Here is a 230,686-nt window from a genome sequence, read left to right on the forward strand (position 1 = left end):
GACTCGCCCCGCAGCGAACGGAACAGTGGCCGCTGCCGCGCCTCCAGCCCCGTACGACGCAGGAGCCGCTGCCCGACGGCGAGCGGGCCGCCGACTGGCTGGAGCGGCTGCTGCTGCCCGTGCTGATCCCGGTCGCCGGGGAGGCCGCGGCCCGTGGACTGCACGCCCACGTCTGCCAGTTGGGGCTTGCGCTCGAAGTCCATCTGGACCGGCGCGCACGCTGGGACGAGCAGCTGGCGTTGCAGAAGATCTGTCTGCTGAGCGCCGAGTCGCAGGGCGACCTGTGGGCCGCCGCGAACGCCCACCGGGCGCTGGGGTTCGCCCACGGACGGCTCGGGCGGCCTGTCGAGGCGCGCACCCATCTGTTCCGCGCGCTCAGCCTGTTCACGGAGGCCGACGATCCCCGCGGCCAGGGTGCCACGCACCGCGCTCTCGCCTTCCGCGCCAACGCCGCCCTACGGCACGACCGCGCCCTGGACCACTACGGCCAGGCGCTCGCCTTCTACCGGAGCGCCAGGGACACCCTGGGCGAGGGCAGTGTCCTCAACGACATCGGCCGGACACTGGTCCTGAAGGGCGACCACCACGCCGCACTCGACCACTGTGCCCGCGCCGTCGAACTCTCCCGCGCAGCGGGCGACTTGAACGGCCAGGCCGCCGCGCACGACGGCCTCGGCCACGCCCACCACCACCTCGGCGAGTACGACCGGGCCCTGAGCCACTACCGGCGGGCGCGCGGTCTGTACCGGGAGTTGAGCGACCGCTGTCTGGAGGCCGACGTGCTCGTCCACGTCGGCCAGACCCAACACGCCCAGGGCTACGACGACTTGGCGGCCGAGTCCTGGGAAGGCGCGCTGTCCGTCCTGGACGCCCTGCACCACCCCGAGGCGGGCGCGCTGCGCCGCAGGCTGGCCGAGCTGCGGGCGGCGGAGCCGCGGGAGGCCTCCGGCTGACGCAAGCCGACCGCAAGGTCTCCCGCCAGTGGACCGCAAGCCGTCGCGCGAGCCCGTGGCAAGGGGCTGGGCCCATGCTCCCCGGAGCAGCGAACCCCAGTGGCCAGGAGGGCGCAGTCGTGCAGGAAACACAGGTGACCGAGGAGCTGGACCTCAGCTTCGTCCAGACGCCCCACGAGGTGCTGAAGCGGCTCCGCGAGGCCGGGCCCGCAGTGAAGGTGATGCTGCCGAACGGCTCGCTGGTCTGGATCGTGACCCGCTACGAAGAGGTCCGGCAGGCGCTGAGCGAGCCCAAGCTGAGCAAGTCCTTCAAGGGTCTCAACGAACTGATGGCCCGTCACACCAAGGAGGGCATGGCTCCCAAGCAGTACGACGAGGCCCTCGTCGGCCACATGCTCGCCAGCGACCCGCCGGACCACACCCGGATGCGCAGGCTGGTGAACAAGGCCTTCACCCCGCGCCGCGTCGAGGGCATGCGCACGATGCTGGAGGAGCTGACCAGCAGTCTGCTCGACGAGATGGAGAAGCACGACGAGATCGACCTCCTGGAGGCGCTCGCGTTCCCCGTCCCGATGGAACTCCTCTGCACCCTCCTCGGCGTGCCGGAGGCCGAACGACTCGCCTTCGGCCGCTACGCCAGCGTCGTGCTCGCCGACCTCGCCCCCGAGGGGTACGAGGAGGCCACCTCGGCGATGCGCGAATACCTGGTGAAGCTGATCCAGGTCAAGCGTGACAACCCGGGCGACGACCTGCTGAGCGCGCTGATCGCGGCCCGCGACGAGGACGACAAGCTGAGCGAGGGCGAGCTCCTCGCCACGATCTACCTCATGTTCTCCGCCGGCACCGAGACCGCCGTCAACCTGATCGGCAACGGTGTCCTGGCCCTGCTCACCCACCCCGAGCAGCTCGCCGCCCTGCGCGCGGACCGTGGGCTGCTGCCGCAGGCCGTCGAGGAGTTCCTGCGCTTCGACGGGCCGGTCAACCTCGCCACGTTCCGGTTCACGGTGGAACCGGTGACCCTCGGCGACGTGACCATCCCGGTCGGCGAGGTGGTGATGGTGTCGCTGATGGCGGCGAACCGTGACCCGGACCGGTTCGACAACCCCGAACTCCTCGACATCACCCGGCCGATCGGCGGCCAGATGACGTTCGGTCACGGCATCCACTACTGCATGGGCGCGCCGCTGGCCCGTCTGGAGGCCGAGATCGCCCTCGGTCAACTCCTCGACCGCTTCCCCGACTTGACCCTCGCGGTCGACCCCGCCGAGCTGAAGTGGCGGCTGAGCACCGTCACCCACGGCCTGGACCGGCTGCCGGTACGGCCGCACGGCGCCGCCTGACCGCACCGCAGCCCGCACACGCGAGGGCGGTGCGGTGGCCGGCGTACGCAATCCGCGAAGGGGAGGGATGTCCGCGATGGCAGAGGTGACGGTGACGGACCCGACGACGGGCAGGGACGGCGACGAGCCGGTCGCGGTGGTCGGCATGGCCTGCCGGCTGCCGGGCGCACCGGACCCGTCCGCCTTCTGGCAACTGCTGCGGGAGGGCCGGGACGCGATCGGCGCCCCTCCCGCGGAGCGGCACCCGGCGCCGCACGACACGGAACGCCCCGGCGGCTACCTCGACCGTGTCGACGGCTTCGACGCCGCCTTCTTCGGTGTCTCCCCCCGCGAGGCACTGGCCATGGACCCCCAGCAGCGACTCGCCCTCGAACTGGGCTGGGAAGCGCTGGAGGACGCCGGTATCGCCCCCGACTCCGTCGGAGGCACCCCCGCAGGCGTCTATGTCGGTGCGATCTCCGACGACTACGCGACCCTGCTGCGCCGGAACGGCCCACAAGGCATCACCCGGCACATGTTCACCGGCATCCAGCGAGGCGTCATCGCCAACCGGCTCTCCTACTCGCTGGGGCTGCGGGGGCCGAGCATGACGGTGGACTGCGGCCAGTCCTCTTCCCTGGTCGCAGTCCATCTGGCCGTCGACAGCCTGCGCAGGGGTGAGTCGAGTCTCGTCCTCGCGGGCGGCGTCCATCTCAACCTCGCCCCCGAGAGCACCCTCGCCGTGGAGCGTTTCGGCGGCCTCTCCCCCGACGCCCGCTGCTTCACCTTCGACGCCCGCGCCAACGGCTTCGTCCGCGGCGAGGGCGGCGCACTCGTCGTCCTCAAGCCCCTCTCCCGGGCCCTGGCCGACAGGGACCGCGTCTACTGCGTCATCCACGGTTCCGCCGTCAACCACGACGGCGCCGGCGAGGCCCTGGCGGTCCCGAACCCGGACGCCCAGCGCGAGGTGATCGACGCGGCGCTCGCAGCGGCGGGCGTCCACCCCGACAAGGTCCAGTACGTCGAACTGCACGGCACGGGAACGCCGGTTGGCGACCCGGTCGAGGCGCAGGCGCTGGGCGCGGCCTTCGGTGCGGGGTCCGAGAGGTCGGTCCCCCTGGCGGTCGGCTCGGCGAAGACGAACGTGGGTCATCTGGAGGGCGCGGCCGGCGTGGTGGGCCTCATCAAGGCCGCCCTCTCCCTGCACCACCGCCAACTCCCCGCCAGCCTCAACTTCGAGACCCCCAACCCCGCCATCCCCCTCGACCGTCTGAACCTACGGGTCCAGACCGAGACCGGCCCATGGCCCCGGCACGACCGCCCGTTGCTGGCCGGCGTCTCCTCGTTCGGAGTGGGCGGAACCAACGCCCACCTCGTCCTGGGCGAGGGCCCGGAAGCGACAGAAGGCGATACGACCGCACAGCCCGGCGGAGCGGTCCCATTAACGGTGTCGGCGGGCAGCGCGGAGGCACTGGCCGCCTACGGGAATCGGCTCGCGGACCACGTGGAAGCATCCCCGGACCTCCAACTCGCCGATGTGGCACACACGTTGGCCACCACTCGTGCGGTACTGCCGTTCCGGGCGGTGGTGGTCGCCGAAGACCGCGACAGCGCGCTGAGCGGACTGCGGTCACTGGCCGCCGGGCGCCCCGCACCCCACGTCGTCACGAGCGCCGGACCGGTCACACCGGCGCGCAGGGGCCCGGTGTTCGTGTTTCCCGGACAGGGTTCGCAGTGGGCGGGCATGGCGCACGGTCTGTACGCGAGCAGCCCGGCCTTCCGCGAGGCCCTGGAGGCGTGTGCCACCGCCCTCGACCCGCTCACCGGCTGGTCCCTCATCGACACACTCACCGGAGAAGACGAGACCTGGTTGGAGCGGGTGGACATGGTCCAACCCGCCCTCTTCGCGATGATGACCAGCCTCGCCCGCCTCTGGATGGCCAACGGCATCCAACCCGCCGCCGTCATCGGCCACTCACAAGGCGAGATCGCCGCCGCACACATCGCCGGCATCCTCTCCCTCGCCGACGCAGCCCACATCGTCACGGTCCGCTCCACCGCCATGCGCCACCTCTCCGGCCACGGCGGCATGGCCACCGTCAGCGCAAGCGCCCACTGGGTCACAGAACACGCAGGCGACCAGATCACCATCGCCGCCCACAACTCCCCCACCGCCACAGTCATCAGCGGCACACCCGAAGCACTCGACCAACTCACGGCGGAGTGGGAACCGTTGGGCGTACGCGTACGACGGGTCAACGTCGACTACGCCTCCCACTCACCCCAAGTCGACACCCACCACAACCACATCACCACCACGCTCGCCGGGATCACCCCCCAGCCGGCAACCCTCCCGATGATCTCCACCGTCACCGGCGAACCGGTCCAAGGCCCCGAACTCGACGCCGACTACTGGTACTTCAACCTCCGCCGTCCGGTCCAATTCCACCAGGCCCTCACCTGCCTCACCGCCACGGGCCACGACACCACCATCGAAGCGAGCCCGCACCCCGTCCTCACCCCTGCGGTCGAGGAGACGGCGGAGGCAACCGGCGCACCCATCAACGCCCTGCACACGCTGCGCCGTAACACCCCCACACACTTCGCCACGGTCCTCGCCCACGCGTACACCACGGGAACCGCCCCCACCTGGACTACGGCGGGCCGCACGGTCCCCCTCCCCACCTACGCCTTCCAACGCCAGAGCTACTGGCCGCAGTTGACCGCGCAGCCGGGTCCCACAGCCGCGATCGCCGAGCCCGAGGACGACTACGACACGGCGGATGCCCCGGCCCCGGACCTGTCGACGCTCCTGGACGTCGTACTGAACGAATGCGCCCGAGTGCTGGGCCATGCCTCCGCCGCCGACGTCCCGGAGCACCTGCCCTTCAAGGAACTGGGCTTCGACTCGTTCGCCGGCGTAGAGCTGTGCAAGCGGCTCTCGGCACTGCTGGGCCACCGCGTGCCGGTCAACTCGACCTACAACCACCCGAGTCCGGCCGAGCTGGCCGCCTTCCTGCGGGACGAGTTGGCCGGTGTCCCGGAGGAGACAGCCCCGGCCACCGGCGCGGCGAAGAGCGAGGACGACGATCCGATCGTGATCGTCGGCATGGCCTGCCGCTTCCCCGGCGGTGTCCGGACGCCGGACGACCTGTGGCGTCTGCTGGTCGAGGAGCGGGACGCGATCGCGGACTTCCCCGAGGACCGGGGCTGGAACATCGAGGAGCTGTACGACCCCGACCCGACGAACCCCGGTACCTCCTATGTGCGCCGGGGCGGGTTCCTGGACGACGTGGCCGGTTTCGACGCCTCGCTCTTCGGTATCGCGCCTCGCGAGGCGCTCGCGATGGACCCGCATCAGCGACTGCTGCTGGAGACCTCGTGGGAGGCCTTCGAGCGGGCGGGGATCGACCCCGGCTCGCTGCGCGGCAGCCGTACGGGTGTGTTCGTCGGAACCAACGAGCAGGACTACGCGACGTACACCGCGCCCCAACAGGCCCAGGGCAGTGAGGGGTTCCTGCTCACCGGGCACGCGGCGAGCGTGGCGTCCGGGCGGTTGGCGTACGTCTTCGGCCTGGAGGGTCCGGCGCTGACGGTCGACACCGCCTGCTCGTCCTCGCTGGTCGCCCTGCACCTGGCGATGCAGTCCCTGCGCAACGGTGAGTGCGACCTGGCCGTGGCGGGCGGCGCGACGGTGATGTCGACGCCCGGCATGTTCCTGGAGTTCTCCCGGCAGGGCGGCCTGTCACCTGACGGCCGCTGCAAGGCATTCGACGAGTCGGCTGACGGCACCGGTTGGTCCGAGGGTGTGGGGACGCTGCTGGTCGAGCGCCTCTCCGACGCGCGCCGCCACGGACACCCCGTCCTGGCCGTCGTCCGAGGCTCCGCCATCAACCAGGACGGCGCCTCCAACGGCCTCACCGCACCCAACGGCCGCTCCCAAGCCCGCCTGATCCAACAGGCGTTGGAGAGCGCGGGACTCGCCGCGACGGACATCGACGCGGTCGAGGCGCACGGCACCGGCACCCGTCTGGGAGACCCCATCGAGGCCCAGGCACTCCTGGCCACCTACGGCCAACACCGCCCGGCGGACCGTCCGTTGTGGCTCGGCTCGATCAAGTCGAACATCGGTCACACCCAGGCCGCCGCCGGTATCGCCGGAGTCATGAAGACGGTCCTCGCCCTGCGGCACGGGGTACTGCCCCGCACCCTGCACCTCACCGAGGCGACCTCTCATGTGGACTGGTCCTCCGGAACGGTCCGACTCCTCGGCGTGACGCGTGACTGGCCGGAGACGGACCGCGTCCGCCGTGCCGCCGTCTCCGCGTTCGGCATCAGCGGCACGAACGCCCACGTCATCCTGGAACAGGCCGAACAGTCCGCCGCACAGGCCGAGTTAGTGCAGCCTTCCGGCACGGTCCCGCTGGTCGTGTCGGCCGGGAGCGCGGAGGCCCTGGTGGCGAGCGGGGCCCGGTTGGCCGAGTGGCTGGAGACCGAGCCCGAGCTGCGCCTCCCGGATGTCGCGCACGCGTTGGTGACCACCCGGGCGTCGCTGCCGCACCGGGCGGTCGTCGTCGCGGACGACCGAGGCGGCGCGATCGAGGGGCTCCGTGCCCTGGCCGGGGGCACCAACCTCCCCCATCTGACGACCAGTTCGGGGCCGGTGACGAACAGCGGACGCGGCCCGGTCTTCGTCTTCCCCGGACAGGGCTCCCAATGGGCGGGCATGGCCGGCGGCCTCTACGACAGCAGCCCGGCCTTCCGCGAGGCAGTGGACGCCTGCGCCGCCGCCCTCGACCCGCTCACCGGCTGGTCCCTCGTCTCCGTCCTCACGGGTGACGACGACGCCTGGATGGACCGCGTGGACATGGTCCAGCCCGCGCTCTTCGCGGTGATGACCAGCCTCGCCCGCCTCTGGATATCGGCCGGCGTCCAACCCGCCGCCGTCATCGGCCACTCCCAGGGTGAGGTCGCCGCCGCACACATCGCCGGCATCCTCAGCCTCGCCGACGCGGCCCGCGTCGTCACGGTCCGCTCCACCGCCATGCGCCAGCTCTCCGGCCACGGCGGCATGGCCACCGTCAGCAGAAGCGCCGACTGGGTCGAGGAACACGCGGGCGACCGGATCACCATCGCCGCCCACAACTCCCCCACCAGCACGGTCATCAGCGGCACACCCGAAGCACTGGACGAACTCACCGCGGAGTGGACCCCGTCAGGCATCCGCGTTCGCCGAGTCAATGTGGACTACGCCTCCCACTCACCCCAGGTCGACGCCCAGCACGGCCACATCACCACCGCGCTCGCCGGGATCGCCCCGCAGCCCGCCGTCATCCCGATGGTCTCCACCGTCACAGGTGAACCGGTCCAAGGCCTCGAACTGGACGCCGACTACTGGTACTTCAACCTCCGTCGCCCCGTCCGCTTCCACCAGGCCCTGTCCCACCTCCTCACCGCCGGTCACCGCACCACCATCGAGACAAGCCCGCACCCCGTCCTCACCCCGGCCATCGAGGAAACCGCGGAAGCCACCAACACCTCCGTCAACGCCCTGCACACGCTCCGCCGCAACACGCCCCCGCAGTTCGCCGCCGCCCTGGCCCAGGCCCACGTCACCGGCACCACCCCCACCTGGACCACCCAACTCCCCACCCCTCGGCGGCACATCCCGCTCCCCACCTATCCCTTCCAGCACCACCGCTACTGGCTGGACCGCTCGAAGTCGGCCGCCGCGGGACGACCGGGCGTCGACGTCCGTGAACACCCGTTGCTGAGCACGTCCGTCGGACTGGCGGACGGCGGTGTCGTGCTCACCGGCGGCCTGGAACGCTCCGCGCCGGAGTGGGTGACGGATCACGCCGTCGCGGGCACGGTCCTGCTGCCGGGTACGGCGTTCGTCGAGATGGCGGTACGCGCCGGTGACGAGGTCGGGTGCGGCACGGTCGACGACCTCACCCTCCGCGCGGCCCTCGCACTCTCCGGACCTGTGACCGTCCAGGTCACGGTGGAGGAACCGGACGACACCGGCCGCCGCAGGATCACCGTCCACTCCCGCCCCACCTCCGGCACCTCATGGACCTTGCACGCCGAGGGCGTACTCACCGCCGACGACGCACAACCGGACGCACCCGAGGACGGGTTGACCGAGTGGCCGCCCACCGGCGCTCAACAGATCCCCATGGACGGGCTCTACGACGAACTGGCCGCCCAGGGCTATGACTACGGGCCCGCCTTCCAAGGGGTACGAGCCCTGTGGCGCGCCGGTGACGAGGTCTTCGCCGACGTCGCCCTCTCCGGTGAACTCACTGAGGGGGCCGAGGAGTTCGTCCTCCACCCCGCGCTGCTCGATGCCGCCCTGCACGCCGTCGCGGCCACAGGACTGCTCCCCGCGGCTCCCGGCATACGACTCCCCTTCGCCTGGTCCGGCGTGCGCGTCCACGCGGCCGGGGCGAGCACGCTGCGGGTCCGGGTGCGTCGTACGGGCGCGGACGCCGTGACCCTGACGGCGACGGACGCCACCGGCGCACCGGTCGTCTCCGTCGACTCACTCGCGCTCCTGCCCATCGCCCCTGAGCAACTGCGCGCGGCCTCGTCCGACGCGCGCCGCGATGCCCTTCTCGCCCTCCGCTGGACGCAGTTGACGCCCGCGAGCGGCGCGCCGGACACGGGCCTCCCGGACCACTGGTCCGCCGTCATCTCCCACGCCGACGAGATGGCCGACGTCCTCGCGGCCGTGCCCGCCGACGAACCGTCCGCCGTACTTTTCGACGCCACCTCAGCATCTCCTCATCAGCCGAGGAACGTGACGCTGCGCGCCCTCGATGTCGTGCGGCGCTTCGTGACCGAGCCCGCACTGCGGAATTGCGTCCTCGTGGTGCGCACGTCCGGGGCCGTCTCGGCGCGGCCGGAGGACCGGGTGACCGCGCCGGCGGACGCGGCGGTGTGGGGGCTGGTGCGTTCGGCCCAGAGTGAGCATCCCGGAAGGTTCGTCCTCGTCGACGCGCCGGACGGCGCGGGGTCGGGGGCGGTGCACTCGTCACCCGGGCTCGTACTGGCCTCCGGCGAGCCGCAACTCGCCGTGCGCGACAGCCTGTTGTTCGCACCGCGGCTCGACACGTACCGCCCGGACGACGAGGTGTCCGCCGGCTTCGACCCGGACCATACGGTGTTGATCACCGGTGGCACCGGCGCGCTGGGCGCCCTCGTGGCCCGTCACCTCGTCGTCTCGCACGGTGTACGGCAGGTGCTGCTGCTCAGCCGGTCGGGGCCGGGATCGGCGGAAGTGGCGGACCTCGTCGAGGAGTTGGCCGCCGAGGGTGCCGTCGTCGGGGTACGGGCCTGTGATGTCGGTGATCGTGAGGCGTTGGCCGGGGTCATCGCCGATGTGCAGGGGTCGGGACATCCGCTGGGTGCCGTCGTGCACGCGGCCGGGGTGTTGGAGGACGGCACGGTCGAGGGGTTGACCGAGCGGGCCGTGGACGCGGTGTTGCGGCCCAAGGCCGAAGCCGCCCTGTATCTGCATGAGTTGACCGCCGGGCTCGATCTGTCGGCGTTCGTGATGTTCTCCTCGGTCGCCGGGGTGCTCGGGAACCCGGGGCAGGCCAACTACGCGGCGGCGAACGCCTATCTCGACGCGCTGGCCGCCGTCCGCACCGGTCTCGGCCTGCCCGCGCTGTCCCTCGCGTGGGGCCTGTGGGACCAGCCGACCGGTATGACCGGGGAGTTGGAGGACCGGGATCTCGCGCGGATGCGCCGGGGTGGGCTGTTGCCGTTGTCGGCCGCGGAGGGGCTGGCGTTGCTGGACGCCGCTCTGGCCGCGCCCGCGGAGGTCGCGGCGCTGGTGCCGGCCCGTGTCGACGTCGGTGCGCTGACGCGGGGCGGGCGGCCGGTGCCCCCGCTCTTGTCGCTGCTCGCGCCGCGTGTCGGACGTAGGTCCGCCGCCCGGGCCGTGGAGCCGAGCGGCGGTTCGCTGTCGGCGTTCGAGGAGCGGCTCGCCGGCTTGTCCGGGGACGAGCGGGAGCGGTTGCTGGTCGGCGTGGTCCGGGATGAGACCGCGCTGGTGCTCGGACATGCGCAGGGTGCGGGGCTCGATGTGGCGTCCGAGTTCCGGGAGTTGGGCGTGGACTCCCTGATGGCGGTGGAGGTGCGCAACCGGCTGGCTTCGGTCACCGGGCTCACGCTGCCGTCCACCGTCGTCTTCGACCATCCCACCCCGCAGGCGTTGGCCCGGCTGCTGCACGAGCGGCTGACCGGAGCGCTGTCCGCGCCGGAGCCCGTCGTGGTGGAGCGGGACCCGGACGACGAGCCCATTGCCGTGGTCGGGATGGCGTGCCGTTATCCCGGCGGGGTCGAAGGGCCCCTGGATCTATGGCAGTTGGTGCTGGACGAGCGTGAGGCGATCGGCGGGTTCCCGACCGACCGGGGCTGGGATCTGGGCGCGCTGTTCGCCCCTGACACCGGTGCGGGCGGCACCAGCGCCACCCGCAGCGGCGGTTTCCTGGCGGACGCGGCCGGCTTCGATCCGACACTGTTCGGGATCTCGCCGCGCGAGGCGCTCGCCATGGACCCGCAGCAGCGACTGCTGCTGGAGGTGTCCTGGGAGGCGCTGGAGCACGCCGGGATTCCGGCCGAGGCCGTACGCGGTTCGCGGACCGGGGTGTTCGCCGGGCTGATGTACCACGACTACGGCACGGGTCTCGCGCAGGTCCCGGAGGGCGTCGAGGGGTATCTGCTGACGGGCGGCGCGGGCAGTGTGGCCTCCGGGCGGATCGCCTACGCGCTGGGGCTGGAGGGTCCCGCGCTCACGGTCGACACCGCGTGCTCGTCCTCGCTGGTGGCGCTGCATCTCGCCGCGCAGTCGCTGCGCCGGGGCGAGTCCGATCTCGCCCTCGCCGGCGGGGTGACGGTGATGGTGGCGCCGGACACGTTCGTGGAGTTCTCGCGGCAGGGTGGCCTGGCGGTCGATGGCCGCTGCAAGTCGTTCGCCGAGGGCGCCGACGGCACCGGCTGGTCCGAGGGCGTGGGCATGCTGCTGGTGGAGCGGCTGTCCGACGCGCGGCGCAACGGGCACCGGGTCCTCGCCGTGGTCCGGGGTACCGCCGTCAACCAGGACGGCGCCTCGAACGGGCTGACCGCGCCCAGCGGTCAGGCCCAGCAGCGCGTGATCCGCCAGGCGCTGGCCGACGCGGGTCTCACGCCGGACCAGGTGGACGTCGTGGAGGGGCACGGGACCGGGACCTCACTGGGCGATCCCATCGAGGCGCAGGCCCTGATGGCCACGTACGGTCAACAACGATCTGAGGAACGGCCGTTGTGGCTGGGGTCCGTCAAGTCGAACATCGGGCACACGCAGGCCGCCGCCGGTGCCGCGGGCCTCATCAAGATGATCATGGCGATGCGTGCGGGGGTTCTGCCGCGCAGCCTGCACTCCGCGACGCCGTCGTCCCACGTGGACTGGGCCTCCGGTGGGGTGGAACTGCTGGATCGGGCGCGCGAGTGGCCGTCCGTGGAACGCGTACGGCGGGCCGCCGTGTCGTCCTTCGGGATCAGCGGGACGAACGCGCACATCATCCTGGAGCAGGCCCCGAGCGAGGACGAGCCGATCGAGCGCGGGCCGGAACCGGCCGTCGTGCCACTGCTGCTGTCGGCCGCTGGCGAGGACGCGCTGCGCGCCCAGGCGGCCCGGATCGCGGACACCTTGGACGACTCGGCCGAGTCCGACGTGCGGTTGGTGGATGTCGGATGGTCGTTGGCCGGCGGGCGGACCCAACTGCCCAGGCGGGCGGCCGTAATCGCCGAAGGGCGCACGGAAGCGGTCTCGCGGCTACGGGCGTTGGCCGAGGGACGGTCGGCGGCCGGGGTGCTGACCGGGCGGGCGGAGCCGGGCGGGCGGCTGGCCGTGGTCTTCAGCGGGCAGGGCAGCCAGCGGCTCGACATGGGCCGCGAACTGCACGCCGCACAGCCCGTGTTCGCCGCGGCCTTCGACGAGATCTGCGACCACTTCGCACCCCACCTCCAACTCCCCCTCCAGGACGTCGTGTTCGGCGAGGCGGCCGAGCTGCTGAACCGGACCGGTTACGCGCAGGCCGCGCTCTTCGCGATCGAGGTCGCCCTGTACCGGCTCGTGGAGCACTGGGGTGTCACACCCGGCCTGCTGATCGGCCACTCCATCGGCGAGTTCGCGGCCGCGCACGTCGCCGGGGTGTGGAGCCTGCCCGACGCCTGCGCCCTCGTCGCCGCGCGCGGGACGCTGATGCAGGCCGTGGAGGCGGACGGCGCCATGGTCGCCCTCGCGGTCACACCCGACGAACTCCGTCCCGTGCTCGCCCCGTACGGCGGCCGGCTCGGTGTCGCGGCGGTCAACGGCCCCTCTTCCGTGGTGATTTCGGGAGAGCGGGACGCCGTGGAGGAAGTGACGCTGCGGTACGAGGCGGACGGGCGGCGGGTGCAACGGCTCAAGGTCAGCCACGCCTTCCACTCCGCGCACATGGACACGATGCTGGACGCCTTCGCCGAGGTCCTGGCCGGCGTCCCCTTCCGCCCGCCGACGCTGCCCGTGGTGTCCAACGTGACCGGCGCGGTGGCCGATCCGGCGGAGCTGTGCTCCCCGGCGTACTGGGTGCGCCATGTGCGCGAGGCCGTACGGTTCGCCGACGGCGTCACCACCCTGCACGCCGAGGCCGCGACCGCCTACCTCGAACTCGGTCCCGCCGGCACCCTCACCGCAGCGGTCCGCGACAGCCTCCCGGACGACGCGCAGCCGGTGATCGTCTCCGCGCTACGACGCGACCGGCCGGAAGCGGCGACGTTCACCGAAGCCATGGCGGCACTCCAGCTGTCGGGCCTGCCCGTCGACTGGACGCCCGCCTTCGCGGGAACCGGCGCCCGCACGGTCGATCTGCCCACGTACCCCTTCCAGCACAGCCGCTTCTGGCTCCAGGCACCCGGGCGAGCAGCGGCCCTGGACCTGCGGGAGAGCGTCGCCCGGACGCAACCCGCCGAACTGGCACGGCAGTTGAGTGTCGACGAGGAGCAGGTGCGATCGGTCGTCCCGGCACTCACGGACTGGCTGCAGGCCCAGGGCCGGTCGGCGCGCCGGGAGCGGTCCGACCGTCGAGTGGGCTGGGTGCCCGTGACGGTGGCCGACACCCCGGCCCGGCTCGACGGGCGCTGGCTCGTCGCCGTGCCCTCCGGCGCGGTCCGCGCCGATGTGCGGGTGACCGCGCTGGCCGCCGCGTTGGAACGGGCGGGAGCTGAAGTCGTCGTAGGTGAACTCGCCACGGATCAGACAGGGTTGGCGGGGATCGTGGCTCTGGTCGCGCTCGCGGAGGACCCGGGGTTATTCGCCGTCGAGGTGGCGCAAGCTGCCACGGCAGGCCCGTTGCTCTGGTACGTGACCCAGGGTGCGGTGGATCCCGTCCTCGACCCGCGGCAGGCGGCGGTATGGGGTCTCGGTCAGGTGATCTCCCTCGAACTGCCCGACCGGTGGGGCGGGTTGCTGGATCTCCCCGGCGTCCATGACGCCCGAGATCTGGACGCGCTGTGCGCCGTGCTGGGCTCGACCGGCCCCCGATCGGGTACCGACCGGGAGGACCAGGTCGCGATCCGCGACGGACGGGTGCTCGGGCGGCGCGTGCTGCCGCTGTCCGCCGACCGGGCCCCTGAACAGCCATGGCGGCCCACCGGCACGGTGCTCGTCACCGGCGGCACCGGTGCGCTCGGGGCGCGGGTCGCCGGGTGGCTCGTGGACGGGGGCGCCGATCACGTCGTACTGACGAGCCGCCGGGGTGAAGACGCGCCGGGAGCAGTCGAGTTGGCGGCCGAGCTGCGCGAGCGCGGTGCGCGGGTGTCCGTCGAGGCATGTGACACGGCCGACCGAGGTGCCGTGGCCGAGGTGCTGCTGCGTCACCGTCCCCGTGCGGTGTTCCATGCGGCCGGCGTGTTCGAGCCGGGCGAGGTCGTGGAGTTGTCGGCGGCGGACTGGGCAGCGGTGCTGTCCGCCAAGGCCGACGGGGCACGGCATCTGGACGAGCTGACGCAGGAGTTGGGGCTCGACCTCGACGCGTTCGTGCTGTTCTCGTCGATCGCCGGGGTGTGGGGCAGCCTCGGCCAGGGTGCCTACGCCGCCGCCAACGCCGTATTGGACGCGCTCGCTCAGCGTCGGCGGGCGGACGGGCTGGTCGCGACCTCGATCGCCTGGGGGCCGTGGGCAGGCGAAGGCATGGCGGCCGACGACGAGTTGAGTGCCGCGCTGCGGCGCGGTGGGCTGGTCCCGTTGGCGCCGGAGGACGCGCTCGCCGCGCTTCAGGATGTGCTGGACCGGGACGAGACGTGCCGGATCGTCGTGGACGCGGACTGGGAACGGCTGCTGGCGGGGTTCGCGGCCGTACGGCCCGGCCCGTTGTTCAGTCTGCTGCCACAGGCGGCGCGGTCGGTCGCGGACGTGGACGCGGTGACGGACGAGGCCGGCGCGGCGTACGCGCGGCGGATCGGCGGGTTGCCGCGCGCCGAGCAGGAGCGGGCGGTGCTCGGCCTGGTGCGGGATGTGGTCGCGGCTGCGCTCGGGCACGCCTCGGCCGAGGCGCTGGATGTCGGCCAGACGTTCAAGACGCTCGGCCTGGACTCGATGACGGCGGTGGAGGTGCGTAACCGGCTCACCGCGACGACCGGGCTGACGCTGCCCACCACGGTGGTCTTCGACCGTCCCACGCCCCGCGATCTGGCGCGGTACGTCCGCGACCGTCTCACCGGTGTGGCCTCCGAGACCGCCCCGGTGGCGGCGGCGCGGCCTGCGGCGGACGAGCCGGTGGCGATCATCGGGATGGCCTGCCGCTATCCCGGGGGCACGACCGCCCCGGAGGACCTGTGGCGGCTGGTCGCCGAGGAGCGGGACGCCGTGTCCGACTTCCCCGAGGACCGGGGCTGGGACCTGGGCGCGCTCTACGACCCGGACCCGGCCGCGACCGGAACGTCGTACTCCCGCGAGGGCGGTTTCCTCGACGACATCGCGGGGTTCGACGCGGGTCTGTTCGGGATCTCACCGCGCGAGGCGCTGGCCATGGACCCGCATCAGCGGCTGCTGCTGGAGACGTCGTGGGAGGCGTTCGAGCGGGCCGGCATCCCGCCGACCTCGTTGCGCGGGAGCAGTACGGGCGTGTTCATCGGCGCGGGTGAGCAGGACTACGCGGGTGGGGTGACCGATGCGCCTGAGGGGGTCGCCAACCATCTGCTGCTCGGGCACACGGCGAGTGTCCTGTCCGGCCGGGTCGCCTATGTGTACGGGCTGGAGGGGCCCACGCTGACGCTGGACACGGCGTGCTCGGCGGGGCTGGTGGCGTTGCATCTCGCGGTGCGGGCGCTACGTTCGGGCGAGTGCGATCTCGCCCTGGCGGGTGGCGCGACGGTGATGTCGACGCCGGGCGGCTTCGTCGAGTTCAGCCGGCAGCAGGTGCTCGGGCGGACGGGGCGGTGCCGGTCGTACTCGGACGACGCGGACGGTTCGGCGTTCTCCGAGGGCATCGGCACCCTCGTGGTGGAGCGGCTGTCCGACGCGCGGCGCAACGGGCACCGCGTGCTGGCCGTGGTCTGCGGCTCCGCCATCAATCAGGACGGTGCCTCGAACGGGCTCAGCGCGCCCAACGGACAGTCCCAGCAACGCGTGATCCGCCAGGCCCTCGCCGACGCGGGGCTCGCGCCGGACGAGGTCGACGTCGTAGAGGGGCATGGGACCGGGACGCCACTCGGCGATCCCATCGAGGCCGAGGCGTTGCTCGCCACATACGGCCAGGACCGGCCCGCCGAGCGGCCGTTGTGGCTCGGGTCCATCAAGTCGAACATCGGGCACACCCAGGCCGCCGCCGGTATCGCCGGTGTCATCAAGATGGTGCAGGCGCTGGAGCACGGGATGCTTCCGCGCACGCTGCATCTCGACTCCCCTTCCTCCCATGTGGATTGGGCTGCGGGCGGTGTCGCGCTGCTGGACCGGGCGCGCGAGTGGCCGGACGTGGACCGGTCCAGGCGTGCGGCCGTCTCCGCCTTCGGGATCAGCGGTACGAACGCGCACGTCATCCTGGAGCAGGCCGAACCGGTCGTGGAGGCCAAGGAGTTGGAGGCGTCCGGACCGGTCGTGCTGCCGTTGTCCGCGCACAGCGGGGCGGGGCTGCGGGGTCAGGCCGGGCGGCTGCGGGATCTGCTCAGCGAGTCCCCCGGCCTCGAACTCCCATTGGTCGGCCGGGCGTTGGCCGCCAGTCGGGTGACGGAACTGGAGCATCGGGCGGCTGTCGTCGCCGAGGACCGGGAGGGGGCACTGGCGGCGCTCGGCGCCCTGGCCGAGGGCGGCGCGCATCCGGATCTGACGGCGGGAGCCGGTGTTCCCGGTGCCGATCCCGTGCTGGTGTTCCCGGGGCAGGGGTCACAGTGGCCCGGCATGGCGCTCGAACTCCTCGACTCCTCAACGGCGTTCCGTGACGCGCTCACCGACTGCGACGCGGCGCTCGGCGAGTACGTCGACTGGTCCGTGCTCGACGTGTTGCACGAGCGGCCCGGTGCGCCGTCGATGCAACGGCTCGACGTGGTGCAGCCGTTGCTGTTCGCGGTGATGGTGGCGCTGGCCCGGACCTGGCAGGCGGCCGGGATCACACCGGCGGCCGTGGTGGGGCACTCGCAGGGCGAGGTGGCCGCGGCCTGTGTCGCGGGCGCGCTGTCGCTGCCGGACGCGGCGCGGATCATCTGCCTGCGCAGCCGCACCATGCAGGAGGAACTGTCCGGGCTCGGCGCCATGGCGTCGGTCGCGCAGCCGCGGGAGTGGGTCGCCGAACGGCTGGCGCGCTGGGGCGACCGGCTCAGCGTCGCCGCGGTCAACGGGCCGACGTCCGTGGTGGTTTCGGGCGAGGCCGCAGCGGTGGACGAGTTCCTGGCGGAGGCCGAGGAGGCGGGCGTACGGGCCCGGCGGGTGAAGGGCGCGATCGCCGCCGGCCACTCGGCACAGGTGGAGCTGGTGGAGGAGCGGGTCCGTGCGGAACTCGCGCCGGTCTCCCCCCGAGCCGGTGAGATCCCGATCGTCTCGACGGTCACCGGTGAGGCGTGCGACGGGTCCGGGATGGACGCCGACTACTGGTACCGCAACATGCGTGAGCCGGTGCGATTCGACGTCGCCGTACGGGAGTTGCTGGCGCGCGGGCACCGGGTCTTCATCGAGGTGAGCCCGCATCCGGTGCTGCTGACCGGACTTCAGGAGACCGTGGAGGACGCGGGAACGTCGGCGTCCGCGCTGGGCACGCTGCGCCGGGACCAGGGCGGCCCGCGCCGCTTCGCGGCCTCCCTGGCGGCGGCCTACGTCGCCGGTGTGGACGTGCCGTGGCGTGACGCCCTCTACGCGCGGACCCCGTCGATCTTCGTCGACCTGCCCACCTACGCCTTCCAGCGTCAGCGGTACTGGCTCGACTCGCCGCGCCAGTCCGCGTACTTCGCCACTCCGGCGAGCCGGCCGGCGGAGAGCGCGGACGCTTCCGCCGACGAGGGTCAGCGGCGCTTCTGGGAGGCCGTCGAGAGCGGGGACTTCGACACGCTCGCGAGCGAACTGCCTCTGGTGAACGGCCAGTTGGCCTCGCTCCGAGACGTACTGCCGGCGCTCGCCGACTGGCGGACCCGGTCGCGGGAGGACGCGGCGCTCGACCGCTGGCGCCACCGGGTGGTGTGGGAGCGGGTGGCGACCCCCGGCCGTCCTGAACTCTCCGGGCGCTGGCTGCTGCTCGTGCCCGAGGACGAGGCGGCGCGGGCGGTGGCCGGTCCGGTGGAGACCGCCTTGCGGGCGCATGGCGCCGAGGTCGGCCGGGTGGAGTTCCCGGCAGGCGCGGACCGGGGCGAGGTGGCCGAGGCACTGCTCGCCCTGCGCGACGAGGACGAGGTACCGGTGCCGGTCGGGGTGCTGTCCCTCACCGGGCTGCTGGACGGGGCCGACGCCGGGCACGAGGCCGTACCGCGCGGGCTGGCGGCGAGCCTGGGCGTGGTGCAGGCCCTGGTGGACACGGACCTCGCGGGCGATGCCCCGCTGTGGGTCCTGACCCGGGGTGCGGTCGCCGCGGAGTCGGGCGATGCCGTGGACGCGCCGGAGCACGCCATGGTCTGGGGGCTCGGCGCCACCGTGCGGCAGGAGCATCCCGAGCGGTGGGGCGGGGTCGTCGACCTGCCGGGCGGCCACGAAGCCGGCCTCGATCCACGGGCGTTGACGCGGCTCGTCGGAGTCCTCTCCGGGGCCACGGGCGAGGACGAGGTCGCGGTGCGTGCGTCGGCGACGCTGACCAGGCGGCTGGTGCCGGCGCCGGCCGACACCAGGACGCCCGAGGACGAGGCCGGTGGCGATGCCGGGGACTGGAAGCCGACCGGGACGGTGCTCGTGACCGGCGGTACCGGTGCTCTTGGCGGACATGTGGCCCGGCATCTGGCCACCCTCGGCGCACCCCACCTCCTCCTCGTGGGACGGCGGGGGCCGGACGCTCCGGGCGCCGCCGAACTGGCCGCCGCGATAAACGAGTCGGGCACGAAGGTCACCGTCGTCGCCTGCGACCTCGCCGACCGCGAGGCGCTGGCCCGGCTGCTGGGCGAGATCCCGGCCGAGTACCCGCTCACGGCCGTGGTGCACACGGCGGCGGCGGTCGACGACGCGCTCCTGGAATCCCTGACCGTGCCCCAACTCGACCGCGCGCTACGGGTGAAGGCGCTCGCCGCGAGGAACCTGGACGAGCTGACCCGTGACCTTCCGCTGGAACTGTTCGTCCTGTTCTCCTCGTTCGCCGGGGTCACCGCCGACGCCGGGCAGGGCGGCTACGCGCCGGGCAACGCGTTCCTCGACGCGCTCGCCCTGCGGCGGCGGGCGCTCGGGCTGCCCGCGCTGTCCATCGGCTGGGGACATTGGGCGGGCGGCAGCGGCCTGGAGGGCGGTGAGGTGATCGCCAACCGGCTGCACAGGTTCGCGATGGAGTCGATGGCCCCGGACCGTGCGGTGCGCGCGCTGGACCGCGCGGTGCGTCTTGACGGCGGGCTCGGGCACATCGTGATCGCCGACATCGACTTCGAGCGGCTCGACGCCGGGTCGATCGGCGCCCGGCCGACCCGGCTGTTCCTCGGACAGCCCGGCTACCGGGGCGTGTGGGAGGCGGCGACGGGGGCCGGACCCGCCGACGCGGGCGGTGCCGACGACGCCGTAGCGCACTGGCGCGCACAGATCGCCGGAGCCACGGCGGCCGAACGGGCCACGTTGATACGGGATCTGGTGCTCCGTCAACTCGCGGCTGTTCTGGGCCACTCGGACCCGGACGACCTGTCGTCCACCCGGCTCTTCCGCGACCTGGGCATCGACTCGCTCACCGCGGTGGAGTTCCGCAACCGGCTCGGCGCGGCCACCGGGCTGCGGCTGCCGGTCGGAGTGGTCTTCGACCATCCCACACCGGAGGCGCTCGCCTCGTACGTCGGCGGGGAGCTGGCGACGGACGCGCCCGAGCCGTCCGGGTCGGGCGACGGCACCGAGCCGGACGGCCAAGTGACGTCGGTGGACGACGAGTTCGACCGTCTCGAAGCCGTACTGGCCCGTCTCGACCGGGGTGACAGCGCCACCTCGGCCACGGTCGCGGGCCGGCTGCGGGAGCTGCTCGCCGGGTGGCCGGAGGAGTCCGTCCCGCCACCGGCGCCGGATACCGGCGGGCTGGAGTCCGCGACGACGGCGGAGGAGGTCCTGGACTTCATCCAGGAGCGGTTCGGCAAGTAGGCACGAGCCCGACCGGCCGGAGACCCGAGCAGTCCAGGCGCTCCAGGGGAACGCCGTCCCGAAGCACAGCACCTCAGGAGATGTTTGCAGTGACGAGCAACAGCGGCCAGAGCGGGCCGACCGGTGGGGACAAGGTCGTCGAGACCCTCAAGTGGATGGCGCGCGAACTCGACGAGACCAAGCGGGACTTGGCGGAACTGCGGGCCCGCAGGTCCGAGCCGGTGGCGATCGTCGGCATGGCGTGCCGCTTCCCCGGGGGCGTCGCCTCGCCCGAGGACCTGTGGCGGCTGCTCTCCTCCGGCACGGACGCGATCGGCCCGCTGCCCACCGACCGGGGCTGGGACCTGGACGCCCTGTACGACCCCGATCCGGCGGCGTCCGGGACGGCGTACGTGCGGGAGGGCGGGTTCCTGGATTCGGCGGGCGACTTCGACGCCGGGTTCTTCGGGATCTCGCCGCGCGAGGCCCTGGCCATGGACCCGCAGCAGCGGCTGCTCCTCGAAGTGGCGTGGGAGACGCTGGAGGACGCGGCGATCGACCCCACCGGACTGCGCGGCAGCGACACCGGTGTGTTCGTGGGCACCAACGGCCAGGACTACATCGCGCCGATGATGGACGGGGTCGCCGATCTCGGCGGCTACCTCGGTACGGGTTCCACGCAGAGCGTGCTGTCGGGGCGCCTCGCGTTCACGCTGGGCCTGGAGGGGCCGGCGGTCACCGTGGACACGGCGTGCTCGGCTTCGCTGGTGGCGCTGCACCAGGCGGTACGGGCGCTGCGCGGCGGCGAGTGCGATCTGGCGCTCGCGGGCGGCGCGACCGTCATGTCCAGCCCGTGGACGCTGGTGGAGTTCTCCCGGCAGCGCGGTCTGGCGGCGGACGGCCGCTGCAAGACGTTCTCCGACCGCGCCGACGGGACCTCCGTGTCCGAGGGCGTCGGCATGCTCCTGCTGGAACGGCTCTCCGACGCCCGGCGCAACGGCCACCGGATTCTCGCCGTCGTCCGGGGCACCGCCGTCAACCAGGACGGCGCCTCCAACGGACTGACCGCGCCCAGCGGCCCCGCCCAGCAGCGCGTCATCCGGCAGGCCCTCGCCGACGCCGGTCTCACGCCGGACGCCGTGGACGCCGTGGAGGCGCATGGCACGGGGACGCGGCTCGGGGATCCCATCGAGGTCGACGCGCTGCTGACGACGTACGGCAAGGACCGGCCCGCCGAGCGGCCGCTGTGGCTGGGTTCCGTGAAGTCGAACCTCGGGCACACGCAGGCAGCGGCGGGGGTCGCCGGTGTCATCAAGTCGGTGCTCGCCCTGCGGCACGGTGTGCTGCCGCGCACCCTGCACGCCGAGCCGCCGACCCCGCACGTCGACTGGGCCACGGCGGGCATCCGGCTCCTGCACGCCGAACAGCCCTGGCCCGAGACGCACCGGCCGCGCCGGGCGGCGGTCTCGTCCTTCGGCATCAGCGGCACCAACGCCCACATCGTCCTGGAGGAGGCCGAACCGACCCCCGTCGGGGCCGCCGCCTCACCGTCATCCGCCCCTCTGCCCTGGCTGCTGTCCGCGCGGAGTACGGCGGCTCTGCGAGGGCAGGCGGCGCGACTGGCCGCGCATGTCACCGAGCGGCCGGACGCCCGACTCGCCGACCTGGCCTGGTCCACGGCCGCCACGCGGGCACGGATGCCGCACCGCGCGGTGGTCGTCGCGGCCGACCGTGAGGAACTGCTCACCGCCCTGAACGCCGTCGCGACCGGCGCGCCGGGCAGCGGTGTGGTGCGGGCCGAAGCCCTCGAACGTCCCTCCCCCACCTTCCTGTTCGCCGGGCAAGGTGCTCAACGAGCCGGAATGGCACACGAGTTGCATGATGCCTTCCCCGTGTTCGCCGCGGCTTTCGACGCGGTGTGCGAGCATCTGGACCCGCTGCTCGAACGGCCCCTGAAAGAGGTGGTGTTCGCGACGCCGGGTACCGCCGAGTCGGCGCTGCTCGACCGAACCGCCTGCACACAGCCCGCGTTGTTCGCCGTGGAGACCGCGCTCTTCCGGCTGGTCGAGTCCTGGGGGCTGGTCCCGGACCGGCTGATCGGGCACTCCATCGGGGAGTTGACCGCCGCGCACATCGCCGGGGTCCTGTCGCTCCCCGACGCCTGCGCGCTGGTCGCCGCGCGCGGCCGGGTCATGCAGGCGCTTCCGGCAGGCGGAGTGATGATCTCCGTGCGGGCCGCCGAGGAGGATGTCGTCCCGCTGCTCGCCGAGGTGAGTGATCAGGTGGGAGTGGCCGCCGTCAACGGACCCACCTCGATCGTCCTGTCCGGTGCGGCGGAGGCTACGGCCGCGGTGGCGCGGACGTTGGCGGACCGGGGGCACAAGACCAAGGAACTCCAGGTCAGCCACGCCTTCCACTCGGTCCTGATGGAGCCGGCGATGGCGGAGTTTCGTCGGATCGCCGCCGGGGTGACGTTCCACGAGCCGCGCGTCCCGCTGGTCTCCGCCCTCACCGGGGCACTCGTCGGTCCCGGCGAGATGACGGACCCGGAGTACTGGGTGCGGCATCTGCGGGAGCCGGTCCGTTTCCTGGACGCGATCCGTACCGCCGAGGCCGAAGGGGCGCGTGTCTACCTGGAGTTGGGACCCGACGGGGTGCTCACCTCGATGGCGGCGGACTGCCTGCTCGACCGGTCCGCGGCGGTGCTCGCCTCGACGCTGCGCAAGGACCGCCCCGAGGTGCGGTCCGTCCTGTCGGGTGTCGGCCAGGCGTACGCCGCCGGTGCGGACGTCGACTGGGACCGGGTCTTCGACGGTACGGGGGCCGGGCGCGCGGAACTGCCGACCTACGCGTTCGACCACCGCAGGTACTGGATCACGGTGGGCCGTACGTTCGACGCCTCCGCGGCTATCGGCGAGGAAGCGGCGCTTCCTGAACCCGACCTCGTGCACGGCGAGTTGGAGATGCTGGAGCTGGTGCGGGCGGCGGCAGCCGCCGTGCTCGGGCATGACTCGAAGGACGCCGTGGCGGCGACCCGGCCCTTCTCCGAACTGGGGGTGACCTCGGTCGGCGCGGTCGAGCTGTGCGCCGAACTGCGCGCGGCGACCGGCCTGTCGGTACCCGCGTCGGCCGTCTTCGACCACCCCTCCCCCCAGGCACTCGCCGCCCATCTCGACCAGGAACGGCGGGGTGCGGTGGAGCGGCCGGACGCCGGGCCGGCACGGCACCGGCCGGACGAGCCGATCGCGATCATCGGCATGGGCTGCCGGTTCCCGGGCGGAGTGACCGGACCCGAGGACCTGTGGCGGCTCGTCGCCGAGGAACGCGATGTCCTCGGGGGCTTCCCGGACAACCGGGGCTGGAATCTTGAGGAGTTGTTCACTCCCGACGGCGCCCCGGGCACCTCGACGGAGGCCAGGGAGAGCGGATTCCTCTACGACGCCGGTGAGTTCGACCCCGCGTTCTTCGGCATCTCACCGCGTGAGGCGCTGGCGATGGACCCGCAGCACCGGCTGCTGCTGGAGACCGGCTGGGAGGCGATGGAGCAGGCCGGGCTCGATCCGGGCACGCTGCGAGGCAGCCGTACCGGGGTGTTCGCGGGGCTGGTGGGGCACGACTACCTGCTGGGCCCTGAGCGGATGCCCGACGACCTGGTGCCGTACTTCGCCACCGGCATCGGCGGTTCGATCGCCACCGGGCGGATCTCGTACACCTTCGGCTTCGAGGGTCCCGCGGTCACCGTGGACACGGCGTGCTCGTCGGCGTTGGTCGCGCTGCATCAGGCGGTGCACGCGCTGCGGTCCGGTGAGTGCGACCTCGCGCTCGCGGGGGCGGCGACGGTGATGTCGACGCCGGGTGCGTTCGTGGGCTTCTCCGGGCAGGGGCTGATGGCGCCGGACGCGCGCAGCAAGTCGTTCGCGGAGGCGGCCGACGGCACGATGTGGTCCGAGGGTGTGGGCATGCTGCTGGTGGAGCGGCTGTCCGACGCCGAGCGCGCCGGACACCGTGTCCTCGCGGTCGTCCGGGGTACGGCCATCAACCAGGACGGTGCCTCGAACGGTCTGACCGCGCCGAACGGCAGCGCCCAACAGCGCGTCATCCGGGCGGCGTTGGACAACGCCGGCCTCGCCCCGGCCGATGTGGACGCGGTCGAGGCGCACGGCACCGGTACCCGGCTCGGCGACCCCATCGAGGCGCACGCGGTGATGGCGACGTACGGCAGGGACCGGCCCGAGGACCGGCCGCTGTGGCTGGGTTCCATCAAGTCGAACATCGGGCACGCGCAGGGCGCGGCGGGTGTCGCCGGTGTCATCAAGACCGTGATGGCGCTGCGGCACGGGGTGTTGCCCCGAACGCTGCACGTGGACCGGCCGTCGACGCGGATCGACTGGTCGCTCGGGGCGGTGAAGCTGCTCACCGGGAGCGAGGTGTGGCCGGAGACGGACCGGCCGCGCCGGGCGGGTGTGTCGGCGTTCGGCGCGAGTGGCACCAACGCCCACGTGATCCTCGAACAGGCCCCGCCGGAGCCCGAGTTCACCGAGCCGCGTCTCCCGCTGCCGGTGACGCCTTTGCTGCTGTCGGCGCACACGCCGGAGGCGCTGCGCGGCCAGGCGGCGCGGCTGGCGGCGCATCTGCGGGAACCGGACGCCCCGGCACCGGAGTTGACCGACCTCGCCTGGTCCCTCGCGAACCACCGCGCGGTCCTCGCCCACCGTGCCGTGGTCCTCGCCGAGGGCCATGACGACGCGCTCGCCGCACTGGATGCCCTGGCCGCGGGCGAGGAGACACCGCGGGTGATCACCGGGGCCCCGACCGGGGAGCATGCCGTGTTCGTGTTCCCCGGCCAGGGTTCTCAATGGATCGGCATGGCCTCGGAGTTGCTGCGCAGGTCGGAGGTGTTCCGGGACACGTTCGCCGACTGCGAGCGGGTCTTCGCCGACCTGGTCGGCTGGTCGGTGGCGGACGCGATGGCGGGTACCCCCGGGGCTCCTTCCCTGGAGCGACTCGACGTCGTGCAGCCGGTGTTGTTCTCCGTGATGGTGGCCCTGGCCCGTACCTGGCAGGCAGCCGGTGTGCGGCCCGCCGCCGTGGTGGGCCACTCGCAGGGTGAGATCGCCGCCGCGTACATCGCGGGCGCGCTGTCCCTGGAGGACGCGGCCCGGGTCGTGGCGCTGCGCAGCCGGCTGATCGTGGACGTCGTGGGCCTCGGCGCGATGGCCGGTGTGTCCAAGTCGCGGGCGTGGGTGGCCGAGCGACTCGGGCCCTGGTCGCGGGAGTTGAGCGTCGGCGTGATCAACGGACCGGAGTCGGTGGTCGTCACCGGTGAGGTCACGGCGCTGGAGGAGTTCCTCGCGGTGGCCGAGGCGGAGGGCGCGCAGGTGCGCCGGGTGCGGGGAGCCGTGGCCCCGGGGCACGCACCGCAGATGGAGCGGCTGCGCGAACAACTGCTGGACGCGCTCGCGGAGTTGACGCCCCGCACCGGCACCGTCCCGTTGTGCTCGACGGTCACCGGCCAACTCCTCGACACCGGGCGGATGTCCGCCGACTACTGGTACCGCAACGCCCGTGAACCCGTGCAGTTCGAGGCGGCTGTACGTCATCTCCTGGACCGGGGACACCGCGTCTTCCTGGAGATGAGCCCGCACCCGCTGCTCCTGAGCGGCGTCGCGGACATCGCCGACAGCCAGGACACGAGGGTCGCCGCCCTGGGCACCCTGCGTCGCGACGACGGCGGCCCCGAACGCACCGCGCGTGCGCTGGCCGAGGCCTGGGTGCACGGCATCGCCGTCGACTGGACCGCCGCCGTCTTCGACGGGGTCGGAGCGCGCCGCGTGGAGCTGCCGACGTACGCCTTCCAGCGCGAGCGCTACTGGCTGGAGCCGGTCACCGGGCCGGTGGGCGCCGGGGTACTGGGCACCGGGCATCCAGTCACCGACATGCGGGTCGAACTCGCCGACGGTGGCGCCCTGTTGACGGGCCGGCTGTCCCATAGGTCGCTGGGCTGGCTGGGCGATCACGCGGTGGCCGGGGTGGCGATCCTGCCGGGCGCGGCCTTCGTGGAGCTGGCGGTGCGCGCGGGTGACGCGGTGGGCTGCGCGACGGTGGAAGACCTCACCTTGCAGGCGCCGCTGCTGGTGCCCGCCACCGGCGGGGTCGTCGTGCAGGTCGCGGCCGACGCGCCGGACGGCGCGGGACGGCGGGCGGTGCGCATCCACGCCCGCCCGGAGAGCGAGGGCGAGGACGGCGCCTGGGTGCAGCACGCGGAGGGCGTCCTGGCCCCCGTGGGCGCCGACCCGGAACCCCTCGCCGACTGGCCGCCCCGCGACGCGGTGACCCTGCCGACCGAGGACGCGTACGAGCGGATCGCGTCCGCCGGCATCGCGTACGGACCCGCGTTCCGCGGCCTGAACACGGCCTGGCGGCGCGGCGACGAACTCTTCGCGGAGGTCCGACTCCCGGAGTCCGAACGGAAGGACGCCGCGTCGTACGGAGTGCATCCGGCGCTCCTGGACGCCGCCCTGCACGTGGTGGTCCTCGACAGGCTGGCGGAGAGCGGCCAACTCGCCTTCTCCTGGAGCGGCGTGACCCTACACGCCCAGGGAGCCACGGCACTCCGGGTACGGGTGCGACAACTCGGGGACGGGGCCTTCGCGTTCCACCTCTACGACGGCGCCGGGCAGCCAGTGCTCACGGCCGAGTCCGTCGCCGTACGCCCCCTGTCGCCCGCCGATCTGTCCGCCGCGCGCACCGGGACGGAGAACTCCCTGTTCCGGGTCGACTGGACGCCCCTGCCCTCGGCCGAGACATCGGGTCCGGCCCGCTGGGTGGTGCTCGGCGAACGGTGCGAGGCGGTGTGGCCCGCCGAGGTCGACGCCCGTCGCCGCTACACCGATCTCGTGGCACTGGCCGACGCGGTGGACGCGGGTGCGCCGGTGCCGGAGGCGGTCGTGGTGGCCGGTGCCGGTGGGGCGCCCGGTGACCGGCACGTCCTCGCAGACGCCCTGGAGTTGTGCCAGTCCTGGCTGGAGGACGACCGCTGGGAGGACTCCCGCCTGGTGTTCCTCACCCGGGACGCCGTGGCGACGTCCGCCGACGCCCCGCTCACCGATCTCGCGCACGCCCCGCTGTGGGGGCTGGTCCGCTCGGCCCAGCAGGAGCAGCCCGACCGTTTCCTGCTGCTCGACAGCGACACCGCCGAGGTCCCGGCGGTCCTCATCGGCGCGGCCCTCAGCTCCACCGAGTCCCAACTCGCCGTACGGGACGGAGTGTTGCGTACCCCACGGCTCGCCCGGACTCCCGCCGCGGACCGTCCGGCGCGTCCTCTCGACCCCGAGGGAACGGTGCTGATCACGGGCGGCACGGGCACCCTCGGCGCCATCCTCGCCCGTCACCTCGTCGCCCAACACGGCGTACGGCACCTGCTGTTGACCGGCCGCCGGGGCGCCGACGCGCCGGGAGCGGCGGCACTGCGCGCCGAGCTCGCCGAGGCCGGCGCGACCGTCACCGTCGCCGCGTGCGACGTGGCGGACCCGGCCGCCCTCGCCCGTCTCCTCGGAGACATCCCCCAACAGCACCCGCTCACCGGGGTGTTCCATCTCGCCGGTGTCCTCGCCGACGGCGCGATCGGATCGCTCACGCCGGGCCACTTCGCCACCGCGATGGGGCCGAAGGCCGACGCCGCCTGGGAGTTGCACCGGCTCACCCGGGATCTCGACCTGGCCGCGTTCGTCCTGTACTCGTCCATGGCCGGTACCTTCGGCGGCGCCGGGCAGGGCAACTACGGTGCGGCCAACGCGTTCCTGGACGCGCTCGCCGCGCATCGCCGGGGCGCGGGGCTGCCGGCGCTGTCCGTGTCCTGGGGGCTGTGGCAGGACCGGTCCGAGATGGGGGCCGGACTCAGCGAACAGGACCTGGCCCGCCGGATGGCCCGGTCCGGCACCCGGAGTCTGTCGGCCGAGCAGGGAATGGCCCTGCTGGACGCGGCGTTGGCCGGCACCGACGCCCACCTCGTGGCCGCGCGCTTCGACTTCCCCACGCTGCGCGCACAGGCGGCGGACGGCACGCTGCCTCCGCTGCTGCGAGGCCTGGTCCGGGCGGCCCGCCGTAGCGCCGGGGCGGCCGAGCAGTCCGGTCTGCGCGAGCGGCTCGGCACGCTCGGAGCGGCCGAGCGCACGGCCGCGCTCCTCGACACGGTGCGTGCGACGGTGGCGCTCGTCCTGGGCCACGGTTCGGCAGACGCGGTGGACGACGGGCGCGCCTTCAAGGAGTTGGGGCTCGACTCCCTCACCGCGGTGGATCTGCGCAACCGGCTGACCGCACTCAGCGGCGTCAAGCTCCCCGCCACCCTCGCCTTCGATCATCCGACACCCCGGGCCATCGCCGAACTCCTCGACGCGAAGCTGTTCGCCACCCCGGTGGAGGTCACCCCGCCGATCCTCACCGACCTCGACCGGCTCGAACTCGCCCTGCTGGGCGCCGACTCCGCCGATCCGGCGCTGCGCGCACGGGTCACGATGCGGCTGCACTCGCTGGTCGCCAAGTGGCGTGCGGCCGACGAGAGTCCGGACGCGCCGGTGCCGGGAGGTGCCGACGACGGACTCGGCCTTGAGGAGGCGTCGGTCGACCAACTCCTCGACTTCATCGACGACATGGGCAGCTTCTGAGGCCACCGGCGGCCGGGGCACCGAACTCCGGCCGCCGAACCGGTGGACAGCAGACGCATCAGCGAGCGGAAAGGAAGCGTTCCGTGGAGGACACGCGGGTCATCGAGTACTTGAAGCGGGTGACGGCCGATCTGCACCGCGCCCGCGCCCGGCTCCTGGAGCTGGAGTCCGGCCGCCAGGAGCCGATCGCGATCGTGTCGGCGGCGTGCCGCTTCCCCGGCGGCATCGACTCGCCCGAGGACCTGTGGCGGGCGGTCGTAGAGGAGCGCGACCTGATCTCGGCGATGCCCGCCGACCGCGGCTGGGACATCGACGAGCTGTACGACCCGGACCCCGACAGCGTCGGCAAGATGTACGTCAAGGAGGGCGGCTTCCTCCAGGACGCCGGCGGGTTCGACGCGGGCCTGTTCGGCATCCCGCCGCGCGAGGCGCTCTCCATGGACCCGCAGCAGCGGCTGCTCCTGGAGGTCACCTGGGAGACGTTCGAACGCGCGGGCCTGGACCCGCACGGCCTGGGCGGCAGCAGGACGGGCGTGTTCATCGGCGTCCTCTCCCACGACCACGGAACCCGGCTCACCCCGGCGCCCGAAGGCTTCGAGGGCATGATCGGCGCGGGCAGCGCGGGCAGCATCGCGTCCGGGCGACTGGCGTACGTCTACGGCCTGGAAGGACCGGCACTGACGATCGACACCGCCTGCTCGTCCTCCCTCGTCTCTCTGCACCTCGCCATGCAGTCGCTCCGCAACGGCGAATGCGACCTCGCCGTGGCGGGCGGCACGACCGTGATGTCGACTGTGGAGTCGTTCATCGAGTTCTCCCGGCAGCGCGGCCTGGCACCCGACGCCCGTATCAAGGCCTTCGACGACGCGGCGGACGGCTCCTCGTGGAGCGAGGGCGTGGGGACGCTGCTGGTCGAGCGCCTCTCCGACGCGCGCCGCCACGGACACCCCGTCCTGGCCGTCGTCCGGGGCTCAGCCATCAACCAGGACGGCGCCTCCAACGGCCTCACCGCACCCAACGGTCGCTCCCAAGCCCGCCTGATCCGACAGGCCTTGGAGAACGCGGGCCTCACCGCAGCCGACGTGGACATCGTCGAGGCCCATGGCACCGGCACCCGTCTGGGAGACCCCATCGAGGCCCAGGCGCTCCTGGCCACCTACGGCCAAGAGCGCGCGGTGGAACGCCCGTTATGGCTCGGCTCGGTGAAGACCAACATCGGTCACACGCAGGCTGCCGCAGGGATGGCGGGCATCATCAAAATGATCTGGGCGATGCGCGAGGGCGTCCTCCCCCGCAGTCTCAACCTCTCCCAACCCACGACCCAAGTCGACTGGAGCGAGGGCAACATACGCCTCCTCGACAAGGCCCACCCCTGGCCCGACACCGACCGCCCCCGACGCGCCGGGGTCTCGTCCTTCGGCATCAGCGGTACGAACGCCCACGTGATCCTGGAGCAACCGGACTCCCCCGCCGTGGACGAGGCACCCCAACCACGCGCGGGCGAGGTGCCGTTGGTGGTGTCGGCGGGCAGCGCCGCGGCACTGGCCGCATACGGGAAGCGGCTCGCGGACCATCTGGACGCCGATCCCGGCCTTCACCTCACCGACATGGCCCACGCATTGGCCACCACACGGGCGCTCCTGCCGCACCGCGCTGTCGTCGTCGCGCTCGACCGCGATGGAGCGATCAGCGGACTCCGGGCACTCGCCGAGGGACGCCCGGCACCCCATGTCGTCACGAGCGCCGGACCGGTCACACCGGCGCGCAGGGGCCCGGTGTTCGTGTTTCCCGGACAGGGTTCGCAGTGGGCGGGCATGGCGCACGGTCTGTACGCGAGCAGCCCGGCCTTCCGCGAGGCCCTGGAGGCGTGTGCCACCGCCCTCGACCCGCTCACCGGCTGGTCCCTCATCGACACACTCACCGGAGAAGACGAGACCTGGTTGGAGCGGGTGGACATGGTCCAACCCGCCCTCTTCGCGATGATGACCAGCCTCGCCCGCCTCTGGATGGCCAACGGCATCCAACCCGCCGCCGTCATCGGCCACTCACAAGGCGAGATCGCCGCCGCACACATCGCCGGCATCCTCTCCCTCGCCGACGCAGCCCACATCGTCACGGTCCGCTCCACCGCCATGCGCCACCTCTCCGGCCACGGCGGCATGGCCACCGTCAGCGCAAGCGCCCACTGGGTCACAGAACACACGGGCAACCAGATCACCATCGCTGCCCACAACTCCCCCACCACAACAGTCATCAGCGGCACACCCGAAGCACTGGACCAACTCGCCACCGACTGGGCCGCCTTGGGCGTACGCGTACGACGAGTCAACGTCGACTACGCCTCCCACTCACCCCAAGTCGACACCCACCACGACCACATCACCACCACGCTCGCCGGGATCACCCCGCAGCCCGCCGCCATCCCGATGATCTCCACCGTCACCGGCGAACCGGTCCAAGGCCCCGAACTCGACGCCGACTACTGGTTCGCCAACCTCCGCCGTCCGGTCCGCTTCCACCAGGCGCTGTCGCACCTCACGGCCACCGGTCACCACACCACCATCGAAGCGAGCCCGCACCCCGTCCTCACTCCTGCCATCGAAGAGACGGCAGAGGCAACCGGCGTGTCCCTCAACGCACTTCACACGCTCCGCCGCAGCGCCCCAGCGCACTTCACCACCGCGCTCGCCCACGCCCACGCCACCGGCACCACCCCCACCTGGACGACCTCGGGCCGCACGATTCCCCTCCCGACGTACCCCTTCCAACACCACCACTACTGGCTGGAGTCGAGCCCGGCTCCGCTGCGCTCCAGCGGCGGCCCGGCCCCCTCCCCGGAGCCTCCCCCGCACGACCCCGTCGCGGAGCTCCGGGAACGGCTGGCCGGACTCTCGCGTGCGGAGGTGGCCGACGAGATGCTCGACCTCGTCCGTACGCATGCGGCGGTCGCGCTCGGGCACGACTCCGTGGAGCCGATCCTCGTCGACCGGCCGTTCCAGGAGCTGGGCTTCGAGTCGCTGACGGCCGTCACGCTGCGCAAACGGCTGGTGGCGGCGCTCGAACTCGCCCTGCCGGTCAGCGTGGCGTTCGACTACCCGACCCCGCAGCTGCTCGCGGAGCACCTGACCGACGTACACCAGGAACAGTTCGGGACGGCGCTCGCCGACGACGGGACGGGGCTGGACGACGCGACCGACGACGAGTTGTTCGCGCTCATCGACAACGACAGCTCCGAGGAGTCGTCATGACCGAGGCCGCGCAGAGCGAGGTCAAGCTCCGCGAATATCTGCGCAAGGCGACCGTCGGTCTCCAGGAGGAGCGTCGGCGAGTGCGCGAACTCACCGACCGGGTGGCCGAGTTGGAGAACGGGGGTGCGACCGCGAGCGGGCGGGACGCGGTCGCCGTGATCGGCATGGGGTGCCGTTGGCCCGGCGGTATCGACACGCCGGGCGCACTGTGGCAGGCGCTCGTGGAGGGGCGGGACTGTCTGACGCCGTTCCCCACCGACCGCGGCTGGGATGTCGACGGACTCTACGACCCGGAGCCCGGGGTGCCGGGCCGGTGCTGTGTGCGGGAGGGCGGATTCCTCACGGACGCGAGCGCCTTCGACGCCGGGTTCTTCGGCTACACGCTGGACGAATCCGCCGGTACGGACCCACAGCAGCGCCTGCTCCTACAGACGGCGTGGGAGGCCGTGGAGAGCGCGGGCATCGATCCGTTGTCGCTCGGCGGTTCCGCGACAGGCGTGTTCGTGGGCCTGACCCCGCAGGGCTACGCCGGAACCGATGCCGGCCGGGAGCGCCCCGAGGAGGGCACGGACTATCTGGCCGTGGGGACACTGCCCAGCGCCGCGTCCGGCCGTATCTCCTACTTCCTCGGACTGCACGGCCCGGCGCTGACCCTGGACACCGCCTGCTCGTCGTCCCTGTCCGCACTGCACCTGGCCCGGCAGGCCCTCCTCACCGGCGAGTGCTCGCTCACCCTGGCGGCCGGCGTCACCGTGATCGCCGTACCGGATGTGTTCCTGGAGCACAGCCGGCTCAGCGCCCTGGCCCGGGACGGCCGTACGAAACCGTTCTCCGCGAAGGCCGACGGCGGGAACTGGGCCGAGGGGGTCGGGGTCCTCCTCCTGGAACGGCTCTCCGACGCCGAGCGCCACGGACATCCCGTGCTCGCGGTCGTGCGCGGTTCCGCGGTCGGCCAGAACGGCACCAGCAACGGCCTCGCGGTACCCAACGGGCCCGGTCAACAGCGGGTGATGGAACGGGCGTTGGCCGACGCACGGCTCACGGCCGCGGACGTGGACTTCGTCGAGGCGCACGGCACCGGCACGCCGCTCGGGGACGTGATGGAGGCCGAGGCGATGCTCCGCGTCTACGGCCGCGAACGGGACGCCGACCGCCCCCTTCTCTTCGGTTCGGTGAAGTCCAACTTCGGGCACACCCAGTCGGCTTCGGGCATGGCCGGCGTCATGAAGTCGGTACTCGCCCTCGCCCATGGCACCGTGCCCGCCACCCTCAACTGCGAACCCCCGCTGGAGACGGTGGAGCGTTCGCGGGGGACCTTGCGCGCGGTGCCGGCGGGGGTGCCGTGGCCCGAGTCCGACCGGCCCAGGCGCGCGGCGGTGACCGCGCTCGGCGCGGGCGGGACGAACGGACACGTGATCCTGGAACAGCCCGCGCGTCCGGCCTGGTCACGGTCCTCCGTGTCGCCCGATCGGGCGTCGCCCGCGGTGCCCTGGATTCTCTCCGCGAAGGACCCGGCGGCGTTGCGGGGACAGGCCCGCAAGCTGCTGCTCCATGTGGAGGAGCAACCGGAGACCGACCTGGACATCGCGTACTCCTTGGCGGTAACGCGGAGTGCCTTCCCGCACCGTGCGGCCGTGTTCGGTGCCGATCGCGAGCAACTCCGTTCGGGGCTACGCGCGTTGGCGGACGGCGGGCAGGTAGGACCCGGTCTCGTGTCGGGGCGTGCGCGTACGGCGAAGACGGTGCTGTTCTGCTCGGGACTTCCCGGCGACCTGCCTTCCCGGGCTCGACTCCCCTGGGAATGGCCGGTGTTCGCGAAGGCGGTCGCGGAGGTCGACGAGGCGTTGCGCCCGTATCTGTCGGGGTCGCTCGCCGATCGGCTCGGCGGCGGGGATGTACCCGCGAGCACTGAAGTCCCGTCCTCTGTCGTGTCGTTCGGGTTCTCCGTGGTCCTTGCCCGGCTGTGGCGGATGTGCGGGGTGCGTCCCGCGGTGTACGTCGGTGAGAGCGGACCGGGTCTGTGGGCCGCCGCGTATCTGAGGAGAACCTGCAGCTGGGAGACGGCGCTCGACGGGCTCGACGCCGGTCGCGGTCCAGAGGCGGAGACCCCGCCGACCCCCTCGACGACCGGCCTGATCCGCCTGCCCGCGATCCCTGCGGCCGACGGTGAACCCGCCTCCTTCGTACGGCAGTTGGGTGAGGTGTTCGTGGCGGGCGTCAGGCTCGACTGGGCCGGGGTGTACGCCGGGCTGGGCGCGCGCCGCGTGCCGCTGCCGACGTACGCGTTCCGGCAGGACCACCACTGGTCCTTCGCATGACGACGACGGACCGGTGGCCGTGCGTACGGCGACCCGCTGTGTCCCTTCCCGCAGTCCCCGAACAGAGGTGAGATGAGATGTCGTTGTCCGATGCGGTGCTGTCCGGGGCGTCGCCCGACGTGCTCGAACGCACGCCGCTGCCAAGCCACTTCACCGCCGCCCATCTGCGTGTCGAGGACGAGGGTTTCTTCGCCGACTGCGCGGAGGACGCCGACAAGGATGTGCGGCACACGCTGCACGTCGGTGAGGTGCCGGTGCCCGAGCTGGCGCCCGACGAGGTGCTGATCGCCGTGATGGCCAGCTCGGTGAACTACAACACGGTCTGGTCGGCGAAGTTCGAGCCGCTGTCCACGTTCCGCTTCCTGCGCTCCTACGGCCGCGAGGGCGGCTGGGCGGCCCGGCACGACCAGCCCTTCCACGTCCTGGGTTCCGACGCGGCCGGTGTCGTCGTGCGGGTCGGTACCGGCGTCCGTCACTGGCGCATCGGCGACCATGTCATGGTCAACGCCGCCCATGTGGACGACCAGGAGCCGATCAGCCAGGCCGACGGCATGCTCGGGGAGCATCAGCTCGCGTGGGGGTACGAGACCAACTACGGGGGCCTCGCGCACTATTCGGTGGCACGGGCGAGCCAACTCATCCCCAAACCGGCCCACTTGACGTGGGAGGAGGCGGCCACGATCCCGGCGTGCGCGGGGACGGCGTACCGGATGCTGGTGAGTGACCGAGGTGCCCGGATGAAGCAGGGCGATGTCGTGCTGATCTGGGGCGCGTCCGGTGGACTCGGCGCGTACGCGGCTCAGTTGGTGAAGAACGGTGGCGGAATCGCCGTCGGCGTGGTCGGCTCGGAGGAGAAGGCGGAGGCCGCCCGCAGGCTGGGGTGCGATGTGGTCGTCAACCGTGAGGAGATCGGCATCGGGGACGACACCGGGGGCGATCCCGCGCAGGTGGCGGCGGCCGGGAAGCGGCTCGGCCGACAGGTGCGGGCCGCCGTGGGGGCGGATCCCGACATCGTCTTCGAACATGTGGGCCGCTCGACCTTCGGGATCTCGGTGTTCGTCGTGCGGCGGGGCGGGACGGTGGTCACGTGCGGGTCGAGCACCGGGTACATCCACCAGTTCGACAACCGCTATCTGTGGATGCGGCTGAAGCGCGTCATCGGCAGCCATGTCGCCAACCTCCAGGAACAGGTGGAGTGCGCGCGTCTCTTCGAACAGGGCGGTGTCGTACCGACGTTGTCGTCCCTGTTCCCGCTGTCCGAGGTCGGCGAGGCGACCCGCCTGGTGCAGCTCAACCAGCACATCGGCAAGGTCGGCGTGCTGTGCCTCGCTCCCGAGCGCGGCCTCGGTGTCACCGCGCCCGAACTGCGCACCCGTATCGGCGAGGACGCCCTCAACCCGCTGAGGTCCTTCGCCGCCCGCCCCGAACCGGTCGCGTGAGACGCCCGACTCTCCTTTCCAGCTCGTACAACTCGCACAACTCGTCAGCCCATCGCACCCGTTGAACCGAAAGGCCGTTGCCATGACCGACTCCGCCCAGACCCTCCCCGTACCGGAAGCCGTCGGCAAGCTGTACGACCGGCTGACGCTGACCGCGCTGCGCGACGGCACGTTCAATCCGAACATCCACATCGGTTTCTGGGACACGCCCGACTCCAAGGCCTCGCTGGAGGAGGCTGTGGACCGGCTCACCGATGTGCTCATCGAACGGCTGCTGGTCGACGAGACGGATCACGTCCTGGACGTCGGCTGCGGGGTGGGCGGTCCTGGCCTGCGGGTCGTGGAGAGCACCGGTGCCAGGCTCACCGGCATCAGCATCAGCGAGGAGCAGGTGAAGACCGCGAACCGCCTCGCCGAGGAAGCCGGCCGCGCGGACCGTGCCGTGTTCCAGCGTGCCGACGCGATGCAACTCCCCTTCGAGGACGCGTCGTTCGACGCCGTGATGGCGCTCGAGTCCATCATCCACATGCCCGACCGCGAGACGGTCCTCACCGAGGTGGCCCGCGTGCTGCGCCCCGGCGGCCGGCTCGTGCTGACGGACGTCTTCGAACGCGCTCCGCGGAAGGTCCCGCGGCACCCGTCCATCGACAAGTTCTGCCGCAACTTCATGGTGACCCTGGCGGACGTCGACGGATATGTGGCGATGCTGCACCGCTCGGGGCTGCGGCTGCGGGGGCTGCTCGACATCACGGAACACACACAGCAGCGCACCTTCCAGGAACTGTCGCGGCCGGTCGAGGGCACGGACCGCCCCGAGGCCCTCGGCCAGACCAACCTGCCGGACCTCTTCCAGCCGTCCGACATGCTGGGCGTGGACGAGTTCGGCTGTCTACTGGTCGCGGCCGTGCGTCCCTGACCTGATCGCCCGACCGGGCGCGGGCGGACTCGGCGTCCGCCTCCGCTCAGGCCACACAGCCGGGCCACACCCCCGGCCGGTGGCCTGCGATCAAGCCACACACCTTGACCGGTGCCTTCGATCGGGCCGCTGCCCCTCCCCCCTGGCGGCCCGATCGGTGGTCCGATCACCGGAGAATCCGCTCGCCCCGACGACTCCCGGCAGGAGATCCTCTGCGCATGGAGTTCCTCTGCTACCACCGCGACCGGCCCGGCTCCCTCGCCCTGCGCGACGACCTGATCGAAGAGCACTGGTCCTACATGGACCGGTACGCGAAGGAGATGGTCGCCCGGGGCCCGACGCTCGCGGACGACGGCGACACCCCCACCGGAAGCGTGCACATCCTCGATCTCCCCGATCCGGCCGCCGCCCGCGCGTTCGCCTTCGACGAGCCGAACTACCAGGCCGGCGTCTACCGCGACGTACTGCTGCGCCGCTGGCGCAACACCCTGGGCCGCACCATGTGGGACTTCCCCGGCGGCCGGACCGGCGGCAACCGGTACCTGGTGCTCGGCCTCGGCACCGGGCAGGCCGTGGACCTGGAGTTGCCGCCCGACCAGGACCGACTCATCGCCTACGGACCGCTGTCGTCCGACGACGGTGACACCTGGCTGGGAACGGCGGCGCTGCTCCGGGCGCCTGATCCGGAGTCGGCAGGCGACGTACTGACCCGGGATCGGTATGCCGACGTCGAGGTGCACACCTGGCAGTTCGGCGGCAGGCCCAGCTGATACGAAACACACCTGATGTGCACGCCGCCGTCACAGGTACAGACCCCTCGACCCGTCACGGCGCCTCCCTACCGCGTGAACTGCCCCACCTCGGGTAGGAAACCGGCTCGGACGCGGCCCGACGGATGGTCGCGCCGTGCGGGAAGGGACGGTCGGGTCATGGCGTTGGAGCAGGTCGGCGGGGACGTGGTGGATGCGGTCGTCGTGAACGACGGTCACGTGCTGCTGGTGGACGGGCAGGGCGGCTGGGGTCTGCCGTCCGGGGTCCCCGAGGACGCCGAGACCGCGCAGGCCACCGCCGCGCGCGCGGTGTACGAACTCACCGGGTTCCTCGTGGACGGGTCCAGCCTGCTGGAGTCGGACGGGGCGGGGCGATCGGCCGTGGTGTGTCATCTGCTGAGCGAGGACCCGTCGGGGGAGGCTCAGTTCACGGCGGGGCAACTCCGCTGGGTGCCGTTCGCCGAGGCCATCGCGGCCGGGTTGCCGGCGCCCGTGCGGACGTACCTGGAGGGGCATTCGCCGGTGTAGGAGGCCCGGTTCCCTCGTGCGGCACCCCCGTTGGGTGCTGCGGCACCGCCGTTTGGTGCGGTTCTCAGGCCGTCGCCTTTCGGATGCGCGCCAGCAGGGTCCGGAGTTGGGCGCGGTCCTCGGTGTCCAGTTCCGCCGTCGCCTCCGCGAGGGCGAGGCCGTCGACCTCCTCGGCCTCGCGGTGGCAGTCGCGGCCCTTGTCGGTGAGGCGGAGGAGGAACGCGCGGCGGTCGTGGGGATGGCGTACGCGTTCCACCAGGCCGTCGCGTTCGAGGCTGTCGACGATGCTGGTCGCGGTCCGTGCCGCGACGCCGGTCATTTCGCTCAAGTCCCGCATGCGCAGCGGCTGTTCGGTCCGCGCGAGCATACGCAGGGCGCGCAGCCGGGCGACCGAGGCACCGTTCGCGCGCAGCCGGGTCTCGACGAACTGCCGTAGCTGGTGCGTCGTCTCGTAGAGCTCGTCGACCAGGATGTCGCTGCTGCCGTGCACTGCCATGGCGTTCCCCGTTCCGTGGTGAGGGCCGATTGTACGAGTCCCGGCCGGGAGCAATGAGCACTCACATAGTGAGTATGCTCAGCATGTGCAGCCGTTCCGACGCCGTCCCGTCCCCCTCGCCCTCCGCCGTCGCTCTCGAACCCTCCGAGACCCCCGAGACCTCCGAGACCTCCGAGACCCTGAGAGTCCCCGAGGTCTTCAACGCATCCGCCCCGGCCAGCGGTTGGTCGTCCCCGTCATGTGTGTCTGCGTGACGTTCATCGCGATCGTCGACGGGGCGATCACGACCGTGGCGCTCCCGTCGATCGCCCGCCAGTTCGGGCTGACGACGGCCGCCCTGGACGGGGTGGTCGTGGTCTACCCGGTCTGCCTGGCCATGGCGATCCCCGCCTCCGCCTGGCTGGTCGAACGCTTCGGCGCCAAGCGGGTCCTGCTCACCGCCCTCGGCGCCTTCCTCGGCTCGTCGCTGCTGTGCGGCGCGGCGGCCGACCTCGGCCAGCTCGTCGCCGCACGCGCGGTGCAGGGCCTGTCCGCCGGACTGCTCTTCCCCGCCGCGTCCTCGCTGCTCTTCAGCACCTTCAACTCCTGGGAGCAGGTGCGGATTTCGCGGTACATGATCATCCCGCAGCAGATAGCCCCGGCCGCCGCGCCCATCCTCGGCGGCCTGCTGGTGGACAACCTGTCCTGGCGTTGGGTGTTCTACGTCAACCTGCCGCTCGGCCTGCCCGCCGTGGTGTTCGGGGCGCTGTTCCTGGCCGGGCACCGCGGGCACCGGCCCGGCCGCTTCGACCTGACCGGGCTGCTGTTGAGCGCGGCGGCTCTGGGTGCGGTGATGTTCGGTGTCTGCGAGGGCCCTAACCGCGGCTGGTCCTCGCCCTCCGTCGTCACGGCCCTCGAGCTCGGCGCGGTACTGCTCGCCGCCGCCGTCATCTTCGAACTCCGGGTGTCCGAGCCGCTGTTGAAGCTGCGGCTCTTCGCGGACCGGCTCTTCCGGGACACCAACCTGATCAACCTGGTGGGCCTGGTGCCGATCCTCGGCGCGATGTACCTCGGGCCGCTCTTCCTCCAGCAGGGGCAGGGCCGTTCGGCGCTGGAGTCGGGCACCAGTACCTTCCCCGAAGCGTTCGGTGTCCTGCTCACCGTCCAGGTCGCCGGCATCCTCTACTCCAGGGTCGGCCCCCGGATCATCATCGGCAGCGGCCTGGCCATGGTGAGCGGGGTCCTGCTGCTCTTCGCCACCTGCGACCAGGACACGGGCCTGTGGACCTTCCGTGCCTACATGTTCCTGCTCGGCGTCGGCATGGGCGGGGTGTTCATGCCGACCACGGTGGCCTCGCTGGCGACCGTCTCCCGCAAGGACCTGGCCCAGGCTTCCATGCTCAACACGGTCGTACGGCAGACCGGGGGTGCCTTCGCCCCGGCGGCGGTGACCACGGCCCTGGTCCTGAGCACCCCGTCGGCAGCCGCGGCCCATCCCCCGATCACCGCCTACCAGCACGCCTACCTCGCCCTGGCCGCCCTCGCCGCGGCGACCGCCGTCTTCGCCTTCACCCTCCCCGACGGCCCGGCCCGCACCGCCGCCGCCCGCGGCACCACGGCGTCCGGCGGCACGGCTCCGGCACGGCTGCGGCACGAGGAGGCGCACTAGACGAATGAGCGAGTCCGATGTGTTCAGTGATCGACGGCGACCAGCCGACCACATGACAGGGGCGCCGGTCTTGTGGCTCCGGACGTCAACCGAGGGCGGATTATCGGGCGGGGAAGAAGTCGGCGCTCTGGACGTACTCCATGGCCTTGGTGAACTCCGGTTCACCCAGGCGGTGTTCCACTTCCTGCGGGCTCAGATCCTCCACACAGGTCTGGATCCAGTACAGGGTGCCCAGCGGATCGCGTGCTCGCCCGACCCGGTCTCCGAAGAACAGGTGCGTGACCTCCGTGACGGAGGTGCCGCCGGCCGTAACGGCCCGCTGATGCACCCTGTCGGCGTCCTCGCCGAAAAGGCGGAGGAAGCCAGGGGTCGGCGGCCGCTCCGGCATCGCGTCGAGCATCATCACCACCGAGTCGCCAATCCGTATCTCCGCATGCTCGATGACCCCGTCCTTGCCCGCGAGGCAGGCAAGCTCCACCGCACCGAGGACCCTCTTCATGTAGTCGATGAGCCGCACCGTGTCGCGCGAGATGATCCACGGCGTCACGGTGTGGCAGCCCCGGGGACCGGCTTGGCGGACATCTGACTGCCTCCCGGGGTGCGTGTGCCTCAACGCGGTGATGACGCTAGCCCCCATCTAGGGCAGCTCCGGTCCTGGACACCACTCCCGTGCCCGCAAGCCATCCCGCCTGGCCACGCCCCCGCCGCAGAACCGGGAAGCCACCAGCGAGGCAACGGAAGGGACCCGCGGGATGAGCCCGCCAAACATCGGACCTGATCTTCTGGGGCTCGCTCGTGAGATGCAGGAGTCTGTGTCACCGAGGGTCAGTCACGCGAGTTCTACGACGTCGGCGGCGTGCCCTGCGTCAACTCCGGCCACGCCGCCGGAGGCGGGCCGAACGCGCGACGGCCGGCCCTGACACTCAGCGCGCCAATGGCGGCGTTGGCCCCGCCGCCGATCACCGCGCCGATACCGAAGGGGGCCACGCGGCCGAGCACGATGATGCCCTGCTTGGTCCCGTACTTCACGACGAAGTTCCTCCCCAGGACCTTGTTGATCTGACGCAGAGTCTCGACCGGCACCTTGGCGACGATCTGGCGTCCCCAGTGCTGCCCCGTCCGCTCGGCGACCTTGGTGACGGTGGCGGAGCCGGAACCGCCGAGCATGATGCCCATCACGATCGTCCGGCGGCGCTCGATCTCGTCGATGGGGACGCCGTGGACCTCGGCTATAGACAGCGCGAAGAGGGCGCTCAGTTCGAGTGACGAGAACACCTCGCCCGCCGACAGTGCCAGAGCGACTCCCGTGCCGACGCCGGGCGCGGCGGCGGTCGCTCCCACCGCGGCACCGGTGCTGCTCAGGGCGCTGATGTACATCCGCTCCAGACTGCGGATCACCTGTGCGGGTGTCGCCTCGGCGTTCCGCTGACGGGCCCGGGCGATGTTCTTGCGCACCAGCGGGCTCTGGAGGTCGATCGCCTTGTTCAGGAGGTCGAGGACCTGCTGCCCACGTGCCGCTTCTTCCGGTTCCGGTTCCAGCTCCGGTCCCTCGTGGGCATCAGTCGCCATGCCTTGAACTCCCCCTGTCGTCAGGTCCCCAGTGAGCCTGATCCCCATGCAATGCCGACCCAGGCCAGTCAAGAGCAAGCCGGACCGTTCGAACAGCAGGGCCATCATGCCTTCGTACATCCGAGCCCGCCTGGCCTTCCCGTAGATCGGCGGGCGGTTTTGGTGTTCGTCGTGGTGGCGGCCGGGCGGGTGCCGAGAGCATGCCTCTTGTGAGCGGGGCGAAAGACACCTCGTACGAGACCGAGCGCGTCTCGGCGCCTACCAGGCGCGAAGACCCATTACCGGCGACGCCGCGACAACCATGGAGACGGGCACGCCACCGCCCAGAGCAACCTCTTCCACCGTGCTCGGCCAGCTCTACCACTGCCTCCAGCACCGCAAGCTGTCCGACGAACAGACCGCCTTCCCAGCCGAGCTCGCCATCGGAATCTGACGACAGACCACGTCTGCCATGCTGTCGCTCTCACAGGGACGGGGAACACGTGACCGAGCCGATCGCCGGATGGATCTGGGGCCGCAACCTGCGCGCCTTTCTTGAACTGCTGTCTCGCTACGCCGGATACACCTTCGACGAAACCGACTGGAAAACCGTCGAAGCCGGCGTTCAGGGCACCGACGACGAGGCACCCGACGGCTGGTACTCGTATCCCCTCGTCGGCACACTCGCCGCTTTGGAAGTCGCCCTCGCCCGCGCAGTCGGCGGAGAGGAGATGTCGATCAGGGTCACAGGAGCGGAGACACCCGAGCTTCAGCTCCGCGCCGACACGCTCCTCTCCGCCCTCGCCAGCGTCTGAGCACCGGCTTGTTCGTCTTGGCCAGACCGCGACCCGCTGCCGCTTGACGAGTTGGACGCCTGAGGTGGCTCGCACTCAAGCAGCCGAGCGGACCTTGTGTCAGAGGAATCAAGACGCCAACCAGAAGAAGAGAAGAGGGGCCGCCAAGACAGTCGGCCACGGCCCCTCTGCACACGACGGCCGAAACCGATTCGGCACTACTGGAGTTGAGGACTCAGCCCTCTCCTCCCGCCAGCACGATCGCTGCCCTTCCGCGCCCGCTCTTCCCGAAGCTGGGCGGAGCCCCCCGCGCCCCGCTCCGGGACTCGCCGGCCGAGCTGCCGCCCGACCAGGACCCGGCCGGAGGCGACCGGCTGCGATCAGAAGATGCCCTGCCCGGGCACCAGGATGCCCCTCGGGTCGTACGTCTTCCTAGCCTCGGCGAACCGCTTCCAGACCGGCCCGAAGTGCCGCTTCCAGTCGGTGTGTCGGAACGGGACGGAGCCGACCGGGTACTGCGTGCCGCCGACCGCCTGGACCTTCTCGTACGCGGACCGGTTGGCGTCCAGCAGGCGTCGTACCGTCGCGGTGTCCTCGGGCGGGGTGGTCCGCAGGACGGCGAACAGGTAGGGCACCGGGTCGTCGGGCATGCGCAGCAGCGGGGTGTGCAGGTGCTCGCGCAGCAGGGGGTAGAGGAGGACGACGCCGGGTCCGAGGTCGGCCGGGGTGAGGGCGTCCAGCAGGGTGCCTGCCACGTCGGCGGTGCTGCGGCCGGGCAGGACCAGGTTGAGCCAGGGGTGCGCGTAGGCCCACAGGCCCGCTTCCTTGAGGGCGGCGACGGAAGGGGCGAGCCGGTCGAGGAAGTCGTAGTAGCTGAGGTCGGTGATCTGCGCACCGGACGCCTCGTACCGCAGGCCCCGCAGGAGGACGGTGTCGTCGGGGGTGTCCCCCACCGGGGGCCCGTAGGCGACGGCCTCGATCGCGAACTGGTTGAAGGCCCCGGTGGTGTCGGCGCTGACCTGTCCTTCGAGGTAGGCGAAACGCCCCTCGGTGGCGAGGAGTTGCTGGTCTTCGAGGAAGGTCTGGAGGTCGCCGTACGGCAGGAGGTAGTGGCGTACGGTCTCCGGGGCCGGGACCAGGCGCAGGGTGGCGCCGACGATCACCGCGCACTGGCCGAGGCCGGCGAGCACGGCGTGGAAGAGGTCGGGGTGGCGGGTCGGAGAGCAGCGGAGCAACTCCCCTGCGCCGGTGACGACTTCGAGTTCCACCACGTTGTCGACCTGGGCGCCTCGCTGGTGGCTCTGGCCGCCCAGACCGCCGACGGACAGAGTGCCGCCGACGGAGAGTTCGAGGTAGTCGGTGAAGACGGGCGGGGTGAGTCCGTGGGCGATGGCCGCCTTGGCGACGTCGCTCCACTTGGCCCCCGCGCCGACCGTGACGTGTGAACTCCCCGTCCGTACCGGGCCGATGGAGGAGAGCGGGCCGGTCTCGATGATCAAGCCGCCCTCGACCTGTGCCTGTCCGTTGGTACCGTGGCCCTGTCCGCGCGGGGCCAGGGGAAGTCCGTGCTGGTTGCAGAACCGCACCATCGCGACGACGTCCCGTACGGAACCGGGGCGCAGTACGGCGGCCGGACGGCGGTGCACGATGTGTCCGAAGTCGTCGGCGTCGGCGCTGAGGGAGGCGTCGTCGGTGAGGAGCGTCCCGTCCAGCCGGGGAACGGCGCTGAACGGCCGGCCGGAGTCCGTCACCGCCCAGCTCCGGGTGAAGGGGTCGAAGCCGATCACCACGGCTGAGCCTGCGACCAGGCCGCGCAGAGCGGTGCGTCGAGACGGGGTGCGGGACATGTGGTCCTCCTGAGACCGTCCGGTGAAACGATCAACGACGGCTCAGTCTAGGCACGTTGGGGCAAAAAAACGGGTTCCGTCCCGGCATGTTCCCCGACCGGTTCGGCACGTGTCGCGGCGGCCCCCGCCGTGCTAATCGTCGCCCTGGCTGCCCGAGTTCAGGCCCCGGCGCCGCTTCTTGGCGGAATCGCGCAGGAGTTCGCTCGCGGTGAGGGTCACCGTCGCCACGACACGGGCCCAGCGGGGCCCGCCGCGCTCGGCCCACACCACACACGCACACCCTCCGGCGACGAGCGCCAGGACACCGACCAGCAATACGACGATCACGTTTCCCACTTCCTGTGTGCACGGTCCGATGACACGTACGGTCCTGACGATCTTCTCAGGCCGGACGCGTCGACCCGGGCGGCTTCTCCCTCATCCACGCCCGGGTGCCGAACGAGGCGCAGGCCCGGGATGCCACGGCTGCCGCCGCACGCAGTGCCTCGGCGAAGCCCTCCGAGGTAGGGCGGCTCCCCGCGAGGTGGTGGGCGAGCGCCCCGTGCAGCACGTCACCCGCGCCCACCGTGTCCGCCACCCTCACCGACGGCACGTCGACCCTGCCCTCGCCGTCCGGGCCCGCCCAGATGATGGGGTCGGCTCCCCCGCTCACCGCCGCCCAGGTGACCCCGTGTTCCCGCAGGAAGCGCAGCGTGTCCGTCGGGGAGGTGGTGCCCGGCGGGTGGAAGTCGGCCGAGCAGACGGCCACGTCGAGGAACGGCAGCAGCTCCTGGGTGCCGGGCTTCCAACTGCCGCCGTCGAAAAGGGTGTTACGGCCGAGGGCACGCGCGGAGCGGGCCGCCGCTACCGCCAGGGCCATGTGGTGGCCGTCGAACTCGACGAGGTCGCAGGCCGTCACCAGCGCGTCGAGGTCGTCGGGCGGGGTGAGCCGGTGTGCCGTCGCGTTGGTCGAGGCGACGGCTCGTTCGCCGGTGGACGCGGTCACCAGGACGGAGGAGACGGCGGGCGGGTACGGCGAGTCGGCGGCCAGGTCGGAGACGGTCACGCCCAGCGCGGCCAGGTCAGCGGCCACCCCGACTCCCAATGGGTGGGCGCCGATTGCGGTCAGGAGTCTGGGTGTGCCGCCCAGGTGGGCGAAGGTCACGGCGGCGTTCGCGGCCGGGCCACCCGCGGCTACCACCTGCTCCAGGGCCGTGAGTTTCTCGTTGGCACCGGGTGCGTGGTCCACGCGCTGGATGACGTCCAGGGTGCACAGACCGACGAACAGACCTCGCGGACGTGCGCTCGCCGCCGGTTCCATCCACCAGCACCTCCTCGTGCTCGGACCTGCGGTCAGTGTACGAAGCGCCCCCGTCGCCATTTACTAGCAATTGGTTGAGCACGCCTTCCGAGCCCGGCAGCGCCGACGGCGCTCGGCGTCAACCAGGTCACCGCCCTGGCAGGGCAGTTCCCGGGCTGCTCGCGCTGCCGATCGACTTCGACTACGGGATGTTCGCGGCGCTGCTGCTGCTCAACGGGCTGGGTCAGGGCATGGTCTCGGCGCCGAACACGTCGCCGATCACGGGCAGTGTGCCGAGCGAGTGCCGTGGTGTCGCCTCGGGCATGCGGTCCACGTTCCAGGACTCGAGCACCGCGCTGTCCATCGGCGTGTGCTTCTCCCCGATCGTGCCGGGGCTCGCGTCCTCGCTGCCCCACACGCTCGGCCAGGGGCTCCAGGCACACGGCGTGCCGACCGGGGCCGCCGAGCGGGCCGCGTCGCTGCCGCCTGCGAGCACGCTCTTCGCCACGTTCCTCGGCAACAACCCCATCCAGCACCTGCTGGCGTCGGACGGCACCCTTGAGCATGTCTCCGCTGAGCATGTCTCCGCCGCCCAGCGGGCCGTGCTGACGGGGCACACCTTCTTCCCCGAGCTGGTCCCCGGACCGTTCTACCACGGCCTGACCATCGTCTTCGGCGTCGCCGCAGGCATGGCCCTGATCTCCGCGGTCGCCTCGGCGCTGCGCGGCGGCCACCAGCCCGACCTCGACACCGGACCGTCGCCCGCCGACCGGCCGACCGGCCGACCGCCCCGACGGAAACGCCCGAGACCTCACAGGCATGGCCCAACTCAGCTTCGTAGAAGCAGACATGCGGGTGCGTGCGTCCCCTCGGCGGGGCGAGGGGACGCACGCACTCCGTACGGACGGGTGGTCAGCTGGTGCTGTTGACGGCAAACGTCCACTCGGCGTGGCTGCCGGGGCCGACGGTCAGGGTCGAGTTGCCGATCTGCTCGACGTGCCGTTCCTTCACGGGGTGATTGAGCGACATGTCGACCTCCCTGTAGCCGGCCTGTTCGCGGGTGGTGACGTCGAGGCGGATCGTGGTGCCGCCGCCCTGCGCGACGACGCCGCCGCCCGTCACGGTGCGGACGGTGAAGCCGCCGGCGCGCAGCAGCGGCACGGTGTCGGCGAGGTCGCCCGCGGTGACCGCGATACGGACGGAGGTGATGTCGCGCATGAGGTGGTTGCGGTAGTCGTCGGAGAGGTAGCGCTCCCGGCCGACGTCACCGGGGAAGCTCGGCGGCTCGGTGTTGCTGCGTGGGTCGGCGAAGTACTCCGGCCGGTACTCCATCCCCCACGCCCCGAAGGCGTCGTACTCACTGGTGGTGAAGACGGCGTCGAACCAGGGCACGGGCACGCCGTCACCGAAGTCCCGGGTCTGGAGGAAGTCGATGGGTTCGGCGACGCCCTCGTCCTTCAGCCGGTCCTTGACGGTCGCCAGGTCTCCGGCGCGCTCGACCGAGAGGCCGAGTCCGGCGGAGCCGAGGGTGCCGTCCTGGCCGGGCACGTCACCGATCCCGAGCAGTTCGAGGTAGGTCTCGCGGCCCATCAGGTAGCGGCCGGTCCAGGTCTGACCGCCGGAGCCGCTCGTGGTGCGGACCTGGAAGTTGGCGAACTCCCGCAGATAGTCGGAGTGTTCGATGGCGTCGGCTGTCTCCCGGTCGAAGACCCCGTAGGAGTGGTTGTAGAACAGCAGCTCCCGACCGGTGGAGTCCTGGTTCCCCTTGGCCTGAGCCGTCCCCACCCCACCCCCTATCGCTCCGGCGAGGGCCACAGCGAGCACGATGATCATCCGTAGTGCGCGGCGCATCAGCATGTGCGGGATCGTAGGGCGGGGCGAGTGCGACCGCCGTTGTTTCTGAACGAGGCCGAAATGCTTGACACATGGCGCTTTGTCGGGGTGGCCGCGCGGCAACAGGCTTGTTCCGTGCCGCGGTTCGCGGGCTCGCCGTGTCTCCCGACGTCAGGTCACCAGGAGGTGCTGCCCTGCGAGGGCTGGGCCGACTCCCGCTGGGGGAACACCGAGTCGCCGCCGAACAGCGCGGCGGCCCCGGGCTCCGCGTCCTGCCCCTCCTGCTCGCCGAGCATCATGTCGGGGTCGAACATGACGATGACGGCGGCGACGAGGAGCACGAGGAGCGGGCCGGCGAGCATGAGCAGGAGGAACGCGATCAGGTCGGCCGAGGACTGTGAGGAACCGGCCACATTGGTGAGGTGGACGGAGACCGCGGCCATGCCGGTGTAGTGCATGCCGGTCACGGCGACCCCCATGACCAGGCTCGCGCCGAGGCTTGCCCAGAGCGCGTGGATGGAGACCGCCGCCCACAGAGCCGCGGTGGCCGCCGCGACGGCGATGACCACGGAGAGCGCCACGGTCGTGGGGTCGTAGTGGAGGGTGCCGTTCGTGTGGATGGCGGCCATCCCGAGGTAGTGCATGGCGGCGACACCGAGCCCGGTGACCGTGCCCGCCACGCCCAGGTTCAGCGGCGAGCCGCCCCGGTAGCCGACGAGGAACACTCCTACGGCGACCACCGCGATCGCCACGACGAGACTCAGCAGCGTCTTCGTCCCGTCGTAGTTGACCAGCGCGCCCTGGACGCTGAAGCCGATCATCGCGACGAAGTGCATGGTCCATATCCCGCAGCCGATGGACACGGCGCCGAGCGCCAGCCAGCGGGCTCTGTGCTGCGGGCGGCGCAGCGAACGGGTCGTGCAGCGCAGACCGAGGCCCGCCCCCAGACACGCCATCAGATAGGCGGCGACGGGGGTCACCGCGCCGTAGTAGAAGTCGGAGACGGTGGCCGGCTCGGCGGAGATGACGGTCATGGAGTGTTCCCTTCACGTGCGCGACGGCGGGCGGCACCGCGGTCTCGGTGTGCCGGCACGGTGACGTGACGCACCCTCCCGTCCGGCCGACGTCGGCGATGCCGGGTCGTGCCGGGTACGGGCCCGTGTTCGGGCCTCCGGTCAGGAGGGGTGCGGGGACACAGGGTGCGCTACGGCAGGGTCGCGCGCGGATCGACCACCCCCGCCCCTGCCGCACGTTCGTACCGACTCGGCCGGGTGAACGGACCTGCGTGATCGCGCGGACATCCTGCTGACACTCCGCAGGACACGGGGAACCGAACGGTCGAGATCCGGCCACCAGGCCGAGTTGTGCATGATTCAATCACGCGCCGCACACATTTCCTGCACAAACTGGATAGGTGTTAGCCGAATCGATACATCGTCACCAGTGCGCACAAAGCCCACCAGGATGGGGAGTTCGGCCGCCGGTACGGCCCGGCCGTGCGAGGCGGGACTTCTCGATCTCCGGGCACCCGAAGGCCTTTCGGGCGCCCGGCACTGCCGCCGGGTGGCCTGATGTGCGCGCTGTTCGCGGTGCACGAGGCGATCCGCAAGGCGCTGCCCGTGCATGAGGGCGGCGAGGAGCTGTGGGAGCGGGCGACGGCCGCGTACCGGGACGCGCTGCGCGCCGCCGCCCATCGGCTGCACACGCTGACTCCCCCGCCGTCCCGCTCGGCGGAGGAGACCGGTGACCTCCTGTGGTACTGGTTCGGCCCTACCGGGTGGCGCACGCTCGTGGTCGAGTTGGGCTGGTCGTGGGACCGCGCCGAGAGCGTCCTCTACGACACGGCGGTCGCCACCCTCCGCCGAGGCCGCGGCGCTCAGGCGCCGACGTACGCCGCCAGGTGCTCGCCGGTGAGTGTGGAGCGGGCCTCGACCAGGTCGGCGGGCGTCCCCTCGAAGACGATTTTGCCGCCGTCGTGGCCGGCGCCGGGGCCGAGGTCGATGATCCAGTCGGCGTGGGCCATGACCGCCTGGTGGTGTTCCACGACGATGACCGACTTGCCGGAGTCGACCAACCGGTCGAGCAGACCGAGGAGTTGCTCGACATCGGCGAGGTGGAGTCCCGCGGTGGGCTCGTCGAGGACGTAGACGCCGCCCTTCTCGGACATGTGGGTGGCCAGCTTGAGGCGCTGGCGTTCGCCGCCGGAGAGGGTGGTGAGGGGCTGGCCGAGGCTGAGGTAGCCGAGGCCGACGTCGGTGAGCCGGGTCAGGATCCGGTGCGCGGCCGGGGTGGCCGCCTCGCCCGTGCCGAAGAACTCCTCGGCCTCGGTCACCGACATCGCGAGCACCTCGCTGATGTCACGGCCGCCGAAGCGGTACTCCAGCACGGACGCGTCGAACCGCTTCCCCTCGCAGTCCTCGCAGGTGGTGGCCACGCCGGCCATCATCGCGAGGTCGGTGTAGATGACCCCGGCGCCGTTGCAGGTGGGGCACGCGCCCTCGGAGTTGGCGCTGAACAGGGCCGGCTTCACGCCGTTGGCCTTGGCGAAGGCCTTGCGGATGGGTTCGAGGAGCCCGGTGTACGTCGCCGGGTTGCTCCGGCGCGAGCCGCGAATGGCGCCCTGGTCGACGGAGACCACGTTCTCCCCGGCCGGGATCGACCCGTGCACCAGCGAACTCTTCCCGGAGCCCGCGACACCGGTGATGACGACGAGCACCCCGAGCGGGATGTCCACGTCGACGTCGTGGAGGTTGTTGGTCGCGGCGCCCCGGATCTCCAGCGCGCCGGTGGGCTTGCGCGTCGACTCCTTGAGGGACGCCCGGTCGTCGAAGTGCCGGCCGGTGATGGTGCCGCCGGTGCGGAGTTCCTCGACGGTGCCTTCGAAGCAGACGGTGCCGCCAGCTGTACCGGCGCCGGGACCGAGGTCGACGACGTGGTCGGCGATCGCGATGGTCTCCGGCTTGTGCTCGACGACGAGCACCGTGTTGCCCTTGTCGCGCAGGCGCAGCAGCAGGTCGTTCATCCGCTGGATGTCGTGCGGGTGCAGTCCGATGGTGGGCTCGTCGAAGACGTACGTGACGTCGGTGAGGGAGGAGCCGAGGTGGCGGATCATCTTGACGCGCTGCGCCTCACCGCCGGACAGCGTGCCCGCCGGCCGGTTCAGCGAGAGATAGCCGAGGCCGATCTCGACGAACGAGTCGAGTGCCTGTTGCAGGGCGGCGAGCAGGGGTGCGACCGACGGTTCGTCGAGACCCCGGACCCACTCGGCCAGGTCGCTGATCTGCATCGCGCAGGCGTCGGCGATGCTGATCCGCTTGATCTTCGAGGACCGGGCGCCCTCGTTGAGGCGGGTGCCGTCGCACTCGGGGCAGACGGTGAAGGTGACGGCACGGTCCACGAACTCGCGGATGTGCGGCTGCATGCCCTCCCGGTCCTTGGCGAGCATCGACTTCTGGATGCGCGGGATCAGACCCTCGTAGGTCATGTTGATGCCCGCGATCTTCATCCGGGTCGGCTCGCGGTGGAGGAAGTCCTGGAGTTCCTTCTTGGTGAACTTGCGGATCGGCTTCTCCGGGTCGAAGAAGCCGGATTCGATGTAGAGGCGGGAGTTCCAGCCGCCGCCGGTGTACCCGGGGACGGTGATCGCGCCCTCGGCGAGGGACTTGGAGTCGTCGAAGAGCTGGGTGAGGTCGAGGTCGGTGACCGAGCCGCGGCCCTCGCAGCGCGGGCACATGCCGCCGGTGATGCTGAAGCTGCGGCGCTCCTTGACCTTCTGTCCGCCGCGTTCCATGGTGACCGCGCCCGCGCCGCTGATGGAGGCGACGTTGAAGGAGAACGCCTTGGGCGAGCCGATGTGCGGCTTGCCGAGGCGGCTGAAGAGGATGCGGAGCATGGCGTTGGCGTCGGTGGCGGTGCCGACGGTGGAACGGGGGTCGGCGCCCAGCCGCTGCTGGTCGACGATGATCGCGGTGGTCAGCCCGTCGAGGACGTCGACCTCGGGGCGGGCGAGGGTCGGCATGAACCCCTGCACGAAGGCGCTGTAGGTCTCGTTGATCAGCCGCTGGGACTCCGCGGCGATCGTGTCGAACACGAGTGAGCTCTTGCCCGAGCCGGAGACACCGGTGAACACCGTCAGCCGACGCTTCGGGATCTCGATGCTGACGTCCCTGAGATTGTTCTCGCGCGCTCCGTGCACGCGGATCAGGTCGTGGCTGTCGGCAGCGTGCGGCGCGGACGACCGCGTGTCCGTCTCGGTGGCCTTGCTCATCGTGCCTTCCCTCCGTTGTGCCGGACCGCCGAAGGTCTCTCGCCGGCCGTCGCGTGGCTCGATCTAATCAAGCTTCGAGCGGTACGTCCGCTTCCGGTCCGGGGCGCGCTGCCGCGGTGCCGTACGCGTCCCTCACGCTAGAGGAGGTGCGTGACCTCACGCTTCTCGAATCCTGACCGGTCGACCTGACGTGTCACGCCTCGTGAGGAACGGCCAGGGCGCCGCCCCGCCGCACCCGGCGCAGATGATGCACGTGGCGGCCCAGCGCCACCGCGGCCAGGGCGGCGACCAGACCCGTCACACCCCGCCAGCCGAACCCGTCGTAGGCGCGCACGCCGAGCCAGGAACCCGTGCTGCCGCCGAGGAACGCACAGGTCATGTAGGCGGTGTTGATCCGGGCCCGGGCCTCGGGCCGCAGGGCGAAGATGCGGGCCTGGTTGGCGACCTGGCCGGACTGGACGGCCACGTCGAGCAGCAGCATGCCCCCGGCCAGGGCGAGCAGGCCGGTGGTGCCGCCACCGTAGGCCGGGACGAGCACCGCCGCCGAGGCGATCGCGCCGAGCATGGCGAGGAGGCTGACCCGGTCCGGGCCCCTGCGGTCGGCAAGGCGTCCGGCGAGCGGGGTGCTGAACATGCTGGCCGCACCGACCAGCCCGAGCACGCCCACCGCCTGGGCACCCATGCCGTACGTCGGCCCGGTGACGAGCAGGGTGAGCGTGGTCCAGGCGGCGCTGAAGCCGGCGAAGACGGTGGCCTGGTAGAGGCAGGAGCGGCGGAGGTCGGGTTCGGTGCGCAGCAGGCTCAGGGGCGCGGCTATCAGGGACGGGTAACCGAGGCGCGTGGACGGCTCGGTGTCTGGGACGACCCGGGAGAGGATCGCGGCCAGGGCCAGGACGATCACGGCGGCCACGAGGTACGGCGCCCGCCAGCCGAGCCGTTCGCCCAGGGTGCCGCTGAAGGTGCGGGCCAGGAGGATGCCGCCGATCAGCCCGCTGAGGAGGGTGCCGGTGACGGCTCCGCGGCGTTCGGCGGGTACGAGTCCGGCCGCCATCGGGATGATGATCTGGGGCACGACGGTCGTCACGCCGGTGACCGCGCTCGCGACGACGAGCACCGGGAGCGAGGGCGCGGCGCTCGCGGCGAGCAGTCCGGCGGCGGTGAGCGTGAGCAGGGTGACGATCAGGGGGCGGTGCGGCAGCCGGTCGCCGAGGGGCACAAGCAGGAAGATGCCGGCCGCGTAGCCGAACTGGGCCGCGGTCACCACGAGGGCCGCCGAGCCCGCGGAGACACCCAGGTCGGCGGCGACGAGCGAGCTGATCGCCTGCGGGAAGTAGATGGTCGAGACGCCCACACCGCAGGCGAGGGACAGGACGAGGATCACCCAGCGGGGCACGGACACACCTCACGCGAGAACCGGTTTGACTGGTTCAGGGGACGGTAGCAGGCGAGTCTCCTGCGCGGCACCAGTTAAACCGGTTCTACGAGAGTAGGGTGGACGCGTGCCAGCGACTCCCCGCTTCCGCCAGGGCGCCGGGCGCCTGTGCCTGGACTTCGTCCGCACCCTGCGTCACCGCGGCTCCCCCGACGTGGTGGAGGAACTCCCCGACGCCGAGGCCCTGTTGGCGTGGGTGCGGCAGTGCGGCCCCTGCGCCGACGCCACCGGACGTCCCGATGCCGTAAACGCGCGTGACCTACGGGAGGCCGTCCACACCCTGATTACCGACGCGAGGGCGGGCCGGACGCCCGACGCGGACTCCCGCGACCGGGTCAACTCGGCCGCCGCGCACACCGTCCCCGTGCCGCGCCTCACCTCGACGGGGCAGCTCACCCATCACGCCGACGACCCCGTCCGGGCCACGCTCTCCCTCGTCGCCCGCGACGCCCTGGACCTCGTCACCTCCCCGTCGCTCACCCGCCTCCGCAGGTGCGCGGGCCCGACCTGCGGCGCCCTGTTCCTGGACACCTCCCGCCCCGGGAACCGCCGTTGGTGCTCCATGGGCACCTGCGGAAACCGCGCCAAGAAGGAGACACTGCGCGGCAGGACGCTTTGATGATCCGCGGGAGCCGCTGCGCATCCTCGGCGCCGATGACGGTGTCAACGCCCGCTCCCAGCAGCTGGGTTGCGGGCCCCGGCCGCTACGACACGTTCCGGTCCCGCAGCGCGGCGCGGAGGGGATCGTCGTCGGGCAGGCCGAGTTCCGCGGTCAGGGCGAGGGCGCGGGCCCAGACCTCGTGGGCCGCGTCGGACTGTCCCGCGCTGCGGTGGCTGTCGCCGAGGCAGATCAGACAGGCGGCCTCGCTGTGCCGCTCGCCGGTCGCGTAGAACAGCTGGGCCGCCTGCCGGTAGCGGTCGACCGCCTGCTGGTAGCCGCCCAGTTGGTGGTGGATGTAGCCGAGGCTGTCGGAGATGTGGGCCTGTCCGTCCACGTCGCCCGCCGCCCGGGCGAGTTCGAGGGCCTGCTCGCAGTGGCCGAGCGCCCGGAGGTGGTCGCCGAGGTGTGCCTGCCGCCAGCCGATGTGGTTCAACGCCGCTGCCTGGCCCGCCCGGTCGCCCGCCGCCCGGTAGTGCTCCAGGCTCAAGTAGGCGTGTTCCAGGGCGAGTCCGGAGTTGCCCTGGGCCCCCGACATCCGTGAGAGGTGCTGGTGGGTCCTGGCCTGGCCCGCGTCGCTGCCGACCGCGACGAAGAGTTCGAGTGCCCGCAGGTAGTGCTCGCGGGCCGGTTCCGGGCACTTCAACCGGTCCAGGGCCAGGCCGAGGCCGCGGTGGGCGCCCGCCCGACCGGCCAGGGAACCCTCTCGCTCGGCCGCCACCAGCGCCTGGTGCCCGGCGGTCAGCAGCGCCTGCCAGTAGCCGTGCCGGTCGAGGAACGTGGTCAGTACGGTGACCAGTCGCCACACATGGCCGTCGAAGCCGGGCTGGGGCTGCCGCACGATCTCCAGCAGCACCGGGTGCTCGGCGGCGAGCCAGGCCAGGGCCCGGCCGTAGTCCTCGAACTCGACCGGGTTCGCGCCGGATCCGGGCGCGGGCGCCTCCACCGGGTTGGGCTGCGGGGTGACCAGTACGTCGGCGGCCCGCGCGGAGTGCAAGTAGTGGTCCATCATCCGGCGCAGCGCGGACCGGCGTTCCCACTGGTCGTCGTAGGTGGTGACGAGTTCGGCGGCGTACACGCGCAGCAGGTCGTGGAAGGCGTAGCGGCCGGGGGCCTGCTCGACGAGCAGGTGGCCGCCGGTCAGTTCGGCGAGCAGCGGCCGGACGCGTTCGGGCGGTACTCCGGCCAGGGCCGCCGCCGCGCGCTGGTCCAGGTCGGGTCCGGGGTGCAGTGCCAGCAGCCGGAAGAGCCGGGCGGCTGCGGGGCTGAGCGCGCTGTAGGACCAGGAGAACACCGCCCGTACCTGGCTGGACTCCTCGCCTCCGTCCAGGGCGTCCAACCGCCCGCCCGCTTCCCGGAGTTCGTCGGCGAGGGCGCCCAGCGGCCGGTGCGGTTGCGCGGCGGCGCGGGCCGAGACCACGGCCAGCGCGAGGGGCAGTCCCGCGCACCAGGTGACGACGTCGGCGACGGCGGCCGGTTCGGCCGCGACCCGGCCCGCGCCGAGCCGTTCGGCGAGGACGGCCCGTGCGGCGGCCGGTGTCAGCGGGTCCACGGCGAGGAGATGGGCGCCCTCGGTCGCGGCCAGTCCGGTGAGCCGGTTGCGGCTGGTCACCAGCGCCATGCAGCCGACGGCGCCGGGCAGCAGCGGGCGGACCTGCTCCTCGTCCCGCGCGTTGTCGAGCACGACCATGACCCGACGCCCCGTCAGCAAGCTGCGGTACAGGCCGACTTGTGCCTCCAGCCCGGGCGGCACGCGCTCCGGCCGCACTCCGAGCGCGTCGAGGAAGCCGCGTACGGCCTCGGTGGGCTGCACCACCGATCCCTGCGGGTCGAACCCGCGCAGGTTCACATACAACTGTCCGTCGGGGAAGGCGCTTTCCACCTTCCGTGCCCAGTGCACGGCGAGGGCGGTCTTGCCGACGCCCGCCATGCCCGACACCGCCGAGATGACCACGGCGGCGGATTCGCCTTCGGCCGAGGCCAGGATCGCGGCGAGGCGGGCGAGTTCGCCGTCGCGGCCGGTGAATCCCCGTACGGCCATGGGGAGTTGTGCGGGCAGTTCGCTCCCCCGTGGAACCGCCGGTGGCCCGGGCCGGCGTGACGCCGTGGCCGGTTCGGGGCGCTGGGACGACTCGGAGGGGTGGCCGCGCAGGATCGACTGGTGGAGCCGGCGCAGGGCCGGGCCAGTGTCCGTGCCCAGTTCCTCGGCGAGGCGTTTGCGGACGGCGGCGTAGCAGTCGAGGGCCTCGGCGCTGCGGCCGGTCTCGTGCAGGGCCCGCATCAGGGCCTCGGCGAGGGGTTCGGCGAGCGGGTACTCGCCGAGGAGGCCGGTCAACGGGCCGATGACGGCGGCGGGATCGCCGTGCCGCAGTTCCGCGCGGGCCCAGCCGACGGCGGCGTCCTGGTGCTGGCGCCGCCAGGCCTCGCGCGTGCGGGCCGCCCACTCGCCGTGCAGGCCGGACAGCGGTTCGCCGCGCCAGAGGCCGAGGGCCTCGCGCAGCAGCACCGCTCGTGCGGGTTCGGCCGAGCCCGCCGCCCGCGCCTGGTCGACCAGCTGCCGGAAGCGGTACACGTCCACCTGGTCCTGGCGGGCCTCCAGCAGGTACCCGCCGGAACGGCGCACCAGTAATAAGGGTTCCCGCGCGCTCTCGGCGGCCTGCTCGCACATCCGCCGGATGCGGGCAACATGAGCGTGCACCGCGCCCCGTGCGCCGTCGGGGGCGCGCGGGCCCCAGACCCGCTCGATGACGACGTCGACGGCGACGGGCCGGCCGACGTCCACGGCCAACGCGGCCATCACGGTGCGGCGTTGGGGCGGGCCGACCTCCACCGCGCGCCCCTCCGCCGACAGTTCCACCGGCCCGAGCAACTGCACGTCCACCATGGTGTGCACCTCCCCCACACACACAAAGCCTCCTCCTTTTTTCCACAGACGTGTACGCGGCGCGACAAGCCTTCGACAAGGTTTCCGGTCACACACCGGTGCGAATCTGCTGGGGAAACGGAGGGGGCGCCGACCGCGTCCCGTCCGGGCACCACGGCAGGGCCGTCGCCTGGCGGCTGCGCAACAGGCAAACGGGGGCGAGACGTGTGACCGCACAAGGAGTGATGGCACCTGGGGCACGGGTGCCGGTACAGGGGCCGGAGACCTTACCGGCCGCCACGGGGAACGCCGGCGGACGGAGCGTGCTGGAGGGCGCATTCTCGCTGTTGGAGGCGGTGGAGCGGGCCGTGGAGGCGGGCCCGACCCGGCTGGCGGCCGACTGCGGGCTGCCGAAGACGACCGCCTACCGCCTGCTGGAGCAGCTGGCGGACCTGGGCGCGGTCGAGCGGTGCGGCGGGAGTTACCGGGTGGGCCCGCGGATGTTCCAGCTCGGCCGCGCCTGGCAGCCGCACCCGAGGCTGCGCGCCGCCGCGCGGGAACCGATGCGCCGGCTGGCACAGCTCACCGGCACGACGGTGGGGATCGCCGTGCTGTGGAAGGGCGAGACGCTGATGGTCGAGTGGTGTCCCGACGACGTCCAGCGGCCCGAGCCGCTGGGGACCCGGATGACCTGGCCGTGGTTCACGGCGGCGGGCAAGGTCCTGGTCGCCACGGCCGCACCGGCACCGCTGATGGGGCCGCTCCCCGCGTCCTGGTCCCGGCACGCCGAGGCGATCCGCGAGCACGGCGCCGCCTTCGACCGGGAGGAAGTGGTGACGGGCGTGTGCTGCGCGGCGGTTCCGCTCCTCGGGGTGCGCGGCACCCCCGTTGCCGCCCTGTGCGTCCTCACCGATCCGGCCCACCACCTGGAGCGGCTCGCGGAGACCGCGCGCCGGACGGGGCGGGTGATCAGCACGGGGTTGCGGGGGCGATGAGGGGCTGCTTCAGGGGCGGTTGAGGGCGGCGGTACGACGGGGTGGGCGGCGCGCTGTCCGGCGGCCGGGCGAGGAGGGGCGCCCGGCCGCGCCGCCGTCCCGCGACACCCCGGAAAATCCCTGAACTCCCCAACGCTCTCCGCCGTAGGCTGACGGCCGCTGTCTGCCGAGGGAGTACACATGGGGATCCGAAGCCTGACCCGCGTCGAAGCCGAGCGCCGGGCCGAACTGATCGCGGTCGAGCGGTACGACGTGGACGTCGACCTGACCGCTCTGCCCGACGGTCCGGAGGTCCGGGCGGTCTCCACCGTGGCGTTCACGTGTCGTGAACCGGGCGCGGAGACGTTCGTGGACTGCGCGGCCCGGGTACTGAGCGCCACGCTGAACGGCGTCGCCCTCGCCCCCGCCGAGGACGGACGGATCCACCTCCCGGACCTGGCCGAGCGGAATCTCCTGCGGGTGGAGAGCGTGCAGGCCGACACGACCGCCGGTGAGGGCGTCCACAAGGCGACGGACCCCGCCGACGGCGAGGTGTACCTGTGGATGAGCTTCGAGCCGGACGAGGCCCGCTACGTATGGGCGTGCTTCGACCAGCCGGACCTCAAGGCCCCGCACGCCTTCACCGTCACGGCCCCGGCCGCCTGGACCGTCACCAGCAACTCCGGCGACGCACACGTGGAGTCGGTGGAGTCCGGGCGCCGCTGGACGTTCCCCGACACCCCGCCGCTGTCCGTGTACAACACGGTCATCAACGCGGGTCCCTTCCACGAGGTGCGCCGCGAGACCGACGGCTACGACTTGGGCCTGTACGCCCGCCGTTCGCTCGCCGAGATCCTGGAGCGAGACGCCGACGACATCTTCACCCTGACCGGTCAGGGCCTCGCCTTCTACGGCGAGGTCTTCGCGATGCCGTTCCCGCAGCGCCGCTACGACCAGGTCTTCATGCCCGAGTTCGGCGGGGCGATGGAGAACTACGGCTGTGTGACCTGGTCGGACGCGTTCCTCCAGCGGGCCGCGCCGACCCCCGCCGAACAGGGCCTGCTGGCACGGGTGTTGCTGCACGAGATGGCGCACATGTGGTTCGGCAACATCGTCACCATGCGCTGGTGGGACGACCTGTGGCTGAACGAGGCGTTCGCGGAGTTCGCCTGCCACTGGGCGGCCGAGCGCGCGACCCGGCACACCGACGCGTGGGCGAGCCATCTCATGATCGGGAAGATCAGGGCGTACCTGTCCGACCAGGGTCCCGCCTCGCACCCGATCCACCAGCCCATCCACGATGTCGCCCAGGCGGCGTCGATCTTCGACAACATCACGTACCCCAAGGGCGCGTCCGTCCTCCAGCAGCTCAAGACGTACGTCGGCGAAGAGCCGTTCAAGACCGGCATGGCCGCCTACTTCGCCCGCCACGCGTGGGGCAACACCACGCTCCAGGACCTGATCGACGCCCTGTCGGAGGCCAGTGGCCGCGACCTGGACGCCTGGCGCACGGCCTGGCTGGCGACGGCGGGCACCGACCGCTTCACGCTGGAGCGCGACGACGACACGCTCACGCTGGTGGCCGCCGGGACTCCGCGTCCGCAGGTGCTGGCGGTCGGCGCGTACAGGAGGGACGGCGACGCGCTGGAACGCGAGGCGCTGGTGCGGGTCGAGGTGACGGAACCCCGCACCACCGTCACCGGTCTCCCGTCCGACGCGGACGTCCTGCTGGTCAACGACGACGACCTGACCTTCGCGACGACCCGCCCGGACCCCACGACCAGGGACGCTCTCTTCCGTACGGCGGCCCAACTGCCCTCGGCCATCTCGCGGGGCGTGGCCGCGGCCACCGTGTGGGACATGCTGACGACCGGCGAGGCCACGGCGGCGGAGGCCGGCCGGTGTCTGACCTCGGTGCTGGCGGCCGAGACGTCGGACGCGGTGATCGAGCCATATCTGACCCTGTCCGCGAACATCGCGGAGCTGTGGGCGCCGTCCGCCGAGCGCGACGGCCTGTCTGCGGCGGTGGCGGCGGTCTGCCGCGAGCTCGCCGCGGACCCCGGCCGCCGTCGGGTCGCGCTGCGCGGCCTGGCCCGTACGGCGACGACGGCGGACGATCTCGCCTGGCTCCGCGAACAGGCGGGCGACGACGTGGACCTGCGCTGGCGCGCGCTGATCCGCGAGGCCGAGCTGGGCGGTGACGTCACGGCGGAGTCCGACCTCCTGCTCGCCCGTGACCCGAATCCGGACGCCTGGGTCCACGCCCTCGTCGTACGGGCCGCGTTGCCCGACGCGGCGACGAAGGCGGAGGTCTGGCAGCGGCTGGTCGTGGACCGCTCGGTGCCCGTCACCTCGGTCGCCCCGGTGGCGTCGGCCTTCTGGCGCCCCGGCCAGGACGAGCTGCTCGCGCCCTACGCCGAGCGGTATCTGGAGGCGGTCCCGAAGTTCCACCAGGGCGGCATGATCCTGGCGATGAGCTATACGAGCCGGCTCTTCCCCCTGTACGGCATCGACCCGACGTACATCGAACGGGCCCGCGAGGTGTCCAGGGAGGCGGTCCCGGTGGTCCGCCTCACGGTCCTGGAGAAGTCCGACGAGGTGAGCCGCATGCTCCGCGCCCGGGGCGCCTCGGCCTGACGCGCTGTTCACTCAACCGGTCGGCCGGGCACGCGACATAGAGCGTCATGGCCGTCCGGTACTCCCGCAGGGAGCGGCCGGTGATCTGCTCGATCTTGTTCATCCGGTAGACCACGGTGTTCCGGTGGATGTGCAGGGCCTCGGCGGTACGGACGAGGTTGAACCCGCTCTCGCACCAGGCGGTCACCGTGTCACGGAGGGCCGGCCAGTCCGGCTGGGCGCGCAGTTCTGTGGCGGTGAGGTCCAACAGGCGGTTGCGGGCCGCCTGGCTCACCGCCGTCACCACCTGGTGGACCCGCAGATCGGTGATCAGGTGGACGGGCGCGGCCTCGTCGAACCGGGCGCCGAGCCGCAGGGCGTCGCACGCGTCCTGGTAGGAGTCGTGCAGCCCGCCGACGGAGGTGGCGGGCTCGCCGATCCCGGCACGGGCGACCAGCCCGTCCTGGGCCGCGATGAGATCGCTGACCCGTCGGCAGTCGGCTACGAGGGAGGTCGCGGAGCATCCGACGGGGAGCCGGTGCAGGACGCCGATCCAGCCGGGTGCGGTGGAGGCGACCACGTCCTGCGGGTCGGCGAAGATCTCCCCCACGGTGCGCAACCGTTCGGAGCGGACCAGGGGCATGCCCAGGGGCCGGGTGCCGCCCTGGCGGCGGGGCACCGGATGGGGCACGCTCACCTCGAAGGCGACGGCGACCCGTTGTAGGCGCAGCTCGAAGCCGAGTTCGGCGGCGCGGAACACGAGGAAGTCGCCCTCGACGACCTGGGGGTCGTAGGACGCGATGTCGGCGAGGAGTCTCTCGGCGGCCCGTTCGGCGAGCAGCCGGGAGCGCAGCATCACGGACTCCCGGAGGAGGATCTCCGTCCGGCGTTTGACGAGAGTCCGAAGCGGCGGACCTGCGCGGGTGTGCCGGTGATACCGACCGTTCCCACGGCCTGCCCGCTGGTGATCAGCGGGAGGGTCACCCCGGGGCGTACACCGCGCCGTTGCTGGGCCTGGGTGGCGCTGTGCGTGGCTGGTTCCTTCGTACGGACGACATCGACGGCGCCTCGTGGAAGCTGCCGACGCGACTGCTGTCCCCGCTGCCGATGACCATGCCCTCCGCGTCGGTGATCAGCACGTTGAGGCCGATGACGGCGGCGGTGTCCCCAGCGATCTCCTGGGCGAGTGACGGTCTGAGCACGGGGATTCCTCCCGTCGCGGGCGAGCCGGATGCCGGCATGCGCTCCTCGGATCTGCTGGGCCCGCTCGGCAATCCCCTGCCGCTCCAGGCGGGGAAGGGCTACAGCTTCTCCGTCGACCTCGACCCGGCGCCCCGGCACACGCTCTGCTTCGGTGAGCGCAGGGCCGTCGCCTCGCCGATCGGCCCGACCACCCGCATCGGCGGCACGATGGCGCTGAGCGGCAACAACAACCGCCTCGACTGGCGCCGCGTCGTCGCCGTCGCACTCGCCGGCCGCACTATCCGGGCCGCTGGTTCGACGACCCCGACGACCTGGTGAGCCTCATCCGCGACCCCTGGGTGGGCGGCCGACCCTTCCTCCCCGACGGGCTCCCGGTCATCGACCGCGTCCCCGAGCACGACAACGCGTTCGCGGCGACCGGGCACGGCATGCTCGGCGTCACGCTGGGGGCCGGTGACCGGGCACCACTTGGCCGCGTATATGCGCACCGGCCGCCGTCCCGAGGCACTCACGCCGTTCCGCTTCGGCCGGGGGTCCTGGGCGAGGCCCCAGGCCTGCCCTAGCCCGTCGGCGGTGTCGGCGCGGGCCCGGACGCCTCCGGGTGCGGGCTGGACGGCGGCACGCGCAGCGGACGGGCCGCCCAGGCGGGCAGGCGCCAGTTCCAGCCGCCGAACAGGGAGACGAGGGAGGGGACGAGGAGCATCCGCACGATGGTCGCGTCGAGCAGGATGCCGATGCCGAGGCCGGTCGCCAGCGTCTTGAGGTCGGTGCCCGGTCCCGAGGCAAGTGCGGCGAAGGCGAGGAAGAGGATGAGTGCGGCGCTGGTGACGAGTCGGCCGGTGCGGCCGATGCCCTCGACCACCGCGTCGTCGGTCGAGAGACCGCCGTCGTACTCCTCCCGGATGCGGGAGAGGATGAACACCTCGTAGTCCATGGACAGTCCGAACAGGAACGCGAAGATCATGATCGGGATCCAGAATGTGACGGCCCCGGTCGCCGCGATGCCGAAGAGCGTGTTCGAGCCGTGCCCGTCCTGCCAGAACAGCACCATCAGGCCCAGCGTCGCCGCCAGCGAGATCAAGTTGAGCAGCACCGCCTTCAGCGGCAGCAGCAGCGAGCGGAAGGCTCGCACGAGCAGCACGTACGTCAGGAGCGCGATGATCGTGAGCATCAACGGGAAGTTGCCGTAGACGGCGTGCAGGAAGTCGATCTGTGCCGCGCCGACGCCTGCGACACCGACGACTCCGGGCAGGTGCTCGGCGGCGGACTTGACCCGCCTGACCACGTCGACGCTCTTCGAGTTGACCGTCTCGGTGTCCGGGATCACGACGACGATGCTCTGTCCGCCTCGGTTGGCGACGGGTCCGGTCGGCACCAGCACGCTGGCCACACCGTCGACCGCGGCCAGCGAGGCGGCGACAGGACGCGCCTGGTCGGTGCTGACCAGGACCTCCATCGGGGTCAGCGCGCCGGTGGGGACCCCGCCCCGTTCCAAGGTCTGCAGGGTGTCGTAGGCCGGGCCACTCCTGGCCAGTGACTCCGAGGAGGCGAGGCCGATCTTGATCCCGAGGAAGACCCCGACCAAGGCGGCGAGCGCGGCCAGCGCGACGCCGGCCGCGATCCAGCGGCGCCGTACGACGGCGGCGGTCCAGCGGCTCCAGAAGCGGCTCGCCCGGTTCTCGTGCCGGATCTTGGGCCAGTCGACCTTCGGCCCGATGCCGCCCAGGATCGCGGGGGTCAGGGTGAGCGTCGTCAGCACGCTCGCGAGCGGGATGAGCGCGCCGCCGTAGCCCATGCTGCGCAGAAACGGCACGGGCAGGACGACCAGGGAGAGCAGCCCGATGGCGACCGTGACGCCGCTGAACACGATGGCGTGCCCGGCGTGCTCCATCGCGACGACGACCGCCTCGTGGTTGTCCCGGCCGCGGTCGCGCTCCTCGCGCCAGCGGGTGACGAACAGCAGCGAGTAGTCGATCGCCACGCCCAGGCCGATCAGGGCGACCAGGAACTGCACGATGAACGACACGTCGGTGGCATACGTGAGCGGCAGCAGCATCACGAAGGTCGCGAGAATCGACACCGCTGCCACGAGCAGCGGCAGCAGGGCCAGGAAGGAGGCGAACACGAAGGCGAGGACGGCGAGTGCGCCGACGGCACCGAGGAGCGTCTCGCCGAGCACCCCGGGGCCACCCCCGTTGTCGCCGCCGGAGGCCAGGGGGTCCTCGCCGGTCACCCCGATCACCGCGCCCGCCGGCCTGGCCTGCTCGGCCGCCGTGCGGATCGGATCGGTCAGCGCTTTCTGGCTGGGTGACGGGTTGAACCGGTAGAAGACCAGCGCGTAGGCGGTGCGGTCGTCCTTGGTCCGAAACGCCTTGTCCCCGGTGTTCGCCTCGTCGATCACCCGCACGCCCGGTACCGCCGTGCCCACGGCCGTGAATACCTTCTCGACATCCTTCTCGTGACCGGTGATCATCTGCCCGGCCGGCAGGGTGACCGCGACCAGGTAGGGGTTGGTGTCGCCGCCGCTCCCGAAGGCGCCCTCGATCTTGTGTGCGGTCACGGTGCCGGGCTGGCCCGGCAACGAGAAGTCGATCGTCAGCCTGTCCGTGGTACGACCGGCCAGCAGGATCCCGGCGACCAGCACCAGACCCCAGAACGCCACTACCGCCTTGCGGTGCCGAAGAACGAATTCCGCCCACCGTCGCATGCCGGACCTTCCCCGGATCGTTGGTTGCGCGAGTCTAGTCCGCCGCTCTCTTCCTCCGCTATTGGACAGATCCATCCGGTTTACGGCGATCCGGAGGCAAGGAATCCGCACCCGCCGCCCCGGGAAGAAAAGAAGCCGAAGGGGGCGTTGCCCCACTGGATCACCAACGGACGTCTGAGAACGGAGCAGTCGAGGTGAGCGACGCGATAAACGCCGACACCCGCAACCTGGTCGAGGCCCCTTCTCCCACGCCGGACGTGCTGGAACGGGTCCGCCGGCACCGGCGCCACACCCTGGAGCTGCTGACCGTCTGCGCCCTGGGGCTGGTCCCGTGGACGGTTCTGCTGGCGGTGACACTCCCGTCCGGGTACGAGGTCCACCAGTGGCGCCTGACCTGGGTCGGGTTCGACGTCCTGCTCGTGGTCGCGATGGCGTCCACCGCACTGCTCGGCTGGCGGCGGAACCGCGCCGTCATCCTCGCGGCGCTCGCCACGGCGGTCCTGCTGATCTGCGACGCCTGGTTCGACGTGTCCCTCGCCTTCGGCACGTCGGAGATCTGGTGGTCGGCGGCGTTGGCACTGTTCGTCGAACTACCACTGGCCTTCTACCTGATACGCCGGGTGATGGGGATGATCTCGCTCGCCCACTGGCCGGCCGCCGACATGTCAACGGGTGGCGACACATAGCTGACACCGCCGCCGAGTCGCGGTGAGGTTTTCGCAACTCCCCTTTGTTCCGGATGACTTCGTTCGGACATCCGCAGGGCTGAAGTTGGTCGGCATGGAGAGCGGCGAGGTGGCAAGACCTCGTCGCGCGGCATGGAGGATGTCATGCCCGAGATGTATGTCGATGTGCGCCGGCCCGACAACCCGACCCGGCACCGCTGTTCACCCTCCCCGATGGCCCAGGACCACGTCACGTCAGCCGGCGCTTACGAGCGCGTCGACGGGAGCCCTCGATGAGCCCGGCGAATCTGCCGGGCGCGCACTACCCGGTGGCCGTGGTGGGCGGTGGTCAGGCGGGGCTCTCGGTCAGCCACGAACTCCGCGAGCGCGGCATCGACCACGTGGTCGTCGAGGCACACCGGGTCGGCCACGAATGGCGCGAGCACCGCTGGGACTCCTTCTGTCTGGTGACCCCCAACTGGCAGTGCCGACTGCCCGGTTACCCCTACCGGGGCGACGACCCCGACGGCTTCATGGTCCGCGACGACATCGTGCGGTACCTGGAGGGCTACGTCGCCCACTTCCGCCCGCCGCTCGTCGAGGGCGTGACGGTCACCAGGTTGCGCCGCTTCCCCGGCGGAGTCTTCGAACTCGCCACCACCGAGGGGGACTTCACGGCCGACCAGGTGGTGATAGCCACCGGCCCCTACCACACCCCGTCCCTCCCCCCGATGGCCCAGCGACTGCCCGACTCCGTCGCCCAGGTCCACTCCTCCCGCTACCGCAACCCCGCCCAACTCCCCCCGGGCGCGGTCCTCGTGGTCGGCACCGGCCAGTCCGGCTGCCAGATCGCCGAGGACCTGCACCTCGCCGGACGCCAGGTGCATCTCGCCGTCGGCAGCGCGCCGCGCGTGGCCCGGTTCTACCGCGGCCGGGACTGCGTGGCCTGGCTGGACGAGATGGGCCACTACGCGAAGAGCATCGACGACTTCGACGACGCCGGCGCGGTCCGGATGCGTGTGAACCACTACGTCACCGGACGCGACGGAGGCCGCGACATCGACCTGCGCGCCTTCGCCCGCGAGGGCATGCGGCTGTACGGCAGGCTCACCGAAGTCGCCGGTGGAACAGTGGAGTTCGCCGACGACCTCAAGGTGAACCTCGATCACGCGGACGCCGTGGCGGAGGGCATCAAGGACGCCATCGACGCCCACATCACCGCCCGGAACATCGCGGCCCCGGACGAGCCCCGCTACGTACCCGTGTGGGAACCGGACGACCAGCCCCGCGAACTCGACCTGGACCGGGCCGGCATCACCTCCGTCGTCTGGTCCACGGGGTTCCGCCGCGACCACCGCTGGATAGAGGCCCCGGTCTTCGACGGCCGCGGCTACCCGATGCACTGGCGCGGCGCCACCAGCGTCCCCGGCCTGTACTTCCTGGGCCTGCCCTGGCAGCACTCGTGGGGTTCGGGACGCTTCGAAGCGGTGGGCAGGGACGCGGAGTTCCTCGCGAACCACATCGAGGCCTCCCGCCGCCTCGCCGACGTCTGCGGCACCCTCACCGGCGCCCCCACCGAACTCGCCTCCGCCCTCCCCATCGGCTGACTCCGAGAAAGGGAGGAGGCACGGACGAGGACGAGGAAGGGACGACACCCATGGTCCACGACGCACACCGCCACATCGGCGTCCTGCCCGCCTACCCCTTCTACGGCGGCCCGCCGGTCAACCCCGACACCACCGCCCGCGCCACCATCAAGCAACTCGTCGCCGACCTGGACGCGGAGGGCACCGAACGCGCCCTGGTCATCCCGAACTACGGTGTCCCGGACCCCGCGATCGCCTTCTCCTTCAACGAGTTGGCGATCGAGGCCGCCCAGACCGACGACCGCATCCGCGCCGGACTGTGGGTCTCCCCTCGCCCCGAGGACGAGCAACGCACGGCACATGCACTGGAGTTGGCGGGCGAACGGGGCGTGAAGGCGCTCAAGCTGAGCTTCCTTCTCGGCGGACGGCCGACCGACCCGGCCTGCCGCCCCCACCTGGACCGCATCTTCGCCGTGGCCGCCCGCCACCACCTGGTCGTCCACGTCCACACCTCCCCCGGCGCCGCCTCCGACATCGACGAGGTCGGCCATCTGGTCGACTGGTACGCCGACCACGTCCCGGTCCATCTCGTGCACTTCGGCGGCGGGATGAGCGGCCACATCAAACTCGCCGGTTCCCGGTTCTTCGACTGGATCACGGCCGGCAAGCACGTCTACACCGACCTCTCCTGGGCCATCGGATTCACTCCCCGCTGGCTGGCCCGGGAGATCGAGCACCGGGGTATCGGCCACGACCGGGTGCTCTTCGCCAGCGACCAGCCGTGGGGCGACTTCACCGGCGAATACGCCCGCCTCGCCGAAGCGACCGGCGGCGGCGAACTCGGCGACCTCGTCTTCCGGGACACCTTCGCCGCGCTCTACGACTGACCGACTCCCGTCCCCCGTCCGGTACGCACAAGGAGACAGCCATGTCCGAAACCGTCGAACTCAGCGAGATCGAACAGAAGTCCCTCAAGGAGATCCCCCACCCGTCCCTCCCCGAGGGCACCAGCATCTACGGGGCCACCAAGGTGTTCCCCGACTACAAGGCGGAGGACGGCGAGACGTACTTCACGCTCGTCCACGGCATCGCCCACGAGTCGTCGGTCTCCTTCGTCGCCGTCCTCCAGGCGACCCGCGCCCTGCGCAAGGGCTTCGAGACGGCCATCTACTTCTACGGCCCCGGCTCCCTCAACTGCCTTGCCACGCGCGGTTTCCCGACCACCGGGAACTCGGCGTTCCCCGGCGAACACAACATCAACAACCAGCTCAAGACGTTCATCGCCGAGGGCGGCAAGGTGTTCTGCTGCCGCTTCGGCCTGTCCCTGCACGGCGCCCGCGAGGAGGACCTCATCGAGGGCGTCATCCCGACCCACCCGCTGGACGTCCAGGACGCGCTGATCCACTACGCGCGCAAGGGCGCCATCATCAACTCCACCTACCAGCTGTAAGGGGTCCGCTGTGAGCGTTGGCACCGGTTCCACGAGGACCGCGGTGGATGTGCGCATCATGACGCGCGCCGAACTCGCCCTGCACGGCGTCGCGTTGGACGCCCCCGTACGGCGGCCCGACGGCGCGGGTCCGAGCGGCGACGGCCACGTCCTCGTCGACGGTGCCAACGCCGCACTGCCCACCAACCCCGCCAGCCCCTACCGCGTCCGCGACGGCAAGGTGTGGCTCGGCGACGAGCACGGCCGACTCCAGGACACCGGGCTCGCGTTGACCCCTGTGAACCGCCCCAGGTTCTACGACCTCACCACCGCCGACGGCACCCCCTACGAGCACATCGCCCGCCTCCACGGCGCCGACGTCCTCGCCACCACCGTCGTCCAGACCTGCATCCGCTACGCCGAGTCCGACCGCTGCCGCTTCTGCACCATCGAGGAGTCCCTGCGCTCGGGCGCGACGGTCGCCGCCAAGACACCGGCGCAGTTGGCCCAGGTCGCCGAGGCGGCGGTCCGGTTGGACGGCATCCAGCAGATGGTCATGACCACGGGCACGACGACCGGCCCGGACCGGGGCGCCCGCAACCTCGTCCGCTCCGTACGCGCCGTCCTCGAAGCGGTCCCCGGCCTGCCTATCCAGGTGCAGTGCGAACCACCCGGCGACCTCGCCTGGATCCGTGCCCTGCACGACGCCGGGGCCACCACGATCGGCATCCATGCCGAGTCCCTCGACGAAGAGGTGCGGCGGCGCTGGATGCCGGGCAAGTCGACGGTGCCCCTGGCCGAGTACGAGACCGCGTGGGACGAGGCGGTGCGGGTCTTCGGGCGGAACCGTGTCTCCACCTATCTGCTCGTCGGGCTCGGCGAGGACCCGGACGAACTCATCGCGGGCGCGGGCGAGTTGATCGAGCGGGGCGTGTATCCGTTCGTCGTCCCGTTCCGCCCGATGGCCGGCACGCTCGCCGCCCGCGACGGCGTCCCGGCACCGGACGCCGAACTCCTGACGTATGTCACCGAGGGCGTCGCGGCCGAGCTGCGCGCCGCCGGGATGAGCGGCGCCGACCAGAAGGCGGGCTGCGCGGCCTGCGGTGCGTGCAGTGTCCTGCGGTCGGCGGGAGGCTGAGGGCGTGCTCCTCGACGGATCCAGCACAGCACCGGTGACGGACCGGCCGTTCGACATCCTGGCCCTGCTCGGCGACCGCAGCACACTGGCACGGCGACCGGACTTCCACGTCGAAGAGGCCGCCTGTCACGCCGAGTTGGCGGACTATCGGCGACTGCGCCGGGACACCTTCGTGCACGAGCAGGGGCTGTTCACCGGCCACGACCTGGACGACCGTGACGCCGATCCCCGGACGGTGGTGCTGGTCGCCAAGGACCGGTCCGACACAGTCGTCGGCGGGGTCCGGCTCGGGCCGGTCGACGACGGTCCCGACCTGGGCTGGTGGGCGGGCGGCAGACTGGTCGTGGCACCGGGAGCGCGCGGCCCCCAGGGCATCGGGGCCGCACTGGTCCGCGCCGCGTGCGCGCGGGCCGAGAGCGAAGGCGTCCTGCGCTTCGAGGCGACCGTCCAGACCCGCAGCGAACCGCTCTTCCGGCGCCTGGGCTGGCGTTCCGTGCGCCCGACGACCGTCGCGGACACCGCGCACGTCCTCATGCGATGGCCCATCGGCAGGATCGCGGCCCACGTTGCCTCCACCAAGTCCGAACTCGGCCCCTTGCTGGCCGGGTTGCCCGCGCCACCCGGCTTCGTCGGTGACGACGGCGCGCCCGTCCCCGGCACGGACGTCATCGCCGCGTGCGACGCGATCGTGCCCTCGATGGTCGAGCGGGACCCGGAGTGGGCGGGCTGGTGCGCGGTCCTGGTGAACGTCAACGACCTCGCGGCGATGGGCGCTTCACCGGTCGGCCTGTTGGACGCGCTGGGTGCCCGGGACGCCGCGCACGCCGCACTGGTCCTCGCCGGACTGAGCCGCGCGGCACGGGCCTACGGCGTCCCGGTGCTCGGCGGGCACACCCAACTCGGCGTCCCCGCGGCCCTGTCGGTGACCGCGCTCGGCCGCACCGACCGTCCCGTGCCCGGCGGCGGAGGACGCCCCGGCCACACGGTACGGCTCACGGCGGACCTCGGCGGCGGGTGGCGCGCGGGCTACCGGGGCCGTCAGTGGGACTCGACCAGCCGTCGCCGCACCGGCGAACTGCGCACGATGACACGGGCGGTGGCCGTCGCGCGACCGGCGGCGGCGAAGGACGTGTCGATGGCCGGGATCGCCGGGACGCTGGGGATGCTGGCCGAGGCGAGCGGGTGCGGGGCGGTGCTCGACGTGGGTGCCGTGCCCCGGCCGGCGGGTGCGGCCATGGGTGACTGGCTGACCTGCTTCCCGGGCTTCGCGATGCTCACGGCCGACGAGCCGCACGCGCCGGTGTTGCCCGCAGGGCCCGCAACGGGCTCTGTGTGCGGGGAGTTGACCGCTGGGGAAGGCGTCGGGCTGCGCTGGTCCGACGGAGAGATCACCGAGGCGGTCGCCTCCGCGGTGACCGGAATGGGGACGGCATGAGCACGCTGCGGATGGCGGCCGTGGCCGCCGAGTTCGGCCGCGACCTGGAGGAGGACTTCGCGATCGCGGAGCGGCTGATCAAGGAGGCGGGCGAGCAGGGCGTGCGGCTCCTCGCGCTGCCGGAGGCGTGCCTGGGCGGCTATCTGCTCAGCCTGGACGACGACAGCGCGCTCGACGAGGGGCCGCCCGCGCTCGCCCTAGACGGCCCGGAAATTCGCCGACTCGCCTCGCTGGCCGGAGAGTTGACGGTCGTGGCCGGATACTGCGAGGCCGCCGGGAACGCCCGCTACAACAGCGTCGTCTGCGTCACCGGCGACGGCGTCCTCGGCAACCACCGCAAGGTCCACCAGCCACTCGGCGAGGACGCGAGCTATGCCTCGGGGGACGGTTTCCACGCCTTCGACACACCGGTCGGCCGGCTCGGGATGATGATCTGCTACGACAAGGCGTTCCCGGAGTCGGCGCGGGCACTGGCACTTGACGGGGCCGAGATCGGGGTGTGCGTGTCGGCGTGGCCGGGCGCGCGCACGAACGCGAGCGCCGATCTCGAACAGGACCGCTGGAAGCGGCGGTTCGACCTGTTCGACCGGGCGCGGGCGCTGGAGAACCAGATCGTGTGGCTGTCCGCCAACCAGGCGGGCACGTTCGGGTCGCTACGCTTCGTCGGCAGTGCCAAGGTCGTCGACCCCGGCGGTGAGATCCTCGCCGACACGGGCGTGACCTCCGGCATCGCCGTCGCCGAACTCGACGTCGTACAGGCCCTGGAGACCGCCCGCCGGTCGATGGGACACCTGCGCGACCGGCGGCCCGAGACCTATGGCCCAGCCCCGGGAGCAGTCACCGTATGAGCACCGTCCGGATCGCGGCCGCGGCCGCCCACTTCGGCCGCGACCTGGAGTTCGACCTCGCGCGCATCGCCAAACTCATCGACGACGCCCGCGGTTCGGGGGCCGACCTGCTGGTCCTGCCGGACGCCGCCCTCGGCGGATATCTCGCCGACCTGCGCCACCCCGACCCGCAGGCACTGCCTCCCGCGCTCAAACCGGACGACCCGCTGATCCTCCAGGTTGCGCGCCTGGCGGCCGAGATGGTGGTGTGCGTCGGCTACTGCGAGGACGGCGGGACCGAGCGCTACAACGCGGCGGTCTGCGTCAGCGGCGACGGCGTCCTCGGCCGCCACCGGAAGGTGCACCTCCCCGCCGGCGAGGTCGCCGCCTACACCGCGGGGGACCGCTTCGACGCCTTCGACACCCCGGTCGGCCGCGTGGGCATGCTCATCGACTACGACAAGACGTTCCCGGAGTCGGCCCGTTCGCTGGCCCTGGACGGCGCCGAGATCCTCGCCTGCCTCTCCGCCTGGCCCACGAGCATCACCAACCGCGCCCCGCGCATGGCCCAGGACCGTCAGGCCCGGCTCTTCGACCTCTACGACCAGTCGCGCGCCGCCGAGAACCAGGTCGTCCTGGCCTCCTCGAACCAGACCGGCGCGATGGGCGGCATGCGCTTCCTCGGCCAGGCCAAGGTGGTCGGCCCGGGCGGTGACATCCTCGCCCGCACCTGGTCCAAGGCCGGGCTCGCCGTCGCCGAGATCGACGTCGCCGCCGAGACCGACCGCGCCCGCCGCGTGCTGCGCCACCTCGACGAGCGCCGCCCCGACGCCTACCGGGAGTCCCGTACGTGAAGATCGCCCTGCTCAGCTACTCCACCAAGCCGCGCGGCGGGGTCGTCCACACCCTCGCCCTCGCGGAGGCCCTCGCGGCACTGGGCGAGGACGTCACGGTGTGGACCCTGGGCCGGGGCGGCGACGCGGGCTTCTTCCGCCCGGTGCACCCCGCCGTACGGATCCAGATCGTCCCGTTCCCCGACGGCCCGCCCGAGGAGTCGGTCGGCGCCCGCATCCTGCGCTCCATCGCCACCCTCCGCACCGCCTTCGACCCCACGCCCTACGACGTCGTCCACGCCCAGGACTGCATCAGCGCCAACGCGGCCGGCCCCTGCGTCCGCACGGTCCACCACCTCGACCACTTCACCACCCCCGAACTGGCCGCCTGCCACGAGCGCGCGATCGTCGAGCCGTACGCACACGTCTGCGTATCGGCGGCCGTGGCCGGGGAGTTGGCGGCGGGCTGGGGCATCGCGGCGCGGGTCATCCCGAACGGCGTGGCCTATGACCGCTTCGCCGTCACCGACCCGGCCGCGCAGGCGAGTTGGCGCTCCCGTCTCGGCAGGTACGTCCTCACCGTGGGCGGCATCGAACCCCGCAAGGGCTCCCTGGACCTGCTGGAGGCGTACGCCCTGCTGCGCGCGAAGCGTCCTGACGTCCGGCTGGTGATCGCGGGCGGCGAGACGCTGTTCGACTACCGCGACTACCGGGCGAGGTGGGAGGCGAGGGCCGCCGAACTCGCCGTAAAACCGGTGGTGTTGGGGCAGGTGGACGAGGACTCCTTGCCGTCTCTGGTCGCGGCGGCGGACGTGTTCGCGTTTCCGTCGCTCAAGGAGGGGTTCGGGCTCGCGGCGATGGAGGCGTTGGCCGCGGGGGTGCCGCTGGTGGTGCGGGATCTGCCGGTGCTGCGGGAGGTGTTCGGCGGGGCCGCTCAATTCGCTGCGACTCCGCAGGAGTTGGCGACGGTACTCGGGCAGGCGCTCACGGCGCAGGACCCGGACCGGCGTTCCGCCGGGCGCGCCCTCGCCGCCCGGCACACCTGGGACGCGGCGGCCCGCGGTCACCTCGACCTCTACCGTTCCTTGGCCGCGCGCTCGTGAACGGCCCCTGTCAACAGGGGCGTTGACACCTCACCCGATCCGCGTCACGGTGAGGGCTCCCGTGACCGGAGGTCGTCCATGGCACCGTCCTCAGCGTCCCCGTCAGCTGCCGGCCTCGTAGAACGCGTACGGGCGCTCCAACCCCTCCTCCGAGAGCACGCGTTGCGCGCCGAGGAGGAGAGAAGGGTGACGGAGGAAGTGGTGTCGGCGCTGACGGACGCCGGGGTGTACCGGATGAACGTCCCCCGGCGGTACGGCGGTTACCAGAGCCGGCTGAGCACGCAGGTCGACGTGTTGAGCGAGATCGCCGCCGGGTGCGGCTCGACCGGCTTCGTGGCGCTGATCCAGGCGGGTTGCGCGTACATCGCCGCGCTCTTCCCGGACGAGGCGCAGGACGAGATCTTCACCGGCCCGGACGTGCGGGTCGGTGGCACGCTGGTCCCGGACGCGGTCGCGGTCGCGACGGACGGGGGCTATGTCGTCAACGGCACCTCGGGCTTCGCCACCGGCTGCCGGAGTGCCGACTGGCATCTGCTGACGGTCCGGGTCGAGTCCGCCGAGGGTCCGCCCGAGCTGTTGTGGACCGCCGTACCGATGTCCGAGCTGGAGATCCTCGACGACTGGCATGTCTCGGGGCTGGCGGGGAGCGGCAGCAACAGCGTGGTCGCGCGGGACGTGTTCGTGCCCGCGCACCGGGTCCTGCCCGTCGGCCCGCTGCTGGCAGGCGGCTTCCCCTCGAAGGCCAACGCCGACGACCCCTTCTACCGGATGCCGGTCCTGATGCTGTTCTGTGCCTGGACGGCGCCGAACGCGCTGGGCCCGGCCAGGGCGGCCCTCGCGGAGTTCTCCGAGCGGATCCACCGGCGGGGCATCACCTACACCTTCCACGAGCGGCAGTACGAGGCGGGCGTCACGCATCTGCAGATCGCGGAGGCGGCGATGAAGATCTCCTGTGCCGAGCTGCTCACCCGCGAGTTCGTCGACCGGATCGAGACCGCGGCCGAGAACGGCGATCAGTACACCCAGGCGGACCGGGCCGAAATCCGGGCGCAGAGCGGCTATACGGCCCGGCTGTGCAAGGAGGCCGTGGACCTCATCGCCTCCGCGTCCGGGGCGTCCTCGCTGCACCGCGACGTCCCGATCCAGCGCGCGGTCCGTGACCTGTACGCGCTCACCCTGCACTCGTTCGTCAATCCGGCCACCAACCTGGAGCTGTACGGCCGGGTCCTGTCCGGGCTCGACGCGGGCACGCCGTTCCTCTGACCACCTCGTGAACCTCAGTGCAGGGATGCCAACCAGGCCTCGGTGTAGGCGGGTTGGGGGAAGCGGTGGGTGGTGAGCGGTGCGAAGCGCGGGTCGCCTGTCCGGCATTCGATCTCGCGGCGCCGGCCCGTGTACTGCGACCAGGCCCACCAGGCGGGGTGCTCCCGGCTCAACCACCCCACCCATGTCTCCCTGTTGCCGCCGAAGACGCTCTCGCGGGTGACCGTGCGCCGTAGCGAACGGCGCAGCACGCGCGGCATGATCACGCGTCTCGGGTAGTCCAGCCAGAGCACCGTGTCGGCCTTCTCCCAGAGCAGGTCACGGACTTCGGGCGAGCCGATCGAGTCGATGATCCAGCGGGGTTCGGAGGTGAGCCGCAGGACGTCGTCGACCAGGCTCTGGTTCACCGCCCAGCCGGGGCCGTTGAAGTACAGCGCGTCCATCTCGTGGTACGGCACACCGAGCCGCTCCCCCACAGCCCGTGCGAGCGTCGACTTGCCCGCGCCCGTCGACCCGACCACCAAGATCCGTTCCATCAGGGCACCTTAACTACGATGTGCCGAGTCCGGCGATCATCGACAGGAGCCCCGCCATGAGCAGTCCGCCGCACGCTCACGCCTCCCTCTACGGGCTGGTGATGGGAGACGCCTTCGGCGACGGCTGGTTCACCCGGTCCGACGAGGACGCCGAGGAGCTGTGGGCCGCGCGGGACCTGCGCCCGACGCCGTGGTCGTGGACGGACGACTCGGCCATGGCGTTCGTCCTGTTCGCCCACCTGGTGGCTCATGGCGAGGTCCGACCGGACGCGCTGGCACGGGAGTTCGCCGCCGAGTACGCGCGGGACCCGAGTCGGGGGTACGGCCCGTCCATGCACGGCATCCTCCGCCGCCTCGGCGACGGCGAGGACTGGCAGGCGGTCACCACCGGGCAGTTCGGCGGGCAGGGGTCCTACGGCAACGGTGCCGCGATGCGGGTCGCCCCGCTGGGGGCCTGGTTCCGGGACGACCTGAAGGCCGCCGCCGAGCAGGCCCGGCTGTCCGCGCTGACCACCCATGCCCACCCGGAGGCCGTCGCGGGGGCTGTGGCCGTGGCGGTCGCCGGCGCGCTGGCCGCCGCCGGTGCGGGTCAACAGGCCGCCCCGCGCACCGAGTTCCTGCGGGAGGTCGCCTCGCAGGTACCGGAGAGCGATGTCCGCTCCGGTCTGCTGGTCGACGCGAACTTCTCCGAACGGACATCGGTGCGGCACGCGGCGTCCGTGCTGGGCTCGGGGACGCTCATCTCCGCTCCGGACACCGTGCCGTTCGCCCTGTGGGCCGCGGCGGGTCAACTCGACGATCTGCCCGAGGCGTTGTGGCAGACGGTCGCCGGGTGGGGCGACCGGGACACGACCTGCGCGATCGCCGGAGGTGTCGTCGCGGCCCGCACCGGCACGGACGGCATCCCGTCCGCGTGGCGGGACGCGTGCGAGGCGATCCCGGCCTGGAGCGGCTGGGACGCGCCCACGGCGAGCACCGTGTAGGCGGCATCCCCTCACCCGCTGTCAGCCGCGGACCGTGCCCGAGTCCCGTGCCATGCGGTGCCGCACGCCCCCGCCTGCGGGTAGGGCCTGTCTGACGATTCCCGTCGTCGCCCGCAGGGCGGCCTCGCGGCGTCAGGTGCGTGCTCTCGGCGTGCCGGGCGTGGACCCTCGTACTGGTTGTACGTGGGTCCGCGCCCGGTGCGGCGAGAGTGCGTGCATGGCGTCGCGCGGCAGACGGGAATGGTCGGACAGGCCCTAGGCGGGACCGGCCACCGCGGGCAGGGCCTGCCGGGCCACCGCGACGACGTGCTCCCGCACCAGTTCCATGCACAGCCGCATGTTCTTGTCCGCGATGACGTTGTCCGGGACGCGGCACGCGAACTGAAGTCCCTCGTGCACCCGGGTCACCCACGCGCACACCTGGTCGCCGTACGACACCCGGATCAGTCCGTACGCCTTCAGCTCCTGCCAGCGCTCCGAACCGGGCAGGGCGCGCGAGTCGACGTAGGAGACGATCGAGTACAGGTCGGGGGACGTGGGCCGGAAGTCGGCGCCGAGCAGGCGCAGGACGCGGGCGATCGGCATGCGGGCCAGCGAGCGGTTCTCACGGAGGGTGGCGCGGACCATGCGCAGGGCGTCGTCGAAGTCCCTGGCGTGCTCGACGGGGATCTCGATCGGCGCGCCGCCCACGTACCAGCCGACCGAGTCCGCCCAGCGGGACTTGGCGCGGGTGTGGAAGGGGACGACGGTGCGGTACACGTCGAGGCCGCTGATCTCGCGGGCGGCCAGCGCGACGGCCGCCAGGACGCCGACGACACTTCCGCCGTAGGGCCGGCAGTACGCCTCGAAGGCCGCCGCGTCGATGTCGTCGACGAGCATCTCCTGGAGGAACTTCTGTGTGGGCAGCGGCCCTTCGGGGTCGAGGCCGAGGTCGACGGGGAAGTTCGGCAGCTTTCCGTCGCAGCGGGCGATGAACTCGCGCCAGCGGGAGACGACGGTGTGGGTGTCGTCGATCTGGTCGGCGTCGGTGCGCTCGCCCGCGCAGAAGTCGATGTAACTGGCGACGGGTGCCGCCTCGACCGACTTCCCGGCGAGTCCCGCCGCGTACAGCTCGTGGACCTCGCCCGGGATGCGGTGGAGGGAGTAGGCGTCGACGTTGCTGTGGTCGAAGGCCAGGTACACGCTGGTGCCGTCATCGCGGACGACCGCCGCGAAAAGGAAGTTGGGCCAGGTGAGCGCGTCCGCCGCCACGTCGAAACGGTCCTGCAAATACCGGGTCAGCGTGACCGCGTCCGCGAACTCCCCCACGTCCTCGCGGTGCAGGGCCACGTCGTCGGCGTCGAGAGTGAAGCGGCGCATCTCGTCACCGGCCCACCGGAAGCCGCTGCGCAGCGTCTCGTGCCGGAGCATCCAGGACCGCAACGCGTCCTGGAGCACGTCGAGTTGGATGCGCCCCGGCATGTCGAAGGCGGTACCGAGCCAGGTCGGCACGAACAGCCCGTCCTCGCGCACCGTGCGCGCCGTCCGGATGTGGGACTCCTGCACGTACGCCGGTGGCCGCGCGTCGTCCGGGAGTTCCCGCGCCGCTCCGACGGCCGTCGGGTGCAGCGTCCACTCGACGAGTCGTCCGGGTCGGATCTCGCACCGCTGAAGATCACTCATGCGCACAGGGCTCTCCGTTCGCCTGCCCACGGGAGGCCGCCGGGCACCACTGTCGATCCACGCCTCCATGCCGCTCGGGCACCACACACTGCATGAGGAGATCAACGATCGGATATTCGGAAAGCAACGCCGTGAACAGGCTTTCTGATCAGTCCCTTTCAGCCCGTGCGGCGCAGCCGCGCGGAGAGGTGGTGTTGCAGCGGCTGCCCCACGGCTTCCAGGTCGTGGGCGAAGGCGAGCGTGGACTCGTCGGTCAGGGTGTAACGGCGGCGGGTCGCGGTGACCTTCTTGGCGGTGGGTGTGAGGGCGACCTCGTGGGTGGCGAGGTCGACCGTGCCCGCGGTGGCTTTTCCTACGAGGATCTCGGCGATACCGGTCGGCTGGGTGATCAGGGCCTCGACGCGGGCTTCGGGTTGCAGTCGCCACCAGCCGCTCTCGCGGGCCGCCGGGCGCAGGGGTGTGCCGTCGGGGGTGAGGATCCAGGCGCGGGCCTCGTAGTGGAGGAAGGGGCGGCCGTCGTGGGTGAAGGTGACCTCCTGGGCGTAGATGAAGTCGCCGTCCAGGGTGGGGTATTCGCCCTCGCCTCGGCCCTGCCAGTGGCCCAGGAGGCCGAGGACCGGTTCGAGGAGCGGGTGCGGGGCGGGCTTTTCGTCGGGGTGGTGGGCGTCGGGGAACGGGTGGGTGGACACGGAGATGCTCCTGGGGTTGATGCGGGTGTCCGGCGCAGCCTAGGCGCTCCGCTCGGATGGCCCGATATGCCGTCCCTTTGGCTGCCGACTGCCGCGCCGTTGTGGCTGGGCGCGCAGTTCCCCGCGCCCCTTTGGGGGTTGCGCTGCGCGGCGTCTCGAAGGGGGTGGCGTCTCCTCGATCAGCCGGCCCCCGCCCGCTACGAAGTTTTTGCCTCCTCGCGGGGACCCCATGAACCGGCTCCCACCTGCGGGGAGTCCCCTTTGTCCACCCGAACGCGCGGCCGGTAATCGTTAGTTCACCCGGCTTCCCTTCCACCGCGTTCTACGCGCGTGGTGTCATGCACCTGCCCGCCACCCCCCACGTGGGCAACAACTCGACTAGGAGTCATGCATGTTGAGGAAGTTCCTCGGCCGCGCGGGTGTCGCGCTGGCAGCCGGCGCCACCCTCTTCGTCAGCGCGGTCCCCGCGAACGCCGCGACCTACACCGCCTTCGCCTTCTCGCAGTCCGGCACCACCCAGCCGACCATCTACGACTTCATCAACTCGGCGACCTCCTCGCTCGACATGACGATGTACGAGCTGGAGGACACCACGGCCGTCAACGACCTGATCGCCGTGGAGAAGAAGGGCGTCACCGTCCGGGTGGTCCTGGACCACGCGCACCAGTCCGCGAACAGCTCGGCGTACACCGCGCTGACGAACGCGGGCGTCGGTGTCGTGTGGTCGCCGTCGGCCTTCGTCTACACGCACCAGAAGACCATCACGGTCGACGGCACCAAGTCGCTTGTCCTGACGGGCAATCTGACCTCGCAGTACTACTCCACCGGCCGCGACTACGGTGTCTTCACCGACGACACCCGCGATGTCGCCGCGATCGAGAAGGTGTTCAACGCGGACTACGCCGGGACCTCCATCACCCCGACCGACGGCGACCATCTGCTCTGGTCCCCCACGGACTCGCGCAGCCGGCTGCTGACCGTGATCAACGCGGCCACGAAGACGCTGGACGTCGAGGAGCTGGAGTTCAGCGACAGCACCGTGGTCAACGCGATCGCGGCCCGGGCGAAGGCGGGCGTGACCGTACGGGTGGTGCTGGAGACCCCCGCCGACTACTCCAGCGAGGTCTCCGCGATCAAGGCGGCCGGCGGCACGGTCGTCGGCTACTCCGACCCCAACGGCTTCTACATCCACGCCAAGGCGATGGTCGCCGACTACGGTCTCTCCACCCAGGAGGTGGAGGCGGGCTCGATGAACATCAGCAGCAACTCCCTCTCCAACAACCGGGAGTTGGGCATCATCCTCACCGGCACGGGCGTGGCCCAGTCCGTCGCCACGACCATCGAGACCACGTTCAAGAGCGACTACGCGGGCGGTACGGCCGCCTAGAGCTCACGGGTGGCGTCGGCCGGCTCCGGGGTCGGGGGTCCCGGAGTCCGCCGTACGGCGCGCAGGGCGGCATCGACTAGGACGCCGGACGGGGTGACCGCGCCGCAACCCCTCCGTCACGGCGTACGCGACCGCAGCCTGCGCAGCATCCGGGCGTCCTCGAAGCCGACCGAGCGTGCGGCGGCGTCGACGGTGACGCCGTGGCTGATGAGGTGTTCGGCCCGTTCCAGGCGAAGGGTCTGCTGGTAGCGCAGCGGGGTGAGTCCGGTGGCCCGGCTGAAGAGGCGGGTGAGGGTGCGCTCGCTGACGCCGACCGCCGAGGCGAGGGCGGGCAGGGGCAGCGTCTCGTCGAACCGGGTGTCGATGAGGTCCTGGGCCCGGTGCACCGTGTCGTCGAGGTGGGAGCGGTGCCGGAGCATCGCGCTGGCCTGCGGTTCGTGGCCGTTGCGGCGGGCGTAGACGACCATGTCCCGGGCGATCTGCGCGGCTGTGGCAGGGCCGTGGCGGGTGGCGATCAGGTGCAGGGCGAGGTCGATGCCGCTGGCGATGCCGGCCGAGGTGACGACCCGGTCGTCGGTGGTGAACAGGACATCGCGGACGACGGTCGCCCTGGGGTGGCGCAGGGCGAGTTCGTCCTGGACGTCGTGGTGGGTGGTGCAGTGGCGGCCGTCGAGGAGTCCGGCCCGGCCGAGCGCGTCGGCGCCGGCGCAGACGCTGGCCACCGTCCCGCCGCGGGCGTGGTGGTCCCGGAGCGCCCGCAGGGCCGTGTCACCGATGGCGGGCGCGTCGGCCAGCGCGAGGGCACGCCATCCCGGCACCACGACCAGGTCCTCGGGACCCAGCTGCGGCCAGTCGAGCGCGGCCGTCAGCGGCAGCCCCTGGGCGCTGGTGACCTGGGGCTGCTCGGCGACGTAGGAGAGCGTGTACGGGTGCCCGAAGTCGGCTGCCGTGGAGAAGACCTGGGCAGGGCCTGCCAGGTCCAGCAGGTGGACTCCGGGGACCAGGAAGAAGACGACGTTGCTCACGATCCGGTCATCATGCCTGATGTGCGGCCGCGGCTTCCAGCTCGTCGACCGTCGCGATGGTGGCGAAGCGGCCGGCGAGGGCGTACTCGGTGCGCCGGACGACCTCGTCGGCGGGGAGGGTGCGGGGGTCGGCGAGGAGTTCGGCGACGGTCTGGTCGGCGGGGGCGTCGCGGTGCGGGATGGGGTTGGTCGCCGTCGCGTCGGTGACGAAGGTGACCTGGTAGCCGAAGTCGCTGCCGACGCGGGTGGTGGTCTCGACGCACTGCTCGGTGCGGATGCCGCACACGGTGAGCTCGCGGACGCCGTGTGCGGTGAGGAGTTATTGCAGGTTGGTGGTGGTGAAGGCGTTGTGCGAGGTCTTGTGGAGGAGCGGTTCGCCCTCCGCGCGCTCCAGTTCGTCCATCAGCCGGACGTGGCCGAGGGCCGGGTCGAAGACGTCGCCGCTGCCGGGCTCGGAGTGCAGGACCCACACCACGAGGTCACCGGCCCGGCGGGCGAGCCGGACGAGGCGGTTGACCTGCTCGGCGATCTTCGGGTCGGAGATGGTCGCCCACAGCGGGCGGGCGCGGAAGGATTCCTGGACGTCGATGACGATCAGTGCTCGGGTCATGTCCCCAGACTGCGGTGTGCGGGCGGGTGGGCGACAGGCCGCATCGGGTCCGGGACCGGACCGATCCGGTCACCGGGTTGAGTGGCCTGTCGCCATACCGGCCGGCTCAAAGCCGGTGACCAGGGCGAGGGACCTGCCTCACCCCGGTCACCGGATCGAACCGCCCGTCGCCGTACCGTCTACCGCAGTTCGACGAGGAGGTCGCCGCCCTCCACCTGCTGGATGCGGTTGATGGCGAGGCGGGACACCCGGCCGGACTTGGGCGCGGTGATCGACGCCTCCATCTTCATGGCCTCGATCGTGGCGACGGTGGCCCCGGCCTCCACCTCGTCGCCCTCCTCGACCGCGAGGGTGACCACGCCCGCGAACGGGGCGGCCACATGGCCGGGGTTGCCGCGGTCGGCCTTCTCGGTGACGGGGACGTCGGAGGCGGCGGAGGTGTCCCGCACCTGGATCGGCCGGATCTGGCCGTTCAGGGCGGACATCACCGTGCGCATGCCGCGTTCGTCGGCCTCACCCACGGCCTCCAGCTCGATCAGGAGACGGACACCGGGCTCCAGGTCGACCGTGTACTCCTTGCCGGGCCGGATGCCGTAGAAGAAGTCCTTGCTGTCGAGGACGCTGGTGTCGCCGTAGGTCTGGCGGTGGTTCTCGAACTCGCGGGTCGGGCCGGGGAACAGCAGGCGGTTGAGGGTGGCGCGGCGGTCCTTGTCGAGGGCCGTGCGGTCCTCGGGGCTGAGGTCCTGGACGGGCTTGGGGTCGGCGCGGCCCTGGAGCGCCTTGGTGCGGAACGGCTCGGGCCAGCCACCGGGCGGGGTGCCCAGCTCGCCGCGCAGGAAGCCGATCACGGAGTCCGGGATGTCGTACCGGTCGGGGGCGGCCTCGAAGTCGGCGGGGCTCACTCCGGCGCCGACCAGGTGCAGGGCAAGGTCGCCGACGACCTTCGACGACGGGGTGACCTTCACCAGGTGGCCGAGGATGCGGTCGGCGGCGGCGTACATCGCCTCGATGTCCTCGAAGCGGTCGCCGAGGCCGAGCGCGATGGCCTGGGTGCGCAGGTTGGAGAGCTGGCCGCCGGGGATCTCGTGGTGGTAGACGCGGCCGGTGGGTGAGGCGAGGCCCGCCTCGAAGGGGGCGTAGATCTTGCGGACGCTCTCCCAGTACGGCTCCAGGTCGCCGATGGCCTGGAGGTCGAGGCCGGTGGGGCGGTCGGAGTAGTCGGTCGCGGCGACGATCGCGGAGAGGGACGGCTGCGAGGTCGTACCCGCCATGGAGGCCACCGCGCCGTCGACGGCGTCCGCGCCGGCCTGGATCGCGGCGAGGTAGGCGGCGAGCTGGCCGCCCGCGGTGTCGTGGGTGTGCAGGTGGACGGGCAGGCCGAACTCGCGGCGCAGCGCCGAGACGAGGGTCGCGGCGGCGGGTGCGCGCAGCAGGCCCGCCATGTCCTTCACCGCGAGGACGTGGGCGCCCGCCTCGACGATCTGTTCCGCGAGCCGGAGGTAGTAGTCCAGCGTGTACAGGCGCTCGCCGGGGTCGGACAGGTCCGAGGTGTAGCAGAGGGCGACCTCGGCGATCGACGTTCCGGTGGCGCGTACGGCGTCGATGGCCGGGCGCATCTGGCCCACGTCGTTGAGCGCGTCGAAGATGCGGAAGATGTCGATGCCGGTGGCGGCGGCCTCCTGGACGAAGGCGTCGGTGACCTGGGTCGGGTACGGGGTGTAGCCGACGGTGTTGCGGCCGCGCAGCAGCATCTGGAGGCAGATGTTGGGGACGGCCTCGCGCAGGGCGGCCAGCCGGTCCCAGGGGTCCTCGGCGAGGAAGCGCAGCGCGACGTCGTAGGTGGCGCCGCCCCAGCACTCCAGGGAGAGGAGTTGGGGCACGGTGTGGGCGACGACCGGGGCGACCGCGAGGAGGTCCTTGGTGCGGACGCGGGTGGCCAGGAGCGACTGGTGGGCGTCGCGGAAGGTGGTGTCGGTGACGCCGATCGTGGCTGACTCGCGCAGGTGGCGGGCGAAGCCCTCGGGGCCGAGTTCGGCGAGCAACTGCCGTGAACCGGCCGGGGGTTCGGTGCTCGGGACCGACGGCAGCTTGGTGGTGGGGTCGATCAGGTCGGGGCGTTCGCCGTGCGGCTTGTTGACCGTGACGTCGGCGAGGTAGGTGAGCAACTTGGTGCCGCGGTCCGCGGAGTGACGGGCCGTCAGCAGATGCGGGCGCTGCTCGATGAACGCGGTGGTGATGCGCCCGGCCTGGAAGTCCGGGTCGTCCAGCACCGCTTGCAGGAACGGGATGTTGGTGGCGACACCGCGGATGCGGAACTCCGCGACGGCGCGCCGGGCGCGGTTGACGGCGGTGGTGAAGTCCCGTCCCCGGCAGGTGAGTTTGACCAGCATGGAGTCGAAGTGCGCGCTGATCTCCGTACCCGCGTGGGTGGTTCCGCCGTCGAGCCGGATGCCGGAGCCGCCGGGCGAGCGGTAGGCGCTGATCCGTCCGGTGTCCGGGCGGAAGCCGTTGGCGGGGTCCTCGGTGGTGATACGACACTGGAGCGCGGCGCCGTGCAGGGTGACCGTCTCCTGGGAGAGGCCGAGGTCGGCGAGGGTCTCCCCGGAGGCGATGCGCAGCTGGGCCTGGACGAGATCGACGTCGGTGACCTCCTCGGTGACCGTGTGCTCGACCTGGATGCGCGGGTTCATCTCGATGAAGACGTGGTTGCCGGCCGGGTCGAGGAGGAACTCGACGGTGCCCGCGTTGCGGTAGCCGATCTCGCGGGCGAAGCGGACCGCGTCCGCGCAGATCCGGTCGCGCAGTGCGGGGTCGAGGTTGGGCGCGGGGGCCAGCTCGATGACCTTCTGGTGCCGGCGCTGGAGCGAGCAGTCGCGCTCGAAGAGGTGAATGACGTTGCCCTCGCCGTCGGCGAGGATCTGCACCTCGATGTGCCGGGGGTCGACGACGGCCTTCTCCAGGAACACCGTGGCGTCGCCGAACGCGGACATGGCCTCGCGGGCGGCGGCCTCGATGGACTCGCGCAGGGTCGCGGGGTCCTCGACGCGGCGCATCCCGCGCCCGCCGCCTCCGGCGACCGCCTTCACGAACACCGGGAAGCCGATCTCCTCGGCGGCGCGGACCAGTTCGTCGACGTCGGTGGAGGGCGCCGAGGAGCCGAGCACCGGTACGCCGGCCGCGCGGGCGGCGGCGATCGCCGTGGCCTTGTTGCCGGTCATCTCCAGGATGTGGGCACTGGGACCGACGAAGGTGATGCCCGCTTCCTCGCAGGCGCGGGCGAGTTCGGGGTTCTCGGAGAGGAACCCGTAGCCCGGATAGACCGCGTCCGCTCCCGCCCGCTGGGCCGCGCGGACGATCTCCTCGACCGAGAGATAGGCGCGGACCGGATGCCCGGGCTGGCCGATCTCGTAGGCCTCGTCGGCCTTGAGCCGGTGCAGCGAATTTCGGTCCTCGTGAGGGAAGACCGCGACTGTTCGCGCGCCCAGCTCATAGCCGGCACGGAACGCCCTGATCGCGATCTCTCCACGGTTGGCGACCAGCACCTTGCGGAACATTCCCGATCCCTTCAGCCTGCCGATGACGTGCACCATGGTGTCGGCGTCGCCCCTGCAACGCCATGTGAGCCGGGACACTAGTCGCAAACGTGTCGCGCGACGCGGTCCGCCGGGCCGACGGTAAAGAAATCGTATGGTCTAGTCCAAAGTGCACTTTGGTCCAGTCCAATCCATTGACGTGGTCGCGACAGCGCCAGAAGCTGGGCGCCTCCCCCATCCCCACCGGAGGCACAACGTGACACGTCTTCGCACATGTCTGGTCGCGGCGGCCGCCGTGACGACAGCCGCCGCGGGCACGACCGCGCTGGTCGCGACCAACGCCCAGGGCGCGACCAACGCGGCCACCGCGCTGAGCAACCGCTGGTACGCCGCGGCCCCCTATCTGATGCCGACGGACAACAACCCGCCGGACGCGGGCGCCATCATGGACGCCACCGGCCTCAAGGCCTTCCAGCTCGCCTTCGTCCTCGCCCCCAACGGCGGCGGCTGCTCCCCCACCTGGGGCGGCACCTCGCCGGTCTCCTCGGACACCGCCGTCCAGTCGGTCATCAACACGATCCGCGCCAAGGGCGGCGACGTCTCCGTCTCCATCGGCGGCTACGGCGGCACCAAGCTCGGCCAGAGCTGCGCCGACCCGGCCTCGACGGCGGCGGCGTACCAGCAGGTGATCACCAAGTACGGCCTGCACGCGATCGACTTCGACCTGGAGGAGCCGGAGTACGAGAACACCGCGGCCATCCACAACGAGATCGGCGCCGCCAAGATCCTCCAGGCGAACAACCCGGGCCTGTACGTCTCCGTCACCACGGCCGGCACGGCGGACGGCACCGGCTGGTTCGGCAAGCAGATGCTGCTGGAGGCGAAGTCGCAGGGCTTCACGCCGAACAACTTCTCCATCATGCCGTTCGACGGCGGCTTCAACGGCGCGGCCTCGCAGACCAGCGCGCTCACCAACTTCAACTCCATCCTCCAGTCCACGTTCGGCTGGGACCAGGCGACCGCGTACGCCCACGAGGGCTTCTCGGGCATGAACGGCCGCAGCGACACCGGCGAGTACTTCACCCAGGCGGACTTCCAGACCGTCCTGAACTACGCCACCAGCCACAACATGGACCGCTTCACGTTCTGGTCGCTCAACCGCGACCGGCAGTGCAGCCCGGTCGACAACGGCGGTACGACGTCCGGGACCTGCTCCAGCGTGGCGCAGAACCCGTGGGACTTCGCGAAGTACTCGGTGCAGTTCGCGGGCGTGACCCCGCCGACCGGGACCCCCACACCGACCCCGACCCCGACGCCCACCCCGGGCACATGCAAGACGGCGTGGAGCTCCACGGCCGTCTACACCCAGGGCAACGAGGTGTCGTACGGCAACCACAACTGGGTCGCCAAGTGGTGGACCCAGAACGAGGTGCCCGGTGCCTCCCAGTGGGGCCCGTGGCAGGACGAGGGCTCCTGCTGATCCGGCGGGACCAGCAGGACACGGACTGCGACGTCGAGTAGGCCTTGAGGTGAAGGTCGTACTCGGCGTCGCCGTCCGTTGCCGGGAGCGTGGCGGGGCGGACGCTAGCCAAAGATGTTGACGGCCCGTGCGACCACCAGGACGACGGTCACCAGGGATACCGACGACTGGAGCATCATCAGCATCTTGGCCCAGCGCGAGAGGGGCATCACGTCGGTCGGGCTGAAGGCTGTGGAGTTGGTGAAGGACAGGTACAGGTAGTCCAGGAACGCCGGTTCCCAGTCCGGTGGCGCGGTCTCCGGGCTCTGCATCTGGACGAAGAGGAAGTCGGCGTACCGGCGTTGTCCCATGACGCGGGCCATCGGGCCGCCCCGGTCCCACTCCCAGTACCACAGGGCGAACACGATGACGTTCGTCAGCCAGATGGCACCCCCGGTCAGCAGCAGCGGGCCGGCCGCCAGCTTCTCCGTGCCCCGGACCAGGCCCATCACCAGCCGGACCGCCGCCCACCCGTTCGCCAGGCTGATCACACCCATCAGGACGAGGCCCGGCCAGCGCAGCCACCGTTTGCCGGGGTCGATCCGCCGGGGATTGGCCGCGAACAGGCCGACCATCAGGACGAGTTCGAGGGAGGGCAGCAGCCAGTACGGCTGGAAGGCGAGCCGGTGCGGCAGCATCAGCTGAAGGACGACCGCCACCAGGATCACGGCGGACACCGCCCACCGTGTCTCGCCGCGTGTCACCCGGCGCCACGCGGGCACCACACCCCGCCCGCCGTCCTCCAGCAGCCGCTCGACCCTGGCCAAGCGGCCCTCGGGGTCGCCCCTACCGTCCGTACCGTCCGTCATGGCACCGATTGTCCCTGGCCGGGGGCCTCATGCCGCACCCGCCCCACCCTGCGGGCGCACGGTTGTTCCGGCCGGTGGGGAGCGGGTGTCCGGGTGCGGGCGGTACAACCCGGCTCAGCCCGGCAGCGGTTCCGTGCCTCGCCCCGGCGTCCGCCGCGTCAACGCCCTGCCCGCGCTCAGCCCCGGCACCCTGCTCCGAGCAAGAGGCGGGCGTCCCGCCACCGAAGTGCCGGGACGCCCGCCGCCCTCAACTCACCAGCACCGTAAGGTCATCCGGTGCCGAACGCACCCGTGCTGTAGGCGCATTCCGTGTAGATGTAGCCCGACCTGAGCGTGGCCGTGTCCGAGGCCGGCGTCGCGGTGGAGCTGTCGGGACGGTGCACGAAGTACGTCGTGCCGGTCGGCAGGCTGATCGTCTTCTGCGGGTAGCTCTTGCCGGAGCTGCACGGCTTGAACCCCTTCAGGAGCGTGGTGGTGAGGGAGTACGACGTGCAGCTCCCGCAGCCCTTCAGGGTGAAGCTGCCGGTCACCGGCCCGGTGTACAGGACGGTGATGTCGTCCGGGCTGTCGTTCTTGACGGTGACGGAGATGCTGCCGCCGGACGCGGTCGTCGGGAGCTTCTTGCCCGCGGCCGGGACCGTCTTCGCCACCTCGGCGGCGATGGCGATCTTCTTGGCGCGGGCCCGGTTCTTGTCGTGGGTGTTCTTCTTCACGAAGTCGTTCATCGTGCTGAGCGCCGAGTCGAAGTCGCCGTCCTTGTACTCGAAGACACCGCACTGGTACGCACCGGAGTCGGCGTGGCTGCTCGCCCGTCGCGCGTCCGCGCCGAGCGCGTCGCCCGCGCCCGCCTGCTGGCCCTGAAGGGTGTCGATCTGTCCGGCGAGCGTCGTCAACTGCTGGACGGCTGTGCAGGGTTGGCTGCCGCGCACTCCGTCGACCGCCTTGTCCACGGCCGACTTGACGGCGGGTTCGACCTGCTTCGCCTGGGACGAGTCCGGGAACAGGGTCAGCAGATCAGCGAAGTTCCCCGGCCAGTCGGCGCCCTGGGCGGCCAGCCCGGTGGACGCGCACTCGTACAGCGAGGTGGCCAGCCGGTCGTCCGGCCAGGTGGTCAGGGTGCCCAGTTCCTTCTTGCCGATGGTGCCGGGGACCGTCCGCAGGTACTTCAACGGGGGTATCGCGTCACAGTAGTTCTTCTGCGCGTAGGCGTCGGCGACCGTCGTGTAGAACGTCTTCATCCGGTCGGGCACGCGATCGGCCGCCCGCGAACCGGAGTGGTCGGTGCTGAGGTCGTCGTAGACCACCAGCGCCTGGTGGTAGCGCGGTTCGGCCGCCGAGAACGGCAACCGCCCCGAATCCGCGACGAGTTGGTCGGCCTTGTCCAGCCGGTCGAGCAGCATCTGCTGGGTCGCCTCGTCGCGGGCGTCGTCGTAGAGAACGACTCCCCCGGCCGGCACGGCGAGCAGGACCAGGCCCAGGAGGACGGCGACCGCCATCGGCGCGGGCCAGGCCAGGCGGGTGCGCAGGCCGGTCAACGCGCCATGGACGGCGGCGAGTACGAGGAAGACGACGTACAGGGTGACGAGGACGCCGGAGACGCCGTCCGGGTCGGCGGGCAGGGCCACCAGGAGGAGCACGATGGTCGCGACCCAGCACACGGCCATGAGCAGCCAGCGGCGCATCAGGGCGTAACCGAGCCCGAGACCACTGAGGTTGAGGAGGCCGACCGCCACGGATCTGAGCCGGTCGGGCGGCGCGGGTGGCGGGGACGACGGCATCGGTGGCACGACGAACCCCTGGACAGACCCGTACTGATCCCCGGACATGCTTCTCCCCCCGTTCAACAATGCCCCCGTTACCGTGACTTGTCAGTGTACGGTCGGGTTCACTGCCAGGACAGTGGGGGCCTGACGGTCCCGCCGCCGCGCCCAGGGCTGACCGTCGTCAGGGGGTGACGTCCATGCTCTGGGTGCCGATGACCGACAGCAGTCGCAGGGCACTCTCGGACGGTGAGCCGGGGACGGTCGTGTAGATCACGACCCGCTGGTCGCGGTCGGGGATGTCGAGGACGTCGCAGTTGACGGTGACCGGGCCGACCATCGGATGTTCGAAGGTCTTGGAAAGGGTGTGCGCGGCGGCCACGTCGTGGGAGTTCCACAGTTCGGCGAACTGCTCGCTTCCGGCGAGGAGTTCGGCCACCAGCTCGGTCAGCTCCGGGTCGTCCGGGTAGCGGGCGGCGGCGGCGCGCAGGTCCTGGGCGGCGCGACGGGCGAACTCGTCGGCGTCGGACACGCCGTACAGCCGCCGTCCCGGCTGGTGCGGTCCGAGGAAGACACGGCGCACGAGATTGCGGTCGCGCCTCGACAGGGCCGAGAAGTCCTCCATGAGGGCGGCGGCCAGATCGTTCCAGGCGATCACCTCGTGTGTCGCGGACACCACGAACGCGGCGGCCTGCGGCAGCCGGTGCACCAGGTCGAGGAGGCTCTGCCGGACCTCGCGCGAGGGACCGGGCGGCGGCCCCGGCGGTACCCCCGCGAGATGGTGGAGGTGGTCGCGCTCGGCGTCCGTCAGCCGCAGGGCGCGGGCCAGCCCGGCCAGTACCTCGCGCGACGGGTGCGGGCCGCGTGCCTGCTCCAGCCGGGTGTAGTACTCGGTCGAGATGAACGCCAGCTGGGCCGCCTCCTCGCGGCGCAGGCCAGGGGTACGGCGGCGCGGTCCCGCGGGCAGCCCCACCTCGGCGGGGGTGATCCGCTCACGTCTGCTGCGCAGGAAGTCGCCAAGTTCTCGTCGGTCCACTCCCCCAGTGTGTACAGATGCCGGCGCGTGCATCCAGGTACTGCCGGTGCCTGGATCGGCATCACCGGTCGGCGCAGGCTCGGTGCCATGACCAACACACCCACTTCCCCCTCCCTCGGCCTGCTCTCCGGCAAGGTCGCCTTCGTCACCGGCGCCGGGCGCGGAATCGGCGCGGCGGCGGCGCGGCTGTTCGCCCGGGAAGGCGCCCAGATACTGCTCGCGGCCCGTACGGAGGCCCAGCTGAAGGCGGTCACCGAGGAGATCCGCGAGGCGGGCGGCACCGCCGACTACGTCGTCTGCGACCTGGCCGACGCGACCAGTGTCCGCGCCGCCGTCGACCGGACCGTGGACCTGTACGGCCGCCTCGACGTGGCCTTCAACAACGGCGCCACGATCCAACGCCCGGGTCCGATGGACGAGTTGACCGAGGGCGAGTTCGACCAGGTCTACGACGTGAACCTCAGGGGCGTCTGGCTCGCCATGATCGCCCAGGTCGCCGCCATCCGCGCCACCGCCAAGACCGGCGCCATCGTCAACAACTCCTCCGTCGGCAGCCTGATGGGCAACCCCGAGCTGCCCGCCTACGGCGCGATGAAGCGCGCGGTCAACAGCCTCACCGAGTCCGCCGCCGTCACCTACGGCCCCGAGGGCATCCGCGTCAACGCCATCGCCCCCGGCAACACCCTCACCGAGATGATCCAGGCCTGGGAGGCGGAGTCCCCCGGGCTCCAGGACCGGCTCACGGCGCACACCCCGCTGCGCCGGGCGGCGGTCCCCGACGAGATCGCGCAGGCGGCGGCCTGGCTGCTCAGCGACCGCGCGTCCTTCGTGACCGGCACGGTCCTGCGGGTCGACGGCGGCGCGCGGGCCTGAGGAGCGGCCCGCTAGACCGCGGGTTCCCGGCGGTTGTGGCGGCGGATGACGAGCCACGTTATCCAGCCGACGCCGATGATGAACCCGAAGCTGATGATCCGGTAGAGCACGACCGCGGCGATCGCGGTGCTGGTCGCGACACCGCCCGTGACCAGTCCGAGGATCAGCGCGCTGTCGATGAGGCCGAGGCCGCCGGGGATGATCGTGAGGGTCCCGGCGGCCATGCCCGCGCAGAAGGCGAGCAGCAGCTGGGCGCTGCTGATCCGGGTGTCGCTGATGGCGTGGAAGCACAGCCACAGGCAGCCCGCGTCGAGGAGCCAGTTGAGTACGGCGAACACGGCGGCGGCGACGGCGTGCCAGGGTTCGAGCCGGGCGGTGCGGAGTTGCTCGACGAAGCCGCGGATGCGGTCCAGGCCCTGGGTCTCGGGCACGTGCCGCAGCCGGTTGACCCGGGCCAGCGCGGCGCGGGTGGCCGGTTCGACCTTCTCGGGGTGGCGGGTGATGCGCCGGATGCCGACGGTCAGCAGGACCACGGCCAGGCCGAGGGTGACGAGGCTGTGCCATTGCAGGCTGCCGTCGGAGACGATCGCGGAGATCGCGGTGACGACGGCCAGCGCCGCCGCCGAGAGGATGCCGGAGAGCGCGATGCACCAGGAGGCGATGGCCGGCGTGGCTCCGAAGCGGCGCATCTGCTGGTAGTTGAAGTGCGTGGAGAAGGCGGGCCCGCCGGGCAGGGTGACGCTGAGCGAGTGGGCGGCGTAGGCGAGGGCGACGTGCTTCTGGATCGGCACGATCACCCCGGCCGAGCGGAGCAGTCGGCGCTGCATGCGCGCGTAGCAGCCCATGGCGGCCACCTCGGCGACGAGCGCGACGGCGAACCAGTTCAGCCGGGGCGCGCGCAGCTGGGACAGGGCGGAGGCCAACGAGGGCCAGCCCAGGACCAGTTCGGTGCCGAACAGCGCGAGCAGGACCGTGATCACCACGGGCCGCACCCAGCGCCGGGCGCGGCGGGCGGTCGGTTCGGCGAGGGGGGCGGTGGCGTCCGGGGTGTTCACAGGCAGGACCGTCGGTCTCCGTCAGGTGGGCGGGAACGGCATCCGACCGGGCACCCCTGGACGGCTGCCCACGAGCGGGCAGGGACGTTCAGTCGTCGGGGATTCCGGCGCCGCTCGTCGCGGGGACGGTGTTCTCCGAGCGGGCGAGGGAGCGGGCGCCGAGGCGGAACTGTTCCAGTTTATCCACGATGATCCGACCGCCCGGCGTGCGCCCCCGGCGGACTCCGCTCACCCGGCCGCCACCGCGCGGGAGTTCTAGACGGAGTCGGCGTGCTCCTGGTCGCGGCTGGTCTCCGTCGCCTGCGGTCCGGGCTCGGCGGTGGTGCGGCGGCCGGGCAGGACCGCTAGGACGATCAGGGTGCCGACAGCCATGATGATCCCCCCGACGAGGCTGGTCCGCGCCACCCCGTGGGCGAAGGCCTCGTGCACGGCGTCGACCAGGGCCTGCGCCTGCTGCGGTCCGGCGGAGGGCGTCTTCGCGATCTGCTGGGCGACCGCGAGGCCGCCGCCGACCGAGTCCTTCGCGGTGTCCAGCGCGGCGGCGGGGAGATGGGCGCCGGCCAGGTCGGTCAGCTTGTCCTTGTAGGTGGTGCCCAGCAGCGAGCCGAGGATGGCGATGCCGAGGGAGCCGCCGAGTTCCAGCGCGGTGTCGTTGGCGCCGCCGCCCACGCCGAGTTCGCTCTCCGGGAAGGAGCCCATGATGGTGTCCGTGGCCGGGGAGACGCTGAGCCCGATCGCGAAGCCGAGCAGCAGCAGCATCGGCAGGAAGTCGCCGTAGGTGGAGGTCTTGTCGACGAGGGTGAGCAGGAAGACGCCCACGGTGCCGATCGCCATGCCGGTCACCACCATCGGCTTCACGCCCAGCTTGGGCGTCAGCCGCCCGGTGACGGCGGCGCCGAGGGACACGGCGGCGGCCAGCGGCAGCAGTCGTACGCCGGTCTCCAGGGCGCTGTAGCCGAGGACGAATTGCAGGAACTGGGTGGCGTAGTAGATCGCGCCGTAGGTGCCGAAGAAGAAGAACAGGACCGCCAGCATCGAGCCGCTGAAGGCACGCTGCGTGAACTTGCGGACGTCGAGCATCGGGTGCGGGTGGCGCAACTCCCAGGCCACGAAGGCCGGTAGACCGACGGCGGCGACGACGGCCGCGATGACCGGACCCGCGTCCCAGCCGAAGTGCGGGCCTTCGATGAGCGCGTAGACGAGGCTGCCGACCGAGACGATCGAGAGCAGACCGCCCATGTAGTCGATGCGACCCATCCCCTCCGCCTTGGACGGCGGCACGAGGACCAGCGCGCCGACCACGGCGAGAAGCGCGATGGGGACGTTGATCAGGAACGTGGAGCCCCAGGCGTGGTCCTCCAGCAGCCAGCCCGCGACCAGCGGGCCGACGGCGATGGCGAGGCCGGAGGTCGCGGTCCAGGCCGTGATGGCCCGCGCCCGCTCGCGCTTCGGGAAGATCGCGACCAGCAGGGAGAGCGTGGCCGGCATGACCACCGCCGCGCCCACCCCCATGACGGCGCGGGCCGCGATGACCAACCCGGTCTCGTGGACCAGGCTCCCCATCACCGATCCCGCGGCGAAGACCACCAGCCCGGTGAGGAGCGCGCCGCGCCGGCTGTATTTGTCGCCGACCGCGCCCAGCACGAGCATCAGCGCGGCGTACGGGACGGTGTAGCCGTCGATGACCCATTGCAGATCGCTGCTGCTCAGGCCCAGGTCGGTGGTCATGTCGGGGGCGGCCACGATCAGCGAGGTGTTCGCCATGACCACGATCAACAGGCTCAGACAGAGCACGATCAGGGCGGACCAGCGCCGTGTGTACGGCCCGGTCATCTTGTCGACGGGTGTGGTGGCGACGAGCGGCATCGGAGACTCCTGGGCAGGGTTAATTGCTCACTGATGTGCAGACTAGTTTATTGCCCACAGACGTGCAACTATGCCGCTGCGATCACCCGGCCGACGCGGTTCGCCACCGGCGACCACCTCGAAGAAAGAGACCCATGTACGAGCCTCACGAGATGCACGAGTCCTACGAGCCCTACGAGTCCTCGGACGCGCACGACCCGCCCCGGAGGAGCCGCCGACCGGTCGCCGTCGCCGTCGGCTCACTGCTCGCGCTGCTGCTCGTGCCCGTGGCCGCCGACCGCCTCGCGACGGCTCGGGTCGAGTCCCGTACGGCCACGGCGTTCCAGGCGGGCATGCACACACCCTCGGCGCCGGACGTCCACGTACGGGGCTTCCCCGTGCTGACCCAGCTGGCCTCCGGCACCCTGCGGCACGTGGACATCACCGCGCACGACATACCGGCGAGCCACAGCACCGGCGCGCTGCCGTTGAGTGAACTCTCGCTGCGGCTCACAGACTTGAGGAAGTCGGACGACGACTCGGAGGCACGGGCCCACTCGGCGGAGGCCACCGCCCTGCTGTCCTACCCGGACCTCTCCGCCGCCCTGGGCCCGACGATCTCCCGGGGCAACCGCCCCGACCAGGTCCGCGCGACCGTCGCCCTCCCCATCGGCGACCCCATCACCGTGACGACGGCCGTCTCGGTGCTCCCCGGCAACCGCATCGCCTTCAAGGACTTCCAGGTCACGGGCGGCCCGGTGCCGGAACTGGCGCGAGCCGCGCTCAGCGGGGCCTTCGCGCGGCCGATCCAGCTCCGGAACATCCCGCAGGGGCTCGCCCTGCGCTCGATCACCGTGACGGACAGCGGGCTCAGCGCCCGGCTGTCGGGAGAATCGGTCACCTTCCGCGCCGACGACACCGCACGGACCGACTCGTCGTACGGCGACGCCTGACGGTCAGCCGTCCGCAGCGGCCCGGGCCGCCGACGCGACCTCGTCCACCACGGTCCGCGCCTGCTTCTCCGGCACACCGGCCGCGATCAGCGAGGCGACCGCGGCCTGGGTCCCGTCGTCCTCCAGCTGACCGGAGTTGACCGCTTCGAGCAGGGCGATCGCCATGGCTTCGAGTCCGGCACTCAGCACGGCGGCCGACAGCTGGGTGTGGAAGACGCCCTCGCGCTGCCCCCGGTCCAGGATGGTCGTCGCCGCACCGCGCGCCGGTGCCAGGATCTCGGTGACACGCTCCATGCCCAGGTCGCGCCGGGCCAGCGCGAGAAGCAGCCGGTAGCGGTCGCCCACGGTCCACATCGACAGCAGGAACCGCGCGTACGACCGCTCGGCCGACTCCGCACCCGACGGCTCCCGCTCGGCGGGCAGCGCGGCCCGGAGCGCCTCCGACGCCTCCTCGGCCAGCGCGTCCAGCAGCGCCTCCCGGCCGGGGAAGTGCCCGAACAGCGTGCGCCGTACGACACCGGAGGCGCGTGCGAGCTCTTCCAGGGTGATGTCGGGGTTCCGGCCGAGCTCCCGGCGGGCCGTGGCCAGGATGCGTTCCCGGTTGGACCGCGCGTTGCTGCGCTGGGGGACACGGGCCGGGGGCTTGGTCACGGACAACCTCGGTGAAGTGCGGGAACAGGAGTGAGCGGTACGTCCAGTCTGGCACGGGCGCTGGGTGCCACGGCGGCACGGCACCGGGGGCACGGCCGGCCCCGGCAGCCGTGGCCGCCGTCCGTCGCGGGCACTGTCAGCGACTGGCGCGGAGGTGCCGGTCGAGCCGCTCCCGCGCGCTGTCCACGCTCAGCCCGAGCGCCTTGCCGAGAGCCTCGCCGGACACGTCGTCGGCCTGCGCCCCGTACGCGGCCTCCTTGCCGACCCGCCCTGTCATGCGCTCCAGCATGGCCACCGCCTTCAGCGCGGCGACCGGGGCGGTCTCGGCGAGCGCGTCGAGGCGTTCCTCCAACTGTTCCATCAGACCGGAGAGTTCCTCGGGGAGCGGGATCGTGCGCCGCTCGACCGCGTGGATGTGTTCCCACCAGTCGTCGTAGGCGTCGGAGGTGTCCAGGTCGTCGAGGTCGTGGTCGTCGACCTGCTCCCAGTCGATGGGATGGTTCGCCCCGCGCCAGCCGCACGCGCAGGACGCCCGCCGGGCCGTCGCCCTGGGCCGGCCCAGCCAGCCGTTGTACGCCCACCATTCGCGTGTCTCGAAGCCGCAGCTGCCCACATCGAGATAGACCGGCTTCGGCTCACTGCCGTCGGCGAGGACCGCCCCCACGATGCCCTCGTGGGACTCCCCGAACTCCTCACTCCGCCACGCCACAACTCCCCCTTCCGGAAACCCCGCTACGGCCGGGCCCGCACCTGAGGTGCCGGCCCGGCCACAGTACGAGAGTGCCGCAGAACGGACATCCGGGGAGGGTGAAATCTCCAACAGCCCGGACGGTGGGGGACATTCGGCCCGATCGGTACGTCAGGCGACCGAGGGGTCGAGCAGCCCCGCGCGGAGGCGGCGGAGCATCCGGCTGATGAGCCGGGAGACGTGCATCTGGGAGATGCCGAGTTCCTCGCCGATCTCGGCCTGGGTGCGCTCCTCGACGTAGCGCATGTGGATGATCTGCCGCTCGCGCTCGTCGAGTTGGGCGATCAGCGGGGCCAGGGAGTGGAGGTCGTCGACCAGTTCCATGCCCGGGTCGTCCTCGCCGATGACGTCGGCCAGTACGGTCTCGCCCTCGGCGCCCGCGTCGGAGCTGAGCGCCGCGTCGAGCGAGGAGGAGGTGTAGCCGTTGGACGCCTTGCGGGCCTCGATGACCTCTTCCTCGGAGAGGCACATCAGCTCGGACAGCTCACGCGTGGTGGGCGTACGGCCGAGGCGGGAGCGCAGTTCCTCGGTCGCCTTGGCCAGCTCGACACGGGCTTCCTGGAGCCGGCGCGGCACGTGGACGGCCCAGCTGGTGTCACGGAAGAAGCGCTTGATCTCGCCCACGATGTAAGGGACGGCGAACGACGTGAACTCCACCTGGCGGGAGAGCTCGAACCGGTCGATCGCCTTGATGAGTCCGATCGTGCCCACCTGGACGATGTCCTCCATCTCGTTGTTGCTGCGGCTGCGGAAGCGCGCGGCCGCGTAGCGCACGAGGGAGAGGTTCATCTCGATCAGGGTGTTGCGCACGTACTGGTACTCGTGAGTGCCTTCCTCCAGCGAGGTCAGCCGGTCGAAGAACTGGCGCGACAGCTCACGCGCGTCCTTCGGGCTCACCTTCGACGGCTGCGCGATCCGCGGAAGCGCCTCCCCTGCCGTCGTCCGCTGACCTGCCGTGGCCGGTGCCTTCGCTGCCGTCACGGCTGCCATAACGCCCACCCCATTCGTCCGAAGGAACTACCGACAACAGGCCCCTGCCCCCGTTTCCGCGACTCACTCCCCCTCATCCGGACAATTTCCGGGCGCGCGCCTCGTTTCTGTGCGGACACGGCGGCCGGCGGGGCGAGTTCAGCCGCTCTTGCGGCCGACCCCGGCGTAGACCCAGTACTCCGAGGGCTTCTCCGGGATCTCGTCCTCCGGGTCCGGGCGCCACAAGGGGACGTAGGTCAGGCCGGGTTCGACGAGGTCGAAGCCGTCGAACAGGCCGCGGATCTCGTCGTAGGAACGGGCGGTGACCGGCGACGTGGCCTTGGAGCTGTAGAGCTTGCCCACGGCCGCGGCGGTGTCCGGGCGGTCCTCGTTGGTGGCGTGGCTCATGGCCAGCCAGCTGCCGCCCGGGAGTGCGTCGCGGAAGGCGGCGACGATGCCGGCCGGGTCCTCGGCGGGGGCGACGAAGTGCAGGATCGTGATCATCAGGACGGCGACCGGCTGCTCGAAGTCGATCAACTTCCGTACCTGCGGGGCGGACAGGACGTCGGAGGGCCGCCGGATGTCGCCGTCGACGATGCCCGCGTCCGGGTTGTCGGCGAGGAGGGAGGTGCTGTGGGCGACGGCCACCGGGTCGTTGTCCACGTAGACCACGCGCGCTCCGGGGCTGGCGGCCTGGGCGACCTCGTGGACGTTGCCCTGGGTGGGGATGCCCGAGCCGAGGTCGATGAACTGCCGTACGCCGGAGGCGATCAGGAAGCGCACGGCCCGGCCGAGGAAGTCGCGGTTGGCACGGGCCAGGGTGCGCACCTGGGGGTCGATCGCCGTGAAGGCCGCGAGCGCCTCGCGGTCTATGGCGAAATTGTGTTCACCGCCCAGCATCGCGTCGTACATTCGGGCGACACTCGCCTTGCCCGGGTCGATCCCCTGCGGCAGACCTCCACTGTTCGGCACCACAACTCCCTCTCGCCCCAAGATCCTTGACGCGCCATCATATAGTTGCCGACGAAACCACGGCAGACCGCTTGCCTCCCCCACGCCACGCGGCCGGTCCCCCACCCTGAAAGGCACGACCCTGCGGAACGAACCGCGCAGTCACCACGGTGACGCACTCCCTGCCGGCCCCCCACGCCGCAGGCAGGCCTTCGCCCCCGCCGCGGACGTGATCGGCTCCGAGCTCGACCTGCGGCTGACCGGCAGCCATGTCGTGCACGCGCTGACACCCGGGTTCTGCGACGCCGCGTCGGTGTACCTGCTGGAGCGGTGGGTGCTGGAGGAGAACGCGTATCCCGCCGCCGATCCGCCGCAGATAGAGGCGCGGAGGCTGGCTGTGCGGGTGGGCACGGAGGCGCCGGAGGCCTGGGACGGTGTGCTGCCGGTCGGCGAGGTGGTCGTGTTCCCTCGCGAGACCCCGTACGCGCGCGCTCTGGCCAGCGGGCACACACAGCTGCTCGACGCGGTGGACAAGCACACCTCGGAGCGGCTGCTGGCCTCCGCGGGCGGTGACGCGAAGCGCATAGACGATCTGCTGGGGACGGCGTCGTTCCTCGTCGTACCGCTCCAACTGCGGGGCGCCACGGTCGGGTTCGTCGCCTGCACCCGCGGCCCCGACCGGGACCCGTTCCTGCCCGGCGAGGCCGTCGCCGTGGAGTCGCTGGCGGCCCGGGCGAGTGTGGCCCTGGACAACGCGCGCCGCTACGAACGCGAGCGCCGCACCGCGCTCGCCATCCGCACCAGCCTGCTCCCGGACCCGGCCCGCGCGTTCGACGGCTGCCGTATCGCGCACGGCTATCTCCCGGCCGGCCAGGCGAACATCATCGGCGGCGACTGGTTCGACGTCCTGCCGCGCCCCGGCGGCCGGGTCGGCCTGGTGGTCGGCGACGCGATGGGCCATGGCCCCGAGTCCGCCGTGGCGATGATCCAGTTGCGCACGGCGGTGCGGACGCTGGCACGGCTCGACATGGAACCGGCCGAACTGCTGCGCAGGCTCGACGAGTTGGCGTCCGACACGCCGGGCGCGTCCTTCGCCACGTGCATCTACGCCGAGTGGGACGCCCGGGCCCACTCGTGCACGCTGGTCGGTGCCGGTCATCCGCCGCCGCTGCTGCGCGGCCCGGACGGACCGGCCGCACCGGTCACGCTCGCCAGCGCGGGACTGCCGCTGGGGCTCGGCACGGGCAACTACGAGGCCACGGTGCTGACCATCGACGAACCGGCCCTGCTCCTCCTGTACAGCGACGGCCTCGTCGAGTCGCGGCACGCCGACATCGACCAGGAGATCGCCCGGCTGGCCCGGACCCTCGACACGGCCGCCGTCGAGCCCGTGCCGCCCGGCGCTCCGGACCCGTTCCCCTCGCTGTGCGACCGGCTGCTGCGGGCCCCGTGTTCGGCGCCCGGAGCGGACGACCGCACCCTGCTGCTGGCCGAGTTGACGCCCGCGGCCACCTGAACAGGCCGCGGGCGTCCTCGCCCCCTCCATGTGTCCGGCGTCAGTAGCCGGTGGACAGTGTGGCCCACACGGCTTTTCCGCCGGTGAGTCCCGACCGGTCGACCCCCCAGGTCTCCGCGATCGCCTGCACGATGAACAGTCCGCGCCCGCTCTCGTCGTCGAGGCACGGCTCGCATCTGGAGAGGTTGCTGCCCGTGTAGTCGTGGTCGTGGACCTCGATGCGGAGACTACGGTCGGTGACGAGCCCGACACCGCACAGGAGTCGCGCGCTGGGTGTGTGGCACACGCCGTTGGTGGCCAGCTCGGAGATGAGCAGCACCGCGTCGTCACGGACCGGTTCGGGCAGCCGCCACTTGGCGAGCTGCGCGCCCATGGCGTGCCGGGCGGTCCGGACACCGGAGCGGTGCGCCGGGAGTTCCAGCCAGTGCGCCAGGTCCGGGCTGGCGACATCTAAAAGCTGCGGGGAGGGAGTCGTGTGGGGGGACACGGTGGTTCGCCTTCCATCGGGGGCGGGCGCAGGCGGGAGACGCACGGCGTGAGCAACAGGCCTTCCGGACTTGGGAGGTTCCGGTGGGCGGCCTAGATCGCTCACACAAGTAACTATGCCCATAGCTCAGTTCAAGCTGCAACCGACTCCCTGATAATTTCAGAACGACCGTTTCTGTCTGGCGGCATCAGCAAGTCGCTGTCAGACTAATGCCGGTGACAGTCCCTCAGGAGGTTGGGCGTGAGCGAAGCTCGGTCGAGCACCGGCGCGGGTGCACCCACGGTTCTCCGCATGATCCTCGGCCGACGGCTGCAGGAGCGGCGGCAGGACGCGGGGGTCTCCCTGGACAACGCCGCGAAGGCCCTGCGGGTCACGCCCCTGACCATCCGCCGGCTGGAAAAGGCCGAGGTCGGCCTCAAACCGCTCTATGTCGAGAAGCTGCTGGAGACCTACGGCGCCGACCGCCAGGAGATCGACGAGTTCGTCACCCTCGCCGAGCGGGCCAACGAGCCCGGCTGGTGGCACGCCTACCGTGATGTGCTCCCGGGCTGGTTCACCGCCTATGTGAGCCTGGAGACCGGCGCCAAGACCCTGCGTACCTACGAGCCGCACTACGTGACGGGACTCCTTCAGACGTACGACTACGCGCGAGGCGTGCTGAGCGGCGGCTTCCCGAACGACAACGACGAAGACCTTGAACGGCGGGTGCAGTTACGTCTGCGCCGCCAGAGTCTGCTGGAGAGGCCGGACTCGCCCACGCTGTGGGCGGTGCTGGAAGAAGCCGTGCTCCACCGGGTGGTGGGCGGTCCCGCGGTCATGCGGGACCAGATAGACCGGCTCCTCGAGGTCTCGGAACTGGACCACGTCAGTGTCGACATCGTCCCGTTCTCGGCGGGTGCCCACGTCGGGGCGTGCGCACCCTTCACCTATTTCCGGTTCCAGGAACCGGAGCTGCCCGACATCGTCTACAGCGAGATCCTCTCCGCCTCCATGTATCTGGACCAGCGGTCCGATGTGGTGGCCCATCTGGAGGCGCACAACAGGATGTCGCTGCTGACCTCGTCCGCGGACAGCAAGGCGCTCTTGAACCGCATGCGCAAGGAGTACTCATGACCACCACCGACGACATGGTCTACAACGGGATGCCCGCGTCGAACCTCGGCGAGCAGGGCTGGGAGTGTCCCTGGAGCGGTCCCAACGGGGGTCAGTGCGTGGAGACGAAGCAACTCGCCGACGGGCGCGTCGCGTTGCGCCAGTCGACCGATCCCGCCGGACCCGCGCTCATCTACACGCCCCAGGAGATGGCCGCGTTCGTCGACGGGGTCAAGCGGGGACTGGCCGACCATCTGATGGCAGGCTGAACGAGACCACGGGCGTGGGGAATTGGAGCCGGCCCGGCTGCGACCTGCCCGAGACGCCGACCTACACCACTTGAGAGGGAGAGCATGACCAACGCCCACGCCGCGCGGGACATCGACACCAGCAGGCCGCACTCCGCCCGCATGTACGACTACTACCTGGGCGGCAAGGACCACTTCGAGGTCGACAAGCAGGCGGCCGAGGCGGTCTCGGGCGTCTTCACCGGCGTCTTCGTCGCCGCCCGGGAGAACCGCGGGTTCATGCACCGCGCCACCCGCGTACTCGCCCAGGAGCACGGCATCCGCCAGTGGCTCGACATCGGCACGGGCATCCCCACCGAGCCGAACCTGCACCAGGTCGCTCAGTCCGTGGTGCCCGAGGCCCGGGTGGTCTACGCCGACAACGACCCGCTGGTCCTGAAGTACGCCGAGCGCCTGATGCGCAGCACCCAGCAGGGACGCACCGCGTACGTCCAGGCGGACGTGAACGACCCCGACGCCCTCCTCGCCTCCCCCGAAGTGGCCGAGATACTCGACTTCGGCCGGCCGATCGCGCTGTCCCTGAACGCCCTTCTGCACTTCGTCACCGACGACCAGGACCCGTACGGTCTCGTGGAGCGGCTGGTGTCGGTCCTCCCTTCGGGCAGCGCCCTGGCCATCAGCCACGTCACCGCCGATTTCGACCCCGAGCCCTGGGCGAAGGTCACGGCGATCTACGAGGAGGCCGGGACACCGGTGAAGGTCCGCAGCCGGGACGAGGTCGCGCGTTTCTTCACCGGGCTCGACCTGCTCGACCCGGGCATCGCCGTCGGGCACCGCTGGCGTCCCGCGCCCGTGACCGAGGAGTGGTCGGAGGCGGAGGCCCCCACGGACGCCAAGGTCAGCCTGTGGACCGGGGTGGGCATCAAGCCGTAGCCCCGCCGCGGGACGCCCATGACGTCACCTGCGCGAAACCTTGACGACGGCGGTGCCGGATGCCACGATTCCGGCGCCGCCATGTTTGCGTAAACATCTCAACGGACCCCCTCGGCCTGGGGATTGGCCGAGGATTCCGGCGCAGGATGTTTACGCAAACATCGCGTCGCGGCCGGTGGAGGAAGGGAGACGAAAGGGTCCCGGCGAGCAGGGGCTCACCGTGCCCGTACTCCCCCAACACCACTAAGCCCACCGGGACTTGGGACGACGAGCCGACGTCATCCGTCCCGCCCGGTAGCTGTTCCGACGGCCGCTCAGCCGCGCGCAGGCCTCGCCATGCGCGGAGTCGCCATTCCTGAAAGGGCAAGTCGATGCGCACCAACCCCGCCAGAACCCGCCTGCGAGCCACCTTCGTGGCCGTCGCGATCGCCGCGGTCACCGGCGCCACCCTGGCCGGCAGCCCCGCCTCCGCCGCGCCGAGCACCAACACGTCCCAGTTCAAGGGCGTCAACTGGGCCGACCCGCGCGACAACTACGCCGACGACCCGGTCGTCCTGTCCGGCCTGTCGCTCTCCGACAGCTACGCGCAGACGTACGCCAAGGCGACCCGGGTGATCGCGGCGTTCCGCGCCAACCTCGGCGCCAACACGGTGCGGCTGCCCATCAACCCGTACACGGTGAACGGCAGTTACTGGAAGTCGTACCGCGGAGTGATCGACGCGGCGACGGCACAGGGGTTCAAGGTCATCGTCTCCTACTGGGAGGGGACGGGCGCCAACAAGGACGGCTTCATCGACGACCCCGCCACGTACTGGCCCATGTGGAACACCGTCGTCAAGGCCTACCAGCACAACCAGCGCGTCTACTTCGAGCCGATGAACGAGCCCCACGGCTACACCGACGCCGAGTGGGCCGACCTCGCCGCCAAGTGGCTGGACACCTACCGCTCGGTGCCCCGCGACCGCGTCTTCGTCAGCGGCGCCGGCTACAACGACCATGTCACCACGGTCTGCGCCGACCCGCGCCTGAAGGGCACGTACCTCTCCCTCCACCACTACGGCTTCTGGAAGGACTACGCGACCTACGACCAGTGGGTGAGCGACCTCAAGGAACGCCTCGGCACCTGCGCGAACCGCACGGTGGCCGACGAGTTCGGCGCCCCGATGACCACGGGCCTGAACTACGACGTCCCGACGCCCGCCGACAACTCGGTCAACTTCATCCAGGCCGACACCGACACGTTCCGCGAGCTCGGCATGGGGTCCGTGTACTGGCCCGGCCTGCGCACCGACGACACGTACTCGATCCAGAAGCTCATCGGCGACGCGGCCCGCCCGTGGCTCGCCACGACCAACCAGTCCGGGGCGGACCGGCTGGCGTGGGCGTGGGGGCGCGGCAAGCCCGTGAAGTCCTGAACCAGCGCCCTGAGCCCCTGACTTGATCCGCTGCCCTGATCCGTGTCTCCCCCCAGGTGGAGGCACGGATCAGGGCGCATCGGGCACGGAAGGTTTCCTGATGCGGATCGCGTGCCGGCACCCGAGAATGTCGAGAACGTGCCGCCGGCTCCGTCCCAGGGACATCAGCGGCCACCACCGGCCGCGCGAGAACACTCACGGGATGAAGGAGCAACCGCCATGGCGATTCAGCGGATGGACAACGTAGGCATCGTCGTCGACGACATGGAAGCCGCCATCGCGTTCTTCCTGGAACTCGGAATGGAACTGGAGGGCAGGGGGGAGGTCCAGGGCGCCTTCGCCGACCAGTGCACCGGACTCGACGGCGTCCACTGCGACATCGCGATGATGCGGACCCCGGACGGCCACGGCAAGCTGGAGCTGGCGAAGTACCGCAGCCCCGAGGTGATCGACGACGGACAGCGCAACCGGCCGCACAACATCCTGGGCACACACCGCGTCATGTTCGCCGTCGACGACATCAAGGACACCGTCGCCCGCCTGCGCCCGCACGGCGCCGAACTCGTCGGTGAGATCGCCCGGTTCGAGGACATCTACCTGCTCTGCTACGTCCGCGGCCCGGAGGGCATCATCGTCGGCCTTGCCGAGCAGCTGAGTTGAGAGAAGCGGGAGCCCGAACCCGACGTCCTCACCTGACCCGGCCGCCACCGCGCCCTACACATCCGGCGCGTAGTGCTTCCCCTCCCCCCGCCGCTCCTCAGGCGGCAGATTCCGCCTCGGCGTGTGGACCGGTCCTACGACGACACCGCGCGCCCGCTCCCAACCGGCCCTGGCCCGCGGGTGGTAGCGCCGCTCGAACGGCACGAGGTGCCAGCAGAGTGCGACGCTACGGCCCAGCAGCCACAGCCCGACCGCGCTCCGCCGTGACCAGCGGTAGCCCAACCTGGCGCGCACCGGGGGCGGATACATCCCGACGGTGAGCCACACGAAGGGCCGGGTCAGCGGACCCCGGATCACCCGCCACACCATGTCCGGCAGCCACTTCAGGAAAGGTGGCCTGCTGATACGGCGGATGTCGAGCACGGCGCGTGCCGCCCGGTTGTCCTCCAGGGTGTCGGCGCACATCCGCTCGAAGTACGCGGTGAATCCAGCCCAGTCGGCCGGAGCGGGCCGGTCGCTGACGCCGTAGAGCTGGTACCACTGAAGGCTCTCGGCGTAGAACTGCTCCTTCTGTTCCTGTGTCAGCGGCCGGCCGAAGTACCGGCAGACGAGCACCGGCACGATGACGAAGGTCGCGTGCGCCCAGAAGAAGGTGTCCGGGTCGAGGGCGTGATAGCGCCGCCCCTTGCTGTCGACGCCCTTGATGCCGACGTGGTAGTCGCGCACCTCGCGGGCGGTGCGGGCCGCGTCCGGGCCGTCGTAGATCACTCCGGCGATCGGGTAGAGCGAGCGCAGGAGCCGTTCCCAGCGCTCCTCGAAGAAGTGGGAGTGTTCCTCGACCCCGGCGCCGAGGGCGGGGTGCATGTTCTGCATCGAACCGGCCCAGAGGCCGATCAGCATGCCCCGCCAGTCGCTGAAGTACCGCCAGGCCAGTGACGACGGCCCGAGCGGCTCGGGGGTCGACGGGTCGCCGGAGGTGGTCAAGAGCCGCTCCTGACTGCCGAGTTGGGGTTCTTACAGGGCCCACCAGCAGTACAGCCGCCGGTTCTGCGCTGTGGCCCGCTTGGCCAGGCCGGACAATCGGTGGAGCGTTTGCGACGTCTCGGTGGGCGTGAATCCCAGTTCTTCCGCCGCGGCGAACGGCCCTGCGGCCAGGTCCAGCCGCTCATCGGACGCCGTGGCCAGGGCGTCCCGGAGTGTGTCGGAGACGCTGACGACAAAGGCCGCCTCGGCCTCGGGGTCCGACAGGAGCTGCCCGGAGCGGGGGCGGGCGCGTGCCTCGTCGTAGGTGCAGTCGGTGAGGATGCCTTCGAGTCGCGCCATCACGACCACCGGGTCGATGTCCTTGAGGGGCAGCACGTCGAACACCGAGGGGTCGGGCCCGCCCGGTGCGTCGAGGACACCTACGGCGGCCTCGTCACTCACGGCCGAGAAGTACTCGCACATCACCATGGCGTAGAGCGTGCCCTATACCGCCGCCCGACGGCGACCGTCGTGAGGCGCGGGCGGCCGGAGAGAGGTTCGACACGTTGGTGGAGGATCTGACTCCGCTGTCGCCGGGGGCGTACACCCGGATGCGCCGGGGCCGGCGGCCCACCGATTCGCATGTGAGCCTGCTGACGAGGGACGCGGCACCGGCGACGAAGGCTGTCCGGGACTGGATCGACACGCTCGCGCCGTCCCGTACGAAACCTAATATCTACGTCGGCGACATGAGAAATGAAATTAACGACCGCACACGTCCGATCGCGCCGTGCTACTATTGATCTCAGTTGCAGTTGTGGTTGCCAAACCCTTCAGGTGCCTGCACCGCCCTCCAGGACGGTGGAGCATTTTTTTGTGTGTCCGGTTCTTTCCGGCGGGGTGATCATCACGGCGACACGGAGTCCGCACAGTGCGGGCACCGGTGACCGCCCCGAAGGAGAACAAAATGGCCAGTGGCACCGTGAAGTGGTTCAACTCGGAAAAGGGTTTCGGCTTCATCGAGCAGGACGGTGGCGGCGCTGACGTCTTCGCCCACTACTCGAACATCGCCGCCCAGGGCTTCCGCGAGCTGCAGGAGGGTCAGAAGGTGACCTTCGACATCGCGCAGGGCCAGAAGGGCCCGACGGCCGAGAACATCACCCCTGCGTAACAACGACGTTTACTTCGCAGCTGGGGCCCGCACCTTGGGGTGCGGGCCCCAGCTCGCTGCATTTCCCATGCTGTCGGCGATATTCCGCCGAAGCCACCGGCTCGTTCTTGCGATTCTCTGCGCCGTTCATTCACCGCGGGAATTCCTTGATACGTGCCATATCAAGGAAGGTTCCACATTTTGAACCGCGCACGTACGAATGACCGTTTCTCGCGAAAGCGCAATGGGAATCCGGAATCCGGAAAGAGCGGCGGCTACCGCTCGGCGGCCCCGTCCGGCAACCGTTCCGGCGCGCCGCGCCGCTCCAGGAGCGGTGGAGGCCGACCGGCCGCCCTCCAGGGCGAGTTCGCGCCGCCGAAGACGATCACCCCCGGCCTGCCCGCCGTGGAGTCCTTCGCCGAACTCGACATGCCCGCCAAGCTGTTGGCCGCGCTCGGTCACGAGGGCGTCTCCGTCCCGTTCCCGATCCAGGCCACGACGCTCCCCAACTCCCTCGCCGGCCGCGACGTGCTCGGCCGCGGCCGTACGGGCTCCGGCAAGACCCTCGCGTTCGGCCTGGCGATGCTGGCCCGTACGGCGGGCCGCCGCGCCGAGCCGCGTCAGCCGCTCGCGCTCGTCCTCGTCCCGACCCGTGAGCTGGCCCAGCAGGTCACCGACGCGCTGACCCCGTACGCCCGCGCCGTGAGCGTGCGGATGACCACGGTCGTCGGCGGTATGTCCATCGGCCGTCAGGCCGGGGCGCTGCGCGGTGGCGCGGAGGTCGTGGTCGCGACGCCGGGACGGCTCAAGGACCTGATCGAGCGCGGCGACTGCCGCCTGGACAGCGTCTCCATCACCGTCCTCGACGAGGCCGACCAGATGGCCGACATGGGCTTCATGCCGCAGGTCACCGCGCTGCTCGACCAGGTGCAGGCGGGCGGCCAGCGGATGCTGTTCTCGGCCACCCTGGACCGCAACGTGGACCTTCTGGTCCGCCGCTACCTGACCGACCCCGTCGTCCACTCCGTCGACCCCTCCGCGGGCGCGGTCACCACGATGGAGCACCACGTCCTGCACGTGCACGGCACGGACAAGCAGAAGGCGACCACCGAGATCGCGGCGCGCGAGGGCCGGGTCATCATGTTCCTGGACACCAAGCACGCGGTGGACCGGCTGGTGAAGCACCTGCTGAACAGCGGTGTCCGCGCGGCCGGTCTGCACGGCGGCAAGTCCCAGCCGCAGCGCACCCGCACGCTCGCCCAGTTCAAGGACGGGCATGTGACGGCGCTCGTGGCGACCAACGTCGCGGCGCGCGGCATCCACGTCGACAACCTCGACCTGGTCGTCAACGTCGACCCGCCCACCGACCCCAAGGACTATCTGCACCGCGGCGGCCGTACGGCCCGTGCGGGCGAGTCCGGCAGCGTCGTCACGCTGGTCACCCCCGACCAGCGCCGTGACATGACCCGTCTGATGGTCGCGGCCGGTATCACCCCGGAGGTCACCTCCGTGCGGTCGGGCGAGGAGGAGCTGACCCGGATCACGGGCGCTCAGGCCCCGTCCGGTGTCCCGGTCGTCATCACCGCGCCGGTCGTGGAGCGCGAGCGCACCCGTCGCCCGTCCTCCTCGTCGTCCCGGGGCCGTCGTGGCCGTCCGGCCGGCGAGGGCCGGTCCGCCGCCGGTGGTGCGGCTCGGCGCAGCGGCGGCGGCAGCGGAAGCAGCAGCCGGGGGCAGCGACGGTCGTCCTTCGGCCCCGCGGCGTGAGGACCAACTCGGCGCCTCCGGGCGCGCGTTCGGCCCCCGATTCCCCTTCTCTCTGTGAGGCAACATGCGCTGTGTCATCGCCCGGTATCCCTTCGACCTCACCAAGATGGGTGTCCTGGAGACGATGAAGGGCATCAAGCCCGAGCTGATCACGGGTGAGTCCGTGACCATCGGGCGGCGCCGCTACCCCGTCAAGCAGGTGGGGCAGGTCATCACCCGGCAGGACCCGCGTGACTTCAACAGCGGCGAGGTCGTCCGGGCCATGACCCGGCTCGGCTTCACCTGCCACGGTCTGCCCGAGGCGGCGCCCGTGCAGGCGCTGACGCCGTTCGAGAACGCGTCGGCCCTGCTGGGCAGCGGCGCGCCCCAGGACGTGTAGCAGCGACACCAGTACAACCGTGAGGGCCCTGCCGACGCGCGTCGGCAGGGCCCTCACGGCGTTCCGGGCCCTTCTACGGGCCGGGCGGCACCCCTGCTGAACGGGCAGATGAACAGCGGGTTAGCATATGAGCGCCGCCTAGCTCGAAAGAGAAACCTGTGCCTGTCAACGAGGACTCGTTCACCAACTGGAAGACCCGTGAGGAGATCGCGGAGTCGATGATCCCGATGATCGGGAAGCTGCACCGCGAGCGGGACGTCACGGTCCTGCTGCACAGCCGCTCCCTGGTCAACAAGTCGGTGGTCAGCATCCTCAAGACCCACCGGTTCGCCCGCCAGATCGACGGCGAGGAACTCTCCGTCACCGAGACCCTCCCCTACCTGCGGACGCTCACCACACTCGACCTGGGCCCCTCGCAGATCGACATCGGCATGCTCGCCGCGACCCACCGGGCCGACGATCGCGGCCTGTCCGCCGAGGAGTTCACCGCCGAGGCCGTCGCCGGCGCCACGGGCGCCCACAAGATCGAGCGCCGCGAGGGCCGCGACGTCGTCCTCTACGGCTTCGGCCGCATCGGCCGTCTGGTCGCCCGCCTGCTCATCGAGAAGTCCGGCTCGGGCAACGGTCTGCGGCTGCGCGCCATCGTCGTACGGCGGGGTGGAGACCAGGACATCGTCAAGCGCGCCTCGCTGCTGCGCCGCGACTCGATCCACGGCCAGTTCCAGGGCACGATCACCGTCGACGAGGCGAACAGCACGATCGTCGCCAACGGCAACGCGATCAAGGTGATCTACGCGGGCGATCCGTCCGAGGTCGACTACACCGCGTACGGCATCAAGGACGCCATCCTCATCGACAACACCGGCAAGTGGCGTGACCGGCAAGGACTTTCGCAGCATCTGCGGCCCGGCATCGACAAGGTCGTGCTGACCGCGCCCGGCAAGGACGACGTCCCGAACATCGTGCACGGCGTCAACCACGACACCATCAAGCCGGACGAGCGGATCCTGTCCTGCGCGTCCTGCACCACCAACGCGATCGTGCCGCCGCTGAAGGCGATGGCCGACGAGTACGGTGTGCTGCGCGGCCATGTGGAGACCGTCCACTCGTTCACCAACGACCAGAACCTGCTGGACAATTACCACAAGGCCGACCGCCGCGGCCGTTCCGCGCCGCTGAACATGGTGATCACCGAGACCGGTGCCGCCTCCGCCGTCGCCAAGGCGCTCCCCGACCTCAAGGCGCCGATCACCGGCAGCTCGATCCGGGTGCCGGTGCCGGACGTCTCGATCGCGATCCTCAGCCTGCGCCTGGGCCGTGAGACCACCCGCGCCGAGGTGCTCGACTATCTGCGTGACGTCTCGCTGACGTCCCCGCTGAAGCGGCAGATCGACTTCACCACCGCCCCCGACGCGGTGTCGAGCGACTTCATGGGCTCGCGCCACGCCTCGATCATCGACGCGGGCGCCACCAAGGTCGACGGCGACAACGCGATCCTCTACCTCTGGTATGACAACGAGTTCGGCTACTCCTGCCAGGTCGTCCGGGTCGTCCAGCACGTCACCGGGGTCGAGTACCCGACGTTCCCCGCACCGGCCGTCTGATCCCGACGCGTTGAACGCACTACGGCCCGGCCACCCAAGTGAGGGTGACCGGGCCGTAGTTGATCACAGCCGTACGTGGTGTCAGCGGGAGCTGCGCTTGCTCCGGTAGAGCACCACGAACCCGGCGACGAGCAGCAGCGCGCCGGCCGCGGCGGGCCACAGGTTGGCGCCGGTCTCGGCGAGACCGCCCTGCGCCTGCGGCTCGTTCGGGCTCACGGCGGCGTAGCTCTCACCGCCGGAACTCGCGGCGGGCGGCGTCGTCTCCGCGGTGCCGACCTCACCACCGGACCCGGCGTTGTCGTCCGAACCACCCTGGGCCGGCGTCGACTTGGAGCCTTCGGTCTTCGTGTCGGCCTTGGGTACCGAGACGGCGGTCGTCAGCGATCCCGGGTCCGTGGTCTGGACCTCGGTGGGCTGGTCGTCGGGCGCGCTGGTGGCGGGGGCCACGGTGCCCTGGCCGCCGTTGTCGCCCTTTCCGCCGTTGCCACCGTTTCCGGCGTTGCCGCCGTTGTCACCACCGCCGGCGTTCCCGCCGTTGCCGCCGTTCCCCGTGGGCTCGTCGGACGCGGTGGCGCCGGCCGTCGGCTGGGCGCTGTCGGTGGCCGTCGGGGACTCCTGCGGTTCACCGGAACCCGAGCCGCCGCCATTACCGGAGCCGCCACCGTTGCCGGAGCCGCCGCCGTTGCCCGAACCGCCACCCGAGCCGGAGCCGCCGCCCGAGCCGCCGGGGTCGTTGTCCGTCCCCGCGCCGCACTTCTCGCCGTTGTTGATGCAGTTGACCATGTCCTTCATCAGGCCCTCGTCGAAGACGTTGATGAAGTCGCCGTGGTCGGTGACGGGCTTGTGCTGCTGCTCGGGGAAGGAGTCCACCGCGAACAGCGGAGTCGTCTTCCCGCCGTCCTGGAGGCTCGGCGCCTGCACGTCGTAGACGATCCGCTGGACCAGTTGCGGGATGGCCTCGAAGCCGTCGGGGCAGGTGCCGTCGGCGGCCTCGAAGGCCACGTGGGTGCGGTGGTTGGCGCTGTCGATGTTGCGGCCGTCCCAGCAGCTCTGGAACTTGAAGGTGCGCACCACGTCACTGCCGGACGGGCACAGCGGGTACTTGTCCTTGAGCTGCCGGTCCTCGAAACCGGTGCAGCTCCAGGAGGCGTTGGCGTTGGCCGGGCCGTTCACGAAGGCCTTGGCGTCGCCGGTGATGATGCGCAGGAGGCGCGGCATCGCGACGACCTTGCTCTTCGGGTTGCCCACGAACGTCAGCGTGGCCGCCTTCGCCGTGACGATCTGGCCGGAGTTGCCCTCAGTGCCGCCGCCGGGCTTGTCGGCGTCCCGCTCCTGCTTGCCGTTCTGGAGCCGCAGCACGGGCCAGTAGTACGTGGACTTGTCGCCCGGGTTCTCGCAGCTCGTGTTCGCCTTCGCCAGGTCGTCGTCGCTGGCGAACGCGTTGTTGGACTGGTTGCCGACGTAGTCGTGGAAGTGGTGGGCGCCGTTGCTCACTCCGGGGGCGACGATCACGTTGTCGGAGTTGAACAGGCCGTTCTCGTTCACCCCGCAGGCGGTGACGAACGTGCCGCGGGAGGCGTCGGCCTGGTCCTGTGCGGCGTTCACGTTGGGCTGTACGGAGGTGATGTCCGCGTAGTCCGAGGCGACGGGTCCGTTCGTGGACTGCTGGTTGCCCTGCTGGTCCTGGCCGCCCTGGCCGCCGGCGCTGCCGGTGGGGTCGCCGCTGCCGTCGCTGCTGCCCTTGCCGTCGCCGCTCTGGCCGTCGGACCCGTTCGTGGGCGCGATCAGCGTGCAGCCGGCGAGCGCGTCGAGTCCCTCCGGGCGGTCGCCGACGCGCGCGATGGCGTCGTTGATCCGGCCGATCGTCGCGGCGCGCTTCTCCTTCAACGGATTCATGATCGCGTTGTCGGCGAAGGAGGCGTCCTGGCGTATGGACTCGGTGGAGTCCTTGAGTTTCTGGTAGGCCTCGGTTATCTGCTGGTCCAGAAGCGCGAGTTGGTTGTCGACCTCCGTCTTCGCCGCGTCGGGCACGGTCGTCAACTGGGTCCCGATGTCCGGGCAGTCGATCGTCGCGCCGCCCGATGCCGCATCGGGAGACCCTTGCTGGGTGGTGTCACCGCCCCAGCCTTCGGACGCCGACGCGTAGACGTTCGCCGCCACCAGTCCTCCGCCGCCCAGCATCAGGGCGACTGCTGCCATCGTCGCGCGTCGTGCGCCCGTGGGGCGTCTGCGCGTGTTGCGTGCCAAGGAAGTTGCTCCTACGCGTATCGGTCGGCCCGGCTCGTCCCGGCATGGAAATCCCTCGCACCCATACGGAGCCGAGGCCCAGTGTGTTCAACCGTCCCAAAAATTCATAGCGATCTCTTAGGAAGCTCTCGGCACGGTGGCCCCCAAGCGCCCTCGCCAGTCTCAGGACGAGGTAAAGGTCACAAATACGTATCGGACATATCGCGCTTCAACCTTCACACGAGGCACACACGTTGGCTAGGTTGACGCCCAGGCCGTACGACCTACACCGGCGATCAGCGCCGGGCCGCGCGGCTCGCGTCGAATCCGGTGCGTCGCTCGCGACAGCCGGAGCCGGGGACCCAACCGACTTGGGGTGAATCGGCCCAACTGCCCATCGGGGCAAGGGTCGTAGGGCACACCTTCCGTGATCGACCGCCCGAACCCGACAGCTAACCCGGTAGGCGCGTTACGGAAGGAGCACGTCTGCCATGCCGGCAGAACGAAGTAAGCGCACCGGAGGCAGTGGCCCCACCGTGGACGACCGACCCAGCCGTGATGAAGTCCAGCGGCGGATCAACTCCCTGTATGACAGGGCCGAGACAGCCACCGGGAACTACAACGCCACCCGTGCGATGTCCGGGGGCCCGCGCAAGCGTGTCGAACCCCGGTCCGGCGCTTCGCGTCCTTCCGATCCCACCCTCGACGCCGTCACCCGGCGGTTGTTCGACCGGGCGCGGGCCCAACTCGGCCCGACCGTACCGGCGGTCCTGCCGCCCAGCAGGACTTCGGCCGGTCCGGCGGCGGCACGTTCCGAGCGGCGCCTCGACGGCGAGGGCAGCGGGCGGGCGCTCGAAGCGCAGCCCGGCCTCGCCGTCGCCGAGCTGACCGCGGGGGCGTCCGTACCGGACATCACCAGCCAGCAACTCGGGGCACCCGTCGCGGAGTTGACCGCCCGACCGGTCGCCGAGCTGCTGCCCGCCGCGCCGCAGGCTCCGCAAGCGCGGGCGCCGCAGGTGCAGGCGCCGCAGGCACCGCGCGCTTCTCAGCAGCCGCAGCCGACCGTGCTCGACCTGCCGCCCGTGCCCGCCGTCGAGATGGCACCGGCGCCTTTCGCGCAGCCACAGCAGTTCACCCCGGCATTCGCCCCGGCACCGGCCTTCGACCCGCTCACCGCGGACCTCGATCTGCTCCCGTCCATCGCCGCACCGCGCGCCGAACCGGCCCCGGCGCGGGCCACCTGGCCGCCGGCCGAGTCCAACTGGCCCACTCCGGAGACGACTTGGTCGACCGGGCAGACCGCGGTGATCCCCGAGCAGCAGACGTGGTCGACCGGCCAGACGCCGATCGTGGCCGCCCCGGAGACCCCCTGGTCCAGCGGTCAGATGCCGATGGTGCCCGAGCAGCAGACCTGGTCCACGGGCCAGCTGCCCGCCATGCCCCAGCAGCAGATCTGGTCAAGCGGCGAGATGCCGGTCGTGTCCCAGCAACAAGCCGCGTCCACCGGGCAGACACCGGTCGCGGCCCAGCAACAGGCCACATCCACCGGTCAGTTCCCGGTCGTGCCCGAGCAACAGCCGTGGGCCACCGGCCAGATGCCCGTCGTGGCCGCGCAGGAGCCGACGTGGTCGACCGGGCAGACACCCGTGATCCCCGAGCAGCAGACGTGGTCCACCGGCCAGACGCCCATCGTGGCCGCCCCGGAGACCCCCTGGTCCACCGGTCAGACACCCATGGCGCCCGAGCAACAGGCCTGGCCCACCGGTCAGATGCCCGCCATGCCCGCCATGCCCGAGCAACAGCTCTGGTCCAGCGCCCAGTTGCCCCTGATACCCGGGCAGCCGTCCGCGCACCCCGCGCCGCAGCAGGACTGGCGACCGCCGCAGCAGGAGTGGCAGCCGATCCCGCCGGCCGCCGAGGTGTCCTTCGCCGCGGCGCCCCTCCTCACCCCCGAGGTCTCCTTCGCCGCGGCCCCGCTCCTCGCCCCCGAGGTCACCGCGGCAGCCGCGCCGGCCATGGCCCCGGAGATCATTCTCCCGGCGGCCCCGGCCATGAGCCCGACGGTCGCCGCGCCCGTCCCCGTCGCACCGGACGCGGGCACCCAGAGCAAGACCGCCACCGCGCTCGCCTTCGCCCGCGCCCAGATCGGCAGGCCCTGCCTGTGGGGCGCGGCGGGACCGGACGCGTACGACTGCTCCAGCCTCACCCAGGCCGCCTGGAAGGCCGCGGGCGTCCACCTTCCGCGCACCGCCCAGGAACAGTCGAGCGCCGGCACCCTCGTCCCGCTCACCGACATCCGCCCCGGTGACCTGCTGTTCTTCCACGACAGCGTCGACCACGTCGGCCTGTACACCGGAAACGGCCTGATGATCCACGCGCCCAGCCCGGGTACGCCGATCCGCGAGGAGTCGATCTTCTACGCCGGTCCGGCCGCCATCCGGGGCGCCGTACGGCCCGCCTGATCCGCCCGGGGCCGGGTGTTCCCGGCCCCGACCGCACCCGCCCCGCCACTCTCACCCGGGCGTGTCGTTGGTCCGTACGAGTGGTGGAACCACCGACACGGTCGTAGCGTCAACAGGGAGACGAGATCGTGTGCCTCGACAGGCGGGTCCACCGCCGGTACGAGTACGGGGCGACGCGGACGAACAGGCGGCCGGGAGCGGACATGTACAAACACACCATGGTCGGAGTCGTCACGCTGTGTGCCGCCGCCCTGCTGGCGCCGGCCGTCGGCAGCTCGGCCGCGGCTTCGGTGCGCACGGAACCGGTGGCCGCCCACCGGCAGTCCCAGGGCCCCGTCCTCGTCGACTGCCTGTGGCACCCCGAGGTGCGCCCCACCGACTTCACGCTCGCGTGCGGGGACGGCAACAGCCGCCTCACGTCGCTGCACTGGACGTCCTGGAACGACACCTCCGCGACGGCCACGGGCGTCAACATGGTGAACGACTGCGTCCCCTACTGCGCGGCGGGCACGTTCCACTCGTACCCGGTCGTCGTCCGTCTCGACACCCCGCAGACCTGGAAGCGGCACCCCCGGGTGCAGCAGTACGGTCAGATCAGCCTGACGTACACCGCGGCGCGGCCGGACAAGTTCGCGCACGTCGTGACCTACCCCCTGTGGAACTGACTCACAGGGACAGCTCCACCACCAGCGGCCGGTGATCCGAGATCGCCGTCCTGGGCACCCGCGCGGCCCTTACGGCGTCCTCACCGAGCCCGTTCAGCAGGATGTGGTCGAGCTGGACGAGCGGGCGGTGCGAGGGGAAGGTCGCCTGCCGCGCCGAGCCCCGCCAGCCGCGCCGCGCGGACGCGTTGAGCGTGAACCTGGGCAGTGCGCCGACGAGGTTGAAGTCGCCCATCAGCAGCTGGGGTTGGGGCAGCCCGGCGATCCAGCGGCGCACGGTGCGCAGTTGCCCGATGTTCCACCCCGGCACGAACGAGAGATGCACGGCCACGGCGGTGAACGGGCCGTGCGGTCCTTCTATTACGGCGGCCAGCGCGGCCCGCGCCTGGTCCCGGGCCAGCACCGGGGCGGCCCGTCCGGCCACCCGCAGCGGCATGCCGATGGGCGCCGCCGGGAGTCGTAGCGCATGCCACTCGCGGACCGGGAGCCGGGACAGCAACGCGACGCCCTGCGACGGGACTTGGGGCTGCCGGGCGTCGGGGCCGTAGACCCGCATCCCGGGCTCGGCCGGGTCGAGGACCCAGCCCCGGCCCGGTACGGAACGGCAGTGCAGTGCCGTCGCGTAACGCCAGTCCCGCGCGGTCATCGCCTCGGCGGCGACCGCCGCCTGGTCGACGCCGCCCGACCGCTCCTGGAGCCGGTCTACCTCCTGGAGCGCCACCACGTCGGCGTCCAGGGACGCGACGGCCTCGGCGAGGGGGGTCGAGGGATCGCCGGGGAGCGCGGCCGTCGGACGGCCGTCCGGGTCGATCGGCCGACCGTGCAGCACGTTGAACGTCGCACACCGAACCAGTGAGTCACCCATAGTCAGGCCGCATTGTACGTAGGCCGCCCACGGGGCCGGCCCGGTGGTGCCGGTCAGCGAGGGGCCGGCGGAACGAATGACGAATCCGTGGCCCGTACGTCGAGTCATTTCGTGATCACACACGTACCTGCGGTCATGGGCGCCCAGCGCCGACCCGCCCCGTCACCGACTCGGAGAACAGGCACCCCATGAACGCATCCGCACCGCACGACCCCGCCGCCGATGGAACCGCCCAGATCGGCGTCACCGGCCTCGGCGTGATGGGCCGCAACCTCGCGCGCAACTTCGCCCGCAACGGCTACACGGTCGCCGTCCACAACCGATCGCCGCACCGCACCCATGAGTTGATGAAGGAGTACGGCGACGAGGGAGCCTTCGTCCCGGCCGAGACCGCGCGGGAGTTCGTGGCCGCGCTCGAGAAGCCCCGCCGCCTGATGATCATGGTCCAGGCCGGTCCCGCCACCGACGCCGTGATCGACGAGTTCGCCGAGCTGATGGAGCCCGGCGACATGATCATCGACGGCGGGAATGCCCACTTCGCCGACACCCGCCGTCGCGAGGCCGCCCTGCGCGACAAGGGCCTGCACTTCGTCGGCGCCGGTGTCTCCGGCGGCGAGGAGGGCGCGCTGAACGGGCCGTCGATCATGCCGGGCGGTTCGGCGGAGTCGTACGCCGTGCTGGGCCCGATGTTCGAGTCCGTGAGCGCGAAGGTCGACGGCGAGCCCTGTTCCACGCACATCGGGACCGACGGCGCCGGGCACTTCGTCAAGATGGTGCACAACGGCATCGAGTACGCCGACATGCAGCTCATCGCCGAGGCGTACGACCTGCTGCGCCAGGTCGGCGGCTACCCCCCGGCGGAGATCGCGGAGATCTTCCGGCGCTGGAACGAGGGGCGGCTCGGTTCCTATCTGATCGAGATCACCGCCGAGGTCCTCGCGCACACCGACGCGGAGACCGGCAAGGCGTTCGTCGACATCGTCACCGACGCGGCCGGGCAGAAGGGCACCGGCCGCTGGACCGTGCAGACCGCGCTGGAGCTGGGGTCGCCGGTCACCGCGATCGCGCAGGCCACCTTCGCCCGCGCCTCGTCCAGCCAGGGCTCCCTGCGCGCGGCCTACCGCGGGCTGCCCGGCGGCACCACTCCCCCGCTGAGCCGCACCGAGGCCGACCGGTTCACCGCGCAGGTCGAGCAGGCGCTGTACGCCTCGAAGGTCATCGCCTACGACCAGGGCTGGAAGATGATCCAGGACGCGGCGGCCGAGTTCGACTGGTCGATCGACCTCGCGGCGGTCGCCGGGATCTGGCGCGGCGGCTGCATCATCCGCGCCTCGTTCCTCGACCGCATCCGGGCCGCGTACACGGCGGACCCGGGGCTGGTCAGCCTGCTGAGCGAGGAGAGCTTCGCGACGGAGATCGGCGACGCACAGGTCCCCTGGCGCGAGGTCGTCGCCTCGGCGGCGCGCCGCGGCATTCCGGTCCCGGCCTTCTCCGCCGCCCTGTCCCACTACGACACGCTGCGCGCCGACCGGCTGCCGGCCGCCCTGCTCCAAGGCCAGCGCGACTTCTTCGGCGCGCACACCTACGGCCGTACCGACCGCACCGGCACGTTCCACACGCACTGGTCCCGTCCCGGCCGCCCGGAGACGACGGCCTGAGCCAACCCCGCCGAGCCTGAGCCACCCCGCTGAGGCCGAGCCTGAGCCACCTCGCTGAGAGGGCCCTTCCGCGCGCGTGCGGGAGGGCCCTTCCGCTTATCCGACGGGAGGTGCCGTGCTGTCGCGTATGACGAGTTTCGTGGGCACGAGCGTGGTGCCGTGTTCCTCGCTCCGCTGCCGCATCCGCCGCAGGACACCCTCCACGCACAGGCGTCCGACCTCGGCGAAGTCCTGGTGGACGGTGGTCAGGGGCGGCAGGAAGGAACCGGCCTCGGGGATGTCGTCGAAGCCGATGACGCTGACGTCCTCCGGGATGCGCCGGCCGCGCTCGTGCAGGGCACGCAACAGGCCCAGTGCCATCTGGTCGTTGGCCGCGAACACGGCCGTGCAGTCCGTCTGTTGGGCGAGTTCCAGTCCCACGCGGTAGCCGGACTCCGCTGACCAGTCGCCGCGCACGACCGGGGGCACCGGCCGTCCCGCGTCGGTGAGTTCGGCGCTCCAGGCGTCGGCGCGGCGCTGTGCGGCGAAGGACTCCTCGGGTCCCGCCAGGTGCCAGACCGTGCGATGGCCGAGGTCGAGGAGATGGCGTACGGCGGCCCTGGCCCCGCCGTTCTGGTCGGTGTCGACCACGCTGTAGCGGTCGCCCGCGTCGGAGTCGGCGACGACGACCTGGACATGCGGCGGCAGGGAGATGGTCGCCGCGTCCAGCAGGTGGACCTCCATGATGGCGATGACCGCGTCGACGGCGAGTTCGCCCAGGCGCGAGAACGCCCCGCGCACCTCGTCCTGGGTGGGGACGGCGACCGGCAGCAGCGTGACGGCGTAGCCCTCGTGCGCGGCGGAGGTGGCGATCGCCTCCAGGGTGCGCATGTTGCCCGTGGTGGAGAGGTTGAAGGTGATCACGCCGATGGTGCGGAACTCACCGCGTTTCAATGCGCGGGCCGCGCTGTTGGGCCGGTAGCCCAGCTCCTTCATGGCGGCGAGGACCTGCTGCCTGGTCTCCTCGTTGACGCCCGCGTAGCCGTTCGACACACGGGAGACGGTCTGCGAGGACACGCCCGCCACGCGTGCGACATCCGCCATCGAGGCGCTCTGGGCGCGCCGCGCGGAGCGCTTCCCGCCACGCGCGCGTGCCCCGTCTTTTCTCGCCGAGGCACCGTCCGCTGCGTCCACCCGTCTCCCTTCACGTATCGATCCGATTGCCACGGTCGTGTTTCGCAAGACGACCCTTGACCACCGACATTGGGGCAGTGTAGACATGCCGCCATCAGATGTTTACGTAAACATAACAGGCCGGGGCCGTTGTGGACCGTGCTGTTTACGCAACATCGCGACGGCGTGTGACGCCGGTTCCGAGATGGACGAGCGAGGAACTACATGACGACGCTTCAGCCCCCTGCGGCCGCGACTCGGCCTCCTGACAGGCCCTCGGCGAAACGGGACCGCCGTTCCTGGACAGGGTGGGGTTTCATCGGACCCTTCGCGGTGGTCTTCGCCTTCGTCTTTCTGGCTCCGATCGCGTACTCGATCTATCTCAGCCTCTTCCGCGACCAGCTCATCGGCGGCAACCACTTCGTCGGCCTGGACAACTACAAGCAGGCCTTCCAGGACGACCAGTTCTGGTCCTCGCTGGAGCGGGTCTCGCTGTTCCTGGTGATCCAGGTGCCGATCATGCTCGGCATCGCCCTGTTCGTGGCGCTCGCCCTGGACAGCGGCCGGCTCTTCGGCCGGGACTTCTTCCGGATCTCGATCTTCCTGCCGTACGCCGTGCCCGCCGTGGTCGCCACCCTGATGTGGGGCTTCATGTACGGCACCCAGTTCGGTCTGGTGGGTGACATCAACAGCGCGTTCGACGTCACGCTGCCCGACCCGCTCTCCGCGCACCTGGTGCTGGCGTCGATCGGCAACATCGTGACCTGGGAGTTCGTCGGCTACAACATGCTGATCTTCTACTCCGCGCTGCGGGTCATCCCCACCTCGCTGTACGAGGCGGCGGAGATCGACGGCGCCGGGCAGTTCCGGGTCATCACGGCCATCAAGCTCCCCGCGATCCGGGGCGCCCTGGTCATCGCGACGATCTTCTCGATCATCGGCAGCTTCCAGCTCTTCAACGAGCCGAGCATCCTGCGTCCGCTGGCGCGCAACGCGATCACCACGGACTACACGCCGAACTTCTACACGTACTCACTGTCCTTCAACGGACAGCAGCACAACTACTCCGCGGCGGTCGCCATCATCATGGGGCTGATCACCATGGTCATCGCCTACGTCGTGCAGCTCCGCGGCATGCGCAAGGGAGCCTGAGCCATGAGCACCCCCGTCACCACCGCCTCTCCCTCGGCGTCGGCCGCCTCCGGCAGCGGCTCGAAGAGCGCGCCCCGGCTGCGCACCCCGCGCAAGAAGCACTCACCCGGGCGTCCCAAGCGCAGTGTGCTGCTGACCGTGCTGACCGGACTGATCCTGGTCTACACCGTGGTGCCGCTGCTGTGGCTGGTCATCAACGCGACCAAGACACAGGCAGGGCTCGCGGACTCCAACGGCCTGTGGTTCGCCCACCACTTCGCGCTCTGGCAGAACATCCACGACACGTTCACCTACCACGACGGCATCTTCGTCCGCTGGCTGCTGAACACCCTGCTGTACGTCGTGCTCGGCGCCGGCGGCGCCACCTTCCTGTCGATCCTCGGCGGCTACGCGCTGGCCAAGTTCACGTTCCCGGGCAAGCGCGCCATCTTCGCCGTGGTCATCGGCGCGGTCGCCGTCCCGGGTACGGCCCTCGCGGTGCCGACGTTCCTGATGTTCAGCAAGATGGGGCTCACGGACACCCCGTGGGCGGTGATCATCCCCTCCCTGGTCTCGCCGTTCGGCCTGTACCTGATGTGGGTGTTCGCCACCGAGGCCATCCCGGTCGAGCTCCTGGAGGCCGCCCGGATCGACGGCGCGGGCGAGATCCGCACCTTCTTCCAGGTGTCCCTGCCGCTGCTCGCCCCCGGTGTCGTGACGGTGCTGCTGTTCACCACGGTCGCGACATGGAACAACTACTTCCTTCCGCTGATCATGATCAAGAACCCGGACTGGTACCCCCTGACCCTGGGCCTGGACGCCTGGAACTCCCAGGCCCAGACGATCGGTGGTGACGTCATCTTCAACCTGGTGATCACGGGTTCGCTGCTCACCATCGTGCCGCTGATCGCCGCGTTCCTGCTGCTGCAGAAGTACTGGCAGTCCGGTCTCGCCGCCGGAAGCGTCAAGGAATAACCCAACCCTCAAGAAGTCCCACCCACGAAGAAGTGGAAGCACCTCCATGCGCAGAACTACCGGCCGCCTGCTGCGCGGCATGGCTCTCCTCTCCGTCCTCGCCCTGGGCGCGACCGCCTGCGGCGGCTCCGGTGACGACAGCTCCAGCTCGAAGGCCGTCTCCGCCTCGGACATCCAGGCGGCCCTCAAGAAGGGCGGCTCGGTCACGGTCTGGGCCTGGGAGCCCACGCTGAAGACGGTCGCCGCCGACTTCCAGAAGAAGTACCCCAAGGTCAAGATCAACCTGGTCAGCGACCGGTCCGGCGACAAGCACTACACCGCGCTGTCGAACGCGATCGCGGCCGGCAAGGGCGTCCCGGACGTCGCCCAGGTCGAGTACTTCGCGCTGAGCCAGTACTCCCTCACCAAGGGTCTGACGAACCTGACGCCCTACGGCGCCGACAAGCTGGCCTCCAAGTACACGGCCGGTCCGTGGAACGCGGTGAGCGACGGCGACAAGGTCTACGGCCTGCCCATGGACTCGGGCCCGATGGCGATGTTCTACAACAAGAAGGTCTTCGACAAGTACAAGATCGCCGTCCCCACCACGTGGGACGAGTACGTCGTCGCGGCCCGCAAGCTGCACAAGGCCGACCCGAAGGCGTACATCGCCAACGACGCCGGTGACGCGGGCTTCACCACCAGCATGCTGTGGCAGGCCGGTTCGCGCCCCTACAAGGTCGACGGCACCAAGGTGACGGTCAACTTCGAGGACGCGGGCGCCAAGAAGTACACGGAGACCTGGCAGAAGCTGATCGACGAGAAGCTCCTCGCGCCGATCAACGGCTGGACCGACGACTGGTACAAGGGCCTCGGTGACGGCACCATCGCCACCCTGACCACCGGCGCCTGGATGCCCGCCAACTTCGTCAGCGGTGTCGCCGGTGCCTCCGGTGACTGGCGCGCGGCCCCGATGCCGCAGTGGACCGCGGGCGGCAAGGCCAGCGCGGAGAACGGCGGCAGCTCCCTGACCCTGCCCACCCTGGGCAAGAACAAGGAACTCGCCTACGCGTTCGTCCAGTACGCCAACGCCGGCGCCGGCATCCAGACCCGTGTCGACGAGGGCGCCTTCCCGGCCACCAAGGCCGAGCAGCAGTCCGCGGCGTTCCAGAACAAGACGTTCCCGTACTTCGGCGGACAGAAGGCGAACCAGATCTTCGCCCAGTCCGCGTCCGAGGTCGCGTCCGACTGGTCGTACCTGCCCTTCCAGCAGTACGCCAACTCGATCTTCAACGACACCGTCGGCAAGGCGTACATCTCCGGTACGACGCTGGCCCAGGGTCTGAAGAGCTGGCAGGACGCCTCCGTCAAGTACGGCAACGAGCAGGGCTTCACGGTCAACAAGTGACCCGCCCGCAGTAACCGGCACCTCCTCGGGAGCCGCCGCCGAGCAGCAGTCCGCCCGGCGGCGGCCGCCCGGGACCCACCACGCAGCACGCATCTCGTACCGCCTGTGCAGTAACCGGAAGGACCACCATGATCTCCACCCTCCTGTCCCAGTTGCGGCACGGGCCGGACGGTGCACCCACCACCCCCCGCCTCGCCTACGGCGCCGACTACAACCCGGAGCAGTGGCCGCGCGAGGTGTGGGACGAGGACATCCGGCTGATGCGCGAGGCCGGCGTCAACATCGTCTCCGTGGGGATCTTCTCCTGGGCCCGCATCCAACCGGCCCGGGACGAATGGGACTTCGGCTGGCTCGACGAGATCATGGACCTGCTGCACGCGGGCGGCATCGGCGTCGACCTGGCCACGGCCACCGCGTCCCCGCCCCCGTGGCTGAGCACGGAGCACCCGGAGATCCTCCCGGTGACCGCCTCCGGCGAGACCCTGTGGCCCGGCGGCCGTCAGCACTGGCGTCCCACCTCACCCGTCTTCCGCGACCACGCGCTGCGCCTGGTAAGGAAGTTGGCGGAACGCTACGCGGACCACCCCGCGCTGGTCGCCTGGCACGTCTCCAACGAGCTGGGCTGCCACAACGTCTACGACTACTCCGACGACGCGGCCCGCGCCTTCCGTGACTGGCTGCGCGCCCGCTACTCCACCGTCGACGCGCTCAACCAGGCCTGGGGCACGGCGTTCTGGTCCCAGCGGTACAGCGACTGGGAGCAGATCCTGCCGCCCCGGCTGGCCGCCTCCTTCCCGAACCCGACCCAGCAGCTCGACTTCAAGCGTTTCTCCTCGGACGCGCTCAAGGACCATCTCCGCGCCGAGCGCGACCTGTTGCGCGAGATCACCCCGAATGTGCCGGTCACCACCAACTTCATGGTGATGGGCAACACCAAGGGCATGAACTACGCCGACTGGGCCGCCGAGATCGACTTCGTCTCCAACGACCACTACGTCACGCCCGGTTCGCAGGACCGCGACGAGCTGTCCTTCTCCGCGAACCTCGTCAGCGGCATCTCCGCCGGCCGTCCGTGGTTCCTGATGGAGCACTCCACCAGCGCCGTCAACTGGCAGCCCGTCAACGTCGCGAAGCGCCCCGGCGACCTGGCCCGCGACGCGCTGCTGCACGTCGCGCACGGCGCCGACGCCGTCTGCTACTTCCAGTGGCGCCAGTCCGCGGCCGGCGCCGAGAAGTACCACTCCGCGATGGTCCCGCACGCCGGGGCCGACAGCGAGGTCTTCCGCACGGTGGCCGAACTCGGCCGCACCCTGCGCACGTTGGCCCCCGTCGCCGGGTCCGAGCGCGAGACGGCCCGGGTCGGCATCGTCTTCGACTGGGAGTCCTGGTGGGCGAGCGAGCAGGACTCGCACCCCACCGACCGCCTCGACTACCGCCAGGAAGGGCTGGACTGGTACTCCGCCCTCCTCGACCTCGGGGTCCGCGCCGACCTGGTCACGGCGCAGACCGCCCTCGACCGCTACGACGTGGTCATCACACCGGTCCTGCACATGATCCCGGCGGCCCTCTCCAAGGAACTCACGCGCTACGTCGAGCAGGGCGGCCACCTCGTCTCCACCTACTTCTCGGGTGTCGTCGACGAGAACGACCACATCTGGCTCGGCGGTTACCCGGGCGCCCTGCGCGACCTGTTGGGCATCCGCATCGAGGAGTTCGGCCCGCTGCTCGACGGCGACACGGTCGAGCTGGACCTCGACGGCACCGCCACCGGCTCCCTGTGGACCGACCGGATCACGGTCACCGACCCCGAGGTGGAGGTGCTGGCCCACTACCGCAGCGGCGACTACACCGGCCGCCCCGCCGTCACCCGCCGTACGGTGGGCGGAGGTTCGGCCGCGTACGTCTCCACCCGCCTGGGCCGCGAGGGCCTCACCGGTCTCCTTCCCGAGCTGCTCGCGCCCGCCGGTGTCGGCAGCGAACTCCCGGACGCGGCAAGGGGAGTTGTCGAGCTGACCGTGCGCCGGAACGCCGACAGCCGCTACCTGTTCCTGGTCAACCGCACCGACGGGACGGTCCCGTTGACCGGCCTGTCCGGCGAACTCCTCGTCGGCAGCGCGGGAGACGACGGCTTCCCCGTCCTCTCCCCCAGGGACGTCGCCGTGGTGCGCCAACCCGTCGGGTGAGTCCGGGCAGCCCCCGGCGGGAGCCGGCGTCACGGTCATCCGTGATCCCTCTTCCGCCCGGGGGCGGCTCGCCACCCTGAGGCGCGCAGCATGCCCTGCGCCGCGTCGCCGACGCTGCCGGGTCCGTCCCGGAGGTGGGCGAGTTCCTTGAGGTGCCCGGCGATCGGCTTCCTCTGTGGACGCGATACCCCCTAGGGGTATAGTCCTGCCTGTCTCACACCGAAGAAGGGACAGGTTCATGGAAGCGATCGGGCACGCGTTGTCCATTGCCGGGTCGATGACCTGGGAAGTCACCTGGGCGCTGATCCTCGGCTTCACGCTCTCCGCCGTCGTGCAGGCGGTGGTGCGCCGGTCCACGGTCGTACGGCTCATGGGAGACGACCGGCCGCGCACGCTCGCCCTGTCCGCCGGGCTGGGCGCGGCCTCGTCCTCCTGTTCGTACGCGGCCGTCGCGCTCGCCCGGTCGCTGTTCCGCAAGGGCGCGAACTTCACCGCCGCGATGGCCTTCGAGATCGCCTCGACCAACCTGGTCGTCGAACTGGGCGTGATCCTGGCCCTGTTGATGGGCTGGCAGTTCACCGCCGCCGAGTTCGTCGGCGGACCGGTCATGATCGTCGTGCTCGCGGTGCTGTTCCGGCTCTTCCTGCGGCAGCGGCTGCTCGACCGGGCGCGGGAGCAGGCGGAGCGCGGGCTGGCCGGTTCCATGGAGGGGCACGCGGCGATGGACATGTCGATCGGGGGCGAGGGGAGCTTCGTCCGCCGGCTGTTCTCCCGGGACGGGTTCACGTCCGTCGCGCACATCTTCGTCATGGAGTGGGCCGCGATCCTGCGCGACCTGGTGGCCGGACTGCTGATCGCGGGCGCGATCGCCGCCTGGGTGCCGGACAGCTTCTGGCACACGTTCTTCCTCGCCGACCACCCGCTCGCCGCGAAGCTGGTCGGCCCGCTCGTCGGACCGCTGGTGGCCATCGCGACCTTCGTGTGCTCGATCGGCAACGTGCCTCTGGCGGTGGTGCTGTGGAAGGGCGGCATCAGCTTCGGCGGGGTGATCGCCTTTCTCTACGCCGATTTGCTGATCCTGCCGATCCTCAACATCTACCGGAAGTACTACGGCGCCCGGATGGCCGGCTTCCTGCTGGTCACCTTCTTCGCCGCGATGGCCGTCGCGGGCTACGTCGTCGAGTTCGCCTTCGGGGGCCTGGGGCTCATCCCGGACCAGGCCGACGCCAAGATCCCCGACGACGGCATCACCTGGAACTACACGACCTGGCTCAACATCGTGTTCCTGCTGCTGGCCGCGAGTCTGGTCGTACGGTTCCTGCGCAGCGACGGTCCGGCCATGCTGCGGATGATGGGCGCCTCACCGGACCAGGACGAGCAGGCGCACGAACACCAGCACCACCACTAGCGGCGCCCACCGGCCCGGGGTTTCCCGGGTCGCATTCCCCTATAGGCACGGGCAGTTCACTGTAAAGAACCTTGACAGACGATTGGTCTAGTCCAAATATGGTCGCTGTTCGTCCCGGTCAGGGGCGGCTTCTCGCCTTCAGCATGGGAGCGTCAATGAGACGACCTGGGCTTCTCCGCGCGTCACTGTCCTGCGCGGCCGTAACCGCCTTGTCCACGGGGCTGGTCGCTCTCGGCGGGGGTGCCGCGGACGCCTCGCACCGCGCGCGGCCCATGCCGGACCATGTGGCGGCGCCGTACTTCGAGGCGTGGACGGGTGAGAGCCCGGCGGCGCTCGCCGCCGCGTCCGGCAATAAGTACCTGACGATGGCCTTCCTTCAGACCGAGGCGCCCGGTTCGTGCACGGCGTACTGGAACGGCCAGCCCGCCCAGCCGATCGCGAAGCCCACCTTCGGCAAGGACATCGCCACGATCCAGGCGCGTGGCGGCAACGTCATCCCGTCCTTCGGCGGCTACAGCGCGGACACCACCAACACCGAACTCGCCGACAGCTGCACCGATGTCGACGCCATCGCCAAGGTCTACGAGAGCCTGGTCACGACGTACGGCGTGAGCCGTATCGACCTCGACATCGAGGCCGACTCGATCAACAACACGGCCGGCATCGACCGCCGCAACAAGGCGATCGCGAAGGTGCAGCGCTGGGCCGAACGCACCGGCCGCAGCGTGGAGTTCTCCTACACGCTGCCGACGACCACCACCGGCCTCGCGCCCAACGGCGTCGCCCTGCTGAAGAACGCGGTCGACAACGGCGCGCGCGTGGACGTCGTCAACATCATGACGTTCGACTACTACGACGGCGCCGCCCACGACATGGCGCAGGACACCAAGACCGCCGCGACCGGCCTGCACTCCCAACTCGCCGCGCTCCACCCGAAGTCGAACCCGGCGAAGCTGTGGAAGACGATCGGCGTCACCGAGATGCCCGGCATCGACGACTTCGGCCCGGCGGAGACCTTCACCACGCAGAACGCGGTCACGGTGAAGAACTGGGCAGCCGCCCAGGGCATCAACACGCTGTCCTTCTGGGCGCTCCAGCGCGACAACGGCGGCTGTGTCGGCACCGGGGGCGCCAACAACTGCTCCGGGATCGCGCAGGACACCTGGTACTTCAGCCACACGTTCAAGGGGTTCACGCACGGCTCGGGCGACCACCACTAGGGGCACGACGGACTGCGGGCCGCCGCCTCCACCAGGGCGGCTCCCGCGTCTGTTGGTCGGTGGCGGCGATATCGACCACGGGCCTGCCGTGCTCACCGGACGGGCGGTTCGTCGCCCGTCCGGGTCACGTGGCCGTGGTAGCGCAGCAGGAGCATCGCGGCGTCGTCGTGGAGCGGGCCCGCCGTGTGGCGGACCAAGTCCTCGCGGAGGGAGTCGAGCGCGCTCTGCGCGTCGGGTTCCTTCAGCAGGTGCGCCCGCTCGCCCAGCGGATAGAAGGTGCCGCGTTCGTCGCGGGCCTCGGTGACGCCGTCGGTGTACAGGAGCAGCTGCTCGCCGGGGGCGAAGCGCACGGAGAACGGCTTCGGGTTCTCGCCGCCCCGGGCGCCGCCCAGGCCGAGCGGCGGGGCGTAGGAGGGCGGGGCGGGGAAGTCGGCGGTGCCGTTGCGCCGTACGACCATCGGTGGCGGGTGGCCGTAGTTGAGGAAGAGCACCTCGTGGTCCGTGCCGATCTCGGCGAGGACGGCGGTCACGAACTTCTCGTCGGACAGCACCCGGGAGACGCTGCGCTCCAGGCGTTCGCCGAGTCCGACGAGGTCGGGTTCGTCGTGCGCGGCCTCGCGGAACGCGCCGAGCACCACGGCGGCCGTCTCGACGGCGGCCAAGCCCTTGCCCTGGACGTCGCCGACGATGACGCGCACGCCGTGCGGGGAGGCGACCACTTCGTAGAGGTCGCCGCCGATCCGGGCCTCCGCGACGGCCGAGGTGTACGACACCGCGGCCTGGAGCGGACCGGCGGTCAGCGGCACGGGCCGTAGCAGAACGCGCTGGGCGACCTCGGCGATGGACCGCACACTGGCGAGTTCGGCCTCGCGGCGGCCGCGCATCACGGCGGCGGCGATGCCCGCGCCGGTCACGCCGACCACCGACACCATCGCCAGGAAGCCCCGGCGTTCCTGGAACAGGCCGTCGTAGAGACCGAGTCCGACGCACAGGGCGAGGGCCGCAGCGCCGAACCACGCGGTGCGGCGCCAGCCGCCGACCAGGCCCGCGAAGGCCGGTCCGAGGGAGGCCAGCGGGAGGAAGCCGAGGCCGGGGCCCGCGAGGATGTCGCCGACCGCGACCACCGCCATCACCGCGGCGGGCAGCCAGGTCAGCGGGGAAAGCCTGCGCTGCGGCTTCGCTGCGGCCATGGTCCACTCCAAGGGCGTCGCGGCTTTCGGGGGCCGCCTTCCGCAAGAGCCCCTCCCCCACCTTTGGACATCGCAAGGCTGTCAGGCAATCCCCTCGACGCGCCCGGCCCTTTACCCAATTGAGTCCGAGAGCGGACATTTCCTGATCGACGACAACCATGCGGCAGCGTCCGGTTGCCGATCACGGAGTCAGGGCAAGTGAACTGTGTAGGACCGGCCGCGCACCATGCGGCGGCCCCGGTGCGGTGGCGCCGCGGGGATACCGGGTCGTCCTAGGAGGGGAAGTGATTCGCCATGCGTACGCATCGGCGTACCCATAGGCGTTCTGTACGCGTGGAGTACCTGCTGCCCGACGAGGCCGCGTCGGCGGGTCAGGCACGGAGGCTGACCTCGGAGTTCCTCGCCCGTTCCCGGCATCGGATGGAGCGGGTGGGCGCTTCGCAGATCGACGACGCGACGCTCATCGTGTCCGAACTCGTCGCCAACGCGACCGAACACGGCCGCGGCGAGTGCCGGTTGCGCATCCAGTTGTCCGACGAGCGCGTCACGGTCGAGGTCTACGACGACAACCCGGCCCCCCCGCGCGTGCGACCGCTGACGGCCGAGGCCGAGAGCGGACGCGGCCTGGCCATGGTCCGCTGTCTGGCCCACCGCTTCGACGTCACACCGGTCACCGGCGGCGGCAAGCGGGTCCGCGCGATCCTGGCCATCTGACCCGGCCGCGCCTCAGCGGACGGTCAGCGGCGGTACGACGGGCACCTCCGGGGCGGCGTCGATGTCGGCCTGGGTCATGCGGAACTCGACGGGGTACGCCTCGCGCCGCGTACGGCGGTCGGGTTCGGTGGTGCGCCACATGTAGAGGCAGCGGACGCACTGGAGTACGTCCCACACGCCGGGGACCGGCGAGGTGGTCACGGTGTCGAGCGTGCCGTGGGCGCAGCGGGGGCAGATCATGGCGGGTGGCTCCTGAGGTGGGTGCGGTGGGCGTTCAGCGGGCGGCGATGAGGGCGCGCAGCCGGTCCGTCCACTCCGGGGTCTCCGGAAGGTCCCGTACGGGGGTGTCGAAGTGGCCCCTGTTGTCCGGGGCGACCGGAGTCGTGGCGTCGATGATCATCTTGCTGGTGATTCCAGGGGTGTTGGCGGCCGGCGCGAGTGCCATGACCGACAGGTTGGGGACGATGATCACGTCGTCCTGAGGGTTCACCTTCGCGGACATCGCCCACATCACCTGGGGCAGGTCGAAGGGGTCGACGTCCTCGTCCACCACGATGACCTGCGTGACGTAGCCGAGGCCGTGCGGGGTGGTCATCGCGCGCATGCCGACCGCCTTGGCGAAGCCGCCGTAGCGCTTCTTCGTCGAGACGATCACCGCGAGGCCGTGGGTGTACATGGCGTTGACGGCCTGCACCTCGGGGAATTCGGCGCGGAGTTGCTTGAGGAGGGGGACGCAGGTGTTGGGGCCGACGAGGTAGTCGACCTCGGTCCACGGCATGCCGAGGTAGAGGGACTCGAAGACCGGGTTCGTACGGTACGAGACGCGGTCGACACGGATCGTCGGCATGCGCCGGCCGCCGGAGTAGTGGCCGGTGAACTCGCCGAAGGGGCCCTCTATTTGACGCTTGCGGCTCTCCACCACGCCCTCGATGACGACCTCGGAACCCCAGGGGACGTCGAAGCCCGTGAGCGGGGCGGTGGCGATGGGGGCGGGGGCTCCGCGCAGGGCGCCGGCCATCTCGTACTCGGACTGGTCGTAGCCCATCGGCATGCCGGCGACGATCGTGATGACCGGGTCGTTGCCGAGGGTGATCGCGATGGGCAGATCTTCACCCGACTCCTCGGCGGCGTGCAGGTGTTGGGCCACGTCGTGCATGGGGACCGGCTGGAAGGCGAGGCGGTCGCGGCCGATGACCTCGATGCGGTACGTGCCGACGTTCTGCTTGCCGAAGTGGTCCGGGTCGCGTGGGTCGCGTGAGACCACGGCGGCCTTGTCGAGGTAGAAGCCGCCGTCGCCGTCGTTGAGCCGGAACAGCGGGAGGACCTTGAACAGGTCGATGCCGGCGCCCTGTTGGGCGTTCTCCCGCCAGGGCGCGTCCTCGCGGCGCTCCGGTGCGACTGGGAACGCGTCCCAGCGGCGGGCGAACTCCTCGACCTGCTCACGTACGGAGGTGTCCGGGGGCAGTCCGAGGGCGAGGGCGTGGTTGCGCCAGGAGCCGTGGACGTTCATCGCGATCCGGGCGTCCGTGAAGCCCTTGACGTTGTCGAAGTAGAGAGCGGGGGCGCCTTCGCCGATGCGTCCGGCCGCGTTGGCCGCGGCGGCCAAGTCCGGTTCGGGAAGCACCTGTTCGGTGATCCGCAGCAGCTGGCCCTCCTTGTCCAGGGTGTCCAGGAAGCTGCGCAGGTCGTCGTGGGGCATGGGTGACTCCGTGGCTGTGTGCCGCTCAGGCGGCCGGGTGGATGCGGGCGTCGCGGGCGGGTCGCATGCCGTCCCAGCGCTTGGCGGCGGGGGCGGGCAGGTCGAGCTGGTCGAGGACGCGGGAGGTGAGGTGGGTGACGATGTCGTCGACCGTGGCGGGGTGGTTGTAGAAGGCGGGCATCGGCGGCACGATGCGGACGCCCTTGCGGGCGAGGTCGAGCATGTTCTCCAGATGGATCTCGCTCAGGGGGGTCTCGCGCGGTACGAGGACCAGCGGGCGGCGCTCCTTGAGGATCATGTCGGCGGCCCGGCCGATCAGCCCGTCGGCGTAGCCGGCGCGGATGCCGGCCAGGGTCTTCATGGAGCAGGGCACGATGACCATGCCGTCGGTGCGGAACGAGCCGGAGGCGATGGTGGCCCCCTGGTCCTCGGGACCGTGGACGACGTCCGCCAGCTCGGCGACCTCGCGGGTGGTGCGGCCCGTCTCCAGCTCCACGGTGGTCCGGGCCCAGCGGCTGAGCACGAGATGGGTCTCCACCTCGGGCAGCTCGGCGAGCTGCTCCAGCAGCCGGACACCGAGGACGGCACCGGTCGCTCCGGTCATCCCCACGATCAGTCGCACGTCGTCAGCTCCTTGCCCGATTCGGTCCCCGTGGTGTCGACCGTAGGAGCGGTTCTGCGCCCGGCCAGGGTAGGCTCGGGACTCACTATGGGAAAAAACGGTCAGCCTGGGATCACGGACGTGCCGTACCGTCCGTCGCTCGCCGCGCCCATCGGGATGGACGTCGTGGACTTCACCGAGCTGCTGGCGCGCGGCGAGCGGCGCGGTATCGACCTGTCGGCGCCGCAGCGGCCGGACTTCCATCACCTGATCCATGTCACCGAGGGCACGCTGCGGCACCGGGTGGACTTCACGGACTGCGTGGTGGCGGAGGGCGGCTGGCTGTGGGTGAGTTCGGGGCAGGTGCACCAGTACGTCCCCGCGGACCTGACGACGGCCCGGGGCACGATCGTCATCTGGCAGCCCGGCTTCGTCCTGGCCGATCCCCCCTTCGACCAGTCCCCCCTGCTCCCGACGGGCCCCCACGCACGAACGGCGCGCCTGACCCTCCGTCACCTCGCGTACGAGTACGCCGACTTGGCATCGCTCCCCCTCGACGCACACCTCCAGACCCTCCGCATGCTCCTCTCCGTCCTCCTGCTGCGCCTCTCCCACATCCGCCCGGACCCGGTGTCGTCCGCCCCGCCCGACGACACGTTCCGCCGCTACAGCGCCGCGCTGGAACGGGACTTCCGCAGCAGCCACCGCGTCGCCGACTACGCCGCCGCCCTCGGCTACAGCCCACGCACCCTCACCCGGGCGACCCTCGCGGCCACGGGGACGACCGCCAAGCAGTACCTCGACGCCCGCATCCTCCTGGAGGCCAAACGCCTCCTCGTCCACACCGACGCGACGGCCTCGGACATCTCCCGCACCCTCGGCTTCACCGAACCGACCGACTTCGCGAAGTTCTTCCGCACACGGGACGGCCGCACACCGCTGGAGTTCCGTGCGGTGGCACGCGGGCAGAGGTGACTCACGCGAGCAACGGGAGGCGGCGATAAGGGAGTTCAGTGCGGGCGAGACCGCCGTACGGCGTGCCGCGGAGCGGGGGTTGGGCGGCCGGCGTGCTTGAGGAGTCGGCCCGCTCGCCGCGTCGCGGCCCGGGTTCGTACGCGAAGCGTTGCGGCTTGGCGTTTCGGGTCAGCGGTGGGCCACGTAGGTGACGAGCCCGCCGATGTTCAGGCCCAGTGCGCAGCCGCGGCGGAAGGACGCGTAGCGCATCCTCGGGGTGTGCTGGGCGTCGCTCATCGCATACGGCCCGCGGATCCCCAGCTCCACGCCGCACAGGCAGATGACGTAGCCGAGACGCAGGGCGGCGGCTGCCCACTCGGGGTCGTGCGCGACCCAGGTCCGGGAGTAGATCTCGCCGTCGGGTGTCCGCAGTTCCAGCCGGGAGTAGGTGTATCCGTAGCACTGCTCCAGTTTTGGCTGTTCGTCGGGTATCTCGTGCAGCTCCCATCCGGGGATCGAGCACAGGACGGTGACCTCGGGCGGCAGACGCCTCATGCCGAACAGGATGGCGCCTTCGAGCTGCGGTTCCTCGGGTAGCTCGTCGGGCGAGGCTCCCGCCGGCACGACGTACCCGAAGTAGCCCACGCCCACGGCGTGCCTGAACTCGAAGAGGGCTGTGGGCATGCGGCGAGCCTGCGCGGGATCGAGGGGGACCGCGCCGTCCGCGGTCTCCAGACCCGTCAGCACACCGAGCCGCAGCGCGGGGTCGTCGCTGAACAGGATCTGCCCGTTGTCGTCGAGCTCTTCGTCCTGATGCCGGTTCATCTTCTTCGGCCCTCCGGTTGGTTACCGTTCCGCGTCCGCGCCTGGGCGACCAGATGTTGAACCATCCTATTGAAGGATCGTTCAACAATCCATACATTGGGCACGTGCACCACCGGGTCGGCGGTTTCGTCGAGGGCAGGGGTGAGAGTGGGCGCGGAGGAAGCAGGCGCAAGGCGGAGAGGCGTGGGCCGAAGGGTGCTGGTGGGCGCCGCGAGCACCGGCGGCGCGTTGGCGCTGTGGGCGACGGTGCGTCTGATCGAGCGCACGGCCTTCGTCACGCACGCCCAGTCGATCGAGGTGCTGTGCGCGGTGGCGCTTCTCCTCGCCTGCGTGTTCCTGGGCACGTGCTGGTCCTTGGACATCCGGTGGCTGCTGTGTGCGGTGTGCCTCTTCGGGGTGCTGTTCCTCCAGGACCGGGAGCTGGGCCAGCAGGAACTGCACCAGCACGGGCGTACCGAACACGTCAGGGTCCGACGGATGCAGTGGTCCGCCGCTGACGGCACGGGCGCGAGCGCTCACCTCTACACGGTCACCGTCGTCGACGGCCCTCCGCTGGCTCCGATCGAGGAGAACGGGCTCATGGGCTGGAAGTGGGTGGTGGGCGGCACGTACACGGTGACCGTCGATCCGCAGGGCAGTGCCCCGCTCAGGCGGGGGGACAGGCCCGGGCCGCCGGTGATCCAGCGGTTGCTCCAGATCCCACTCGGCCTCGGCCTGGCCTTCGCCCTCTGGATGCCCTCGGAACGGCTCCTGCGCCGCCGCGTTCCCCGGCCGTCGGCCCCGACGCCCAGCGCCGCCCCCTAGCCCCCTCCTCGACGGCCTGCGCAACGCCCCCGCCCCGCTCCCCCACCCTCACCGCACCCTGGCCCAACGATGCACTGCACGGCCTCGGACCGCAGCACTGGCCCCGCTGGAGCGGACTCACCCCAAGAACCCTGCGCCGCACGGGAATTGGCACGCGAACAGCACACTGCCCGGCGCCGTGGACCGGTCCAACGGTCCTTCGGCGCCGGGCAGCACGACCCTGCGTGTTCGCTGCGGTCGGGTCAGGAATCGACCCCGGCCTCTTCGAGCGCCACGACCGGCTCCGCCTTCCCCTCGTCCGCCGCGGTCTGCCGTACGGCGGGGATCGCCGCCGCGACCAGGGCCGCGAGGAGGGCGACACCGCCGCCGATGATGAGGCCCGTGCGGAAGCCGCCCTCGGAGGTGAAGGTGTAGCCACCCGCCGTGGTGGTCATCTGGGCGAGGACCACGCCGATCACCGCGGCACCGATCGAGGTGCCGAGGGAGCGCATGAGGGTGTTGAAGCCGTTCGCCGCGGCGGTCTCGGAGAGCGGGACCGAACTCATGATGAGGGCGGGCATCGCGCCGTAGGCGAGGCCGACGCCGCTGTTGATGACGATGCAGACGACCATGAGGCCCCACGCCGAGCTCATCAGGCCCATCGCCAGGGCGTAGCCGGCGGTGATGACCAGGACGCCGCTGATCAGGGTGAACTTCGGGCCGCGGGCGTTGGTGAGCTTTCCGCCGAGCGGGGAGACGATCATCATCATGATGCCGCCGGGCGCCATCCACAGGCCGGCCGCGAGCATCGACTGCCCCAGGCCGTATCCGGTGGCCTCGGGGAACTGGAGCAGCTGCGGGACGACGAGCATGCTGGAGTACATGCCGACGCCGACGAAGACCGAGGCGACGTTGGTGATGAGGACCCGGGGGCGGGCCGTCGTCCGCAGGTCGATCAGCGGGTCACCGGTGCGCAGCTCCCAGACACCCCAGGACAGGAAGGCCACGAGGGCGACGGCGAACAGGCCGAGCACGGTGGCCGAACCCCAGCCCCAGTCGGCGCCCTTGGAAATGCCGAGCAGCAGGCAGACGAGACCGACGGCGAGGCCGAGGGCACCGGGTGCGTCGAAGCGCTGGCCCTTGGCGGCGGCCGGGACATCCGGGATCAGGAACCAGATCAGTGCGGCGACCACGAGGGCGAGGGCGGCCGAACCCCAGAACAGGGCACGCCAGTTGGCGTACTGCGCGATGGCCGCGGCGATCGGCAGACCCAGGCCGCCGCCGATGCCCATGGAGGCGCTGACGAGGGCGATGGAGGGGCTGAGCCGCTCCTGCGGTACGACGTCCCGCAGCAGGGCGATGCCCAGCGGGACCATGCCCATGCCCATGCCCTGGAGTCCGCGGCCGACGATCATCGGGACGACGGACGAGGAGAGCGCGCAGACCACCGAGCCCACGATGAGCGGGACGGAGCAGGCGAGCAGCATGCGGCGCTTGCCCAGCAGGTCGCCGAGGCGTCCGACGACCGGCACGCAGACCGCGGCCACCAGCAGCGTGGCGGTGATCACCCACGCGGCGTTCGAGGACGAGGTGTGCAGCATCTCCGGCAGGTCGGCGATGAGCGGGGTGACCAGCGTCTGCATGATCGCGGCGGTGGTGCCGGCGAAGGCCAGCGTGGCGACCACGCCGCCTGCGCGGGCTGAAGGCTGGGGGGCGTCCATGGCGGGACTCCTCGGCATGTCTGTTCGGTCAGGATGTGAAGGGATGTGCATCGTACACATCGTATGTATCGACCATGTCATCTGGAGGATGCATACCGTCGTGGGAGGATGGATCGTGCCGCCCCCGAGCGCAGGACACGGTGGCGGCATCGGCAGGAAGCAGGAGGCAGTGGACCGATGGACAGGCGCACACGCGAGATCGAGTACGAGCAGATGCTCCTCAGCCGGCACGGGCTTCTGTCGCACCGGGGCGGGCGCCGCAAGGACGGCGTGCTGGAGCGCAGCGCCTACATCCTGCTGAGCCGCATCCGCGTCCAAGGGCCCATGTCCATCGGCGAGTTGAGCGACGCCTTCGGTCTCGACACGTCCACTCTCAACCGGCAGACGGCCGCCGCCATGCGCTCAGGGCTGGTCGACCGCATCCCCGACCCGCAGGGCGGCATGGCCCGCAAGTTCCGCATCACGGACCTGGGCGCTCGGATGCTCGACGAGGAACGCGAGGGTCTCGTCCAGTCCCTGGACCTGATCATGGACGACTGGTCGGACGAGGACATCGACGCCTTCGCGGCTTTCCTGCGACGCTTCAACACCGACATCGAACGGCTCGGCGGGCGCCCCTGGCCACGGCCGTGAGCGACGGCCATGGACGTGTGAACTCCGCGGGACGACAGCATGCGTGAGCCCCGCCCCGTGACAACTCACGGGGCGGGGCGGTCGGTTCACGCGGGGCGTGCCCGTGTCAGGACGAGCGGCGGGTACGGCCGGCCATGTACACCGCACCGCCGCCGAGGGCGATCACCAGGGCCGCACCGCCGGCGATGAGGCCGACCGGCGCGTTCGAACCGGTCTCCGCCAGCGGCTGGTTGCCACCGTTCGGCGTCGCCTTCGGCGTGGGCGAGGACGACGGCTGGAGCGGCGGCACGTGCGCGGAGGTGGGAGGCGTCGTCGACGGCTTGGGGCTGGCCGGCGGGGTCGACTCCTCGGCGGGAGGCGTGCTGTCGGCCGGGGTCGACGGCGTCGCGGGCGGCGCCGAGGCGGGCTGCGTCGGCGTCGGGGTGGGCGACGGAGTACCGGTGGTGCACTCCTTGTCGCCGCCGTTCCAGGCGGCTATGAGGTGGTACGGCGTCGTGATGTTGTCGGGCTGGTAGGGCAGCGGGCCGTGGCCCTCGCCCGTGCCGCCGTCGTACGTGACGTCGTCGCCGTACAGGTCGATCTGGCCGTAGCAGTCAGGTGACTTGACCTTCAGCTGCTGCCAGGTGTGCGTGGCGTCCTGCGCGCCGGCGACGTCCTTGGCGGTGAGGTAGACCGTGGCCTTGTCGACCATGGTCTGGTGGCCGGAGGTGTACCAGTTGGAGCCCTCGGTGGTGTACTCGGCGAGCGAGACGGGGTACTTGCAGCTCTCCCCGACGCTCTGGTCGGGAGCGAGCCGGACCTGGACGGTGCCCGGGACGGTGTCCCACTGGAGGAACCCGCCCTGCGAGGTCCAGTCCGCGCCGACGACGTTTCCATCAGCACCGACGATGCGGTACTGCACGGTGGCGGACTGGCAGGCGCCGGTCTCGGCGGCGCTCGCCGGACCGGCTGCGAGCACGGGGGCGGCAGCCGCGACGAACGCGGTGGCGGCGAGGGCGGACAGGGATCTGAGGTGCTGCGAACGTGACAAAGTGAGCCTCGACGATGGTGAAAGGTGTGGGAGGTGGCAGAGCGCGAGCGGCGGGCACACTGAAGGAGACGATCGATGGCGTGCGCTGCCGGACCGCTCGCGGCACTTCGCTCAGCGTGGACGCGGCGAAGCAAGCAGAATTCTTGTCACCTTTCACAACTCCCGTCAATCCTTCACCAGTTGGCCACAGGTCAAGATCAGGGCAGTACGGTCACAACATGCCGGCGCAGCCCCTCCAGCGCGACGAACAGGCCGGGGTCGACGAGTTCGTCGCCGTCTCGCTCATAGGTCATGTCGTCGAGCAGTTCGGTGAGTTGACGGGTGCCGCCGCGCAGATCGGTCCACCGGAGGCGGACCCGGCCCTGGGCAGGCTGTTCGGAGAGGTTGACGACGACGAGGTGGCGGCCGGAGGCGGTGGTCCAGGACCAGGCGACCAGGTTCTCGTGGGTGGGGTTGTCCGGCCAGCCCGTGCAGTCGAGCAGCTGCCACTCCCCCTCGGAACGCATGCCTGAGGAGGCGACGGCGGCGAGCAACTGGTGCTGGAACGCCTGGAGTTCCTTGTCGACGGGCTCCTCGGGGCGCCGGGCGAGGAAGACCGGCGGGCGCACCCGTCGCCCCTCGAACTGGCCCTCGTGCCACAGCGTCGCGCCGGGCAGGGTCGCGATGGTGACGGCCGCCACGCGTTCCCGCTCGGGTGACAGGCTCGCGGCGGCCCGGGGCTCGTCATGGTTCTCCAGGAAGCGGACCAGGCCGCGCTGATAGCCGACATCGGCCTGGAGGTGGCCGCGCACCGACTCCGCGCCCTCGTGCAGCAGCCGGTCGTAGAGCCGTTTGTCGTAGCAGTGGTCGAACCCCTGTTGTTGCAGGGCCCATTCGAGGTCCCAGTACGCCTCGGCGACGAAGAGGAAGTCGGGGTGGCGTGCGCGGACCCTCGGGATCGTGTACGGCCAGAAGTCCTCGGACGGTGCCGTGCCGGCCCGTTCGCCCCAGGTCTTCGTGAAGACGTCGGTCATCAGCAGCATGGCCATGTCGCAGCGGACGCCGTCGGCCTGGTCGGCGATCGCGGCCAGGGTGTCGACGGCCGCCGTGCGCAACTCCTCGCTGAACGCGTTGAGTTGGACGACGTCCGGCCAGGGCGCGAAGTACGGGTCGCGGCCACGGGCGAACACCTTGCCGCCGGCTTCGAGGTAGGCGGCGGGGTCTCGGGCCAGGTCGTCCTGAGTGCCCTGGACGAGACAGCCGGGGCGTTCGGTCAGCCAGGGGTGGTCGGGGGCCACGTGGTTGGGGACGTAGTCGAGGATCAACCGGACGCCGCGGGCGGCCAGTTGGGCGCGGGCCGCCGCCAGTCCCTCCGGGCCGCCGAGGGAGGCGTCCACGACGTAGTCGCGGACGCAGTACGGTGATCCGACGACGTCCTCCGGGCGGAGGTCCGGCAGCGCGGCCCGGAACGACGCCTGGAGCCCTTCGTCGCGCAGGGCGATCTCCAGTCCGGCCGGGCTGCGTTCCCACACGCCCATCAGCCAGACGGCGTCGACGCCCGGGAGGGCGACCTCGTCCCACGCGGGATCGGGGACCTCGCCGAGGGTGACGGTGCGGCCGTATCGCGTACTCAACTCCCGCAGCCAGATGAGGGTGTTGATCTCGTAGATCACCGGGTGCTCGGGCCAGGCCGTCATGACAGGGGCTCCTCTCGGTCGCCGGTCGGGCGGAGGCTCTCGCGGCCCCGCGCCGACCACTCCTCGTCTCCGAGGGTGTGGAAGAGGGTGGCGGTGACGGCGGACAGGCCGGTCCAGCCGGTCTGGTGGGAGGCGCCGAGACCGGCGCCGTTGTCGCCGTGGAAGTACTCGTAGAAGAGGATCAGGTCCTTCCAGTGCGGGTCCTTGGCGAATTTGGCCTGGGCGCCGTGCACCGGCCGGTGTCCGTCGGCGTCGCTGAGGAAGGTGGCGGTGAGCCGGTCGGAGATCTCGCGGGCGACCTCGTAGAGGGTGAGCTGTCGGCCCGAGCCGGTGGGGCATTCGACGGTGAACTGCGGGCCGTGGAAGGCGTGCAGGTTGAGCAGGGCCCGGATCAGCAGCAGATTGACCGGGAACCACACGGGGCCGCGCCAGTTGGAGTTGCCGCCGAACATTCCGGAGTCGGACTCGGCGGGCAGATAGCCGACGCCGTACGTCTCCCCGTGCACCTCGAAGGTGTACGGGTGCTCGGCGTGGTACCGGGAGAGGGAGCGGATGCCGTGCGGGCCGAGGAACTCGCCCTCGTCGAGCATGCGGGACAGGATGCGGCGCAGCCGGTCCTCGCCGAACAGGGCGAAGAGATAGCGGCCTTCGGCGTTCGGGCCGAGCGCCTCGTGCGAGGAGATGGTGGCCTCCACGGCCGGATGGCGCTCCATGAACTCCCGTGCTCCCGCGACCAGTTCGGGGAAGCGCTGGTCCGCCCGGCCGCCGACCAGGCTGGTGGCCGCGAGGGGGATCAGTCCCACGAGGGAGCGCACCTTGAGCCGGGTCGCCGTGCCGTCGGGCAGGCGCAGCACGTCGTAGAAGAAGCCGTCCTCCTCGTCCCACAGGCTCGCGTTGCCGTCGCCGATGCGGTTCATGGCGACGGCGATCCACGCGAAGTGCTCGAACAGGGACTGCGCCTGCTCGACGTAGACGGGGTTGTCGACGGCCAGCTCTGTGGCGATCTCCAGGAGGTTCTGGCAGTACAGCGCCATCCACGCGGTGCCGTCGGCCTGGTCGAGGTGGCCGCCGGTGGGGAGCGGGGCGCTGCGGTCGAAGACGCCGATGTTGTCGAGGCCGAGGAAGCCGCCCTGGAAGACGTTGTTGCCGTCGGTGTCCTTGCGGTTGAGCCACCAGCTGAAGTTCTTCATCAGCTTCTGGAAGGCGTTCTCCAGGAAGGCGCGGTCGCCCTTGCCGGTGCGGTGCTTCTCCAGCTCGTAGAGGAACAGGGTGGCCCAGGCGTGCACGGGCGGGTTGACGTCCCCGAAGTTCCATTCGTACGCGGGGATCTGGCCGTTGGGGTGGAGGTAGAGACGGCGCAGCAGCACGTCCAACTGGCCCTTGGGCGAAGGCGAGATCGACCATCGACAGGGCGACGGTGTGGAAGGCGAGGTCCCAGGCCGCGAACCACGGGTACTCCCAGGTGTCCGGCATCGACATGATCTCGTCGTTGACCATGTGGTACCAGTTGCTGTTCCGCACCCGGGGGTCGGAGGCGAGCGGGTCGAGGCCGTGCTCGGAGAGCCAGCGCTCGACGTCGAGGTAGTAGTACTGCTTGCTCCACAGCATCCCGGCCAACGCCTGCCGTACGAGCCGCCGTTCGTCGTCCGAGGCGTCCGGGGTGGTGATGCCGTCGTAGAACTCGTCGGCCTCGGCGCGCCGTTGGGTCATGACGGTGTCGAAGTCGCATCTCCAGTCGGGCAGTTCGTCGGCGGTGAGACGTAGGCGCACGGTGGCGCTCCGGCCGGCCGGGATGGTGAGCACGTGGTGGACGGCGACCTTGGTGCCGGTCCGGGCGGGGTTGACGGCTCCGGTCTCGCCGCCGACGACGTGGCGGTCGATGCCGTCCTTGACGTACGGGGAGGCGTTCGGACTGCCGAAGATCTTCTCGTTGTTGGTGTCGTTCTCGGTGAACAGGATCTCCGCGTCCGCGTCGCAGTACAGCCGGCGCGGGCCCAAATCCTCGTGGTCGGCGCGGACATGGCCTCCGGGTTCCGAGCGGAGGGACGGTACGGTGGTGCCGCCGGCCCAGGACCAGGTGTGCCGGAACCACAGGGTCGGCAGCAGGTGCAGGGGTGCCTCGTCGGGGCCGCGGTTGTGCGCGGTGATCTCGATCAGCAGGTCGTCGGGGCCGGCCTTGGCGTACTCGACGAACACATCGAAGTAGCGGTCCTCGTCGAAGATGCCGGTGTCGAGGAGTTCGTACTCGAAGTCACCGCGCCCACGAGTTTTGTTGGTGGCCCTGAGGTCCTCGTACGGGAACTCCGACTGCGGGTATTTGTACAGGTACTTCATGTACGAGTGGGTGGGCGTGCTGTCGAGGTGGAAGTAGTACTCCTTGACGTCCTCGCCGTGGTTTCCCTCGGAGTTGGTGAGGCCGAACATCCGCTCCTTGAGGATCGGGTCGCGGCCGTTCCACAGGGCGAGCGCGAAGCACAGACGCTGCTTGTCGTCGCTGACGCCGGCGATGCCGTCCTCGCCCCAGCGGTAGGCGCGGGAGCGGGCCTGGTCGTGGGTGAAGTACGACCAGGCGTCGCCGTTCTCGCTGTAGTCCTCCCGCACGGTCCCCCACTGGCGCTCGCTCAGATAGGGACCCCAGCGGCGCCAGGGCACCCCGGATTCGTCCGCCTCGGCCAGCCGTCGCCGCTCGGCATCCGGTGTGTCACCGCTCGTCCCCATCGCGTGTCCTCCTCATGGCCCGGCACCTTCGACAAGACTCCGGTGTCTTGCGTGCGACGGCAACGGATACCGGGCGGGTCCTGCGGATGGTCCCCTCGCGTTCATCTCCGGGTCCGGGCCGAGTGCGCGAGGACCGAGGCGACGGCCAGCAGCGACGCCGCTGCCGCCGCGACCGGCGCCACCAGGAACGCGCCCGCGCTGCCGCGGCTGTCCGCGAGGTACCCGGCCAGTGCCTGCCCGGTCGCGGTGCCGAGCGGGCCGCCCGCGCACAGGATCGTCAGGGCGACGGTCGCCCGGTCGGCGGGCGCGAGGCGTTCGGTGAGGGCGTAGAGGCTGATCAGGTACGGCGCCACGGTCACTCCGGCGACGGCCATGGCGGCGGGGAGCACGTGCCCCCGCTCCCCGGCGACCAGGGTCAGCGCGCCCAGCAGCAGCGTCCCCGCGAAGGTCACGTACCGGCGGCGGAGGCCGAAGCGATTGGGGAGCCAGGCGCAGGCGGCGCCCGCCACCGCGCTGCCGACGCCGAAGACGGCGTAGAGAAGTCCGGCGCTGCCCGGGTGGCCGCTCTCGTCTGAGTGGGCGGTGACGCCGGTCTGCACGGCGCCGAACATCGTGCCCATCGCGGCCATGGCGAGGAACATCACGGCAAGTGGCAGTCGGGGCAGCGGAGTTCGCGTGCTGTCCGTGCCCTCGCGGTCCTCGGTGCCCTCCTGGGTCAGGGTCAGGGCGAAGGGCACGGTGGCCAGGGCGAGGAGGGTGATGGCGGCCACGGTCGGCGCGGTCGGGCCGAGGGGGGTGAGGAGTCCGACGAGTGCGGGTCCGGCGACGAAGGTGATCTCGTCGGCGGTCGCCTCGTAGGAGAGGGCGGTCGGTATGAGGTCGGGCCGGGCGCGGGCGTGGAGCAGGCGTGACCAGTGGACCCGTACGAGGGGGCCGATCGGGGGCTGGGTGAGGCCGGACAGCGCGGCGGCGGTCAGCATGCTCGCGCGGCCGGTGTGGCTCGCCACGACGAGGGCGGTGAGGGCCGCGGCGTTGGCGAGTGCGGTGAGCGTCCCGACGAGGCGGTGGCCGTGGCGGTCGGCCAGGGTTCCGACGATGGGGGCGCCGAGCGCGTTGGCGATGCCCTGGGCAGCCGCCGCGAGTCCCGCGAAGGCGTAGCTGCCCGCGGCGGCCTGGACGAGGACGAGGGTCGCGAGCGACGAGGTCGCGTAGGGAAGGCGGGCCAGGAAGCCCAGCGGGAAGAAGGCCGCGCCGGGCACTCGCAGCAGGGATCGGTACGCCATCGGCGTCTCCATGAACACGTCGGAGAGACGCGCTGCCCCTGCCTCACACGCGTGAAGGACCCCTGTTCTGCCGCCCAGCCTAGCGAGCCGACGAGCCTGTCACCAGAGCGTTTCAGCCCCTCCCGCGATCAGCGAAGACGGTGACCGACAGGAAGCGACCGGGAGTTCGACCAGGTCCTGGGCACCGTGCGCGTCCCCGCGGGACACGGCGCCCGGACCCGCCGCCGAGGCAGCCGCGTCGGCCACCTAGATGAACTCCTCGGCGCCCTTGGCGGGCTGTCGCGGTCTCCAAGTCCGTGGAGGCGTGGGCCTGTTCGCGGGTGGTCCACCGGTCCGGCAGGGCGGGTGCCTGGTCGTGGTGGTCGGTGCCCGTGGCGGTCACTCCGCCTGATGGGCCACGGACCGCCGGGACGTGCGGAGCGCGAAGCGCGGGTGCGGCTCGGCGCGGCCCAGGGCGAGGTCGGCGGCCATGGCGCCGATGAGCGGGGTGAACTTGGCGCCATGGCCCGAGCACGGGGACACGACGACGAAGGGACCGCTCCGGTCGAGCACGAAGTCCTCGTCGGGGGTGCTGGTGTAGAGGCAGCTCGCCTCGGCGACGGGCGTGGGGTCGAGGCCCGGGCACGTGCGCTCCACCCACGCGGTGACCTTGTCGCGCGAGGCGGGATCGACAACGCCGGTGCGGGTGTCGGCAGTTGTAGGGGTGCCCTCGTCGTGCTGGGCGACCTTGAACGCCGGAAGCGGTCCGCCGTCGCTGCCGGACGGGAGGCCGTAGAGGTTCAGCCGGTCCGCGTGGACGAAGACGGGCCAGGTGGTCGTCTCGGGGTCGCGTCGGGGGAAGTGGAAGACCTGCTGCTGGGTCACCCGGAGGGGCGGCAGGGGCGCCGATATGCCTAGCGGGACGGCGAGTTGGGGCAGCCAGGCGCCGGACGCGACCACGACCGTGTCGGCGACGACGGTGGGACCGCTCGAACGCAGCGCGACACGGCCGTCGTCGAGGATCTCCGCTCCGGTGACGCGGGTGCCGGTGAGGACGCGGGCGCCTAGCTCTGCGGCCCGGCGGACGGCGGCGGCCACCGTCGCGTCGGCGTCGACCGTGCCCGCGTCCGGGTGATGCAGCACGGGTCCGTCGAAGCGGAACTGCGGCCAGCGGTCCGCCGCTTGGGCCGCGGTGAGCAGCTCGTGCGGTACGGCGGCCGCGGCGAGGATGTCCGCCATGCCCTCCGGGTCGCGGCCCGCGCCGAAGTCCACTCCCCCGGTGAGGCGCAGCAGTTGGGTGCCGGTGTCGTGCTCCAGCTCCTGCCAGAGTTCGCGGGCCTCGCCGGTGAGGCGGACGTAGAGGGGGTCGGCGTAGGCGCGACGGTAGATGCGTGAACTGCCGTGGGAGCTGCCGGACTTGTGGCCGATGTCGTACGCCTCGATGAGCGTGACCTCGTGCCCCTGGCGGGCGAGGTGCCAGGCCGTGGCCGCGCCCATCAAACCCGCTCCTACGACGGCGATCACAGGGCGGCTCCTGAGGTGCCCGGGAACCAGGAGGTGCCGGCGAGGACGAACGCGACCCCGTCCGCGCGGACTTCGGCGGCCGGATCGGATGTGGGGGCGGTCTTCGGTGCCGCATCGGCGTTCCGTGCCGGGTCGGTGGTCGTGGGTGGTGCGGCGGCGGTGTCCATCACCATGGGGGCTCCCAGCTTCCGGGGTTTCCTGATGTGAATCACTATCTCCCCTCGGGAAATCCGATCGCGATGACGGCCCCATGGTCCGCAGGGAAGCCCCATGGTCCACAGGGGAGCCCCCTGTCGCGGATACCGCGCGGCTCGACTCCGACCCTCGGTCGCGGATATGGCGTTCTCATCTGGCGAGAGGTAGCCCCTCACCACGATGCAGGGCAAGGTCGCCGTGATCAGCGGAGGCTCGACCGGCGTGGGGCGGGCAGTCGGGGCGCAACTCGCCGAGAACGGCGCCCATGCGGTCCTGCTCGCCCGCCGACGTCAGCAGCGGTGACAGCGTCCGCGCGGCCTTCGCTCAGGTCGAGGAGCGGTTCGGGCGGGTGGACATCCTGGTGAACAGCGCCGGGGTCGCCCGCATCCGCGCCATCGAGGAGACCGCCGACGACGACATCCACACCTGCATCGGCACCAACCTCCTGCGCCCGATCCACACGGTCGGCTCGGCGGTGCCCCTGCTGCGGGCCGCCGGAGGGGGTGACATTCTCAACATCTCCTTCGAGAACTTCTCCGGCGAGGACCGGCAGCGTGCTGCGCCCGTGTGGGAGGCGGACGGCTATCCGGCCAGGGTCGGAGCCCTGAAGCCGCTGCCCTCGGCGACGGTCGCGGGTGATGGTCCAGCTGCTCGGCACACCGCCGGAGGTCGAGGTCGTCCAGGACGTGGTGCACATCCGCCCGGCGGGCTGAGGCCGGGCGGTCCGCCGCGCGCGTGCGAAACTCGGGCGAACCATGCGTCGGCCTTCGACACCCCATAAGTCAGCCTTATGAGGTCATAGACCGGACCCGCATACCGGGTAAGGCATGCCTTAGCTTAGGCTTCCCGTCGAGTCGCTTGTTTTCGCTCGAAGGGAACCTGATCATGCCGCGCCCCCTGCGGGTAGCCATCGTCGGAGCCGGCCCCGCCGGGATCTACGCCGCCGACGCCCTGCTCAAGTCCGAGGTGGCCGCCGAACCCGGCGTGTCCATCGACCTCTTCGAGCGGATGCCCGCGCCCTTCGGCCTGATCCGGTACGGCGTCGCCCCCGACCACCCGCGCATCAAGGGCATCATCACCGCCCTGCACCAGGTCCTGGACAAGCCGCAGATCCGCCTCTTCGGCAATGTCGACTACCCGACCGACATCAGCCTGGACGACCTGCGCAGCTTCTACGACGCGGTGGTCTTCTCCACCGGCGCCACGGCCGACCGCGAGATGTCGATACCGGGCATCGACCTCGACGGCTCCTACGGCGCCGCCGACTTCGTCTCCTGGTACGACGGCCACCCGGACGTGCCGCGCACCTGGCCGCTGGAGGCCGAGAAGGTCGCCGTACTCGGCGTCGGCAACGTGGCTCTCGACGTGGCCCGCATCCTCGCCAAGACCGGCGACGAGCTCCTCCCGACCGAGATCCCGCCGAACGTGCACGAGGGCCTGAAGGCCAACAAGGCGCTCGAGGTCCACGTCTTCGGCCGCCGCGGCCCGGCGCAGGCGAAGTTCTCCCCGATGGAGCTGCGCGAGCTGGACCACTCCCCGAACATCGAGGTCATCGTCGACCCCGAGGACATCGACTACGACGAGGGCTCGATCACCACCCGGCGCGGCAACAAGCAGGCCGACATGGTCGCCAAGACCCTGGAGAACTGGGCGATCCGCGATGTCGGCGACCGCCCGCACAAGCTGTTCCTGCACTTCTTCGAGTCCCCCACCGAGATCCTCGGCGAGGACGGCAAGGTCATCGGCCTGCGCACCGAGCGCACCGCGCTGGACGGCACCGGCAACGTCAAGGGCACCGGCGAGTTCAAGGACTGGGACGTCACCGCGGTCTACCGCGCGGTCGGCTACCTCTCCGACAAGCTCCCCAAGCTGCCCTGGGACATCGAGTCGGGCACGGTCCCGGACGAGGGCGGCCGGGTCATCGAGGAGACCGGCGAGCACCTCCGGTCGACGTACGTCACCGGCTGGATCCGGCGCGGCCCGGTCGGCCTCATCGGACACACGAAGGGAGACGCCAACGAGACGGTCGCGAACCTGCTCGACGACCACGCCAACGGCCGTCTGCACACGCCCGTCTCGCCCGACCCGGAGTCCGTGGACGCGTTCCTCGCCGAGCGGAACGTCCGCTTCACCACGTGGGACGGCTGGTACAGGCTGGACGCCGCCGAGAAGGCGCTGGGCGAGCCGCAGGGCCGCGAGCGCGTGAAGATCGTCGAGCGTGAGGACATGCTCCGCGCCAGCGGCGCCTGACCCTCGCCTCCGCCCGGCGGAAGCACTCCCGCACAGCTGAATCCGAGGGGCCCGGCGGCCGTGACCGCCGGGCCCCTCGCGCAGGTCAGCGCGGTGCCCTCCCGTACCGCGCGAACACGGTGTGGGGCGCCTTCTCCAGTTCCAGGCGCTCCAGGTGGACGGGCGGACCGCCCGCGGGGAAGAGGCGTTCGCCGGTGCCGAGGACCGTGGGGAAAGTGATCAGCCGGTACTCGTCGACCAGATCCTGCGCCATCAGCGTGTGGACGACGGGCAGGCTGCCGATGACGATCACATCCCGCTCCTCGCGCTTCACGGCGTCCACGAGGTCGCCTTCGAGGAGGCTCGAATGCGCCCACGCCGACACATCGGTCAGGGTGCGGGACGCGACCAGCTTCGGCGCGGCGTTCATCCGCGCGGAGAACTCGTCGTCGCGGGCCGGCCACAGCCGCGAGAACGCCTCCCAGGTCCTGCGGCCGAGCAGCATGACCCCACCATCGAGGAGGCTGCCCAGCCGGAACTTGTCGCCGTCGATCTCGTCGCGGCCGTAGCGGAGGATCCAGCCGCCGTCCGGGGTGCCCCCGGACCCGTCGGGGTCGGAGACGATCCCGTCCAGGGTGGTGAACTGGATGACGATGACGCTCATGATGGATGTCCTTTCGGTCGGTGCTCACCCGTACGTACCGGTGGCGTCGGCCGAACTCATCGCCGCGAGCGGGGTCAGTTCGCGGAAATCCTCCGCGGCAGGTCGAAGGTGTCCAGCACCTGCGGATCGGTGAAGACGACATTGCGGGTGACGCGACCGTCGGTGACCGTCAGCACCTGAAGGCTGTGCAGCCTCCGGTCTCCTTCGGGGGCCGCCGCGTACGCGGCCAGCGCCGGTTGGCCGTTGGCGGTCAGGCGCCTCAACGCCCAGTCCGTGCCCCGGAGTTCGAAGACCCTGCGCATGAACGCGCCGTAGTGCCCGGCACCGCTGAACCAGAGCGGGACCGGCGGCATCTCCAACACCACGGCGTCGGCCAACAGCCGTACCAGGGCGGGGACATCGGCCGCCTCGAACGCCCGCAGATAGCGGTCGACGACCTCGCGTGCCCCGGGGTCCTCCGGCTCTACGATCGCGTCCTCGTCGCCGACGTCCGTGAGGGCGGCGCGGGCGCGTTGCAGGGTGCTGTTGACGGCCGGGACGGTGGTGTCGAGCTGCTCGGCGACCTCGACGGCGCTGAACTGCAACACCTCGCGCAGCACGAGTACGGCCCGCTGCCGCGCGGGCAGCGTCTGTAGGGCGACGACGAGGGCGAGCCGCATGTCGGCGCGGGCCTCCATGTCGTAGCGCGTGTCGGGGAAGGGCTGGAGCCAGGGGATGTCGGCCGCGGGGACGAGCGGTGTCCCGGGGTCCTCGCCCGGTACGCCGAGGCCGGACGGCAGGGGGCGGCGCGCACGTCCTTCGAGCGCGGTGAGACAGACGTTGGTGGCGATGCGGTACAGCCAGGTCCGCACGGACGCGCGCGAGGGGTCGTAGCGGTCGCGGGCCTTCCACGCCCGCAGCATCGTCTCCTGGACCAGGTCCTCGGCCTCGTGGAACGAGCCCAGCATCCGATAGCAGTACGCCACCAATTCGCCCCTGTACGGCTCGAAGTCCACCCGTCCATCATGGCGTACGGGCCTGTTAACGTCCCCCGGTGTTCTCCCTCCTCGAACCCCCGTTCCTCAGCCGGCTGCGCGATGCGCGCCGGATACTCGTCGCCGGTGCGGGCGGCGGATTCGACGTCTACGCCGGACTGCCGCTGGCCCTCGCGCTGCGCTCGGCCGGTAAGGAGGTGCACCTCGCGAACCTTTCCTTCGCCGATCTGTACGGCCTCGACCAGGACGTGTGGGTGGACCGGGACGTCGCCGCCGTACGCCCGGACACGACGGCCCGGGGCGACTACTTCCCCGAGCGGTCGCTCGCGCGGTGGCTCGACCTGCACGACATGCCGTCGACCGTGTACGCGTTCCCGCTGACCGGGGTGCAGCCGCTCCGGGACGCGTACCGCACGCTGATCGGGCATCTGGGCGGCGTCGACGCCGTCGTGCTGGTGGACGGCGGCACCGACATCCTGATGCGGGGCGACGAGCACGGGCTGGGCACGCCGGAGGAGGACATGGTCAGCCTCGCGGCGGTGAACGGGCTCGACGAGGTGCCGGTGCGGCTGGTGGCGTGCCTCGGGTTCGGTGTGGACGCGTACCACGGCGTCAACCACGCGCTGGTGCTGGAGAATCTGGCCGCGCTCGATCGCGAGGACGCCTATCTCGGCGCGTTCTCCCTGCCGCGTGAGAGCCGCGAGGGGCAGCTGTATCTCGACGCGGTGGCGCACGCCCAGGAGAGCACGCCGGAGCACCCGAGCATCGTCAACGGTTCGGTGGCGGCGGCCGTGCGCGGGGACTTCGGTGACGTCCGTTTCACCGAACGCACGCGTGGCAGCGAGCTGTTCATCAATCCGCTGATGGCGCTGTACTTCTGCGTGGACGCGCCGGGGCTCGCGCGCCGCAACCTCTATCTCGACCGGCTGGAGAAGACCGCGCTCATCCGCCAGGTCAGCACGCTTATCGAGGAGTTCCGCGACGGACTGCCCCGGCAACGGCCCCCGCGCGCCTATCCCCACTGACCGAACCGAGCAGCCGCCCGCTCGCCCCCGCGAGGAGCAGGCCGGCCGGCATGCGGACGAGGCCGAGTCGTCGAACGAATACTTGAGGGCCGTAAATGCTGTGAACTGCCCCACGACGGGTAGTTCTTAACTCAGCGCCTTCTCCGCGTGAACACCTCCACTACAAAGGAACTGTGGTCTTGGCTCTCGCGTACCCTGACGCCCCATCAGCCCGCAGGCCCGGGCGTACCTGGACTATTCGCATCACAGGTCACCGCGACCGTACCGCGTCGGTCAGCTGCTCCTCCGGGTGCGGCATGCCGGCCCGGTCGCGGGACATCGCGGCCCTGCGCCGCTTCGCCGAAGCCCATGCGGCGGCCCACGTCAGAGCGGCCACCGTACGCCCGGACGCGGCCTGCGGCTGCCGTCGCCAGCGGTGTGCGGCGCACGAGGGGACCCGGGTCGACTGCTCGGGCTCGGTGCTGCTCGTGTTGCGCCACGATCCCGCGGTCGGTCAGGTGTGGACGCTGGCCGAGGTCTGCGCGGCCTGTGCCTCGCTGATGTCGCACACCCGCGTCGTCGGCGGCCCGGCACCGCGGACCCGCCCGCCCCGCGAGGAGACCGTCGTCCCCCTGGAGGTGCCGTCCGCGCCGAGCGCGCGGTCGGTTCCGGCCGGATTCAGCGCGCCCGCGCCGCCACCGGGCGCCGCGTCCCGGCCGGGCGGCGCGGACAGACGTCGACGGCGGTGAGACCCGGTGACACACGGAAGGGACCCGCCCCGAGCGGATGGTGGGCGGGTCCCGTCCGCCCCATCATTGTGCGGACCGGGCCAGGTCAGGGACACGCGTGAAACCCGGCCGCCCGGAGTGAACCGATCACACCCCGCGCGTATGCTCGCGCGGTATCGCCGAAAAACCGGGCATACGAGACGTCGCACCCCCGTGCCCGGCCCCCGCTTGACCCGCCAAGATCTCCGACGGTGATACTGGTGGGCCAGCACCGCCCCCGCACGCAGATTGGCCTATGTCGAACTCCTCCACAGCTCCGCCCCCGATCCCTCACACGGTCTGGCTCGCACGCGGCCGCCATGCCGGGGACGACGACGCCGCGGATGTCGTACGGCGGCAGCTCCAGCGACTCAAGGACCGCGGGGTCATCGACGACCACCTGGAACCGGACGAGGACCAGGACCGGGAGACCGGCCCGCCCCAGGACCACGTTCCGGTCCGTGATCCGCGCGACCGGGTCTTCGAGGCCCGGTGGCGGGTCGAGGGGACGGTGACCGTACGGGCGCGGCTGACGCTTCCGCACGTCCCGGAACCCGGCACCGGCTCCACCTCCGCCGCCGCGGTCCCGTCCGAGGGGCAGGAGTGGGTGCTGGTCGCCGAGGCCGAGCGCGGCTGGGATCTCCGGTGGCCCTCCCCCGCGACCATGTTCTGGCCCGAGGACGCGGACGCCGACTGGGACCACGTCACGGTTCCTGGCCTGCGTTTCCGGCGGGTCAATCCGCTGCCGTCCGACGAGAAGGAGCTGCGGCGCCTGTTCCGCGGCTGTGCGCAGGACGGCTGGAGCGTGCACGTCGTCGTGCACGAGGCCATGACCCCGGACGCGCGCGGCCGGCTGCCCCTGGCGCGGATGCTGCCCGCGAGTCTCCGGGACCGGGTGGTGGAGCACCGGGCCACACCGGATCAACTACGCTCCGTGAACTGGGCGTTGCTGCGCGAGTTCGACTTCCAGGTGCCGCGCGGCGGCGCCGTGGTGCTGCCGACCAGCCCGGTGGCGGACTCCTACGACGTGCGCGAGTTCTCCGTGCGCAGTGTCTTCCTCGACGGTTCCGAACCCGCCGAACTCATCGACGTGCTCTGCCGTTACGCCGCCTCCGAGCGTCCCCTGCCCGAGGGCGCCGAGGCTGCCGTCACCGCGCTCCGCGAGCAGTGGAGCCTGATGACGATGGACGAGGAACTGGCCCGGGAGCGCAGACTCGTGGCCATGTACGCCGAGGCGCTGGAGGCGATGACGAAGTCCCGTGACCTGTACCGGGAGTCCGCGGACCGGGCCAACGAGGCGCTGGCCGCGCTCCGCGAGTCCGCCGGTGCCGCCGCCGCGCCCGGGGCTCCGCCGCTGCCGGGCGGGTCGCCGTTCCAGCGGACGTTCGGCCGGCTGAGGGACGCGACGAAGGCACTGCGTCCCGCGCCGCCGGCCGACAGCGACCACGGCGTTCCGCCGGGTGACGGTGGCCGCCCGGCCGAGGAGCGGTAGGCGGTCGGCGTCGGGGCCGGGGAACCGTCGTCACTCGGATCGGCTCCCGGCCCCCCGGTCGCGGCGAAGGCGCTGGCGCCGCGACGCCGACGGTGAGAATGGACCACCAGTGGTGATCACCGCCCACGCGCGCCCGGCGCCGCCCGCTCTAGCTTGGCGGTATGCCGATGCAACCCTGGTTCCGCGATGCCAAGTTGGGCATCTTCGTCCATTACGGGATCTACGCCGTCGACGGTGTGCCGGAGTCCTGGTCGTTCTACACGGGCCAGGTGCCGCATGACCAGTACATGCGGCAGCTCGACGGGTTCACCGCCGCACGCTACGAACCCCGCGCCTGGGCCCGCCTGTTCGCGCGGTCGGGCGCCAAGTACGCGGTGCTGACCGCCCGCCACCACGACGGTGTCGCCCTGTGGGACTCGGCCCACGGTGACCTGGACGTGGTCCGCCGCACCCCGGCCGGCCGCGATCTGGTCGGCCCGTACGCGCGGGCGCTGCGCGAGGAGGGCCTCAAGGTGGGCCTCTACTACTCGCACTCCGACTGGAACCACCCGGACTATGCCAGCACGGTGCACCCGCGGCCGCCCGACGAGGAGATCGCCACCAACCCGTACGCCTCCGCACGGCCCGGGCACGAGGACCCGGCCGCCTGGGCGCGCTACCTCGCCTACCGCAACGGCCAGGTCGGCGAGCTGGTCGACCGGTTCCGGCCCGACCTCCTGTGGTTCGACGGTGAGTGGGAGCGCAGCGAAGAGCAGTGGGGGATGCGGGAGTTGGCGGAGCTGATCCTCGCCGGGAACGCGGACACCGTCCTCAACGCCCGCATGCTCAGCCAGGGCGACTACGCGACGCCCGAGCAGGGGGTGCCGCTGCAAGCACCGGACGGGCCCTGGGAGTTGTGTCTCACGGTCAACGACTCGTGGGGTTTCCAGCACGGGGACGAGCACCACAAGTCGGTGCGGCAGCTGGTGCGTTACTTCACGGAGACGATCGGGATGGGCGGCAACCTGCTGCTCGACGTGGGCCCGAGGGAGGACGGGACGATAACTCCCGCGCAGACGGAGCGCCTTGAAGGGCTCGGCGCGTGGATCGCCCGGCACTCCGAGGCGGTGTACGGCACGGTCGCCGGGCTGCCCGCCGGGCACCACTACGGCCCGAGCACCCTCTCCGCCGACCGGCGCACGCTGTACCTGGTCTGCTTCGACCCACCGCGCGAGTCGGTGTCGGTGCGCGGGCTGCGTACGCCCGTCAAGCGGGTCACCGTCCTCGGCACCGGTGCCCGGCTCGGCCATGACGTCATCGGCGGGCTCGGTGAGGTGCCGGGCGTGACGTGGATCGACGCGCCGGGCGCGGCGGACGTGGACGACCTGGCGACCGTCCTCGCGGTCGAGCTGGACGGGGAGTTGGAGGTGTACCGGGGCACGGGGAGGGACTGAGGGCATGCGGTGCCGGCGGAAGTCCGCGACGGCGCCCGGCCCGCGTCCTGTCGGGTCCGCCACGCCCCTCCCCGGCACCCACCGGGACCGCCTCGCGCGGGCACTGCGCGAGCCGACCCGCACTCCCCGCCGTCCAGCCCCTCATCCCCAGGTCCCGCCCTCAGGTACCGCCCACCCGTGCCCGAACCGCCCTGGGTGAAGCGCCCAGTTCGCGCCTGCACGCCTTGTTGAAGGCATGCAGGTCGCCGATGCCGACGGCCGCCGCGATCGCCGGGACCGACAACGTCGACTCGCGCAGCAGATGCCGGGCGCGCTCCATGCGGCGGTGCCGGATGTAGGCGACCACGGTGGTGCCGGTCTCGGCGCGGAACAGGCGGATGAGGTGGTTGTGCGAGACACCGGCCGCCTGCGCCACGTCGGGGACGGTCAGTTGGGCCGCCAGGTGCGACTCGATGTGGGCGACGGCGAGGGCGACCGCGGGGTGAGGTCCGGTGCCCCCGCCGTCCGCCGGGGTCGCGAGGTCCGCCACCCGCCACAGCACCGCCCACAACTCGGCGGCCGCGCGGGCCGAGTTGCGCGGTGCCGCCGCGATGGCCCGCTGCATCAGGTCGGTGAGCACCGGTGTCTGTGTGCCGGCGTCCTGCATCAGGGGAACCGTCAACCGCTCACCTGCGGAGGGGAGTTCCAGGTGGGCGAAGAGATGCTCGGAGCGGCCCCGGTAGTGGAACCGCACCAGCGCGCCGGGCGGCACCAGGCTGACATGGCCGGGCCTGATCGCGTGCGCCACACCGTCGACCGTCAACTCGGCCTCGTAGCGGTACAGATGGAGCTGCCACAGGTCCGGCAGCCGGAACACGTCACGCGGGCTCACCGTCCCGTGCACACCGACGCCCAGGCTCGCCACGCGCGGTGGGGCGTCGAGGCCGATCCGTACCTGGGTTCCGGTGCCGTCGATCGCGCTCACGGTGAAAAAATACCAGTGCCTGACAGGGGGTCAACGGCTGTCAAGGCTCTTCGAGGCGTTCGGGTGTGATGTTCCCCTCGTCGGCCATACCGGGGCCGTAACAGGGCATCCGGATAGGGCACATGTCGTGCGGCCGGACCGGGAAAAGGGGCGCCAGTGGACTCGACCACGACCGTGATCGTCATCGTCGCGGTGCTCGCGCTGTTGCTGCTCGCCGTGGCTCTCGGAGTGTTCGTGCGGCTCGTCCGCACCCGGCGCTCGATGCGACGCGCAGGGCTTCCCACCGGCCCCAAGTGGGTTTTCTGGGGTGCCGTCCTGTACTTCGTGCTGCCGACCGACCTGATGCCCGATCCCGTGTATCTGGACGACATCGCCGTGCTCCTCCTCGCTCTTCGCACGATGCGCAACTCCCTCGGCGAGCAGGAGAAGGGGCTGCCGGGCGAGCTCGACTGACCCCCGCAAGCGTGGCGCGCTCCTTACTTTGACTACGGAGAGTAAGGAAACCATTCACTCGTTCGATTCGTATAAGTCTCTGGAAGCAGACGGAAGTCGGCGGGCCAAGCGACCTCGCAGGGTGGCCACCGCTTGCACGAGGCAGTACCGACGAGGGAGAGACGATGCAACCGTTCGCGCTCAACTACGCTCGCCCGGCAGCACAGTTGGAGTTCACCGCTCCGTACAGCTACGACTCCGGACTGCAGTTGAACGTGCTCGCCGACGGACGGGTCGCCGCCCATGATCTCGCTCTGCTGAGAGAACTGGGGACCACGACGTCCACCGCGGGATCGAAGACTCACTTCGACGACTGAACACGGAACGACGAAAATGACCGTCCTGGTCCTTACCTGCGAAGAGGACGTCACGGCGGACATGGTGGTGGTCCACCTGCACGCGTCCGGCGTCCCCGTGGTCCGGATCGATCCCGCCGACCTCACCGGCGGGGTCGCGCTGTCCGGGGAGTACGTGCACGGAGCCTTCCGCGGTCATCTGTCCGCCGGGGGGCGGCTGGTGAGCGTGAGCGGACTGCGGTCCATCTGGGTGCGCAGACCGGGCGCCCCGGCGACCCGCGCACCCCAGCCCTCCGCGTGGCTGACCGAGGAGGCCTCGCAGGCGCTCTACGGCATGCTCCGCGGCTCCGGCGCCCGCTGGATGAACCACCCCGACGCGTCCCGGCGCGCCCGCCACAAGCCCTGGCAGCTGCGGCTCGCCCAGCACAGCGGACTGCCCGTGCCGGCCACGCTCATCACCACGTTCCCGCAGGCCGCCCGCGAGTTCTCGCGGCGCTTCCCCGACCTGGTGGTCAAGCCGGTCTCCGGTGCCCATCCGCAGGACCCGCCTCGGGCGGTGCCGACGAGCCGGGTCGCGCCGGACACCGACTTCTCCGCCGTCGCGTTCGGCCCGACGCTGCTGCAACGCCGGGTCGCCAAGCACGCGGACATCCGGCTCACCGTGGTGGGCGACCGGATGCTCGCCGCCCGCACGGCGACCGCCCCGGACGCCGACCCCGGCGAGGTCGACGTCCGTTTCACCACCTCCGCACAGCCGTGGCACCCCGCCGAGGTCCCGCCGCGTATCGCCGAGGCCGTCCTGACGTACATGCGGGATGCCGAACTCGCCTACGGCGCCTTCGACTTCGCCGAGGACGCCGACGGGACCTGGTGGTTCCTGGAGTGCAACCAGTCGGGCCAGTTCGGCTTCGTGGAGGCGGAGACCGGCCAGCCGATCGCGCGGACCATCGCGGAGTGGCTCGCGCTGCCCGCCGCTTCGGAGCGGGAGGGGCTCGTCAACGGGTCGGACAGTGCGGCCACTTGAGCAGTAACGGTTCCTCCGAGGCGGGGTGGACGCTCCGGGTCAGGAGTGGCGCTCCGCCCCGTATGTCCCGAGGAGGCTGCACACGGCGTCCTCCTCGACCGCGCGCACTTTGGCCAGCAGTTCCGGGTTCCCCGCCTGGTTCACCTGAGTTGTCAATGAGAAAGTGAGGGCCCGTCGGCCGTCGGGGGTCGCCGCGATCAACTGTGTGTAACCGAGAGTGTTGCCGGTATGTCCGAGGACGACGCCGCACTTGGTGTCGTAGCGGAAGAGGGCGAGTCCGGCGCTGTTGCGGCCGGGGCCCGCCGGTTCGGAGGCGCCGGGGATCCAGTGCCGCTGCTCCCGTACGACGGCCTTCGAAGTGAGGGCTCCGGCGGCGTAGCCGCTGATGAACGCGGCGAGGTCGCGGGGCGAGGAGGTGATCCCGCCCGAGGCCCACACGCCCGACATGCCAATCGCCTCGCTCACGTCCACCGGCCCGGACGGATCGCCGACCACGTAGCCGTGCATGTACGGCTCGGGCATCTCCCACCCCTGCGGCAGGCTCGTGTCGCGCAGCCCCAGCGGCTTGTACACCTCCCGGCGCAGCAGGTTCTCGTAGCGCACACCGGTCGCCGCCTCCGCCATCAGCGCCACGGCGATGTTGTCGGAGTTGGAGTAGCGGTACCGCGAGCCCGGCGTGAAGCGCAGCGGCTCGCCCGCCACGAAGTCGAGCAGGCGCCGGGAGTCGAAGTGATGGTGCGGGTCGGCCTGGATGATGCCGCGGAAGCGGGGGCTCTCGCTGAAGTCCGGGAGGCCACTGGTGTGTTGGAGCAGCTGGCGCAGGGTCACCTTCCGCCAGGCCCGGGGCTGGTGGGGCAGCCGGGTGCCGATCGTGTCGTCGAGGGAGAGCCGGTGCTCCCGTACGAGGCTCAGTGCCACCGCTCCGCTGAACGCCTTGCTGGTGCTCGCGGTCCGGGTGTGGTCGTCCGGTGCGAGGGGGCGGCCGGTGGTGATGTCGGCGGTTCCGGCGCTCAGGACGCGCTGGTGGTCGCCGTTGCGGAGGACGACGATCACGCCCGGCGGGCCGCCGGGGGCGGCGACCAGCGCGTCGAGACCGCGCTGGAGGGAGTGGTCGTCGGCCGCGGCGGCGGGCGAGGCGGGGCAGAGGGCGCCCACGCAGGTGGCGACCAGGAGGGAGACGAGGCGGAGCGGGAGCGGCATGGAGTGTCCTGGGGAAGTGGGGGCAGGGCACGACCAGAATCCGGGGGCCCGCCGGTGCCCGCGCGGTCGTGTGCTCCATCCGGCCCCCTCCTCCCGTGCACCGCCCATGGTGTTGCCGCCTGGCCCGGGCTGTGCCGTAATCGGATGACCCGCGGTACGGATCTTGACGGTGCCGTGCCGCGCCGGAAGGAGCGGCTGGGATGGACGCGAACGGTGCCGGGGACGGTGTCTCCGCCGCCCCGGGCGGGCTGCTGGACCTGTTGCGGGTCGCGGCCGTGGTCCTGGACGCCGGCGGGTACATCACCCTGTGGAGCCCCGAGGCGGAGGAGCTGCTCGGCTACTCCCCCGAGGAGGCGCTGACCCAGCGCGCGGACCGGCTGCTGGTCGCTCCCGACGACCGGGTCAGGGCCCGTGAACTGTTCGCCCAGGTCGGTACGGGCGCCCGCTGGGCCGGGGTCTTCCCGATGCTGCACCGGGACGGTACGGAACGGCCGGTAGAGTTCCGCACGATGCGGCTGCGCGACAGCCACGGTCAGCCGCATCTGCTGGGGCTGGCGGCGGACGCCTCGACCGTACGGGGTGTGGAGCGGGACCTGGCCCTGTCCCACAGCCTGGTGCGGCAGACGCCGGTCGGCATCGCGGTGTTCGACACCGACCTGCGGTGGGTCGCGGTCAACCCGGCCCTGGAGCGCATCAACGGCGTGCCCGAGGAGCAGGTCGTCGGGCGCCGGGTCGGTGAGGTGCTGCCCGGCCTGGACGTGGCGGCCATCGAGTCGCGCATGCGGCACGTGCTGATCACCGGCAAGCCGCTGCTGGACCAGCAGACCGTGGGCCGGACGGCGGCCGATGTCGTGGACCGGGCGTACTCGGAGTCGTACCACCGCATCGAGGACGCGCAGGGCCGGGTCCTCGGGCTGGCGATGGCCGTCCTGGACGTGACCGAGCGGGAGCAGGCGGCGGCCGAGGTCGCGCAGGCGCGGCAGCACCTGTCCGTCGTCGCGGAGGCCGGGGTGCGGATCGGGACGACGCTGGACCTCCAGCAGACCGCCCGGGAACTGGCCGATGTCGCCGTGCCGCATGTGGCCGACCTGGCCGCCGTCGACGTACTGGAATCGGTCGTCACGGACGGCACGATCACTCCGGTGACCGAGGACGCGCAGGTCGAGTTCCGCGCGCTGGCCGTCGCCGCCGGGTATCTCACCGACGCGATCCACGCGGCCGACCCGGTGGGCGAGTTGGCCACCTACGGCCCCAACCGCATCATCACCCGGTGCGTCCGCGAGGCAGGACCGATCCTGGTCGAGCGGGTGGACCCGCCGACGATGCGCCGCATCGCCCGGGACGGCCGCGCCGCGCAGACCCTGCGCACGGCGGGCGTCCACTCCTACCTCGCCGTCCCGCTGATGGCCCGTGGCGAGGTGCTGGGCACGCTGAGCCTCTACCGCACCGTCAACGAGCGCCCCTTCGACGAACAGGACCGCGTCCTCGCCTCCGAACTCGCCGCGCGCGCCGCGATCTGCATCGACAACGCCCGTCTCTACGGCCGCGAACGCACCACCGCGCTGACCCTCCAGCGCAGCCTGCTGCCGCCCGCCCCGGCCCGGCAGGCGGGGCTCGACATCGCCGCCCGCTATCTGCCGGCGCTGAGCGAGGTAGGGGGCGACTGGTACGACGTGCTGCCGCTGGGGCCGGGCCGTACCGGGCTCGTCGTGGGCGACGTGATGGGCAAGGGGGTCCAAGCCGCCGCCATCATGGGCCAGTTGAGCACCGCGACCCGCGCACTGGCCCGACTCGACCTGCCCCCGGCGGAGTTGCTGCACCACCTCGACGATCTCGCCGGGTCCCTCGGCGACGCGATCGCCACCTGCGCGTACGGCGTCGTCGACCTCGGGCGCGGCACCTGCGAACTGTCCAGCGCCGGGCATCTGCCGCCCGTCCTGATCCGCCCCGACGGCGCGGCGGAACTCCTCGACATCCCCGGCGGAGTCCCGCTCGGAGTCGGCGGGGTGGCGTTCGGCACCGCCCAGGTCGACTTCACCACGGGCGCGTTGCTCGCCCTGTACTCCGACGGTCTGGTGGAGAACCGGGGCGAGAACATCGATGTCGGACTGCACGCGCTGACACGGCTGTTGCAGAGTTCCCGCAGGCCCCTGGAGCAGACCAGCGACATGTTGCTCAACGCGCTGCGCCCGGAGCCCGACGACGACGTGGCGCTCCTGCTGGTCCGCGTCACCGGCTGACCGGTCAGGCGCCCGTGGTCGAACCCGGGCGAATGATCATGAGGACGGTGACGGTGGCCCACAGGAGGTTGAAGATGCCGGTGAACATGGCGAGTTGAACGGTTCCGGAACGCTCCACGGGCGTCTGTGCGCCGAGTTGCTCCAGGAGTTCGTCCTGACGCGGCAGCACGAAGGCGATCAGGATGCCGGCCGCCACCGCGGTGAGGGTGATGGAGGCGATGAGCCAGCCGCTGCCCAGGACACCCATGGCGGAGGCGGTCGCGAAGCCGAAGAGGGGCACCGCCAGCCCGACCGCGCCGTAGACCCGGCAGATGCGGTGCAGCAGCCGTACGGTCGTCAGGCCCGCGTCGGGTCCGTCCGGGCCCGTGAGGGCGCGGCGGACCGCCGCGGGGAACATGCTGGCGGCGACGGTGACGGGGCCGACCGCGACGATGGCGGCCAGGACGTGCAGAGTGAGAAGGATCTTGGTCACCGGCCCAGGCTAGGGACGCCCGACGCGGGAACACAGAGGCTGAAACGACAGCTTCCGACGGATTCTCGCCACCGGCCTGACCAGGAAGTGATGAGGAAGGGCCGCGTCACACCCATGGCGGGAATCCGCCTATCGTGGTGTTCATGCACACCGTCGCGATTCTCGCTCTCGATCATGTGGTGCCGTTCGACATGGCGACACCGATGGAGGTGTTCGGCCGTACCCGGCTGCCGGACGGGCGGAGCGCCTACCGGGTGCGGGTGTGCGGCGAGACGCCGGACGTGCGGACGGACGGGTTCGCCCTGCGGGTCGACCACGGGCTGGAAGCGCTGGCGGACGCCGACACCGTCATCGTGCCGGGGCGCTCCGAGCGGGCCGCGCCACCGTCCGCCCGGGTGCTGGCGGCACTGCGGGAGGCGGCGGCGGCCGGGACCCGGATCGTGTCCATCTGCGTGGGCGCCTTCGTCCTGGCCGAGGCCGGACTGCTGGACGGACTGCGCGCCACCACGCACTGGGTGGCCGCCGAACTGCTCGCCCGCACCTACCCGTTGGTCGAGGTGCAGCCGGACGTGCTGTACGTCGACAACGGCCAGATCCTCACCTCGGCCGGCGCCGCCGCGGGCCTCGACCTGTGTCTGCACCTCATCCGGCGGGACTATGGCTCGGCGATCGCCGCGGACGCGGCCCGGCTGTCGGTCATGCCGCTCGAACGGGAGGGCGGGCAGGCCCAGTTCATCGTCCACCCGCACCCGCCCGTCCCACAGGGCTCGACCCTCGAACCGCTTCTCCGGTGGATCGAGGACAATCTCTCCCACGAGATCACCCTCGGCGCACTGGCGGCCCGGTCGGGCATGAGCGAGCGGACGTTCAGCCGCCGCTTCCGCGAACAGACGGGCAGCACACCGCTCCAGTGGCTGCTGCGGGCCCGCGTGCGGCGGGCCCAGTATCTGCTGGAGAACAGCGACCACACCGTCGAACGCATCGCCCAGCAGGCTGGATTCGGCTCCCCCACCGCGTTCCGCGAACGCTTCCGCCGGGTGGTCGGCACCAGTCCGGGGGCCTACCGCTCAGCGTTCCACGGCAGGCCGCTCGCCGCGGCGGCCCTGTCCTGACAGTTCTACGCGGCGGCCCGGCCGTCCACGATCACGGTCTTCGGGGTGCTGCGCGCCGCCGCCAGCAGGGCGTCCGCCTTGACGATGGCCTCCCGGATGTCGGTGGTGCCCGTCATCACGCAGAGGGTGTAGACGACGTCGTTCAACTCGGCGGCCGCCTGCGGATGTTGCCTCTGCGCCTGGGAGATACGCAGCTCCGCGTACCGGGTGAGCAGTTTCCTGACGACCTTCGGGTCCGGCACCAGCACGGAGCGCCCCTTTCTCGATTTTCCCTCCGTGTGCCCGGCCGGTGCCGGACCAAGCACACGAATACGACACACCGAAGCGCCCTTGACACGACGCTGTCGGTCTGCTGTCAGGCGGCCTGCCCACTGTGCAGTGCCGTGTACGCCCCGCCCCGGCGCAGGAGTTCGTCGTGCGTGCCGACCTCCAGGATCTCTCCGTCGCCCATCACCACGATCCGGTCGGCGCTCCGCACGGTGGACAGCCGGTGCGCGACCACGAAGGTCGTACGGCCGCGCAGCAGTCGCGCGAGGGCCTGCTGGACGAGGGCCTCCGAGCGGGTGTCCAGCGCCGAGGTCGCCTCGTCCAGGATCAGCACCTTCGGGTCGCGGATCAACGCCCGCGCGATGGCGAGGCGTTGACGCTGGCCACCGGAGAGCCGGGCCCCGCGCTCACCGACCAGGGTCTCCACCCCTCGCGGCAACTTCTCCACGAACTCGAGGGCGTTGGCATCCCGCAGTGCCGTGCGGACCGCCTCCTCGCCGGCGTCGTCCATGCCGTAGGCCACGTTGTCGTGGATCGTGCCGTCGAAGAGGATCGACTCCTGGGGGACGACCGAGACGAAGCGGCGGTAGGTGCGCAGGTCGAGGGTGTTCATGTCGGTGCCGTCGAGCAGCAGTCGGCCGCTGGTGGGTCGGATGAAACCGATGACGAGGTTGAGCACGGTCGATTTGCCCGCCCCGGACGCGCCGACGAGGGCGATCGTCTCGCCGGGTTCGACGGTGAGTGTGAAGTCATGGACGGCGGGCCGGAGTTGCTCGTCGTAGGAGAGGCCGACGTGCTGGAAGGTGACGGCTCCGCGCACCTCGGTGACCTCCATCCTGCCCTCGTTGTCCTCCAACTCGGGTGCCTGGAGCACCTCGCCGACCGAACGAACCGATTCCAGGCCCTTGGTGATGACCGGGGCCAGGCTCGTCAGGGTGGTGGTGGAGTTGGTCAGCGTGGTCAGGAAGGCGCTCAGCATGACGACGTCGCCCGCGGTGACGCCCCAGACGCCGTAGTACGACACGAGGGCCGCGCCGGCGAGGACGAGGACGCCGACCACGTTCAGGACGACCCAGGCCAGGGAACCGAAGCGGCCGTTGAGGAGGTCGAGGCGCATCCCGGAGGTGAGGAGCCGGCTCAGGGTGCCGTCCATGCGGCGCAGGGCCTTGCCCTCCAGGCCGTGGGCACGGGTGACCGGGATGAGGCGGGTCATCTCCGTCACGCGTGAGGACAGGGTCTCCACCTCGTGGCGGAAGCGCTCGTTGTGGGTGCGGAGGCGGGCCCGCAGCCGCGAGACGAGGAGCGCGGCGACCGGCACGACCACGAGGAAGACGGGCACGAATTCCGGTGTGCGGAAGCCGATGATGACCAGGCCGCCGGTGAGCACGGTGATCGCGCCGAGCCCGGTCTCGGCGGTCTGCTGGACCATCTGCTCGACGGTCTCCACGTCGCGTACGACCTTGGCCTGGAGGACGGCGGCGCTGACCCGGGAGTGGTAGCCGATGGAGAGCTGCTGCATGCGCGTGCACAGTGCCGAGCGCAGGGCGGTGCCCATACGGCGGACGCTGCCGTAGAGGAGGCGGACGTAGAGCACGTGCAGGGGGTAGTTGATCAGCAGGATGAACAGGATGACGCCGGTGCTGGTCCAGAGGCGGCTGACCGGCTGGTGCTGGACGACCGTGTCGATGATGGACGCGGTGATGAGGGGGAGCAGCCAGATGGGGCTGTGCTTGACCGTGAACACGACGACGGCCAGGGCCAGTCGTCGTCGGTCGGCCCGGAAGAGGTAGGCAAGGGTGCGGATCGGGTGTTCGTCGCGGTAGCGGTGGTCAAGCGGTTTCTCCGTGGATGACGCCATGGGCCGTGATCCTCCCCTTGCCACCGGGTGGCGGGCAAGCGCTTTCTACGCCAGCCCGCCCTGCCGGCACCTCAGGTGTCACAGCATGCTCAGACGGCGTCCAGCTCCGCGATCTCCTCGGCGGAGAGGGTGAGTTCGGGCGCGGCGGCCGAGTCGCGGATCGTCTCGGGGCGGCTGGCACCCGGGATCGGTACGACGACCGGCGACTTGGCGAGCATCCAGGCCAGGCACACGCGCTGCGGGCTGACACCGTGCTGCTCGGCGATGCGCGCGAACGGCGCGTAGGCGGAGCCGAGTTCACCGGCGCGGGCGATGCCGCCGAGGGGGCTCCAGGGCAGGAACGCGATACCGAGTTCGTCGCACAGGTCCAGCTCCGGCTCACTGGAGCGGAAGGCCGGGGAGAACTGGTTCTGCACGGAGACCAGGCGGCCGTCGAGGATCTCGTTCGCCAGCCGGATCTGCTCCGGGTTGGCGTTCGAGATGCCGGCCAGCCGGATCTTGCCCTCGTCGAGCAACTCCCGTACCGCGCCCACCGAGTCCGCGTACGGAACCTTCGGGTCGGGGCGGTGGAACTGGTAGAGCCCGATGGCCTCCACGCCGAGCCGGCGCAGGGACGCCTCGCAGGCCTCCTTCAGATACGCGGGGTTGCCGTTCAGGGTCCAACTGCCGTCGCCGGGGCGGAGATGGCCGCCCTTGGTGGCGACCAGGACGTCCGCGCCCCGGTCGTGCGAGGCGAGGGCCTTGGCGATCAGGGTCTCGTTGTGTCCGACCTCGTCGGCGTGCAGGTGGTAGGCGTCCGCGGTGTCGATCAGGGTCACGCCCTCGTCGAGCGCGGCGTGGATGGTCGCGAGGGAGCGGGCCTCGTCCGGCCGCCCCTCGATCGACATGGGCATACCGCCCAGGCCGATCGCACTGACCTCGACGTCACCGATGCGGCGGGTGTCCATGCTCGTACTCCTCCTCCGGCTGTCACGCGGGACCGTGCCGTCCGGCACCGCCGGGGCCGGGTCTCGGGCGCGGCGGGCGGGACGCAGCCTCCAGCGTGTCCGGCCCGGGTCCGCAGGTCCAATAGAAGAAATCGAATGGATCCAGCAGCGGGGCTGCTCAATCGGAACCGGCGGGTGGGGGTCGGCCGGTGGGGGCTGCTCAGGGAGGACTGCTCGGCGGAGCCCCCTCGCCGCGGGCCGTTCAGCGCAGGGTGACTTTGGCGATGAACGCCGTGAGGTTCGCGACGGTCCGCCGGATCTTCTCCTCCTCCGTGAGCGACTCGGGCAGCCTCGCGCCGACGCCCGCTTCCTTCTTACCGCGGACGTACAGCGAGCAGGCGAGGTCGTCGCATATGTAGGCGCCCACGGAGTTGCCCTGCTGCCCGGCCTTGCCCGCCTTCGGGGCGGTCATGAGCGAGACGCCTCCCATGTGGGTGGTCAAGCACATGGAGCACATGCTGCGGCGCGTCTGCCAGGAACCGGAGCCCGGGCTGCGCAGCGCGAGCGCCGTCGGGCGGCCGTCCAGCTCGATGACGAGGTAGGCCCGGTCCGGGGCCTGGGGGTCCCGCCAGCCGAGGAAGTCCAGGTCGTCCCAGGGCCGTTCGTCCAGGTCACGGGGGACGGTCAGGCGCTTGGCCTCGCCCTTGGTGCAGTTCACGAAGGCGGCGCGGATCTCGCGCTCGGTCAGAGGTCTCATGAATCGGAGGCTAGTTTGCCTAAAACCTTTAGGCAAATGCATAATAGGTATCGTCGATTGGGAGGAAGGTCATGGCCAGAGCAGGACTGACACCGGAGCGGCTGACCATCGCCGGGGCGGAGCTGGCCGACGAGGTCGGCTTCGAGCACGTGACCGTCTCGGCACTCTCCCGGCGCTTCGACGTCAAGGTCGCGAGCCTGTACTCGCATCTCAGGAACTCCCACGACCTCAAGACCCGGATCGCCCTGTTCGCACTGGAGGAACTCGCCGACCGGGTCTCCGACGCCGTGGCCGGACGGGCGGGCAAGGACGCCCTGGCCGCCTTCGCGGACGCCTACCGCGACTACGCCCGCGAACACCCCGGGCGGTACGACGCGGCCCGGCTCCGGCTCGACCCCGAGACGGCCGCCGCCAGCGCCGGCGTACGGCACTCGCAGATGACGCGGGCGATCCTGCGCGGCTACGACCTCACGGAACCCGACCAGACCCACGCGGTCCGCATGCTGGGCAGCGTGTTCCACGGCTACGTCAGCCTGGAACTGGCCGGAGGCTTCGACCACAGCGCGCCCGACGCGCGGGAGTCCTGGACCTGGATCGTGGACTCGCTGGACTCGCTGCTGCGGAACCGGGCCGTGCCCCCGAACTGACCTATTCCCGAACCGGCATACCCGGTTCCGGGTCCGAGCGCGCTCCGGTGCCGGACCCGGCTCCACTCCGGACCTCCCGATCAACAGGTTGAGGCGATGACCACAGAGCACGACATGATCACCACGCCCGTCACCACCGACATGCTGCGCGGCTTCCTGGAGGTGGAGACGACCGCACGCGGTCTGCTGCCGCACCGGCTGCCCGCCCGGGCACGCCGCCAGTTCCCGGACGACCAGCTGGTCGTGGCCGAGGCGCAGCCCTCCGGTGTACGGCTGGTCTTCCGCACCCGGGCCACCACCGTCGAGCTGGACACGCTGCCCACCAAGCGCGTCTACCGGGGGTTCCCCGCCATGCCGGACGGCGTGTACGACCTGCTGGTCGACGGCCGGCTCGCCGCCCAGACCACGGTGATCGGCGGCCATGTGCGCACGGTCACCGACCTGATCACCCAGGCTTCCGAGCTGAGGGAGGGGCAACCGGGCACCGCCCGGTTCGCCGAGCTGCCGGAAGGTGACAAGACCATCGAGATCTGGCTCCCGCACACGGAGGTCACCGAGCTGATCGCCCTGCGCACGGACGCCCCGGTGGAGAAGGCGCCGGACAGCGGGCGCAAGGTGTGGCTGCACCACGGCAGTTCCATCAGCCACGGCTCCAACGCCACGCACCCGACCGGGACATGGCCGGCGATCGCGGCCACGCAGGGTGAAGTGGAGCTGGTCAACCTGGGGTTCAGCGGCAACGCGCTGCTCGACCCCTTCACCGCCCGCGCGATGCGGGACGCCCCCGCGGACCTGATCAGCGTCAAGATCGGCATCAACATCGTGAACGCCGACGTGATGCGCCTGCGCGCCTTCACGCCCGCGGTCCACGGCTTCCTCGACACCCTCCGCGAGGGGCATCCGACGACCCCGCTGCTGGTGGTCTCCCCCATCCTGTGCCCGGTCCAGGAGGACACCCCCGGGCCCCTGATGCCCGAACTGGACGGCGGGGCCGTGCGGTTCAGGGCGACGGGCGATCCGGCCGAGCGTGCCGCCGGACGCCTGACCCTCACCATGATCCGTGACGCGCTCGCCCATGTCGTCGAAGAGCGAGCGACCGACGACCCGCATCTCCACTACCTCGACGGCCGCGACCTCTACGGCGAGACGGACTTCGCGGAACTCCCGCTGCCCGACCAGGTCCATCCCGATCCGGCGGGGCATCGGCGTATCGGGGAGAACTTCGGGCGGTTGGTGTTCGGGGAGGGGGGTCCCTTCGCCACGGGAACCGCCGACTGAGCCCGGTCGAGGCTCGCTCGCACCACCGGCCCTCGTCGACCCGGCCCGGCTGCGCAGCGCCCCAGCCATCGGCCCGTGCGCCAAGCCTCAGGCGCCAAGCCGCAGGCGCCACGAAGGGCTTGCGCACCTGCCCCGTTCGTATGACACGCTCACCAGCGACCGGACGGATCAGCTCCGGCCGTGTCACCAGGCTCGACCGTGGAAAGGCAGCGACATGCGCATCGGACTGCTCGGCACCGGCCCTTGGGCGCAGATGGCTCACGCCCCCGCCCTCAGCGGGCACGGCAGCTGGGACTTCGCGGGCGTGTGGGGCCGCCGCGCCGACGCCGCCAAGGAACTGGCCGACCTGCACGGTGTACCGGCCTACGACGATGTCGACGCCCTGATCGCGGACGTGGACGCCGTCGCCATCGCGCTGCCCCCTTCCGTGCAGGCCGAGTTGGCGGTGCGGGCCGCGCGGGCGGGGCGGCATCTGCTGCTGGACAAGCCGCTCGCCCCGACCGTGGAGCAGGGGCGGGCCGTGGTCGACGCGGTGCGGGAGGCCGGAGTCGCGTCGGTCGTGTTCTTCACCACCCGCTTCGAGCCCGCGTGCGAGGCGTGGGTGACCGAACAGGCCGCCGCCGGGGGCTGGTTCACGGCTCGGGCGGAGTGGCTCGGCTCGGTGTTCACCGGCGACAGCCCGTTCATGAACTCGCCCTGGCGGCGGGAGAAGGGTGCGCTGTGGGACGTGGGCCCGCATGCCCTGTCCGTGCTGCTGCCGGTCCTCGGTGACGTCCGCCGGGTGGCCGCCGCCGTACGGGGCCCGGGCGACACGACCCTGTTGGTCCTCGACCACGAGGGCGGCGCCTCCAGCACCCTGACCCTGAGCCTCACCGCACCGGCCGCCGCGGCGGGAGCCACGGTCGAACTGCGCGGCGACACCGGGGTGACCAGCATCCCGGACGACTCGGACGGCGCGGTCGCCGCCCTGGGACGGGCCGCCGACGCGCTGAGCGAGTCCGCCCGCACGGGCCGGCCGCACTCGTGCGACGTGACCTTCGCCCAGCGGGTCACCGAGATCCTGGCCGAGGCCGAGGCGATGGTGGACGGCGGGACCGTCTGACCCCTGGTCATGCGCCGCCGGGTTCCCCCTCGTCCTCGTCGAACGGCTCGTCACTCCACCGGAACCACGCCTGCTCCCCCTCGATGTGCAGCAGGAACTCGGGAACGGGTCCGTCCGGCGAGGTCAGCGTCACCTGTCGGCTGATCTCGTCGTAGGCCTCCTCCCACCGCTGCCAATCGGCGTCCCCCTGCGCCAGGGCGAGTTCCCGCGCGAACAGCTCCCGTACCGCATCGAAGGCCGGACCGGCGGTGAACCTGCCCGACAGCCAGGGGAAGTCAGCGTCGTCGATCAGGATCTCCCCGACCGACTCCTCGCCCTTGCGCACCTGCCAGACCCCGCCCACGAACCCCATCGCGTCTCCGTCCCGCCAGGGACCGACCACCGTGGATCGACCTGCCGCCAGCATGGCACGCGGCACTGACAGTCGGCCCGGACAACGGTCCGGGCCGACTGGTGGAGGCGTCTACCGGCCGACGCGCCTACTCGACGGCGTGGAAGTTCACGCGCTCCCGTACGACCGGATAGCCGGCCTTCGCGAAGTGCGCGGCCATCGGGAGGTTGCCCTGGTCCGTGGCGGCGGCGATGAACTCGGCGCCCCGCTCGACGAGATAGTGGGTGCACTCGGCCAGCAGATCGCGGGCGTAGCCGTGGCCGCGCTGTTCCGGTACGACTCCGATGAAGCCGATGCAGGGACCCGACGGGTTGTGGGCCGGGATGTGGATGCCCACGAGGTCTCCCTCGGGGGTGCGGGCGACCTGCCACCACTCACGCGGGGACGGGCACCAGCGGAAGAAGTCGATCTCCTCCGCCGCGGCCTGCTCGACTCCCCCTTGTTCAATGGCCCGTCGGGCGTGGGCGTCGAGGGTGACGGAGTGGATGCGGCGCAGGGCGTCGAAGAACACCTCGTCGTCCGGTTCGGGGGTGAAGGCGAGGCGCCCGGGGCGTTCGGGCAGGCCGCATTCCGGGGTCCACCGGTAGCTGAAACGCTCGACCAGGAGGTCGTAGCCGGCCGCGCGCAGGGCGGTGAAGCGGGCCTCGGCGGCTGCGCGGAGTCCGGGGTCGTCGCGCCAGCCCGCGGGGAGGCTCAGTTCCACGTCGACGCGCCAGGGAGTGCTGCGCAGGAGTTCGGCGGCGGCCTCCTCCTCGCCCTCGATCAGGTCGAAGCAGTCGACGGTGACGGGTTCGGTGTCGTCAGGGCCGCCCCACCAGGCGGCGCGTGCGACGACCGTGCCGTCGCGCAGCGCCACCCGCTGCCAGTCGGGCCGCCAGGTGGTCCGCCGGTGTGCGGCGCGGGCGCCGAGGGTGTCGGGAAGGGCGTCGAAGAGTGGGGCGTCGCTCTCGTCGAGCGCGCGGATGACCAGATCGGTCATGGATTTTCCTCCGGGAGGGGTACTGCGTGGAGCGCTCCCGGTCAGGTCACGTCGGGCACACCGGGTCAACGGGGAGGGAGCGCAGGGGTGTTGTGAACTTCATGGCTCTCGCCTCCTTCCGCTGGTCTCAGGGCGTGCAGGCCCACCATAGGTGATCGTTCTTCCGGCCGTCCATCGCTTTTCCGGGTCCGGCCCGGCGGAGTGCCGCTCCGCCGGGCCGGTGGGCGTCACTTCGGGAGCTGTCCCGGGTCGGTGCCCCAGCTCGTGTCGGGCGAGGTGGCGAGCCGGAAGTCCAACCGGCCGCCCTTGAGGGTCAGTCCCGCGCCGGTCCACGCGCGCGTGAGGGTGCGGCCGTCGAGGCGTACGGCGTCGACGTACTGGTGGGTGTTGTCGGCGTCGGGCGCGGTGATGACGATGTCGGTGCGGCCGGGCCGGTCGACGACCGCCTTCGGGAAGAGCGGTGCGCCGAGCAGGAGGTCGGCGCTGCCCGGGGTGCGCGGGTAGATGCCGAGGGCGGAGAGGACGTACCAGGCGGACATGGTGCCGAGGTCGTCGTTGCCGGGCAGGCCCTTGGGGCCGGTGCCGTAGGCGGTGTCCAGGATCTGGCGGACCGTGGCCTGGGTCTTCCAGGGCCGGCCGAGGGAGTTGTAGAGCCAGGGGGCGTGGATGTCGGGCTCGTTGGTGGGGTCGTAGCGCAGGGCGTCGCCGCCACGGACCGACCAGGCGCCGTCGGCGGTGTGGAAGAAGCCGTCGAGCCGGGTCTCGGCCGCCTCACGTCCGCCCATCGCGTCGGCGAGTCCCTGGACGTCCTGGGGGACCATCCAGACGTAGGCGGCGGCCGAGCCCTGCGCGAAGCCGAGGTCGCTTGCCGGGTTGAACGGGCCCACCCAGGAGCCGTCCAGGTTGCGGGCCTGGATGTAGCCGGTGGCGGGGTTGAAGACGTTGCGCCAGTAGGCGCCGCGCTCGGTGAAGGTCTTCGCCTCGGCGGTGCGGCCCAGCAGCGTCGCCCACTGGCCGAGGGCGGAGTCGGCGACCGCGTCCTCCAGGGTCTCGGCGGCGCCGCCCCAGCAGTGGCAGGCGTCCTGGGCGGCGTAGTGGGAGGTCATGTACTGGGCGAGGTTGGGGCGTTGGCCCACGCACTGGCCGGGGCAGCCGGCGTCCGACAGTTCGTCCGGGTTGGGCACGGTGGCCTGGTGGACGAGGGAGTCGAAGGCGCCCTTGTAGTCGAAGTTGCGGACACCCATGGCGTAGAAGGTGGCCAGGGTCGCGGCGGACGGGTCGCCGGTCATGACGTGGGTGGCGCCGCTGATGTGCACCCAGCGGTCCCAGATCCCGCCGTTCTGTTGCGAGAAGTTGTAGAGCGACTGGGCGAAGTCGCCCGCGACGGTGGGCTTCAAGAGGGCGAGGAGTTGGATCTGGGCGCGGTACTGGTCCCAGCCGGAGAAGTTGCTGTACTGCGCCCACTGTCCGCGCGCGAGCCGGTGCACGGCCTGGTCCATGCCCCAGTAGCGGCCGTCCTCGTCGCTGATCAGGTTGGGCTGCATGAGGGCGTGGTAGAGCGCCGTGTAGAACGTCTGGCGGCGCGCGGGAGTGCCGCCGTCCACGCGTACGGTGCTCAGTTCGCGGTCCCACGCGCGGGCGCCCGCCTCGGCGACGTCGGCCACGCGCGCGTGCGGGGCGATCTCCTGGCGCAGGTTGGACTCGGCTCCCCCGAGGCTGACGTAGGAGATGCCGATCCGCATGCGGACATCGTTGTCAGAAGCCGTGTCGAAGCCGACCCAGCCGCCGGAGCCGCGGCCCGCGCGGTCGGCGCCGGTGGCGTATCCCTCGCCTCCGGAGGCGGTCGTCGAGCCGGGTGACACCGTGCTGTCGTGCCAGGTGCCGACGGAGGAGAAGGCGCGGTCGAAGGAGGCGCTGAAGTAGAGCTTGTAGTAGCTCTTGCGGTTGTTGACGCCGCCGTTGGCGCGGCGCCCGCAGAAGGCTCCCGTGTACACCCAGCCGGTCACCTTGCGGTGGGCGGTGTCGATGTCGACGTGCGCGTCCTGGCTGCCGTTGAGGGAGTTGGAGACGCGGAAGAGCAGATTCGCCGGGCGGTCGGCGGGGAACGTGAAGTCGGCCACCCCGGCGCGCTTGCTGACGGCGAGGTCGGCGGTGGCGCCGGAGGCGAGGCCCAGGGTGTAGCGGCCGGGAGTGGCCTTCTCGTCGGCGTGCGAGAAGGCGGACGCGTACACGGCGTCCTTGGTGTCGGCCGACGGGGACGAGGTGACGTCGCCGACGAACGGCATGATCGGTACGTCGCCAGCCGCGCCGGGGTTGCAGCCCGCGCCGTTGACATGGGTGAGGCTCAGGCCGCGGATGCGGGTGGCGCCGTACTCGTACCCGTTGGCGGCGCCCGTGCTGGTCTGGTCGCCGGTGGTGCTGGTCGGGGACCAGGCGATCATGCCGTACGGGAGCGTGGCTCCGGGGTAGGTGTTGCCGCCGTTGCTGGAGCCGATCAGCGGGTCGACGAGCGAGGACGGCCGGACGGACGAGGCGTTCGCCGCGACGGCGGGGAGCGGCGCGGACGCGGCGAGCGCGGTCGTGACGGCTACGGCCGCGGCTCTGACGCCGAACCGCCTTGCCGTGCCGAGGAGTTGGTGACGCATGCGTCAAGTCGCCTTTCGGGGAGGGGACATGGGGCGGAGAAAGACAGGCGGAGAAAGACAGGGGGCGTCGCGAGGCTAGGAGGCCGCGCGATGGGAGGGAAGAGGCGCCCGGATACGGGTGATGAAGCACGGGTGAACGCTTCGCCGCGCGCTTAAGTGACCCTTAAGCGGGGGTTAAGCCCCCCATCTCTCCTTGTCTTCGCAGGTCAGCGCGGTGAGGACTTCCGGCGGAACCGTTGGCCACACCGGTGCTCGTGCGTAACATCGGGCCCCGGCGGCGGTGCCGGCGCACGCTGTGAGAGCGCTCTCATCGTCGGCACCGTCCGCTCCGAACAGCCCGACTCGCCCGGAGGTCCCCCCACATGACTCCCCGTCACCAGCGCCCGCTCGGCCGCCGCAAGCTCCTCTTCGCCCTCGGCGGCGCGGCGGTGGCCGCCCCCGCCGTCGCCGCGCTCGCCCCCTATGCCCTCGCGGACACCAAGTCCACGGAGACCGGCGCGGCCGAGGTGGGCGCCCTCCCGCTGACACTGGTCAACAACAGCGGCTCGTTCGACAACGCCGGCGTGCACGTCTACATCGTGGGCAACGTCGACGGCAAGCAGGTGCGGGTCACCCCCGACGGGACGATCGCGCCGATCGCGCTCTCGGACAACGGCGCGGACGGTTTCACCGACTACGCGATCAGCCTCGGCTCCGGCGCGGAGACGACGATCTCCCTCCCGTATCTGTCGGGCCGCATCTACGTCTCGCTGGGCGCGAAGCTCAAGTTCAAGGCCGTGGCGGACGGCAACGGCAACCCGGCGCTCCAGTACCCGGCCGGCTGGGTCGCCTCCGACCCCAACTACGGGGTGCTGCACGACTGCGCCGAGTTCACGCACAACGCGTCCGGCATGTTCTGCAACACCACGATGGTCGACATGTTCAGCGTGCCCCTGAGCATCCGGCTGACCGGCGCACAGGACCAGACGACGGGCACCCTGCGCTCCGGCGGCCGGGCCTCCGTGTTCGACGCCGTACGGAAGGTCGAGGCGTTCGCCCCGCTGGTCGTGGACGACACGCGGGTCATCGCGCCGGGGCACGGGCTGGACGCGGGCCTGTTCGCCGCGGACTACTTCGCGCCGTACATCGACGAGGTGTGGAGCACGTACACCGGCAAGGACCTCACGGTCACCACGAACGCGGGCGCCTTCACCGGGCGGGTCCGCGCCGACCGGTTCACGTTCACCGGACCGGCGTCGGTCTCGTTCGCCAAGCCGTCGACCCGAGACGTGCTGTTCTGCGACGGCAGTCTGGCGGCCCCGAACGACGGCACCACGGGCCCGGTCGCGGCCGTCCTCGGCGCCGGTTTCAACCGCTCGACGCTCCTGTCGAACCCCGCCCAGCCGACCACCGACGCGTCGGGTTTCTACGCCACCGACCTCACGAACCACTACGCGAAGGCGGTCCACGCGGCCACCGCCGACGGCAGGGCGTACGGCTTCGCCTTCGACGACGTGGCGGACTTCGCGTCGTACGTCCAGGACACGGCACCCACGGGGATACGGCTGACGCTCACGCCGTTCTAGCCGCTCGGCGTGCGGGGCGGGTCCCGCCGTAGGAGCGTGGTGGGGTGGGAAAGGCGCGCGTTCCGTCGCTCCGCCGGGACCGGGAGCCGGCCCGGCGGGGGTGGCTTCGGGGCGCGCCGCCGCCCGTGTGGGTACGGGTGCTGCCCTGGGCGCTGGTGGTGGGGGTGTGCGTGGCGACCCTGGTCAGCCCGCACGCGCTCGACATCGGCTTCCTGCTCGGGGCGATCCCGCCGCTGGCCGGCCTGTCGTACGGGCCGCTCGCGACCGCGCTGCTGGGCGGCGCCACGATCGCCCTGCTGACCGTGCCGGCGTTCCATCTGAACGATCCCGGTGAGACCGATCTCCTGACCGTGCTGTTCGTCGCGGTGCTGAGCGTGTTCGTGTCCTTCGTCCGCAGCCGCCGTGACGCCCAGCTGGACCTGGAGCGCACGGTCGCCGAGGCCGCCCAGCGGGCCGTGGTGCCGCCTTTGCCGGAGCGGGTCGGGCCGGTGGGGTGCGTGGGGCTGTACCGGGCCGCGCAGCACGGGACCCTGGTCGGCGGGGACTTCTTCGACGTGCGGGCCGGACCGTACGGCGTGCGGGCGGTGATGGGCGATGTGCAGGGGCACGGGCTGTCGGCGGTCTCGACGGTCGCCTCGCTGCTGGGGGCGTTCCGGGAGGCGGTGCTCGACCTGCCGGACCTGGAGTCGGTCGCCGCACGGCTGGACCGCAGACTCGTGGTGGACTCGGCGCGGTCGGCGCACGCGGAGCTGTTCGCCACGGCGGTGCTGCTGGAGTTCTCGGCGGACGCGGACGCGGTGCGGATCGTGGCCTGCGGGCATCCCTCGCCGGTGCTGCTGCGCGACGGCCGGGTCACGGAGATCGACGTCGAGGCGTGGACACCGCTCGGCCTCGGGCTGTCCGACGCCGGTCCGCTGAGCGGGGTGGCGCTTCGACTGCGGCCCGGGGACCGGCTGTTCCTCGCCTCCGACGGGGTGTGGGAGGCGCGGGACACGGACGGTTCCTTCTATCCGTTCGTCGAGCGGCTGACCCGGCTCGCCGACGAGGAACCGGCGTCGATGGCGGAGGGGGTGTGGGCCGACCTGCTGGAACACTCTCCGGAGATCCGGGACGATGTGACGATGCTGGTGCTCACACCCCGGGCGCGGTAGTGCTCACACCGAGGGCGCGGTAAGGGAGTTGGGGCTCACGGCTGCTGCTCGTGGTCTCCCTCGGCGTCGATGTGGGGCAGGATCCGGTCCAGGAACCGCGGTGTCCACCAGGCGTGCCGCCCGAGCAGGGTCATCACCGCCGGGACCATGAGCAGCCGTACGACGGTCGCGTCGATGAGAACGCTGACGGCCAGGCCGAGGCCGAGCATCTTGACCACGATGTTGTCGCTGACGACGAAGGCCGCGAAGACGCTCACCATGATCAGGGCGGCGCAGGTGATGACGCGGGCGGTGATCTCCAGGGCGTGGGCGACCGAGGCCTCGGCGTCGCCGGTGCGCAGCCAGGCCTCGTGGACACGGGAGAGCAGGAAGATCTCGTAGTCCATGCTCAGGCCGAAGATGATCGCGAACATCATCATCGGGACGTAGCTCTCGATGGGGACCTTGCCGGAGACGCCCAGCGCGGGGCCGCCCCAGCCCCACTGGAAGACGGCGACGACGACGCCGTAGGAGGCGGCGATGGAGAGCACGTTGAGGACGGCGGCCTTGAGGGCGACGAGGAGGCCGCGGAAGACAGCGAGGATGATCAGGAAGGCCAGCGCGACCACCACGCCGATGATCAGGGGCAGCCGGCTCGACACGATGTCGCGGAAGTCGACCTGGGCCGCGGTGGTGCCGGTGACGTAGCCCTTGGCTGAGGTGCCGGAGACCGCGTCGGGCAGGGTGTCGTGGACGAGGCGGTTGGTGAGGTCGGTGGTGTCCGCGCTCTGCGGGGACTGCTTCGAGTAGACGGTGCCGACGAGGACGTCACCGTCCTTGGTGGTCGTCAGCGGGGTGACCTTGGCGGCTCCCTGCACGCCGTCGAGGGTCTTCTGGGCCTGGCTGGAGAGGTCCGCGCGCTGGGAGCTCGGGACGCCCGTCTGGTCGATGACGATGGTCAGCGGGCCGTTGGAGCCGGGGCCGAAGGCGTCGGTCATCAGGTCGAAGGCGCGGCGGTCGGTGAACGAGGTGGGGTCGGCGCCGTCGCCGATGTGGCCGAGCTGGAGGGAGAACACCGGGATCGCGAGGACCACGACGGCCGCGACGCCCGCCGCGAGGAACGTCCACGGCCGGTGTTCCACGCGCTGCGCGTACCGGTGCCAGGTGCCCGTGGGTTCGGCGCCCGGTTCGGCGTCGGTCTCGGCGACCGGGCGGCGCACCCGGTAGCGGTCGATCCGCCTGCCGAGGAGCCCGAGCAGCGCGGGTACGAGCGTGAGCGCCCCGATGACCGCCGACACCACCGTCACGGCCGCCGCGAGCCCGAGTTTGCCGATGAAGGGCACCCCGGACACGAAGAGTCCGGCGAGCGCGATGATCACCGTGCAGCCCGAGACGAGCACTGCCCGGCCGCTGGTGGCCGTGGCCTGTCCCGCGGCGCGCACGGGATCGGAGCCGTTCATGAGGTTCTGCCGGTGACGGGTGATCAGGAACAGCGCGTAGTCGATGCCGACGCCGATGCCGATCATCGTCGCGAGGGTCGGTGACACCGTCGCGAAGGTGAAGGCCGCCGCCAGCAGCCCGAGGCAGGCGATGCCTCCGATGACGCTGATCAGCGCGGTCACCAGGGGCATCGCGGCGGCGATCACACTGCCGAAGCCGATGAGCAGGACGACGATCGCCACGGCGAACCCGATGAGTTCGCTGATCCGGTCGTCGGCGGCGGGCCGGGCCAGTTCGCCGAGCGGTCCGCCGTACTCGACCTGGGCACCGGCCGCGCGCAGCGGCTTCACGGAGGTGTCGACGCCATGGAGGTAGCCGTCGCCGAGGGTGGACGGCTGGACGTCGAAACGGACGGTGATGTACGCGGTCTTCGCGTCGGAGGAGAGCGGGCCGACGTTCGGGCCGGAGGACGCCGGCGCCTGCGTCCCGGGCTGCGGCAGCGGGTTCTGCACCGACAGGACGTGCGGGAGCTTCTGGAGGTCGCCGACCGTCTCGGACATCTGCGAGTTCAGCGAGGTGAGCTGCTTGTCCTTGTCGTGCAGGACGATCTGGCTGCTGTAGCCGCCGGCCGCCGGGTCGTGCTCCTTGAGGACCTGCAACCCGTGCTGGGACTGCACACCGGACAGCGAGAAGTCGTCCGAATAGTCGCCCCCGAAGGACCTGTTGAGGACCTGGAGCGCGGCCAGCGCCACGAGCCAGGCGACGATGACGATCACGAAGTGCCGGGCACACCACTCCCCCAGCCGCCGCAGCACGCCCTTCGCGGCGGTTCCGCCGCCCCCTGCACTGGATTCCGTGGGCGCCATGGCCTCGGCCTTTTCCGCCGGGGGACACATCCGACATCCCCATTAGACGCCAGCGGGATCACACCGGCATCTCGGGCCTGCCGCGGCTGCGGCCGAGGTCAGCCCACGTCCCACAGGAACCGGTGGGTGTGGATGCCGAAGTACGGGAACGACCGCACGCTCCGCACCCCTTCGATGGGCCGCACCACGTCGTTGACGAAGTCGAGCAGGTCCCGCGGCCCCGGGGTGACCACCTCGGCGAACAGATCGAAGCCGCCGGAGGTGAGCACCGAGTACACCACCTCGTCGCGCAGGGCGAGTTGGTCCGCCACGGCACGCGGGTCGCCGTCCGCCTCGATGCCGAGCATGGCCATCGCCTGCCCGCCCATGGCCATCGGGTCGGTGACCCCGACGACCTGAACCGCCCGGGAATCCAGGAGGCGTTGGAGCCGCTGACGGGCGGCCGACGCGGACAGGCCGACCTTGGGTCCGAGGTCGGCGTAGGCGATACGGCCGTCGGTCTGTAGCTCGCGCAGGATGGCGCGGTCGATGTCGTCCACGTGCGTGTCTCCAACTCCCTGTGTCAGGCGGCCAGTTCGGCGAGCGCGTCGGCGAAGACCCGGGTGTGGGTGTCGACGTCCCGCTCGGTCGTGTCGGGGCACATGAGCGCCATGCTGTGGAACGGGGTGAGCAGGATGCCCCGGTTGGCGAGGTAGAGGTGGAGGAAGTCCTCCAGCTCCGGGTCGCCCGCGGCCTCGGACTCGGTGCCGGTGCGCGGGGCCGGGGAGACGAAGCGGTACTCGCTGCGGGCCCCGAGGCGGCTCACCGTCCAGGGCAGCGCGAGGGCGTCGATGCCCTCCTGGACACCGGCCGCAAACCGCTCGGACAGCTTCGCCATGTGCGCGAACGCCTCGTCGGTCAGGACGTGTTCGAGCGTGGCGCGCATCGCCGCGACGGACAGCGCGTTGCCCGCGAGGGTGCCGCCGACCCCGCCCATGTCGACCAGGTCCAGGTCGGCGCGGCCGAGCAGCCGGTCGGCGAGTTCGGCGGAGAGGCCGTAGGCACCGGCCGGGATGCCGCCGCCGATCGCCTTGCCGATGGTGAGCAGATCGGGTTCGAGGTCCCAGGCCGCGGTGCAGCCGCCGGGGCCGGCGGAGAAGGTGTGGGTCTCGTCGTTGATGAGCAACGTGCCGTGTTTCCGGGTCAGTTCGCGTACGGCGGCCAGGTAGCCGGGCTCGGGCAGCACGATGCCGATGTTGGTGAGCGCGGGTTCCATGAGGACGGCGGCGACGTCTCCGTGCGCCAACTCCTTTTCCAGCTGGGCCGGATCGTTGAACTCGGCGACGCGGCTGGTGAGCGTGACGTCGCAGGGGGCGCCGACGTTGCCGGGGCGGGCGGTGCCCTGGCCGTCCGGTCCGACGACGATGAGCGACTCGTCGACGCTGCCGTGGTAGCTGTAGCTGTTCACCAGGATCTTGGGGCGCTCGGTGACGGCCCGGGCCAGCCGGATCGCCCAACGGTTGGCGTCCGTGGCGGTCAGCGCGAAGCTCCAGCGGGCGAGCCCGAACCGGCGGGTGAGTTCGGCGCCGACCCACTCGGCGTCCTCCGTGGGCAGCATCGCCGTGGCACCGCCCTGCTCGGCGAACCGGCGGTGCACGGCCTCCGCGACGACGGCGGGCGAGTGGCCCGCCATCGCTCCGGTGTCGCCGAGGCTGAAGTCCATGTACTCATGGCCGTCGATGTCGGTGACGCGGGCGCCCCGGGCGGTGTCGAGGTAGCGGGGGAAGGCGCCTGCGGTCTTGTTCATCCAGGTCATCGGCACTCGCCCGAAGAGGTGCTCGGCACGGGCGTAGGCGGCCTTCGAGCGCGGGTTGAGCCGCTCGGCCTCGGCACTCTCCCGGGCGAGCAGGTCCTTCAGGCGCGTGCGGTCCATGGGATACCTCGATGGCGTCGGCGACGGAATATCCGGACTCTACGGCGGAAAGCAGCAAGCTAACAAGGGATCACCGCCGAATCGATTGCCAGGACGATCGATTCACGCTTATGTCTCACTGGGACACAAGTCCCATCGGGTCTCATGTCCCATTGGGACATCATGAGGTGTACGGTCGAAGACATGAAGGCAAAGGAGCCCCTCGCCGAGACCGTCGGCGCTCTCGCGGATTCCGTCGGCACCGCCTCGGTGGACCGGCGGCAGCGCAAGGCGCGGCAGACGCGGCACGCGCTGGCGGCCGCCGCCGTGGACCTGATCCTGGAGCACGGTCTGGCCGCGACCACCGTCGAGGCGATCGCCGAGCGCGCGGACGTCACACGGCGCACCTTCAGCCGGCACTTCACCGGCAAGGAGGACGCGGCGCTCGACTTCGTCCGGGGCGACGGCGACCGCATCAACGCCCTGCTGCGGACCCGCCCCGCCGCCGAGCCGCCGCTGCTGGCCTACCGCAGGGCGGTGCGCGACTGGCTCGCCGACCGGGAGAACCCGGCCTGGCACCTGCGCCCGCGGATGCGGCGGCTGCTGGCCCTGGTGGACCGGGAGCCCGCTCTGTTCGCCGCCTACGAGCGCATCCGGGTCGACGCCCAGGAGGAGTCGATCCGCATCCTCGCCGACCGGCTCGGCACCGACGACGTGCGGGATGTCCGCCCGGCCGTCGTGGTCGACGCCGCCGCCGGAGTCCTCACGGCCGCCCTGCGCATCTGGGCACGCCGCGCGGACGAGCACGACTCGGGAGCCGCAGACCTCGCCGCCCTGGTGGAGCGGGCCTACGACGCCCTGATCGGGGAGGCCGCGGACGCGGCGTCCCGGAGCACTACCGAAGAGTGAGCACATCATGAGCACCATCCCCGCCACCCTCCGCGTCACCGACTACGCCACCGAGTTCGCCGGGAAGACCGCCCTCGTCACCGGCGCCGCCTCCGGCATCGGCCTGGCCACCGCCCGCCGACTGGGCGCGGGCGGCGCGAACGTCGTCATCGCCGACTTCAACATCGAGGGCGCCGAGACGGCCGCCGCCGAGCTGAACGCCGAGGGCGTCAAGGCCGCCGCCGTCGCGCTGGACGTGACGGACCCGGAGTCCGTCGAAGCCGCCGTACGCTTCGCCGTCGACACCTTCGGCGGCCTGGACCTGGCCGTGAACAACGCCGGGATCGGCGGCCCGAGCGCCCCGACCGGCGCGTACGACATCGAGGCCTACGACCGGGTCGTGCGCACCAACCTCGACGGTGTCTTCTACTCGCTGCGCCACGAACTCCCGGTCATCGAGGCCGCGGGCCGGGGCGGCGCGATCGTCAACGTCGCCTCCATCCTCGGCTCGACGGGCTTCGCGGGCTCCCCGGCGTACGTCGCCGCCAAGCACGGCGTGGTCGGCCTGACGAAGACCGCCGCCGCCGAGTACGCGTCGAAGAACATCCGGATCAACGCGGTCGGCCCCGGCTTCATCGACACCCCGCTCCTGCGGGGCATGGACAGCGCCGCCTACGACGGTCTCGTCGCCCTGCACCCGGCCGGCCGCCTCGGCCGTTCCGAGGAGGTCGCCGAGCTGATCGTCTTCCTGCTCTCCGACCGCGCCTCCTTCGTGCACGGCAGCTACCACCTGGTCGACGGCGCCTACACCGCCGTCTGAGCCCGGGAAGGAATCCGACCATGAAGGCACTTCAGTACCGCACGATCGGCGCCGCCCCCGAGGTGGTCACCGTCCCCGACCCCGAACCCGGCCCCGGCCAGATCCTGTTGAAGGTCACCGCCGCCGGCGTCTGCCACTCCGACATCGCCGTGATGAGCTGGCCCGCGGAGGGCTTCCCCTACGACCTTCCGCTCACCCTCGGCCACGAGGGCGTCGGCACGGTGACCGCGCTCGGCGCCGGAGTCACCGGTGTCCGGGAGGGCGACTCCGTCGCGGTGTACGGACCCTGGGGCTGCGGCACCTGCGTCAAGTGTGCCGAGGGCAAGGAGAACTACTGCCTGCGGGCGGCCGAGTTGGGCATTCACCCGCCGGGGCTCGGCGCGCCCGGCGCGATGGCCGAGTACCTCCTCGTGGACGACCCCCGGCATCTGGTCCCGCTCGACGGACTGGACCCGGTCGCCGCGGTCCCGCTGACGGACGCGGGGCTGACGCCGTACCACGCGATCAAGCGGGCGCTGCCCAAGCTCGTGCCGGGTTCGACGGCCGTCGTCATCGGCACCGGCGGACTCGGCCATGTGGCGATCCAGTTGCTGCGCGCGCTGACCTCGGCGCGGGTGATCGCGCTGGACGTGAGCGAGGACAAGCTGCGGCTGGCGCGCGAGGTCGGGGCCCACGACACGGTGGTGTCCGACGCGCACGCCGCGCAGGCGGTCCGTGACCTCACCGGCGGGATCGGCGCCGAGGCCGTCTTCGACTTCGTCAGCGCGGACCCCGCCGTCCGGACGGCGGGCGCGGTCGCGGCCGTCGAGGGCGAGGTGGCGATCGTCGGCATCGGCGGCGGCTCCCTGCCCGTGGGCTTCGGGCACCTGCCCTTCGAGGTGTCGGTCAACGCCCCCTACTGGGGCAGCCGCGGTGAACTCGCCGAGGTCCTGGCACTGGCCCGCTCGGGCGCGGTGTCGGTGCACACCGAGACGTTCACGCTCGACGAGGCCCCGCTCGCCTACGAGCGGCTGCACGCCGGGAGGATCAACGGGCGCGCGGTGATCCTGCCGAACGGCTGACGTCCGACGGCCGGCCTCTCAACTCCCTTTGCCCACACGCCATTTCCGACACTTGGCGCAGAAGCGAACAGAGGCCGGCCGGTTTCGGAGCGAACTCCTGTTACACCGTGCGAGAGCGGTCGATGACGGTGTGTACTGTGCTCCGGGCGCCCCGCCCGAGGGGCCCGAACTCAGCCCTGCCCGTCGTCGCTTGGACTCGATTCGATGATCGAATTACCGGACCTGGTGGCCGGCTCTCTCGCCGCCGGCACACTGTCCGCGCTGGCGCTGCTCGGTGCCGGGCTGGTGCGCTCACGGCGTCAACGCGCCCTCCAGCGCGCGGAGATCACCGCTCTGCGGAACCGACTCGACGGTGTCCGGGCGGAGTTGGCGGCCGAGGTCGAGCATCTCGCGGGCACGCGGATACCGGCCGCCGCCCGGCAGCTCACCCATCCTCGGGTCGCCGTACCGGGGCCCGCGCAGCCGCAGTTCATCGGTTCGCCCATCGGGATCGCCCTCGAAAGCGTGCTGACCTCGGTGCGTTCGGAACTCGCCGCGCAACGCACCCGCGTCGACGCCGCCGCGCAGGCCGGGATGCGCGGGGCCACCCGGGAGATCCAGGCCGCGCTGTACCGCTTGCAGGACGCCCTGCGCTCGCTCCAACAGCGGTACGACGAGCCGGAGTTGGCGCAGACCCTGTTCATGCTCGACCACGAGAACGAGCAGTCGCTGCGCCGCGCGCAGGTCGCCGCCGTCGTCTGCGGGGCCTGGGTCGGGCTCGCCCGCGAGGAGTCGCACCTCGTCGAGGCGGTGACCGGCGGCCAGGCCCGGCTCGCCGGATACCACCGGGTGCGGGTGAACAACCACCTCGAAGCCGGTACGGCGCTCGTCTCGCACGCCGTCGAACCGGTCGCCGTCATCGTCGCCGAACTCCTCGACAACGCGCTGCGGCACTCCGCCCCGGACACCGACGTCGTGGTCAACCTGGAGCACGTCCACCACGGCGCGTGCGTCACCGTCGACGACGCCGGGCTCGGCATGACCCAGGACGAACGCGACCACGCCCGCCGGATGGTGGCCGGTTCCGACCCGATCCTCCTCACCGACCTGGGCGACCCGCCCCGTATGGGGTTCGCCGCGATCGGCCGGCTGACCCGGCAGTTCGACCTGGGCGTCGACGTGTCCTCGCCCTCCCCCTACGGCGGCGTCCGCGCGGTCCTGCGCATCGACAGCCACCTCCTCAGCCGTATCGACCCCGAACAGCGGCCCCCCGCGGCCGGGGCCCCGCGCTCGACCCGCCGGGCTCCGGAACCGACCCGCACGCCCGCGCCGACGCATTCCTACGGCTCCGAGCGCGACGGGCCGACCGTGGCGGACGCGTCCGGGCATCAGGCCGTGCCCGACGCCGGGGGCCTGCCCCGACGCCGTCGCCGTACCCCGGCCGGCGCGCCGGTAACGCGGCCCGCGCCCGAGGCGCCTCAGCCGGAGCGCCGCCCGGAGCAGGCCGCCGCCGCGCTCGGCGCGTTGCAGTCCGGCACCGCCGCCGCGCGCGCCGCGAGCGAGGACGCCGGAGCCTCCGCGGCCGATGATTCCGCGGCGCACGACCGACATGAGACCGACTACGAAGGGGGAGCGGCCAGATGACCAGCCGCGACGGGGTCGACACGGCATGGGTGCTGGACCCGATCCTGGAGGTGCCGCACGTGGTGGCGGCGGTGCTGTTGACCCGGGACGGGCTGGTCCGGGGGTACACCGACGCGCTGTCGCAGGACTCGGGCGAGCGGGTGGCCGCGATCACCAGCACGGTGCAGGGGGCGTGCCGTACCGCCGCGGCGGCCTTCGCCGACCGGGAAGGGGCCGAGATCCGGCAGGTGGTCATCGAGTCGGACCTCGGGTACGTGCTCATCGTCCCCACGGATCACGGGACGTGTGTGGCGGCCTACGGCGACACCGAGGTGCGGCTGGATCTGCTGGCGCACCGGGTGCACTCGCAGGTGGCGCGGCTGGGCGAGAAGGCGATGGCCGCCGCTGCGCGGGGAGTTGACGGCGGCGCGTCGGCATGACGGGCCGCCGCGGCGGCCGTCCTCTCGTTCCCGCGTATCTGTCGACCGGCGGGGTGGCCCGGCCCAGCTGCCCGCATCTGGAACGGCTCACGGTGCTCAGCGGCAGCGGCCGGCCCGCCCCCGCCGAGCTGCCCGCCGCGCAACTCGCCCTGCTGGACGCCCTGTTCGGCGGTTCCCTGACGGTGCTGGAGGCGGCGGCCCTGCTGGAACTGCCGGTCTCCGCGGTCCGCGTGCTGGCCGCCGGTCTCCTCGACCGCGGTCTGGCCCTCGCCCGTGCCCCGATCCCGCCCGCCGAACGCTTCGACCCCGACCTGCTGAAGAGAGTGGCCGATGGCCTACGCGCCCTCAAGCACACCTAGCGGCATCCATCTGCCCGACACCGCCCGCGAGTTGGTGAAGATCCTCGTCGCGGGACCCTTCGGGGTGGGCAAGACGACCCTGATCGACTCGGTGTCCGAGATCCGCCCGCTGCACACCGAGGAGCGGCTCAGCGAGGCCTCCGCGCAGGTGGACGATCTCGACGGGGTGCGGGAGAAGGCGACGACGACCGTCGCCATCGACTTCGGGCGCATCAGCCTGCCGGGCGGGATCGTGCTGTATCTGTTCGGCACCCCCGGCCAGGAGCGGTTCCGGGCCCTGTGGGAGGACATCGCGTACGGCGCGCTCGGGGCGCTGGTCCTGGTCGACAGCCGCCGGATCGACGCCTCCTTCGACGTGCTCGGCATGGTGGAGGAGAGCGGACTGCCGTACGCGGTCGCCTTCAACACCTTCCCGGACGCCCCCCGGCACTTCACCGAGGAGCAACTGCGGGCCGCCCTGGACCTGGAACCCACGACCCCGCTGGTGACGTGCGACGCCCGGAACGCGGACTCGTCCGTCGACGCGCTGCTCGCGCTGGTCCAGCATCTGATCGACCGCGACCCTCCGGAGCACCGGTGACGACCACCTCTTCACCCGTCCAGCCCGTCCGCCTGTGGGAGGACGCCTTCGCGCGCGACCCCTACGGCCACTACGCCGCCCTGCGCGCGCAGGGTCCGGTCGGCTGGGCCGAACTCGCCCCGGGCGTACCGGCGTACGTCGTCACCGAGCGGCGGGCCGCGCTGGAGCTGCTGCGGGACACCGACACGTTCTCGCACGATCCCCGGCCCTGGGAGACGACGGTCGCGGAGGACTCGCCGGTCCTCGGGATGATGCGCTGGCGGCCCAACTCCCTGTTCGCGGACGGCGCGGCGCACGTCCGCTACCGTGCCGCGCTGATCGACGCCTTCGAGCGGATCGAGCCGCACGACCTGCGCGCACGGGTACACCGGGCGGTGCATGTGCTGGTGAGCCGGATCGGCCCGCGCGGACAGGCCGATCTGGTGGGCGAGTTCGCCCGGCCGCTGATGGCGCTGGTCTTCAACAGCCTGTTCGGGCTGCCCGACAGCCAGAGCGACCGGCTGGACCGGGCGCTGGGCCTGATGATGGAGGGCGGTCCCCAAGCGGCTGAGGGCGAGGCCGAGTTCGGTGGCTACGTCCTCGAACTCATCGCCGCGAAGGCCGAGTCGCGCGGCGACGACCTGCCGAGCTGGCTGCTGGACCATCCGGCCGGGCTGAGCCCCGAGGAGGTCGCCTGGCAGGTGTTCCTCACTCTGGGCGCGGGCCACGAGCCGACCGCGAACCTGGTGTCCAACGCGCTGTCCCGCATCCTCGGCACCTCGGTCTACTACTCCACCCTGACCAGCGGCGCCCGGCCGGTCATGGACGCCGTGGTGGAGGTGCTGCACCACGAGACACCTCTCGCCAACTACGGCATCCACTACGCCCGTTCACCCGTGACGTTCCACGGCACATGGATCAGGCCGGCCGTCCCGGTAGTCGTCTCGTACGGCGCGCTCGCGCACTTCGCCGAGCAGGAGGCCGTCGACGGCCGGCATCCCAAGGACGCCTCGCATCTGTCGTGGTCGGCGGGACCGCACGCCTGCCCGGTCAAGCAGCACACGCTGCTCATCGCGACGGAGGCGATCGAGCGGCTCACCCTGTGGCTGCCGGACCTCGAACCCGTCGTGACGCGGGAGGAGTTGACGTGGCGGCCGGGTCCCTTCCACCGCTCGCTCACGTCGCTGCCCGTGCGGTTCAGCCCCTGCTCGCCCGACCAGCCAGGAGACCTGTCGTGACCGTGTCCGACCGCATCGTCCTCGACCCCTTCGGCGCCGACATGGCCGCCGAGAGCGCCAGGCTGCGCGCCCTCGGCCCGATCGTGCCCGTCGAACTCCCCGGCGGCATCCCGGCCTGGGCTCCCACGGGCTACGACACCCTGAAGGAACTGATCCTCGACCCGCAGGTCAGCAAGGACCCCCGGCTGCACTGGAACCTGTGGCCCGAGATCGGCGAACACCCTTCCTGGGGCTGGGTGTTGGGCTGGGTCGGCGTCATCAACATGCTCTCCACCTACGGCGCCGACCACGCCCGGCTGCGCAAGCTCGTCGCGCCGAGCTTCACCCACCGGCGCACCGAGGCGATGCGTGCCCGGGTGGAGGCCATCACCGCCGAACTGCTCGACGCGGTGGCGGCCGACGACGCCGAGGTGATCGACGTCAGGGCGGCGCTCGCGCATCCCCTGCCGATGCGGATCATCTGTGAACTGTTCGGCGTGCCCGACGCGTTGGTGGACGACACCGGGCGGCTGATCGCGGCCATCATGGACACCTCCGACCCGTCCCCGGAGCACGCGGCGTCCGTGCAGCGGCAGATCGGCACCGTACTGCCCGCACTGATCGCGTACCGCAGCGAGCACCCGGGCGACGACCTCACCACCGAGCTGATCCGGGTGCGCGACGAGGACGGCGACCGGCTCAGCGACGAGGAACTGCTGTACACCCTGCTGCTGGTGATCGGCGCGGGCTTCGAGACGACGGTCAACCTCATGGGCAACGCGATCGTCGCGCTGCTCAGACGCCCCGAGCAGCTGGAGGCCGTACGGGCCGGGAAGATCGGCTGGGACGCGGTCGTCGACGAGACGCTGCGCGTCCATCCGTCGATCGCCTCGCTGCCGCTGCGCTTCGCGGTCACCGACGTGACCGTGGGCGGCGTCACCATCCCGGCCGGGGACGCCATCATCACCACGTTCGCGGCGGCGGGGCTCGACCCCGCGCACTACGGCCAGGACGCGGACGTCTTCGACGCGGCCCGGGGCGCCGACGACCACCTGTCCTTCGGGATCGGTGTGCACCGCTGCATCGGCGCGCCGCTCGCCCGGGTGGAGGCCCTGACCGCGCTGCCCGCCTTCTTCGACCGTTTCCCGGACGCCCGGCTCGCCGTCGGCGCGGACGCGCTGCGCCAGGTGCCGTCGTTCATCGCCTTCGGGTGGCAGGAGATACCCGTACGGCCGCGCGGCTGAACCCGCTCCGTGCGATGGGACCGGTCCGCCGCGGCCTCGGGGGGGTGGGCCGCGGGCGGAACCGTCCTGCCCGGGTTTCGGGGGGAGAGACCCGGGCGCACTCGTCGGATTCCCCGGTTTTCCCGGGCTACACATCGCCCGGCGGTGGGCCCGCGCGGCGACCCGCGCGGGCACGGCATAAGCTCGGCGGGTGGCCAAGTACTTCGACGTGCACCCGGACAATCCGCAGCCCCGCACCATCTCCCAGGTCGCGGACAGTGTCCGCTCGGGAGCGCTGATCGCGTACCCGACCGACTCCTGCTACGCGCTGGGCTGTCAGCTGGGCAACCGTGACGGCATGGAGCGGATCAAGACGATCCGGCACCTGAACGACCGGCACCACTTCACGCTGGTGTGCCAGAACTTCGCCCAGCTGGGCCAGTTCGTGCACATCGACAACGACGTGTTCCGCGCCATCAAGGCCTCCACGCCCGGCAGTTACACGTTCATCCTCCCGGCGACGAAGGAGGTGCCGCGCCAGCTGCTGAACGCCAAGAAGAAAACCGTGGGCGTCCGCATCCCCGACCATGTCGTCACCCAGGCCCTGCTGGCCGAGCTGGGCGAGCCGCTGCTGTCCAGCACCCTCCTGCTGCCCGACGAGGAGGAGCCGATGACCCAGGGCTGGGAGATCAAGGACCGGCTCGACCACGTGGTGGACGCGGTGGTCGACTCCGGGGAGTGCGGCACGGAACCGACGACCGTCATCGACTTCTCGAACGGCGAGGCCGAGATCGTCCGCAAGGGCGCGGGCGACGTCTCCCGCTTCGAGTGACCCCGCTTCCGCTGCGCGACCCCGGCGGAGGGGCCGTAGGCAGGCGTGCCACGATGATCGCGACACGCCGCGCCGGGTCGGCAGGTGGCCCGGCGACCATTCGCAGGGAGGCACCCCCGCCATGACCGCCGTACAGGGCACAGCCGTGGACATCCCCACCGAGGACGGCACCGCCGACGCCTATCTGGTTCACCCCGGCGACGAGCGTCCCCGTCCGGCCGTGCTGCTCTACCAGGACGCCTTCGGACTCCGCCCCCACCTGAAGTCGATGGCCGACCGACTGGCCGAGGCCGGCTACACGGTCCTCGTACCGAACGTGTTCTACCGGAACGGCCGCGCGCCGGTGGTCGAACTGCCCGAGTTCATCGACCCGCACGAGCGCCCGGAGATCTTCGAGAAGGTCGGCCCGCTGCTCATGGGCCTGACGCCCGACCTCGTCGAGCGCGACGCCGGCGCCTATCTGCGCTGGCTCGCCGAGTCGCCGCTGGTCGCGGACGGGCCGGTCGCGATCACCGGGTACTGCCTGGGCGCCCGGCTGGCGCTGTACACCGCGGGTGCCTACCCGGACCGGGTCGCGGCCGCCGCCGGTTTCCACGGCGGACGTCTGGCCACCGACGACCCGACCAGCCCGCACCTGGCCGCCGAACACATCACCGCCGAGGTGTACTTCGGCCACGCCGACCAGGACCCCTCGCTGCCCGAGGAGCAGATCAAGCGGTTCGAGGAGGCGCTGACCGCGGCCGGTGTCCGGCATCGCTGCGAGGTCTACCCGGGCGCGCAGCACGGCTACACGCAGGCCGACACCTCGTCGTACGACGCGGAGGCCGACGAGAGGCACTGGGTCGCGCTGCTCGACCTGCTGGACCGCACCTTCTGATCGACGGACCGCCTTCACTGATTCAACCCAGCTGCCCACGGCGCGAGTTGCCGTGGGCACCTTTCGTTCACCTCATTGACATGACCGCGCCTCGGCGCGACGCTGAGAGCGCTCTCACACAGGTACGGACCAATTCCGTACACCCCCCACACGGAGGTGAGTAGTGCTCGCCCGACTCATGCGTCGACTGGGTGCCGCGACCGCGGTGGCCACGATGATCGCGCTGGCCACGCCGTTGACGGCGGACGCCGCGGTGCCCGCCACGATCCCGCTGAAGATCACCAACAACTCGGGCCGCGGCGACGCGGTCTACATCTACGACCTGGGCACCAACCTGGCCACCGGCCAACAGGGTTGGGCCGACGCGAACGGCACCTTCCACGCCTGGCCGGCGGGTGGCAACCCGCCCACCCCGGCGCCGGACGCGTCGATCCCCGGCCCGGCGGCCGGTGGGACCAGCACCATCCGGATTCCCAAGCTCTCGGGCCGCATCTACTTCTCGTACGGCCAGAAGCTGGTGTTCAAGCTGACCACCGGCGGTCTGGTGCAGCCGGCCGTGCAGAACCCCACCGACCCGAACCGCACCATCCTCTTCAACTGGTCCGAGTACACGCTGAACGACTCCGGCCTGTGGATCAACAGCACCCAGGTGGACATGTTCTCCGTGCCGTACGCGGTCGGGGTGCAGCGGTCCGACGGGAGCACCGCCAGCACCGGGCACCTCAAGTCGGGCGGCTACACAGGGTTCTTCAACGCGCTGCGCGGACAGCCGGGCGGCTGGGCCAACCTGATCCAGACCCGGTCCGACGGAACGGTTCTGCGAGCGCTCTCACCGGGGTACGGGGTGGAGACCGGCGCCCTGCCGAGCACGGTGATGGACGACTACGTCAACCGCGTCTGGTCGAAGTACGCGTCGTCGACCCTGACCGTGACGCCGTTCGCCGACCAGCCCAACACCAAGTACTACGGCCGGGTGTCGGGCAACGTCATGAACTTCACCAACGCCTCCGGCGCGGTGGTCACCACCTTCCAGAAGCCGGACGCGGCCAGCATCTTCGGCTGCTACAAGTACCTCGACGCCCCCAACGACCTTGTGCGCGGCCCGATTTCGCGCACGCTGTGCGCGGGCTTCAACCGGTCCACACTGCTGGTCAACCCCAACCAGCCGGACACCTCGACGGCCAGCTTCTACCAGGACGCGGTGACCAACCAGTACGCGCGCAAGATCCACGCGCAGATGGCCGACGGCAAGGCGTACGCGTTCGCGTTCGACGACGTCGGCGCCCAGGAGTCCCTGGTGAACGACGGGAACCCGCAGCAGGCCTACCTGACCCTCGACCCGCTGAGCTGAGCTGGGAGACCGGAACACCCCGCACGCCTGGGGGCGCGTGCGGGGTGCCGGGCTCACGGACTGGTCAGCTGGTCGTCAGGGCCGTGTCGTCGACGACGAAGCTGGTCTGAAGCGAGGAGTCCTCGACACCGCTGAACTTCAGCGCCACGGTAGAGCCGGCGAAGGAGGACAGGTCGAAGGTCTTCTGCGTGTAGCCGGTCGCTTTGTTGAGGTTGGAGTAGGTGGCCAGGGTGGTCGATCCGGCGGTGACCGTCAGCTTGTCGTACGCCGTGCTGGTGGTCGTCTCCGCGGTGTCGATGTGGAGATAGAAGGTGAGCGTCGCCTTGCAGCCGCTCGGCACCGCCACCGACTGGGACAGGGTGTCGGTGTGGGTCGAGCCGTAGCCGTCCAGCCAGGCGAAGTACGAGCCTCCGTGGGACGTCTGACCGCTCTCGTTGGTGATGACACCGCTGCTCGCGGTCCAGGTCGTGTTGCCCGACTCGAAGCCCGCGTTGCCCAGCAGCTGGGTCGAGGTGCAGGTGCCTCCCCCGCCACTGGAGCTGACGGTCCAGGTGAAGGACGCGGTGCCGGTCGCCCCGGTGCTGTCGGTGACGGTCACGGTGGAGCTGTAGGTGCCCGCGGTCGTCGGGGTGCCGGTGATGGCGCCCGTGGAGCTGCTGATGGACAGGCCGGTCGGCAGTCCGGTCGCGGCGTACGTCAGCGAGCCGCTGTTGGTGGAGCTGGCCGAGACCTGGAGGCTCACCGCCGTACCGACGGTCGAGGACTGGCTGCCCGGGTTGGTGACCGTGACGCCACTGGTCGGCACGGTGATGTGGCTGCCGACGTTGATGCCCGCGAAGGCGTTGCCGACTCCCGCGTACTGGGCGGAACTTGTGCCGTACAGCGCGGCTGCCGCGTTGAGGGCGGCGGTACGGGCGCCGGCGTAGTTGGTGCTGGACGTCATGTACGTCGTCAGCGCCTTGTACCAGATCTGCAGGGCCGCGGCCCGGCCGATGCCCGCGACGGCGACACCGTCGGAGGTGCTGCTGGTGTAGGTGGTGCCGTTGATGACCTTGGTGCCACTGCCCTCGGAGAGCAGGTAGAACATGTGGTTCGCCGGGCCCGAGGAGTAGTGGACGTCGAGGTTGCCGACGCCGGAGTACCAACTGTCCGCGGAGCCGCCGTCCTTGCTCGGCTTGTCCATGTAACGCAGCGGCGTGCCGTCGCCGTTGATGTCGATCTTCTCGCCGATGAGGTAGTCGCCGACGTCGCTGCTGTTGTTGGCGTAGAACTCGACACCGGTGCCGAAGATGTCCGAGGTCGCCTCGTTCAACCCGCCTGATTCACCGGTGTAGTTGAGCCCGGCGGTGTTGGAGGTGACGCCGTGGCTCATCTCGTGCCCGGCCACGTCCAGCGAGGTCAGCGCGTGGGTGCTGCCGGAGCCGTCGCCGTACGTCATGCAGAAGCAGCTGTCGTCCCAGAAGGCGTTGACGTACGCCGTGCTGTAGTGGACACGCGAGTAGGCGGCGACGCCGTCGTTCTTGATGCCGCTGCGGCCGAAGGTGTTCTTGTAGAAGTCCCAGGTCTCCTGGGCGCCGTAGGCCGCGTCGGCGCCCGCGGTCTGGGTGTTGGAGCCCGCGCCCGTGCCCCAGACGTCGTCGGCGTCGGTCATCAGGGTGCCGGTGCCCGACGTGGCGTTGTTGAGGCTGTACGTCTTGTGGCCGCCGCGCGTGGTGTCGTACAGCTGGTACGTCGAACCGGACAGCGTGGTGCTCAGCGACACCGTGCCGCTGTACTGGGTGTTGCCGGTGCCGGTCTGGATGCCCTGGAAGCGGGAGAGTTCCTTGCCGGTGGTGGCGTCGGTGATGACGTGCAGCTGACTCGGGGTGCCGTCGTCCTGGAACCCGCCGACGACCGTCTCCCAGGCGAGCTTCGGGGTGCCCTCGCCGGCCCAGATCACCTTCCGGGCGCTGTCGGTGCTCGGCGCCTTGGCGTCGAGTGCCTTCGCGGTCGTCAGGGCCTTGGTCTCGGCGGCCGACCTGGTGAAGGCCGGGGTGGTCGAGGGGACCGTGAGAGTGTGCTTGTTGTTGAAGGTGGCGCTCACGGTGCCGGTCGCCTCGGCGGCGGGCGGGGTGTGCACGACAAGGTCGCCGCCCAGGACGGGGAGACCGTCGTAGGTGCGCTCGTAGCGGGTGTGGACGGTGCCGTCGTTGTCCTTGACGACATCCTTGACGACCAGCTTCTCCTTGGCGCCGAGGCCGAGGGTGCGGGCGGTCGCCGTCCTGTTCTGCGTGGCGCTCTTCACCAGGGCGGAGCGCTGGGCCGGGGTGAGCTTCGCCTCCAGGCTGCCGGTGAGCAGCGGACTCGGGTGGGGGGACGCGGGCTTCGCGGTCGCGGGCACCGACTGGATGCCTACGGCCAGGAACGCGGCGGTGGAGACCAGGGCTCCGACCGCCATCCGCTTACGGGGAATGCGTCTCACTCGTACTCCTCCTGCGACGGCCGCGGGCGCGGCCGGTGACAGACCGGACAGCCGGGTCTGCTGTCCGGGAAGAGCTGAGCTGTGCGGGACCGACTGAACCTTGACCAATCCGTGAAGGATTCGTGGGGCAGCTGCGTGGAGGATGACAGTCTTGACCCGTCCATGTCACGCACGTACCGGCACTCAAGGGTTTTCCCTCTATGGGCGGTGCCGCCGCGCAGGCCGGAATTCCCGGCCGGGGCGCGCCAGAGACGTACGCACCCCGGCCGGGAAATCATCCGAAATGCGGCATACGGGAAGCCGGGGGATGCTGGGAGGGCCAACGCACGTCCGAAGGAGGACAGCCATGTCGTTCATGGACAAGGTCAAGGGAATGCTGGGACAGCACCCCGACCAGGCCAAGCAAGGTGTCGACCGCGCGGGAGACATGATCGACGAACGCACGGGCGGCAAGCACGCCAAGCAGGTCGACATGGCGCAGGACAAGGCCAAGGGCTACATCGACCGCGACAAGCCGCAACAGCCCTGACCCTGACCGCTTCTGTCCCCGTATCACCCGCACTGCGAACGAAGTGCCGCCCCGGAAGCGGAGAGTTAATCGACTGCTGACGTGAAAGGGTTGCGCGCACGGGCCACGATCCATACATACTCCCCCCACAAGAAGCCAGAACTCTGGGGGGAGTTGGCTCATGCTCGGCACGATCGACGGGTTTCGCTATGGTGCGGTGACCCCGGTGGCGGCCTATCTGATGGCCTGCCTGGGTGGGGCCCTGGGGCTGCGCTGCGTGGTGCGGTCCCTGCACAACAGACAGTCCTGGAAGGCGGGTTGGCTCGCGCTCGGCGCGACGTCGATCGGCACCGGCATCTGGACGATGCACTTCATCGCGATGATCGGCTTCCAGGTCGAGCAGACCAGGATCGGCTACGACGTCGGCCTCACCGTGCTGAGTCTGGCCGTGGCGATCGTCGTGGTCGGCATCGGCGTGTTCGCCGTGGGCTACCGGGGCGCCACCGTTGCGACCCTCTCCATGGCCGGGATCGTCACCGGCCTCGGGGTCGCCGCGATGCACTATCTCGGCATGGCCGCCCTGAAGCTGAACGGCGACATCGAGTACCGGATGTCCACGGTCGCGCTCTCCGTGCTGATAGCGATCGTCGCGGCCACGGCGGCCCTGTGGGCGGCCGTCTCCATCCGGGGCTTCCTGCCGAGCCTGGGCGCCAGCCTGGTGATGGGCGTGGCGGTGTCCGGGATGCACTACACCGGCATGGCGGCGGTGAGCGTCCATCTGCACGGCGCCGGCGGTTCGTGGTCGGGCGACTCGCCCAACTCCCTGCTGCTTCCGATGCTGTTGGGGCCGGTGGTCTTCCTGCTGCTGGCTGGGGTGGTCGTGATGTTCGACCCGCTGCTGGTGATGGGCGAGGGCGAATGGGACCGCTCCTTCCCCCGCCACCCGGTCACCCCGGACGCCGACGGCGGACAGCCCGCCGCGCCCCCGGACTCCCCCTTCGGCACCGCCGACCGCTCGGGCCGCCACGAGAGCCCGCCCGCCTCGCCGGGCGGCCGACGCGCCCGGAAGCGGAACACCCGCACGAGCCCCGCCGCGTCGACGCCGTACGGCACCCCGCCACGCCCGGGCGAGTGGTGACCACCACCAGGTGCCGTACGGCGACCGGTGCCCTGCGGCGACGTGAGCGGCTCAGCCAGCTGGGCCAACTCACGCTGCGGCAGCCTCAGTTGGGCGCGCCCGGCGGCACCCTCGGCAGGGGGTCGACCCGTACCGACCCGGCGTCGGTGAGGAACGCGCGGATCAGCTCCCCGGCCTCCCTGGCCTGTTCGTCGCCCTGGCAGCGCAGTTCGGTGCCGAGCCGTCGCACGGCGCCGCGCAGGGACATGCGGACCGGAGCGTGGAGGGCGGTGTCGTCGAGCAGGGTCAGCAGGTGGTTCAGGAGAGTCCAGTCCGCCGCGTGCTGCACGGCCGCCCCGCCGGGCAGTTCGGTGGGTACCGGGTCGGTGCGGCGCCAGGTGGCGGCGAGGAGCGCGTCGACGAGGTCGGTGACGCCGGGGCTCTCGGGGTCGGCGGCGTGCTGCCAGGCCACCCGGTTGAGCCGGGCCGGGTCCAGCAGGTGTTCCGTGACCAGTGCGGTCGCGACCCGTACGGCCTCGAAGGGGTCGAAGATCCGCCCGGCGCCCGTGTCGAGGTACTGCTCCGTCCGGCCGTAGCGGATCGCGGGCGGGGTGAGCGCGTCCAACACCGCGCGGGGCAGCGCGAGTTGCTCGGCCCGCAGGAGTTCCGCGAGGCGGGTCAGCGCAGTGTGCTGAGTGGCCGCGTCGACGGGCCGCGCGCCCTGGCCGTCCTCGCCCGCGAGGCCGTACGCGTAGCGCACGCCGCCCACCAGCCGGGCCACGGCGGTCACCTCGTGCCGGTGCAGGAGGTGCAACAGGACAGCGCGTTCCTCGAGTTCGCCGGTCTGCCGGTCGGGCGGCAGCACCCCGCGGGAGAAGCCGTCCAGGGCGATACGGCGGACCCGCAACATCGTCTCCAGTGCCTGGAGGGCGTCCGACCCGGTCACCCAGGTCACGGCGTCGGCGTGCGCGGCGTCGGGGCCCTGGGCGTCCTCGTCGGAGAGGTAGACCAGGCCCGACTCGGCTGCCTCGCGGCGCAGTCCGGCGAGCGCGGTCTCCTCGTCGCCCGCGTCGAAACGGCCGTAGGCGTGCGCGACCAGGAAGTGGTCCCATGGCCCAAGTCCCGTGCCGTACGCGGCGGTCAGGTCGAGGCCGCCCTCCTCGGTGACCCGGATCCGGGCGTGCGGGTAGTCCATGACGGACGGCTCGGGGTGTCCCGTGCCGGCGAAGTTGTGCATGAAGCCGAGCGCGTGGCCGATCTCGTGCGCGGCGAGCTGGCGCAGCCGGGCGAGCACCAACTCCTCGACGGCGGCGAGCCGTTCGGCCTCGTCCGGGCGGCCGTAGGGGGCGAGGAGGGACTCGCCGAGGGCACGGACCTGTTCGGCGCGCTGGGAGCCGAGGCGCACCCGGGCGTGCAGGATCTCCCCGGTGCGCGGGTCGGTCAGGCCCTGGCCGAGGGACCAGCCGCGGCCCGCCCGGTGCACCCAGACCACGCCGTTGACGTCGGGGTCGTAGGGGTCGAAGTCCTCGGCGCCGGGCTCGACGCGGTAGGCGTCGGGGAGTCCGATGGCGGCGAAGGCGCGCTGCCACCAGTTGCCGCCCTCGACGACCGCCGAGCGGAAGGGTTCGGGGACGGCCGGGTCGATGTGGAAGACGATCGGGGGGCCGCCGGGTTCCGCGCGGAAGCGGGGCTGGAGCTTGACCTGGGTGCTCGCCCGGCCGACGAGGGCGTGGTCGGCGTAGCCGATGCCGTAGCCGCCCGAGGCGGGGTGGTAGCGGCGGACGGGCAGCGGGGAGGCGGGGAGTCGCAGCAGGTTCAGCTGCTGGACGACGGTGACGGCGCGCGGGTCGCCGGCGACGGCCTGGAGGGCGGGCCCCCGGCCGGGGCCGCGGAAGGTGAGCAGTGCGGGCAGCCGGACGGCGGTGGGTCCGGTGCGGCTGTCGGCGACGAGCGGGAGACTCGCGGACGCGTCGATCGTGTGGTCGCCCTGCTCGCGGTCGTGCAGATGCTCGGCGATCCGGTCGTGGTCGGCGAGGACGAGCCCGGTGGCGTCGACGACCGCCGCGCCGTTCTCCTCGCGCAGCACGGGTCCGCTCCACACCACGGACAGCGCGAACGACTCCTCCCCGGCCCGTACGGCGGCCGGGTCTCCCGAGGTCAGGAAGTGCTTGTTGCGGACGGCGAACAGCACACGGTCGCCGACCCGGCGGAACTGCGCGAGCGAGGTCTTGCCCGCCTTGCCCCGGTCCAGCCAGAGATCGCTTGAGCCCAGGCCCTGGGAGAGGGAGACGGTGAGGAGGAAGGGTTCGTCGAAGTGGCGGATGCCCAACAACAGCCGGTCCGAACGGAGTTCGGGATCGGGGACGAGATCGATGAAGTCGGCTTCGCCGGGCATACGGGGCCTTTCGGTTGAGCAACGTGGAGTTGATGTTGCCAGGCCCCTGCCGCTCGTACCGCGTCGGCTCGTTGTTACCGTGCACCGGTGTCTGAATCTTCACGCGATACCGCCGAAGGCGCCGGCTGGGGCACCGCGGAACGCGGCGCGTACCAGCAGCTCATGCCGTCCCACGTCGAGAAGGTGTCGTGGCTGAATCCGAGGACCCTGTGGGCCGCGCGCAACGGCGTGCTGGCGTCCTGGTTCGGTGACCCGACCGGCGACACCCGCAGCCGCTGGGTGGCGCAGCGCGCGGCGGCCGGAGCGCCCGCCGACAAGGTGATCCGGCGCGACGATCCGGACACCTTCTCCTTCATGGTCATCGGTGACACCGGCGAGGGCGACGACCCTCAATACGCCGTCGTACCGGGCTTTCTGAAGGCCAGTCAGGGGACGGACTTCGCGGTCGTCGCCAGTGACGTGATCTATCCGGTGGGCACCGCGGACGACTACGAGACGAAGTTCTTCCGCCCGTACCAGGCCTATCCGGCGCCGATCTACGCGATACCCGGCAACCACGACTGGTACGAGGGCCTCGGCGGATTCATGCGCGTCTTCTGCGACGACGCGCCCGCGCTGCCCGCGCCGAAGGCACCGCGCCCGCTGACCCGTGCCTGGTGGCGTGCGCTGCTGTGGCACCACCCGCGCCCCTCCGACGGCGAACACCTCGACAAGGCACGGCAGTTGCGCTCCTCGCCGGACCAACAGGCCGTGCAGCCGGGCCCGTACTGGGCGATCGACGCGGGACCGGTGCGCATCATCGGTATCGACACCGGGCTGTTGGGCACCATCGACGCCGAACAGGGCGCCTGGCTGCGCGAGGTGGCGCAGGGCCCGACACCGAAGATCCTCATCACCGGTTCGCCGCTGTACGTGGACGGCGAGCACCACCCGTGCGCGATCGAGGGCGGTGGCACCGTCGACGACATCGTCAGCGACCCGGCCCACCACTTCGTCGCCGCGATAGGCGGCGACATCCACAACTACCAGCGGTATCCAGTGCGGTTGGCGGACGGCCGGACGCTCCAGTACGTGGTCTCGGGCGGCGGCGGCGCGTTCATGCACGCGACGCACACCGTGCCGCGCGTCGACATCGCCGACGTCACCGAGCAGGACTTCCGCTGCTACCCGCTGCGCGGCGACTCCCTCGCCTTCTACAGCCGGCTCTACGGCCGCCGTCTGCACCTGCGCCGCTTCTTCACCCTCACCGAGGCCGAGGCGTCGGCCGTGATCTGCGAGCGCCTGGGCATCCCGCCGACCCGCACCCCGGGCCCGTCCGTCCGCATCACCCGGCGCATCCGCCTGGTGGCGAGCCTGCTCGGCGCCGGGAGCCGTCCCGACCGGCGCGCGCGGTTCCGCCTCCCGGTGCGCAAGATCTACACACAGCTCTTCTCTCCCAGTTCGGTGACGTACAGCCCGCCGTTCTTCAAGTGCTTCCTGCGCCTGGACGTCACGCCGGAGGCGGTCCGGCTGCGCTGTTTCGCGGCCACCGGCAACCGCGCCCAGGAGATCGACCCGCCGGTCGAGGACGAGATCACCATCCCGCTGAACTGATCACACGCCCGCAATGTTCACCTGCCACAATCGGGACAGAACTGACGTACGACCGCCGGAGGAGCCCGTGCCGCCTACCCCACGCCCGCTGCGGAAGCTGGGCTTCCTCACGATCGGCCTGTTCGACGAGGCCGATCCGCGCCGGGGACACGAGTCGACGCTGGAGATCATCGAACTGGGCGAGCGGCTCGGCTTCGACAGCGCCTGGCTGCGCCACCGCCATCTCCAGTACGGGATCTCCTCCCCCGTCGCGGTCATGGCGGCGGCCTCGCAGCGCACCAGCCGGATCGAGCTGGGCACCGCGGTGATCCCGCTCGGCTGGGAGAACCCGCTGCGGCTCGCGGAGGATCTGGCGACCGTCGACATCCTGTCCGGGGGCCGCGTCAACCCGGGTGTCAGCGTCGGCCCGCCGATGCACTACGACCAGGTCAAGGACGCGCTGTACCCGGGCACGGCGGACAGCGAGGACTTCAGCTACGAGCGGGTGCGGCGGCTGCTGGACCTCGTGCGGGGCGAGCCGGCCACCGACTTCAGCGGGGTCGAGGGCTTCGAGGTGTTCTCGGACCGGGTGCAGCCGCACTCCCCCGGTCTGGGCCGGCGCCTCTGGTACGGCGGGGGCAGCACGGGCTCGGCGCAGTGGGCCGGCGAGCACGGGATGAACTTCCTGACGAGCAGCGTCGTCAAGGCCGAAGGGCCGGACGAGTCAAGGGACTTCGCGGAGATCCAGCTCTCTCACATCCGCACGTTCCGCGCCCATCACCCCGACGGCGAGGCCGCCCGCGTCTCGCAAGGGCTGGTGGTGATCCCCACGGACTCCGCGTCGCCCGAACAGCGCGCGAAGTACGAGGAGTTCGCCCGCAAGCGCACTCCCCGCACCGCGTCACCGCAGGGACCGGCCCGGCTGATGTTCGCGCCGGACATCGTCGGCACCTCCGAGGAGATCGTCGAACTCCTGCACGCGCACGCCGCGTTCAGGGAGATCGACGAGGTGGCCTTCGCTCTGCCGTTCACCTTCGAGCACGAGGACTACGTGCAGATCCTGACGGACATGGCGACGAGGCTGGGACCGGCCCTCGGGTGGAAGCCCGCTGTCTGACCCCGGTGTCACCAGCGGCCCGGCTCGGTGCCGACGACCGGCTCGGAGGGCTTGCCGTCGACGCCGACCGGAATGTCCCCGGTGAGCATCACCCGGTGCATGGTCCGGGGGAAGCCGAGGTGGGCGTTGTCGCTGGGGGCGAGGTGGATGGTGGCCCGGTTGTCCCAGAAGGCCACGCTGCCCGGCTCCCAGCGGAACCGGACCGTGTACTCGGGCCGGGTCGCCTGCGCGAGGAGCATCTCCAGGATCGCGGCGCTCTCCGCGCGGGAGACATCGGTGATCTGCTCCAGGTAGTAGCCGTTGACGAACAGCACCCGCTCCCCCGTTTCAGGGTGCACCCGCACCAGCGGATGCACCGAGGCGACCTGGTGGTCCAGGAGGTGGCGGACGTAGGCGTCGTCGCCGGGGCGTGGCTGGTAGCCGACGCCGAGCCGGTGCTCGGCCCGCAGTCCGTCGACGAACTCCCGTACCGGCTGCGAGAGTCCGGCATACGCGGCGGCCAGGTTCGACCAGGTGGTGTCGCCGCCGTAGGGCGGGACGGTCTCCGCGCGCAGGATCGTCGCGGCGGGCGGGTCGACGCGGGCGCCGTGGTCGCAGTGCCAGCCGCGCAGCAGGGTGTGCCGGCGCCGCTCGAGCCACTCCTCGTGCTCCATGCCGAACCGGCCGCCCAGCTCCAGCCGGTCGGCGGTCGTCTCCACCTCGGGGAAGCCGGCCGGTGACGCGCTGCCGCGCCGCCCGAGCACGACCGGTTCACCGAAGCGGCGCGCGAACGCCACATGCCCGGCGTGGTCGAGGCGTTGCTCACGGAAGAACACGACCTTCCAGCGCAGCACCGCCGCCCGGATCGCGGCCACCACGGCGTCGTCGAGTTCTCCGGCCAGGTCGACACCGGTGATCTCGGCCCCGATGTGCCCGGCGGCGGGCTTCACCTCCATGCCGTCCACCCGCACCGCCTCGTCGCTCGTACCACTGTCCGTCGTCATGCTCACTCCGTCGTCGTACGTGCCGGCCGGCCGTCCGCACCGGGTCCTCCCCAGCGGGTCGTACCCAGGTCCTACGGGTTCCAAGGAAGATCGTGTCAGTGATCCCCGCGCCGGGCGACAGGGGTTCCGGTCGCCCATACTGGGTGTACCGCACAGTCAAGGGAAGGTCCGACCGTGATCAGCACCCCGACGCACACGCTCAACGACGGTACGAAGATCCCCGCCATCGGCCTGGGCACCTGGCCGATGGACGACGCGACGGCCGAGGAGGCCGTCGACGGCGCGTTGCGCATGGGCTACCGCCTGGTGGACACGGCGACGAACTACCGCAACGAGACCGGCGTCGGCCGGGGCATCGCCCGCAGCGGTGTGCCGCGCGAGGAGATCGTCGTGACGACGAAGCTGCCGGGCCGCCACCACGGCTACGAGGAGACCCTCGCGTCCTTCGAGGAGTCCCGGGCGCGGCTCGGCGTCGCGTACGTGGACCTGTATCTGATCCACTGGCCGCTGCCCCGCGTGGGCAAGTTCGTCGACTCCTGGAAGGCGATGATCAAGCTCCGCGAGGAAGGTCTCGTCCGGTCGATCGGCGTCTCGAACTTCACGCCCGGTCACATCGAGCAGCTGGAGAAGGAGACCGGCGTCCTGCCGTCCGTGAACCAGATCGAGCTGCACCCGCTGTTCCCGCAGGACGAACTGCGCGCCTTCGACGCCGAGAAGGGCGTTCTCACCGAGAGCTGGAGTCCTCTCGGGCGCGGTTCCGAGCTGCTGAACGACCCCGCTGTCGTGACGGTCGCCGAGGCGTTCGGGGTGACACCCGGCCAGGTGGTGCTGCGCTGGCACACGCAGCTCGGGGCGGTCCCGATCCCCAAGTCGGCGGACCCCGGCCGGCAGCGCGCGAACCTCGACATCTTCGGCTTCGAGCTCAGCCCGGCCCAACTGGCCGCGATCTCCGACCACGCGCCGCAACGCCTGGGCGGGGACCCGGAGACACACGAGGAGTTCTGAACGGTCCGGGCGTCCGCGGAGTCCGGAGGGGGTGAGATCTCCGGGGGCGGAAGTCGGCGTTTCCGCCCCCAACTCACCTTCCCTGCCTCTATGTTCACGGCGGATGATCCGTTCTCATCGGAAGGCTCTCGTTGATGCGCACCGCGTTCCGCACCGCCGTGACCGGGTCGGTGGCCGTCACCGCCCTGCTGCTCGGAGGCACCGCCCAGGCGACCCCGGCGGGCCCCGGCGTCACCGCCAAGCTGATCAGTCAGACCACGATCGGCGACACCGACTACACCCTGCGCGAGATCACCATTCCGCCCGGCCAGGCCACCGGCTGGCACTACCACGACGGCCCGCTGTACGGCATCGTCAAGCAGGGCACCCTCAGCCACTTCGACTCCAGCTGCGCCTCGGACGGCGTGTACCGGAAGGGCAGTTCCATCCAGGAACCGGCCGGTTCGGGCAATGTGCACATCGGGCGCAACCTGGGGAACACGCCTCTCGTCCTCGACGTGCTGTACGTCCTGCCGCACGGAGCGCCGTTCTCGGAGGACGCGCCGAACCCCGGCTGCCCCTTCGAGTAAGCGCTCCGGCAGGCGAGTCGACCGGTCAGTCCGGTGGCGGCAGGGGCTGTTCCGCCCAGATGGTCTTGCCGCCGCCGGTCTGCCGGCTGCCCCAGCGCTGGGTGAGCTGGGCGACGAGGAGGAGGCCGCGTCCGCCCTCGTCGTAGGCGTGGGCCCGGCGCAGGTGCGGTGAGGTGGAACTCGCGTCGGAGACCTCGCAGATGAGGGCGCGGTCGCGGATCAGTCGGAGCTGGATGGGCGGTTCGCCGTAGCGGATGGCGTTGGTGACGAGTTCGCTGACGACGAGTTCGGTGACGAAGGCGGCCTCGTCCAGTCCCCAGGCGGCGAGTTGCTCGGTGGCGGACTGCCGGGCCCCGGCCACGTGGGCGGGGTCCGGTTCGATGTCCCAGGTCGCGACGCGGCCTGCGCCGAGGGCCCGGGTGCGGACCAGCAGGAGGGCCACGTCGTCGTTGGGCTCCGTCGGCATGACGGCCTTCAGCACCGCGTCGCACAGCGCGTCCAGCGACTCGGCGGGGGTGAGCAGCGCGCGGCACAGCGCGTCGGTGGCATGGTCGACGTCGCGGGCGCGGTCCTCGATGAGACCGTCCGTGTACAGGGCGACGGTGGCGCCTTCGGGCAGCTCCAACTCGACTGATTCGAAAGGGAGTCCACCAACGCCGAGCGGTGGCCCCGCGGTGAGGGGGACCAGGCTCGCGGTCCCGTCGGGCAGCACGACGGCCGGCTGCGGATGTCCGGCGGCGGCCATGGTGAGGCGGCGCGAGACCGGGTCGTAGACGGCGTAGAGGCATGTGGCGCCGAGTTCGGCGACCTCGTCGTCGGTGTCGTCCGCCGCGAGGTGGGTGACCAGGTCGTCGAGGTGGGTGAGGAGTTCGTCGGGCGGGAGGTCCACGTCGGCGAGGGTGCGGACGGCCGTGCAGAGACGGCCCATGGTCGCCGAGGAGGTAATACCGTGTCCGACGACGTCGCCGACGACCAGGCCGACCCGGCTGCCGGAGAGCGGGATCACGTCGAACCAGTCGCCGCCGACGCCCGCCAGGGACCCGCAGGGCAGATAGCGGTGGGCCACCTCTACGGCCGCCTGGCCGGGGAGGTTCCTCGGCAGCAGGCTGTGTTGGAGGGCCAGTGCGGTGGAGCGCTCGCGGGCGAAGCGGCGTGCGTTGTCGATGCAGACGGCGGCGCGGCTGGCGAGTTCCTCGGCGAGCAGGGCGTCGTCGGCGGCGTAGTCGTCCGGGTGGGCCATGCGCACGCCGACCGCGACGCCGAGGGTGGTGCCCCTCGCGCGCAGCGGCACCGCGAGCACCGAGTGGACGCCCGTGCGGTGCGAACGGCCTTCCGGGGAGCGGGCGTTGCGGTCGGCGACCCAGCGGACGAAGTCGGGTTCGCCGGCCTGGCTGCGCACCGCCCGTCCCTCACGCAGGGCACGCGTGGGCGGCGAGAACGGCGGATAGAGGTCCGCCGCCCCCAGGTGTACGGCGGCTTCGGGCGTGCCCTCCGTGACGGAGCCGTGCGCGACGCGGCGCAGCACCACGTCGCCGTCCAGGTCCTGCGGCGGTTCGTCCGCGCCGAGCACCCAGGGCAGCAGGTCGACGCTGGCGAAGTCGGCGTAGCGCGGTACCAGGAGTTCGACGAGTTCCTCGGCGGTGCGGACCACGTCGAGGGTGGTGCCGATACCGGCCGCGGCCTCGTTCAGCAGGGCGAGCCGCTGCTGGGCGAGGTACTGCTCGGTGCTGTCGAACGCCGCGAGGCCGACCCCGGTCAGCTCGCCGGATTCGCCCTTGAGGGGCCACATCTCGATGCTCCAGGCGTGCTCCCGGTTCAGCGCCGGGGAGCCCGCCCAGCTCTCGTAGCGAACCGGTCTGCCCGTCTCGGTGACCATGCGCAGGTTGTTCAGGAAGCCCCGGCTGTGCTCGGCGTCCTCGACGCTCTCGGGGAAGTGCCGGCCGAGGAGGACGTCCTCGGAGACTCCCATCACGCGGCAGGCGGCCTCGTTGAGGCGGGCGTAGCGCTGCTCGGTGTCGAAGACGGACAGGGACATCGACGCCTGCTGGAAGGCCTGCTCGGCGAGTGTCGGCGCGGCGGGGGGTTCGACGGTGAGGACGTAGCCGTCCGGTGTGCCGTCCGGGCCGAGGAGCTCGCAGGCCCGGACGGTGAGCTGGAGGGGGGTGCCGTCCCGGTGCCTCAGGACGACGGGCCCGGTCAGTGCGGCGACGGCCGTGGTGGAGGGGGGCTCGGCGAGGAGCGCCGCGACCGACCGGCCCACGGCCTCCTCGGCCGGGTACCCCGTCAGCGTCCGGGCGCCCTCGCTCCACCCCGTCACGATGCCTCGGGCACTGATGACCGCCGCGGCGGAGGCCTGCTCCATATCGTCCAGGATGGTCCCTATATCGCGCCGTAACAACCGCGGTACGGCATGTGCGGCCCCTGTCTCACTTCCGGTGGGTGCGGAGTGCGGCGAGGGCGCGGTCGGCGTGGGTGTTCATCCGCAGCTCGCTGGAGACGACCTCGAGGATCGTGCGGTCCTCGCCGATGACGAAGGTGACCCGCTTGGTGGGCGCGAGGGAGAACCCGCGCTTGACCCCGAACCGCTCGCGGATCGTGCCGTCGGCGTCGGAGAGCAGCGGCATGCCGAGGGTGTGCTTCCCGGCGAACTCCTGCTGCTTGTCGACAGTGTCGCCGCTGATGCCGACGGGCCGCGCGCCGACGGCCGCGAACTCGGCGGCCAGATCGCGGAAGTGGCAGGCTTCGGCGGTGCAGCCGGCGGTCATCGCGGCCGGATAGAAGAACAGCACCACCGGTCCTTCGGCGAGCAGTCCGCTGAGGCTGCGTTCGGTGCCGGTCTCGTCCGGCAACGTGAAGTCCTCGACCTTGTCACCGACGTCCAGGCGTCCTGTCATGACCGTCCCTCCCCATTCTTCGCGACACTACGGGCCCACACTACGAGGGGAATCTGCAGCGGCAGACGCCCGTAGGCCGCCGCCTTCTGCGGGGTCGGACGGTCCCGCCAGTCCAGCGCCATCTGTACGTTGGCCGGGAACACGCCCACGAAGAAGCCGGCGGCGGCGAGCGCGGCCGTACGCCGGGTGCGCGGCACGGCGATCCCCGCGGCGAGCGCCAGTTCCACGACCCCGCTCGCGTATGTCCAGGTCCGGGGCGAGCCCGGCAGGGAGCGCGGGATCGTCGCGTCGAACTGCTTCGGCGAGGCGAAATGGGCGACCCCCGCGGTCGCCAGCAGACCGGCGAGCAGCAGCGACGAGCGTTCGGACCGAGACACGGTTCCTCCTCTGATGGCCTGCCGCGCGATGTTACTCCACGGTAGGCGGGTGTGGTGACGGTGGCTCCCATATTCGGTCTGACCTTTGACATGTTTCGTCGGCCAGCACGATCCACCTGTCCGTCTTCGGCATGCATCCGGTGGTGGTCCACGGCTCCGAGAAGCTGAAGCGGCACGGCGGGCTGAGGCGGGCGCCGTACGGGCTGCGCGGCACGGTGATGTGACAGGCGCCGCGCGTGCTGCGTTGAATGGTTCAGCCAAAGAGGCCGAAGAGCGCCGCCTTCGACGAGAGGCCTGAACCTGTGCAGAGCGCCGAGCACCCTTCCCGCACCGCCCGGGGACGCGCCGCGGCCGGTGAACCCCGGCCGCGCTTCGACAAGCTCACCGTCCCCAAGGCCTCGGACGTCCTCGCGAACGAGGTGCGTGAGCGGATCCTCTCCGGGGAGTTCACGGAGGGCACCGCGCTGCCGCCGGAACGCCAACTGGTCGAGCAGACCGGGCTGAGCCGGGCGACGGTACGCGAGGCGCTGCGCATCCTGGAGATCGAACGGCTCCTGGAGATCCGGCCGGGGCGCGGCGGCGGAGCCTTCGTGCACCGGCCGGGCCGCGAGTCCCTCGCGAACACCGTGCGGTTGGTGATCCGGGGCCAGCGCATCCGGCTGGAGGACCTGCACGAGACCCGGGAGGCGATCGAGCCCGCGTGCGCGGCGCTCGCGGCCAGGCGCCGCACGGACGCCGACCTCGTGGAGCTGGCCGACGCGCACGCGGACCTCGTCGCGGCGGACGAGGACATCCAGCGTTTTCTGCGCGCCAACATCCGCTGGCACAACGCGGTGGCGCGGGCCGGCGAGAACGAGCTTCTCATCGGGTTCATGAGCGCTCTCTCGCAGTCGATCCACGCGGCCACCGACATCGAGCAGTTCATGGACGCGGACATCCGCAAGCTCACCGCCCGGGCCCACGCCCGCATCACCGAGGCAATCCGGGACCGCGACAGCGAGGCGGCGATGCGTCGGATGACCCGCCATGTGTGCGGCTTCACGCGGGCCGCGGCGGAGGTCGACCACCGGGACGGCGCGGACCTCGCAGATCTCCCGTCCTGACCGTGGCCGCCGACGGAGACGTCCGCATCGTCACCCTGAACGGCCCCGACCGGCGATCTCGTACTGATCGCCGAGGACTCCTGCTTCGCCGACCCGCGTGTGTCGGTGGGCCTGGTGGCCGACGACGGCGGAGTCATCCTCCGGCCTCTGCTGACAGGCATGTTGGAGGTCAAGGAGTGCCTCTTCACCGGCGACCGCGATCCCGCCCCCACGGCGGTCGAACTCGGCCTCGCCAACCGCACGGTCCCGCCCGACGACCTGATGCGCGAGGCCCTCGCTCTGGCCCACCGGTCGCGGCACAGCCCGCCGAGGCCCCCGCGCCACCAAGCCGGCGCTCGTCACGCTGGTCGAACAGATGTCGCGCGGCGCCATGGAGGCAGCGCCGATGGCGAACGGGCCACGATGACCGGCCCGGACCACATCCGCATCATCACCGAACTCGCGTCCCGCGCCGGACAGCGTGCCCACCCTACTGAGAAGAACTGAGCGTGGACCGCGAGGAGTTCGTCCTGGTCAGTGACATGGCGCGCTCACTGGCGACTCGCTTCGGTGTGACCTCGGCGGACGAGGTGAAGCCGTCGACCCGGACGGCGACCCAACAGGCCCTGGGCGAGCTGGGCCTGACCGAGATATGGCGCACCTCACTTCCGGTGGCGACGGGACAGGAGTACGCGCTGCTCGCCGAGGAACACGGCCGCCACCCGGACCATCGCCTACGTCAAGGAACGCAAGGCGTTCGGCAAGACGGTCGCGTCCCTCTTGAACACCACGTTCCAACTCGCTGCGACAGCAGCCGAGTCGGAAGCCGCGCAGGCCATGCTGGACCGCGCGGTGCTCGAACTCGTCGCGGGTGGACTGAGCGGTCCCGACGCCGCGAAGGTCGAGCTGTTCCGCACCGAGATGGAGGCCCGCGCGGTCGACCGCTGCCTGGAGCTGTGCAGCGGCTACGGCTACATGCTGGAATACCCCATCGCCCGGCTGTAGGCGGACGCGCGCATCACCCGCATCTACGTCGGGACGAGCGAGGCCAGGAAGGTCATCATCGCCAAGTCCCTCGGATTGTGAGGCGGTCACGGTGCCGGACTTCTCCAGCAGACCAGGTGTCGCGTTCGTGGCGGGCGGTTCGGGCGGAATCGGCGCGGCGATCGTCCGGCTCCTCGCCGAGCGGGGCAGCGACATCGTCTTCACCTACCGCGCCAACCAGGAAGCGGCCGACGCGGTGGCCGCCGAGGTCACGAAGCTGGGACGTCAAGTCCGTTCCCTACGGCTGGACTTGACCGACGAGACCGCCACCGCCGAGGCCGTGTCCGAGACCGCCGACGGCATCCACACCCTCGTGTACGCGGCGGGCCCGCACGTCCCGATGCGGCACCTGAGCACGGTGACGCCGAGCGAGTACCGCGCCCAACTCGAGGGCGACGCCGTGGCGTTCTTCAACCTGGTGCATCCCGCACTGCCGTTGCTGCGCGAGAGCCGGGGCAGCATCGTCGCCGTGACGACCGTCGCCACCCGCCGGTTCCCGGTACGCGACGGCCTGTCGTCGGGTGCGAAGGGCGCGGTCGAGGCCGTAGCCAGGGCGCTCGCCGCCGAAGAGGGCCGGTACGGCGTCCGCGTGAACTGCGTGGCCCCCGGCATGCTCAACGACGGTATCGCCGGCCGCCTGATCAGCACGGGCGAACTGGATGACGCCGCGCTCGCCGTCACCCGGCGCAACATCCCGATGCGCCGCTTCGGCGACGCGACCGACATCGCGGAGGCGGTCGCGTTCCTCGCCTCGGACCGGGCCGGATTCATCACCGGGCAGGCGTTGGGCGTCGACGGCGGGTACAGCGTATAGGTCACGCGGGACCGCTTCGCCGCCCCAACGCATAGGTGGCGCGGACCAGTTCGGCGGTGGGTCCGACGGTCAGTGCCGCGTGCCGGGCGACGACGCCTCCGCCGTAGAGGCCCTCGCCGGGGATCTGGTCCCCGCGCACGAACACCAGCCCCGGTCTCCCCGGCGGGGGCTTGCGTGCCGTCGTCGTCGCGGATCTCGATCTCGACGCCGGGCAACGGCCGCCCCACGGAGCCGAGTCGGTCGCGTACGGGCGGGTCGGACGCCGCCAGTGCCTCGCGATGGTCGTCGGGTCCGAAGAGTCGAGTCCACGCCGCTCAAGCGCTGGTAGTTGTCCCTGGATGTCAATCTGACCGGGGTGTTCCTGGTGACCCGCGCGGTGATTCCGCACGTACGGGCGCGTGACGGTGGCTCGTTGGTGGCCGTGATGACGGGCGGGGTGGGCATGACGTACCGGGGTGCGAACGCGTACTGGGTGGCCAAGGCCGCCGTCGAGCGCCTCTAGCTGGGTCTCGCCGCCGACCTGCGCAAGGACAACATCGCCGTCAACTGCCTCGCCCCGTCACGGGGGTGGTGCTCACGGAGGGTTGGCAGGCGGGTGGCGGAGGCCGGGAGATCCCGCCGGAGATGGTGGAGCCGCCGGAGGCGATGGCGCGGGCCGCCGTGCTGCTCGCGGGGCAGGACGCCATCGGGATCACGGGAACCGTCCAGCGCTCGGAATCCCTTGCCTGAAAGGCAGTTGGCCCCTGCACTGCACGAGATCGAGGTGACTGAGAGGCACCATCCGGGGCAGTCGGGAGACAACGGCGCAGCCACCGGGATCACGCGTGGCTCGCCGTCTATCCATAGGGGTTGAACAAATGCTTGCAATCGTGGCGGCCGCGCTCTTCTTCATCGCCTTCATCATCCGTGTCACCGAGACTTCGACGCAGATCGTCTTCAGCGAGACGAGCCTGATGCTTCTCGGGCTCGCCTTCCTCGCCGCGCATTCGGCCGGGCTGGGCACCGGCTGGTCCGCGCGCCGCAGCGGACGTCGGCGCTGAGGAAGCGGCGCGCCGCCCCCAGGGCGCGCCTCCTCCGCCGGTCGCCGACCGGTCAGCGACCGGCGCGTTCTCGTACGGCCGCACAGACCCCACCGTCGACGAGAACGTCGATTCCGGAAACGAAAGCGGCCTCGTCCGACAGCAGAAACGCCACCGCAGCCGCGACGTCCTCGGCCCGGCCCGTCCGACCGAGCGGCGTCTGCTCCACGAGAGCGGTCATGGCGGGCTGGGCCGAGGCCTCCTGCCGCACCTGAGGGGTGTCGATGACCCCCGGCGACACGGAACACACCCGCGCCCCGTACGGCCCGAGCCGCACCGCCTCCCGCCGTGCGAACCGGTCCACCCCGTGCTTGGCCCACGCGTACGCGAGACCGGTGTTCTCCACCGCGGGCCCGAGCGCCTCCCGCAACCGGTCGAGGAGGTCCTCCCGGAGCGGCTCGTCGAGGATCGCGGCTACGGCCGGATCGGCCTCGATGGTGCCGAGGAGCGGGGCCATCGAGGCGAAGTACACCATCGCCGTCCCTTCGGTGGCGAGCGGGCGGAGGGCTTCGGCCAGGTGTGCGGTGCCGACGAGGTCGACTTCGAAGATGCGGCGTCAGTCAGCCATGGTGGGCGAGATCCCGGCGGCGTGCGAGACGGCCCTGAGGGAGCCCAACTCGGCGACGCGGGCGGCGAGTCGGGAGAGTCCGGCCCCGTCGGTGATGTCGAGGACGAAGGGTTCGACCGCGATCTCCTCGTCGGCGGCGGCCAGTTCCTTCGCCGCCGCGGTCACGCCCGGTTCGTCCCGGTCCACCAGCAGCAGCGTGTCCACCAGGTCGGTGAGCCGTCGGGCACAGGCGAGTCCCATACCGCGCCCAGCCCCCGCCGCGATGCCTACGGTCGTCACGCATCACCTCCTTCGTGAGCCCACCGTTTCTCCAACCCGGGCCGCGCCACCCGGTCCACGAATTCCACGCGCAGGCCTCTCGGGCCGCGCAGGAACGTGAAGGGCGCGCCGCCGGCGCCGTCCCGGGTCGCCTTGAAGCAGGTCGAGTGGATCCACGCACTCGGAGCGGAACTTCCTGATCCACTCCAGCTTCTCCTCCAACTCCGGCTCGGTGGAGAAGTCCCACGCCATGTCAGACGAACCTCCTGCTAATCCGGAGAGGCGCCGACCGAATACCGTTCCCATTCAACGCGAGTATGGATCTCAGAATTTGCCGTACGTCCCTCGACAGCGGAAGCCGAGGTGTTACCGCTGACGTCGAGTATCGTTCTTCGTGTGACAGCTGTCCCCGAAGAGCAACCGGCCTGGCGCCAGCGCGCCGTTGAGCGTTCCACCCGTGCCGCGAAGCTCCGCGCCGAACAACGCGTACAGCGCTTCCTGGACGCGGCACAGGAACTCGTCGCGGAAAAGCGGACGACGGACTTCACGGTCCAGGAGGTCGTGGACCGCTCCAAACAGTCGCTGCGCAGCTTCTACCAGCACTTCGACGGCAAACACGAGCTGCTGCTCGCCCTGTTCGAGGACGCGCTGTCCAAGTCGGCGGCGGAGATCCGTGAGACGGCCGGCTCCCAGTCGGATCCGCTCCAGGCACTGCGGCTCGCGGTGGAGATGCTCTTCCAGCAGTCGCTGTCCAACCCCGGCGTGGAGCGCCCCCTGTTCAGCGACTTCGCGCTCCAGCTCCTGGTGAAGCATCCCGCGCAGGTGGCGACCGCTCACCTCCCCCTGCTCCAGGTGTTCACGGAGCTGGTCGAGCAGGCCGAGGACGCCGGTGTCATCCCCGCGGGGAAGCCCCGCCGTCAGGCCTCGATCCTGATGCAGACGGTCATGTTCGTCGCGCAGGGCAACGGAGTTCCGTCCGACAGCCACGCCGCCGCGGTCACGGCCCAGGAGGTCTGGCAGTTCTGCCTCGGCGGCCTCTCGGGCGTACCGGTGCGCAACTGACGGCTCCTCAACAACGACGTAATTGACGCTCTCCATAGTGGAGAGTACGGTTCTCGCCCACCGCAACGGGAGGTGGGCGATGACCGAGCCGCTACGGCACGGGGCGCGGCGCTACCGGGTCGTGCGGTGAGCCACCGGCACCATCGGCGCCCGCACGATGCGTGCCGTACTGGAGCATCCGCGGCTGACCCTGGCCGGCGTATACGTCCATACACCGGCCAAGTCGAGCTGGACGCGAGCGAGTTGAGCAGGGGCAGCCCCGGTGTCACCGGGGTCGTCGCCACACATGACATCGACGAGATCCTGGCGCTCGGCGCCGACTGCGTCCTCTATACCCCGCGCGCATGCGACATCGACGAGGTGTGCACGCTGCTCTCGTCCGGGGTGAACGTCGTGTCCACGCGCGGCGAGTTCCATCGCGCGCCCAGCATGGACCCCGTCGTGCGGAAGCGGGCCGAGGAGGCGTGCGCGCGGGGCGGGACCTCCGTCCGCAGCACGGGCAGCAGTCCCGGATTCATCACGGAGGCCCTGCCGTTGGCGCTCACCTCGATCCAGCGGCGGCTCGACGCGCTGACGATCGACGAGTTCGCGGATCTCTCCCCCCGACCTCGGCTGAGGCCGGCGTGACCTTCAACCATCGCCCGCCTTGCGGGACTTGGGCAGCCGGCCCCCGGAGCTCAGACCGTGCTCGCCGGCGCCGCGGCCTCCGGCTCGTCATCGTCGATCGCGTACTTCAGGAAGTCGTCGACCATGCGGTGGAACAGCGTGGCCAGTTGCCGCAGTTCGTCCGTCGACCACTCGGAGAGGGCCATTTGCATACCGCGCGCACCGGCGTCCCGGACGCTGGTCACCGCCCTCCGGCCGGCCTCGGTCAGCTCGATCCGCTGGGCCCGGCGGTCGTCGGGGTCGGGCACGCGGGTGACGTACCCGGACTTCTGGAGCTGCTGCACCGTCCGCGTCACATGCGAGGCCTCCACCCCGAGGCGATGGGCCAGCTCCCCCGGGCGCAGCGGGTCGGAGTCGGCGATCTGCCGTAGCAACGCCACCGCCGCGCGGTCCAGCGGCACACCGGCGAGGGCCATCAGCCGGTCGTGCTGGCGGGCACGTGTGCTCAGGTAGGTGATCCGAGTGAGGGCTCGCTCGATCTCGGTCACCTCCGGGGAGGCGGGGTCGTCGGGGATCGCTGGTGTGGACATGGAAGCCACTTTACCATATTGTTGCGTAACTCAAGTAAGTTGCGGCGGGCTGTTGCCGTGCCTGCCGCGGAGAGAGTACTTCCGCAGTCGGACAGGGTGTCGGCGACCGCCGGAGTCGAGCGACGCCACTCCGGCCACCCGGCTGCTCCCTGGTCCAGGTGCTCGCGGACCTGGTTCCCGCCGCCCCGGGACGGCCGGCCATATGGTCAGCTTCGGAGCGAGTCCACGGCATGCTCCCGCAACGGCCCCACGGACAGGCCCCGCTCCGCGCAGGTGTCGAGGATGCGGGGCACGGCGCCGAGGGTGGCGCGCCAGGAGCCGGGGGCCGAGGTGCAGTCGGAGTCGTGCAGCAGGACGGTGCCGCCGCCGCGCAGATCCCCGGTGACCGTTCGGTGCACCGACTCGGGTGTGGCGCGCGCCCGCCAGTCCTCGCCCCAGGCCGTCCACAACACCGGCGTGAGGTCCAGGCGGCGGACCGCGAGGTGGGCGGCGGTCGACATCACGCCGTAGGGCGGGCGGAAGAGGCGGGGCGTGCGTCCGGTGAGGTCGCCGACCGTGTCGCGGGCGCGGGCCAGGTCGTCGTGGGTGGCGCGGGGGCCGCGCAGCAGCAGCGGGCGGTGCAGCCAGCCGTGAACGGCGATCTCGTGTCCGGCGGCGGCGATCTCCCGCACCAGACCCGGGGCACGTACCGCCTGGCTGCCGAGGAGGAAGAAGGTCGCGTGCACCCGGCGTTCGTCGAGCAGCCGCAGGAAGAGCGGGGTCGACAGCGGGTCGGGGCCGTCGTCGAAGGTGAGCGCCACGTGGTCCGGACGGCCTCGACCGGCGAGGCGGGGCATGACGCGGTTGCGGAGCGGACCGTAGGTGGAGAGGACCGGGGCGGCGTACGCGGCGGCGAGGACCGGGAGTGCGGGGAGCGCGATGCGGGCGGTCGCGCGGAGGAGGCGGCTGGCGGTCATGCGGGGCGGTCCTTCGTGCGGGGTGCGGTGGCGCGAACGGCCTGCGGGGGACGGGGAGTTGGGGTCATGCGGGGTGCCCCTTCACGTGGACCGCGACGGACTCGGCGGCGCGGAGGGCCGGCGCGGCGCAGGCAGTCGTAGGAATAGGAATGGGCGTACGGCGGTCATGCGTGACCCTTCGCCGCGGCACACGCAGCCCACTGCCCGTCACGCGTGCCGCCCCTTCGCGTGCGCCTCGTGCGGCCCATGGCCCATGTGGTGTTCGTGGGGCGGGTCGTCGAGGTCGAGGTGCTGGCCTATTGCGTGCATCAGGTCCGGGGCGCCGTCGGTCGTGGCGACCGCTGTGCCGACCGCGCCCGCCCAGACCGCGCAGGCCACAGCGGTGGTGGTGGCGAGACGGAAGGCGGCCGGGCGGACGGTCCGCCGGGAGGTGGGTGTGGCGACGGGGGCGGTGCCGGTGCGGCAGACGCGGGCGGTCTCGGCGGCCGGGCCGTCGGGGTCGGCCGCGAACAGGGCGCGGGCCACCTCGCGTTGGAGCAAACCGCGTGGGCCGTCGATCAACTCGGCCAGTACGTGCTTGAGTTTGGCCGGGTCGCGAACCCACGCGGCGACGCCCGCCTCGTCCAGGGCGGCCGCGTTGGTGAGGCCGTGGCCGGGTATGCAGCCGTAGCTCGCGACGGGCAGGCCCGCGGCGAAGGCTTCCAGGGAGGTCAGGCCGCCCGCGTTCTGGACCAGGACATCGGCGGCGTGCATCAGGCCGGGCATGTCGTCGACCCAGCCGTAGACGTGCTCGATGCCGTCCGCGCGGAGCTGCTCGGCGAGTGTGTCGTTGCGGCCGCAGACCACGAGCGGTACGGCCGCCCCGCAGTCGCGCAGCTCCCGGGCGACCTCACGGACCGGTCCCACGCCCCAGGAACCGGCAACCAGCAAGGCCAGCGGGGCAGTTGGGGGCAGACCGAAGCGGGCGCGGGCCGCCGCGCGTTCCGGTGCGTGCACGGGGTGGAAGCGTGGGTCGGCGACCGGGCCGCACACACGGACATCGCGCGCTCCGGCGGCCCGGGCCTGCGCTGCGGGCACGGCGTGCAGCGCGAGGTGGACGTCGACGCCGTCTGCCACCCACAGCGGGTGCACCGAGAAGTCGGTGAGGTAGGTGAGGACAGGGACGGTCAGCCGGCCGTCCAGCCGGAGCGAGCCCAGGACCCGGCTCGCGCCTGGGTACGTGGAGACGACGGCGCCGGTGTCGGCGGGCAGCGCGCGCAGCAGCCGTGCCTCGGCGGAGCGCAGGAGTGCTCGCGCGACGGGGCCGCCGCCTCCGGCGCGTTCGGTGCTGCTGTAGATCCGCTGGTAGACCCACGGCGCCCGGACAAGCAGGCGGTGGTAGCCGTCCCGGACGAGTCGGCCGAGCCGGGCGGGCAGCACGTCCAGCAGATCGAACCGGTCGACCGTCAGTCCGGCCGCGAGCAGTCGCCGCTCCAGCTCGGTGGCGGCGCCGTCGTGACCGGCTCCGACGCTCGCCGAGACGATCACGACCCGCTCGGCCGACGCAGGGCGGCGCACCGTGTTTCCGGGGTGGGGCATGGGCTGATTCCTCCGCAGGTGGAGTGGAGCGGCGAAACTCTACAACATGTAGTAGGTAAGCTCGTACGACATGTAGTAGTTCATCGACCGCACATCCCGGCCGGCCTTTCGTCGCCCTTTCGATCAACCCCCGACCGGCCTCCCGCCCGGGCTCCGAGCCCTGGCGCACTTCCTACAGGCCGTAGTAGGCAGGCGGGTAGGCTGGACTGCCGAGCGATGGAAGGCGGTGGGGTGAACAGTGCACGACCGGAAGAGCGACGAACCCGGCGCCGCGCCCGGCAGGCGGGCGCGCGGCGAGCTGGAGAACGGGGTTCTCGCCGCCCTCTACGGCGCCGCCGGGCCGCAGACCGCCCGCCAGGTCAAGGACCGACTGCCGGGAGATCTCGCGTACACCACCGTGCTGACGATCCTGTCGCGGCTGTACGACAAGGGGATGCTCGTCCGGCACCGCGCGGGCCGCGGCTACGCGTACGCGCCGGCTCGGGACGAGGCGACGCACACCGCGGAGCGGATGCGTTCGCTGCTGGAGCACGGCAGCGACCGCGAGGCGGTGCTCGCCCGTTTCGTCTCCGAACTCTCCGCGCAGGACGAGCAGTTGCTGCAACGGCTGCTGGCCGGACACGACGGGCCGCGGCACACCGGTGGCACCGACGAGGGACCGTGATCCCGTGCTGATCAGCGTGTACGTCCCCCTCCTGATCACCATGGTGCTCGCGGTGGTCGCACCCCGCGCCGCCCACCGGCTGGCCCCGCGCCCGGCCGCCTGGTCACTGGCCGCCGCCGCGCTGGTGGCCTCGCTGGGCTGGCTGGGTTCACTGGCGCTGCTGGCGTTCGCCGGACTGGCGCAGATCCCCGAGGTCGCCAAGGAGGGCCGCTGGTCGGTCGCGGCGGTACGCGCCTCCGACCCGGTCTACCTCACGGTCGCCGGGGTCGCAGCGCTCGCCTTCCTCGCCTCGGTAACGGGCCTCACGATCGCCGCGGTACGTCAGCTACGGCATCTGCGCTGGGCCCGCCGCGAGTGCCGACTCCTGCCCGGCGACACGGAGTTGGCGGTCCTGGACATGGCGGCGCCCGAGGCGTTCGCGCTGCCGGGGGCGCCGGGTCGGATCGTGGTGTCGCGCGGGATGCTGCGCTGCCTGGGCGACCGGGAGCGCGAGGCACTGCTCGCCCACGAGCGGGCCCACCTGCGCGGCCGCCACCATCTCTTCCAGACCCTCTGGCGCCTCTCCGCCGCCACGACTCCCCTGCTACGACCGCTGTCCGGCGCGGGCGGTTTCGTCCTGGAGCGCTGGGCCGACGAGGAGGCGGCGGTGCGCGTCGGCGATCGTACGGTCGTCGCGCATGCCGTGGGCCGGGCGGCGCTCGCCAGCTCGGCGAACCGGTCCCACCCGGCACTGGCCGCGACCGGCGGTGCGGTACCGCAGCGGGTTCGGGCGCTGCTCGCGCCCCCGCCCCCGCGCCGGGCCCTGCCGTTCGTCGCGGGCGCCGCGCTCCTGGTCCTGTGCTGCGCGAGTCTGGCCGACGCGGCGAACGACAGCGAGCAGATGATCGAGACGGCGCAGGTGGCGGCCACGCCGTCGCCCCATGGGCCGTGTCATGAGCACGGGCACGTGGACGGGCCCGTCCGGTTCCGGTGATCGACGGGTCCGCGTCGCGGGCCGCCTCCACAAACCGGAGCACCGGCAGACGGACGGGGATCTTCATCCGTGAAACCCCCGGGCTCTCGCACCCCCGCCCCCACCCCTGAACCGCGCCGATCATCAGCATCCGCCCGCGATGCACCCGTGTTATCGTCGCCCTACCCATTGCCAGGAATCCTGTCGATCGATCCCCGGTGATCGGACGGAATCCCCCGTCGCGCGCACTCCACACAGGGAGCGGTATGTCTGTTCTGGCCCGGCCGGCGGTGGCCGCACTCGCCGCCAAGTCCCTACAGCGTCTGTCCGTGATGGCCGACCGGCGTCCGAGCGGGCGCGGTTCCGCCGCCGCCTCGCATCAGCGGTTCCCTGAATATCCGCGCCGGACACGGGAGTTGACGATCCCGAGCAGCATCGCCCCGGCGCGGGCGACGGTGTACCTGCCGGCCGGTGAGGGTCCGCCGCCGCCCGTGCACGTGAACTTCCACGGCGGCGGCTATGTCATTCCGCTGACCGAACCGGACGACCCGCTGTGCCGTTTCCTCGCGGCGGAGGCGGGGGTCGTGGTGGTCAACGTGGACTACGTCGTCGCGCCGCAGCACCCGTTCCCCGCGCCGCCCCGGCAGGCCTTCGAGGTGGTGCGGTGGATCGCGGAGCACGGCGCGGAGCAGGGCTGGGACGGTGACCGGCTCACCGTGGGCGGGCAGAGTGCCGGGGGCGGACTCGCGGCGGCGGTGGCCCGGCAGGCGTGGGAGGAGGGCGGTCCCTCGATCGCGCTCCAGGTGCTGCACTATCCGCCGCTCGACCTGGCGACCGGCGCGAAGGACAAGCACGCGGCGATCGCCAAGCCGATGCTGCGCCCCTGGATGGCGGAGGTCTTCGACTCGTCGTACGTCCCGGATCCGAGGGTGCGTGCCGACCGGCTGGTGTCGCCTGCCCACCCCTCGGACACCGCGGACCTGAAGGGCATCGCCCCGGCGCTGGTCGTCACGGCGGAGTACGACCTGCTCAAGGCCGAGGGTGTGCGCTACGCCGACCGGTTGCGGACGGCGGGGTCACTGGTCGAGCACGTCGACGTGGCCGGAGCCGACCACGGGTACGACGCCACGGACGACGAACGGGCCCTGGAGACCTATGCCCTGATTGCCCGTCAGGTGCGCGGAGCCGTCGGCAGCGCCTGAACTCCTCGCACCGACAACGCACTTCGCCGACCATCCCCCTCGGACGGTCGGCGAAGTGCGGCCGGGTCACGCCGACGGCACCAGCTCCGGCAGCGTGAGGCCGAACTTGCCCGCCGCCTCGGTCAGTTCGCGCCAGACCTTCGGAGCGACAGGAATGCCCTTCGCGCCACGGCGCTCGGCGACCGTCGCGCTGCGTTCGCCGGGGTAGAAGACACCCTCCGCGCCATCGGCCGGGGGCAGTTGCTTGAGGGTGGCCAGCGTCGCGTCGACCGCCTCGGTGAACGCGGCCGGGTCGCCGAAGGCCGCCGGGTCGAGGGCGATCAGCAGGGCGTTCTGGCGGTGCTTGCGGCCCTGCGGGTCGTCCGAGTGGAACGCGGCGAAGATCGGCGCACCGACCAGCACGCTGGTGAGCAGCTCGAACGCGAGGGACATCCCGGAGCCCTTGGCGCCGCCCAACGGCAGCGGCATCACGGCGAGTTCGGGATCGGTGGTCGGGGTGCCGTCCGCGGTGGCGGCGGCGCACGTAACCCGGACGTTCACGGACACGGGCAGGACGGTGGAACACCTGTCGGCGGAGGACCGGATGGGAAAGGACTGAGGCACAGCCCTCGCCAACCCGTCGGCGCCTGCGCCCACTCGGGAGGCAGGCGCTCCTTCGTGCCCGGACGCCGGCCCCGCGTCCTCGCGGTGGCCGGCATCCGGTCCCGCCCCTGTCACCCGGGCCGGGGTGCGGTCAGTGGCTGACGGCCAACTCCCGCTCGGCACCGGCCTGTTGGACCTGCTTGGAGCTGCGCAGCGCCGCGATGCCGATGAACACCATGGAGGACAGACCGGCGATCGCGAAGGACGTGAAGCCCCAGTCGCCGTTGCCGGAGGCGAGCAGCTGGCCGCCGAGCCACGGTCCGAAGACGGCGCCGAAGCGGCCCATGCCGGAGGTCCAACCGACCGCCGTGGCACGGTTGTCCGGGGTGGAGCGGATGGACACCGTGGCGTAGATCATCGTCTGGGCGCTGTTGAGGAAGACGCCGGTGAGGAAGACGACGAGCATCGTCACGGCCTGGTTCATGTGGACGCCGAGCAGGAAGACGCCCACGGCGGTGAGCGCGAACCAGATCGCCGAGATGCGCGGGGCGCCGAAGCGGTCGGCGGCGCGGCCGGCGACGAGCATGCCCACGATGCCGCCCAGGTTGAACACCACGACGAACGTGAGGGCGTTGGCGAGTTCGTAGCCCTCGGCGCGCATCAGGGTGGGCAGCCAGGTGGCGACGCCGTAGACGAGGAGCAGGCCGCCGAAGGAGGCCAGCCAGTACAGCAGGGTCTGGAGCCATTCGCCGCCGCGGAAGAGGGCGAGCAGGGCGTCCCAGCGGTCGGCCGCCGTCTTCTTGCCGGTGGCGGCGGGCAGGTGGACCTCGAAGCGCTCGGCGAGGGCGTGGGCCTCCTCGGTGCGGCCCTTGGCGACCAGGAAGCTCAGCGACTCGGGCAGGAACTTCAGCAGTACCGGGACGAAGAGCAGCGGGACGACGCAGACCCAGAAGGCGGCGCGCCAGCCGACCGGGTCCACCAGCCACTTGGCCACGTAGGCGGAGAGGATGCCGCCCGCGTGGTGGGCGGTCATCAGCATGCCGATGGTGAGGGCGGTCCGGCCGCGCGGGGCGTAGTCGGAGACCATGCTGATCGCGGTGGGCAGCAGTCCGCCGAGGCCGACACCGGCGAGGGTGCGGCCGAGGCCGAAGACGCCGACGCTGCCCGAGACGGCGCAGATGCCGGAGGCCAGCGAGAAGAGCGTCACGCAGGCGATCATCAGCTGCTTGCGTCCGATGCGGTCCGCGACCGTGCCCGCGGTGAGCGCGCCGACCAGCATGCCGAAGGTGGCGTAGCTGCCGAGGTCGCCGGCCCGGTCGGCGGTGAGACCGAAGGTCTTCGTCTCCAGCAGGTGCGGCAGCACCGAGCCGTAGATGAACATGTCGAGGCCGTCGAAGAGCACGGCGAGCCAGCACAGGCCGATGACCAGCAGGGCCAGTCTGCTGGCGCGCGCGGTCGGGGCGGGGGACGGGGAGGGGGAGGAAGACATCGTTGGTTACCTCTCGTGCTTGGTGCGCTAGACGCTAAGGAGCCACCCCCGGATAGTCAACGTTTTTGTCAACAATCTCATCGACAATCGTTGAGGGGTGGCTCCAGCGTCGCGTTCAGCGGCTCTCACGCACCGCTCGGGGCCTTCTGCGCGCGGCTCAGGCGACCGGCGGAGTCCCGTGGGTGTGGAAGGACTCGATGGTCTTCAGCCCCCAGGCCTGCCCCTTCTTCCGCTCCTCCTCGGTCCAGGTGATCAGCGGCCAGTCGGGCGCGAGGACGAGCCGGGTGAGCGGGTTGCACAGCTCGATGCGGTTGCCGCCGGGCTCGTAGACGTAGAGGAAGAACGTCTGCTGGATGGCGTGCTTGTGCGGGCCCGTCTCGATGAACACCCCGGTATCGACAGCGAGATCGGCCGCGCGCAGGATGTCCTCGCGGGTGTCGGTCGCGAAGGCGATGTGGTGCAGCCGCCCGGTCGATCCGGTCCAGTCCTCGGTGTAGACGACGTCGTACGACTTGTTCGTGTACGTCAGCCAACGCGCCGCGATCCTGCCGCTGTCGAGCCGGATCTGCTCGGTCGGGCGGGCGCCCAGCACCTGTTGCTGGAACTCGGCGCTCGACAGCACGTCCGCGGCGAGGAAGTTGATGTGGTCGAGCCGCCGTACGCCGACGCCCCGGTTGGGCTTGGCCTGCGGCTGGTTCTTCAGCGCGGGCTTCAGACCTTCGGGGGCCTCGTAGTGTTCGCTCTCCCAGTACAGGGCGTGCTCATGGCCGTCCGGGTCGGTGGTGACGTAGAGCTTGCCGATGCCGGGTTCGTCCTCGACCCAACGGCCGGTGCCACCCGCCTCCTCGACCGCCTTGATACGGCGCTGGAGCGCCTCCTCGCTGGAGGTGCGCAGGGCGAGGCGGCCGAGGCCGGGCCGGTCGCGGGCGGTGAGGACGAGGCTGTGGTGCTCGTAGTCGTCGTAGGTCCGCAGATGGACGGTGTCGCCGTCCTGGCCGTTGACGGTGAGGCCCAGGTAGTCGGTGAAGAAGGCGACACTGGCGTCCAGGTCCGGGGTGAAGAGCTGGGCGTGGCCGATATGGGCGATGTCACCGAGCGGCGGAGCCATCGTTGCCTCCAAGGGGTCGTACGGGTGCGGGAGTCGGGCCGGCGGGCCGGGGGAAGACGGTGCCGTCGAAGATCTTGCGTGCGGTGCGGACGACCGCGGTGCTGCGGACCACGGGAGCGGAACCCTCGGGTCCGGCGTCCACGCTAGTTTCGATGTCCAGGAATCCGCTGGGATGCTCGATGCGAATTCGGTCACTTTGTTCGGGTATTTCCGCGACGCCCTCCCCCACCCCACCGGGCAGCCGCAGCCCCGCCGCCACACTCGCGGCACCGAGGACACCGATGGAGGTGTGGCAGCGCACGGGAATGAAGGTGCGGGTCATGACCGCGCCGCCGTCCGCGGGCGGGGCGAGCAGGCTGAGCTTGGGGATCGTGGCGTGCTCGACGTCACCGAGGCCCATCAGCTTCCCGGCCGCCAGGCGGATCTCCCGCAGGCGGGCGGCGAGGGCGGCGTTCTCCTCCAGGTCGGCGGGCGTCTCGTAGCCCGTGACGTCCAGTGCGGCGGCCGGGATCAGGACGACCGGCATGCCGTTGTCGACGCAGGTGACCTCGGTACCGTCGATCGCGTCCCGGACGCGGCCCGTGGGCAGCAACCGGCCGCCGCCCTGCGGGAATTCGATCACCACGGGTGCCGCCGAGCCGGGGACGCCGGATATCTCGGCGGTGCCCGAGTAGTCGACCCGCCCGCCCGGAGTCGGGAAGCTGGCGACGGCCAGTTCCCCGGTGTTGAGCATGCGGATGCGGACGGACGTCTCGCCGTCACCGGGGGCCACGAGCCCCCTCTCCACGGCGAACGGTCCTACTCCGGCGAGGATGTTGCCGCAGTTCTGACGGTCCGTCACCTCGGCTCGGTCGACGGCGACTTGCAGGAACAGGTAGTCGACGTCGGCCTCGGGGTCCTCCGAGGCGGAGACCACGGCCACCTTGCTGGTGAGCGGGTGGGCACCGCCCAGGCCGTCGATCTGGCGCGGGTCGGGGCTGCCCATCACCCGCAGCAGCAGGTCGTCGCGGGCGGCGGTGCCGGCGGGGAGGTCCTCGGCCAGGAAGTAGGCGCCCTTGGAGGTGCCACCGCGCATCAGCATGCAGCGGACCTCCGCGGGCCCGGTCACGACCCGGCTCCGGTGTACTCCTCGTACGTCCGGTACTCGACGCCGAGCTGCTTGAGGGTGTCCCTCAACCCGTAGCGGTCCAGGCCGAGTTGGCCCTCCAGGAAGGCGGCGCGGGTGGCGGCCTCCTTGGCCTCGCGGGCCCCCGACCTCTCGGCGGTCTCGCGGGCCTTCTCGCGGGGTACGACCACCACGCCGTCGTCGTCGGCGACGATCACGTCTCCGGGGCGCACCACCTGGCCGTCGATCGCGATCGGCACGTTGACCGAGCCGCCGGTGGCCTTCACGGTGCCCTGCGAGGAGACGGCGCGGGACCAGGCTGCGAAGCCCATGTCGCGCAGTTCCTGGGTGTCGCGGATGCCGGTGCCGAGGACGACTCCGCGTACCCCGCGCCGCTGGAGCGCGGTGGCGAACAGCTCGCCGAACAGGCCGTCCGTGCACGGGGAGGTGGTGGTGACGACGAGGATGTCGCCCGCGCCGCACTGCTCGACGGCCGCGTGGATCATGAGGTTGTCGCCGGGCCAGCCGAGCACCGTGACGGCGGTGCCGGCGACCCGGACTCCCTGCTGCACAGGGCGAATCGACGGTCCGAGGAGACCGGTGCGGCCCATGGCCTCACTGACGGTGGCCGCGCCGAAACCGGCCAGCGCCTCGACGTCCTCGGCGTCCGCCTTCGGGGGGTTGGTGACGATCACGCCGCCCATGGTTATGCCAGCTCCTTCGCGATCTGCGGGTACGGACGCATGTACGCCTCGGCCATCGTCCTGTGGGCCAGGCCCAGGTTCGGACCGGCGTTGCGCTTGAGCTGGACGCCGCGGCGGACGGCCAGGTCGGTGTAGTAGTCCCACAGGTGCTGCTGGGCGGCGAGGCACTCCATGGCCTTGCGCTTGGTGTCCCAGACCTCGGTGATGTCGAGCAGGACCTCGGGCCTGAAGCCGCTCATCTCGGGCTGGTGCGGCTCGAAGTAGAAGACCGGCGGGGCGCCGATGATCTCGCCCTCGCCGGGATAGCCGATGGCCTGCGCGAGGACGCGGGCCTCCAGCGCCATCCGGTTGGCGGCCGGGTGGTCGCCGTTGTACGGGTCCTCGGTGGGGTGGGTGAGCACGACGTCGGGCTGCGTGGCGCGGTAGACCTCCACGAGGGTGTCGGTCAACTCGGCGGTGGCGACGAGAGGGTAGTCGCCGGCGTCGAAGAAACGGACCTCGGCGCCGAGGACGGCCGCGGCGCGCTCGGCCTCGTCCCGGCGTATCGCCTTGATCTCGTCCAGCTTCTTGCCCTCACGCCACGCCTTGGCGGACTCGCCGCGCTCGCCGAAGGTCAGACAGGCGATGGTGACCTTCTCGCCGCGGGCTGCGGCGAGGGCGATGGCCCCGCCCGCCCGCCAGACGAAGTCCCCGGCGTGCGCCGTGACGACGAGGGTCGATCGTGATGGGGCTCCCCCCGCGCGAGCGTCGTCGGGTGCCGGGGAGGCGGGCGCGTTGCCGTGCGTCATTGCTCGAATCTCCTTGGTGGACAGGTGTGCGCCCCGCCCCCGATGTGCCGGTCCGTGGCGCGTCAGCCGCGCAACGCCTCGATCACACTGGTGAGATGGGCGCGGACGGCCTCCTCGGCCGCCCGTGGATCCCTGGCCGTGATCGTCTCGATCATCGCCAGATGCTCATTCAGGGACTGCTGCGGACGCCCCGGCCGCAGCGCCAACTGGAAGCGGTGACGCACCAGTTGGGCATTGAGCCGCTCCAGCAGGGTCACGGCCGTCTGCTGGCCGGAGAACTCACGCACCTTGTCGTGCAGTTCGTGGTTCAGCTCGGAGTAGGTGACCGGCTCGCCGTCGGCCACGGCCTTGGTCATGGCCCGGCCCAGGTCCGCCAGTTCGGCCAGCTGGTCGTCGCCGGCCGCGACGGCCGCCTTGGCCGCGCACAATCCCTCCAGGACCATGCGGCACTCCGTGATGGCGACAGCTTCCTCCACGGTCACCACCCGCACCCGGGAGCCCCGGTTGCGGATCCGCTCGACCAGTCCTTCGGCCGCCAGATCGATCAGTGCCGCGCGGATGCTGGCCCGCGTCACATCGAGTTGCTCGGCGAGCTCGTTCTCCACCAGCCGCTGTGCCGGTGCCATGTCGCCGTGCAGGATCGCCTGCCGCAGCTGCGTGAGCGCATGCTGCTTGGCCTGCTCCCCGGTGCTCGGACGGGCTTCTTTCGGCATCGTTTGCCCTCCCTGAGTGAGTGCCTGTCGAACCTAAATCTAGCCAAACAAGATTGTCAACAATTTTGTCCGCCGTATTGCAGGCATGCTGCCGCCCATCCTTGCCGCAGACATGCCGCCGCCCGCCCACGGACCGGGCCGCGGACGAGAGAGTGGGGCCCGGCACGGGCCACCGCCGTGGACCGCCCGGGGCGACCCAGAGCTCGCGGCAAAGAGGTGACTCAGGGCTCCCGGTAAAGAGTGGTGAGCAGTTCCAGCACGGCCTGGGTGGCGGGGTGCGGGTCGTCCTTCCACCAGGCGAGCCGTACGGCGATCGGCTCGGCGTCGCGCACCGGGCGGTAGACGATTCCGGGGCGCTGGTACTGGTTGGCGGTCGCCTCGGCCGTGACGCCGACGCTGCGGCCGGTGGCGATGACGGTGAGCCAGTCGTCCACGTCATGGGTGTCCTCGGTGGCGGGCCGGGAGTCGGGCGGCCACAGGTCGGCGGTCGTGGTGCCGGTGCGGCGGTCGACGAGGAGGGTGCGCCCGGCGAGATCGGCCAGCCGGACGGAGCGGCGCCGGGCGAGCGGGTCGTCGGAGGCCATGGCGCACAGCCGCCGCTCCAGACCGACGATGGCCGACTCGAACCGCCGGTCGTCGAGCGGTCTGCGGAGCACGGCCAGCTCGCAGGCGCCCTCACCGAGCCCCGCGGTGGCCGAGTTGACGCGGACCAGGTGCAGATCGGTCTCGGGGTGCGCGCGGCCCCAGCGGCGCTGGAAGGGGAGGGTGTGCCGGCCGAGCGCCGACCAGGCGTAGCCGACGCGCAGATGGACGTGGCCCGAGGTGGCGTCCCGGACCAGGTCGTCGACCTCGGCGAGCACTCGCCGGGCGTGCGCGACCACCCGCAGGCCGGGGCCGGTCGGGGTCACCGAGCGGGAGGTGCGCCTCAACAGCCTCACCCCCAGGGCGCGTTCGAGCGAGGCCAGGGTGCGGGAGACGGCTGCCTGGGAGACGCCGAGGGTGGCGGCGGCGTCGGTGAAGGTGCCCTCGTCGACGATCGCGACGAGGCAGCGCAGCTGTCGCAGCTCCAGATCCATGACTCCAGCGTATAGATCGTCTCCCGATTGCATTTTGCGCAAGTGCCGGCCGGGCGCACGATCGGAGCATGCCTGGAGCTTCCTCAGCGACAACTCCCGTGCCCACCACGGCACCCGGTGCCCCGCGGCCGTCCCGGGTGGGTCTTGCCGGGATCGCCACCATGGCCGGCAGCGGGCTCTCGAACCAGACCGGGGCCGCGCTCGGCTCGCTCGCCTTCCCGGTCATCGGGCCGGTGGGGGTCGTCGCGGTGCGTCAGTACGTCGCCGCGGTGGTCCTGTTCGCGGTGGGCAGGCCCCGGCTGCGGGAGTTCACCTGGCGGCAGTGGTGGCCCGTGCTGCTGCTCGCCGTGGTGTTCGGGACGATGAACCTGTCCCTGTACACGGCGATCGACCGCATCGGGCTCGGGTTGGCGGTGACGCTGGAGTTCCTGGGGCCGCTGTCCATCGCCCTGGCCGCCACCCGGCGCCGCGTGGACGCCTGTTGTGCGCTGATCGCACTGGCGGGGGTGGTGACGCTGATGCGCCCGCGCCCCTCGGCCGACTACCCGGGCATGGCCCTCGGGCTGCTGGCCGCCGTGTGCTGGGCGTCGTACATCCTGCTCAACCGGACCGTCGGCAGCCGCCTTCCCGGCGCGCAGGGATCGGCCGCCGCGGCCGGGGTGTCCGCGCTGATGTTCCTGCCGGTCGGGATCGTCGTCGCGGTCCGGCATCCGCCGACCCTCATGGCGGCGGCGTGTGCGGTGGCGGCCGGGGTGCTGTCGTCGGCGGTGCCGTATCTGGCCGACCTGTTCACGCTGCGCAGGGTGCCGGCGCCGGCGTTCGGGCTGTTCATGAGCGTCAATCCGGTGCTCGCCGCCGTGGTCGGGTGGATCGGCCTGGGGCAGCGACTGGGCTGGGCGGAGTGGGCGGGCGTCGGTGCCGTCGTGGCCGCGAACGCGCTGAGCATTCTCACCGCACGGGACTGAGACGCCCGCCCCTCCGCCGTCACCTCACCCGGCGAGGACGTCGTCCGGGTCGCCAACCTCCCGCCACTCCCGCAGCAGCGCGCAGCGCCGCCGGGTCGAAACCGGGACCGGTGGCAGGGGTGAGTGACGGACTTGCTGGTCCTCTCGGTCCTCGAGAGATGCGATGCGGTACGACGGCACCGGACGCCGGTGAACGTGGGGGCCGGCGTCCGGGGCGGGGCCGTCAGTGCCGCATGTGCCGGCGGACCCAGGCGGCCTGGCCACCGTCGACGAGCAGATCGGTGCCGTTGATGAACTGGGCCTGCGGGCCGGTGAGGAAGGCCACCGCGTCGGCGATCTCGCCGGGCGTCCCGGTGCGCCGGGCTCCGCAGTCGTCGAGCATCTTGAGCATGTGTCCGCCGTGCGGCGACTCCGCCTCCGCCTTCGACATGGCGGTCGAAATGACGCCCGGGCTCACGGAGTTGATGCGGGCGCCGCGCAGGTTCCAGGCGAGCGCGGCGGCCTCCACGCGCACATGGTTGGCGCGCTTGGCCACCATGTAGGCGCGCAGCGAGTCGTCGCCCACGGCCTCGACGACGGGCAGGGAGAGGAGTTCCTCCGCCGGAAGCGCGGCCAGGGCGGCTTCGTCCTCGGGGCCGAGCGAGGCGTAGTGGCCGGCCATGCTGGAGACGGCGACCAGCGCGGTGCCGCGCCCTGCCACCGACTCGAAGGCGTCGATCACATGGACCGTGCCCAGCAGGTCGACCTCCAGGATCGTCCGCGCGGACGCGATCGAGGCGGAGACCCCGGCGGTGTGCGCCACGGCGACGACCCGGCCCTCCCCCGCCGCAGTCCGCGCGAGCTTGTCGACGGCCGCACGGTCGGAGATGTCGGTGAGGACGCCGTGCGCCCCGTAGCCCTCGGCGGTCAACGCGGCCACGGTGCGGTCGAGTTGGCCGCGTGAGGCGTCGGCGAGGAACAGCGTGCGACCGCTGCCGATACGGCGGGCGATCGCGCTGCCAATCCCGCCCGCGCCGGTGACCACGACGACGTCGCGGGGTTCCTCAGACGGTCGTTGCGTCATGGACGGCCTCCCGCCAACTCGCTCCGACCGCGACGGCCTGGCGCCAGCCGCGGATCGCCTTGGGCGGCATGCCGACGGCGAGGGCGCCGGTGAGGCGGTCGCCGGCGCGATAGGCGGCCACGAACCGCCGCTCGCCCAAGTCCCCCTCCACCACGGCGACTTCGTCATGCCCGCGCAGATGACCGTGGGCCTGGATCTTCATGTCGTACTGGTCGGACCAGAAGTACGGCACGGGTGAGAACGCCTTGCGGGCCTCGGAGGCGAGGAGGTTGCGGGCGGCGGCCATGCCCTGCTCGGCGGCGTTGGTGCGGTGCTCGACGCGCATCGAGGTGCCGAACAGCGGGTTGTACCAGCGGGCGACGTCACCGGCCGCGTACACGTTCCCGGCGGCCTCGCAGTACTCGTCGCACACCACGCCGTCGCCGATGGACAGCCCGCTGTCGGCGAGCCACTCGGTGTTGGGCAGCGAGCCGATCGCGACGAGCACCTCGTCGGCCTCGATCTCCTCGCCCGAGCCGAGCCGTACGCCTTCGTCGGTCACCTCGGTGACGGAGACGCCGGTGCGCAGCTTCACGCCGTGATCCACATGGGCCTGCGCGAGCACCTGCCCGACCCGCTCGCCCACGGCGTGCGCCAGGGGCACAGGCGCCGGTTCCAGCAGGGTCACGTCGGCGCCGAGACGCCGGGCCACGGCGGCGGCCTCCGCGCCGAGGAACCCTGCACCGACGACCACCAACTTCCGCCCGGGGCCCAGCCGTTCGCGCAGCATGAGCGCGTCGTCGAGGGTGCGCAGCACATGCGCGCCCTCGCCGGGCAGCCGCCGCGGGCGCACCCCGGTGGCGATGACCAGCCCGTCGTACGGCACCTTCGCGCCGTCGGAGAGCCAGACCTCCTGCGCGGCGAGGTCGAGCGCGGTCGCGGCGACACCGAGGCGCAGGTCGAGGCCGTGCCCGGCGAGGTCGGCCGAGGTGCGCAGGGCGACCCGGTCCGGTTCCCACTCGGCGGAGAGGACCTGCTTGGACAGCGGCGGCCGGTCGTACGGCGCGTGCGGTTCGTCGCCGACGAGGGTGAGCGTGCCGGTGTAGCCCTCGCGGCGAAGGGTCTCGGCCGCCGCGAGTCCGGCGGCCGAGGCTCCGACGACGACGATTCTGTTCACTGCTCGACCAGTCGGATGGCCGCGGCCGGGCAGACCGCCGCGGCTTCCCGTACGTCGTCGAGGAGTTCGGCGGCGGGCCGCTCCTCCAGGAGGATCGCCACCCCGTCGTCGTCCCGCTGGTCGAAGACGTCGGGGGCGGCGACCACGCACTGACCGGAGGCGACGCATTTCGGTTCGTCGAGTTCGACCTTCATGGCTGTGTCCTCTGCTCTCTGTTCGTTCGTGCGGGAGGGGTGGTCACCAGGCGACGGGCAGGCAGGCCACGCCGTAGGTGGTGCCGGTGCGGTCGAAGGCCAACTGCTCGACGGGGGCGGCCAGTCGGAGGGTCGGGACGCGGCGGTAGAGGGTGCCGTAGACGACCTGGAGTTCGAGGCGGGCGAGGTTCTGGCCGAGGCACTGGTGAGGGCCGTAGCCGAAGGCCTGGTGCCGGCGGGCGGAGCGGGTGATGTCGAGACGGCCGGCCTCGGGGAAGGCCTCGGGGTCCCAGTTCGCGGCGTGCAGGTCGAAGATCATGCCCTCGCCGGCGCGGATGGTGACGCCGCCGATCTCGATGTCCTCCTTGGCGACGCGGCGGACGCCGGTCTGCACGATCGTGAGGTAGCGGAGGAGTTCGTCGACCGTGCCCGCGATGACCTTGGGCTCGTCCGTGTCGCGCACCAGGGCGAGTTGGTCGGGGTGCTGGAGCAGGGCGAGCGTGCCGAGGCTGATCATCGTGGCGGTGGTCTCGTGCCCGGCGATGAGCATGGCGACGCCCATGTGGACGGCCTCGGTGCGGGTCATCTCACCGCTGTTGACGCGGCCCGCCATCTCGGAGAGCACGCCCTCGCCGGGGTGCTCCAGCTTCAGCCCGATGAGCTTGTCCAGGTAGGCGGCCAGCGCGCCGCTCGCCTCGCGGGCCTCCTGCGGCGACACGGCGCTGTCGAGCGCGATGCCGCTGTTGCGCTGGAAGAAGTCGTGGTCCTCGTAGGGCACTCCGAGGAGTTCGGCGATGACCAGCGAGGGGACCGGCAGGGCGAGTGCGGTGAGCAGGTCGGCCGGGTTGGGGCCGGCGAGCATGTCGTCGATCAGTTCGTCGACGATCTTCTGGATCGGGGCGCGCATGGCCTCGATGCGCTTGACGAGGAAGGGCGCGTTGACCGTGCGGCGCAGCCGGGTGTGCTCGGGGGCGTCGGTGTTGGTGATCATCCGCGGGGTGTGCGGGGCGATCTCGGCGCGGTGCGCGTTGACGTAGGGGAAGCCGGGCTCCAGGTCGTCGTCGCTGACGCGGGAGTCGGTGAGCAGGGCGCGCTGGTCGGCGTGGCGGGTGATCAGCCAGGGTGTGGTGCCGTTCCAGATGCGGACCCTGCTGAGCGGTTTCCCGTCGCGCACCTCCTGCACCGCCGGCGGCGGGGCGAGGGGGCAACGGGCGTCCCGCCGCATCGGGTACTCGGGGACGGCCGCGCCGGACGCGGGGTCGGTCAGGATGTCGGCCATGTGTCTCCTCGGTGGTGGGGGGCTCCGCGTGGGCGGGGCGCCGGGATACTGGCAACGAGGCCTCGATGAGCACATGCAAACAGAGTCGGCTGACTCCTTCCGGTCAGCTCCCTGACACCAGGCTGACGTGGCCCAGATCACACCCGGACACTGCTTCCATGAACCGGACAGCGACGCCCGGGAGAGTCAACTCCGATGAATATCAATTGAGTTGATCTACAAGGACGTGACGTCGTCGACCAGCGAACGCAACGGAAAAGGGACGGCGTCACGTCACCGCGACACCGCCCCGCCCGCCACTTCACAGGCCGCGCATATTTGCTCCGCGAATCCCCGCACCCCCCGGCGGGGTACTCACCCCTCGCCGACCGCCCGTCCGAGCCAGTAGCCGAAGCCCCGGCGCGTATGGATGAGCGCCGGGCCCTCCTGGTCGACCTTGCGCCGGAGGCGGGAGACGAGCTGTTCCATCGCGTTGCCGCCGCGGAAGTCGCCCCAGACGTACCGGCTGATCTGCTCCTTGGACAGCACCTTGTGCGCGTTGACGAGGAGATGGCGCAGCAACCGGTACTCGGCGGGCGTGAGGTCGAGGGTGCGCGGGCCGCGCCGCGCCTGACAGGTGGTGTCGTCCAGGACCAGGTCGGCGTAGTGCAGCGCGCCGTCCCGGCCGCCACCTCTGCCGC

Annotated in this window: 186 protein-coding genes, 4 pseudogenes and 1 riboswitch (2 of these 191 cut by a window edge); of the genes and pseudogenes, 103 read left to right on the plus strand and 87 right to left on the minus strand. The window is 71.3% G+C overall.

Annotated features, from left to right (window positions below):
* From ACIRB1_RS15510 to ACIRB1_RS15555, 10 genes are all read left to right on the plus strand, one after another.
* Nucleotides 1-953 carry the 3' end of an AfsR/SARP family transcriptional regulator gene (locus tag ACIRB1_RS15510; RefSeq protein ID WP_403465891.1) on the plus strand. It extends 2,008 nt beyond the left edge of the window, so 953 of the gene's 2,961 nt are visible here — the last part of the coding sequence; its start codon lies off the left edge, out of view; its stop codon occupies nt 951-953.
* A 119-nt stretch (nt 954-1,072) separates the two neighbouring features.
* Nucleotides 1,073-2,293 carry a cytochrome P450 gene (locus ACIRB1_RS15515; RefSeq protein ID WP_403465892.1) on the plus strand — a complete coding sequence of 407 codons (1,221 nt, stop codon included), beginning with the start codon at nt 1,073-1,075 and terminating at the stop codon, nt 2,291-2,293.
* A 76-nt stretch (nt 2,294-2,369) separates the two neighbouring features.
* Entirely contained in the window at nt 2,370-20,033 is a 17,664-nt protein-coding gene (locus tag ACIRB1_RS15520; protein ID WP_403465893.1) for a type I polyketide synthase, read from the plus strand.
* Between the two features lie 89 nt (nt 20,034-20,122).
* Nucleotides 20,123-28,675: a type I polyketide synthase gene (locus tag ACIRB1_RS15525; RefSeq protein WP_403465894.1), complete on the plus strand. Its 8,553-nt coding sequence runs from the start codon at nt 20,123-20,125 to the stop codon at nt 28,673-28,675.
* An 83-nt stretch (nt 28,676-28,758) separates the two neighbouring features.
* Complete coding sequence (locus ACIRB1_RS15530; protein ID WP_403465895.1) at nt 28,759-31,923, plus strand: type I polyketide synthase; 3,165 nt, start codon at nt 28,759-28,761, stop codon at nt 31,921-31,923.
* Nucleotides 31,920-34,241, plus strand: coding sequence for a type I polyketide synthase (locus ACIRB1_RS15535; RefSeq protein ID WP_403465896.1), 2,322 nt, complete (start codon nt 31,920-31,922; stop codon nt 34,239-34,241). Before ACIRB1_RS15530 ends, ACIRB1_RS15535 begins: the two co-directional genes overlap by 4 nt.
* A gap of 77 nt (nt 34,242-34,318) precedes the next feature.
* Entirely contained in the window at nt 34,319-35,680 is a 1,362-nt protein-coding gene (gene ccrA, locus ACIRB1_RS15540; RefSeq protein WP_403465897.1) for a crotonyl-CoA carboxylase/reductase, read from the plus strand.
* Nucleotides 35,681-35,762: 82 nt separating this feature from the next.
* Nucleotides 35,763-36,596: a methyltransferase domain-containing protein gene (locus ACIRB1_RS15545; protein WP_403465898.1), complete on the plus strand. Its 834-nt coding sequence runs from the start codon at nt 35,763-35,765 to the stop codon at nt 36,594-36,596.
* 218 nt (nt 36,597-36,814) lie between these two features.
* Nucleotides 36,815-37,366 carry a YciI family protein gene (locus ACIRB1_RS15550; RefSeq protein ID WP_403465899.1) on the plus strand — a complete coding sequence of 184 codons (552 nt, stop codon included), beginning with the start codon at nt 36,815-36,817 and terminating at the stop codon, nt 37,364-37,366.
* Nucleotides 37,367-37,525: 159 nt separating this feature from the next.
* Entirely contained in the window at nt 37,526-37,894 is a 369-nt protein-coding gene (locus ACIRB1_RS15555; RefSeq protein ID WP_352181608.1) for an NUDIX hydrolase, read from the plus strand.
* A gap of 64 nt (nt 37,895-37,958) precedes the next feature.
* Here the strand turns inward: ACIRB1_RS15555 and ACIRB1_RS15560 are convergent, their stop codons facing one another.
* A complete protein-coding gene (locus ACIRB1_RS15560) occupies nt 37,959-38,390 on the minus strand; it encodes a MarR family winged helix-turn-helix transcriptional regulator (protein WP_403465900.1) in 432 nt (143 codons plus the stop codon).
* Between the two features lie 250 nt (nt 38,391-38,640).
* On the opposite strand from ACIRB1_RS15560, the gene ACIRB1_RS15565 reads away from it, so the two are divergent.
* Complete coding sequence (locus tag ACIRB1_RS15565) at nt 38,641-40,038, plus strand: DHA2 family efflux MFS transporter permease subunit (protein ID WP_403465901.1); 1,398 nt, start codon at nt 38,641-38,643, stop codon at nt 40,036-40,038.
* Between the two features lie 100 nt (nt 40,039-40,138).
* Here ACIRB1_RS15565 and ACIRB1_RS15570 read toward each other — a convergent pair whose 3' ends face one another.
* Nucleotides 40,139-40,585, minus strand: coding sequence for a VOC family protein (locus tag ACIRB1_RS15570; protein WP_403465902.1), 447 nt, complete (start codon nt 40,583-40,585; stop codon nt 40,139-40,141).
* 293 nt (nt 40,586-40,878) lie between these two features.
* Entirely contained in the window at nt 40,879-41,607 is a 729-nt protein-coding gene (locus tag ACIRB1_RS15575) for a hypothetical protein (protein WP_403465903.1), read from the minus strand.
* Nucleotides 41,608-42,089: 482 nt separating this feature from the next.
* On the opposite strand from ACIRB1_RS15575, the gene ACIRB1_RS15580 reads away from it, so the two are divergent.
* Complete coding sequence (locus ACIRB1_RS15580; RefSeq protein WP_352181606.1) at nt 42,090-42,401, plus strand: hypothetical protein; 312 nt, start codon at nt 42,090-42,092, stop codon at nt 42,399-42,401.
* 359 nt (nt 42,402-42,760) lie between these two features.
* Here ACIRB1_RS15580 and ACIRB1_RS15585 read toward each other — a convergent pair whose 3' ends face one another.
* The 3 genes from ACIRB1_RS15585 to ACIRB1_RS15595 form a co-directional block, all read right to left on the minus strand.
* Entirely contained in the window at nt 42,761-44,227 is a 1,467-nt protein-coding gene (locus ACIRB1_RS15585; protein WP_352181605.1) for an FAD-binding protein, read from the minus strand.
* 132 nt (nt 44,228-44,359) lie between these two features.
* The gene (locus tag ACIRB1_RS15590; protein WP_352181604.1) at nt 44,360-44,554 is read right to left on the minus strand and encodes a hypothetical protein; all 195 of its coding nucleotides are present in this window, start codon (nt 44,552-44,554) and stop codon (nt 44,360-44,362) included.
* Between the two features lie 55 nt (nt 44,555-44,609).
* The gene (locus tag ACIRB1_RS15595) at nt 44,610-45,527 is read right to left on the minus strand and encodes a PfkB family carbohydrate kinase (protein ID WP_403465904.1); all 918 of its coding nucleotides are present in this window, start codon (nt 45,525-45,527) and stop codon (nt 44,610-44,612) included.
* Between the two features lie 74 nt (nt 45,528-45,601).
* Here ACIRB1_RS15595 and ACIRB1_RS15600 point away from each other — a divergent pair, with 74 nt between their 5' ends.
* Nucleotides 45,602-46,435: a hypothetical protein gene (locus tag ACIRB1_RS15600; protein WP_403465905.1), complete on the plus strand. Its 834-nt coding sequence runs from the start codon at nt 45,602-45,604 to the stop codon at nt 46,433-46,435.
* Here the strand turns inward: ACIRB1_RS15600 and ACIRB1_RS15605 are convergent.
* The 4 genes from ACIRB1_RS15605 to ACIRB1_RS15620 all read right to left on the minus strand — a co-directional run bounded on the left by ACIRB1_RS15605 (nt 46,419) and on the right by ACIRB1_RS15620 (nt 52,999).
* Nucleotides 46,419-47,339 (minus strand): DUF5829 family protein, encoded by a 921-nt coding sequence (locus ACIRB1_RS15605; RefSeq protein ID WP_352181812.1) that lies wholly within the window; start codon nt 47,337-47,339, stop codon nt 46,419-46,421. The two genes, ACIRB1_RS15600 and ACIRB1_RS15605, sit on opposite strands and share 17 nt — an antisense overlap.
* Nucleotides 47,340-47,515: 176 nt before the next feature.
* Nucleotides 47,516-48,373 carry an MHYT domain-containing protein gene (locus tag ACIRB1_RS15610; protein ID WP_352181601.1) on the minus strand — a complete coding sequence of 286 codons (858 nt, stop codon included), beginning with the start codon at nt 48,371-48,373 and terminating at the stop codon, nt 47,516-47,518.
* Between the two features lie 842 nt (nt 48,374-49,215).
* Nucleotides 49,216-51,606 carry an excinuclease ABC subunit UvrA gene (locus ACIRB1_RS15615; RefSeq protein WP_352181600.1) on the minus strand — a complete coding sequence of 797 codons (2,391 nt, stop codon included), beginning with the start codon at nt 51,604-51,606 and terminating at the stop codon, nt 49,216-49,218.
* A gap of 193 nt (nt 51,607-51,799) precedes the next feature.
* The gene (locus tag ACIRB1_RS15620) at nt 51,800-52,999 is read right to left on the minus strand and encodes an MFS transporter (protein WP_352181599.1); all 1,200 of its coding nucleotides are present in this window, start codon (nt 52,997-52,999) and stop codon (nt 51,800-51,802) included.
* A 106-nt stretch (nt 53,000-53,105) separates the two neighbouring features.
* Between ACIRB1_RS15620 and ACIRB1_RS15625 the strand changes: the two genes are divergently transcribed.
* On the plus strand, nt 53,106-53,657 hold the full coding sequence (locus ACIRB1_RS15625) for a CGNR zinc finger domain-containing protein (RefSeq protein ID WP_403465906.1): 552 nt from the start codon (nt 53,106-53,108) through the stop codon (nt 53,655-53,657).
* A gap of 85 nt (nt 53,658-53,742) precedes the next feature.
* On the opposite strand, the gene ACIRB1_RS15630 is transcribed toward ACIRB1_RS15625, so the two are convergent.
* A complete protein-coding gene (locus ACIRB1_RS15630; RefSeq protein WP_403465907.1) occupies nt 53,743-56,598 on the minus strand; it encodes a BTAD domain-containing putative transcriptional regulator in 2,856 nt (951 codons plus the stop codon).
* 284 nt (nt 56,599-56,882) lie between these two features.
* On the opposite strand from ACIRB1_RS15630, the gene ACIRB1_RS15635 reads away from it, so the two are divergent.
* A complete protein-coding gene (locus ACIRB1_RS15635) occupies nt 56,883-57,554 on the plus strand; it encodes an IclR family transcriptional regulator (RefSeq protein ID WP_403465908.1) in 672 nt (223 codons plus the stop codon).
* 180 nt (nt 57,555-57,734) lie between these two features.
* Complete coding sequence (pepN, locus tag ACIRB1_RS15640) at nt 57,735-60,170, plus strand: aminopeptidase N (RefSeq protein WP_403465909.1); 2,436 nt, start codon at nt 57,735-57,737, stop codon at nt 60,168-60,170.
* Here pepN and ACIRB1_RS15645 read toward each other — a convergent pair.
* Both ACIRB1_RS15645 and ACIRB1_RS15650 read right to left on the minus strand, forming a co-directional pair.
* On the minus strand, nt 60,106-61,005 hold the full coding sequence (locus ACIRB1_RS15645) for a PucR family transcriptional regulator (RefSeq protein WP_403465910.1): 900 nt from the start codon (nt 61,003-61,005) through the stop codon (nt 60,106-60,108). The genes pepN and ACIRB1_RS15645 overlap by 65 nt on opposite strands.
* A pseudogene (locus tag ACIRB1_RS15650) lies at nt 61,005-61,390 on the minus strand (sugar diacid recognition domain-containing protein). The gene ACIRB1_RS15645 and the pseudogene ACIRB1_RS15650 overlap by 1 nt, the downstream one beginning before the upstream one ends.
* On the opposite strand from ACIRB1_RS15650, the gene ACIRB1_RS15655 reads away from it, so the two are divergent.
* Nucleotides 61,389-61,670, plus strand: a complete 282-nt coding sequence (locus tag ACIRB1_RS15655; RefSeq protein WP_403465911.1) for a hypothetical protein — start codon at nt 61,389-61,391, stop codon at nt 61,668-61,670. The pseudogene ACIRB1_RS15650 and the gene ACIRB1_RS15655 overlap by 2 nt on opposite strands.
* A 20-nt stretch (nt 61,671-61,690) precedes the next feature.
* Nucleotides 61,691-61,915, plus strand: a complete 225-nt coding sequence (locus ACIRB1_RS15660; protein ID WP_403466211.1) for an FAD-dependent oxidoreductase — start codon at nt 61,691-61,693, stop codon at nt 61,913-61,915.
* Here the strand turns inward: ACIRB1_RS15660 and ACIRB1_RS15665 are convergent.
* The gene (locus tag ACIRB1_RS15665) at nt 61,912-64,059 is read right to left on the minus strand and encodes an MMPL family transporter (RefSeq protein WP_403465912.1); all 2,148 of its coding nucleotides are present in this window, start codon (nt 64,057-64,059) and stop codon (nt 61,912-61,914) included. The two genes, ACIRB1_RS15660 and ACIRB1_RS15665, sit on opposite strands and share 4 nt — an antisense overlap.
* 194 nt (nt 64,060-64,253) lie before the next feature.
* Here ACIRB1_RS15665 and ACIRB1_RS15670 point away from each other — a divergent pair, with 194 nt between their 5' ends.
* The 10 genes from ACIRB1_RS15670 (at nt 64,254) to ACIRB1_RS15715 (ending at nt 74,338) form a co-directional block, all read left to right on the plus strand.
* Nucleotides 64,254-64,745 (plus strand): hypothetical protein, encoded by a 492-nt coding sequence (locus ACIRB1_RS15670; RefSeq protein ID WP_403465913.1) that lies wholly within the window; start codon nt 64,254-64,256, stop codon nt 64,743-64,745.
* Nucleotides 64,746-65,017: 272 nt separating this feature from the next.
* Nucleotides 65,018-66,331, plus strand: coding sequence for an MSMEG_0569 family flavin-dependent oxidoreductase (locus ACIRB1_RS15675; RefSeq protein WP_403465914.1), 1,314 nt, complete (start codon nt 65,018-65,020; stop codon nt 66,329-66,331).
* A 50-nt stretch (nt 66,332-66,381) separates the two neighbouring features.
* Complete coding sequence (locus ACIRB1_RS15680) at nt 66,382-67,197, plus strand: amidohydrolase family protein (protein ID WP_403465915.1); 816 nt, start codon at nt 66,382-66,384, stop codon at nt 67,195-67,197.
* A 41-nt stretch (nt 67,198-67,238) separates the two neighbouring features.
* Entirely contained in the window at nt 67,239-67,760 is a 522-nt protein-coding gene (locus tag ACIRB1_RS15685) for an MSMEG_0572/Sll0783 family nitrogen starvation response protein (protein WP_403465916.1), read from the plus strand.
* A gap of 10 nt (nt 67,761-67,770) precedes the next feature.
* A complete protein-coding gene (locus tag ACIRB1_RS15690; protein WP_403465917.1) occupies nt 67,771-68,877 on the plus strand; it encodes an MSMEG_0568 family radical SAM protein in 1,107 nt (368 codons plus the stop codon).
* Nucleotides 68,878-68,881: 4 nt separating this feature from the next.
* Nucleotides 68,882-70,312, plus strand: coding sequence for an MSMEG_0567/sll0787 family protein (locus ACIRB1_RS15695; protein WP_403465918.1), 1,431 nt, complete (start codon nt 68,882-68,884; stop codon nt 70,310-70,312).
* Entirely contained in the window at nt 70,309-71,160 is an 852-nt protein-coding gene (locus tag ACIRB1_RS15700; protein WP_403465919.1) for a carbon-nitrogen hydrolase family protein, read from the plus strand. The genes ACIRB1_RS15695 and ACIRB1_RS15700 overlap by 4 nt, the downstream gene beginning before the upstream one ends.
* Nucleotides 71,157-71,993: a carbon-nitrogen hydrolase family protein gene (locus ACIRB1_RS15705; RefSeq protein WP_403465920.1), complete on the plus strand. Its 837-nt coding sequence runs from the start codon at nt 71,157-71,159 to the stop codon at nt 71,991-71,993. Before ACIRB1_RS15700 ends, ACIRB1_RS15705 begins: the two co-directional genes overlap by 4 nt.
* Nucleotides 71,990-73,075, plus strand: a complete 1,086-nt coding sequence (locus ACIRB1_RS15710) for an MSMEG_0565 family glycosyltransferase (protein ID WP_403465921.1) — start codon at nt 71,990-71,992, stop codon at nt 73,073-73,075. The genes ACIRB1_RS15705 and ACIRB1_RS15710 overlap by 4 nt, the downstream gene beginning before the upstream one ends.
* A gap of 78 nt (nt 73,076-73,153) precedes the next feature.
* Nucleotides 73,154-74,338: an acyl-CoA dehydrogenase family protein gene (locus tag ACIRB1_RS15715; protein ID WP_352181585.1), complete on the plus strand. Its 1,185-nt coding sequence runs from the start codon at nt 73,154-73,156 to the stop codon at nt 74,336-74,338.
* A 14-nt stretch (nt 74,339-74,352) separates the two neighbouring features.
* Here ACIRB1_RS15715 and ACIRB1_RS15720 read toward each other — a convergent pair whose 3' ends face one another.
* Complete coding sequence (locus tag ACIRB1_RS15720; protein ID WP_352181584.1) at nt 74,353-74,874, minus strand: AAA family ATPase; 522 nt, start codon at nt 74,872-74,874, stop codon at nt 74,353-74,355.
* Nucleotides 74,875-74,930: 56 nt separating this feature from the next.
* Between ACIRB1_RS15720 and ACIRB1_RS15725 the strand changes: the two genes are divergently transcribed.
* A complete protein-coding gene (locus ACIRB1_RS15725) occupies nt 74,931-75,857 on the plus strand; it encodes an ADP-ribosylglycohydrolase family protein (RefSeq protein ID WP_403465922.1) in 927 nt (308 codons plus the stop codon).
* 255 nt (nt 75,858-76,112) lie between these two features.
* On the opposite strand, the gene ACIRB1_RS15730 is transcribed toward ACIRB1_RS15725, so the two are convergent.
* On the minus strand, nt 76,113-77,519 hold the full coding sequence (locus tag ACIRB1_RS15730) for a condensation domain-containing protein (protein ID WP_403465923.1): 1,407 nt from the start codon (nt 77,517-77,519) through the stop codon (nt 76,113-76,115).
* Nucleotides 77,520-77,677: 158 nt separating this feature from the next.
* On the minus strand, nt 77,678-78,208 hold the full coding sequence (locus ACIRB1_RS15735) for an FABP family protein (protein WP_403465924.1): 531 nt from the start codon (nt 78,206-78,208) through the stop codon (nt 77,678-77,680).
* Nucleotides 78,209-78,599: 391 nt separating this feature from the next.
* Here ACIRB1_RS15735 and ACIRB1_RS15740 point away from each other — a divergent pair, with 391 nt between their 5' ends.
* Nucleotides 78,600-79,595, plus strand: a complete 996-nt coding sequence (locus ACIRB1_RS15740; protein WP_403465925.1) for a phospholipase D-like domain-containing protein — start codon at nt 78,600-78,602, stop codon at nt 79,593-79,595.
* A gap of 116 nt (nt 79,596-79,711) precedes the next feature.
* Here the strand turns inward: ACIRB1_RS15740 and ACIRB1_RS15745 are convergent, their stop codons facing one another.
* The 3 genes and pseudogenes from ACIRB1_RS15745 to ACIRB1_RS15755 all read right to left on the minus strand — a co-directional run bounded on the left by ACIRB1_RS15745 (nt 79,712) and on the right by ACIRB1_RS15755 (nt 84,784).
* Nucleotides 79,712-80,620, minus strand: a complete 909-nt coding sequence (locus tag ACIRB1_RS15745) for a GlxA family transcriptional regulator (RefSeq protein ID WP_403465926.1) — start codon at nt 80,618-80,620, stop codon at nt 79,712-79,714.
* A 10-nt stretch (nt 80,621-80,630) separates the two neighbouring features.
* Nucleotides 80,631-81,230: pseudogene (locus tag ACIRB1_RS15750) on the minus strand (cysteine hydrolase family protein).
* Nucleotides 81,231-81,409: 179 nt separating this feature from the next.
* Nucleotides 81,410-84,784 carry a pyruvate carboxylase gene (locus tag ACIRB1_RS15755; RefSeq protein ID WP_403466212.1) on the minus strand — a complete coding sequence of 1,125 codons (3,375 nt, stop codon included), beginning with the start codon at nt 84,782-84,784 and terminating at the stop codon, nt 81,410-81,412.
* A 235-nt stretch (nt 84,785-85,019) separates the two neighbouring features.
* On the opposite strand from ACIRB1_RS15755, the gene ACIRB1_RS15760 reads away from it, so the two are divergent.
* Nucleotides 85,020-86,243: a chitinase gene (locus tag ACIRB1_RS15760; protein ID WP_403465927.1), complete on the plus strand. Its 1,224-nt coding sequence runs from the start codon at nt 85,020-85,022 to the stop codon at nt 86,241-86,243.
* A 104-nt stretch (nt 86,244-86,347) separates the two neighbouring features.
* Here ACIRB1_RS15760 and ACIRB1_RS15765 read toward each other — a convergent pair whose 3' ends face one another.
* The 3 genes from ACIRB1_RS15765 to ACIRB1_RS15775 form a co-directional block, all read right to left on the minus strand.
* Nucleotides 86,348-87,091: a hypothetical protein gene (locus tag ACIRB1_RS15765; RefSeq protein WP_352181575.1), complete on the minus strand. Its 744-nt coding sequence runs from the start codon at nt 87,089-87,091 to the stop codon at nt 86,348-86,350.
* 269 nt (nt 87,092-87,360) lie between these two features.
* Entirely contained in the window at nt 87,361-88,917 is a 1,557-nt protein-coding gene (locus ACIRB1_RS15770) for a hypothetical protein (RefSeq protein WP_403465928.1), read from the minus strand.
* Between the two features lie 118 nt (nt 88,918-89,035).
* Nucleotides 89,036-89,887, minus strand: coding sequence for a helix-turn-helix transcriptional regulator (locus tag ACIRB1_RS15775; RefSeq protein WP_403465929.1), 852 nt, complete (start codon nt 89,885-89,887; stop codon nt 89,036-89,038).
* An 87-nt stretch (nt 89,888-89,974) separates the two neighbouring features.
* Here ACIRB1_RS15775 and ACIRB1_RS15780 point away from each other — a divergent pair, with 87 nt between their 5' ends.
* Nucleotides 89,975-90,760 (plus strand): SDR family NAD(P)-dependent oxidoreductase, encoded by a 786-nt coding sequence (locus ACIRB1_RS15780; protein ID WP_403465930.1) that lies wholly within the window; start codon nt 89,975-89,977, stop codon nt 90,758-90,760.
* A gap of 11 nt (nt 90,761-90,771) precedes the next feature.
* Here ACIRB1_RS15780 and ACIRB1_RS15785 read toward each other — a convergent pair whose 3' ends face one another.
* Together ACIRB1_RS15785 and ACIRB1_RS15790 are read right to left on the minus strand one after the other, a co-directional pair.
* Complete coding sequence (locus ACIRB1_RS15785; RefSeq protein WP_403465931.1) at nt 90,772-91,815, minus strand: YbhN family protein; 1,044 nt, start codon at nt 91,813-91,815, stop codon at nt 90,772-90,774.
* Nucleotides 91,816-92,070: 255 nt separating this feature from the next.
* Nucleotides 92,071-93,681, minus strand: coding sequence for an MFS transporter (locus tag ACIRB1_RS15790; RefSeq protein WP_352181570.1), 1,611 nt, complete (start codon nt 93,679-93,681; stop codon nt 92,071-92,073).
* Between the two features lie 134 nt (nt 93,682-93,815).
* On the opposite strand from ACIRB1_RS15790, the gene ACIRB1_RS15795 reads away from it, so the two are divergent.
* On the plus strand, nt 93,816-94,613 hold the full coding sequence (locus ACIRB1_RS15795; RefSeq protein WP_352181569.1) for a DUF2993 domain-containing protein: 798 nt from the start codon (nt 93,816-93,818) through the stop codon (nt 94,611-94,613).
* Nucleotides 94,614-94,616: 3 nt separating this feature from the next.
* Here the strand turns inward: ACIRB1_RS15795 and ACIRB1_RS15800 are convergent, their stop codons facing one another.
* The 4 genes from ACIRB1_RS15800 to ACIRB1_RS15815 form a co-directional block, all read right to left on the minus strand.
* Entirely contained in the window at nt 94,617-95,264 is a 648-nt protein-coding gene (locus ACIRB1_RS15800) for a TetR/AcrR family transcriptional regulator (RefSeq protein ID WP_352181568.1), read from the minus strand.
* A 136-nt stretch (nt 95,265-95,400) separates the two neighbouring features.
* Nucleotides 95,401-95,973 (minus strand): hypothetical protein, encoded by a 573-nt coding sequence (locus ACIRB1_RS15805; RefSeq protein ID WP_403465932.1) that lies wholly within the window; start codon nt 95,971-95,973, stop codon nt 95,401-95,403.
* A gap of 150 nt (nt 95,974-96,123) precedes the next feature.
* Nucleotides 96,124-97,002 carry a SigB/SigF/SigG family RNA polymerase sigma factor gene (locus ACIRB1_RS15810; protein WP_352181566.1) on the minus strand — a complete coding sequence of 293 codons (879 nt, stop codon included), beginning with the start codon at nt 97,000-97,002 and terminating at the stop codon, nt 96,124-96,126.
* A 138-nt stretch (nt 97,003-97,140) separates the two neighbouring features.
* On the minus strand, nt 97,141-97,956 hold the full coding sequence (locus ACIRB1_RS15815) for an SAM-dependent methyltransferase (RefSeq protein ID WP_403465933.1): 816 nt from the start codon (nt 97,954-97,956) through the stop codon (nt 97,141-97,143).
* 205 nt (nt 97,957-98,161) lie between these two features.
* Here ACIRB1_RS15815 and ACIRB1_RS15820 point away from each other — a divergent pair, with 205 nt between their 5' ends.
* Entirely contained in the window at nt 98,162-99,448 is a 1,287-nt protein-coding gene (locus ACIRB1_RS15820) for a PP2C family protein-serine/threonine phosphatase (protein WP_403465934.1), read from the plus strand.
* Nucleotides 99,449-99,488: 40 nt separating this feature from the next.
* Here ACIRB1_RS15820 and ACIRB1_RS15825 read toward each other — a convergent pair whose 3' ends face one another.
* Nucleotides 99,489-99,935 carry an ATP-binding protein gene (locus ACIRB1_RS15825; protein ID WP_266775233.1) on the minus strand — a complete coding sequence of 149 codons (447 nt, stop codon included), beginning with the start codon at nt 99,933-99,935 and terminating at the stop codon, nt 99,489-99,491.
* 240 nt (nt 99,936-100,175) lie between these two features.
* Here ACIRB1_RS15825 and ACIRB1_RS15830 point away from each other — a divergent pair, with 240 nt between their 5' ends.
* The 5 genes from ACIRB1_RS15830 (at nt 100,176) to ACIRB1_RS15850 (ending at nt 104,283) form a co-directional block, all read left to right on the plus strand.
* A complete protein-coding gene (locus ACIRB1_RS15830) occupies nt 100,176-101,048 on the plus strand; it encodes a helix-turn-helix transcriptional regulator (RefSeq protein ID WP_352181562.1) in 873 nt (290 codons plus the stop codon).
* Nucleotides 101,045-101,296: a DUF397 domain-containing protein gene (locus ACIRB1_RS15835; protein ID WP_352181561.1), complete on the plus strand. Its 252-nt coding sequence runs from the start codon at nt 101,045-101,047 to the stop codon at nt 101,294-101,296. The genes ACIRB1_RS15830 and ACIRB1_RS15835 overlap by 4 nt, the downstream gene beginning before the upstream one ends.
* Before the next feature lie 84 nt (nt 101,297-101,380).
* The gene (locus ACIRB1_RS15840) at nt 101,381-102,208 is read left to right on the plus strand and encodes an SAM-dependent methyltransferase (RefSeq protein WP_352181560.1); all 828 of its coding nucleotides are present in this window, start codon (nt 101,381-101,383) and stop codon (nt 102,206-102,208) included.
* Between the two features lie 371 nt (nt 102,209-102,579).
* Nucleotides 102,580-103,623: a cellulase family glycosylhydrolase gene (locus tag ACIRB1_RS15845; protein WP_352181559.1), complete on the plus strand. Its 1,044-nt coding sequence runs from the start codon at nt 102,580-102,582 to the stop codon at nt 103,621-103,623.
* 219 nt (nt 103,624-103,842) lie between these two features.
* Entirely contained in the window at nt 103,843-104,283 is a 441-nt protein-coding gene (locus tag ACIRB1_RS15850; RefSeq protein ID WP_352181558.1) for a VOC family protein, read from the plus strand.
* A gap of 54 nt (nt 104,284-104,337) precedes the next feature.
* Here the strand turns inward: ACIRB1_RS15850 and ACIRB1_RS15855 are convergent, their stop codons facing one another.
* The gene (locus tag ACIRB1_RS15855) at nt 104,338-105,267 is read right to left on the minus strand and encodes an oxygenase MpaB family protein (RefSeq protein ID WP_403465935.1); all 930 of its coding nucleotides are present in this window, start codon (nt 105,265-105,267) and stop codon (nt 104,338-104,340) included.
* 30 nt (nt 105,268-105,297) lie between these two features.
* The gene (locus ACIRB1_RS15860; RefSeq protein WP_352181556.1) at nt 105,298-105,735 is read right to left on the minus strand and encodes a hypothetical protein; all 438 of its coding nucleotides are present in this window, start codon (nt 105,733-105,735) and stop codon (nt 105,298-105,300) included.
* Nucleotides 105,736-106,213: 478 nt separating this feature from the next.
* Here ACIRB1_RS15860 and ACIRB1_RS15865 point away from each other — a divergent pair, with 478 nt between their 5' ends.
* The 4 genes from ACIRB1_RS15865 to ACIRB1_RS15880 all read left to right on the plus strand — a co-directional run bounded on the left by ACIRB1_RS15865 (nt 106,214) and on the right by ACIRB1_RS15880 (nt 110,143).
* The gene (locus ACIRB1_RS15865) at nt 106,214-106,417 is read left to right on the plus strand and encodes a cold-shock protein (RefSeq protein ID WP_352181555.1); all 204 of its coding nucleotides are present in this window, start codon (nt 106,214-106,216) and stop codon (nt 106,415-106,417) included.
* Between the two features lie 180 nt (nt 106,418-106,597).
* On the plus strand, nt 106,598-108,160 hold the full coding sequence (locus ACIRB1_RS15870) for a DEAD/DEAH box helicase (RefSeq protein WP_403465936.1): 1,563 nt from the start codon (nt 106,598-106,600) through the stop codon (nt 108,158-108,160).
* A gap of 64 nt (nt 108,161-108,224) precedes the next feature.
* Complete coding sequence (locus ACIRB1_RS15875; protein ID WP_352181553.1) at nt 108,225-108,539, plus strand: SCO5918 family protein; 315 nt, start codon at nt 108,225-108,227, stop codon at nt 108,537-108,539.
* Between the two features lie 158 nt (nt 108,540-108,697).
* Nucleotides 108,698-110,143: a glyceraldehyde-3-phosphate dehydrogenase gene (locus ACIRB1_RS15880; RefSeq protein WP_403465937.1), complete on the plus strand. Its 1,446-nt coding sequence runs from the start codon at nt 108,698-108,700 to the stop codon at nt 110,141-110,143.
* 81 nt (nt 110,144-110,224) lie between these two features.
* Here the strand turns inward: ACIRB1_RS15880 and ACIRB1_RS15885 are convergent, their stop codons facing one another.
* Complete coding sequence (locus ACIRB1_RS15885; protein ID WP_403466213.1) at nt 110,225-112,342, minus strand: DUF1996 domain-containing protein; 2,118 nt, start codon at nt 112,340-112,342, stop codon at nt 110,225-110,227.
* Nucleotides 112,343-112,678: 336 nt separating this feature from the next.
* A riboswitch (cyclic di-AMP (ydaO/yuaA leader) is annotated at nt 112,679-112,852 on the plus strand.
* 8 nt (nt 112,853-112,860) lie between these two features.
* Between ACIRB1_RS15885 and ACIRB1_RS15890 the strand changes: the two genes are divergently transcribed.
* On the plus strand, nt 112,861-114,831 hold the full coding sequence (locus tag ACIRB1_RS15890; RefSeq protein ID WP_403465938.1) for an NlpC/P60 family protein: 1,971 nt from the start codon (nt 112,861-112,863) through the stop codon (nt 114,829-114,831).
* 203 nt (nt 114,832-115,034) lie between these two features.
* On the plus strand, nt 115,035-115,496 hold the full coding sequence (locus ACIRB1_RS15895; protein WP_403465939.1) for a hypothetical protein: 462 nt from the start codon (nt 115,035-115,037) through the stop codon (nt 115,494-115,496).
* Nucleotide 115,497: 1 nt separating this feature from the next.
* Here ACIRB1_RS15895 and ACIRB1_RS15900 read toward each other — a convergent pair whose 3' ends face one another.
* A complete protein-coding gene (locus ACIRB1_RS15900; protein WP_403465940.1) occupies nt 115,498-116,358 on the minus strand; it encodes an endonuclease/exonuclease/phosphatase family protein in 861 nt (286 codons plus the stop codon).
* Nucleotides 116,359-116,546: 188 nt separating this feature from the next.
* On the opposite strand from ACIRB1_RS15900, the gene gndA reads away from it, so the two are divergent.
* Complete coding sequence (gene gndA, locus ACIRB1_RS15905) at nt 116,547-118,016, plus strand: NADP-dependent phosphogluconate dehydrogenase (RefSeq protein WP_352181548.1); 1,470 nt, start codon at nt 116,547-116,549, stop codon at nt 118,014-118,016.
* Between the two features lie 96 nt (nt 118,017-118,112).
* On the opposite strand, the gene ACIRB1_RS15910 is transcribed toward gndA, so the two are convergent.
* The gene (locus ACIRB1_RS15910; RefSeq protein WP_403465941.1) at nt 118,113-119,099 is read right to left on the minus strand and encodes a LacI family DNA-binding transcriptional regulator; all 987 of its coding nucleotides are present in this window, start codon (nt 119,097-119,099) and stop codon (nt 118,113-118,115) included.
* A 294-nt stretch (nt 119,100-119,393) separates the two neighbouring features.
* On the opposite strand from ACIRB1_RS15910, the gene ACIRB1_RS15915 reads away from it, so the two are divergent.
* From ACIRB1_RS15915 to ACIRB1_RS15940, 6 genes are all read left to right on the plus strand, one after another.
* A complete protein-coding gene (locus ACIRB1_RS15915) occupies nt 119,394-120,320 on the plus strand; it encodes a carbohydrate ABC transporter permease (RefSeq protein ID WP_401199383.1) in 927 nt (308 codons plus the stop codon).
* Nucleotides 120,321-120,323: 3 nt separating this feature from the next.
* On the plus strand, nt 120,324-121,274 hold the full coding sequence (locus tag ACIRB1_RS15920) for a carbohydrate ABC transporter permease (RefSeq protein WP_403465942.1): 951 nt from the start codon (nt 120,324-120,326) through the stop codon (nt 121,272-121,274).
* Between the two features lie 46 nt (nt 121,275-121,320).
* Nucleotides 121,321-122,661, plus strand: a complete 1,341-nt coding sequence (locus ACIRB1_RS15925) for a sugar ABC transporter substrate-binding protein (protein ID WP_352181544.1) — start codon at nt 121,321-121,323, stop codon at nt 122,659-122,661.
* A 128-nt stretch (nt 122,662-122,789) separates the two neighbouring features.
* Entirely contained in the window at nt 122,790-124,844 is a 2,055-nt protein-coding gene (locus tag ACIRB1_RS15930; protein ID WP_403465943.1) for a beta-galactosidase, read from the plus strand.
* Nucleotides 124,845-125,082: 238 nt separating this feature from the next.
* Entirely contained in the window at nt 125,083-126,252 is a 1,170-nt protein-coding gene (locus ACIRB1_RS15935) for a permease (RefSeq protein ID WP_352181542.1), read from the plus strand.
* A 155-nt stretch (nt 126,253-126,407) separates the two neighbouring features.
* Nucleotides 126,408-127,472 carry a chitinase gene (locus ACIRB1_RS15940; RefSeq protein WP_403465944.1) on the plus strand — a complete coding sequence of 355 codons (1,065 nt, stop codon included), beginning with the start codon at nt 126,408-126,410 and terminating at the stop codon, nt 127,470-127,472.
* Between the two features lie 92 nt (nt 127,473-127,564).
* Here the strand turns inward: ACIRB1_RS15940 and ACIRB1_RS15945 are convergent, their stop codons facing one another.
* Entirely contained in the window at nt 127,565-128,662 is a 1,098-nt protein-coding gene (locus ACIRB1_RS15945; protein WP_352181540.1) for a PP2C family protein-serine/threonine phosphatase, read from the minus strand.
* A gap of 333 nt (nt 128,663-128,995) precedes the next feature.
* On the opposite strand from ACIRB1_RS15945, the gene ACIRB1_RS15950 reads away from it, so the two are divergent.
* Complete coding sequence (locus tag ACIRB1_RS15950; RefSeq protein ID WP_403465945.1) at nt 128,996-129,376, plus strand: ATP-binding protein; 381 nt, start codon at nt 128,996-128,998, stop codon at nt 129,374-129,376.
* 12 nt (nt 129,377-129,388) lie between these two features.
* Here the strand turns inward: ACIRB1_RS15950 and ACIRB1_RS15955 are convergent, their stop codons facing one another.
* From ACIRB1_RS15955 to ACIRB1_RS15965, 3 genes are read right to left on the minus strand one after another with little or no spacing between them, the layout of a single operon-like run.
* Nucleotides 129,389-129,616 carry a non-oxidative hydroxyarylic acid decarboxylases subunit D gene (locus ACIRB1_RS15955; RefSeq protein WP_403465946.1) on the minus strand — a complete coding sequence of 76 codons (228 nt, stop codon included), beginning with the start codon at nt 129,614-129,616 and terminating at the stop codon, nt 129,389-129,391.
* 34 nt (nt 129,617-129,650) lie between these two features.
* Nucleotides 129,651-131,075, minus strand: a complete 1,425-nt coding sequence (locus ACIRB1_RS15960) for a non-oxidative hydroxyarylic acid decarboxylases subunit C (protein WP_403465947.1) — start codon at nt 131,073-131,075, stop codon at nt 129,651-129,653.
* 25 nt (nt 131,076-131,100) lie between these two features.
* Nucleotides 131,101-131,697, minus strand: a complete 597-nt coding sequence (locus ACIRB1_RS15965; RefSeq protein WP_403465948.1) for a non-oxidative hydroxyarylic acid decarboxylases subunit B — start codon at nt 131,695-131,697, stop codon at nt 131,101-131,103.
* 120 nt (nt 131,698-131,817) lie between these two features.
* Between ACIRB1_RS15965 and ACIRB1_RS15970 the strand changes: the two genes are divergently transcribed.
* A complete protein-coding gene (locus ACIRB1_RS15970; protein ID WP_403465949.1) occupies nt 131,818-132,651 on the plus strand; it encodes a helix-turn-helix domain-containing protein in 834 nt (277 codons plus the stop codon).
* Nucleotides 132,652-132,819: 168 nt separating this feature from the next.
* On the opposite strand, the gene ACIRB1_RS15975 is transcribed toward ACIRB1_RS15970, so the two are convergent.
* Nucleotides 132,820-133,455 carry a hypothetical protein gene (locus ACIRB1_RS15975; RefSeq protein WP_403465950.1) on the minus strand — a complete coding sequence of 212 codons (636 nt, stop codon included), beginning with the start codon at nt 133,453-133,455 and terminating at the stop codon, nt 132,820-132,822.
* 183 nt (nt 133,456-133,638) lie between these two features.
* Here ACIRB1_RS15975 and ACIRB1_RS15980 point away from each other — a divergent pair, with 183 nt between their 5' ends.
* Complete coding sequence (locus tag ACIRB1_RS15980) at nt 133,639-134,259, plus strand: hypothetical protein (protein ID WP_403465951.1); 621 nt, start codon at nt 133,639-133,641, stop codon at nt 134,257-134,259.
* Between the two features lie 242 nt (nt 134,260-134,501).
* Here the strand turns inward: ACIRB1_RS15980 and ACIRB1_RS15985 are convergent, their stop codons facing one another.
* Nucleotides 134,502-135,959 carry an MFS transporter gene (locus ACIRB1_RS15985; protein WP_403465952.1) on the minus strand — a complete coding sequence of 486 codons (1,458 nt, stop codon included), beginning with the start codon at nt 135,957-135,959 and terminating at the stop codon, nt 134,502-134,504.
* A gap of 177 nt (nt 135,960-136,136) precedes the next feature.
* Here ACIRB1_RS15985 and ACIRB1_RS15990 point away from each other — a divergent pair, with 177 nt between their 5' ends.
* Entirely contained in the window at nt 136,137-136,592 is a 456-nt protein-coding gene (locus ACIRB1_RS15990) for a MarR family winged helix-turn-helix transcriptional regulator (RefSeq protein ID WP_403465953.1), read from the plus strand.
* A gap of 106 nt (nt 136,593-136,698) precedes the next feature.
* Here ACIRB1_RS15990 and ACIRB1_RS15995 read toward each other — a convergent pair whose 3' ends face one another.
* From ACIRB1_RS15995 to ACIRB1_RS16020, 6 genes and pseudogenes are all read right to left on the minus strand, one after another.
* On the minus strand, nt 136,699-137,622 hold the full coding sequence (locus tag ACIRB1_RS15995; protein ID WP_403465954.1) for a hypothetical protein: 924 nt from the start codon (nt 137,620-137,622) through the stop codon (nt 136,699-136,701).
* A 197-nt stretch (nt 137,623-137,819) separates the two neighbouring features.
* Nucleotides 137,820-139,298, minus strand: a complete 1,479-nt coding sequence (locus ACIRB1_RS16000) for an alpha-amylase (protein WP_403465955.1) — start codon at nt 139,296-139,298, stop codon at nt 137,820-137,822.
* Nucleotides 139,295-142,016 (minus strand): annotated as a pseudogene (locus tag ACIRB1_RS16005) (MGH1-like glycoside hydrolase domain-containing protein). The gene ACIRB1_RS16000 and the pseudogene ACIRB1_RS16005 overlap by 4 nt, the downstream one beginning before the upstream one ends.
* 101 nt (nt 142,017-142,117) lie before the next feature.
* A complete protein-coding gene (locus tag ACIRB1_RS16010; protein ID WP_403465956.1) occupies nt 142,118-143,299 on the minus strand; it encodes an MFS transporter in 1,182 nt (393 codons plus the stop codon).
* 378 nt (nt 143,300-143,677) lie between these two features.
* Nucleotides 143,678-144,802 carry an FAD-dependent oxidoreductase gene (locus ACIRB1_RS16015; RefSeq protein ID WP_403465957.1) on the minus strand — a complete coding sequence of 375 codons (1,125 nt, stop codon included), beginning with the start codon at nt 144,800-144,802 and terminating at the stop codon, nt 143,678-143,680.
* A complete protein-coding gene (locus ACIRB1_RS16020; RefSeq protein ID WP_403465958.1) occupies nt 144,799-144,975 on the minus strand; it encodes a hypothetical protein in 177 nt (58 codons plus the stop codon). The genes ACIRB1_RS16015 and ACIRB1_RS16020 overlap by 4 nt, the downstream gene beginning before the upstream one ends.
* 287 nt (nt 144,976-145,262) lie before the next feature.
* Between ACIRB1_RS16020 and ACIRB1_RS16025 the strand changes: the two genes are divergently transcribed.
* On the plus strand, nt 145,263-145,778 hold the full coding sequence (locus tag ACIRB1_RS16025; RefSeq protein ID WP_403465959.1) for an SDR family oxidoreductase: 516 nt from the start codon (nt 145,263-145,265) through the stop codon (nt 145,776-145,778).
* A 104-nt stretch (nt 145,779-145,882) separates the two neighbouring features.
* A complete protein-coding gene (locus ACIRB1_RS16030) occupies nt 145,883-147,247 on the plus strand; it encodes an FAD-dependent oxidoreductase (RefSeq protein ID WP_403465960.1) in 1,365 nt (454 codons plus the stop codon).
* An 85-nt stretch (nt 147,248-147,332) separates the two neighbouring features.
* Here ACIRB1_RS16030 and ACIRB1_RS16035 read toward each other — a convergent pair whose 3' ends face one another.
* Entirely contained in the window at nt 147,333-147,890 is a 558-nt protein-coding gene (locus tag ACIRB1_RS16035; RefSeq protein ID WP_352181521.1) for a dihydrofolate reductase family protein, read from the minus strand.
* Between the two features lie 74 nt (nt 147,891-147,964).
* The gene (locus ACIRB1_RS16040; RefSeq protein WP_403465961.1) at nt 147,965-148,885 is read right to left on the minus strand and encodes an RNA polymerase subunit sigma-70; all 921 of its coding nucleotides are present in this window, start codon (nt 148,883-148,885) and stop codon (nt 147,965-147,967) included.
* A 38-nt stretch (nt 148,886-148,923) separates the two neighbouring features.
* Here ACIRB1_RS16040 and ACIRB1_RS16045 point away from each other — a divergent pair, with 38 nt between their 5' ends.
* From ACIRB1_RS16045 to ACIRB1_RS16060, 4 genes are all read left to right on the plus strand, one after another.
* Nucleotides 148,924-149,889, plus strand: coding sequence for a DUF1152 domain-containing protein (locus ACIRB1_RS16045; protein WP_403465962.1), 966 nt, complete (start codon nt 148,924-148,926; stop codon nt 149,887-149,889).
* A gap of 296 nt (nt 149,890-150,185) precedes the next feature.
* Nucleotides 150,186-150,617, plus strand: coding sequence for a hypothetical protein (locus ACIRB1_RS16050; RefSeq protein ID WP_403465963.1), 432 nt, complete (start codon nt 150,186-150,188; stop codon nt 150,615-150,617).
* Nucleotides 150,618-150,891: 274 nt separating this feature from the next.
* On the plus strand, nt 150,892-152,127 hold the full coding sequence (locus ACIRB1_RS16055; RefSeq protein WP_403465964.1) for a hypothetical protein: 1,236 nt from the start codon (nt 150,892-150,894) through the stop codon (nt 152,125-152,127).
* Nucleotides 152,128-152,288: 161 nt separating this feature from the next.
* The gene (locus tag ACIRB1_RS16060; protein WP_403465965.1) at nt 152,289-153,560 is read left to right on the plus strand and encodes an alpha-L-fucosidase; all 1,272 of its coding nucleotides are present in this window, start codon (nt 152,289-152,291) and stop codon (nt 153,558-153,560) included.
* A 160-nt stretch (nt 153,561-153,720) separates the two neighbouring features.
* On the opposite strand, the gene ACIRB1_RS16065 is transcribed toward ACIRB1_RS16060, so the two are convergent.
* Nucleotides 153,721-154,524, minus strand: a complete 804-nt coding sequence (locus tag ACIRB1_RS16065) for a helix-turn-helix domain-containing protein (protein WP_403465966.1) — start codon at nt 154,522-154,524, stop codon at nt 153,721-153,723.
* 156 nt (nt 154,525-154,680) lie between these two features.
* Here ACIRB1_RS16065 and ACIRB1_RS16070 point away from each other — a divergent pair, with 156 nt between their 5' ends.
* The 3 genes from ACIRB1_RS16070 to tgmB all read left to right on the plus strand — a co-directional run bounded on the left by ACIRB1_RS16070 (nt 154,681) and on the right by tgmB (nt 156,336).
* Nucleotides 154,681-154,977 (plus strand): YkvA family protein, encoded by a 297-nt coding sequence (locus ACIRB1_RS16070; protein WP_352181514.1) that lies wholly within the window; start codon nt 154,681-154,683, stop codon nt 154,975-154,977.
* A gap of 164 nt (nt 154,978-155,141) precedes the next feature.
* Complete coding sequence (tgmA, locus tag ACIRB1_RS16075; RefSeq protein ID WP_328833722.1) at nt 155,142-155,333, plus strand: putative ATP-grasp-modified RiPP; 192 nt, start codon at nt 155,142-155,144, stop codon at nt 155,331-155,333.
* A gap of 16 nt (nt 155,334-155,349) precedes the next feature.
* The gene (tgmB, locus tag ACIRB1_RS16080; protein ID WP_403465967.1) at nt 155,350-156,336 is read left to right on the plus strand and encodes an ATP-grasp ribosomal peptide maturase; all 987 of its coding nucleotides are present in this window, start codon (nt 155,350-155,352) and stop codon (nt 156,334-156,336) included.
* 39 nt (nt 156,337-156,375) lie between these two features.
* Here the strand turns inward: tgmB and ACIRB1_RS16085 are convergent, their stop codons facing one another.
* Complete coding sequence (locus ACIRB1_RS16085) at nt 156,376-157,536, minus strand: serine hydrolase domain-containing protein (RefSeq protein ID WP_403465968.1); 1,161 nt, start codon at nt 157,534-157,536, stop codon at nt 156,376-156,378.
* Nucleotides 157,537-157,736: 200 nt separating this feature from the next.
* On the opposite strand from ACIRB1_RS16085, the gene ACIRB1_RS16090 reads away from it, so the two are divergent.
* Nucleotides 157,737-159,776: a SpoIIE family protein phosphatase gene (locus ACIRB1_RS16090; RefSeq protein ID WP_352181511.1), complete on the plus strand. Its 2,040-nt coding sequence runs from the start codon at nt 157,737-157,739 to the stop codon at nt 159,774-159,776.
* Nucleotides 159,777-159,780: 4 nt separating this feature from the next.
* Here ACIRB1_RS16090 and ACIRB1_RS16095 read toward each other — a convergent pair whose 3' ends face one another.
* Nucleotides 159,781-160,248 (minus strand): hypothetical protein, encoded by a 468-nt coding sequence (locus tag ACIRB1_RS16095; protein ID WP_403465969.1) that lies wholly within the window; start codon nt 160,246-160,248, stop codon nt 159,781-159,783.
* Nucleotides 160,249-160,391: 143 nt separating this feature from the next.
* Here ACIRB1_RS16095 and ACIRB1_RS16100 point away from each other — a divergent pair, with 143 nt between their 5' ends.
* Nucleotides 160,392-161,360: a GlxA family transcriptional regulator gene (locus ACIRB1_RS16100; protein WP_403465970.1), complete on the plus strand. Its 969-nt coding sequence runs from the start codon at nt 160,392-160,394 to the stop codon at nt 161,358-161,360.
* 5 nt (nt 161,361-161,365) lie between these two features.
* Here ACIRB1_RS16100 and ACIRB1_RS16105 read toward each other — a convergent pair whose 3' ends face one another.
* From ACIRB1_RS16105 to ACIRB1_RS16120, 4 genes are all read right to left on the minus strand, one after another.
* Nucleotides 161,366-161,608, minus strand: a complete 243-nt coding sequence (locus tag ACIRB1_RS16105) for a DUF5133 domain-containing protein (protein WP_403465971.1) — start codon at nt 161,606-161,608, stop codon at nt 161,366-161,368.
* A gap of 107 nt (nt 161,609-161,715) precedes the next feature.
* Nucleotides 161,716-163,485, minus strand: a complete 1,770-nt coding sequence (locus ACIRB1_RS16110; RefSeq protein ID WP_403465972.1) for an ABC transporter ATP-binding protein — start codon at nt 163,483-163,485, stop codon at nt 161,716-161,718.
* An 89-nt stretch (nt 163,486-163,574) separates the two neighbouring features.
* Nucleotides 163,575-164,432 (minus strand): aldo/keto reductase, encoded by an 858-nt coding sequence (locus tag ACIRB1_RS16115; protein WP_352181506.1) that lies wholly within the window; start codon nt 164,430-164,432, stop codon nt 163,575-163,577.
* A 241-nt stretch (nt 164,433-164,673) separates the two neighbouring features.
* Nucleotides 164,674-165,168 (minus strand): FBP domain-containing protein, encoded by a 495-nt coding sequence (locus ACIRB1_RS16120; RefSeq protein WP_352181505.1) that lies wholly within the window; start codon nt 165,166-165,168, stop codon nt 164,674-164,676.
* A gap of 71 nt (nt 165,169-165,239) precedes the next feature.
* Here ACIRB1_RS16120 and ACIRB1_RS16125 point away from each other — a divergent pair, with 71 nt between their 5' ends.
* The 3 genes from ACIRB1_RS16125 (at nt 165,240) to ACIRB1_RS16135 (ending at nt 168,195) form a co-directional block, all read left to right on the plus strand.
* Nucleotides 165,240-165,815 carry a TetR/AcrR family transcriptional regulator gene (locus ACIRB1_RS16125; RefSeq protein WP_352181504.1) on the plus strand — a complete coding sequence of 192 codons (576 nt, stop codon included), beginning with the start codon at nt 165,240-165,242 and terminating at the stop codon, nt 165,813-165,815.
* Between the two features lie 96 nt (nt 165,816-165,911).
* Nucleotides 165,912-167,093 (plus strand): GDSL-type esterase/lipase family protein, encoded by a 1,182-nt coding sequence (locus ACIRB1_RS16130; RefSeq protein ID WP_403465973.1) that lies wholly within the window; start codon nt 165,912-165,914, stop codon nt 167,091-167,093.
* Between the two features lie 214 nt (nt 167,094-167,307).
* Nucleotides 167,308-168,195, plus strand: coding sequence for a Gfo/Idh/MocA family protein (locus ACIRB1_RS16135; RefSeq protein WP_403465974.1), 888 nt, complete (start codon nt 167,308-167,310; stop codon nt 168,193-168,195).
* Nucleotides 168,196-168,202: 7 nt separating this feature from the next.
* Here ACIRB1_RS16135 and ACIRB1_RS16140 read toward each other — a convergent pair whose 3' ends face one another.
* From ACIRB1_RS16140 to ACIRB1_RS16150, 3 genes are all read right to left on the minus strand, one after another.
* Nucleotides 168,203-168,547 (minus strand): hypothetical protein, encoded by a 345-nt coding sequence (locus ACIRB1_RS16140; protein WP_403465975.1) that lies wholly within the window; start codon nt 168,545-168,547, stop codon nt 168,203-168,205.
* 127 nt (nt 168,548-168,674) lie between these two features.
* Nucleotides 168,675-169,565 (minus strand): GNAT family N-acetyltransferase, encoded by an 891-nt coding sequence (locus tag ACIRB1_RS16145; protein ID WP_352181500.1) that lies wholly within the window; start codon nt 169,563-169,565, stop codon nt 168,675-168,677.
* A gap of 227 nt (nt 169,566-169,792) precedes the next feature.
* On the minus strand, nt 169,793-172,210 hold the full coding sequence (locus ACIRB1_RS16150) for a GH92 family glycosyl hydrolase (RefSeq protein WP_352181499.1): 2,418 nt from the start codon (nt 172,208-172,210) through the stop codon (nt 169,793-169,795).
* A gap of 362 nt (nt 172,211-172,572) precedes the next feature.
* On the opposite strand from ACIRB1_RS16150, the gene ACIRB1_RS16155 reads away from it, so the two are divergent.
* Nucleotides 172,573-173,775 (plus strand): glycoside hydrolase family 64 protein, encoded by a 1,203-nt coding sequence (locus tag ACIRB1_RS16155; protein ID WP_352181498.1) that lies wholly within the window; start codon nt 172,573-172,575, stop codon nt 173,773-173,775.
* A gap of 44 nt (nt 173,776-173,819) precedes the next feature.
* Nucleotides 173,820-174,926: a PP2C family protein-serine/threonine phosphatase gene (locus tag ACIRB1_RS16160; protein ID WP_403465976.1), complete on the plus strand. Its 1,107-nt coding sequence runs from the start codon at nt 173,820-173,822 to the stop codon at nt 174,924-174,926.
* 35 nt (nt 174,927-174,961) lie between these two features.
* Here ACIRB1_RS16160 and ACIRB1_RS16165 read toward each other — a convergent pair whose 3' ends face one another.
* The 3 genes from ACIRB1_RS16165 to ACIRB1_RS16175 all read right to left on the minus strand — a co-directional run bounded on the left by ACIRB1_RS16165 (nt 174,962) and on the right by ACIRB1_RS16175 (nt 179,123).
* Nucleotides 174,962-177,211 (minus strand): MMPL family transporter, encoded by a 2,250-nt coding sequence (locus ACIRB1_RS16165; RefSeq protein ID WP_352181496.1) that lies wholly within the window; start codon nt 177,209-177,211, stop codon nt 174,962-174,964.
* A 98-nt stretch (nt 177,212-177,309) separates the two neighbouring features.
* Nucleotides 177,310-177,750 (minus strand): Lrp/AsnC family transcriptional regulator, encoded by a 441-nt coding sequence (locus ACIRB1_RS16170; RefSeq protein ID WP_352181495.1) that lies wholly within the window; start codon nt 177,748-177,750, stop codon nt 177,310-177,312.
* 23 nt (nt 177,751-177,773) lie between these two features.
* Nucleotides 177,774-179,123 (minus strand): transaminase, encoded by a 1,350-nt coding sequence (locus tag ACIRB1_RS16175; protein WP_403465977.1) that lies wholly within the window; start codon nt 179,121-179,123, stop codon nt 177,774-177,776.
* Nucleotides 179,124-179,306: 183 nt separating this feature from the next.
* On the opposite strand from ACIRB1_RS16175, the gene ACIRB1_RS16180 reads away from it, so the two are divergent.
* The 12 genes from ACIRB1_RS16180 (at nt 179,307) to ACIRB1_RS16235 (ending at nt 190,331) form a co-directional block, all read left to right on the plus strand.
* Nucleotides 179,307-180,011, plus strand: coding sequence for a TetR/AcrR family transcriptional regulator (locus tag ACIRB1_RS16180; protein WP_403465978.1), 705 nt, complete (start codon nt 179,307-179,309; stop codon nt 180,009-180,011).
* 7 nt (nt 180,012-180,018) lie between these two features.
* Nucleotides 180,019-180,810 carry an SDR family NAD(P)-dependent oxidoreductase gene (locus ACIRB1_RS16185; RefSeq protein WP_403465979.1) on the plus strand — a complete coding sequence of 264 codons (792 nt, stop codon included), beginning with the start codon at nt 180,019-180,021 and terminating at the stop codon, nt 180,808-180,810.
* A 20-nt stretch (nt 180,811-180,830) separates the two neighbouring features.
* Entirely contained in the window at nt 180,831-181,871 is a 1,041-nt protein-coding gene (locus ACIRB1_RS16190) for an NAD(P)-dependent alcohol dehydrogenase (protein WP_403465980.1), read from the plus strand.
* Nucleotides 181,872-182,075: 204 nt separating this feature from the next.
* Entirely contained in the window at nt 182,076-183,494 is a 1,419-nt protein-coding gene (locus ACIRB1_RS16195) for an ATP-binding protein (RefSeq protein WP_403465981.1), read from the plus strand.
* Nucleotides 183,491-183,913 carry a roadblock/LC7 domain-containing protein gene (locus tag ACIRB1_RS16200; RefSeq protein ID WP_352181489.1) on the plus strand — a complete coding sequence of 141 codons (423 nt, stop codon included), beginning with the start codon at nt 183,491-183,493 and terminating at the stop codon, nt 183,911-183,913. The genes ACIRB1_RS16195 and ACIRB1_RS16200 overlap by 4 nt, the downstream gene beginning before the upstream one ends.
* Nucleotides 183,910-184,272: a DUF742 domain-containing protein gene (locus tag ACIRB1_RS16205; RefSeq protein WP_403465982.1), complete on the plus strand. Its 363-nt coding sequence runs from the start codon at nt 183,910-183,912 to the stop codon at nt 184,270-184,272. Before ACIRB1_RS16200 ends, ACIRB1_RS16205 begins: the two co-directional genes overlap by 4 nt.
* Nucleotides 184,244-184,852 carry a GTP-binding protein gene (locus ACIRB1_RS16210; protein ID WP_403465983.1) on the plus strand — a complete coding sequence of 203 codons (609 nt, stop codon included), beginning with the start codon at nt 184,244-184,246 and terminating at the stop codon, nt 184,850-184,852. The genes ACIRB1_RS16205 and ACIRB1_RS16210 overlap by 29 nt, the downstream gene beginning before the upstream one ends.
* A complete protein-coding gene (locus tag ACIRB1_RS16215; RefSeq protein WP_403465984.1) occupies nt 184,849-186,069 on the plus strand; it encodes a cytochrome P450 in 1,221 nt (406 codons plus the stop codon). Before ACIRB1_RS16210 ends, ACIRB1_RS16215 begins: the two co-directional genes overlap by 4 nt.
* Nucleotides 186,066-187,292 carry a cytochrome P450 gene (locus tag ACIRB1_RS16220; protein ID WP_403465985.1) on the plus strand — a complete coding sequence of 409 codons (1,227 nt, stop codon included), beginning with the start codon at nt 186,066-186,068 and terminating at the stop codon, nt 187,290-187,292. Before ACIRB1_RS16215 ends, ACIRB1_RS16220 begins: the two co-directional genes overlap by 4 nt.
* A gap of 190 nt (nt 187,293-187,482) precedes the next feature.
* Nucleotides 187,483-188,103: an L-threonylcarbamoyladenylate synthase gene (locus ACIRB1_RS16225; RefSeq protein WP_352181486.1), complete on the plus strand. Its 621-nt coding sequence runs from the start codon at nt 187,483-187,485 to the stop codon at nt 188,101-188,103.
* Nucleotides 188,104-188,224: 121 nt separating this feature from the next.
* Nucleotides 188,225-188,980: a dienelactone hydrolase family protein gene (locus ACIRB1_RS16230; protein ID WP_352181485.1), complete on the plus strand. Its 756-nt coding sequence runs from the start codon at nt 188,225-188,227 to the stop codon at nt 188,978-188,980.
* Between the two features lie 178 nt (nt 188,981-189,158).
* Entirely contained in the window at nt 189,159-190,331 is a 1,173-nt protein-coding gene (locus ACIRB1_RS16235; RefSeq protein ID WP_403465986.1) for a glycoside hydrolase family 64 protein, read from the plus strand.
* A gap of 64 nt (nt 190,332-190,395) precedes the next feature.
* On the opposite strand, the gene ACIRB1_RS16240 is transcribed toward ACIRB1_RS16235, so the two are convergent.
* A complete protein-coding gene (locus tag ACIRB1_RS16240) occupies nt 190,396-192,768 on the minus strand; it encodes a M4 family metallopeptidase (protein WP_352181810.1) in 2,373 nt (790 codons plus the stop codon).
* Nucleotides 192,769-193,138: 370 nt separating this feature from the next.
* Between ACIRB1_RS16240 and ACIRB1_RS16245 the strand changes: the two genes are divergently transcribed.
* Together ACIRB1_RS16245 and ACIRB1_RS16250 are read left to right on the plus strand one after the other, a co-directional pair.
* A complete protein-coding gene (locus tag ACIRB1_RS16245) occupies nt 193,139-193,321 on the plus strand; it encodes an antitoxin (protein ID WP_352181483.1) in 183 nt (60 codons plus the stop codon).
* 160 nt (nt 193,322-193,481) lie between these two features.
* Nucleotides 193,482-194,438 carry an MHYT domain-containing protein gene (locus ACIRB1_RS16250; protein ID WP_403465987.1) on the plus strand — a complete coding sequence of 319 codons (957 nt, stop codon included), beginning with the start codon at nt 193,482-193,484 and terminating at the stop codon, nt 194,436-194,438.
* Between the two features lie 85 nt (nt 194,439-194,523).
* Here the strand turns inward: ACIRB1_RS16250 and ACIRB1_RS16255 are convergent, their stop codons facing one another.
* Nucleotides 194,524-196,812, minus strand: a complete 2,289-nt coding sequence (locus ACIRB1_RS16255; RefSeq protein ID WP_403465988.1) for a zinc-dependent metalloprotease — start codon at nt 196,810-196,812, stop codon at nt 194,524-194,526.
* Between the two features lie 87 nt (nt 196,813-196,899).
* Between ACIRB1_RS16255 and ACIRB1_RS16260 the strand changes: the two genes are divergently transcribed.
* Nucleotides 196,900-198,405: a metallophosphoesterase family protein gene (locus ACIRB1_RS16260; protein ID WP_403465989.1), complete on the plus strand. Its 1,506-nt coding sequence runs from the start codon at nt 196,900-196,902 to the stop codon at nt 198,403-198,405.
* A gap of 67 nt (nt 198,406-198,472) precedes the next feature.
* Nucleotides 198,473-199,501, plus strand: a complete 1,029-nt coding sequence (locus ACIRB1_RS16265) for an LLM class flavin-dependent oxidoreductase (RefSeq protein WP_352181479.1) — start codon at nt 198,473-198,475, stop codon at nt 199,499-199,501.
* Between the two features lie 8 nt (nt 199,502-199,509).
* Here ACIRB1_RS16265 and ACIRB1_RS16270 read toward each other — a convergent pair whose 3' ends face one another.
* The gene (locus ACIRB1_RS16270; protein ID WP_352181478.1) at nt 199,510-200,484 is read right to left on the minus strand and encodes a TauD/TfdA family dioxygenase; all 975 of its coding nucleotides are present in this window, start codon (nt 200,482-200,484) and stop codon (nt 199,510-199,512) included.
* 174 nt (nt 200,485-200,658) lie between these two features.
* Here ACIRB1_RS16270 and ACIRB1_RS16275 point away from each other — a divergent pair, with 174 nt between their 5' ends.
* Together ACIRB1_RS16275 and ACIRB1_RS16280 are read left to right on the plus strand one after the other, a co-directional pair.
* Entirely contained in the window at nt 200,659-201,489 is an 831-nt protein-coding gene (locus tag ACIRB1_RS16275) for an aldo/keto reductase (RefSeq protein ID WP_403465990.1), read from the plus strand.
* 134 nt (nt 201,490-201,623) lie between these two features.
* Nucleotides 201,624-202,058, plus strand: coding sequence for a cupin domain-containing protein (locus ACIRB1_RS16280; protein WP_403465991.1), 435 nt, complete (start codon nt 201,624-201,626; stop codon nt 202,056-202,058).
* A 25-nt stretch (nt 202,059-202,083) separates the two neighbouring features.
* Here the strand turns inward: ACIRB1_RS16280 and ACIRB1_RS16285 are convergent, their stop codons facing one another.
* From ACIRB1_RS16285 to ACIRB1_RS16295, 3 genes are all read right to left on the minus strand, one after another.
* Nucleotides 202,084-204,420, minus strand: coding sequence for a SpoIIE family protein phosphatase (locus tag ACIRB1_RS16285; protein WP_403465992.1), 2,337 nt, complete (start codon nt 204,418-204,420; stop codon nt 202,084-202,086).
* A 64-nt stretch (nt 204,421-204,484) separates the two neighbouring features.
* Nucleotides 204,485-204,952 (minus strand): peroxiredoxin, encoded by a 468-nt coding sequence (locus tag ACIRB1_RS16290; protein WP_352109305.1) that lies wholly within the window; start codon nt 204,950-204,952, stop codon nt 204,485-204,487.
* Nucleotides 204,949-205,329, minus strand: coding sequence for a DoxX family protein (locus tag ACIRB1_RS16295; protein ID WP_352181474.1), 381 nt, complete (start codon nt 205,327-205,329; stop codon nt 204,949-204,951). The genes ACIRB1_RS16290 and ACIRB1_RS16295 overlap by 4 nt, the downstream gene beginning before the upstream one ends.
* A gap of 248 nt (nt 205,330-205,577) precedes the next feature.
* Between ACIRB1_RS16295 and ACIRB1_RS16300 the strand changes: the two genes are divergently transcribed.
* The 4 genes and pseudogenes from ACIRB1_RS16300 (at nt 205,578) to ACIRB1_RS16315 (ending at nt 208,269) form a co-directional block, all read left to right on the plus strand.
* On the plus strand, nt 205,578-206,432 hold the full coding sequence (locus tag ACIRB1_RS16300; RefSeq protein WP_352181473.1) for an FCD domain-containing protein: 855 nt from the start codon (nt 205,578-205,580) through the stop codon (nt 206,430-206,432).
* 63 nt (nt 206,433-206,495) lie between these two features.
* Nucleotides 206,496-206,918, plus strand: a complete 423-nt coding sequence (locus ACIRB1_RS16305; RefSeq protein WP_352181809.1) for an enoyl-CoA hydratase-related protein — start codon at nt 206,496-206,498, stop codon at nt 206,916-206,918.
* Nucleotides 206,919-207,146: 228 nt separating this feature from the next.
* Nucleotides 207,147-207,497: pseudogene (locus ACIRB1_RS16310) on the plus strand (acyl-CoA dehydrogenase family protein); the annotation flags it as partial.
* 46 nt (nt 207,498-207,543) lie between these two features.
* The gene (locus ACIRB1_RS16315; protein WP_352181808.1) at nt 207,544-208,269 is read left to right on the plus strand and encodes an SDR family oxidoreductase; all 726 of its coding nucleotides are present in this window, start codon (nt 207,544-207,546) and stop codon (nt 208,267-208,269) included.
* A 1-nt stretch (nt 208,270) separates the two neighbouring features.
* On the opposite strand, the gene ACIRB1_RS16320 is transcribed toward ACIRB1_RS16315, so the two are convergent.
* On the minus strand, nt 208,271-208,414 hold the full coding sequence (locus ACIRB1_RS16320) for a hypothetical protein (protein ID WP_352181472.1): 144 nt from the start codon (nt 208,412-208,414) through the stop codon (nt 208,271-208,273).
* Nucleotides 208,415-208,597: 183 nt separating this feature from the next.
* Between ACIRB1_RS16320 and ACIRB1_RS16325 the strand changes: the two genes are divergently transcribed.
* From ACIRB1_RS16325 to ACIRB1_RS16335, 3 genes are all read left to right on the plus strand, one after another.
* The gene (locus tag ACIRB1_RS16325; RefSeq protein WP_352181471.1) at nt 208,598-208,771 is read left to right on the plus strand and encodes an SDR family NAD(P)-dependent oxidoreductase; all 174 of its coding nucleotides are present in this window, start codon (nt 208,598-208,600) and stop codon (nt 208,769-208,771) included.
* A gap of 65 nt (nt 208,772-208,836) precedes the next feature.
* Complete coding sequence (locus ACIRB1_RS16330) at nt 208,837-208,998, plus strand: hypothetical protein (RefSeq protein WP_352181470.1); 162 nt, start codon at nt 208,837-208,839, stop codon at nt 208,996-208,998.
* Nucleotides 208,999-209,126: 128 nt separating this feature from the next.
* Nucleotides 209,127-209,309, plus strand: coding sequence for a hypothetical protein (locus ACIRB1_RS16335; RefSeq protein WP_352181469.1), 183 nt, complete (start codon nt 209,127-209,129; stop codon nt 209,307-209,309).
* Between the two features lie 52 nt (nt 209,310-209,361).
* On the opposite strand, the gene ACIRB1_RS16340 is transcribed toward ACIRB1_RS16335, so the two are convergent.
* Both ACIRB1_RS16340 and ACIRB1_RS16345 read right to left on the minus strand, forming a co-directional pair.
* Nucleotides 209,362-209,823: an SDR family oxidoreductase gene (locus tag ACIRB1_RS16340; RefSeq protein ID WP_352181468.1), complete on the minus strand. Its 462-nt coding sequence runs from the start codon at nt 209,821-209,823 to the stop codon at nt 209,362-209,364.
* An 81-nt stretch (nt 209,824-209,904) separates the two neighbouring features.
* Nucleotides 209,905-210,195: an SDR family NAD(P)-dependent oxidoreductase gene (locus tag ACIRB1_RS16345; protein ID WP_352181467.1), complete on the minus strand. Its 291-nt coding sequence runs from the start codon at nt 210,193-210,195 to the stop codon at nt 209,905-209,907.
* Nucleotides 210,196-210,570: 375 nt separating this feature from the next.
* Here ACIRB1_RS16345 and ACIRB1_RS16350 point away from each other — a divergent pair, with 375 nt between their 5' ends.
* On the plus strand, nt 210,571-211,236 hold the full coding sequence (locus tag ACIRB1_RS16350) for a TetR/AcrR family transcriptional regulator (protein WP_352181466.1): 666 nt from the start codon (nt 210,571-210,573) through the stop codon (nt 211,234-211,236).
* 243 nt (nt 211,237-211,479) lie between these two features.
* On the plus strand, nt 211,480-211,863 hold the full coding sequence (locus ACIRB1_RS16355) for a hypothetical protein (RefSeq protein ID WP_403465993.1): 384 nt from the start codon (nt 211,480-211,482) through the stop codon (nt 211,861-211,863).
* 50 nt (nt 211,864-211,913) lie between these two features.
* Here the strand turns inward: ACIRB1_RS16355 and ACIRB1_RS16360 are convergent, their stop codons facing one another.
* From ACIRB1_RS16360 to ACIRB1_RS16370, 3 genes are all read right to left on the minus strand, one after another.
* On the minus strand, nt 211,914-212,432 hold the full coding sequence (locus tag ACIRB1_RS16360; protein WP_403465994.1) for a MarR family winged helix-turn-helix transcriptional regulator: 519 nt from the start codon (nt 212,430-212,432) through the stop codon (nt 211,914-211,916).
* 206 nt (nt 212,433-212,638) lie between these two features.
* Nucleotides 212,639-213,388, minus strand: coding sequence for a polysaccharide deacetylase family protein (locus ACIRB1_RS16365; protein ID WP_352181463.1), 750 nt, complete (start codon nt 213,386-213,388; stop codon nt 212,639-212,641).
* 207 nt (nt 213,389-213,595) lie between these two features.
* The gene (locus ACIRB1_RS16370) at nt 213,596-214,966 is read right to left on the minus strand and encodes a glycosyltransferase (RefSeq protein WP_352181462.1); all 1,371 of its coding nucleotides are present in this window, start codon (nt 214,964-214,966) and stop codon (nt 213,596-213,598) included.
* A 238-nt stretch (nt 214,967-215,204) separates the two neighbouring features.
* Here ACIRB1_RS16370 and ACIRB1_RS16375 point away from each other — a divergent pair, with 238 nt between their 5' ends.
* The 3 genes from ACIRB1_RS16375 (at nt 215,205) to ACIRB1_RS16385 (ending at nt 217,784) form a co-directional block, all read left to right on the plus strand.
* Entirely contained in the window at nt 215,205-215,630 is a 426-nt protein-coding gene (locus ACIRB1_RS16375) for a BlaI/MecI/CopY family transcriptional regulator (protein WP_352181461.1), read from the plus strand.
* A gap of 4 nt (nt 215,631-215,634) precedes the next feature.
* Nucleotides 215,635-216,603, plus strand: coding sequence for a M56 family metallopeptidase (locus ACIRB1_RS16380; protein ID WP_352181460.1), 969 nt, complete (start codon nt 215,635-215,637; stop codon nt 216,601-216,603).
* 245 nt (nt 216,604-216,848) lie between these two features.
* On the plus strand, nt 216,849-217,784 hold the full coding sequence (locus ACIRB1_RS16385; protein WP_352181459.1) for an alpha/beta hydrolase fold domain-containing protein: 936 nt from the start codon (nt 216,849-216,851) through the stop codon (nt 217,782-217,784).
* A gap of 66 nt (nt 217,785-217,850) precedes the next feature.
* On the opposite strand, the gene ACIRB1_RS16390 is transcribed toward ACIRB1_RS16385, so the two are convergent.
* From ACIRB1_RS16390 to ACIRB1_RS16425, 8 genes are all read right to left on the minus strand, one after another.
* A complete protein-coding gene (locus ACIRB1_RS16390; protein WP_352181458.1) occupies nt 217,851-218,330 on the minus strand; it encodes an Ldh family oxidoreductase in 480 nt (159 codons plus the stop codon).
* 187 nt (nt 218,331-218,517) lie between these two features.
* The gene (locus ACIRB1_RS16395) at nt 218,518-219,855 is read right to left on the minus strand and encodes an aromatic acid/H+ symport family MFS transporter (protein ID WP_352181457.1); all 1,338 of its coding nucleotides are present in this window, start codon (nt 219,853-219,855) and stop codon (nt 218,518-218,520) included.
* A gap of 157 nt (nt 219,856-220,012) precedes the next feature.
* Complete coding sequence (locus ACIRB1_RS16400) at nt 220,013-220,963, minus strand: catechol 2,3-dioxygenase (RefSeq protein ID WP_403465995.1); 951 nt, start codon at nt 220,961-220,963, stop codon at nt 220,013-220,015.
* Nucleotides 220,944-222,071: a 4-oxalomesaconate tautomerase gene (locus ACIRB1_RS16405; RefSeq protein ID WP_403465996.1), complete on the minus strand. Its 1,128-nt coding sequence runs from the start codon at nt 222,069-222,071 to the stop codon at nt 220,944-220,946. Before ACIRB1_RS16405 ends, ACIRB1_RS16400 begins: the two co-directional genes overlap by 20 nt.
* Nucleotides 222,068-222,772, minus strand: coding sequence for a 4-carboxy-4-hydroxy-2-oxoadipate aldolase/oxaloacetate decarboxylase (locus ACIRB1_RS16410; protein WP_403465997.1), 705 nt, complete (start codon nt 222,770-222,772; stop codon nt 222,068-222,070). The genes ACIRB1_RS16405 and ACIRB1_RS16410 overlap by 4 nt, the downstream gene beginning before the upstream one ends.
* 2 nt (nt 222,773-222,774) lie before the next feature.
* A complete protein-coding gene (locus ACIRB1_RS16415; protein WP_403465998.1) occupies nt 222,775-223,560 on the minus strand; it encodes a PIG-L deacetylase family protein in 786 nt (261 codons plus the stop codon).
* 62 nt (nt 223,561-223,622) lie between these two features.
* The gene (locus tag ACIRB1_RS16420) at nt 223,623-224,273 is read right to left on the minus strand and encodes a GntR family transcriptional regulator (RefSeq protein WP_403465999.1); all 651 of its coding nucleotides are present in this window, start codon (nt 224,271-224,273) and stop codon (nt 223,623-223,625) included.
* 221 nt (nt 224,274-224,494) lie between these two features.
* Complete coding sequence (locus tag ACIRB1_RS16425; RefSeq protein WP_403466000.1) at nt 224,495-225,349, minus strand: LysR family transcriptional regulator; 855 nt, start codon at nt 225,347-225,349, stop codon at nt 224,495-224,497.
* A gap of 68 nt (nt 225,350-225,417) precedes the next feature.
* On the opposite strand from ACIRB1_RS16425, the gene ACIRB1_RS16430 reads away from it, so the two are divergent.
* Entirely contained in the window at nt 225,418-226,314 is an 897-nt protein-coding gene (locus tag ACIRB1_RS16430; RefSeq protein ID WP_403466001.1) for an EamA family transporter, read from the plus strand.
* A gap of 223 nt (nt 226,315-226,537) precedes the next feature.
* On the opposite strand, the gene ACIRB1_RS16435 is transcribed toward ACIRB1_RS16430, so the two are convergent.
* From ACIRB1_RS16435 to ACIRB1_RS16455, 5 genes are all read right to left on the minus strand, one after another.
* A complete protein-coding gene (locus ACIRB1_RS16435) occupies nt 226,538-227,377 on the minus strand; it encodes an SDR family oxidoreductase (RefSeq protein WP_403466002.1) in 840 nt (279 codons plus the stop codon).
* A complete protein-coding gene (locus ACIRB1_RS16440) occupies nt 227,358-228,533 on the minus strand; it encodes an NAD(P)/FAD-dependent oxidoreductase (RefSeq protein ID WP_403466003.1) in 1,176 nt (391 codons plus the stop codon). Before ACIRB1_RS16440 ends, ACIRB1_RS16435 begins: the two co-directional genes overlap by 20 nt.
* The gene (locus ACIRB1_RS16445; protein ID WP_352181447.1) at nt 228,530-228,727 is read right to left on the minus strand and encodes a ferredoxin; all 198 of its coding nucleotides are present in this window, start codon (nt 228,725-228,727) and stop codon (nt 228,530-228,532) included. The genes ACIRB1_RS16440 and ACIRB1_RS16445 overlap by 4 nt, the downstream gene beginning before the upstream one ends.
* A gap of 43 nt (nt 228,728-228,770) precedes the next feature.
* On the minus strand, nt 228,771-230,006 hold the full coding sequence (locus tag ACIRB1_RS16450; RefSeq protein ID WP_403466004.1) for a cytochrome P450: 1,236 nt from the start codon (nt 230,004-230,006) through the stop codon (nt 228,771-228,773).
* A gap of 354 nt (nt 230,007-230,360) precedes the next feature.
* Nucleotides 230,361-230,686: the 3' end of a response regulator transcription factor gene (locus ACIRB1_RS16455; protein WP_403466005.1), read on the minus strand. It continues 397 nt past the right edge of the window; 326 of the gene's 723 nt are visible here — the last part of the coding sequence; the start codon falls outside the window, past its right edge; its stop codon occupies nt 230,361-230,363.

This window comes from Streptomyces sp. NPDC096013 (assembly GCF_044763565.1).
GTDB lineage: Bacteria > Actinomycetota > Actinomycetes > Streptomycetales > Streptomycetaceae > Streptomyces.

What these genes read in the sequence shown, in the direction of transcription:
- ACIRB1_RS15945 (WP_352181540.1), bottom strand. Translation starts at nt 128,662, where the DNA reads ATGGCCGCAGCGAAGCCGCAGCGCAGGCTTTCCCCGCTGACCTGGCTG.
- ACIRB1_RS15795 (WP_352181569.1), top strand. Translation starts at nt 93,816, where the DNA reads ATGTACGAGCCTCACGAGATGCACGAGTCCTACGAGCCCTACGAGTCC.
- ACIRB1_RS16435 (WP_403466002.1), bottom strand. Translation starts at nt 227,377, where the DNA reads ATGACGCAACGACCGTCTGAGGAACCCCGCGACGTCGTCGTGGTCACC.
- ACIRB1_RS15915 (WP_401199383.1), top strand. Translation starts at nt 119,394, where the DNA reads ATGACGACGCTTCAGCCCCCTGCGGCCGCGACTCGGCCTCCTGACAGG.
- ACIRB1_RS16150 (WP_352181499.1), bottom strand. Translation starts at nt 172,210, where the DNA reads ATGCGTCACCAACTCCTCGGCACGGCAAGGCGGTTCGGCGTCAGAGCC.
- ACIRB1_RS16135 (WP_403465974.1), top strand. Translation starts at nt 167,308, where the DNA reads ATGCGCATCGGACTGCTCGGCACCGGCCCTTGGGCGCAGATGGCTCAC.
- ACIRB1_RS15550 (WP_403465899.1), top strand. Translation starts at nt 36,815, where the DNA reads ATGGAGTTCCTCTGCTACCACCGCGACCGGCCCGGCTCCCTCGCCCTG.
- pepN (WP_403465909.1), top strand. Translation starts at nt 57,735, where the DNA reads ATGGGGATCCGAAGCCTGACCCGCGTCGAAGCCGAGCGCCGGGCCGAA.
- ACIRB1_RS16165 (WP_352181496.1), bottom strand. Translation starts at nt 177,211, where the DNA reads ATGGCGCCCACGGAATCCAGTGCAGGGGGCGGCGGAACCGCCGCGAAG.
- ACIRB1_RS15685 (WP_403465916.1), top strand. Translation starts at nt 67,239, where the DNA reads ATGTCCGAAACCGTCGAACTCAGCGAGATCGAACAGAAGTCCCTCAAG.
- ACIRB1_RS16300 (WP_352181473.1), top strand. Translation starts at nt 205,578, where the DNA reads ATGGTTCAGCCAAAGAGGCCGAAGAGCGCCGCCTTCGACGAGAGGCCT.
- ACIRB1_RS15555 (WP_352181608.1), top strand. Translation starts at nt 37,526, where the DNA reads ATGGCGTTGGAGCAGGTCGGCGGGGACGTGGTGGATGCGGTCGTCGTG.
- ACIRB1_RS16120 (WP_352181505.1), bottom strand. Translation starts at nt 165,168, where the DNA reads ATGAGACCTCTGACCGAGCGCGAGATCCGCGCCGCCTTCGTGAACTGC.
- ACIRB1_RS16200 (WP_352181489.1), top strand. Translation starts at nt 183,491, where the DNA reads ATGACCAGCCGCGACGGGGTCGACACGGCATGGGTGCTGGACCCGATC.
- ACIRB1_RS15535 (WP_403465896.1), top strand. Translation starts at nt 31,920, where the DNA reads ATGACCGAGGCCGCGCAGAGCGAGGTCAAGCTCCGCGAATATCTGCGC.
- ACIRB1_RS16145 (WP_352181500.1), bottom strand. Translation starts at nt 169,565, where the DNA reads ATGACCGATCTGGTCATCCGCGCGCTCGACGAGAGCGACGCCCCACTC.
- ACIRB1_RS15545 (WP_403465898.1), top strand. Translation starts at nt 35,763, where the DNA reads ATGACCGACTCCGCCCAGACCCTCCCCGTACCGGAAGCCGTCGGCAAG.
- gndA (WP_352181548.1), top strand. Translation starts at nt 116,547, where the DNA reads ATGAACGCATCCGCACCGCACGACCCCGCCGCCGATGGAACCGCCCAG.
- ACIRB1_RS16050 (WP_403465963.1), top strand. Translation starts at nt 150,186, where the DNA reads ATGCCGGCCCGGTCGCGGGACATCGCGGCCCTGCGCCGCTTCGCCGAA.
- ACIRB1_RS16190 (WP_403465980.1), top strand. Translation starts at nt 180,831, where the DNA reads ATGAAGGCACTTCAGTACCGCACGATCGGCGCCGCCCCCGAGGTGGTC.
- ACIRB1_RS15975 (WP_403465950.1), bottom strand. Translation starts at nt 133,455, where the DNA reads ATGAACCGGCATCAGGACGAAGAGCTCGACGACAACGGGCAGATCCTG.
- ACIRB1_RS16420 (WP_403465999.1), bottom strand. Translation starts at nt 224,273, where the DNA reads ATGCCGAAAGAAGCCCGTCCGAGCACCGGGGAGCAGGCCAAGCAGCAT.
- ACIRB1_RS15960 (WP_403465947.1), bottom strand. Translation starts at nt 131,075, where the DNA reads ATGCCCCACGACGACCTGCGCAGCTTCCTGGACACCCTGGACAAGGAG.
- ACIRB1_RS16250 (WP_403465987.1), top strand. Translation starts at nt 193,482, where the DNA reads ATGCTCGGCACGATCGACGGGTTTCGCTATGGTGCGGTGACCCCGGTG.
- ACIRB1_RS15615 (WP_352181600.1), bottom strand. Translation starts at nt 51,606, where the DNA reads ATGAGCAAGGCCACCGAGACGGACACGCGGTCGTCCGCGCCGCACGCT.
- ACIRB1_RS15990 (WP_403465953.1), top strand. Translation starts at nt 136,137, where the DNA reads ATGGACAGGCGCACACGCGAGATCGAGTACGAGCAGATGCTCCTCAGC.
- ACIRB1_RS16335 (WP_352181469.1), top strand. Translation starts at nt 209,127, where the DNA reads ATGCTTGCAATCGTGGCGGCCGCGCTCTTCTTCATCGCCTTCATCATC.
- ACIRB1_RS15680 (WP_403465915.1), top strand. Translation starts at nt 66,382, where the DNA reads ATGGTCCACGACGCACACCGCCACATCGGCGTCCTGCCCGCCTACCCC.
- ACIRB1_RS16155 (WP_352181498.1), top strand. Translation starts at nt 172,573, where the DNA reads ATGACTCCCCGTCACCAGCGCCCGCTCGGCCGCCGCAAGCTCCTCTTC.
- ACIRB1_RS15675 (WP_403465914.1), top strand. Translation starts at nt 65,018, where the DNA reads ATGAGCCCGGCGAATCTGCCGGGCGCGCACTACCCGGTGGCCGTGGTG.
- ACIRB1_RS16360 (WP_403465994.1), bottom strand. Translation starts at nt 212,432, where the DNA reads ATGTCCACACCAGCGATCCCCGACGACCCCGCCTCCCCGGAGGTGACC.
- ACIRB1_RS16185 (WP_403465979.1), top strand. Translation starts at nt 180,019, where the DNA reads ATGAGCACCATCCCCGCCACCCTCCGCGTCACCGACTACGCCACCGAG.
- ACIRB1_RS16090 (WP_352181511.1), top strand. Translation starts at nt 157,737, where the DNA reads ATGGACGCGAACGGTGCCGGGGACGGTGTCTCCGCCGCCCCGGGCGGG.
- ACIRB1_RS16140 (WP_403465975.1), bottom strand. Translation starts at nt 168,547, where the DNA reads ATGGGGTTCGTGGGCGGGGTCTGGCAGGTGCGCAAGGGCGAGGAGTCG.
- ACIRB1_RS16445 (WP_352181447.1), bottom strand. Translation starts at nt 228,727, where the DNA reads ATGAAGGTCGAACTCGACGAACCGAAATGCGTCGCCTCCGGTCAGTGC.
- ACIRB1_RS16115 (WP_352181506.1), bottom strand. Translation starts at nt 164,432, where the DNA reads ATGGACACCCGCCGCATCGGTGACGTCGAGGTCAGTGCGATCGGCCTG.
- ACIRB1_RS15585 (WP_352181605.1), bottom strand. Translation starts at nt 44,227, where the DNA reads ATGTCCCGCACCCCGTCTCGACGCACCGCTCTGCGCGGCCTGGTCGCA.
- ACIRB1_RS15890 (WP_403465938.1), top strand. Translation starts at nt 112,861, where the DNA reads ATGCCGGCAGAACGAAGTAAGCGCACCGGAGGCAGTGGCCCCACCGTG.
- ACIRB1_RS15910 (WP_403465941.1), bottom strand. Translation starts at nt 119,099, where the DNA reads ATGGCGGATGTCGCACGCGTGGCGGGCGTGTCCTCGCAGACCGTCTCC.
- ACIRB1_RS15845 (WP_352181559.1), top strand. Translation starts at nt 102,580, where the DNA reads ATGCGCACCAACCCCGCCAGAACCCGCCTGCGAGCCACCTTCGTGGCC.
- ACIRB1_RS16270 (WP_352181478.1), bottom strand. Translation starts at nt 200,484, where the DNA reads ATGACGACGGACAGTGGTACGAGCGACGAGGCGGTGCGGGTGGACGGC.
- ACIRB1_RS15645 (WP_403465910.1), bottom strand. Translation starts at nt 61,005, where the DNA reads ATGCTGCGCTCCCGGCTGCTCGCCGAACGGGCCGCCGAGAGACTCCTC.
- ACIRB1_RS16205 (WP_403465982.1), top strand. Translation starts at nt 183,910, where the DNA reads ATGACGGGCCGCCGCGGCGGCCGTCCTCTCGTTCCCGCGTATCTGTCG.
- ACIRB1_RS16175 (WP_403465977.1), bottom strand. Translation starts at nt 179,123, where the DNA reads ATGGACCGCACGCGCCTGAAGGACCTGCTCGCCCGGGAGAGTGCCGAG.
- ACIRB1_RS15930 (WP_403465943.1), top strand. Translation starts at nt 122,790, where the DNA reads ATGATCTCCACCCTCCTGTCCCAGTTGCGGCACGGGCCGGACGGTGCA.
- ACIRB1_RS15865 (WP_352181555.1), top strand. Translation starts at nt 106,214, where the DNA reads ATGGCCAGTGGCACCGTGAAGTGGTTCAACTCGGAAAAGGGTTTCGGC.
- ACIRB1_RS16425 (WP_403466000.1), bottom strand. Translation starts at nt 225,349, where the DNA reads ATGGATCTGGAGCTGCGACAGCTGCGCTGCCTCGTCGCGATCGTCGAC.
- ACIRB1_RS16240 (WP_352181810.1), bottom strand. Translation starts at nt 192,768, where the DNA reads ATGGCGGTCGGAGCCCTGGTCTCCACCGCCGCGTTCCTGGCCGTAGGC.
- ACIRB1_RS16195 (WP_403465981.1), top strand. Translation starts at nt 182,076, where the DNA reads ATGATCGAATTACCGGACCTGGTGGCCGGCTCTCTCGCCGCCGGCACA.
- ACIRB1_RS16235 (WP_403465986.1), top strand. Translation starts at nt 189,159, where the DNA reads ATGCGTCGACTGGGTGCCGCGACCGCGGTGGCCACGATGATCGCGCTG.
- ACIRB1_RS16385 (WP_352181459.1), top strand. Translation starts at nt 216,849, where the DNA reads ATGTCTGTTCTGGCCCGGCCGGCGGTGGCCGCACTCGCCGCCAAGTCC.
- ACIRB1_RS16035 (WP_352181521.1), bottom strand. Translation starts at nt 147,890, where the DNA reads ATGAGCGTCATCGTCATCCAGTTCACCACCCTGGACGGGATCGTCTCC.
- ACIRB1_RS15740 (WP_403465925.1), top strand. Translation starts at nt 78,600, where the DNA reads ATGTTGAGGAAGTTCCTCGGCCGCGCGGGTGTCGCGCTGGCAGCCGGC.
- ACIRB1_RS16060 (WP_403465965.1), top strand. Translation starts at nt 152,289, where the DNA reads ATGCCGATGCAACCCTGGTTCCGCGATGCCAAGTTGGGCATCTTCGTC.
- ACIRB1_RS15575 (WP_403465903.1), bottom strand. Translation starts at nt 41,607, where the DNA reads ATGGCGACTGATGCCCACGAGGGACCGGAGCTGGAACCGGAACCGGAA.
- ACIRB1_RS16410 (WP_403465997.1), bottom strand. Translation starts at nt 222,772, where the DNA reads ATGGGCGGCGTGATCGTCACCAACCCCCCGAAGGCGGACGCCGAGGAC.
- ACIRB1_RS16450 (WP_403466004.1), bottom strand. Translation starts at nt 230,006, where the DNA reads ATGGCCGACATCCTGACCGACCCCGCGTCCGGCGCGGCCGTCCCCGAG.
- ACIRB1_RS15755 (WP_403466212.1), bottom strand. Translation starts at nt 84,784, where the DNA reads ATGTTCCGCAAGGTGCTGGTCGCCAACCGTGGAGAGATCGCGATCAGG.
- ACIRB1_RS16285 (WP_403465992.1), bottom strand. Translation starts at nt 204,420, where the DNA reads ATGGAGCAGGCCTCCGCCGCGGCGGTCATCAGTGCCCGAGGCATCGTG.
- ACIRB1_RS16010 (WP_403465956.1), bottom strand. Translation starts at nt 143,299, where the DNA reads ATGGCGTACCGATCCCTGCTGCGAGTGCCCGGCGCGGCCTTCTTCCCG.
- ACIRB1_RS16000 (WP_403465955.1), bottom strand. Translation starts at nt 139,298, where the DNA reads ATGACGGCCTGGCCCGAGCACCCGGTGATCTACGAGATCAACACCCTC.
- ACIRB1_RS15595 (WP_403465904.1), bottom strand. Translation starts at nt 45,527, where the DNA reads ATGGAACCGGCGGCGAGCGCACGTCCGCGAGGTCTGTTCGTCGGTCTG.
- ACIRB1_RS15860 (WP_352181556.1), bottom strand. Translation starts at nt 105,735, where the DNA reads ATGGTGATGTGCGAGTACTTCTCGGCCGTGAGTGACGAGGCCGCCGTA.
- ACIRB1_RS15840 (WP_352181560.1), top strand. Translation starts at nt 101,381, where the DNA reads ATGACCAACGCCCACGCCGCGCGGGACATCGACACCAGCAGGCCGCAC.
- ACIRB1_RS15560 (WP_403465900.1), bottom strand. Translation starts at nt 38,390, where the DNA reads ATGGCAGTGCACGGCAGCAGCGACATCCTGGTCGACGAGCTCTACGAG.
- ACIRB1_RS15705 (WP_403465920.1), top strand. Translation starts at nt 71,157, where the DNA reads ATGAGCACCGTCCGGATCGCGGCCGCGGCCGCCCACTTCGGCCGCGAC.
- ACIRB1_RS16025 (WP_403465959.1), top strand. Translation starts at nt 145,263, where the DNA reads ATGCGGTCCTGCTCGCCCGCCGACGTCAGCAGCGGTGACAGCGTCCGC.
- ACIRB1_RS16370 (WP_352181462.1), bottom strand. Translation starts at nt 214,966, where the DNA reads ATGCCCCACCCCGGAAACACGGTGCGCCGCCCTGCGTCGGCCGAGCGG.
- ACIRB1_RS15895 (WP_403465939.1), top strand. Translation starts at nt 115,035, where the DNA reads ATGTACAAACACACCATGGTCGGAGTCGTCACGCTGTGTGCCGCCGCC.
- tgmA (WP_328833722.1), top strand. Translation starts at nt 155,142, where the DNA reads ATGCAACCGTTCGCGCTCAACTACGCTCGCCCGGCAGCACAGTTGGAG.
- ACIRB1_RS15780 (WP_403465930.1), top strand. Translation starts at nt 89,975, where the DNA reads ATGACCAACACACCCACTTCCCCCTCCCTCGGCCTGCTCTCCGGCAAG.
- ACIRB1_RS15730 (WP_403465923.1), bottom strand. Translation starts at nt 77,519, where the DNA reads ATGAGTGATCTTCAGCGGTGCGAGATCCGACCCGGACGACTCGTCGAG.
- ACIRB1_RS16180 (WP_403465978.1), top strand. Translation starts at nt 179,307, where the DNA reads ATGAAGGCAAAGGAGCCCCTCGCCGAGACCGTCGGCGCTCTCGCGGAT.
- ACIRB1_RS16255 (WP_403465988.1), bottom strand. Translation starts at nt 196,812, where the DNA reads ATGCCCGGCGAAGCCGACTTCATCGATCTCGTCCCCGATCCCGAACTC.
- ACIRB1_RS15715 (WP_352181585.1), top strand. Translation starts at nt 73,154, where the DNA reads ATGGCACCGTCCTCAGCGTCCCCGTCAGCTGCCGGCCTCGTAGAACGC.
- ACIRB1_RS16340 (WP_352181468.1), bottom strand. Translation starts at nt 209,823, where the DNA reads ATGGTGTACTTCGCCTCGATGGCCCCGCTCCTCGGCACCATCGAGGCC.
- ACIRB1_RS15925 (WP_352181544.1), top strand. Translation starts at nt 121,321, where the DNA reads ATGCGCAGAACTACCGGCCGCCTGCTGCGCGGCATGGCTCTCCTCTCC.
- ACIRB1_RS16100 (WP_403465970.1), top strand. Translation starts at nt 160,392, where the DNA reads ATGCACACCGTCGCGATTCTCGCTCTCGATCATGTGGTGCCGTTCGAC.
- ACIRB1_RS15725 (WP_403465922.1), top strand. Translation starts at nt 74,931, where the DNA reads ATGAGCAGTCCGCCGCACGCTCACGCCTCCCTCTACGGGCTGGTGATG.
- ACIRB1_RS15935 (WP_352181542.1), top strand. Translation starts at nt 125,083, where the DNA reads ATGGAAGCGATCGGGCACGCGTTGTCCATTGCCGGGTCGATGACCTGG.
- ACIRB1_RS15810 (WP_352181566.1), bottom strand. Translation starts at nt 97,002, where the DNA reads ATGGCAGCCGTGACGGCAGCGAAGGCACCGGCCACGGCAGGTCAGCGG.
- ACIRB1_RS15700 (WP_403465919.1), top strand. Translation starts at nt 70,309, where the DNA reads ATGAGCACGCTGCGGATGGCGGCCGTGGCCGCCGAGTTCGGCCGCGAC.
- ACIRB1_RS16130 (WP_403465973.1), top strand. Translation starts at nt 165,912, where the DNA reads ATGACCACAGAGCACGACATGATCACCACGCCCGTCACCACCGACATG.
- ACIRB1_RS16085 (WP_403465968.1), bottom strand. Translation starts at nt 157,536, where the DNA reads ATGCCGCTCCCGCTCCGCCTCGTCTCCCTCCTGGTCGCCACCTGCGTG.
- ACIRB1_RS16125 (WP_352181504.1), top strand. Translation starts at nt 165,240, where the DNA reads ATGGCCAGAGCAGGACTGACACCGGAGCGGCTGACCATCGCCGGGGCG.
- ACIRB1_RS15955 (WP_403465946.1), bottom strand. Translation starts at nt 129,616, where the DNA reads ATGATCTGCCCCCGCTGCGCCCACGGCACGCTCGACACCGTGACCACC.
- tgmB (WP_403465967.1), top strand. Translation starts at nt 155,350, where the DNA reads ATGACCGTCCTGGTCCTTACCTGCGAAGAGGACGTCACGGCGGACATG.
- ACIRB1_RS16280 (WP_403465991.1), top strand. Translation starts at nt 201,624, where the DNA reads ATGCGCACCGCGTTCCGCACCGCCGTGACCGGGTCGGTGGCCGTCACC.
- ACIRB1_RS15920 (WP_403465942.1), top strand. Translation starts at nt 120,324, where the DNA reads ATGAGCACCCCCGTCACCACCGCCTCTCCCTCGGCGTCGGCCGCCTCC.
- ACIRB1_RS15790 (WP_352181570.1), bottom strand. Translation starts at nt 93,681, where the DNA reads ATGCCGCTCGTCGCCACCACACCCGTCGACAAGATGACCGGGCCGTAC.
- ACIRB1_RS16055 (WP_403465964.1), top strand. Translation starts at nt 150,892, where the DNA reads ATGTCGAACTCCTCCACAGCTCCGCCCCCGATCCCTCACACGGTCTGG.
- ACIRB1_RS15720 (WP_352181584.1), bottom strand. Translation starts at nt 74,874, where the DNA reads ATGGAACGGATCTTGGTGGTCGGGTCGACGGGCGCGGGCAAGTCGACG.
- ACIRB1_RS16110 (WP_403465972.1), bottom strand. Translation starts at nt 163,485, where the DNA reads ATGGCGTCATCCACGGAGAAACCGCTTGACCACCGCTACCGCGACGAA.
- ACIRB1_RS16030 (WP_403465960.1), top strand. Translation starts at nt 145,883, where the DNA reads ATGCCGCGCCCCCTGCGGGTAGCCATCGTCGGAGCCGGCCCCGCCGGG.
- ACIRB1_RS16430 (WP_403466001.1), top strand. Translation starts at nt 225,418, where the DNA reads ATGCCTGGAGCTTCCTCAGCGACAACTCCCGTGCCCACCACGGCACCC.
- ACIRB1_RS15985 (WP_403465952.1), bottom strand. Translation starts at nt 135,959, where the DNA reads ATGGACGCCCCCCAGCCTTCAGCCCGCGCAGGCGGCGTGGTCGCCACG.
- ACIRB1_RS16020 (WP_403465958.1), bottom strand. Translation starts at nt 144,975, where the DNA reads ATGGTGATGGACACCGCCGCCGCACCACCCACGACCACCGACCCGGCA.
- ACIRB1_RS16230 (WP_352181485.1), top strand. Translation starts at nt 188,225, where the DNA reads ATGACCGCCGTACAGGGCACAGCCGTGGACATCCCCACCGAGGACGGC.
- ACIRB1_RS16245 (WP_352181483.1), top strand. Translation starts at nt 193,139, where the DNA reads ATGTCGTTCATGGACAAGGTCAAGGGAATGCTGGGACAGCACCCCGAC.
- ACIRB1_RS15770 (WP_403465928.1), bottom strand. Translation starts at nt 88,917, where the DNA reads ATGTCCGGGGATCAGTACGGGTCTGTCCAGGGGTTCGTCGTGCCACCG.
- ACIRB1_RS16210 (WP_403465983.1), top strand. Translation starts at nt 184,244, where the DNA reads ATGGCCTACGCGCCCTCAAGCACACCTAGCGGCATCCATCTGCCCGAC.
- ACIRB1_RS16415 (WP_403465998.1), bottom strand. Translation starts at nt 223,560, where the DNA reads ATGACGCACGGCAACGCGCCCGCCTCCCCGGCACCCGACGACGCTCGC.
- ACIRB1_RS15765 (WP_352181575.1), bottom strand. Translation starts at nt 87,091, where the DNA reads ATGACGGACGGTACGGACGGTAGGGGCGACCCCGAGGGCCGCTTGGCC.
- ACIRB1_RS16365 (WP_352181463.1), bottom strand. Translation starts at nt 213,388, where the DNA reads ATGACCGCCAGCCGCCTCCTCCGCGCGACCGCCCGCATCGCGCTCCCC.
- ACIRB1_RS16290 (WP_352109305.1), bottom strand. Translation starts at nt 204,952, where the DNA reads ATGACAGGACGCCTGGACGTCGGTGACAAGGTCGAGGACTTCACGTTG.
- ACIRB1_RS16395 (WP_352181457.1), bottom strand. Translation starts at nt 219,855, where the DNA reads ATGTCTTCCTCCCCCTCCCCGTCCCCCGCCCCGACCGCGCGCGCCAGC.
- ACIRB1_RS15835 (WP_352181561.1), top strand. Translation starts at nt 101,045, where the DNA reads ATGACCACCACCGACGACATGGTCTACAACGGGATGCCCGCGTCGAAC.
- ACIRB1_RS15655 (WP_403465911.1), top strand. Translation starts at nt 61,389, where the DNA reads ATGCGCTCCTCGGATCTGCTGGGCCCGCTCGGCAATCCCCTGCCGCTC.
- ccrA (WP_403465897.1), top strand. Translation starts at nt 34,319, where the DNA reads ATGTCGTTGTCCGATGCGGTGCTGTCCGGGGCGTCGCCCGACGTGCTC.
- ACIRB1_RS15885 (WP_403466213.1), bottom strand. Translation starts at nt 112,342, where the DNA reads ATGGCAGCAGTCGCCCTGATGCTGGGCGGCGGAGGACTGGTGGCGGCG.
- ACIRB1_RS15610 (WP_352181601.1), bottom strand. Translation starts at nt 48,373, where the DNA reads ATGACCGTCATCTCCGCCGAGCCGGCCACCGTCTCCGACTTCTACTAC.
- ACIRB1_RS16400 (WP_403465995.1), bottom strand. Translation starts at nt 220,963, where the DNA reads ATGGCTCCGCCGCTCGGTGACATCGCCCATATCGGCCACGCCCAGCTC.
- ACIRB1_RS15850 (WP_352181558.1), top strand. Translation starts at nt 103,843, where the DNA reads ATGGCGATTCAGCGGATGGACAACGTAGGCATCGTCGTCGACGACATG.
- ACIRB1_RS15940 (WP_403465944.1), top strand. Translation starts at nt 126,408, where the DNA reads ATGAGACGACCTGGGCTTCTCCGCGCGTCACTGTCCTGCGCGGCCGTA.
- ACIRB1_RS15520 (WP_403465893.1), top strand. Translation starts at nt 2,370, where the DNA reads ATGGCAGAGGTGACGGTGACGGACCCGACGACGGGCAGGGACGGCGAC.
- ACIRB1_RS15900 (WP_403465940.1), bottom strand. Translation starts at nt 116,358, where the DNA reads ATGGGTGACTCACTGGTTCGGTGTGCGACGTTCAACGTGCTGCACGGT.
- ACIRB1_RS15875 (WP_352181553.1), top strand. Translation starts at nt 108,225, where the DNA reads ATGCGCTGTGTCATCGCCCGGTATCCCTTCGACCTCACCAAGATGGGT.
- ACIRB1_RS15605 (WP_352181812.1), bottom strand. Translation starts at nt 47,339, where the DNA reads ATGATCATCGTGCTCGCTGTGGCCCTCGCCGGAGCGATAGGGGGTGGG.
- ACIRB1_RS15665 (WP_403465912.1), bottom strand. Translation starts at nt 64,059, where the DNA reads ATGCGACGGTGGGCGGAATTCGTTCTTCGGCACCGCAAGGCGGTAGTG.